General features: G+C 49.1%; 225 protein-coding genes, 1 tRNA gene, 3 pseudogenes and 1 other annotated feature (2 of these 230 cut by a window edge). Of the genes and pseudogenes, 127 read left to right on the plus strand and 102 right to left on the minus strand.

What is annotated here, in order from left to right; all coding sequences use genetic code 11:
- The 5 genes in view from guaD to dcp are tightly spaced (at most 37 nt apart) and all read left to right on the plus strand, a layout consistent with a single transcriptional unit that may run on beyond the window.
- Window positions 1–36, plus strand: the 3' portion of a protein-coding gene (guaD, locus tag EDF88_RS01080; protein WP_134182310.1) for a guanine deaminase. The gene continues 1,296 nt to the left of window position 1, outside the view; only the last 36 of its 1,332 coding nucleotides appear in the window; its start codon lies off the left edge, out of view; the stop codon is at window positions 34–36.
- Entirely contained in the window at window positions 33–1,469 is a 1,437-nt protein-coding gene (xdhA, locus tag EDF88_RS01085; protein WP_134182312.1) for a xanthine dehydrogenase small subunit, read from the plus strand. Before guaD ends, xdhA begins: the two co-directional genes overlap by 4 nt.
- Window positions 1,459–3,804, plus strand: a complete 2,346-nt coding sequence (xdhB, locus tag EDF88_RS01090) for a xanthine dehydrogenase molybdopterin binding subunit (protein ID WP_134182314.1) — start codon at window positions 1,459–1,461, stop codon at window positions 3,802–3,804. The genes xdhA and xdhB overlap by 11 nt, the downstream gene beginning before the upstream one ends.
- Window positions 3,801–4,571 (plus strand): xanthine dehydrogenase accessory protein XdhC, encoded by a 771-nt coding sequence (gene xdhC / locus EDF88_RS01095; protein ID WP_134182317.1) that lies wholly within the window; start codon window positions 3,801–3,803, stop codon window positions 4,569–4,571. The genes xdhB and xdhC overlap by 4 nt, the downstream gene beginning before the upstream one ends.
- A 37-nt stretch (window positions 4,572–4,608) precedes the next feature.
- Window positions 4,609–6,654, plus strand: coding sequence for a peptidyl-dipeptidase Dcp (dcp, locus tag EDF88_RS01100; protein ID WP_134182319.1), 2,046 nt, complete (start codon window positions 4,609–4,611; stop codon window positions 6,652–6,654).
- 9 nt (window positions 6,655–6,663) lie between these two features.
- Here the strand turns inward: dcp and EDF88_RS01105 are convergent, their stop codons facing one another.
- Both EDF88_RS01105 and EDF88_RS01110 read right to left on the minus strand, forming a co-directional pair.
- Entirely contained in the window at window positions 6,664–7,305 is a 642-nt protein-coding gene (locus EDF88_RS01105) for a winged helix-turn-helix transcriptional regulator (RefSeq protein WP_166671930.1), read from the minus strand.
- 131 nt (window positions 7,306–7,436) lie between these two features.
- Window positions 7,437–8,102, minus strand: a complete 666-nt coding sequence (locus tag EDF88_RS01110) for a winged helix-turn-helix transcriptional regulator (RefSeq protein WP_134182323.1) — start codon at window positions 8,100–8,102, stop codon at window positions 7,437–7,439.
- A gap of 402 nt (window positions 8,103–8,504) precedes the next feature.
- Between EDF88_RS01110 and EDF88_RS01115 the strand changes: the two genes are divergently transcribed.
- The 7 genes from EDF88_RS01115 (at window position 8,505) to EDF88_RS01145 (ending at window position 15,142) form a co-directional block, all read left to right on the plus strand.
- On the plus strand, window positions 8,505–9,026 hold the full coding sequence (locus EDF88_RS01115) for a fimbrial protein (RefSeq protein ID WP_134182325.1): 522 nt from the start codon (window positions 8,505–8,507) through the stop codon (window positions 9,024–9,026).
- Window positions 9,027–9,096: 70 nt separating this feature from the next.
- Window positions 9,097–9,774 carry a fimbria/pilus periplasmic chaperone gene (locus EDF88_RS01120; RefSeq protein ID WP_134182327.1) on the plus strand — a complete coding sequence of 226 codons (678 nt, stop codon included), beginning with the start codon at window positions 9,097–9,099 and terminating at the stop codon, window positions 9,772–9,774.
- Between the two features lie 81 nt (window positions 9,775–9,855).
- Window positions 9,856–12,393: a fimbria/pilus outer membrane usher protein gene (locus EDF88_RS01125; RefSeq protein WP_134182329.1), complete on the plus strand. Its 2,538-nt coding sequence runs from the start codon at window positions 9,856–9,858 to the stop codon at window positions 12,391–12,393.
- A 7-nt stretch (window positions 12,394–12,400) separates the two neighbouring features.
- Window positions 12,401–13,327 (plus strand): fimbrial protein, encoded by a 927-nt coding sequence (locus EDF88_RS01130; protein WP_134182331.1) that lies wholly within the window; start codon window positions 12,401–12,403, stop codon window positions 13,325–13,327.
- Between the two features lie 54 nt (window positions 13,328–13,381).
- The gene (locus EDF88_RS01135; protein ID WP_134182333.1) at window positions 13,382–13,912 is read left to right on the plus strand and encodes a fimbrial protein; all 531 of its coding nucleotides are present in this window, start codon (window positions 13,382–13,384) and stop codon (window positions 13,910–13,912) included.
- Between the two features lie 38 nt (window positions 13,913–13,950).
- Complete coding sequence (locus EDF88_RS01140; RefSeq protein ID WP_134182335.1) at window positions 13,951–14,454, plus strand: fimbrial protein; 504 nt, start codon at window positions 13,951–13,953, stop codon at window positions 14,452–14,454.
- Window positions 14,455–14,515: 61 nt separating this feature from the next.
- Window positions 14,516–15,142: a LuxR C-terminal-related transcriptional regulator gene (locus EDF88_RS01145; RefSeq protein WP_134182337.1), complete on the plus strand. Its 627-nt coding sequence runs from the start codon at window positions 14,516–14,518 to the stop codon at window positions 15,140–15,142.
- 47 nt (window positions 15,143–15,189) lie between these two features.
- Here the strand turns inward: EDF88_RS01145 and yciA are convergent, their stop codons facing one another.
- Window positions 15,190–15,582: an acyl-CoA thioester hydrolase YciA gene (gene yciA / locus EDF88_RS01150; RefSeq protein ID WP_134182339.1), complete on the minus strand. Its 393-nt coding sequence runs from the start codon at window positions 15,580–15,582 to the stop codon at window positions 15,190–15,192.
- A gap of 147 nt (window positions 15,583–15,729) precedes the next feature.
- On the opposite strand from yciA, the gene EDF88_RS01155 reads away from it, so the two are divergent.
- The gene (locus EDF88_RS01155) at window positions 15,730–16,161 is read left to right on the plus strand and encodes a hypothetical protein (protein ID WP_134182341.1); all 432 of its coding nucleotides are present in this window, start codon (window positions 15,730–15,732) and stop codon (window positions 16,159–16,161) included.
- Between the two features lie 57 nt (window positions 16,162–16,218).
- Here EDF88_RS01155 and EDF88_RS01160 read toward each other — a convergent pair whose 3' ends face one another.
- From EDF88_RS01160 to EDF88_RS01175, 4 genes are all read right to left on the minus strand, one after another.
- Window positions 16,219–16,755, minus strand: coding sequence for a septation protein A (locus EDF88_RS01160; protein WP_064511702.1), 537 nt, complete (start codon window positions 16,753–16,755; stop codon window positions 16,219–16,221).
- Window positions 16,756–16,814: 59 nt separating this feature from the next.
- Complete coding sequence (locus EDF88_RS01165; protein WP_064511701.1) at window positions 16,815–17,558, minus strand: YciC family protein; 744 nt, start codon at window positions 17,556–17,558, stop codon at window positions 16,815–16,817.
- Window positions 17,559–17,758: 200 nt separating this feature from the next.
- Window positions 17,759–18,949, minus strand: a complete 1,191-nt coding sequence (locus tag EDF88_RS01170; RefSeq protein ID WP_134182343.1) for an MFS transporter — start codon at window positions 18,947–18,949, stop codon at window positions 17,759–17,761.
- Between the two features lie 162 nt (window positions 18,950–19,111).
- On the minus strand, window positions 19,112–20,248 hold the full coding sequence (locus EDF88_RS01175; protein ID WP_134182345.1) for an alpha/beta hydrolase: 1,137 nt from the start codon (window positions 20,246–20,248) through the stop codon (window positions 19,112–19,114).
- A 204-nt stretch (window positions 20,249–20,452) separates the two neighbouring features.
- Between EDF88_RS01175 and EDF88_RS01180 the strand changes: the two genes are divergently transcribed.
- Window positions 20,453–21,337 (plus strand): LysR family transcriptional regulator, encoded by an 885-nt coding sequence (locus EDF88_RS01180; RefSeq protein WP_134182347.1) that lies wholly within the window; start codon window positions 20,453–20,455, stop codon window positions 21,335–21,337.
- A 155-nt stretch (window positions 21,338–21,492) separates the two neighbouring features.
- Here the strand turns inward: EDF88_RS01180 and EDF88_RS01185 are convergent, their stop codons facing one another.
- The 10 genes and pseudogenes from EDF88_RS01185 to EDF88_RS01230 all read right to left on the minus strand — a co-directional run bounded on the left by EDF88_RS01185 (window position 21,493) and on the right by EDF88_RS01230 (window position 28,994).
- A complete protein-coding gene (locus EDF88_RS01185; protein WP_134182349.1) occupies window positions 21,493–22,452 on the minus strand; it encodes a DUF523 and DUF1722 domain-containing protein in 960 nt (319 codons plus the stop codon).
- Between the two features lie 12 nt (window positions 22,453–22,464).
- Window positions 22,465–22,995 carry a DUF3833 domain-containing protein gene (locus tag EDF88_RS01190; RefSeq protein WP_134182351.1) on the minus strand — a complete coding sequence of 177 codons (531 nt, stop codon included), beginning with the start codon at window positions 22,993–22,995 and terminating at the stop codon, window positions 22,465–22,467.
- A gap of 93 nt (window positions 22,996–23,088) precedes the next feature.
- Window positions 23,089–23,208, minus strand: a pseudogene (locus tag EDF88_RS24840) (hypothetical protein); the annotation flags it as partial.
- Window positions 23,205–23,690: a DUF2878 domain-containing protein gene (locus EDF88_RS01200; RefSeq protein WP_134182353.1), complete on the minus strand. Its 486-nt coding sequence runs from the start codon at window positions 23,688–23,690 to the stop codon at window positions 23,205–23,207. The pseudogene EDF88_RS24840 and the gene EDF88_RS01200, both read right to left, overlap by 4 nt.
- Window positions 23,687–24,907 (minus strand): cyclopropane-fatty-acyl-phospholipid synthase family protein, encoded by a 1,221-nt coding sequence (locus tag EDF88_RS01205; protein ID WP_134182355.1) that lies wholly within the window; start codon window positions 24,905–24,907, stop codon window positions 23,687–23,689. Before EDF88_RS01205 ends, EDF88_RS01200 begins: the two co-directional genes overlap by 4 nt.
- Window positions 24,904–25,626, minus strand: coding sequence for a DUF1365 domain-containing protein (locus tag EDF88_RS01210; RefSeq protein WP_134182357.1), 723 nt, complete (start codon window positions 25,624–25,626; stop codon window positions 24,904–24,906). Before EDF88_RS01210 ends, EDF88_RS01205 begins: the two co-directional genes overlap by 4 nt.
- 1 nt (window position 25,627) lies before the next feature.
- Window positions 25,628–26,887, minus strand: a complete 1,260-nt coding sequence (locus EDF88_RS01215; protein ID WP_134182359.1) for an FAD-dependent oxidoreductase — start codon at window positions 26,885–26,887, stop codon at window positions 25,628–25,630.
- Complete coding sequence (locus tag EDF88_RS01220) at window positions 26,884–27,603, minus strand: SDR family NAD(P)-dependent oxidoreductase (protein WP_064511655.1); 720 nt, start codon at window positions 27,601–27,603, stop codon at window positions 26,884–26,886. Before EDF88_RS01220 ends, EDF88_RS01215 begins: the two co-directional genes overlap by 4 nt.
- Window positions 27,600–28,034: a nuclear transport factor 2 family protein gene (locus tag EDF88_RS01225; RefSeq protein ID WP_134182361.1), complete on the minus strand. Its 435-nt coding sequence runs from the start codon at window positions 28,032–28,034 to the stop codon at window positions 27,600–27,602. The genes EDF88_RS01220 and EDF88_RS01225 overlap by 4 nt, the downstream gene beginning before the upstream one ends.
- A gap of 231 nt (window positions 28,035–28,265) precedes the next feature.
- Complete coding sequence (locus tag EDF88_RS01230) at window positions 28,266–28,994, minus strand: MerR family transcriptional regulator (RefSeq protein ID WP_064511653.1); 729 nt, start codon at window positions 28,992–28,994, stop codon at window positions 28,266–28,268.
- 118 nt (window positions 28,995–29,112) lie between these two features.
- Between EDF88_RS01230 and EDF88_RS01235 the strand changes: the two genes are divergently transcribed.
- Window positions 29,113–29,637, plus strand: coding sequence for a lipocalin family protein (locus tag EDF88_RS01235; protein WP_134182363.1), 525 nt, complete (start codon window positions 29,113–29,115; stop codon window positions 29,635–29,637).
- Window positions 29,638–29,879: 242 nt separating this feature from the next.
- Here EDF88_RS01235 and EDF88_RS01240 read toward each other — a convergent pair whose 3' ends face one another.
- Together EDF88_RS01240 and ydfZ are read right to left on the minus strand one after the other, a co-directional pair.
- Window positions 29,880–30,335 carry a GNAT family N-acetyltransferase gene (locus tag EDF88_RS01240; protein ID WP_134182365.1) on the minus strand — a complete coding sequence of 152 codons (456 nt, stop codon included), beginning with the start codon at window positions 30,333–30,335 and terminating at the stop codon, window positions 29,880–29,882.
- A gap of 354 nt (window positions 30,336–30,689) precedes the next feature.
- Window positions 30,690–30,893, minus strand: a complete 204-nt coding sequence (ydfZ, locus tag EDF88_RS01245; protein ID WP_064511879.1) for a putative selenium delivery protein YdfZ — start codon at window positions 30,891–30,893, stop codon at window positions 30,690–30,692.
- A gap of 361 nt (window positions 30,894–31,254) precedes the next feature.
- Here ydfZ and EDF88_RS01250 point away from each other — a divergent pair, with 361 nt between their 5' ends.
- Window positions 31,255–32,082, plus strand: coding sequence for an aminoglycoside phosphotransferase family protein (locus tag EDF88_RS01250; RefSeq protein WP_134182367.1), 828 nt, complete (start codon window positions 31,255–31,257; stop codon window positions 32,080–32,082).
- Window positions 32,083–32,610: 528 nt separating this feature from the next.
- On the opposite strand, the gene EDF88_RS01255 is transcribed toward EDF88_RS01250, so the two are convergent.
- Window positions 32,611–33,489, minus strand: coding sequence for a helix-turn-helix transcriptional regulator (locus EDF88_RS01255; RefSeq protein ID WP_243839564.1), 879 nt, complete (start codon window positions 33,487–33,489; stop codon window positions 32,611–32,613).
- A gap of 112 nt (window positions 33,490–33,601) precedes the next feature.
- Between EDF88_RS01255 and EDF88_RS01260 the strand changes: the two genes are divergently transcribed.
- Window positions 33,602–35,011 (plus strand): MFS transporter, encoded by a 1,410-nt coding sequence (locus EDF88_RS01260; RefSeq protein ID WP_064511643.1) that lies wholly within the window; start codon window positions 33,602–33,604, stop codon window positions 35,009–35,011.
- Between the two features lie 98 nt (window positions 35,012–35,109).
- Here EDF88_RS01260 and EDF88_RS01265 read toward each other — a convergent pair whose 3' ends face one another.
- Window positions 35,110–36,009 carry a LysR family transcriptional regulator gene (locus EDF88_RS01265; RefSeq protein WP_134182368.1) on the minus strand — a complete coding sequence of 300 codons (900 nt, stop codon included), beginning with the start codon at window positions 36,007–36,009 and terminating at the stop codon, window positions 35,110–35,112.
- Between the two features lie 141 nt (window positions 36,010–36,150).
- Here EDF88_RS01265 and EDF88_RS01270 point away from each other — a divergent pair, with 141 nt between their 5' ends.
- The 3 genes from EDF88_RS01270 to ompW all read left to right on the plus strand — a co-directional run bounded on the left by EDF88_RS01270 (window position 36,151) and on the right by ompW (window position 37,991).
- Complete coding sequence (locus EDF88_RS01270; RefSeq protein WP_134182370.1) at window positions 36,151–36,726, plus strand: NAD(P)H-dependent oxidoreductase; 576 nt, start codon at window positions 36,151–36,153, stop codon at window positions 36,724–36,726.
- 15 nt (window positions 36,727–36,741) lie between these two features.
- The gene (locus EDF88_RS01275; RefSeq protein WP_134182371.1) at window positions 36,742–37,017 is read left to right on the plus strand and encodes a YciI family protein; all 276 of its coding nucleotides are present in this window, start codon (window positions 36,742–36,744) and stop codon (window positions 37,015–37,017) included.
- A gap of 341 nt (window positions 37,018–37,358) precedes the next feature.
- The gene (ompW, locus tag EDF88_RS01280; protein ID WP_134182373.1) at window positions 37,359–37,991 is read left to right on the plus strand and encodes an outer membrane protein OmpW; all 633 of its coding nucleotides are present in this window, start codon (window positions 37,359–37,361) and stop codon (window positions 37,989–37,991) included.
- 94 nt (window positions 37,992–38,085) lie between these two features.
- Here the strand turns inward: ompW and trpA are convergent, their stop codons facing one another.
- Genes trpA through EDF88_RS01305 form a run of 5 tightly spaced genes read right to left on the minus strand, consistent with a single transcriptional unit; the run spans window position 38,086 to window position 44,615 of the window.
- The gene (gene trpA, locus EDF88_RS01285; protein ID WP_064511638.1) at window positions 38,086–38,892 is read right to left on the minus strand and encodes a tryptophan synthase subunit alpha; all 807 of its coding nucleotides are present in this window, start codon (window positions 38,890–38,892) and stop codon (window positions 38,086–38,088) included.
- Complete coding sequence (trpB, locus tag EDF88_RS01290; protein WP_034457050.1) at window positions 38,892–40,085, minus strand: tryptophan synthase subunit beta; 1,194 nt, start codon at window positions 40,083–40,085, stop codon at window positions 38,892–38,894. The genes trpA and trpB overlap by 1 nt, the downstream gene beginning before the upstream one ends.
- 7 nt (window positions 40,086–40,092) lie before the next feature.
- The gene (gene trpCF, locus EDF88_RS01295) at window positions 40,093–41,454 is read right to left on the minus strand and encodes a bifunctional indole-3-glycerol-phosphate synthase TrpC/phosphoribosylanthranilate isomerase TrpF (RefSeq protein WP_134182375.1); all 1,362 of its coding nucleotides are present in this window, start codon (window positions 41,452–41,454) and stop codon (window positions 40,093–40,095) included.
- 3 nt (window positions 41,455–41,457) lie between these two features.
- The gene (trpD, locus tag EDF88_RS01300; RefSeq protein WP_134182377.1) at window positions 41,458–43,053 is read right to left on the minus strand and encodes a bifunctional anthranilate synthase glutamate amidotransferase component TrpG/anthranilate phosphoribosyltransferase TrpD; all 1,596 of its coding nucleotides are present in this window, start codon (window positions 43,051–43,053) and stop codon (window positions 41,458–41,460) included.
- The gene (locus EDF88_RS01305; protein ID WP_064511635.1) at window positions 43,053–44,615 is read right to left on the minus strand and encodes an anthranilate synthase component 1; all 1,563 of its coding nucleotides are present in this window, start codon (window positions 44,613–44,615) and stop codon (window positions 43,053–43,055) included. The genes trpD and EDF88_RS01305 overlap by 1 nt, the downstream gene beginning before the upstream one ends.
- A gap of 22 nt (window positions 44,616–44,637) precedes the next feature.
- Window positions 44,638–44,735 (minus strand) — a sequence feature (Trp leader region).
- Between the two features lie 160 nt (window positions 44,736–44,895).
- On the opposite strand from EDF88_RS01305, the gene EDF88_RS01310 reads away from it, so the two are divergent.
- The 3 genes from EDF88_RS01310 (at window position 44,896) to rluB (ending at window position 47,377) form a co-directional block, all read left to right on the plus strand.
- Window positions 44,896–45,765, plus strand: a complete 870-nt coding sequence (locus EDF88_RS01310) for a PHP domain-containing protein (protein ID WP_243839565.1) — start codon at window positions 44,896–44,898, stop codon at window positions 45,763–45,765.
- 11 nt (window positions 45,766–45,776) lie between these two features.
- A complete protein-coding gene (locus tag EDF88_RS01315) occupies window positions 45,777–46,397 on the plus strand; it encodes an L-threonylcarbamoyladenylate synthase (protein ID WP_034455425.1) in 621 nt (206 codons plus the stop codon).
- Between the two features lie 95 nt (window positions 46,398–46,492).
- Window positions 46,493–47,377: a 23S rRNA pseudouridine(2605) synthase RluB gene (rluB, locus tag EDF88_RS01320; protein ID WP_064511633.1), complete on the plus strand. Its 885-nt coding sequence runs from the start codon at window positions 46,493–46,495 to the stop codon at window positions 47,375–47,377.
- 34 nt (window positions 47,378–47,411) lie between these two features.
- Here rluB and cobO read toward each other — a convergent pair whose 3' ends face one another.
- Both cobO and EDF88_RS01330 read right to left on the minus strand, forming a co-directional pair.
- Entirely contained in the window at window positions 47,412–48,002 is a 591-nt protein-coding gene (gene cobO, locus EDF88_RS01325; RefSeq protein ID WP_134182379.1) for a cob(I)yrinic acid a,c-diamide adenosyltransferase, read from the minus strand.
- Complete coding sequence (locus tag EDF88_RS01330; RefSeq protein WP_134182381.1) at window positions 47,999–48,760, minus strand: YciK family oxidoreductase; 762 nt, start codon at window positions 48,758–48,760, stop codon at window positions 47,999–48,001. Before EDF88_RS01330 ends, cobO begins: the two co-directional genes overlap by 4 nt.
- A 260-nt stretch (window positions 48,761–49,020) precedes the next feature.
- On the opposite strand from EDF88_RS01330, the gene sohB reads away from it, so the two are divergent.
- Complete coding sequence (sohB, locus tag EDF88_RS01335) at window positions 49,021–50,070, plus strand: protease SohB (protein ID WP_134182383.1); 1,050 nt, start codon at window positions 49,021–49,023, stop codon at window positions 50,068–50,070.
- 51 nt (window positions 50,071–50,121) lie between these two features.
- On the opposite strand, the gene EDF88_RS01340 is transcribed toward sohB, so the two are convergent.
- Window positions 50,122–50,373: a YciN family protein gene (locus EDF88_RS01340; protein WP_034455430.1), complete on the minus strand. Its 252-nt coding sequence runs from the start codon at window positions 50,371–50,373 to the stop codon at window positions 50,122–50,124.
- A gap of 403 nt (window positions 50,374–50,776) precedes the next feature.
- Between EDF88_RS01340 and topA the strand changes: the two genes are divergently transcribed.
- The 6 genes from topA (at window position 50,777) to acnA (ending at window position 58,306) form a co-directional block, all read left to right on the plus strand.
- Entirely contained in the window at window positions 50,777–53,374 is a 2,598-nt protein-coding gene (gene topA / locus EDF88_RS01345) for a type I DNA topoisomerase (RefSeq protein WP_134182385.1), read from the plus strand.
- Window positions 53,375–53,564: 190 nt separating this feature from the next.
- Window positions 53,565–54,539, plus strand: a complete 975-nt coding sequence (gene cysB / locus EDF88_RS01350; RefSeq protein ID WP_064511628.1) for an HTH-type transcriptional regulator CysB — start codon at window positions 53,565–53,567, stop codon at window positions 54,537–54,539.
- A 351-nt stretch (window positions 54,540–54,890) separates the two neighbouring features.
- Window positions 54,891–55,019, plus strand: a complete 129-nt coding sequence (locus tag EDF88_RS01355) for a YmiA family putative membrane protein (protein ID WP_072009400.1) — start codon at window positions 54,891–54,893, stop codon at window positions 55,017–55,019.
- Between the two features lie 2 nt (window positions 55,020–55,021).
- Entirely contained in the window at window positions 55,022–55,192 is a 171-nt protein-coding gene (locus EDF88_RS24630) for a hypothetical protein (RefSeq protein WP_166671931.1), read from the plus strand.
- Window positions 55,193–55,354: 162 nt separating this feature from the next.
- Window positions 55,355–55,453 (plus strand): small membrane protein YmiC, encoded by a 99-nt coding sequence (ymiC, locus tag EDF88_RS25030; RefSeq protein WP_279586320.1) that lies wholly within the window; start codon window positions 55,355–55,357, stop codon window positions 55,451–55,453.
- A 177-nt stretch (window positions 55,454–55,630) separates the two neighbouring features.
- Window positions 55,631–58,306: an aconitate hydratase AcnA gene (gene acnA, locus EDF88_RS01360; RefSeq protein ID WP_134182387.1), complete on the plus strand. Its 2,676-nt coding sequence runs from the start codon at window positions 55,631–55,633 to the stop codon at window positions 58,304–58,306.
- 35 nt (window positions 58,307–58,341) lie between these two features.
- Here the strand turns inward: acnA and ribA are convergent, their stop codons facing one another.
- On the minus strand, window positions 58,342–58,935 hold the full coding sequence (gene ribA, locus EDF88_RS01365) for a GTP cyclohydrolase II (protein ID WP_134182389.1): 594 nt from the start codon (window positions 58,933–58,935) through the stop codon (window positions 58,342–58,344).
- A 208-nt stretch (window positions 58,936–59,143) separates the two neighbouring features.
- Between ribA and pgpB the strand changes: the two genes are divergently transcribed.
- From pgpB to yciH, 5 genes are all read left to right on the plus strand, one after another.
- A complete protein-coding gene (gene pgpB, locus EDF88_RS01370; RefSeq protein ID WP_064511626.1) occupies window positions 59,144–59,908 on the plus strand; it encodes a phosphatidylglycerophosphatase B in 765 nt (254 codons plus the stop codon).
- A 142-nt stretch (window positions 59,909–60,050) separates the two neighbouring features.
- The gene (locus EDF88_RS01375; protein ID WP_034455436.1) at window positions 60,051–60,356 is read left to right on the plus strand and encodes a LapA family protein; all 306 of its coding nucleotides are present in this window, start codon (window positions 60,051–60,053) and stop codon (window positions 60,354–60,356) included.
- A gap of 6 nt (window positions 60,357–60,362) precedes the next feature.
- A complete protein-coding gene (gene lapB, locus EDF88_RS01380; protein ID WP_134182391.1) occupies window positions 60,363–61,532 on the plus strand; it encodes a lipopolysaccharide assembly protein LapB in 1,170 nt (389 codons plus the stop codon).
- 194 nt (window positions 61,533–61,726) lie between these two features.
- Window positions 61,727–62,464 carry an orotidine-5'-phosphate decarboxylase gene (gene pyrF / locus EDF88_RS01385; RefSeq protein ID WP_064511624.1) on the plus strand — a complete coding sequence of 246 codons (738 nt, stop codon included), beginning with the start codon at window positions 61,727–61,729 and terminating at the stop codon, window positions 62,462–62,464.
- Window positions 62,464–62,790, plus strand: a complete 327-nt coding sequence (gene yciH, locus EDF88_RS01390) for a stress response translation initiation inhibitor YciH (RefSeq protein WP_064511623.1) — start codon at window positions 62,464–62,466, stop codon at window positions 62,788–62,790. The genes pyrF and yciH overlap by 1 nt, the downstream gene beginning before the upstream one ends.
- 138 nt (window positions 62,791–62,928) lie before the next feature.
- Here yciH and osmB read toward each other — a convergent pair whose 3' ends face one another.
- From osmB to EDF88_RS01410, 4 genes are all read right to left on the minus strand, one after another.
- Window positions 62,929–63,147, minus strand: coding sequence for an osmotically-inducible lipoprotein OsmB (gene osmB, locus EDF88_RS01395; RefSeq protein WP_064511622.1), 219 nt, complete (start codon window positions 63,145–63,147; stop codon window positions 62,929–62,931).
- Window positions 63,148–63,411: 264 nt separating this feature from the next.
- Window positions 63,412–64,170, minus strand: a complete 759-nt coding sequence (locus EDF88_RS01400; protein ID WP_134182392.1) for a DNA-binding transcriptional regulator YciT — start codon at window positions 64,168–64,170, stop codon at window positions 63,412–63,414.
- 42 nt (window positions 64,171–64,212) lie between these two features.
- Window positions 64,213–66,645 (minus strand): formate C-acetyltransferase/glycerol dehydratase family glycyl radical enzyme, encoded by a 2,433-nt coding sequence (locus EDF88_RS01405; protein ID WP_134182394.1) that lies wholly within the window; start codon window positions 66,643–66,645, stop codon window positions 64,213–64,215.
- 4 nt (window positions 66,646–66,649) lie between these two features.
- A complete protein-coding gene (locus EDF88_RS01410; protein WP_134182396.1) occupies window positions 66,650–67,549 on the minus strand; it encodes a glycyl-radical enzyme activating protein in 900 nt (299 codons plus the stop codon).
- 131 nt (window positions 67,550–67,680) lie between these two features.
- On the opposite strand from EDF88_RS01410, the gene fsa reads away from it, so the two are divergent.
- Complete coding sequence (gene fsa, locus EDF88_RS01415; RefSeq protein ID WP_134182398.1) at window positions 67,681–68,343, plus strand: fructose-6-phosphate aldolase; 663 nt, start codon at window positions 67,681–67,683, stop codon at window positions 68,341–68,343.
- Window positions 68,344–68,370: 27 nt separating this feature from the next.
- On the opposite strand, the gene EDF88_RS01420 is transcribed toward fsa, so the two are convergent.
- Entirely contained in the window at window positions 68,371–68,553 is a 183-nt protein-coding gene (locus EDF88_RS01420; protein ID WP_034455445.1) for a hypothetical protein, read from the minus strand.
- 220 nt (window positions 68,554–68,773) lie between these two features.
- On the opposite strand from EDF88_RS01420, the gene EDF88_RS01425 reads away from it, so the two are divergent.
- Complete coding sequence (locus EDF88_RS01425; protein WP_064511617.1) at window positions 68,774–69,643, plus strand: crotonase/enoyl-CoA hydratase family protein; 870 nt, start codon at window positions 68,774–68,776, stop codon at window positions 69,641–69,643.
- Window positions 69,644–69,740: 97 nt separating this feature from the next.
- On the opposite strand, the gene EDF88_RS01430 is transcribed toward EDF88_RS01425, so the two are convergent.
- On the minus strand, window positions 69,741–70,631 hold the full coding sequence (locus EDF88_RS01430) for a LysR substrate-binding domain-containing protein (protein WP_134182400.1): 891 nt from the start codon (window positions 70,629–70,631) through the stop codon (window positions 69,741–69,743).
- Window positions 70,632–70,719: 88 nt separating this feature from the next.
- Here EDF88_RS01430 and EDF88_RS01435 point away from each other — a divergent pair, with 88 nt between their 5' ends.
- Window positions 70,720–71,094 (plus strand): carboxymuconolactone decarboxylase family protein, encoded by a 375-nt coding sequence (locus EDF88_RS01435; protein ID WP_134182402.1) that lies wholly within the window; start codon window positions 70,720–70,722, stop codon window positions 71,092–71,094.
- Window positions 71,095–71,126: 32 nt separating this feature from the next.
- Here EDF88_RS01435 and pdeR read toward each other — a convergent pair whose 3' ends face one another.
- From pdeR to fabI, 4 genes are all read right to left on the minus strand, one after another.
- Window positions 71,127–73,118, minus strand: a complete 1,992-nt coding sequence (gene pdeR, locus EDF88_RS01440; RefSeq protein WP_064511614.1) for a cyclic di-GMP phosphodiesterase — start codon at window positions 73,116–73,118, stop codon at window positions 71,127–71,129.
- Window positions 73,119–73,417: 299 nt separating this feature from the next.
- Window positions 73,418–75,352, minus strand: coding sequence for an exoribonuclease II (locus EDF88_RS01445; RefSeq protein ID WP_134182404.1), 1,935 nt, complete (start codon window positions 75,350–75,352; stop codon window positions 73,418–73,420).
- Between the two features lie 100 nt (window positions 75,353–75,452).
- A complete protein-coding gene (locus EDF88_RS01450; protein WP_134182406.1) occupies window positions 75,453–76,613 on the minus strand; it encodes a CMD domain-containing protein in 1,161 nt (386 codons plus the stop codon).
- Between the two features lie 226 nt (window positions 76,614–76,839).
- Window positions 76,840–77,631: an enoyl-ACP reductase FabI gene (gene fabI / locus EDF88_RS01455; RefSeq protein WP_064558757.1), complete on the minus strand. Its 792-nt coding sequence runs from the start codon at window positions 77,629–77,631 to the stop codon at window positions 76,840–76,842.
- 283 nt (window positions 77,632–77,914) lie between these two features.
- Between fabI and EDF88_RS01460 the strand changes: the two genes are divergently transcribed.
- The gene (locus EDF88_RS01460; protein ID WP_134182408.1) at window positions 77,915–78,325 is read left to right on the plus strand and encodes an SRPBCC family protein; all 411 of its coding nucleotides are present in this window, start codon (window positions 77,915–77,917) and stop codon (window positions 78,323–78,325) included.
- A gap of 51 nt (window positions 78,326–78,376) precedes the next feature.
- On the opposite strand, the gene sapF is transcribed toward EDF88_RS01460, so the two are convergent.
- The 6 genes from sapF to pspF form a co-directional block, all read right to left on the minus strand.
- Window positions 78,377–79,183 carry a putrescine export ABC transporter ATP-binding protein SapF gene (gene sapF / locus EDF88_RS01465; protein ID WP_134182410.1) on the minus strand — a complete coding sequence of 269 codons (807 nt, stop codon included), beginning with the start codon at window positions 79,181–79,183 and terminating at the stop codon, window positions 78,377–78,379.
- Entirely contained in the window at window positions 79,183–80,175 is a 993-nt protein-coding gene (sapD, locus tag EDF88_RS01470; RefSeq protein ID WP_134182412.1) for a putrescine export ABC transporter ATP-binding protein SapD, read from the minus strand. The genes sapF and sapD overlap by 1 nt, the downstream gene beginning before the upstream one ends.
- On the minus strand, window positions 80,175–81,065 hold the full coding sequence (sapC, locus tag EDF88_RS01475) for a putrescine export ABC transporter permease SapC (protein WP_134182414.1): 891 nt from the start codon (window positions 81,063–81,065) through the stop codon (window positions 80,175–80,177). The genes sapD and sapC overlap by 1 nt, the downstream gene beginning before the upstream one ends.
- Window positions 81,052–82,017, minus strand: a complete 966-nt coding sequence (gene sapB, locus EDF88_RS01480; RefSeq protein WP_064511606.1) for a putrescine export ABC transporter permease SapB — start codon at window positions 82,015–82,017, stop codon at window positions 81,052–81,054. The genes sapC and sapB overlap by 14 nt, the downstream gene beginning before the upstream one ends.
- Window positions 82,014–83,654 carry an ABC transporter substrate-binding protein SapA gene (gene sapA, locus EDF88_RS01485; protein ID WP_064511605.1) on the minus strand — a complete coding sequence of 547 codons (1,641 nt, stop codon included), beginning with the start codon at window positions 83,652–83,654 and terminating at the stop codon, window positions 82,014–82,016. The genes sapB and sapA overlap by 4 nt, the downstream gene beginning before the upstream one ends.
- 176 nt (window positions 83,655–83,830) lie before the next feature.
- Window positions 83,831–84,826 (minus strand): phage shock protein operon transcriptional activator, encoded by a 996-nt coding sequence (gene pspF, locus EDF88_RS01490; RefSeq protein ID WP_134182416.1) that lies wholly within the window; start codon window positions 84,824–84,826, stop codon window positions 83,831–83,833.
- 158 nt (window positions 84,827–84,984) lie between these two features.
- Between pspF and pspA the strand changes: the two genes are divergently transcribed.
- The 7 genes from pspA to tyrR all read left to right on the plus strand — a co-directional run bounded on the left by pspA (window position 84,985) and on the right by tyrR (window position 90,884).
- Entirely contained in the window at window positions 84,985–85,656 is a 672-nt protein-coding gene (gene pspA / locus EDF88_RS01495) for a phage shock protein PspA (RefSeq protein ID WP_034455458.1), read from the plus strand.
- Window positions 85,657–85,718: 62 nt separating this feature from the next.
- Window positions 85,719–85,946, plus strand: coding sequence for an envelope stress response membrane protein PspB (gene pspB / locus EDF88_RS01500; protein WP_064511603.1), 228 nt, complete (start codon window positions 85,719–85,721; stop codon window positions 85,944–85,946).
- On the plus strand, window positions 85,946–86,305 hold the full coding sequence (gene pspC / locus EDF88_RS01505) for an envelope stress response membrane protein PspC (RefSeq protein ID WP_064511602.1): 360 nt from the start codon (window positions 85,946–85,948) through the stop codon (window positions 86,303–86,305). The genes pspB and pspC overlap by 1 nt, the downstream gene beginning before the upstream one ends.
- Window positions 86,306–86,350: 45 nt before the next feature.
- On the plus strand, window positions 86,351–86,581 hold the full coding sequence (gene pspD, locus EDF88_RS01510) for a phage shock protein PspD (protein ID WP_064511601.1): 231 nt from the start codon (window positions 86,351–86,353) through the stop codon (window positions 86,579–86,581).
- Between the two features lie 123 nt (window positions 86,582–86,704).
- Window positions 86,705–88,102, plus strand: a complete 1,398-nt coding sequence (locus EDF88_RS01515) for a YcjX family protein (protein ID WP_134182418.1) — start codon at window positions 86,705–86,707, stop codon at window positions 88,100–88,102.
- Complete coding sequence (locus tag EDF88_RS01520) at window positions 88,099–89,163, plus strand: YcjF family protein (RefSeq protein WP_064511599.1); 1,065 nt, start codon at window positions 88,099–88,101, stop codon at window positions 89,161–89,163. Before EDF88_RS01515 ends, EDF88_RS01520 begins: the two co-directional genes overlap by 4 nt.
- Window positions 89,164–89,321: 158 nt before the next feature.
- Window positions 89,322–90,884, plus strand: a complete 1,563-nt coding sequence (gene tyrR, locus EDF88_RS01525) for a transcriptional regulator TyrR (protein ID WP_064511598.1) — start codon at window positions 89,322–89,324, stop codon at window positions 90,882–90,884.
- Window positions 90,885–90,918: 34 nt separating this feature from the next.
- Here tyrR and tpx read toward each other — a convergent pair whose 3' ends face one another.
- Window positions 90,919–91,425 (minus strand): thiol peroxidase, encoded by a 507-nt coding sequence (gene tpx / locus EDF88_RS01530; RefSeq protein WP_064511597.1) that lies wholly within the window; start codon window positions 91,423–91,425, stop codon window positions 90,919–90,921.
- Between the two features lie 349 nt (window positions 91,426–91,774).
- Between tpx and ycjG the strand changes: the two genes are divergently transcribed.
- Window positions 91,775–92,740 (plus strand): L-Ala-D/L-Glu epimerase, encoded by a 966-nt coding sequence (gene ycjG, locus EDF88_RS01535; protein WP_064511596.1) that lies wholly within the window; start codon window positions 91,775–91,777, stop codon window positions 92,738–92,740.
- 7 nt (window positions 92,741–92,747) lie between these two features.
- Here the strand turns inward: ycjG and mpaA are convergent, their stop codons facing one another.
- Both mpaA and EDF88_RS01545 read right to left on the minus strand, forming a co-directional pair.
- Window positions 92,748–93,455 (minus strand): murein tripeptide amidase MpaA, encoded by a 708-nt coding sequence (mpaA, locus tag EDF88_RS01540; protein WP_134182420.1) that lies wholly within the window; start codon window positions 93,453–93,455, stop codon window positions 92,748–92,750.
- 97 nt (window positions 93,456–93,552) lie between these two features.
- Window positions 93,553–94,023 (minus strand): hypothetical protein, encoded by a 471-nt coding sequence (locus EDF88_RS01545; protein WP_134182422.1) that lies wholly within the window; start codon window positions 94,021–94,023, stop codon window positions 93,553–93,555.
- A gap of 245 nt (window positions 94,024–94,268) precedes the next feature.
- Between EDF88_RS01545 and EDF88_RS01550 the strand changes: the two genes are divergently transcribed.
- Window positions 94,269–95,888 carry an ABC transporter substrate-binding protein gene (locus EDF88_RS01550; protein ID WP_134182424.1) on the plus strand — a complete coding sequence of 540 codons (1,620 nt, stop codon included), beginning with the start codon at window positions 94,269–94,271 and terminating at the stop codon, window positions 95,886–95,888.
- Window positions 95,889–95,978: 90 nt separating this feature from the next.
- On the opposite strand, the gene EDF88_RS24635 is transcribed toward EDF88_RS01550, so the two are convergent.
- Both EDF88_RS24635 and EDF88_RS01555 read right to left on the minus strand, forming a co-directional pair.
- Window positions 95,979–96,077, minus strand: coding sequence for a YoaK family small membrane protein (locus EDF88_RS24635; RefSeq protein ID WP_151993583.1), 99 nt, complete (start codon window positions 96,075–96,077; stop codon window positions 95,979–95,981).
- Between the two features lie 13 nt (window positions 96,078–96,090).
- Window positions 96,091–97,179 (minus strand): GGDEF domain-containing protein, encoded by a 1,089-nt coding sequence (locus EDF88_RS01555; protein WP_243839580.1) that lies wholly within the window; start codon window positions 97,177–97,179, stop codon window positions 96,091–96,093.
- A 217-nt stretch (window positions 97,180–97,396) separates the two neighbouring features.
- Here EDF88_RS01555 and zntB point away from each other — a divergent pair, with 217 nt between their 5' ends.
- On the plus strand, window positions 97,397–98,380 hold the full coding sequence (zntB, locus tag EDF88_RS01560; RefSeq protein ID WP_134182428.1) for a zinc transporter ZntB: 984 nt from the start codon (window positions 97,397–97,399) through the stop codon (window positions 98,378–98,380).
- Between the two features lie 463 nt (window positions 98,381–98,843).
- On the opposite strand, the gene ttcA is transcribed toward zntB, so the two are convergent.
- The gene (gene ttcA / locus EDF88_RS01565; RefSeq protein WP_134182430.1) at window positions 98,844–99,779 is read right to left on the minus strand and encodes a tRNA 2-thiocytidine(32) synthetase TtcA; all 936 of its coding nucleotides are present in this window, start codon (window positions 99,777–99,779) and stop codon (window positions 98,844–98,846) included.
- 652 nt (window positions 99,780–100,431) lie between these two features.
- Here ttcA and EDF88_RS01575 point away from each other — a divergent pair.
- From EDF88_RS01575 to EDF88_RS01590, 4 genes are all read left to right on the plus strand, one after another.
- A tRNA-Gly gene (locus EDF88_RS01575) sits at window positions 100,432–100,506 on the plus strand.
- 164 nt (window positions 100,507–100,670) lie between these two features.
- Entirely contained in the window at window positions 100,671–101,861 is a 1,191-nt protein-coding gene (locus EDF88_RS01580) for an integrase arm-type DNA-binding domain-containing protein (RefSeq protein ID WP_134182432.1), read from the plus strand.
- Window positions 101,862–101,962: 101 nt separating this feature from the next.
- Window positions 101,963–103,204 carry a DUF3644 domain-containing protein gene (locus EDF88_RS01585; RefSeq protein ID WP_134182434.1) on the plus strand — a complete coding sequence of 414 codons (1,242 nt, stop codon included), beginning with the start codon at window positions 101,963–101,965 and terminating at the stop codon, window positions 103,202–103,204.
- 54 nt (window positions 103,205–103,258) lie between these two features.
- Window positions 103,259–104,050, plus strand: a complete 792-nt coding sequence (locus tag EDF88_RS01590; protein ID WP_134182436.1) for a Cthe_2314 family HEPN domain-containing protein — start codon at window positions 103,259–103,261, stop codon at window positions 104,048–104,050.
- Window positions 104,051–104,255: 205 nt separating this feature from the next.
- On the opposite strand, the gene EDF88_RS01600 is transcribed toward EDF88_RS01590, so the two are convergent.
- Both EDF88_RS01600 and EDF88_RS01605 read right to left on the minus strand, forming a co-directional pair.
- Window positions 104,256–104,507, minus strand: coding sequence for a DUF1471 domain-containing protein (locus tag EDF88_RS01600; protein ID WP_099462172.1), 252 nt, complete (start codon window positions 104,505–104,507; stop codon window positions 104,256–104,258).
- A 123-nt stretch (window positions 104,508–104,630) separates the two neighbouring features.
- Entirely contained in the window at window positions 104,631–105,422 is a 792-nt protein-coding gene (locus EDF88_RS01605; RefSeq protein WP_134182438.1) for an SDR family oxidoreductase, read from the minus strand.
- Between the two features lie 148 nt (window positions 105,423–105,570).
- Between EDF88_RS01605 and EDF88_RS01610 the strand changes: the two genes are divergently transcribed.
- Window positions 105,571–106,464 (plus strand): LysR family transcriptional regulator, encoded by an 894-nt coding sequence (locus tag EDF88_RS01610; RefSeq protein ID WP_034498209.1) that lies wholly within the window; start codon window positions 105,571–105,573, stop codon window positions 106,462–106,464.
- Between the two features lie 34 nt (window positions 106,465–106,498).
- On the opposite strand, the gene EDF88_RS01615 is transcribed toward EDF88_RS01610, so the two are convergent.
- On the minus strand, window positions 106,499–107,488 hold the full coding sequence (locus EDF88_RS01615; RefSeq protein ID WP_134182440.1) for an aldo/keto reductase: 990 nt from the start codon (window positions 107,486–107,488) through the stop codon (window positions 106,499–106,501).
- Between the two features lie 26 nt (window positions 107,489–107,514).
- Window positions 107,515–108,366 (minus strand): aldo/keto reductase, encoded by an 852-nt coding sequence (locus EDF88_RS01620; protein ID WP_134182442.1) that lies wholly within the window; start codon window positions 108,364–108,366, stop codon window positions 107,515–107,517.
- 202 nt (window positions 108,367–108,568) lie between these two features.
- Here EDF88_RS01620 and EDF88_RS01625 point away from each other — a divergent pair, with 202 nt between their 5' ends.
- From EDF88_RS01625 to EDF88_RS24845, 4 genes are all read left to right on the plus strand, one after another.
- On the plus strand, window positions 108,569–108,937 hold the full coding sequence (locus EDF88_RS01625; protein WP_134182444.1) for a nuclear transport factor 2 family protein: 369 nt from the start codon (window positions 108,569–108,571) through the stop codon (window positions 108,935–108,937).
- A 31-nt stretch (window positions 108,938–108,968) separates the two neighbouring features.
- Entirely contained in the window at window positions 108,969–109,472 is a 504-nt protein-coding gene (locus tag EDF88_RS01630) for a GrpB family protein (RefSeq protein WP_050321641.1), read from the plus strand.
- Between the two features lie 288 nt (window positions 109,473–109,760).
- Window positions 109,761–110,378 (plus strand): dTMP kinase, encoded by a 618-nt coding sequence (locus EDF88_RS01635; RefSeq protein ID WP_064519604.1) that lies wholly within the window; start codon window positions 109,761–109,763, stop codon window positions 110,376–110,378.
- Window positions 110,379–110,512: 134 nt separating this feature from the next.
- Entirely contained in the window at window positions 110,513–110,590 is a 78-nt protein-coding gene (locus tag EDF88_RS24845; RefSeq protein ID WP_243839581.1) for a DUF6434 domain-containing protein, read from the plus strand.
- Between the two features lie 55 nt (window positions 110,591–110,645).
- Here EDF88_RS24845 and EDF88_RS01645 read toward each other — a convergent pair whose 3' ends face one another.
- The gene (locus EDF88_RS01645; protein ID WP_076707535.1) at window positions 110,646–111,503 is read right to left on the minus strand and encodes an oxidoreductase; all 858 of its coding nucleotides are present in this window, start codon (window positions 111,501–111,503) and stop codon (window positions 110,646–110,648) included.
- A 95-nt stretch (window positions 111,504–111,598) separates the two neighbouring features.
- Between EDF88_RS01645 and EDF88_RS01650 the strand changes: the two genes are divergently transcribed.
- Window positions 111,599–112,519: a LysR substrate-binding domain-containing protein gene (locus EDF88_RS01650; protein WP_064519216.1), complete on the plus strand. Its 921-nt coding sequence runs from the start codon at window positions 111,599–111,601 to the stop codon at window positions 112,517–112,519.
- Window positions 112,520–112,643: 124 nt separating this feature from the next.
- On the opposite strand, the gene EDF88_RS01655 is transcribed toward EDF88_RS01650, so the two are convergent.
- Window positions 112,644–113,633, minus strand: a complete 990-nt coding sequence (locus EDF88_RS01655) for an NADPH:quinone reductase (RefSeq protein WP_134182446.1) — start codon at window positions 113,631–113,633, stop codon at window positions 112,644–112,646.
- A gap of 129 nt (window positions 113,634–113,762) precedes the next feature.
- On the opposite strand from EDF88_RS01655, the gene EDF88_RS01660 reads away from it, so the two are divergent.
- A complete protein-coding gene (locus EDF88_RS01660) occupies window positions 113,763–114,137 on the plus strand; it encodes a helix-turn-helix domain-containing protein (RefSeq protein WP_134182448.1) in 375 nt (124 codons plus the stop codon).
- A gap of 358 nt (window positions 114,138–114,495) precedes the next feature.
- Here the strand turns inward: EDF88_RS01660 and EDF88_RS01665 are convergent, their stop codons facing one another.
- Both EDF88_RS01665 and EDF88_RS01670 read right to left on the minus strand, forming a co-directional pair.
- Complete coding sequence (locus EDF88_RS01665) at window positions 114,496–115,323, minus strand: SDR family oxidoreductase (protein WP_134182450.1); 828 nt, start codon at window positions 115,321–115,323, stop codon at window positions 114,496–114,498.
- A 40-nt stretch (window positions 115,324–115,363) separates the two neighbouring features.
- Window positions 115,364–115,798, minus strand: a complete 435-nt coding sequence (locus tag EDF88_RS01670; RefSeq protein WP_134182451.1) for a nuclear transport factor 2 family protein — start codon at window positions 115,796–115,798, stop codon at window positions 115,364–115,366.
- A 185-nt stretch (window positions 115,799–115,983) separates the two neighbouring features.
- Here EDF88_RS01670 and EDF88_RS01675 point away from each other — a divergent pair, with 185 nt between their 5' ends.
- Entirely contained in the window at window positions 115,984–116,889 is a 906-nt protein-coding gene (locus EDF88_RS01675; protein WP_134182453.1) for a LysR family transcriptional regulator, read from the plus strand.
- Between the two features lie 39 nt (window positions 116,890–116,928).
- On the opposite strand, the gene EDF88_RS01680 is transcribed toward EDF88_RS01675, so the two are convergent.
- The 8 genes from EDF88_RS01680 to EDF88_RS01715 all read right to left on the minus strand — a co-directional run bounded on the left by EDF88_RS01680 (window position 116,929) and on the right by EDF88_RS01715 (window position 124,162).
- Window positions 116,929–117,516: an NAD(P)H-binding protein gene (locus tag EDF88_RS01680; protein WP_064519238.1), complete on the minus strand. Its 588-nt coding sequence runs from the start codon at window positions 117,514–117,516 to the stop codon at window positions 116,929–116,931.
- A 262-nt stretch (window positions 117,517–117,778) separates the two neighbouring features.
- Window positions 117,779–118,843 carry an alpha/beta fold hydrolase gene (locus EDF88_RS01685; protein WP_134182455.1) on the minus strand — a complete coding sequence of 355 codons (1,065 nt, stop codon included), beginning with the start codon at window positions 118,841–118,843 and terminating at the stop codon, window positions 117,779–117,781.
- Window positions 118,844–118,950: 107 nt separating this feature from the next.
- Entirely contained in the window at window positions 118,951–119,535 is a 585-nt protein-coding gene (locus EDF88_RS01690; protein ID WP_134182457.1) for a flavodoxin, read from the minus strand.
- A gap of 9 nt (window positions 119,536–119,544) precedes the next feature.
- Window positions 119,545–120,306: a carboxymuconolactone decarboxylase family protein gene (locus EDF88_RS01695; protein ID WP_134182459.1), complete on the minus strand. Its 762-nt coding sequence runs from the start codon at window positions 120,304–120,306 to the stop codon at window positions 119,545–119,547.
- The gene (locus EDF88_RS01700) at window positions 120,284–120,763 is read right to left on the minus strand and encodes a cupin domain-containing protein (RefSeq protein WP_012606389.1); all 480 of its coding nucleotides are present in this window, start codon (window positions 120,761–120,763) and stop codon (window positions 120,284–120,286) included. Before EDF88_RS01700 ends, EDF88_RS01695 begins: the two co-directional genes overlap by 23 nt.
- A 64-nt stretch (window positions 120,764–120,827) precedes the next feature.
- Window positions 120,828–122,285: a heavy metal sensor histidine kinase gene (locus EDF88_RS01705; RefSeq protein WP_134182461.1), complete on the minus strand. Its 1,458-nt coding sequence runs from the start codon at window positions 122,283–122,285 to the stop codon at window positions 120,828–120,830.
- A gap of 15 nt (window positions 122,286–122,300) precedes the next feature.
- A complete protein-coding gene (locus EDF88_RS01710; RefSeq protein ID WP_012606387.1) occupies window positions 122,301–122,981 on the minus strand; it encodes a heavy metal response regulator transcription factor in 681 nt (226 codons plus the stop codon).
- Between the two features lie 14 nt (window positions 122,982–122,995).
- Window positions 122,996–124,162, minus strand: coding sequence for an aldo/keto reductase (locus tag EDF88_RS01715; RefSeq protein ID WP_208326116.1), 1,167 nt, complete (start codon window positions 124,160–124,162; stop codon window positions 122,996–122,998).
- Between the two features lie 248 nt (window positions 124,163–124,410).
- Here EDF88_RS01715 and EDF88_RS01720 point away from each other — a divergent pair, with 248 nt between their 5' ends.
- The gene (locus tag EDF88_RS01720; RefSeq protein WP_134182463.1) at window positions 124,411–125,460 is read left to right on the plus strand and encodes an alpha/beta hydrolase; all 1,050 of its coding nucleotides are present in this window, start codon (window positions 124,411–124,413) and stop codon (window positions 125,458–125,460) included.
- A 122-nt stretch (window positions 125,461–125,582) separates the two neighbouring features.
- Here the strand turns inward: EDF88_RS01720 and EDF88_RS01725 are convergent, their stop codons facing one another.
- Complete coding sequence (locus EDF88_RS01725; RefSeq protein WP_134182465.1) at window positions 125,583–126,803, minus strand: multidrug effflux MFS transporter; 1,221 nt, start codon at window positions 126,801–126,803, stop codon at window positions 125,583–125,585.
- Between EDF88_RS01725 and EDF88_RS01730 the strand changes: the two are divergent.
- The 4 genes and pseudogenes from EDF88_RS01730 to EDF88_RS01745 all read left to right on the plus strand — a co-directional run.
- A pseudogene (locus EDF88_RS01730) lies at window positions 126,799–127,125 on the plus strand (antirestriction protein); the annotation flags it as partial. The gene EDF88_RS01725 and the pseudogene EDF88_RS01730 overlap by 5 nt on opposite strands.
- Window positions 127,126–127,136: 11 nt before the next feature.
- Window positions 127,137–127,616, plus strand: a complete 480-nt coding sequence (radC, locus tag EDF88_RS01735; RefSeq protein WP_134182467.1) for a DNA repair protein RadC — start codon at window positions 127,137–127,139, stop codon at window positions 127,614–127,616.
- 13 nt (window positions 127,617–127,629) lie between these two features.
- Window positions 127,630–127,965: a type IV toxin-antitoxin system YeeU family antitoxin gene (locus EDF88_RS01740; protein WP_134182469.1), complete on the plus strand. Its 336-nt coding sequence runs from the start codon at window positions 127,630–127,632 to the stop codon at window positions 127,963–127,965.
- A 127-nt stretch (window positions 127,966–128,092) separates the two neighbouring features.
- Complete coding sequence (locus tag EDF88_RS01745; protein ID WP_243839566.1) at window positions 128,093–128,356, plus strand: TA system toxin CbtA family protein; 264 nt, start codon at window positions 128,093–128,095, stop codon at window positions 128,354–128,356.
- 261 nt (window positions 128,357–128,617) lie between these two features.
- On the opposite strand, the gene EDF88_RS01750 is transcribed toward EDF88_RS01745, so the two are convergent.
- Window positions 128,618–129,019 (minus strand): SgcJ/EcaC family oxidoreductase, encoded by a 402-nt coding sequence (locus EDF88_RS01750; protein ID WP_064519173.1) that lies wholly within the window; start codon window positions 129,017–129,019, stop codon window positions 128,618–128,620.
- 143 nt (window positions 129,020–129,162) lie between these two features.
- Here EDF88_RS01750 and EDF88_RS01755 point away from each other — a divergent pair, with 143 nt between their 5' ends.
- Window positions 129,163–129,459: a putative quinol monooxygenase gene (locus EDF88_RS01755; RefSeq protein ID WP_064519167.1), complete on the plus strand. Its 297-nt coding sequence runs from the start codon at window positions 129,163–129,165 to the stop codon at window positions 129,457–129,459.
- Between the two features lie 430 nt (window positions 129,460–129,889).
- Window positions 129,890–138,331 (plus strand): glucoamylase family protein, encoded by an 8,442-nt coding sequence (locus EDF88_RS01760; RefSeq protein ID WP_243839582.1) that lies wholly within the window; start codon window positions 129,890–129,892, stop codon window positions 138,329–138,331.
- Between the two features lie 167 nt (window positions 138,332–138,498).
- On the opposite strand, the gene EDF88_RS01765 is transcribed toward EDF88_RS01760, so the two are convergent.
- Together EDF88_RS01765 and EDF88_RS01770 are read right to left on the minus strand one after the other, a co-directional pair.
- Window positions 138,499–139,188: an RES family NAD+ phosphorylase gene (locus tag EDF88_RS01765; protein WP_134182473.1), complete on the minus strand. Its 690-nt coding sequence runs from the start codon at window positions 139,186–139,188 to the stop codon at window positions 138,499–138,501.
- Window positions 139,188–139,592 (minus strand): MbcA/ParS/Xre antitoxin family protein, encoded by a 405-nt coding sequence (locus EDF88_RS01770; protein WP_134182474.1) that lies wholly within the window; start codon window positions 139,590–139,592, stop codon window positions 139,188–139,190. Before EDF88_RS01770 ends, EDF88_RS01765 begins: the two co-directional genes overlap by 1 nt.
- A 598-nt stretch (window positions 139,593–140,190) precedes the next feature.
- Here EDF88_RS01770 and EDF88_RS01775 point away from each other — a divergent pair.
- Window positions 140,191–140,553, plus strand: coding sequence for a hypothetical protein (locus tag EDF88_RS01775; RefSeq protein WP_064519159.1), 363 nt, complete (start codon window positions 140,191–140,193; stop codon window positions 140,551–140,553).
- A gap of 528 nt (window positions 140,554–141,081) precedes the next feature.
- Here EDF88_RS01775 and EDF88_RS01780 read toward each other — a convergent pair.
- A complete protein-coding gene (locus EDF88_RS01780; protein WP_064519157.1) occupies window positions 141,082–141,372 on the minus strand; it encodes a Bor family protein in 291 nt (96 codons plus the stop codon).
- Window positions 141,373–141,642: 270 nt separating this feature from the next.
- On the opposite strand from EDF88_RS01780, the gene dbpA reads away from it, so the two are divergent.
- Window positions 141,643–143,016 (plus strand): ATP-dependent RNA helicase DbpA, encoded by a 1,374-nt coding sequence (dbpA, locus tag EDF88_RS01785; RefSeq protein WP_064519155.1) that lies wholly within the window; start codon window positions 141,643–141,645, stop codon window positions 143,014–143,016.
- Between the two features lie 45 nt (window positions 143,017–143,061).
- On the opposite strand, the gene gap is transcribed toward dbpA, so the two are convergent.
- Complete coding sequence (gap, locus tag EDF88_RS01790) at window positions 143,062–144,063, minus strand: type I glyceraldehyde-3-phosphate dehydrogenase (protein ID WP_134182476.1); 1,002 nt, start codon at window positions 144,061–144,063, stop codon at window positions 143,062–143,064.
- Window positions 144,064–144,253: 190 nt separating this feature from the next.
- On the opposite strand from gap, the gene cybB reads away from it, so the two are divergent.
- Window positions 144,254–144,784 carry a cytochrome b561 gene (gene cybB / locus EDF88_RS01795; protein ID WP_134182478.1) on the plus strand — a complete coding sequence of 177 codons (531 nt, stop codon included), beginning with the start codon at window positions 144,254–144,256 and terminating at the stop codon, window positions 144,782–144,784.
- A 62-nt stretch (window positions 144,785–144,846) separates the two neighbouring features.
- Here cybB and EDF88_RS01800 read toward each other — a convergent pair whose 3' ends face one another.
- Window positions 144,847–145,845 (minus strand): glycosyltransferase, encoded by a 999-nt coding sequence (locus EDF88_RS01800; protein ID WP_134182480.1) that lies wholly within the window; start codon window positions 145,843–145,845, stop codon window positions 144,847–144,849.
- 413 nt (window positions 145,846–146,258) lie between these two features.
- On the opposite strand from EDF88_RS01800, the gene EDF88_RS01805 reads away from it, so the two are divergent.
- From EDF88_RS01805 to EDF88_RS01815, 3 genes are all read left to right on the plus strand, one after another.
- Complete coding sequence (locus EDF88_RS01805; protein ID WP_134183220.1) at window positions 146,259–146,528, plus strand: hypothetical protein; 270 nt, start codon at window positions 146,259–146,261, stop codon at window positions 146,526–146,528.
- Between the two features lie 298 nt (window positions 146,529–146,826).
- Window positions 146,827–147,102, plus strand: coding sequence for a metal/formaldehyde-sensitive transcriptional repressor (locus tag EDF88_RS01810; protein WP_064519147.1), 276 nt, complete (start codon window positions 146,827–146,829; stop codon window positions 147,100–147,102).
- A 31-nt stretch (window positions 147,103–147,133) separates the two neighbouring features.
- Complete coding sequence (locus tag EDF88_RS01815) at window positions 147,134–148,252, plus strand: S-(hydroxymethyl)glutathione dehydrogenase/class III alcohol dehydrogenase (protein WP_064519145.1); 1,119 nt, start codon at window positions 147,134–147,136, stop codon at window positions 148,250–148,252.
- 49 nt (window positions 148,253–148,301) lie between these two features.
- On the opposite strand, the gene EDF88_RS01820 is transcribed toward EDF88_RS01815, so the two are convergent.
- Window positions 148,302–148,652: a helix-turn-helix domain-containing protein gene (locus EDF88_RS01820; protein WP_134182482.1), complete on the minus strand. Its 351-nt coding sequence runs from the start codon at window positions 148,650–148,652 to the stop codon at window positions 148,302–148,304.
- A gap of 122 nt (window positions 148,653–148,774) precedes the next feature.
- On the opposite strand from EDF88_RS01820, the gene EDF88_RS01825 reads away from it, so the two are divergent.
- Complete coding sequence (locus tag EDF88_RS01825; RefSeq protein WP_134182484.1) at window positions 148,775–149,518, plus strand: SDR family oxidoreductase; 744 nt, start codon at window positions 148,775–148,777, stop codon at window positions 149,516–149,518.
- Between the two features lie 70 nt (window positions 149,519–149,588).
- Here the strand turns inward: EDF88_RS01825 and EDF88_RS01830 are convergent, their stop codons facing one another.
- A complete protein-coding gene (locus EDF88_RS01830) occupies window positions 149,589–149,834 on the minus strand; it encodes a DUF2554 family protein (protein ID WP_134182486.1) in 246 nt (81 codons plus the stop codon).
- A gap of 194 nt (window positions 149,835–150,028) precedes the next feature.
- Complete coding sequence (locus EDF88_RS01835) at window positions 150,029–150,373, minus strand: SMR family transporter (protein ID WP_134182488.1); 345 nt, start codon at window positions 150,371–150,373, stop codon at window positions 150,029–150,031.
- Window positions 150,374–150,698: 325 nt separating this feature from the next.
- On the opposite strand from EDF88_RS01835, the gene nrfB reads away from it, so the two are divergent.
- From nrfB to EDF88_RS01850, 3 genes are read left to right on the plus strand one after another with little or no spacing between them, the layout of a single operon-like run.
- The gene (nrfB, locus tag EDF88_RS01840; protein WP_134182490.1) at window positions 150,699–152,924 is read left to right on the plus strand and encodes a cyclic di-3',5'-guanylate-activated glycosyltransferase NrfB; all 2,226 of its coding nucleotides are present in this window, start codon (window positions 150,699–150,701) and stop codon (window positions 152,922–152,924) included.
- The gene (locus EDF88_RS01845) at window positions 152,921–155,701 is read left to right on the plus strand and encodes a tetratricopeptide repeat protein (RefSeq protein ID WP_134182492.1); all 2,781 of its coding nucleotides are present in this window, start codon (window positions 152,921–152,923) and stop codon (window positions 155,699–155,701) included. The genes nrfB and EDF88_RS01845 overlap by 4 nt, the downstream gene beginning before the upstream one ends.
- Entirely contained in the window at window positions 155,701–156,564 is an 864-nt protein-coding gene (locus EDF88_RS01850) for a DUF4434 domain-containing protein (protein ID WP_134182494.1), read from the plus strand. The genes EDF88_RS01845 and EDF88_RS01850 overlap by 1 nt, the downstream gene beginning before the upstream one ends.
- Before the next feature lie 44 nt (window positions 156,565–156,608).
- On the opposite strand, the gene EDF88_RS01855 is transcribed toward EDF88_RS01850, so the two are convergent.
- From EDF88_RS01855 to EDF88_RS01870, 4 genes are all read right to left on the minus strand, one after another.
- Window positions 156,609–156,731: a DUF2474 domain-containing protein gene (locus EDF88_RS01855; RefSeq protein WP_064519133.1), complete on the minus strand. Its 123-nt coding sequence runs from the start codon at window positions 156,729–156,731 to the stop codon at window positions 156,609–156,611.
- Window positions 156,731–157,744 carry a cytochrome d ubiquinol oxidase subunit II gene (gene cydB / locus EDF88_RS01860; protein WP_064519131.1) on the minus strand — a complete coding sequence of 338 codons (1,014 nt, stop codon included), beginning with the start codon at window positions 157,742–157,744 and terminating at the stop codon, window positions 156,731–156,733. The genes EDF88_RS01855 and cydB overlap by 1 nt, the downstream gene beginning before the upstream one ends.
- On the minus strand, window positions 157,744–159,144 hold the full coding sequence (locus tag EDF88_RS01865; protein WP_064519129.1) for a cytochrome ubiquinol oxidase subunit I: 1,401 nt from the start codon (window positions 159,142–159,144) through the stop codon (window positions 157,744–157,746). The genes cydB and EDF88_RS01865 overlap by 1 nt, the downstream gene beginning before the upstream one ends.
- Window positions 159,145–159,648: 504 nt before the next feature.
- Complete coding sequence (locus tag EDF88_RS01870) at window positions 159,649–160,080, minus strand: antitoxin HicB (protein WP_064519037.1); 432 nt, start codon at window positions 160,078–160,080, stop codon at window positions 159,649–159,651.
- 277 nt (window positions 160,081–160,357) lie between these two features.
- Between EDF88_RS01870 and EDF88_RS01875 the strand changes: the two genes are divergently transcribed.
- From EDF88_RS01875 to EDF88_RS01885, 3 genes are all read left to right on the plus strand, one after another.
- On the plus strand, window positions 160,358–161,062 hold the full coding sequence (locus EDF88_RS01875) for an alpha/beta hydrolase (protein ID WP_134182496.1): 705 nt from the start codon (window positions 160,358–160,360) through the stop codon (window positions 161,060–161,062).
- Between the two features lie 137 nt (window positions 161,063–161,199).
- Window positions 161,200–162,612: a PLP-dependent aminotransferase family protein gene (locus tag EDF88_RS01880; protein WP_134182498.1), complete on the plus strand. Its 1,413-nt coding sequence runs from the start codon at window positions 161,200–161,202 to the stop codon at window positions 162,610–162,612.
- 2 nt (window positions 162,613–162,614) lie between these two features.
- Complete coding sequence (locus tag EDF88_RS01885; protein WP_134182500.1) at window positions 162,615–163,145, plus strand: GNAT family N-acetyltransferase; 531 nt, start codon at window positions 162,615–162,617, stop codon at window positions 163,143–163,145.
- Here EDF88_RS01885 and EDF88_RS01890 read toward each other — a convergent pair.
- Complete coding sequence (locus tag EDF88_RS01890; RefSeq protein ID WP_134183222.1) at window positions 163,137–163,928, minus strand: IclR family transcriptional regulator C-terminal domain-containing protein; 792 nt, start codon at window positions 163,926–163,928, stop codon at window positions 163,137–163,139. The two genes, EDF88_RS01885 and EDF88_RS01890, sit on opposite strands and share 9 nt — an antisense overlap.
- A gap of 313 nt (window positions 163,929–164,241) precedes the next feature.
- Here EDF88_RS01890 and EDF88_RS01895 point away from each other — a divergent pair, with 313 nt between their 5' ends.
- The 7 genes from EDF88_RS01895 to benD all read left to right on the plus strand — a co-directional run bounded on the left by EDF88_RS01895 (window position 164,242) and on the right by benD (window position 170,450).
- Window positions 164,242–165,360, plus strand: coding sequence for a muconate cycloisomerase family protein (locus EDF88_RS01895; protein WP_134182502.1), 1,119 nt, complete (start codon window positions 164,242–164,244; stop codon window positions 165,358–165,360).
- 10 nt (window positions 165,361–165,370) lie between these two features.
- Window positions 165,371–165,661 (plus strand): muconolactone Delta-isomerase, encoded by a 291-nt coding sequence (catC, locus tag EDF88_RS01900; RefSeq protein WP_064519027.1) that lies wholly within the window; start codon window positions 165,371–165,373, stop codon window positions 165,659–165,661.
- A 77-nt stretch (window positions 165,662–165,738) separates the two neighbouring features.
- Window positions 165,739–166,665, plus strand: coding sequence for a catechol 1,2-dioxygenase (gene catA / locus EDF88_RS01905; RefSeq protein WP_134182504.1), 927 nt, complete (start codon window positions 165,739–165,741; stop codon window positions 166,663–166,665).
- 88 nt (window positions 166,666–166,753) lie between these two features.
- A complete protein-coding gene (locus EDF88_RS01910; RefSeq protein ID WP_064519023.1) occupies window positions 166,754–168,139 on the plus strand; it encodes a Rieske 2Fe-2S domain-containing protein in 1,386 nt (461 codons plus the stop codon).
- Window positions 168,136–168,624 (plus strand): benzoate 1,2-dioxygenase small subunit, encoded by a 489-nt coding sequence (gene benB, locus EDF88_RS01915; RefSeq protein ID WP_064519021.1) that lies wholly within the window; start codon window positions 168,136–168,138, stop codon window positions 168,622–168,624. The genes EDF88_RS01910 and benB overlap by 4 nt, the downstream gene beginning before the upstream one ends.
- A 14-nt stretch (window positions 168,625–168,638) precedes the next feature.
- Window positions 168,639–169,667 (plus strand): benzoate 1,2-dioxygenase electron transfer component BenC, encoded by a 1,029-nt coding sequence (benC, locus tag EDF88_RS01920; RefSeq protein ID WP_134182506.1) that lies wholly within the window; start codon window positions 168,639–168,641, stop codon window positions 169,665–169,667.
- Window positions 169,668–169,676: 9 nt separating this feature from the next.
- Entirely contained in the window at window positions 169,677–170,450 is a 774-nt protein-coding gene (gene benD / locus EDF88_RS01925) for a benzoate diol dehydrogenase BenD (RefSeq protein ID WP_134182508.1), read from the plus strand.
- A 38-nt stretch (window positions 170,451–170,488) separates the two neighbouring features.
- Here the strand turns inward: benD and EDF88_RS01930 are convergent, their stop codons facing one another.
- Window positions 170,489–170,917: a TOBE domain-containing protein gene (locus EDF88_RS01930; RefSeq protein ID WP_134182510.1), complete on the minus strand. Its 429-nt coding sequence runs from the start codon at window positions 170,915–170,917 to the stop codon at window positions 170,489–170,491.
- 435 nt (window positions 170,918–171,352) lie between these two features.
- On the opposite strand from EDF88_RS01930, the gene ydcS reads away from it, so the two are divergent.
- The 5 genes from ydcS to patD are packed head-to-tail and all read left to right on the plus strand — an operon-like array spanning window position 171,353 to window position 176,723.
- On the plus strand, window positions 171,353–172,498 hold the full coding sequence (gene ydcS / locus EDF88_RS01935) for a putative ABC transporter substrate-binding protein YdcS (RefSeq protein ID WP_134182512.1): 1,146 nt from the start codon (window positions 171,353–171,355) through the stop codon (window positions 172,496–172,498).
- 13 nt (window positions 172,499–172,511) lie between these two features.
- On the plus strand, window positions 172,512–173,537 hold the full coding sequence (locus tag EDF88_RS01940) for an ABC transporter ATP-binding protein (protein WP_134182514.1): 1,026 nt from the start codon (window positions 172,512–172,514) through the stop codon (window positions 173,535–173,537).
- Window position 173,538: 1 nt separating this feature from the next.
- On the plus strand, window positions 173,539–174,483 hold the full coding sequence (locus EDF88_RS01945; RefSeq protein ID WP_064519009.1) for an ABC transporter permease: 945 nt from the start codon (window positions 173,539–173,541) through the stop codon (window positions 174,481–174,483).
- The gene (locus tag EDF88_RS01950; RefSeq protein ID WP_134182516.1) at window positions 174,473–175,279 is read left to right on the plus strand and encodes an ABC transporter permease; all 807 of its coding nucleotides are present in this window, start codon (window positions 174,473–174,475) and stop codon (window positions 175,277–175,279) included. Before EDF88_RS01945 ends, EDF88_RS01950 begins: the two co-directional genes overlap by 11 nt.
- Window positions 175,280–175,298: 19 nt before the next feature.
- Window positions 175,299–176,723 carry an aminobutyraldehyde dehydrogenase gene (patD, locus tag EDF88_RS01955; RefSeq protein ID WP_134182518.1) on the plus strand — a complete coding sequence of 475 codons (1,425 nt, stop codon included), beginning with the start codon at window positions 175,299–175,301 and terminating at the stop codon, window positions 176,721–176,723.
- Between the two features lie 44 nt (window positions 176,724–176,767).
- On the opposite strand, the gene EDF88_RS01960 is transcribed toward patD, so the two are convergent.
- The 3 genes from EDF88_RS01960 to EDF88_RS01970 all read right to left on the minus strand — a co-directional run bounded on the left by EDF88_RS01960 (window position 176,768) and on the right by EDF88_RS01970 (window position 178,612).
- Window positions 176,768–177,904 carry an HlyD family secretion protein gene (locus tag EDF88_RS01960; RefSeq protein ID WP_134182520.1) on the minus strand — a complete coding sequence of 379 codons (1,137 nt, stop codon included), beginning with the start codon at window positions 177,902–177,904 and terminating at the stop codon, window positions 176,768–176,770.
- Window positions 177,905–177,908: 4 nt separating this feature from the next.
- Window positions 177,909–178,235, minus strand: coding sequence for a DUF3302 domain-containing protein (locus EDF88_RS01965; RefSeq protein ID WP_064519002.1), 327 nt, complete (start codon window positions 178,233–178,235; stop codon window positions 177,909–177,911).
- 188 nt (window positions 178,236–178,423) lie between these two features.
- Complete coding sequence (locus tag EDF88_RS01970; RefSeq protein ID WP_064519000.1) at window positions 178,424–178,612, minus strand: YegP family protein; 189 nt, start codon at window positions 178,610–178,612, stop codon at window positions 178,424–178,426.
- A gap of 166 nt (window positions 178,613–178,778) precedes the next feature.
- Between EDF88_RS01970 and EDF88_RS01975 the strand changes: the two genes are divergently transcribed.
- On the plus strand, window positions 178,779–178,952 hold the full coding sequence (locus EDF88_RS01975; protein WP_134182521.1) for a GhoT/OrtT family toxin: 174 nt from the start codon (window positions 178,779–178,781) through the stop codon (window positions 178,950–178,952).
- Window positions 178,953–179,020: 68 nt separating this feature from the next.
- Complete coding sequence (gene yqfB / locus EDF88_RS01980) at window positions 179,021–179,335, plus strand: N(4)-acetylcytidine aminohydrolase (RefSeq protein ID WP_134182523.1); 315 nt, start codon at window positions 179,021–179,023, stop codon at window positions 179,333–179,335.
- Between the two features lie 43 nt (window positions 179,336–179,378).
- On the opposite strand, the gene EDF88_RS01985 is transcribed toward yqfB, so the two are convergent.
- Entirely contained in the window at window positions 179,379–179,594 is a 216-nt protein-coding gene (locus EDF88_RS01985) for a DUF465 domain-containing protein (RefSeq protein ID WP_064518993.1), read from the minus strand.
- A 303-nt stretch (window positions 179,595–179,897) separates the two neighbouring features.
- Between EDF88_RS01985 and EDF88_RS01990 the strand changes: the two genes are divergently transcribed.
- The 7 genes from EDF88_RS01990 (at window position 179,898) to yfaU (ending at window position 187,505) form a co-directional block, all read left to right on the plus strand.
- Window positions 179,898–180,659: a siderophore-interacting protein gene (locus EDF88_RS01990; RefSeq protein ID WP_208326117.1), complete on the plus strand. Its 762-nt coding sequence runs from the start codon at window positions 179,898–179,900 to the stop codon at window positions 180,657–180,659.
- A 10-nt stretch (window positions 180,660–180,669) separates the two neighbouring features.
- Complete coding sequence (locus tag EDF88_RS01995; RefSeq protein ID WP_083962993.1) at window positions 180,670–181,257, plus strand: PadR family transcriptional regulator; 588 nt, start codon at window positions 180,670–180,672, stop codon at window positions 181,255–181,257.
- Window positions 181,258–181,343: 86 nt separating this feature from the next.
- Window positions 181,344–183,008, plus strand: coding sequence for a methyl-accepting chemotaxis protein (gene tsr / locus EDF88_RS02000; protein WP_134182525.1), 1,665 nt, complete (start codon window positions 181,344–181,346; stop codon window positions 183,006–183,008).
- Window positions 183,009–183,289: 281 nt separating this feature from the next.
- Window positions 183,290–184,081, plus strand: a complete 792-nt coding sequence (locus EDF88_RS02005; RefSeq protein ID WP_134182527.1) for an IclR family transcriptional regulator — start codon at window positions 183,290–183,292, stop codon at window positions 184,079–184,081.
- 23 nt (window positions 184,082–184,104) lie between these two features.
- A complete protein-coding gene (gene rhmD / locus EDF88_RS02010) occupies window positions 184,105–185,310 on the plus strand; it encodes an L-rhamnonate dehydratase (RefSeq protein WP_134182529.1) in 1,206 nt (401 codons plus the stop codon).
- Between the two features lie 99 nt (window positions 185,311–185,409).
- A complete protein-coding gene (locus tag EDF88_RS02015) occupies window positions 185,410–186,705 on the plus strand; it encodes an MFS transporter (protein WP_134182531.1) in 1,296 nt (431 codons plus the stop codon).
- A complete protein-coding gene (gene yfaU / locus EDF88_RS02020) occupies window positions 186,702–187,505 on the plus strand; it encodes a 2-keto-3-deoxy-L-rhamnonate aldolase (RefSeq protein ID WP_134182533.1) in 804 nt (267 codons plus the stop codon). The genes EDF88_RS02015 and yfaU overlap by 4 nt, the downstream gene beginning before the upstream one ends.
- A gap of 42 nt (window positions 187,506–187,547) precedes the next feature.
- On the opposite strand, the gene EDF88_RS02025 is transcribed toward yfaU, so the two are convergent.
- From EDF88_RS02025 to EDF88_RS02035, 3 genes are read right to left on the minus strand one after another with little or no spacing between them, the layout of a single operon-like run.
- Window positions 187,548–188,585 (minus strand): HipA domain-containing protein, encoded by a 1,038-nt coding sequence (locus EDF88_RS02025; RefSeq protein ID WP_134182535.1) that lies wholly within the window; start codon window positions 188,583–188,585, stop codon window positions 187,548–187,550.
- Between the two features lie 2 nt (window positions 188,586–188,587).
- Window positions 188,588–188,902 carry a HipA N-terminal domain-containing protein gene (locus EDF88_RS02030; RefSeq protein WP_064518987.1) on the minus strand — a complete coding sequence of 105 codons (315 nt, stop codon included), beginning with the start codon at window positions 188,900–188,902 and terminating at the stop codon, window positions 188,588–188,590.
- Complete coding sequence (locus tag EDF88_RS02035; RefSeq protein ID WP_208326118.1) at window positions 188,887–189,210, minus strand: helix-turn-helix domain-containing protein; 324 nt, start codon at window positions 189,208–189,210, stop codon at window positions 188,887–188,889. Before EDF88_RS02035 ends, EDF88_RS02030 begins: the two co-directional genes overlap by 16 nt.
- Before the next feature lie 310 nt (window positions 189,211–189,520).
- On the opposite strand from EDF88_RS02035, the gene EDF88_RS02040 reads away from it, so the two are divergent.
- From EDF88_RS02040 to EDF88_RS02075, 7 genes and pseudogenes are all read left to right on the plus strand, one after another.
- Entirely contained in the window at window positions 189,521–190,555 is a 1,035-nt protein-coding gene (locus EDF88_RS02040) for an LLM class flavin-dependent oxidoreductase (RefSeq protein WP_134182537.1), read from the plus strand.
- 10 nt (window positions 190,556–190,565) lie between these two features.
- Window positions 190,566–191,702 carry an amidohydrolase gene (locus EDF88_RS02045; RefSeq protein WP_064518983.1) on the plus strand — a complete coding sequence of 379 codons (1,137 nt, stop codon included), beginning with the start codon at window positions 190,566–190,568 and terminating at the stop codon, window positions 191,700–191,702.
- A 63-nt stretch (window positions 191,703–191,765) separates the two neighbouring features.
- A pseudogene (locus tag EDF88_RS24850) lies at window positions 191,766–194,049 on the plus strand (NtaA/DmoA family FMN-dependent monooxygenase).
- 10 nt (window positions 194,050–194,059) lie between these two features.
- A complete protein-coding gene (locus tag EDF88_RS02060) occupies window positions 194,060–194,563 on the plus strand; it encodes a GNAT family N-acetyltransferase (RefSeq protein ID WP_134182543.1) in 504 nt (167 codons plus the stop codon).
- A 9-nt stretch (window positions 194,564–194,572) separates the two neighbouring features.
- A complete protein-coding gene (locus EDF88_RS02065) occupies window positions 194,573–195,499 on the plus strand; it encodes an amino acid ABC transporter permease (protein ID WP_064518975.1) in 927 nt (308 codons plus the stop codon).
- Complete coding sequence (locus EDF88_RS02070) at window positions 195,483–196,262, plus strand: amino acid ABC transporter ATP-binding protein (RefSeq protein ID WP_064518973.1); 780 nt, start codon at window positions 195,483–195,485, stop codon at window positions 196,260–196,262. The genes EDF88_RS02065 and EDF88_RS02070 overlap by 17 nt, the downstream gene beginning before the upstream one ends.
- Window positions 196,263–196,271: 9 nt before the next feature.
- Window positions 196,272–197,168, plus strand: a complete 897-nt coding sequence (locus EDF88_RS02075; RefSeq protein ID WP_064518971.1) for a transporter substrate-binding domain-containing protein — start codon at window positions 196,272–196,274, stop codon at window positions 197,166–197,168.
- On the opposite strand, the gene EDF88_RS02080 is transcribed toward EDF88_RS02075, so the two are convergent.
- A complete protein-coding gene (locus tag EDF88_RS02080) occupies window positions 197,155–197,739 on the minus strand; it encodes a TetR/AcrR family transcriptional regulator (RefSeq protein WP_134182545.1) in 585 nt (194 codons plus the stop codon). The genes EDF88_RS02075 and EDF88_RS02080 overlap by 14 nt on opposite strands.
- A 94-nt stretch (window positions 197,740–197,833) precedes the next feature.
- On the opposite strand from EDF88_RS02080, the gene EDF88_RS02085 reads away from it, so the two are divergent.
- The gene (locus EDF88_RS02085; protein ID WP_064518969.1) at window positions 197,834–198,724 is read left to right on the plus strand and encodes an ABC transporter six-transmembrane domain-containing protein; all 891 of its coding nucleotides are present in this window, start codon (window positions 197,834–197,836) and stop codon (window positions 198,722–198,724) included.
- On the opposite strand, the gene tyrP is transcribed toward EDF88_RS02085, so the two are convergent.
- On the minus strand, window positions 198,725–199,936 hold the full coding sequence (gene tyrP / locus EDF88_RS02090; protein WP_064518967.1) for a tyrosine transporter TyrP: 1,212 nt from the start codon (window positions 199,934–199,936) through the stop codon (window positions 198,725–198,727).
- 386 nt (window positions 199,937–200,322) lie between these two features.
- Between tyrP and EDF88_RS02095 the strand changes: the two genes are divergently transcribed.
- Complete coding sequence (locus EDF88_RS02095) at window positions 200,323–200,796, plus strand: DUF2846 domain-containing protein (protein WP_134182547.1); 474 nt, start codon at window positions 200,323–200,325, stop codon at window positions 200,794–200,796.
- Window positions 200,797–200,924: 128 nt separating this feature from the next.
- Here EDF88_RS02095 and EDF88_RS02100 read toward each other — a convergent pair whose 3' ends face one another.
- Window positions 200,925–201,845 (minus strand): DMT family transporter, encoded by a 921-nt coding sequence (locus EDF88_RS02100; RefSeq protein WP_134182549.1) that lies wholly within the window; start codon window positions 201,843–201,845, stop codon window positions 200,925–200,927.
- Between the two features lie 204 nt (window positions 201,846–202,049).
- Here EDF88_RS02100 and EDF88_RS02105 point away from each other — a divergent pair, with 204 nt between their 5' ends.
- Entirely contained in the window at window positions 202,050–202,964 is a 915-nt protein-coding gene (locus EDF88_RS02105) for a LysR family transcriptional regulator (RefSeq protein ID WP_134182551.1), read from the plus strand.
- 172 nt (window positions 202,965–203,136) lie between these two features.
- Window positions 203,137–203,772, plus strand: a complete 636-nt coding sequence (locus EDF88_RS02110) for a carbonic anhydrase (protein ID WP_064518959.1) — start codon at window positions 203,137–203,139, stop codon at window positions 203,770–203,772.
- 62 nt (window positions 203,773–203,834) lie between these two features.
- On the opposite strand, the gene paaZ is transcribed toward EDF88_RS02110, so the two are convergent.
- Window positions 203,835–205,865, minus strand: a complete 2,031-nt coding sequence (gene paaZ / locus EDF88_RS02115; RefSeq protein ID WP_134182554.1) for a phenylacetic acid degradation bifunctional protein PaaZ — start codon at window positions 205,863–205,865, stop codon at window positions 203,835–203,837.
- A gap of 285 nt (window positions 205,866–206,150) precedes the next feature.
- Between paaZ and paaA the strand changes: the two genes are divergently transcribed.
- The 13 genes from paaA (at window position 206,151) to paaY (ending at window position 217,463) form a co-directional block, all read left to right on the plus strand.
- Window positions 206,151–207,068, plus strand: a complete 918-nt coding sequence (paaA, locus tag EDF88_RS02120) for a 1,2-phenylacetyl-CoA epoxidase subunit PaaA (protein WP_064518955.1) — start codon at window positions 206,151–206,153, stop codon at window positions 207,066–207,068.
- Between the two features lie 55 nt (window positions 207,069–207,123).
- Window positions 207,124–207,411, plus strand: a complete 288-nt coding sequence (paaB, locus tag EDF88_RS02125; RefSeq protein WP_064518953.1) for a 1,2-phenylacetyl-CoA epoxidase subunit PaaB — start codon at window positions 207,124–207,126, stop codon at window positions 207,409–207,411.
- A gap of 8 nt (window positions 207,412–207,419) precedes the next feature.
- On the plus strand, window positions 207,420–208,175 hold the full coding sequence (gene paaC / locus EDF88_RS02130) for a 1,2-phenylacetyl-CoA epoxidase subunit PaaC (RefSeq protein WP_134182555.1): 756 nt from the start codon (window positions 207,420–207,422) through the stop codon (window positions 208,173–208,175).
- 10 nt (window positions 208,176–208,185) lie between these two features.
- A complete protein-coding gene (gene paaD / locus EDF88_RS02135; RefSeq protein ID WP_134182557.1) occupies window positions 208,186–208,686 on the plus strand; it encodes a 1,2-phenylacetyl-CoA epoxidase subunit PaaD in 501 nt (166 codons plus the stop codon).
- Window positions 208,687–208,693: 7 nt separating this feature from the next.
- A complete protein-coding gene (gene paaE / locus EDF88_RS02140) occupies window positions 208,694–209,761 on the plus strand; it encodes a 1,2-phenylacetyl-CoA epoxidase subunit PaaE (RefSeq protein WP_134182559.1) in 1,068 nt (355 codons plus the stop codon).
- A complete protein-coding gene (paaF, locus tag EDF88_RS02145) occupies window positions 209,761–210,528 on the plus strand; it encodes a 2,3-dehydroadipyl-CoA hydratase PaaF (RefSeq protein ID WP_134182561.1) in 768 nt (255 codons plus the stop codon). The genes paaE and paaF overlap by 1 nt, the downstream gene beginning before the upstream one ends.
- Window positions 210,529–210,530: 2 nt before the next feature.
- The gene (gene paaG, locus EDF88_RS02150) at window positions 210,531–211,316 is read left to right on the plus strand and encodes a 2-(1,2-epoxy-1,2-dihydrophenyl)acetyl-CoA isomerase PaaG (protein ID WP_134182563.1); all 786 of its coding nucleotides are present in this window, start codon (window positions 210,531–210,533) and stop codon (window positions 211,314–211,316) included.
- The gene (paaH, locus tag EDF88_RS02155) at window positions 211,316–212,800 is read left to right on the plus strand and encodes a 3-hydroxyacyl-CoA dehydrogenase PaaH (RefSeq protein WP_166671933.1); all 1,485 of its coding nucleotides are present in this window, start codon (window positions 211,316–211,318) and stop codon (window positions 212,798–212,800) included. The genes paaG and paaH overlap by 1 nt, the downstream gene beginning before the upstream one ends.
- Window positions 212,790–213,215: a hydroxyphenylacetyl-CoA thioesterase PaaI gene (gene paaI / locus EDF88_RS02160; RefSeq protein ID WP_064518938.1), complete on the plus strand. Its 426-nt coding sequence runs from the start codon at window positions 212,790–212,792 to the stop codon at window positions 213,213–213,215. Before paaH ends, paaI begins: the two co-directional genes overlap by 11 nt.
- Window positions 213,212–214,420: a 3-oxoadipyl-CoA thiolase gene (pcaF, locus tag EDF88_RS02165; protein ID WP_134182565.1), complete on the plus strand. Its 1,209-nt coding sequence runs from the start codon at window positions 213,212–213,214 to the stop codon at window positions 214,418–214,420. The genes paaI and pcaF overlap by 4 nt, the downstream gene beginning before the upstream one ends.
- Window positions 214,421–214,442: 22 nt before the next feature.
- Entirely contained in the window at window positions 214,443–215,759 is a 1,317-nt protein-coding gene (gene paaK, locus EDF88_RS02170) for a phenylacetate--CoA ligase PaaK (protein WP_134182567.1), read from the plus strand.
- Window positions 215,760–215,927: 168 nt separating this feature from the next.
- A complete protein-coding gene (gene paaX, locus EDF88_RS02175) occupies window positions 215,928–216,860 on the plus strand; it encodes a phenylacetic acid degradation operon negative regulatory protein PaaX (protein WP_134183232.1) in 933 nt (310 codons plus the stop codon).
- Between the two features lie 9 nt (window positions 216,861–216,869).
- Window positions 216,870–217,463 carry a phenylacetic acid degradation protein PaaY gene (gene paaY, locus EDF88_RS02180; protein WP_134182569.1) on the plus strand — a complete coding sequence of 198 codons (594 nt, stop codon included), beginning with the start codon at window positions 216,870–216,872 and terminating at the stop codon, window positions 217,461–217,463.
- Between the two features lie 589 nt (window positions 217,464–218,052).
- Here paaY and EDF88_RS02185 read toward each other — a convergent pair.
- The 7 genes from EDF88_RS02185 to ycgZ all read right to left on the minus strand — a co-directional run bounded on the left by EDF88_RS02185 (window position 218,053) and on the right by ycgZ (window position 230,071).
- Complete coding sequence (locus EDF88_RS02185; protein ID WP_134182571.1) at window positions 218,053–219,351, minus strand: glycoside hydrolase family 10 protein; 1,299 nt, start codon at window positions 219,349–219,351, stop codon at window positions 218,053–218,055.
- A gap of 178 nt (window positions 219,352–219,529) precedes the next feature.
- On the minus strand, window positions 219,530–220,867 hold the full coding sequence (locus tag EDF88_RS02190; RefSeq protein WP_208326119.1) for an HlyD family type I secretion periplasmic adaptor subunit: 1,338 nt from the start codon (window positions 220,865–220,867) through the stop codon (window positions 219,530–219,532).
- Window positions 220,867–222,606: a type I secretion system permease/ATPase gene (locus EDF88_RS02195; RefSeq protein ID WP_134182573.1), complete on the minus strand. Its 1,740-nt coding sequence runs from the start codon at window positions 222,604–222,606 to the stop codon at window positions 220,867–220,869. Before EDF88_RS02195 ends, EDF88_RS02190 begins: the two co-directional genes overlap by 1 nt.
- Window positions 222,607–222,616: 10 nt before the next feature.
- Window positions 222,617–227,944 carry a peroxidase family protein gene (locus EDF88_RS02200; protein WP_134182575.1) on the minus strand — a complete coding sequence of 1,776 codons (5,328 nt, stop codon included), beginning with the start codon at window positions 227,942–227,944 and terminating at the stop codon, window positions 222,617–222,619.
- A gap of 1,078 nt (window positions 227,945–229,022) precedes the next feature.
- Entirely contained in the window at window positions 229,023–229,301 is a 279-nt protein-coding gene (locus EDF88_RS02205; RefSeq protein WP_034455564.1) for a biofilm development regulator YmgB/AriR family protein, read from the minus strand.
- A gap of 37 nt (window positions 229,302–229,338) precedes the next feature.
- Window positions 229,339–229,662: a hypothetical protein gene (locus EDF88_RS02210; protein WP_064518923.1), complete on the minus strand. Its 324-nt coding sequence runs from the start codon at window positions 229,660–229,662 to the stop codon at window positions 229,339–229,341.
- A 169-nt stretch (window positions 229,663–229,831) separates the two neighbouring features.
- Window positions 229,832–230,071 (minus strand): regulatory protein YcgZ, encoded by a 240-nt coding sequence (ycgZ, locus tag EDF88_RS02215; RefSeq protein WP_134182577.1) that lies wholly within the window; start codon window positions 230,069–230,071, stop codon window positions 229,832–229,834.
- Window positions 230,072–230,417: 346 nt separating this feature from the next.
- Between ycgZ and EDF88_RS02220 the strand changes: the two genes are divergently transcribed.
- Window positions 230,418–230,686: the beginning of a diguanylate phosphodiesterase gene (locus EDF88_RS02220; RefSeq protein WP_134182579.1), read on the plus strand. It continues 952 nt past the right edge of the window; the window shows 269 of its 1,221 coding nt (coding positions 1–269); the start codon lies at window positions 230,418–230,420; the stop codon falls past the right edge of the window.

Below are 230,686 nucleotides of genomic sequence, written 5' to 3' on the forward strand. Positions count from 1 at the left end.
GTGTGGCAGCGAGATACCCTGGAGGTCGCGGCATGATTCAATTTTTGCTAAATCAAACGTTAAAAACCCTCGATGATGTGGACCCGAATACCACGGTGCTGAACTGGTTGCGCGGCAGTGAACAGCGCTGCGGCAGTAAAGAAGGATGTGCATCTGGTGATTGTGGTGCTTGTACGGTAGTTCTCGGTCAAGTAGACGGCGAGAACATGCGCTACCAGACGGCAAATGGCTGTATCACGCTCATCAGCCAACTTGCTGGTAAACAGTTGCTGACGGTGGAAGATCTATCGCAAGGCAATGAATTGCACCCGGTGCAGCAAGCGATGGCCGATTGCCATGCATCACAGTGCGGCTTTTGTACTCCAGGTTTTGTTATGTCGGGATTTGCACTGCAAAAATCGAACACAGCCGCACAGCGCCATGAGATTGAAAAGAGCCTTGCGGGAAATCTTTGCCGCTGTACTGGCTATCGCCCAATTATTGACGCCATGCAGCAAAGCTGCACAACCACGCACGATCAGTTCACTCGCACTGAGCCGCAAACTGTATCGCGATTAAAAGCGCTGCAATCAACGGGCGTGGGAGAACTTACAAAATCCAACCGTTGCCTGTTACCTAAAACAGTTTCCCAATTGGCAGTACTTTATCAACAAAACCCTCAGGCACGATTACTGGCAGGGGGCACCGATCTGGCGCTGACGATTACCCAGCAGTATCAGACACTGCCATTGATTATCGGGCTTAACCAGATTGACGAACTTAAGACGATTACGGTGACGGAGAGCCAGATTCGTATTGGTGCGATGGCAACGTTACAGGCGTGTCAGGACGCCTTACAACCTTTGATTCCGGCTTTTGCACAAGTGCTGGATCGTTTTGCCTCTCCGCAAATTCGCAACCACGGCACCCTGGTAGGAAATTTGGCGAATGCCTCGCCCATCGGCGATGGTGCACCGATGTTACTGGCTCTGGGTGCTCAACTCGAGCTGCGTTGCGGCCAAACCGTGCGCATAGTGCCGCTGGATGAGTTCTTCCTGAGCTATCGCAAAACCGCCTTGCAACCAGGCGAATTTATCTGCGCGGTGCTGATTGAGCGCGCTGCTATCTCCCCGACATTTGCCGCGTGGAAAATATCAAAGCGTATGGATGATGATATTTCGACGGTATTTGGCGCGTTTAACCTGCATTTCAGTGATGGTGTTGTGACAAGTGTGAAACTGGCATTTGGCGGCATGGCTACGGTCCCCGCGCGGGCTAAAAGTGCTGAGCAAACTCTTTCTGGTTTGCCATTCACCCAGCAAACATTAGACCTGGCATGTCATGCACTGGCCGCAGACTTCCAGCCGTTAACTGATTTCCGCGGTTCTGGGCGCTACCGTTTGACTGTTGCGCAAAATCTGCTGAGGCGTTTGCTGTTGCAACAAACCGAACCCGGTTATGTGCTGGAGGTACAAAACTATGTCAACTAACCCGGTGCGCCTTTCAGAGCAGGCATTAATCGAGCAATTTTCACGTGAAATGAGTGGTGGAGCGGGTAAGAGCCGTAAACATGAAAGCGCCGATAGGCATGTGAGCGGCAAAGCTGAATACATTGACGACAAGCTGACATTGCCGGGCATGTTGTATCTCTGCCCGGTTCTTAGCCAGCATGCTCATGCAAGAATTACCAAAATCGACACTACCGAGTGTTACTCCATTGCTGGCGTGGTGCGAGTCTTTAGCTGGCAGGATGTACCCGGCGAGCTGGATATTGGCCCGCTGGCACCTGGCGACCCGCTATTTGCGCGAGATTTGGTTGAATACCATGGCCAGGTTGTACTGACTGTGGCTGCGGAAACGTCCGAGGCGGCGCGTGCTGCGGCGCTCAAAGCGGTGATTGAATATGAAGTTCTTGAGCCGGTACTGGATGTCGAAGAAGCATTGCAGCGCGAGCAATATGTGCAAGAACCGCATATTCATCAGCGTGGTGACGCAGACCGAGCGTTGGCCGGTGCGGGGCATCGTATTCAGGGGCAATTTCATATCGGTGGGCAGGAACACTTTTATCTCGAAGGGCAAATTGCCGTGGTGCAACCGGGGGAGGATGGCTGCGTTACGGTCTGGTCGTCGACTCAGCACCCTACTGAAGTACAAAAACTCGTGGCGTCAGTACTAGGCGTAACGATGAACAAAGTCACTGTTGATATGCGCCGTATGGGCGGTGGTTTTGGTGGCAAAGAGACGCAAGCAGCGGGCATTGCCTGCCATGCAGCACTGGTTGCGGCATTAACCGGCCGACCAGCCAAAATGCGTCTTTCACGTCGTGACGATATGCGTATCACCGGTAAACGGCATCCATTTTTTGTCCGATACGATGTTGGTTTTACGGATGAAGGGATGCTCAATGGGGTAGTCATCGATCTAGCGGCAAATTGCGGTTACTCGTTGGATCTTTCAGGATCGATCTGCGATCGCGCAATGTTCCATGCCGATAATGCCTACTATCTGGGTGATGCAAGAATAACGGGGTATCGCTGCCGTACGAATCTGGCATCCAATACGGCATATCGAGGGTTTGGCGGGCCACAGGGTATGGTCGCCATTGAGCAGATTATGGATCACATTGCCCGTGAACTCGGTCTTGATCCGCTGGAAGTGCGTAAACGTAATTACTACGGCGATACTGAGCGTAATGTCACGCACTATCACCAGACTGTTGAACACAACATCATGCCGGAAATCACCCGCCAGCTTGAAGCGAGTGCCGATTACCACTCCAGGCGTGAACAAATCAGCGAATTCAACCGCCTAAGTCCAGTGTTAAAACGTGGCATGGCTCTTACGCCGGTCAAATTTGGCATCTCTTTTACCTCCAGTTTTCTCAACCAGGCTGGTGCATTGTTGCTGATTTATACCGATGGCACTGCGCAACTTAACCACGGTGGCACAGAGATGGGACAGGGGTTAAATACCAAGGTGGCGCAGGTGGTTGCCGAAGTGCTGCAAATTCCTGTGGAACAGATTCAGGTTACGGCAACTAACACTGGGAAAGTGCCAAATACCTCTCCAACGGCGGCATCGTCGGGTGCTGATCTCAATGGCAAAGCCGCAGAAATTGCGGCGCTGATAATTAAAGAACGGCTGGTGGAAATGCTATGCGGCTTGCACAAATGCACCGCTGACCAGGTGGAGTTCCGCAATGGCGTGGTAAAAGTGCCTGGCCACCATTTTACCTTTACTGAAATCGCGAATCTTGCGTGGCTAAACCAAGTGCCGCTTTCAGCCACGGGCTTCTACAAAGTACCAGGTATCCACTACGATCGCGCCGCCGGGCGTGGGCAACCGTTCTATTACTTCTCATATGGTGCGGCGTGTTCTGAAGTGGTTATCGACACATTAACTGGCGAGTATCGTCTGCTACGAACCGATATTCTGCATGATGTTGGCAACTCTCTGAACCCGGCGCTGGATATTGGCCAAATAGAAGGCGGGTTTGTGCAGGGTGCAGGCTGGCTGACATGCGAAGAGCTGGTATGGGATGAAAAAGGGCGACTGCTGACTGACAGCCCGATGAGTTACAAAATCCCGGCTATCAGCGATGCGCCAGCCGACTTCAGAGTCCAGTTGCTGGAGAATCATGCCAACCCGCAGCACACGGTTTATCGCTCCAAAGCCGTGGGTGAACCGCCATTTATGTTAGGAATTTCAGTGTGGTGTGCTTTGCAAGATGCTGTGGCAAGTGTCACGGATTACCAGAAACACCCGCGCCTTGATGCACCCGCAACACCAGAACGTGTTTTCTGGGGCTGTCAGGAGGTGCCATGAATGATGAATGGATCAGCGTTCTGATGCAGCTTCGCGAGCGCCGCGAACCGTGCGTATTACTCACGCTGCTGGCTGACAAAGGCTCAGTGCCGAGAAATTGCGGCACGAAGATGATTGTCGGGCGACAGCAGAGCTTCCTGACTATCGGTGGTGGGCATCTTGAATTCCAGTGCATTGCGATGGCGCGTGAGATGCTGGAAAAGCAGGCTACAACTATGCATACCGAGCATTTTAATCTTGGGGCGCGGCTAGGGCAGTGTTGTGGTGGCATGACCACAGTTTTGTTTGAACCGTTAATTCAACCGCAGCCACAAATCATGGTTTTCGGCGCAGGTCATGTAGGGCAAGCGCTGGTGGCATTATTATCAACGTTACCCTGTCACATTACCTGGGTGGATGAACGGCCTGATATGTTTTCAGCGGCCCCAAAAGGGGTAACAACCTGGCAGGCTGAAGACCCATTGGATGCGGTGAAATCGGCGGCTGCGCAAAGCTATTTTATTGTGATGACTCACCACCATCCGCGTGACCTTGAACTGACCGAAGCGGTACTTAAACGCGGTGATTACCACTATCTGGGCTTGATTGGTTCGCAAACCAAACGGCAACGCTTTGAATATCGGCTGGCGGGAAAAGGGATTACTGAACAGCAATTGAACACGTTGCGTTGCCCGGTGGGGTTGCCGGATGTGAAAGGGAAACTGCCTGCGGAAATTGCTGTGGCGATTGCCGCCGAGATTATTGCTGTGTATCAGGTAGCGAGTTGAGCTATAAATTAGTTTTGCGGTCAGCAGGAATTAAAGAATGCAGATGGAAAATCCGTTTTATCACATCAGTTTATTGCCTTACCAAGCCCCTCATTTTGATGACATACAGGACAGCCACTATCGTCCGGCATTTGACGAAGCGAAACGCATCAAGCGCGAAGAAATCGCGGCGATTGCCAATGACACTGCGGCACCCACGTTTGAAAATACCTTTCTTGCGCTAGAAAAAACCGGGCAGATGTTAGGACGAGTAACCAATGTCTTCTTTGCCATGACATCTGCGCACACCAACGATTATCTGCAACAGTTGGATGAAGAATTTGCCGCCGAATTGGCAGAGCTTGCCGATGAAATGCGCCTTAACACCATGCTGTTTGAGCGTCTGGATAGCGTTTATCAACACCGTAACTCAGCAGGTCTTGATGAAGAATCGCGGCGTTTAGTTGAAGTCGTCTGGCAGAGTTTTAGGTTTTCGGGTGCAACATTAAGTGATGAGAAAAAAGCACGTCTTAAGGTGCTGAATAAAGAAGCCGCCCAGCTTAGTAGCCAGTTTAATAATCGCCTGCATGCAGCAGATAAAGCCGCAGGTCTGGTGGCAGAGGATGTAGAGCAACTGGCGGGCTTAACGCCGGCAGAAATTACATCTGCAGCACAACATGCCAGTGCTAAGGGGCTGAATGGAAAATACTTAATTCCATTGCTTAATTTCACCCAACAGCCCGCGCTGCAATCACTGCAAAACCGCCAGACGCGTGAAAAACTGTTCAAAGCGGGTTGGGATCGCACTCAGCAAAATGACGGCAACGATACGCGAGCTATTGTCGCGCGCCTGGCCATACTGCGTGCCGAACAGGCGCAATTGCTCGGTTTCGAGAATTATGCGGCCTGGAAAATTGCCGATCAAATGGCGGGAAAGCCGCAGGCAGCTCTGCAATTCATGCGTGATATCGTGCCTGCAGCCACCGCACGTGCACAACGCGAACTTGCGGATATTCAGCAGGTGATTGACGCACAACAGGGGGGATTTAAAGCCGAAGCCTGGGACTGGGCATTCTACGCAGAGCAAGTCAGACGTGCGAAATACGACCTTGATGAAGGGCAAATCAAGCCTTATTTCGAGTTAAACAATGTTCTAAGCAATGGCGTTTTTTGGGCAGCCAGCCAGCTATTTGGTCTGAATTTTGTCGAGCGCTTTGATATCCCTGTCTATCACGACGATGTGCGTGTATGGGAAATCTTCGATAAAGACGGTCGTGGAACGGCGCTGTTCTATGGCGACTTCTTTGCCCGCGACAGCAAAGGCGGCGGGGCGTGGATGGGCAATTTCGTTGAGCAATCTACGTTACTGGAAAACGCGCCGGTAATTTACAACGTCTGCAACTACAGCAAGCCAGCAGCTGGCGAAGCGGCACTCATTTCCTGGGACGATGTGGTGACGTTATTCCACGAATTTGGTCATACGTTACATGGGCTGTTTGCTACTCAACGCTATGCAACACTTTCTGGGACTAATACGCCGCGCGACTTTGTGGAGTTCCCTTCGCAAATCAATGAACACTGGGCGAGCCAACCCCAGGTGTTTGCTAACTTCGCACGCCATTATCAAACTGGCGAGGCGATGCCTGATGCGTTGAAAGATAAGCTATTCCGTGCCGCCCGCTTTAACAAAGGCTATGACATGACAGAGCTGCTTGCCGCAGCACTACTGGATATGAACTGGCACAGTTTACCGGCCGGAAGTACTGTCGATGATGTGGCGCAGTTTGAAGCGCATGCACTGGAAAGTGAACACATTAATCTTTCAACCGTTCCTCCGCGTTATCGCAGCAGTTACTTCGCGCATATCTTTGGTGGTGGCTACGCGGCGGGGTATTACGCTTATATCTGGACGCAAATGTTGGCCGATGATGGTTATCAATGGTTTGTGGAACAGGGAGGGTTGAATGCACAAAACGGTCAGCGCTTCCGTGAAGCGATTTTGTCTAGAGGGAACAGTCGCGAGCTCAAAGCGCTATACAACGACTGGCGTGGACATGCGCCTTACAGTGAGCCGATGCTGGAAAATCGCGGCCTGGCAGATTAAATACGCACGTTAATACTTGGCGGGTAAGTGATTCACGGCGGTTAACAAACCGTCGTCGAGTTGGATGTAGCCGCCTTGCTTTAACTGCGCGAGGATTTTCATCACCGTGCTACGTGAAAGCCGGGTTCGTTCGAGAATATATTTTGCAGCAGACACCGAATTACGAATGCTTTCAGGCTCGCTTAAAAGCATCACTAACTGGAACCTCACCACTTCATAGGTGGTGGGGGCCGTCATAATAATATTGTTTTTTAGCAGGTTGGCAGACACTTTCGCAATGTGCCCGGCCAGCAACTCCCATGCGTCGGCTTCAGCGATTATCTGATGCGCTTCAGCAGTCGTAATGATGGCTATCTCCGCTTCAGTCTGCATTTCCAGAAAAAGCCCTGTGTCATCAGGAAGCATATTTGTCATCCCGGTGAGATTAGGTGTCGGTAAAGAAGCCATCACGAACTCATCCACATCCCGGCGTACTTTGATAACACCTGAACGAATGATGTAACACATCCTTTCACCGTCAACAAAATAGTAGAGACGCCTCTGAGGTGGCATTTTTTCAAAAGTGACATGTGGGCTGAACAAATCGATAAGATCGAATGTTGCCTGGGATTGAATAACTGTCGTTAAACCCTGTAATGATGAATCTTTCATCTTGGACACAATTCACTCTGAAATCTGTTTATTAAATATTAGCACATTTCCTGAGTTGGCAAATATCGTGTTTGTAACAACTAGTTGTTTAATAAAGCAATGATACCCCCCAATTTTGGCACCTTGCCAGGTTAATACTTCAACGGGATGTTATTGATTGCCTGTAAACAGCCGCGATCGGTGATGATGTAACCACCGGCTTTTAATTGCGCAAGGATTTTCATAATGCTGCTACGTGATAAAAACGTACGGCTTTGTATGTAGTTAGCAATACTCACACTGCTTCGTATTTCTTCAGTTTCACTAATTAGCTCATACAACTGGTAGCGAATAATATCATAAGAGGAGAGTGAAGATATTTTTGTGCAATGGTCGTATACCCGCGTGATGGAGTAAATCAACTGCGTAGATAACTCCTTCCAAAGTCCTTCTTTTGCAATAATCTTGTTTGCTAAATCCAAGGGCATCCAGGAAACCACAGATTCATCATGAGTACGGATGTAGAGATATTCCTGATCCATCAATTGGGTGCTCATACCAAATATAAATGGTGCTGATTCAGTATTAAGCACCATTCCATCTACACTTCTGTATAACGAAACGTTTCCTTTATGTAAAAGAAAACACTTTCTCTCATCGCTATCCATATAGTTAATGATTTGGCGTGGTTTTGTTTCTAATTTGTTAGAAAATGGGTTGAGTGATGAAATTAGCGCTTCTATTTCGATAAGAGGTTTTGGGTTTAGAATGTTTTTCTCATCATTATAGAAAGGATTTTGTTGTTCATATACAGTCATTTAGATTCACTCCTGTGTACCAGGAATATTCCTGGAGGCGCTATATATGGCTGCATTATGGTTAAGAACTTTTATTAAGTGAATAAATGTTACGGTGTAAAATTACACCGAAAAACACCTTGAGTTTGACGCGGCATTTAATGAGAATTGATTCAAGCAGTGAATTGATGTGTGGTGAGAAAACTGATTTATTAATATGAATTCGGTTCAGATGACTTACCTTTGCAAGTGGTCATTAGTATTAATGAAGTAAGTAGGCTTTACACTGCGCATAATAATTTGCTGTATGAATAACATGATGATACATGGACAAAATGGTAGGAAAAGCAACTTATTATCTAGCGATAATGAGGCGGCCTGGTTTTATCAAAAACCCCTGCCTACTAATATAAAGGAAACGAAATGAAAAATAACTTAATTGCTGCTGCTGTCGCTGCTACTATTTTAATGCCTGCTGCTTCTGCATTGGCATCTGATGGTACGGTTAACTTCACTGGTGAAATAATCCCTTCACCTTGTGTTGTTGATATTGGCACTAATAATACAATGACTGTGGATCTTGGCAAAGTAGCTATTAGTTCATTTACAGGTGTAGGATCAAAAGCATCTGCTACCAAGTTCATTCTGCGCCTAAAAGATTGCCCTATAGATTTGTTTTCCGCTCGTTTCAAATTCGACGGTACTGGTTATGATGGCGATGATTCAGTTCTGAAATTGACTCAGGAAGTTGGCGTTGCTAAAGGTGTAGCAATTGAACTGTCTGACGTAGCCGCTGTACTGCCATTATTTACAGCTTCAACTCCTTATACCCTGACTGCAGGTGTGAATGAACTGCCATTCTACGCTCGTTATATTCAGAAATCGGATACCGTTGATGCGGGTGTTGCAAACGCAACGACCACCTTCACGGTGAACTACAACTAATTTCTTTATTTACATATAGAAATTTATCGGGCCGATAATTATTGGCCCGTATTTGTCACATAGGTTATATATGAAATCATTCCATAAAACAGCATTGCTGAGTTTATTCGCTATTGTATTTTCTGCATCCGTAAATGCCGGTGTGGTTATTGGTGGTACCCGGGTTATTTATGATGGCGGTAAGAAGGAAGCTTCACTGAGCGTCAATAACCCAGATTCCGTGCCATTTCTAATTCAGTCATGGATTGACACTCAAGCAGGTAGTGCTGAGAAAGCTCCCTTTATTATCACTCCGCCACTGTACCGTTTAGACCAGGGGCAGCAGAACGTGATGCGTATCGTGCGTGCGGGTAATTTACCAGAAGATAAAGAGTCTATGTTCTGGCTGAATATAAAATCTATCCCTTCAGCACCGAAGAAAGAAAATACGCTGCAAGTGGCAGTGAAAACACGCATCAAATTAATTTATCGACCAGCCGCATTGAAAGGCAGCGCGCCAGAGTTACAGGCTGATAAATTAACCTGGCAGAAAGTGGGCAATCAGGTCCAGGTGACCAACCCGACCAAATTTTATATGAATTTCAATCAAATTACTGTCAATGGTAAGGCTCTACCAGATGTCACATTTGTCGCCCCTGGAGGCAGCGCACGCTTTGACCTACCGGTAGGCGTTTCATCCGGTGCCTTAATATTTAAGATTATTAGTGATTATGGTGGCGTAGGTGAAATTCATAACGCATCGATTTGATTGGCAATAAATACTTCCCCGTGCGTACAGGGTGGTACGTGAAAGATGAGATAGCCTATATAAATAGGCAGGAAGTTGATAATGATAGCAAATAATCGCCACCAGTTACGAGCGACCCATCTCGGTTGGTGTATTGCATTGGCATGCTCTGGAATAAGTGAAGCCGTGCAGGCACGTGATTACTTTAACCCTGCATTATTGGAAGTGGATAACCCTTCCTCACAAGGCGTAGACCTTGCTGCATTTGAAAATGGTGAACAAGCACCGGGCATATATCGCGTTGACGTGATTATTAACAACCAAATGGTCGACACCAGGGATGTGACATTTAAATTGGTCAAGGAAGGTAATGAAGAGCCAAAACTTCAGCCTTGCTTGTCCGCCAGTATGCTCGAAAGTTATGGAGTAAAAATAGCACTTTTCCAAAAAATAAAAATGGATGAAGAGTGCATCAATCTTGCAGATATTCCTCAGGCTTCCGCTGAGTTCTTTTTTGCAGGTCAAAAATTAATACTGAGCATTCCACAGGCTGCACTTTCTACTCAAGCGCGTGGTTATGTTGCACCAGAATTATGGGATGAAGGTATTAATGCACTACTGCTCAATTACAGTGCAAGTGGGAGTAATACCCATGCCCGAAACAATGGTAGTACGAGTGACAATAGCCAATATGTGAACCTACGCCCTGGTGTAAATATTGGCTCATGGCGTCTGCGTAATTACTCTACCTGGACCCGAGATGGGAATGGACAGAATAAATGGGATTCCGTTTATACTTATCTGCTGCGCGATATTATTTCGATGAAGAGCCAGATGACATTGGGTGATAGCTCAACACCTTCTGATGTGTTCGATAGTATTCCATTCCGTGGTGCTCAGTTGGCTTCAGACGAAGAGATGATCCCGGATAGCATGAGAGGTTACGCGCCTGTGGTGCGTGGTATTGCCCGAACCAACGCGAAAATTATTATTCGCCAGAACGGTTATGTCATCTATGAAAACTACGTAGCGCCAGGAGCGTTTGAAATCACGGACATGTTCCCGACTGGCGGGTCAGGTGATCTGTTTGTCACCATCAAAGAGGCTGATGGTAGCGAAAAGTATCTGGTTATTCCCTTCGCATCGTTGCCGGTTTTGCAACGTGAAGGGCGAATCAAATACAGCCTCACGGCGGGACAATATCGTTCATATAACAGTAAGGTCGATAGCACACCGCTTGCTTTAGGCAATATCATCTATGGTTTGCCCTATGGTTTAACGGTTTATGGTGGTTTACAGGAGTCGAGTAAATATCAATCCCTGGCGATGGGGGTGGGTAAAAACTTTGGTGATATCGGAGCACTTTCTGTCGATGTGACACAAGGCTGGTCCGCACCAAAAGACGGTGACAAATCTGAAGGCCAGTCGTGGCGTGTGCGCTACAGCAAAAACTTTGCTGAGACAGGAACCAACTTTGCTATCGCCGGTTATCGCTATTCGACCTCTGGTTATTACAGCATGCAGGAAATTCTGGACTCCTATAGCGACCAGACAGTAAACCCTGAACGCCGTCGTAATCGTGCAGAAACCTCATTGAGCCAGACGTTGGGCAAAAACTTTGGCGCGATAACCATCACTGCGATTCGTGAAAATTACTGGAGCATTAACAAGACAATGGAGTCGTATGGGGCAAACTATAACAACTCCTGGAACGGGATCAGTTATAGCCTGGGCTACACGTATAGCAAAAACTCAACGGCGAACGGCAGCAGCGGCGGCCGAATTTACGATAAAGATCAGCAACTGTCTCTGTCGCTTAACGTGCCACTGGACTACTTCATGCCTAAAACGTGGGCAAGTTACGGCATGAACACCAGTAAGCAGAGCAATACCACACATACCGTTGGTATCAGTGGGAACGCGCTGGAAGGTGATGCACTCGGATGGAGTGTGCAACAAGGTTACGGCACGGACGGTGCAGGTTACACCGGTAACATGAATGCAGATTATCGCGGAACTTATGCTGAAGTGATGGCCGGATATAGTTATGACAAAAATAGTGAACGCCTGAACTACGGCATTTCCGGTGGCGTTCTGGCGCATGCCGATGGCGTGACGCTGGCACAACCATTTGGCGAGACGCTGGCACTGGTGAAAGCACCAGGGGCGAAAGGTGTCGGTGTTGCCAACGAAAGCGGGGTGAAAACTGACTTCCGGGGCTACACCGTAGTCAGCAATATTTCTCCATATCGAAAAAACGATATTACGCTTGACCCGGAACAGACGCCTGACGAAGTTGAATTAGAGTTGACCAGTAAAACGGTGGTGCCAACACGTGGTGCAATAGTACGGGCTGAATATATTGCAAGCGTGGGCGGGCGGGTATTACTCACACTGAATAGGCCCAACGGGAAATATGTACCGTTCGGTGCTATGGCCACACCGGTTGAAAGTACAGCGAAGCAACAAGGTTTTATTGTTGGCGATAGTGGGCAAGTTTATTTGACTGGGTTATCTGAGCGTATCGATATGTTTGTCAAATGGGGTGAAACACCTACAGATAGCTGCCGTGTTAAAGCTAATTTACCGGTGGCTAAAAAAGATGAACCAGTCATGCAAATGACAGCCAACTGTCTGTAAGGAATAAATGATGAAGGCCCTTTTTAAAACGTTATTATTACTGCCATTATTGCTATGTAGCGCAAAACTATTTGCTGGCTGTGATTACGGTGGAACTTCGCTTGTGACATTAACGGTCAATCCCGGAAATATCGTTGTGCAGCGTGATACACCGGTGGGTACATTACTCGCAACGGTGGTGAGTGCCGGGACGAATGCAGGGTTTGGTTGTACTACCGCCTGGAGCTATAAATGGTTTCCGATGATATTCAGTACACAGTCAACGGTGACTGGAACTGAACCGATTTGGTTGACCAATATTCCCGGTATAGGTATTTCCTTTGGTCAACAAACTGCTGTTGCCATGGGCGCGGGGCGATACGGATATTGGCCAAGTGGACGTACTTTATATTTTTATAAAGTCGCAGCGACGGGCAGTGGTGCACTCGCTACTGGATTAGTGCAACAAGCTCGGGTAGTAAGCCCAACAACAATGACCGGGATGAACGTACAATTAACAGGCGGTAGCGTAACCACGGTTGCCTGCTCCGTTAATACTGCAAATCTGACATTTCCGATTGGTGATGTGAATGTGAATACTTTTGGTTCCACTGTTGGGTTTGTTAACCCTAAACAGAATACCCAGAATTTGGGTTTAACTTGTGATGTTAACGCGAATGTGAATGTCACAATGAGCGGTACACAAAATCCGGACACAACAAACACCAGCGTTTTGAAATTAACCAATCAGGGTAGTGCGGGAGTTGCAACAGGTATTGGTGTGCAATTGGTTTATGGTTCAACCCCATTAACCCTTAATTCAGCGATATTTTTGAAAACAGCGACGTCGTCAGCAACATCATTACCTTTGATCGCACGCTATTATCAAACCAAATCAACTGTGACAACTGGTGATGCAAACGCATCAGCAACATTAACCTTGACCTATCAGTAATAATTAAAAGCAATGTCATGGATGTTGAATGACAATATATAAAGGAATGAATTTATGAATAGCACATTGAAAATGATATCTGCCGCTGTATTTACTACGTTATTTGCAGGATATGCCAATGCGGCAGCAGATAATGTCAATATTCAAATTACAGGTCGAGTCATTGCTTCACCCTGCACAACGGTAAACGGTGGGCAAAACCCATTAACGGTATCACTGGGTGATGATATCAGCGCCAGTTCTCTGCAATCTGCGGGAAGTAACTCACCATGGGTTGAATTTGATGTTGCACTGACCGGCTGTCCGGCTGGCACGACTAATGTTAAAGCCACATTCACTGGCAGCGCTGATACGGTAGACGGGACTCGTTGGTTAAACACCGCAGCCAGTAAAGCGTTAAACACATCCGTTGAGCTTAAAGATAAAGCGACCAACGTCATGCTCAGTAATGGCAGTATGCTAACGGCTCCAGTTGCCAGCAATAAAGCGACCTTTAAATTAAAAACTGCCGCATATAGCTCACAGGGTAACGCAACGCCTGGTGATATTAGTACAGTTATCCTGGCTTCATTTGTATATCAGTAACGGCCACTAATATCATGACGTGCCCTTCAGGAGGTTTTGTGCCGCGATATCGTTATCTACTTATTTTGTCCTTATTATTGGTCTGGCAGGCAAATGCTGAAGATATTAGTATCACTGGGCGTGTAGTTGATAAGCCCTGTACGATAGATGTTGATACCGAATCTAAACTTGTGAATTTGGGTACGGTCATGTTTACCAGATTAAGAAATGCGGGTTCGGGTTCTAACTGGGTCGATTTTGAATTGTTATTAGAAGACTGTTCACGTTCAACTGTATCGGTGACCGCATCTTTCAGTGGTGAGGCTAACATTGATGATATAACTGCTTTTAAAAATCAGGGCTCGGCAAAAAATGTCGCTCTGCAAATATCTAATACCGATCATTCTGTGATTTATGGAGATGGCAGCCAGAAAATAGTTACTATAACAACAGATACACATAAAGCAATATTTCCATTGTCAGCGAGAATCATTAGCCCGTTGGGTAATGGCAGTGGTGGGTCATTTAGAAGCGTAGTCAACGTTGATTTTACTTATCAATAATTGCTCAAGCCCTTATAAATTAATTTATAGCATAGAAGATTGTTAACCCTGTAGGTGTGAGATGTTGAATGTAGCGATTGATGATTCAGATTCACTGTATCGAAACGGAATGGAAATATTTCTTGAGGAGTTATTTCTTAAAGAACAAGATGAGTCCGTGCAGTTTAATAAACTGACAAAGTTAAATGCGACACAAGTTGATGTCATTATAAAAAGTTTTGTGCCAGGTGCTGAATATATCTGTCAGCCAATATTCAAATATCGCAGCAAGCCTGGGGTAATTATCGGTATTTATGATAGTGAGAAATCGCCTTATCATGACGAGTTACCACTGTGTATAAAAAATATAGTATTTATCAACCGTTCAGAACCCTTAGATACGGCACGTGAACAGGTTACGCAAGCGTGGAAACAGAGTGTCGAAAACCCCGACGCGTTACCCTGCAAAAAATGCCTGAAATGTAAATATCGCTCGCTAACACCGCAACAAATGACCATTGCTAAATATATGCTGCAAGGTAACGATATTATTAAAATTGCGAAATTGTTAGAGATTAATGTCAAAACCGTCAGCGCGCATAAGCGGCTGATGATGAGTAAATTTAATCTGAGTTCCGACTATGAGTTATTGCATTTTCTTAATAACCTTAAAAAGCATAATCCGCCGGTACATCTGTTTATGGATTAATATTAATCACCCCAAATGCGCGCTGTGGCGCATTTGGGGTGTCAGTCTTAGCGAGGAATAGGGCGAGGTTTGCCCTCCGTATCGACAGCGACATAGATAAATACCGCCTCGGTAGCTTTATAACGCTGGCCAATTGGTTCGGAAGAAACCTTTTTCACCCAGACTTCGATGTTCACCGTAATGGAGCTGTTTCCACGTTTTATACAATTCGCGTAGCAGCATACCACATCCCCAACGGCGACAGGCTTGAGAAACGTCATCCCGTCGACCCGAACCGTGACTACACGACCCTGGGCAATTTCTTTAGCCATAATCGCGCCGCCCATGTCCATCTGCGCCATTAGCCAGCCACCGAAAATATCACCATTTGCGTTGGTGTCTGCGGGCATTGCCAATGTGCGTAAAACCAGTTCTCCGGCAGGAGCGTATTGCTGGGTCATTTGTCTTCCTGAAATAATAAATGAAATTCTTTAACTTAAGTTTAATACGACAAGGGCGTTTGCGTCACTAAGTAGCATTAATGTCTAAAGGGGTTTTGGCGGGGACTGGCAGAATCATGCTCACTTTGAATCGACACTGTAACCAATATGAAGAAATACTTACTTATCTTTGTCAGCCTGCTTGCGTTATCCAGCCAGTCCAGTTTTGCCGGGACGAAAACGCTGGTGGAATATGGTGTGGTGCAACAAGCGCAGATCATCACCAGCCAAACCCGTTCTCATCCGCTGCGCACCGTCGCCGCTGGGGCTGCAGGGGCCGCCATTGGCAACCAATTTGGTGGTGGTTCAGGGAAAACCATCCTGACGGCGACGGGTGCCGTTGCAGGCGCTCAGGTTTCACGTAACCGCCAGAGCCAACAGCAAAACGCCCAGCAGATGGATTTGACGATCAAAACCGATGCGGGGCAGATTATTCAGGTTACGCAGAGTTACGATGGACACATCACGTTTAATAAAGGAGATAAAGTGCGCATTCTCACCTCTGGCAACAACACCAGCGTGGATAAATCCTCGTTATAAAATGTTCGAACATAAAAAAACCCGCACGAAGCGGGTTTTTGCATTTCTGGAGGGGGACTACTTCTCTTCTTGCGGCATGTGCTTATAGATGTAGACGCCGCTCAACAGCGTAAACACCAGCGTTGCGGCAGTCAGGCCGAACACTTTAAAGTTGACCCACACGCTTTGTGGTAGCCAGAACGCAACGTAAATATTCAGTGCGCCGCAGACGATGAAAAACAACGCCCATGCGACGTTCAAGCGTGACCATACGCCTTGTGGTAAAGAGATCTCTTTGCCCAACATACGTTGAATCAACGGTTTTCCCATCACCAACTGGCTAATCAGTAGTGCGGCAGCAAACAGGCCGTAGATCACGGTGACTTTCCATTTGATAAATTCATCATTATGGAAGAACAGCGTCAGACCGCCGAAAACGGCCACCATCAGGAAGGTGATCAGCGCCATTTTTTCTATCTTGCGGAATTTATACCAGCTATAGATCAGTGCAAAACCGGTGGCGACGATCAGCGCACCAGAGGCCACATAAATGTCGTACATTTTATAGAATGCAAAGAAAACAATCAGGGGCAGGAAGTCGAGAAACTGCTTCATAATCTGTTCCGTAAAATGACTCCTGAACCTTCAGTTAGAGGTTCAGGAGTAAGTGAGTGTTATTGGCGTACCAGCATATACAAACGGAATACATAGATGAGCAACACCGCAGAAATCAGGTTGCTTATCGTATTTGCTACCACCCCGCCAACCGCAGGTGACAGTGCTGCAAATGAAGATGCGAGCATCAGGAGTGCAGTTTTTGCCAGTAACCAGCTAATCACCGCAGGTGCAACAAGGCGCATATTTCCCCAGGCAAGACGCATACTGCCGCGCATCGACTGGAAAATCCCTATTTTATCCTGCACTACCATAACTGGCGCGAATGAAAGCAGAATCGCTAACAGCACGCCTGGTACCACAATCAGCATGATGCCGATTTGCACCAGGAAGGTTGTCAGGAACATCAAAATAAAGATTTTAGGCAATACAGGCGCCGATGTACCAATCGCACGCAGTGCGCTTACGCGTTGCCCGGCACTCACCATCTGAATTAAAACCAGCACACTACCCGCAAGGATTGCATTGCCAATCAGACCCGCAAATGTTGATGCCGCAGAGGCTTTAAGTAACATTTGCTGCTGCTCAGGTGTCATGTTTTGCACAAGATCAAACAGCCCCATGCTATTCGATAAATTATCTCCCTCACTAAGGATAGACATTTGCTCGTCGCTGGGTGAAAAGGCGTGACCGATCACAACCGAAATAAAGGCACAAAGTAAAGCAATCAGTAAAACAGTAACAAACTGATTGCGTAGAAAATTCCCCGTGTCACGGTACACAGAACCCGCCGTGATAGACATGCACTCTCCTTGATGTTGCTCGGTTAAAAAACAGCGGGAATTGTACCCTGGATGAAGGGCGCTGGCACCGACAAGATGCGCGCAGTAAGTAAGTTACTGTCAATGTGAAAATTGATCTGGAGTGGAAATTGTCGTTTAACCCATCCGTGGGCACAAAATTGCACCATAGCGAATATTCCACTGCGCGCAGACTGTCGTTTTTATTTAACGCCTTCTAACCGGGATATGAACAATGTCAGTATCCCTGCGCATAAGAGAAATACACCGCTCAGACTAAAAGTGCTTTGCCAGCCACTGTGGTCAAATACAATGCCGCCGACCGTTGAACCAAGCGCAATAGAGAGCTGGACAACTGCGACCATCAGTCCTCCGCCAGCTTCAGCATCATTGGGCAACGTGCGTGCCAGCCATGTCCACCACCCAGTGGGTGCGGCTGTAGCAACAAGTCCCCATAAACCCAGCAGTAAAGCGACAACTGCGACATTGTATCCGGTCAACATCAACATCCCAGTAATACAGGCCATGATTAACGGGATGGCTACCAGTGTCTGGTAAAACCCTGCTTTCAAAAATGTACCAATGACGAGGGTACCCGTAAAACCTGCCATGCCGATGGTGAAAAGAATGAGCGATAGGGTGGTGATATCCACTTGGGGTACGGTTTCAAGAAACGGACGAACATAAGTAAATAAAGCGAATTGCCCTATAAAAAATAATCCGCAGGCCAGAAGGCCAATTGAAACTATTGGGCGGCGCAATAGTTGAAATATCGCGCTATGCGACTGGCGGCTTTTATCAGCTGCCATATTTGGTAGACTGAAGCACTGCCAGATGAAGGCCACTATCGCAACAGGTACCAGAAACAAAAAGGCCCCGCGCCAGCCAATTGTTGCACCTAGATAGCTGCCAAGCGGTGCAGCAACGACAGTCGCCAACGCATTTCCCCCATTAAAAATCGCCAATGCGCGGGGGACTTGATGCAGGGGCACCAGACGAATGGCCGTCGCAGCTGACATTGACCAGAAACCTCCAATAGCAATACCAATTAAGGCCCGCCCCACCATATAAACCAGATAGCTGGAAGCCAGTGCGATAACGGTCCCGGACATCGCCATCAGAATTGTCATCCCCAGCAGTAGATATTTACGATTCAGGTTCCCGGAAATGGTAGATATAGTCAGGCTGGTCAACACCGCAAATATTCCTGAAATGGCAATTCCCTGGCCTGCCAGCCCTTCGGTAACCCCCAAATCTGTGGCAATAGGCGTCAGCAGACTGACAGGCATAAATTCCGATGCAATCAATACAAATATGCATAATGTCATTGAAAAAACGCCGCCCCAGTACGCGCGATCTTTATAACAGGATGTTTTATAGCTCAGTGTGGGCATTATCTTTTTCTCTGAATATCACCCCAGTCATTATTAAATGATAATCGACTAAGGCTCGTAGGTAATTTATGGCGGTATAATTTCTGATTAACAAAGTGTGGGGTTAAATTAATACCACCTGCCTATAACAGGTGGTGTTTGAAATTACTGTGACTGAGATTCTTACTCTAAATTAGTTTCAAAAAATTGTTCAAATTTAGTGAAAGGTATCTTGCCGGCGACATTGTCGTATAAATCAACATGATTGGCTCCCGGTACAATCACCAGTTCTTTCTCTTTGCTTCCAATCGCTTTAAAGGCATCTTCAGCAAAATAGCGTGAGTGCGCATTTTCACCCGTAACAATCATCGTAGGGATGGCAATTTCATTTGCATAGCTCAGAAGCGGCATATTCATAAACGATAATGGCGTTGTGGCAGTCCACGCGCCTGTAGAGTTAACAGAACGGGCATGGAAACCGCGTGGCATCCGGTAATAATCGAAGAATTCTTTCAGTACCGGGTTTGGATTCGCAGGCAATGTTTCCGGCAAAATGCGCTCAGAAGTGCTGACTTTTCCCTTATCGTCGACATAAATATCATGACCTGCGTGGGCAATAGTTCCGCTTTGCGCATCCTTCCATCGCTGCTCATTCAGATATTGCAACACGGCACGGCGATCGGCCGTTGAATAACGATCTTTTCCATCCCCAACGCCGTGACCCATGGCGCGGCTCATGTCATACATCACACTGGTCGCGACTGCTTTCACTCGGGTATCCATGGCCGCTGCATTTAGCGCCATACCACCCCAACCGCAGATGCCAAGTAAACCGATACGCGCACGATCAACCTCTTTTTGTAATCCAAGGAAATCGACCGCCGCACTAAAGTCCTCGGTATTGATATCAGGAGAAGCGACGTTGCGTGGATAGCCACCGCTTTCGCCTGTATAAGACGGGTCAAAAGCCAGCGTAACAAAACCGTTTTCAGCCAGAGTCTGTGCATACAGACCGCTGGATTGTTCTTTGACCGCTCCAAACGGGCCACTTATAGCAATTGCTGCAAGTTTGCGGTCGCCACGTTCTTTTGGAAGGTACAAATCCCCGACTAAAGTAATCCCGTAGCGGTTCTGGAATGTCACCTTGCGATGGTCCACTTTACTGCTTTCGGCGAAAGTTTTGTCCCATTTTTCTACCACCGAAATGGGCGCATTTGGGTTTATTGCATCGGCATGACTCATTGTTGAAACTCCACTTAATGATGCGCATAGCAGCATTGCAGGTACGGCGGCTTTTAGTTTCCTGGTGAAAGTGCTCATAAATAATCCCTGAAAATCGAGATGAAGGTACAGGTTTCATACGGACAACACTGCTGCGCTTTTTTCAATGCGTTCATTATAGTTAGCAAGTATCGTTCTGATTAGAGGGTGATAAATGCTAGGATTAATATCATATTGTTATAAATGAAAATTATGCTGCGGGCATAAGTGCTATCCGCTGATATCAGTCCGGAGGGTGATTTGATGGCAAAACGGGAAAACTATAATGAGCTCTACCTGTTTATGCAGGTCGTGAGGGAAGGCAGTTTCACTGCAGCGGCACAGCGGCTTGGGCTTGCTCAGTCGGGTATTAGCCGCTCTGTGCGCGAACTAGAGGAAAGGTTGGGTGTACAGCTTCTGGTGCGTACCACGCGCAGGCTATCGTTAACACAGGCCGGTGAGCAGCTCTACCAGACAGCAGAATCAGGGTTTGATGCTATAGATATGGGGTTTGCCACCTTGGCTCATTACCGTCAGACCCCGTCTGGCACGGTGCGTATTAATGCCAGTCTTCACGCCATTGATAAAGTCCTTCTGCCAAAACTGGCGATATTTAAGCAGCGCTACCCTGACATTAGGCTGGAGCTGATTAGTGAAAGCCGGTTTGTCGATATTATCGCGGAGAGATTTGATGCGGGCATTCGACTTGGGCCAGAGGTTGGCAGTGGCATGGTTGCAGTGCGTATTACGCCCGATATGGAGATGGCCGTTGTTGCAACGCCCGAACATTTTCGGCGCTACGGTTTTCCACAATCACCGGCTGATTTAGTGGCTCATCCCTGTATTGCCTATCAGTTTGCCGACGGCAGTTTGTACCAGTGGGAACTCCATCATAACGAGAAAAAAATAACCCACCGACCACAGGGCCAGTGGGTCTTTTCTGACAGCTATATGGAGGCAGAAGCCGCAAGGCTTGGCCTAGGACTGGCTTATGTCCCTGAGGAACTGGTCGCTCATGATTTAGAGCGGGGTAGACTCATCAGAGTCTTACAACCTCACAGTCAGCGCCTGGAGGGATCATTCCTTTATTATCCTCATCGCAATGTGTCACCCGCTCTGAGACTCGTCATTGATACATTGCGAATTTAATAAGTGATCATGGATCGTCTTTTATTTGATATATCCGTCACACTTCAAGTTGCATCTTTGCTGGCTGCATCCATTCACTGCGTCAAAAGCTGTCTGACCCTCAAGTATTGACTTAAGGGTCACTATTTTCCGTCAGGTCTGAATGCATTGCGTGCTCAGTTAACCGACAGACGCAGGCATAAATTTTCGGGGTAGGGGGAAAAGTAGTTTTGCGTCAGTAGGTAGCTGTCAGGGTATTCGCCCAGATAATGGTTCAATAGGGTGAGTGGGGCGAGGAGCGGTAACAGCCCATCGCGGTAATGAAGGATCACGTCGCGCAGCTCCCCGCGCTGGCGAGTATTCAGTTGTTTGCGGAAGTAGCCCTGAATATGCATTAGCACGTTAGTGTGATTTTTACGTGACGCGGGGTTTTTCAGGATCGTCATGAGCTTTTCGCGATACTCGACGAAGAAAGCATCAAGGTCTTCCCATTCGTGTAGCGAGGCGACGAAAGGCCCAATTTCCCGGTAGCCTGGCTGGTGGTGCGCCAGCAGCTGGAGTTTGTAGCGGCTGTGGAAATCCATAAGTGCGCGGCGAGTCAGGCCGTTTGCCCGCAGGGTGTTGAGTTCGTGTAAGGCGAAAACCCGTTCGACAAAGTTTTCACGCAGTACCGGGTCGTGAAGGCGGCCATCTTCCTCTACGGGCAGCCACGGGAATTTTTCCAGCAGCGCACCGGTAAATAGACCCACACCCTCTTTGCGTCCACGATTACCTTTTTCATCATACAGCCTTACGCGCTCCATGCCGCAGCTCGGTGATTTCGCGCAGACGATAAAGCCTGACAAATTAGCCTGCTGTGGTAACCAGGCGTCAGCGAATGTGGCCATTTTCTGGGACATGTCATCGTGAGGGGCATGGCTAAAGCGCATCCGGATATCGCCTTCGGTAGTTTGAACCAGGCGCAGCGCCGGGCGCGGAACGGGCAGGCCGATGGCCATCTCTGGGCAGATGGGTTTGAAGGTCACCCACTGAGACAGCTCGTCCATGACAAAACCCATACGCTTATGACCGCCGTCAAACCTCACTGTCGAGCCGGTTAAACATCCGCTGATCCCAATGATAGGTTTAGTATTCATGGTGTAATCCTCTTACTGCTCTTTGCGGGTAAAGAAAAGCGTGACCGTACCCACGGTGACCCCGAATTTCTTCATCTCGGTTTTGTTAAAAAGATGGATGCCGTCTTGCAGGTACATCCAGTCGTCAAAGTTCAGCAGCCAGGTACTGCCGTTGGCTTTCACCTTCATGCTGTAGTGCCAGTTAAAGGCGTTCCCTGAAGTCACACCCTTTGCCACGCCCTCAATATCGCCCGCGGTTCCTTCGTAACGGTCAGAACTGACGCGCCTGATATGCCAAACTCGCTGCTGTTTCTCGCCATCGTCATAGACGAAGTGTTCATTGAGCGTCAGGGTCTCGCCGACGATGACGCCGCTGATGTCAACATGGAAGCGGCGCAACTGTTTACCGCTGCGGTCCTGTACCATGCCCCATGCCTCGGTTTTGCCCTGGAAGTATTGAAAGATATCAAGTGGCGGCGTCTGTTGACGGTAGTCGTTAATGTTTGCGCTACATCCCGCCAGCAACAGAATCAGTGCTATACCGAGTGCCAGAATACGTTTCATTCGTCACCTCCAATTAACTGCTGGCGCAGTGCGGGATATTGAGTACCAGGATCGAGCCAGATGCCCACAAAGCTTCAGATTGGCGGGGCCCCAGCTAAACGACCCCCATGTGAGGGTCGCATCACCCACTTTTCGCCAGTTTAACCAATCGGCGGCATGGGCGAAGGGCGAAACTGCTGCCAGCCAGAGCAACAATAATAGAGAGAGTTTCATGCACGCCGCCCTATCAGAATGTGGAAAAACAGCATCAGAACCAGCCAGCCCGTCGCCATCCAACTGACGACGATAAACGTCGGCTCAAGGAAGGTAATCGCGTCGAGGCGTTCACCTATCAGGTACGCCACTGGTGCACCTATAGTCGCCATTGAAGTCAGCAACCACCCCGGCAACGTCGTTATGCAGGTCAGCCTGGTCCAGACGACGGCAAACATCAGCCATAGCGCCATCATCCAAAGGGGAAGTAGCGCATCGCCATTAAAATCGATTAGCCCGGTTAGCGCCCATAGTGCATCCAGCCCGCTGCCCCCAGCTGCAAGCAAGAGAGCGTAAAAACGATGGGCAGGCGATAGCATCAGGCAGGCCAGGATGGCGAGCACGAGCCAAAGAAACAGGCCGTGCTCGCGAAACAGCACCACCAACGTCCAGTAGAGATCGAACGCGATGGCCATGACAAAAACCTGCATATTGCGTTTCATACGCGCTCCGCCGTGAGTTGGACGACGCTAATAGTGCGCGCATTAAACCCGGCTTCGCAGTAACCGAAGTAGTAGAGCCACATACGGCGGAACTGGTCATCAAAACCGAGTTTTTCAATATCGAGCCAGGCGTGTATAAAACGCTGCCGCCAGTGCGCCAGCGTGCGGGCGTAGTCTGGCCCCATATCGAAGAGATTGCGCACCACAAAATCCGTGTGGTGAGTCATCAACTCGCTCATTGCAGTGATGCTCGGTAGAAAGCCTCCGGGGAAAATGTAGCGCTGGATAAAGTCGACGCTTTTGCTGTATGCGCGATAGCGCTGGTCCTGAATGGTGATGGCCTGAATCACCATTTTTCCGCCTGGACGCAGACGCGCCTGACAGGTACGGAAAAAACCGGGGAGGTAGCGTTGGCCCACAGCTTCGATCATCTCGACGGACACCAGCTTGTCGAACTCTCCGGTCAGGTCGCGATAGTCGCACAACAGTACCTGCACCCGATCCTGCAAGCCTGCACGAGCAATCCTCTGTGTCGCCCAAAGGTACTGCTCCTGAGAAAGCGTGGTGGTGGTCACGCGACAGCCGTAGTGGCGAGCGGCATATTCGGCCATCGCCCCCCAGCCAGTGCCGATTTCGAGAAGATGGTCGCTGGAAGTCAGCGCCAGCTGTTCGCACAGGCGTGCCATTTTGGCCTGCTGAGCGCGGCTGAGATCCAGCTCATCGGCGGTAAACAGTGCGCTGGAGTAGAGCAGTTCTTCGTCAAGAAACAGGGCGTAGAACTCGTTGCCCAGATCGTAATGTGCGGCGATGTTTTCACGTGCCTGCTGGCGATGGTTGCGCCGGGTCCAGTGGCGAAGCCGCTCTATGGGTTTGCCAAGCAGGCGGAAACCTCTTTCCAGCCGGCCCAAAACCGGGCCATTGAGCGCAAGTATCTGCAAAAGCGGTGTCAACTGGTGCGTTTCCCACTCGCCGTCTATCCAGGATTCAGCTGCGGCGAGGCTTCCACCGGTTAACAGACGCCAGTAAACGCCAGGCGAGAGGATTTGCACTTCGGCACTTAACGGGGCGCAGTTATCACCAAAATGCCAGATCTGAGTCCCGTCGCGTACGGTGAGCGAACCTCCGCGAATACCGCTCAACACACGAAACAGCATCCAGCGGGCGAGACGTACGTTGCGTGGGGTGCTCGCTTCAAACGCAAATACAGGGTCAGTCATGAGCGATCACTCCTGTTAACGGGGTGGCTATACAAAGGCACACGCTTGATCCACAACCGTAGCGCCTGCCAGTAAATGGCGAACACCGTTTTAAGCGTCATCAACGGTATACGCCGCAGCACCGAGGCCAGGTTGGTACGCGTCAGCGGCGTGCGGCTCAGCGCCAGTGTTGCGTCGAACACTTTCGATTGCTGGTGATTTTCGATGTGCATATATAGCGTTTTGCCGGGTTTGTTGAAGCGCCAGTGATAAACCATGTCCATCGGGTTAAAGGGCGAGACGTGGAAAGCTTTCTCAATTGGATGCGCCACCTGGCCGTCCACCGCGTAGTAATGGCGCTCGTTCCACGGCGTATTGCGCACTTCTGCCAGAATCCATAGCAGCGTGTCCGTCCGGTCGTAGCAGTAGTAGAAGTTGATCGGATTAAAATGGAACCCGAAGTAACGCAATTGGGTCAGCAGCATGACGCGGCCACCAGGGCGTTCTCCGGTCAGGCTTTCCAGCCGGTTGAGAACGTTCTCTTTAAGCGGCATGCCGAGCGGGTAATCCGCGTCGTAGAAGGCGGCTGCGGCAAACTTGTTGCGCCGGATCCCCACCAACGAAAGCGCATCCAGCTCATCCAAATCCAGCCAGCCCATAAATACGCGATAGCGGAAATGATGCACTGTTGGCTGGAGGCGGCGATGACGTAACACGCCTTGATATAAGCAACTGTTCATCTTAGTCACCTTTCCCGGCGGCAATTCCCTTTACCACGTCGAGCGCACTGCGTACCCCGTCTTCATGAAAACCGTTGTACCAGTAAGCGCCACAGAACCAACTTTGCTGATGACCATTAATCTCACTGCGACGCGCCTGAGCACGCCAGCTTTGTGGGTTAAACAGCGGGTGCTCATAAACAAAACGTTTCAGGACAAAGCGTTCATCCACCGGCGTTTCTGGATTCAGAGTCACGCAAAACAGCGGACTCCCCTCAGGTAACCCTTGCAGAATATTCATGTTGTAGGTCACGCAGGCGCGGGCTTCATCCTGTTCGCTCAGACGATAGTTCCAGCTTGCCCAGGCGCGTTCACGTACCGGAAGCCAGCGAGGATCGTTATGTAGGACCACTTCATTACGCTGCCAGCCGATATCACCCAGCACTTCGCGCTCGCTGGTTGTCGGTTCGTCAAGCATCGCCAGAGCCTGCGCAGAGTGGCAGGCGAAGATCACCTGGTCGAAGGTGTGGCTTGCGGTTTCAAGCTGGATCTTAACGCCCTGTGCATTGCGGATGACCTGTTGTACTGGCGAGTTGAGGTGCAGAGTCAGGCGGTCGCCCAGCTGTGAAAGCATGGCGCGGATATACTCTCGAGAGCCGCCTGGCACCACGTACCACTGCGGGCGATGGGTGATATCCAGCAGGCCGTGGTGTTCAAAGAAACGTAAGAACAAGGGCAGGGGAAAACAGCGCATCTCTTGCAGCGATGATGACCAGATGGCGGCGCCCATCGGTAAAATGTAATGGCGTGCGAAAAACGGGCTGAAGCGGTGTTGCTCAAGAAAGTTATGCAGCGTGGCGTTTGGTTCAACTTCGCCCGCAAGCGTAGCTTTCGCCAGGCGATTAAAGCGCGCGATATCTTTTAGCAACTTCCAGAACACGGGGTTGAACAGGTTCCGGCGCTGGGCAAACAACGAGCTGAGGGTATGCCCGTTGTACTCCAGGCCGCTGCGTGGATTATGCACCGAGAAGCTCATCTGCGTTTTTTGCCCGCTGAGCCCAAGCTCGCTCAGCAGGCCCATAAAACGTGGGTAGGTGCGGTCGTTATAGACGATGAACCCGGTATCAATGGCATATATGCCCTGCGGGGTGGTCACATCAACCGTGGCGGTGTGGCCACCCGGAGTGGATTCCGCTTCAAAAATGGTAACCTGGTGATGCCCTGCCAGCCGCCATGCGCAGGTCAAACCAGCGATACCACTGCCGATAATAGCGATTTTCATGATCGCACCATCTTGCGCAGCAATGCTCGCTGTAGAAAGGACGGGAGGGCTGCCAGCAGATGCAGGGTAAGGCTCAAACGAGTGGGAAAGGCGATATGGTTTTTTCCATTTGCCAGGCCCTTGCGAATGGCCTCCACTGCGCTGTCGACGCTGACCCTGCCGGGCATGGAAAAATCATTCTTACGGGTAAGTGGCGTATCGACAAAGCCCGGCGACACCACCGTTACCGCGATACCTTTAGGTTCCCAGTCCAGGCGCAAGCTGTTGGCAAACCAGGTGAGCGCGGCCTTGGACGCGCCATACGCCTCCGCTCTTGGGAAGGGCAGCCAGTGTGCCATTGAGCTAACTAATACCACGCGATTGCCCGAAACCAGCTGTGGCTGAAGTGCCGCCAGGCAGTTTACCGGCCCGAGGAAGTTGGTGTTGATAACCCGTTCTACCAGCGCGGCATCGACTATGCCGCCATCGAGATACTCGCAGGTTCCCGCACAAAGAACGACCAGATCGGCGTAACATCCTTCCAGCGCCTGGCGACAGGCTTCCCTGTCCGTCATATCAAACAGGCGTAGCGTGATGTTCGGGTTGTGCTCGTGAAGGGCCTCAAGCCGGGCAGGATCGCGACCGCAGGCGATGACGTGCCAGCCGTCATCAGCCCAGGATTTTGCAAGCCCCGCCCCAATGCCGGAGGATGCGCCAGTGATGAGGACAGTCATCATGAGCGCACCCTCCTTTTTACTCCGCGTACCAGCCAGCCCAGCAGGGGAAGATGTTCGTAAACCATCTCTCCCGCATCGTAGTAATCGCGCTGACGAATAATCAGGTTGCTCTGTACATCCACGATTGAACACCCTGGCAAAGCGAGCGTGTCTCCTTTAGAAATCCGTGGGTGTGACCAGTGCATTGTCCAGCTCACGGCAAAACGCTGGCCTTCGCTGAGCGGCGAATCGATGGAAAAACGGCAGTGCTCCACGTTAGTCAGCAGATGGGTAAAGTAACGCTGTAGCGCATACAGCCCCTGATGTGTGCCAAAGGGGTCGACCAGTTCGGCATCCGGGTGATATAGCGCCGCAAGCTCCAGCGGAGACTGGTTATCCAGGGTGGTGTAATAGTCAAAAAAACGATCGATGACGGATGGCATTGTGCTCATGAGTCTCACCCTGGCTGTAGAAAACGTGAAGTAATCGTATAATTAAAACTTAGACAATTACTAATATTTGTACAAGTTTAAAGTGAATGTGTTTTTATTGTTCTATATATTCAATGCATTATGTAGGTGTTATTTTGCTGGTTTTGATTGGGTTTTCATAAAAACATGCCAGATACGCAACTTTTTACGGTTGCTTATCATCGAGAGGAAAAGGGGGGCGGGGGAATAGTTTTAGAGTGGGATCACGTCGAGTGAAACGACCTGTTGCTGCCAGAGTTCGATCTGTTTTTTGCGGGCTGCGGTAACTTTACCGGTAGTGACCAGCAGCCATTTTCGCTCAGGGAAGATCTCGGGTGCCAGCATGGCAGGCGGCACAGGGAGCACATCAATGCGATGCCCTTGCCCCGTACGTTTGAGTGCTTCGAGCCAGATTTCACATGGGTCGCTAAGGTGCCAGCCGGTGATGAGGTAATTATCTCCCGGCGCTTTTTTATCACCTTCAAGGCAAAACGAGGTGTAGGAAATGATGATGCCATCGAGGACTTCACGCAGTGTCATGATCGCGGGAATATTGGCTGAGACTTTACTGCGCAGTGGGCGTAGAACTTCGCTGACCATCTCCGGGCGCGGATACTCGCGGCCCGAATCGTAAATCTGCTGGCGCAGAGATTCGATTTTTCCCTCTTTCAACTTCTGCAACATGCTCTCCTGAAGGGTGAGCCAGTTGTTTGTACGGCGAGTTTCTGGACGGGCCAGCAAGGGCTTCACCTGGCTGACGGGGACTCCCTTTTTCACCCAGTCGAGAATTTTAAGTGCCTGCTGGACATCGTCATCACTGTACAGGCGGTGTCCGCCATCGGTGCGCAACGGTTTGATTAAACCGTAACGACGCTGCCAGGCGCGTAGTGTGGTCGCGTTTATCCCGCAAAGGCGGGCAAATTCACCGATGGAATAGGGCATGAGGTACACCTGATGACAAAGAATATTCTCAATATACTACGAATATTTGCAGCCTGAATGAAGAGCAGGGTGTTTGCACTACACTTTACTTCCAACTGCGCAGATGAAAGGAGGACTTATGAAGCTATGGCCCATTGTAACTGGTGTTGCTATCGCACTGACACTGGTTGCTTGTAAATCTCCCACGCCACCGAAAGGCGTTCAACCGATAACTAACTTTGATGCCAACCGCTATCTTGGCAAATGGTATGAAGTCGCTCGCCTTGAAAACCGCTTCGAACGAGGCCTTGAGCAGGTTACTGCTACCTATGGCACGCGCAGCGATGGCGCTATTAGCGTGCTCAATCGTGGCTATGATCCGATTAAGAACAAGTGGAATGAGAGCGAAGGGAAAGCCTCATTTACCGGTGCGCCTACAACCGCCGCGCTGAAAGTTTCATTCTTTGGTCCGTTCTACGGCGGCTATAACGTGATAAGGCTCGATGATGATTACCAGTACGCACTGGTGAGTGGCCCAAACCGTGACTACTTGTGGATTTTGTCGCGTAGGCCAACCATTCCGGATGCGGTGAAGCAGGATTACCTAAACACTGCGCGCACTCTCGGCTTCCAGGTCGATCAGTTGGTTTGGGTGAAGCAATAAATTACACCCGGATCAGAGAGTAATATTGAAAATGCCAGGGCTCATACGCCCTGGTTGATGCTGTAGAATCTCAGGTGTACATCTTGTCAAATTTAAGATTTTGATTAAATGGACATTTAACATTTTTCGATCAGCGCGCTCATACATCTGCACCTATAGCCTGGGGAAAGCCAAACCGCCCGCTGGGACGCTGCGCAAATAAAGGTATGACGAGAAAACGCTTATGCTAAACAGGCTGTGTATCAGTCCCGCAATACTTTCGAGAAACACACCGCTTCTTCTCGGCCGATATAGGGGCCGTAATTCTCAATGGAAACGTATCCATTATTCTTATAAAAATTCACAGCCTTATGGTTAACATTTCGAGTTTCAAGCCAGAGCTCTGCATATCCCATGTTTTTCGCAGATTTCTCAAGAAAATTGAGTAAAGCTTTGCCCAATCCCGGGATGCTTCGGTCTGAAAACATTCTTTTAAGTTCGGCAATATTTTCTGTTATTGGTCGGATAGCACCGCATCCTATTGCATCGCCTTTTTTGTTTCTTGCCAGAACCCAAAGCGACCTGTCACCATCCATTGAGTCAATTGCAAAATTACTTTTTCCACTATCACCAGTTATAGCGGCAAGCTCTGCTGACAATTTTTCAATTAAAGAATAAGAATCTGGTGAAAGTGGATCTGATTTCTCTACTGTTATCATGCGATACCCTTTATAAAGTTCTTAGTCAGGATAGAAGATGATAATGGTAAATGCCTTATGCATCTCCATCAATGAAAATTCAGCTCAAGTAATATCAGTATTTACAATAATGTACACGCTGTACCCACCGTTCATGTAACTCCAGCGGCGGGTATCACCCCGACCTTTCTTTGGTGGGCGCAAGGTTAGAAAGAGTATTGTCCATTCTTCGCTCAAAGCTGATGGAGATTTTCGAGAAGCAGGTCAGCCTTGCTAAGTAATTCATCAAATAAGGCCACCAATTTGGTGGCCTTAAGCAATATATTTTCGGGTTTATCTTATATGTAAAACAATGTGCTGACTCGATAAGCCCTATCAGTGAAGTTCAAGTCGAACTAACTCCATCGGGCAGAAAACACCTTCACAACCTTCGATTTCAACACATTCAGAACGACGAATTTGTTCGGCTGTTTTACCTTCGCCGTGAATGGTCTTAATGACACCAGTCAGACCTTTATTGAACACCATAACACGGCTGCCAGTTGTGATAGCGTTACGGTAGCAATCATAGGTCAACATCATCATTCCTCCTTTTTTGTTGTATTGATACGAGATGATTTAACGGCAAATAAATAGCTCTTCATTGGTAAAAATGTTTTGAGCCAAGTCAAAATTTTGTAAATTTTAGATGCTCAGGAAAAGACCTCAGTCCATCAGCTAAACAAAGTGTTTTAATCACAACCCGGACATATTTACAACTTAAGACTAATTAGTATTTTGGGCTGAGCAGCTATGCCTCGTTCATGAGAGACACTCATAATTAATTCCCCCATACCTTACTAGAAAACAGCATGCAGGAAAGCTCATCACCTATGGGTTAAAATACTTGAATGCATGTCTGCTTCCCCACTTTTAATATAAAGATATTAAAGAAAATTTTATGGAAACGTTCAAGTTAAAACATTGGCTAAATCGCTGGAATCTTATTCCTGATGGCACCCCATTTATAACTCATACATCACAGTTATATCCGGTTAAAATAGCAATACATGGTATTAAAGCCATGTTAAAAGTTACGGATGATACAGATGAACAAGCCGGTAATGCACTAATGGCATGGTGGGAAGGGAATGGTGCGGCGCAGGTTATTGCACATGAAAATGAAGCAATTCTTCTCTCAAGAGCCTCTGGTTCCGCGTCATTGTCAGCTATGTCACGAGAAGGTCAGGATGATGTAGCTTGTCGTATTTTGTGTACTACTGCGAACAGGCTTCATACATTCCCAAAAAAACCATTACCCCAGCTTACGCCTCTACATGAGTGGTTTTATCCTCTAAAACCTGCAGCCTTGAAGTATGGCGGTATCCTGACACGTTGCGCAGAAATCTCCGAAGAATTGCTTTCTTCTCCACGGGATGTGGTTGCATTACATGGTGACTTACATCACGGTAACGTGCTTGATTTTGAAACATCTGGCTGGTTGGCCATTGACCCAAAAGGACTAATAGGTGAACGGGGATTCGACTTTGCCAATATTTTTACTAATCCGGATCTTGGTAATCCAGTGCCTCGTGTCGCGACGCTGCCGGAGATATTTAAACAGCGTCTAAGTGTTGTTGCCGAGACGGCAGAACTGGACAGAGATCGCCTTCTCAAATGGATAATTGCATGGTGCGGGCTTTCAACAACATGGTCCCTCGAAAGTAGTGATGCAACATCAATTGCGTCAAATGTTGCGAAGCTGGCAATTAGCGAATTGGATAAGTGATTAGACAGTTTAGTTATCTTGTCGCTCAGAGCGGACTGTAAGTCCTGGTAGTCTGCTCTGAGCCAGGAGCGGAAGTTCTAGATTCACTAGAATATGGCAGGTTCAGGCATGGTGATTCATCATTAAGCGCAGTTACCGTTCTATCAGCGTAATTACTGCAACTGGACAGCAATATGGCGATTAAGCTGATTACCCTGATACTGGTCACTAATGCCTGCACGGTTTTGGTGTTTCAGACTTTTATCATGCGGTTTCTGGCACAGATCAGCCTGCTGTTGTGAGTGATTATTTACGCCTGCAGGACCAACATGTTGGTACGGTTACAGGGAGACTTACACCAGGACTACGCTGTAACTTACCGGTTCGTCTTTGAATAAATGATAACCACTACATTCTTAACTTGTTCGCCTGGATGATTCTCGTGAAATATATAATGTGGCTATATAAATCCGTCATTACAACGAGTGACATCATGAGCAGCCCACATCACAGGCCAGGAGTGAATATCACTCGCAGGACCATGGGCTACTAGTTCATCTCTTTATGCTCGAGCATGGCAATAATCCGTTCCCCTTTTTCATCTACCGGTACATAAACCAGCAGACGAGACCCATCGCGGGGGGCGGAGAACCAGTTAACCTTTTGTATTTTGAAAGGCCCTAATTCATGGTGATAGTAAGTCATAGTGTGATTTTCGATATAACGAACTTCGTGTCTCTGTTCCCAGAAATGCCTGAATACCGGAGATGCCTCGAAAAATCTCTCTAAGAGATTTTCCCAGCGTGGGTCGCCGCGGTGTTCTGTCATACCCGCATGGAAATAAGCGATAAAAATGGGCAAAACAATATCGTCGTCACCCAGTAAATTATGCCAGTGGTCGTTTGTGAGATATTGGTAAATTGAGTTGCGATCATCGTGTGGCACATTATCGAGATCAACGCCCATCAAACGACAGTAATTAGCGTTATAACCCTGAATATCAAAGTTAGGCATGACGATACTGGCAGGGAGCGGCATGAGCGTATCCAGTATCCGCCGCGATGCAGCGCTGACCTCTTCATACTTTGATGCTACGGGCATTTCTGAAGGTTGCAGGCCTGCAAGAATAAACAAATAACGTGTCTCAGCCGGTGTGCATTGCAGAGCATCAGCAATGGCAGCCATGGAAGCCGTTGACGGATTGACTTTCCGCCCTTGTTCAAGCCAGGTATACCAGGTGACCCCGATATTCGCGAGCATAGCGACTTCTTCGCGACGCAGACCTGGCGTGCGGCGTCTGCCGCTACGAGGTAAACCAAGACGAGCTGGATCAAGGCTTTCGCGCCGTGTACGCAGAAACAGAGCCAATATTTTATTGCTATCATCCAGGAGGTTGGCGGGCATCTCTTGCGAGATTTTGAGGGGCATTAAAAATTCCAATATCGTAGCAGTGATAATACCAGTATAACCAAATACTGGTACCGTGTTAATTCATCAGAAATACTGTATTCGAATTTTAAATTATGCAGTGGAGTACTTGATGAATGTTTCGCCTGGCCGCGCTGGCCTGTTGTTATTATTAACAGCGCAGATGTTGCCAATGATAGATACTTCGATCACTAATGTTGCCCTCGATTCAATTACTCACTCGCTTGGTACGACATCGACTCAGTTGGAACTTATTGTTGCGCTTTATGGTGTTGCTTTTGCCGTCTGTCTTGCCGTGGGAAGTAAACTGGGTGATAACAATGGTCGTCGCCGTATTTTGCAATTAGGTGTATTTATTTTCGGTTTAGCCTCTTTATTATGCGGCATATCTGGTTCTGTAAATGAATTGTTGGCTGCCCGAGTGCTTCAGGGTGCAGGCGCAGCACTGATCGTCCCGCAAATACTTGCCACGCTTCATGTGACGTTAAAAGGTCCCGCTCGTGCACGGGCAATAAGTCTATATGGCGGAATTGGTGGTATTGCATTTATTATCGGGCAGATGGGGGGCGGGTGGCTGGTCTCAGCAGATATAGCGGGACTAGGCTGGCGTAACGCCTTCTTTATTAATGTGCCAATTTGCGTGTTATTCCTGCTATTGAGCCGTTCATATATTCCAGAAACAAGTAGCGAAGCACCTTCACGTATTGACTGGCCAGGAACATCTATTCTGGCAATCATGTTGTGCTGTTTACTGTTTCCGATGACCTTAGGCCCGGAATTAAATTGGCCATGGTATATGCAGGCAATGCTGGTAATGGTACTGCCTCTTGGTTATTTAATGCGCGCTGCTGCTTTAATGCAACAAAAGCGAGGCCTGCAACCTCTTGTGGCACCTCATTTGCTTAAACTCCCGAGCATTCGGTTTGGCTTATTAATTGCAGTATTATTTTTCAGTTGTTGGTCAGGTTTTATGTTCTGCCTGGCAGTGACTTTACAATCCGGTATGGGTATGGAGCCATGGCAATCGGGTAATAGTTTTATTGCGCTTGGCGTTTCTTATTTTATCTCCGCCTGTTATGCCCCAAAACTTATTGCTCGTTACTCAATGAGCACCATTTTGTTAACCGGTATTTCACTGCAAATTTTTGGCCTTATCGGACTCATGGCAACCCTATATCATTATGGCGATGCTGCCGGTGCGTTAATCATTGCGCCAGCAACGGTCTTCATTGGTTATGGTCAGGCTTTAATCGTCAATACGTTTTACCGTGTCGGAATGCAGGATATCAAACCGAATGATGCAGGAGCAGCCAGTGCAATTCTCAGCACCCTACAGCAATCTACATTGGCCCTGGGGCCAGCGGTACTCGGCGGTTTATTCCTTCACATGCAACAACAAAATCATGGGAACTATCCGCAAGCGATGATTGGTGTACTCGGGATGGAAGTCCTGATGATGTTAGTACTGGTCATGGCAACAATAGCAAAACGACGGACCTTATCAGTAACAATCGCCGCCTAAAATAATTTCCACGTACCGTATGGTATTCATTTTAAACAGCAAGCCGGGATAAGAAATATGTTGGCTTGCTGTTTAAATCACTTAAATAATATTAATGGCTATTTTTTCGTTTTCGTCATTAAAAAATCAATCAGCGCTTTGACTCGCTTTGCCTTGCCGGTACTTTTTAAATAGTAGAGATAAACCGGGGGATAGGTTTTCCAGTAAGACATCATTACCGGGATAAATTGTTCTTTATCGGGCTGCAATTCGTACACTGGCTCAAACATTCTTCCTATTCCCAGACCGCTGCGTATTCCATCTGCCATAACATCAATATCATTGCTGATAAGTTGTCCTGACATCTCAACGGTTAATTGCTCACCTTTATCTTCCAGCATTAAAGGGAGGATGCGGTTATTGGTGATAAAGCGATAGCCGATGAGTTGATGCTGATGCAAATCCGTCGGCAGTTCGGGGGTACCGTGTGCTGCGAGATAGGCTCGTGATGCATACAAACCTTCACGAAACGGTTTCATTAACTGGCGGGCCACCACGCTCTCTTCCAGGATATCGCCAAAACGAATGCCCAAATCAAAACGTTCATCAATCATATTCACGGTTCCGTCATAAACGGATATCTCAAGCTGTATTCCCGGATAGCTCTGGCAAAACTCAGCCATAAAGGGCTTCAGAATAAGCAGGTAGGCAAATCGTGACAGAGTAATTCTGACCAGCCCGGATGGTTCCTGATTCAGCTCTTTGATGCTTTCCACCGCACTTTCCAGTGATTCCACAGCCCGCGACGTCTGTTGCAATAATTGTTCCCCGGCATCCGTCAGTTCAATACGCCGCGTGGTGCGAACAAAAAGCGGGTGGCCAATATGCTGCTCAAGTAGTTTTAGCGCTTTGCTCACAGAAGGTGGTGTGATCTCAAGTTTCCTGGCCGCTGCAGTAATGCTGCCTTCACGGGCGATGCTCTGGAAAATACGGATTTGGTTGTAAATGACATTGTTCATGGCGTCATCCAGAAGTAGAAACAAAAGTTAGATTATTAGCTACTGGCTAAGAGTGTATGAGCTATTGATGCTCTAAAAAACAGAATCAGGGTTGTTTATACTCACTTCCAGTTAAACAAACCACTGTTAAGGAAGCCAAAAATGCAAAATGTACTGATTATTTCAGGTCATCCGAATCTTAATGAGTCCATTGGCAATGCCACCATCCTGGGCGAAGTCGCTAAAGCGCTGCCCGAGGCCGAAATTCGCTTTCTTGATGCGCTTTATCCGAACTACCAAATCAATGTGGCGCAGGAGCAGGAAGCCTTGCTTAACGCCGATGTGATCGTCTGGCAGTTTCCTTTTTCCTGGTATTCAGTGCCGGGGTTAATGAAGTTATGGATTGACCAGGTCTTTGTTCACGGTTTTGCCCATGGTTCAACCGCAAAACTGGGTGGCAAAAAGCTGATTATCTCCTTTACCGCCGGCGCACCAGAGAGCCTGTATTCCCCTGAAGGTTTGTTCGGTCACGATATTGGTCAGTACATGACACAGTTTGAAACCACAGCAGTGATGTGCAATCTGCAATTGCAGGAACCCGTTTACACCTTTGGGATCAGCTATGCAGGGCGTGATGAAGCTAAAGTTCGGGAACAGAAAGCAATGGCTAAAGATCACGCCGATCGCCTGGTTACCGCGATTAAAGAAACTGTGCCTACTTTAAAAATGGCTGTCTAAAAGAGAAGGCAAAAAATGTATCTCATCAATATTACGGTGAATGACGATATTACGGCTGAACAGCATGAAGCGCTTTTCACAAGCCATGTCAGCTGGTTTCAGCAGTATTTCAATACAGGCAATTTTGTTCTCATCGGCCCCTATTTGGATCGCGAAAAAGCCGGGGTGATTATTGCTCAGACCGACAGTCGGGAAGAGCTGGAAGCTATTCTGAAAGAAGACGCCTATTACCCCAATCTCGCTGAATATGAGATTCGTGAATTTACCCCCAAAATGGTAGGAAGCTGGTAATAAAAACTCGGCTATTGCGAATCAACCAAGGAGTCTGGAGCGGCGAAATGGATGGTGGTGATGGCGTGATTCGTCCATCACATCTTAGGCAAATGGGCAGCACTGTTATTGAGCAGTTCTGCCCATTTTGTATTTTGGTTCTGAATAATATTACCCGTGCCAGATTATGCCGGGCTATGGATCAAACGACACCAAAGTTGTGACGTTAAGAAAAATGCGAAAAATTAATCCAGATCATTAAATGTTAAATTAGCCAGCAAAGTGTGATCGAACCTGGATCACTTTGTACTCAATAATGAGTATATTCAGCCCGCTGTTAAAACCATAACAAGGAGAGGGCTATGAAAAAATTGTCTGTGGCGTTACTTGCATTAACCTGCTTATCTGGTGAAGCACTGGCACATCAACAAGGTGAATTCTTCATGCGTGCGGGTTCAGCAACCGTGCGCCCAACGGAAGGTTCTGACAATGTGCTTGGGATGGGCGGTTTTAGCGTCAGCAACAATACCCAACTGGGACTGACATTTGACTATATGGTGACCGATAACATCGGCATCGAGTTGCTTGCGGCTACACCGTTTCGCCATCGCGTTGGTTTAGGTCCGACAGGCGACCTGGCTACCGTTCGTCAACTACCACCAACACTGATGGCGCAGTGGTACTTTGGAGATGCGAAAAGCAAAGTACGGCCATATATCGGCGCAGGTATTAACTACACCACTTTCTTTGATGCCGACTTTAATCAGACTGGCAAAGATGCAGACTTGAGCGATCTGAGTGTGAAAGATTCGTGGGGAGCGGCAGGGCAAGTTGGGCTGGATTATATGGTTAATGATAACTGGTTGCTGAACATGTCGGTGTGGTACATGGATATCGACACTGAAGTGAAGTTTAAAGCTGGTGGTGAAGAGCAGAATATCAAGACGCGGATTGACCCGTGGGTCTTTATGTTCTCGGCAGGTTATCGTTTCTGATAGAACGGTAATGTCGGATGTCGCTGCGCTAATCCGACCTACGCGAGCAGTTGTAGGCCGGATTAGCGTTAGCGCCATCCGGCAACAATGAAAATTAACGACGAGTCGCGGCTTTCAAGCTCTGAACAAACGCTTTCAACTCGCTTAACATCACATCAGGGTTATCCAGATTCTTCTCGATGATTTTCACAATCGCGGAACCCGAAATCGCTCCGGCAGCGCCGGCATCAATCGCATCTTTCACCTGCGAAGGTTCGGAAATCCCAAAGCCTTGCAGTGAAGGTGCCGCACCAAATTCAGTTAGTTTTTCTACCAAATGATGAAGCGGCAACTGCGCACGGGTTTCTGCACCGGTCACGCCTGCACGAGACAGCAGATAGGTGTATCCACGGCCATGAGTGGCGATTTCACGCAGCAGCGCATCATCAGCATTTGGTGGACAAATGAAGATTGGTGCGACGTTATTGCGCATCGCTGCCTGGCGGAATGGCGCAGACTCTTCAATTGGCACATCTGCAATCAATACCGAATCGACACCAACTTTGGCACACAACGCGTAAAACTCGTCAATACCGCGGCTAAACACCAGGTTGGCATACATCAGCAAGCCAATCGGAATCGTCGGGTGCTTCTGGCGAATAACGGCCAGCATTTCAAAACACTGCGTTGGTGTAACGCCTGCGGCAAATGCACGCAGAGCGGCGTTCTGAATGGTCGGGCCATCTGCCAGCGGGTCGGAGAAGGGAATCCCCAACTCCAGTGCATCGGCACCGGCTTCAATCAGGGTGTCGATAATCTTCAGTGACTGCTCTGGCGATGGATCGCCCAGAGTAACGAAGGGAACAAAAGCACCTTCACCACGAGCTTGCAACTGTTCAAATGCGTGTTGATAACGTTCCATTAGATTTCCCCTCGCGCTTTCAGAATGTCGTGAACGGTGAAGATGTCTTTGTCACCACGGCCGGAGAGGTTTACTACCAGCAGCTGTTCTTTTTCTGGATTCTCTTTGATCATTTTCAGCGCGTGAGCCAGTGCATGAGAAGATTCCAGAGCCGGAATAATACCTTCACTGCGACACAGCGTTTTGAATGCTTCCAGCGCTTCGTCATCGGTGATTGATACATAATCGGCACGGCCAATGCTGTTCAGGTGCGCATGCTGTGGGCCAACTGATGGGAAATCCAGACCCGCAGAGATAGAGTAAGATTCTTCAATCTGGCCTTCGTCAGTTTGCATCATCGGGGATTTCATCCCGAAGTAGATGCCTACGCGACCATGTTTCAGTGGCGCACCGTGTTCACCGCTTTCGATGCCGTGCCCGGCTGGTTCAACACCAATCAGGCCGACTTTGGCATCGTTAATAAAGTCTGCAAACATGCCGATTGCGTTAGAACCGCCGCCTACACAGGCGATAACTGCATCTGGCAGGCGGCCTTCTTTTTCAAGGATCTGCGCTTTGGTTTCCTCACCGATCATGCGCTGGAACTCACGCACGATAGTTGGGAATGGATGCGGACCAGCTGCGGTGCCGAGCATATAGTGCGCGGTGTCGTAGCTGCCAGACCAGTCGCGCAATGCTTCGTTACAGGCATCTTTCAGCGTGGCAGAGCCGCTATGTACAGGAATCACTTCCGCACCCATCAGGCGCATACGGAACACGTTCGGCGACTGGCGCTCTACGTCTTTTGCACCCATATAAATGCGACATTTCAAGCCGAGCAGGGCACTGGCTAATGCTGATGCCACACCATGTTGACCGGCACCGGTTTCGGCGATGATTTCAGTTTTGCCCATTTTCTTAGCAAGCAAAGCCTGGCCGAGAACCTGGTTGGTTTTGTGTGCGCCGCCGTGCAGTAAATCTTCACGTTTTAAATACAAGGTGGTTTTGGTGCCAGCTGTCAGGTTACGACATTTGGTCAGTGCAGTTGGGCGGCCTGCGTAGTTTTTCAGCAGGTCGTTAAATTCAGCCTGAAACTCAGCATCGCTTTGCGCGGCAACAAAAGCTTCTTCTAACTGACGCAGTGCAGGCATCAGAATTTGCGGCACGTACATGCCACCAAACTCACCGAAATAGGGATTAAGTAAAGTCATGATATTTTCCTTAGTAAGCCCGCAGCGTCTGGAAGACGGCAGCCAGCTTGTTAGCATCTTTAATACCCGGCGCGCTTTCGACACCCGAGTTGAAATCTAAACCTATGCAGCCTGTTTTTGCCGCTTCGACGCAGTTATCTGCACCCAGTCCGCCAGCCAGAATGACGTTTTCCAGATTCTGGCCTGCCAGGAGGGACCAATCAAAGCTTTGCCCGCTGCCGCCCTGGCCATTGTCGAAGAGATATTTGTCGACGTGGTTTAAATCTCGCGCCGGTAAACTCTCTTTAACACTCAGTGCTTTCCAGATTTGCACATTCGCTGGCAGGATGGCACGCAACTCGTCGATGTAATTCTGGTCTTCATCACCATGTAGTTGCACAGCAGACAAAGTGAATTTTTCGGCTTTTTGTACCACTTCACTTACCGGAGTGTTGCGGAACACGCCTGCAAATTTCAATGGGGCTGCGGCAATCACCGATGCTGCGGTTTCATCGCTAACAAATCGCGGTGACGTCGGTACAAAAATCAGTCCACCATAAATAGCACCTGCTTCATATGCCGCGCGGGCATCCTGGGGGCGGGTGAGGCCACATACTTTGTTATTGCCAAGCGTTACACGACGCACTGCGGCATTTAAATCGTCTTCACCCATCAGGGCAGAACCAATCAGGAAGCCGTTAGCGTAGTGGCTGAGCTCGCGGATTTGGCCGTAATTGCTGATGCCAGACTCACTGATAACCGTCACACCATGCCCTAAACGAGGCGCTAATTGGCGCGTACGGTTCAGGTCGATGGATAAGTCGCGCAAGTCTCGGTTATTGATACCGACAACTTTGGCGCCCAGGGCGATTGCGCGCTCAAGCTCTTCTTCATTGCTGACTTCTGTCAGCACACCCATATTCAGGCTATGTGCTACAGCTGCGAGCTGGCGGTACTGCTCGTCGTTAAGAACGGACAACATCAACAGACAAGCATCGGCCTGATAAAAACGGGCCAGGTGAATCTGATACGAGTCGATAATAAAGTCTTTGCACAATACTGGCTGCGTGACGATATCGCTGACAATCGGTAGGAAATCGAAGCTGCCCTGGAAATATTTCTCGTCAGTCAGTACTGAAATAGCGGAAGCGTAGTGTTTATAAACATTAGCAATACGCGCCGGGTCGAAATCATCACGAATCACGCCTTTAGATGGAGAAGCTTTTTTACACTCCAGAATAAAGGCCGTACGGGCACCTTGCAGTGCGTGATAAAAATTACGCGTCGCCGGTACGATGTTGTTCTGGAAACTTGCCAGGGGTTGTTGTTGCTTGCGTGCTTCAACCCAAATCGCCTTATCAATGACGATCTTCTTTAATACTGTTTCCTGCATGACTTATCCTCTTCCTGCAAGCTGAGTAACCCGGTCATACGCAGCACCGCTGCGCAGTACTTCCAGAACTCGTTGTGCGTTCGCTTTAAGATCTTCTTGCCCATGCAGGCGCATTAGCATTGCGACGTTTGCCGCTACAGCGGACTCATGAGCTGTCTCTCCTTTACCTTGTAACAGGCGGCTGAGAATGTCACGGTTTTCTTCCGGTGTGCCGCCTGCAAGCTGGTCCTGGTGATAAGCAGGAAGGCCAAAGTCAGTTGCTTCCAGTTGGTAGCTTTTGATCTCGCCATCATGTAGCTCTGCAACTTGTGTAGTGGCATGCAGAGAAACTTCATCCATTCCGCCGCTATGCACTACTGCCGCGCGCTTATAACCCAACACGCGCAGTGTTTCTGCAATCGGCAGCACCAGTTCCGCACTATAAACGCCAATCAACGCCATTTGTGGATGTGCCGGGTTAATCAATGGCCCAAGCACGTTAAACAGGGTGCGCGTTTTTAACTGCTGGCGCACGGGCATCGCATGGCGGAAACCAGTGTGGTATTTCGGTGCGAACAGGAAACAGACGCCCAAATCATCTAGCGCTTGACGGGACGCTTCAGCACTCATTTCCAGATTAATACCAAACGCGGCCAGTAAGTCGGAAGAGCCAGATTTACTGGAAACACTACGGTTACCGTGTTTCGCCACTTTCAGGCCAACTGCCGCGGCCACAAAGGCACTGGCGGTGGAAATATTGATGCTGTTGCTGCCATCACCGCCGGTGCCAACGATGTCGGCAAAAGGATAATCCGGGCTTGGAAACGGCGCTGCGGCTTCCAGCAACGCGGTTGCGGCACCGGCAATTTCATTCGGATGCTCACCGCGTACTTTCATGCTAACCAGTGCGGCTGCCAGTTGTTCTGGTTTCAGCTCACCACGAACGATGGCGGCAAACAGCTGGTGGCTTTCTTCGCGGCTCAGCGTTTGAGCTTTGTACAGTTTGTCGAGAATCGGTTGCAGCGTGTTGGCTTGTTTTAACTTCAGCAATGCCCAGTCGAGAGTCTGCTCAAGCAAGCGCGCGCCGTGAGTGGTTAGAATGGATTCAGGGTGGAACTGGAAACCACATACGCGGTCAGCGTCGTGGCGAACCGCCATCACCATGCCATCAAAATGGGCGTTAATGGTTAAACCCGCAGGAATATTGCTGCCGACTAATGAGTGGTAGCGCGCAACCGGCAATGGATTAGGTAAACCGGTAAACATGGCTTCACTGTCATGGGAAATAATTGATGCTTTACCATGCAGGATTTCACCCGCCTGGCCGACATAACCGCCGTAAGCTTCAACAATAGCCTGGTGGCCCAGACAGATACCGATAATCGGCAACTTACCACGCAAACGGGTCAACAGCTCAGGCATACAGCCCGCTTCACTCGGCGCACCAGGACCAGGTGAGAGCATCAGAACCGGGTTGTCCATCGTTTCCAGACGCTCAATTAAGGTCTGTGCTGGAACATGGTTACGATAGATGACGACATGGTGTCCGTTAGCACGCAGCTGATCGGCCAGGTTATAGGTAAACGAGTCGATATTATCGAGCAGCAGAATGTCAGCCATCAGAAAATCTCCTGTGCGTGATGCGCGGTAGCGATAGCGCGCAGTACAGCGCGGGCTTTGTTACGTGTTTCGTCAGCTTCGGACTGCGGTACGGAATCTAGTACTACGCCAGCCCCGGCCTGTACGGTGGCAATGCCGTTTTCAACGTAGGCGGAGCGGATAACGATACAGGTGTCTAAATCACCATGAGCGGTGAAGTAGCCGACGGCGCCGCCGTAGCTGCCACGGCGCACACCTTCAGCTTTGGCAATCAGCTGCATAGCGCGTACTTTTGGTGCGCCGCTCAGGGTGCCCATATTCATGCAGGCGCGGTAAGCGTGCAGTACGTCGAGATCTTTATGCAGTTCGCCCACCACACGTGATACCAGGTGCATCACAAAGGAGTAACGGTCAACTTTAGTCAGGTCAGCAACATAACGGCTGCCTGGTGTGCAAATTCGTGCCAGGTCGTTACGCGCCAGGTCAACCAACATCAGATGCTCGGACATCTCTTTATGGTCGGTACGCATCTCCAGCTCAATACGGCTGTCGAGGTCACGATCAAGTGAGCCATCAGCGCGGCGACCGCGTGGACGAGTCCCGGCAATTGGGTAAATTTCTATCTGGCGTGATTTCGCATCGTATTTCAGCGAGCTTTCAGGGGATGCGCCAAACAGAGTGAAATCGTTATCCTGCATAAAGAACATATACGGGCTTGGGTTGCTCTTTTTCAGTGTCTGGTAAGCGGCAAGTGGAGAAGGGCATGGCAGTGAGAAACGGCGTGATGGGACAACCTGGAAAATCTCACCGATGCGAATGGCTTTCTGCATTTTGCGCACCACATCGCCAAACTCTTCATCGCTTTGGTTGCATTCGCAGGTCATGCGTTCCACTTTTTGCACCGGCAGCGCAGAAGGTTCCTGCTGCATCTGCTTGCTCAGTTGTTCAGAGCGCTGAATCAAACGCTGTTTTTCCGAAGCTGATGGGGTGAACAAGCTTGACTGAATGCGTGTATTTTTTTTCTGATGGTCGATAACCAGCAACGTTTCTGCCAGGTAGAAACAGTAGTCAGGGCAGTTGTTGTCTTGCTTGAGATCGGGCAAGTCTTCAAATCCTGCAACCAGGTCGTATGCAAACAAGCCGCCGAAGAACATCGCTTCACGCTCGTTTTCCGGCACCGTCACCAATTCCTGCATCAGACGGAAGGCGTCAAATACCGACAGTGAACACAGACGAGCATCTTCATCCAACAGCGAACTGATTACTGGGAAGCGCAACACACGGCCTTGTGGTGAATGTTTATTTTCTACGCCGCTAGGTAAAGCCGCATCCAGCAATGGAAGCAGTGAGGCGCCATTTTCTGAAAGGGCGTGAATCGTGACGGTGTCACCCAAGGCGGTAATACGCAGCGCACTGTCAACTAACAGCAGGCTTTTTAAATCATCCTTGCTGTCGATATCGGCGGATTCGAGCAGTAAGGTTGCTGGACGTGCGCCGCACAGCTGGTGGAAAACGGCTGTCGGGTTATCACGATATGGCGCGTCGTTAATCAGTAATTCGAGCGCTGGTTTTTGTGTTTGCATTTTTTGCTCTCATATTTTGTTCAAAAAAAGGCCCGCTTCATTGGCGGGCCTGGTATCTGGGCTGAAATACAGCCATAGCGATTACACTGCCCGTTATCAGGAAGTACGCCACCAGCTGTGCATGCGGATTATCGCTTTCATTATCAGATACCTTTCTCGTGTGAACTTGCGTACTAGTTAACTAGTTCGATGAATCAAAGTCAATAGCGATTTTTAGTTATGAAGGAAAATCGCTATCATGAGCGGCGTTTTTCATTTTATTAACACACCCGGAGTTATTTTGAGCCAACCAACACTAGCGGTGATTCACGACTTACATAGCCATACCACCGCGTCTGATGGCCTACTAACGCCAGAGGCGTTAGTACAACGAGCCGTTGAAATGCGTGTTGGCATTCTGGCAATAACAGACCATGACACAGTAGCCGGAATTGCTGCAGCAAGGGAAGCGGTATCACGCCTGCAATTGCCATTGCGTTTAATTAGCGGCGTTGAGATCTCAACCATCTGGGAAAACCATGAAATACATATTGTTGGATTAGGTGTTGATGAGCACAATCCGCAATTAGCTGAGTTCCTTGCCCAGCAAAGTGAGCGCCGTGTTCAGCGAGCAACATTAATCGCTGAACGTCTGGAAAAAGCACATATCCCCGGTGCACTGGAAGGTGCGATGCGCCATGCCAACGGTGGCGAAGTCACTCGTGGCCATTTCGCGCGCTTTTTGATGGAGTGTGGAAAGGCCAATACAATGGCAGATGTGTTTAAGAAATATCTCGCAAAGGGGAAAACCGGTTACGTTCCGCCACAGTGGTGTACAATAGAACAAGCTATTGATGTAATTCATCATTCTGGCGGGCAGGCGGTTCTGGCGCATCCAGGCCGTTATGACCTTAGTGCTAAATGGCTGAAAAGGTTACTGGCGCAGTTTGCCGAAAATGGTGGCGATGCCATGGAAGTCGCGCAGTGCCAGCAAGCTCCCAATGAGCGCACCCAACTTGCGAGTTACGCACAGCAATTTAATTTGCTGGCGTCGCAAGGCTCAGATTTCCACATGCCTTGCGCGTGGATCGAGCTTGGGCGCAAGCTCTGGCTGCCTGCAGGCGTAGTACCTGTTTGGCAGAATTGGGATGTCGGCCACATCGCAAAATAGAGGGCAGTTGTATGAGTCAATTTTTCTATATTCACCCGGATAACCCACAACAGCGTCTGATTAACCAGGCAGTTGAAATTGTTCGTAAGGGCGGCGTTATTGTTTACCCAACCGACTCGGGTTATGCATTGGGCTGTAAACTTGAAGATAAAACGGCAATGGAGCGCATTTGCCGCATCCGTCATTTGCCTGATGGGCACAATTTTACATTGATGTGCCGGGATTTATCCGAGCTTTCAACGTATGCATTTGTTGATAACGTGGCGTTTCGCTTAATCAAAAATAACACGCCAGGTAATTACACCTTTATTCTCAAAGGCACCAAAGAAGTTCCGCGCCGTTTGTTGCAGGAAAAGCGTAAGACGATTGGCTTACGCGTTCCATCCAACCCGATAGCATTGGCGTTGCTCGAAGTGCTGGATCAACCGATGTTATCGACATCGCTGATGCTGCCAGGTAGTGAGTTTACCGAGTCAGATCCAGAAGAAATTAAAGACCGTCTCGAAAAGGTTGTCGATTTAGTTATCCATGGTGGTTACCTTGGGCAGCAGCCAACAACGGTTGTTGATTTAACTGAGGATGCACCTGTTGTTATCCGTGAAGGTGCCGGTGACGCTAAGCCTTTCTTATAAGTGCGTCTGCGGCTATACTGTGCGGCCTAAAATGGGGCTGACATGCTTCATTATCCCAATTCGACGCCTGTGAAGGCGACACCCGAGGAAGCTCAATGAGCGATAAGAGCGAAAAGTTACAAAAAGTTTTGGCCCGTGCAGGCCATGGTTCCCGTCGTGAGATTGAAACCATTATCTCTGCCGGCCGTGTCAGTGTGGATGGCAAAGTTGCCAAATTAGGTGATCGTGTTGAAGTAACACAGGCCCTGAAAATCCGTATTGATGGTCACCTGATTTCCATTAAAGAATCTGCAGAACAGATTTGCCGTGTGTTGGCTTACTACAAGCCAGAAGGCGAATTGTGTACGCGTAATGACCCAGAAGGGCGTCCAACCGTATTTGACCGTTTACCAAAACTGCGCGGTGCGCGCTGGATTGCTGTCGGTCGTCTGGATGTGAATACCTGTGGTTTATTACTTTTCACAACTGACGGTGAGCTGGCAAACCGCCTGATGCACCCAAGTCGTGAAGTAGAACGTGAATACGCAGTACGTGTGTTCGGCGAAGTTGACGACGACAAAGTGAAACAACTGGGTCGTGGTGTGCAGCTTGAAGATGGCCCGGCCGCGTTTAAAACCATCAAATTTACCGGTGGTGAAGGCATTAACCAATGGTACAACGTTACTCTTACTGAAGGCCGCAACCGTGAAGTGCGCCGCCTCTGGGAAGCAGTAGGTGTGCAGGTTAGCCGTCTGATTCGTGTGCGTTACGGTGACATCCAGTTGCCGAAAGGCCTGCCACGTGGTGGTTACACTGAGCTCGACCTGGGTCAAACTAACTACCTGCGTAAATTGGTAGAGTTGCAGGAAGAGACAGAAAGCAAAGTGGCGGTAGAGAAAGACCGTCGCCGCATGAAGGCGAACCAGATTCGTCGTGCGGTGAAACGCCATACGCAAACTACTGGTAGCGGCGGCGGCCGTCGCGGTGGGCGCAGTAGCTAAAACATTAAACCCCTCAAGTTGAGGGGTTTTTTTATTAATAATCGATACCGATTTGCGCTTTAATGCCTGCATCAAAGGCATGTTTGACCGGTCTTAACTCACTCACCGTATCCGCCACTTCAAGAATATCCCGATGACATCCGCGCCCGGTCACGATAACCGTCTGGTTTGCAGGACGCTGTGTAAGCGCCTTCAGCACCTCTTCAAGGGCCAGGTAATCGTAGGCGACCATATAGGTGATTTCGTCGAGGAGAACCATATCCAGTGACTCATCTGCAAGCATTCGCTTTGCATGCTCCCACACTTCAAGGCACGCTGCGGTATCAGTTTCACGGTTTTGAGTATCCCAGGTAAAACCAGTAGCCATAACCTGAAACTCAACCCCCAGTGGTTCAAGTAGATTACGTTCACCGTTTGGCCACTGACCTTTGATAAACTGGATTACACCTACTTTTTTACCGTGGCCAACGGCACGGGTTGCAGTGCCAAAAGCCGCTGTTGTTTTCCCCTTACCGTTTCCGGTAAAGACTATCAAAATACCGCGTTCATCTTGTGCTGCGGCGACGCGGGCATCGACTTTCTCTTTTTGGCGCTGTTGGCGCTGCTGGTAACGATCTTCACTCATTCCGAAATTCCTGGTTTACGGTTGGGTTGAGCATCAAAGCTCATGCCTGTTTTACGACGGCTATCATCGCCCATCAGCCATAAATAGAGCGGCATGAGGTCCCGTGGCGTTTTCAGCTTATCAGGATCCTCTGTGGGGAATGCACTAGCGCGCATTGCAGTACGTGTGCCACCGGGGTTGATACAATTGACGCGCAAATTATGTTGTTTATATTCTTCCGCCAGCACTTGCATCATACCTTCGGTGGCGAATTTTGATACCGCATAGGCACCCCAACCCGCACGACCCAGGCGGCCTACGCTTGAGCTTGTGAAGACTAGCGAACCGGCATCAGATTTGAGTAATAAAGGAAGCAATGCCTGAGTCAGGAAGAAGGTGAGGTTAACATTTACCTGCATCACGTTCTGCCATATTTGCGGATCTTGTTCATCCATTGGGCAAATATCGCCGAGGATGCCGGCATTGTGCAGTACACCATCTAAACGCGGAATTAGCCCTGAAAGTTTATGCGCTAGGTTATGACAGTCTTCAGGTGTTGCGTTGGAAAAATCCAACGTAAACCAGTGCGGTAAGCTGCCATAACGGGTGTTGATTTCATCGGCGACTCTACGGAGCTTATCTTCATTGCGGCCAAGCAGAATGACGTTTGCACCATAACGTGCATAAGTTAAGGCGGCTTCCCGTCCGATACCATCACTGGCGCCGGTGACTAAAATGATGCGATTTTGCAGTAAATCTGTTTTCGGTTGATAGTGCACTCTCAACTCCTCGCGCGATGCTTTTGCTCACGTCTTATTTCTCGGATTTATAACCTTTAGGCTTTATGCCTGAAAGGACTGGTTATTTCAATCAGGCAACAGGAGACAATACCTTTGATTAACATTTTGCAAAAGTTTCATTTTGCTAAAGGCATTCAGGAAGAGGGCTCGCAGCATTTATAGTTGCTTACAGACGTAGAATCACGGCTCGGTTACACTGGGCGATAGATATTTAATGCTCTGAATGGAAGGCGGAAAGCGTGGATCTGATTGCAAACTATGGGCTGTTTTTGGCGAAAATTGTCACGGTCGTTGCGGCTATTGGCATTCTTGTCACGATTATTGTGAATGTTGCCGGTCGCAAAAGAAATCAACGAGGTGAGCTGCGTCTCACCAATTTAAGTGAACAATACCAGGAAATGCAGGAAGAAATGCAGGTGGCAAGGCTTGATGACCATCAGCAAAAACTCTGGCATAAAGCTCAAAAGAAAAAACACAAACTCGAAGCGAAACAAGCAAAAGCACGCGCTAAACGAGGTGAAACGGTTATTTCTGGCAAGCCAACACTTTATGTGTTGGATTTTAAAGGAAGTATGGATGCTCACGAGGTTACTTCCCTGCGCGAAGAGATAACCGCAGTATTGGCCGTTGTGAAGCCTGAAGATGAGGTTCTGCTGCGTCTGGAGAGTCCTGGCGGTGTTGTTCATGGTTATGGGCTTGCTGCGTCACAATTACAGCGTCTGCGCGACAGCAAAGTACGTCTGACGGTTGCTGTGGACAAAGTAGCTGCCAGCGGTGGTTATATGATGGCGTGTGTGGCCGACAAAATCGTCGCTGCACCGTTTTCTATTATTGGCTCGATTGGTGTCGTTGCTCAGGTTCCAAACTTCCATCGCTTACTGAAACGCAATGATATAGATGTTGAGTTGCATACTGCCGGGCAGTACAAACGTACGTTGACACTGTTTGGTGAAAACACTGAGCAAGGGCGTGAGAAATTCCGTGAAGACCTCAACGAAACCCATCAGCTGTTTAAGCAGTTTGTCCATGATATGCGCCCATCATTAGATATTGATTCCGTAGCGACAGGTGAACATTGGTACGGCACTCAAGCTTTAGAAAAAGGTTTGGTCGATGCAGTGAGCACCAGCGATGATTTACTGATTAATCTGATGAAAGACCGCGAAGTGATCAACGTTCACTATACGCGCCGTAAAAAAATGATGGACCGTTTTACCGGTAGTGCGGCAAACAGCCTTGATAATCTGTTGCTGCGCTGGTGGCAACGTGGTGAAAAACCGCTGTTGTAATTAAATTCAGCGCGTAATTAAAAACGAGGCCTTTTGGCCTCGTTTTTTTGTTTAGTCTTGCAGGTGATATTTTTCAGCAAATACATGTGCAAGATGTTTAAACATATTAAATACGGCGGTGCTTTTGCCGGTAGGTAAGCCTTGCTCATCAAGGAAGTATTCACCTTTGAATACCAGCACCCCGTTTTTTTGTTCGACGTCAGTTGCTTCCATTCCATGCATGAAATCTTCATGGGCACGGATAACTTTGTTGGCTTCAATAATTAGCGACTGTTTATCGATAGGTTGAGTGGTCGGTTTCATGATTTCCTCCTTTAAAAACTGGCAGTAGTGTACTTCCGCTATACTGCAAAGGGCAATATCTCCTGAGTAAACCTAAGGTGATTTAATCAGTTTGGTGTGCTGGCAGGAATCGGAGCTGCATGCTAATAAAGTTGCGTAACTCATTTTATCAGGTAGAGTGTGACGCTTTCGCAAATCTGGCAACGGAATTGCTTGACATTCAACCAAAGTTCCGTCGTGCTATGTCACCGATGCGAAAGACTCGTTATCTCAATCACCTGCGAATGTTCGCTTAATCTGGCCGGTGATGAAAAAAGAGTTGATATCCATTGACGCTGTCGCAATATAGAAAAGCGCGTCGCCAGTGGAAGGTGCAACTAGCGTGCGACGTCTCCTGGAAGAATTACATTAGGTAAAGGTGAATATGGGTAAAGCTCTCGTCATCGTTGAGTCCCCGGCAAAAGCCAAAACGATCAACAAATATCTCGGGAATGACTACGTGGTTAAGTCCAGCGTCGGTCATATCCGTGATTTGCCGACCAGTGGATCAACCACCAAGAAGAGCGCTGACTCCGCCTCCACCAAAGGGACCAAAAAGGTCAAAAAGGATGAACGCGGCGCGCTCGTAAATCGTATGGGTGTCGATCCATGGCACAACTGGGAAGCACAGTACGAAGTGCTGCCTGGTAAGGAAAAAGTGGTTTCGGAACTGAAATCACTGGCTGAGAAAGCAGACCATATCTATCTCGCAACCGACCTTGACCGCGAAGGGGAAGCCATTGCGTGGCACCTGCGGGAAGTTATCGGTGGTGATGAAACGCGTTACAGCCGCGTTGTATTTAACGAGATCACAAAAAATGCAATTCAACAGGCCTTCGAAAAGCCGGGCGAATTGAATATTGACCGTGTTAACGCACAGCAAGCGCGTCGCTTTATGGACCGCGTTGTGGGCTACATGGTGTCTCCGCTGCTGTGGAAGAAGATTGCCCGTGGTTTGTCTGCCGGTCGTGTACAGTCTGTTGCTGTGCGTCTGGTTGTTGACCGCGAACGCGAAATTAAAGCGTTTGTGCCGGAAGAATATTGGGAAGTTGACGCGAACCTGACGACGCCGAAAGGCGATAGTCTGCCTGTTCAGGTCAGTCACCATAAAGACAAGCCATTCCGCCCGGTTAACCGTGAGCAGACCATGTCTGCGGTTAGCGAGCTGGAAAAAGCCAGTTATTCGGTACTTGAGCGTGAAGATAAGCCAACCAGCAGCAAGCCTGGTGCGCCTTTCATCACCTCCACTTTGCAGCAAGCTGCAAGTACCCGTCTTGGTTTTGGCGTGAAGAAAACCATGATGATGGCACAGCGTCTTTATGAAGCGGGCCATATTACTTACATGCGTACTGACTCAACTAACTTGAGCCAGGATGCGGTGAGCATGGTACGTGGTTATATCGAAGAGAGTTTCGGTAAGAAATATCTTCCAGAAGCCGCGAATCATTACTCCAGCAAAGAAAACTCTCAAGAAGCGCACGAAGCGATTCGTCCTTCTGATGTGAGTGTTGTTGCCGAGTCGCTCAAAGACATGGAAGCTGATGCACAGAAACTTTACCAGTTGATCTGGCGCCAGTTTGTCGCGTGTCAGATGACACCTGCGCAGTACGATTCCACCACCTTAACGGTACAAGCCGGTGATTTCCGTCTGAAAACGCGTGGCCGTACGCTGCGTTTTGATGGCTGGACGAAAGTGATGCCTGCGCTGCGTAAGGGTGATGAAGACCGTACATTGCCAGCTGTAGAGCAGGGTGATGAACTCGCTCTGGTTGAAATCATTCCAGGTCAGCACTTTACTAAACCACCGGCTCGTTTTAGTGAAGCCTCGTTGGTTAAAGAGTTGGAGAAACGTGGGATTGGTCGCCCGTCTACGTACGCATCGATCATTTCCACCATCCAGGATCGTGGTTATGTGCGTGTAGAAAACCGCCGTTTCTATGCTGAAAAAATGGGCGAAATTGTTACTGATCGCCTGGAAGAAAACTTCCGTGAGCTGATGAACTACGATTTCACCGCGCAAATGGAAAGCAGCCTTGACCAGGTGGCCAATAATCAGGCCGAGTGGAAAGGGGTGCTGGACAACTTCTTTAGCGATTTCAGTGAGCAGCTTGGTAAAGCTGAGCTGGATCCGGAAGAAGGCGGTATGCGTCCAAACCAGATGGTACTGACCAGCATCGATTGCCCAACTTGTGGCCGTGAAATGGGAATTCGTACTGCAAGTACTGGCGTATTCCTCGGTTGTTCTGGTTACGCTTTGCCTGTTAAAGAGCGCTGCAAAACCACCATTAACCTGGTGCCGGAAAACGAAGTCCTCAATGTGCTCGAAGGCGATGACGCGGAAACTAACGCGCTGCGTGCGAAACGTCGTTGTACCAAATGTGGCACGGCGATGGACAGCTACCTCATCGATCCAAAACGTAAACTGCACGTTTGTGGTAATAACCCAACGTGTGATGGTTACGAAATCGAAGAGGGCGAGTTCCGCATTAAGGGTTATGACGGCCCAATCGTTGAGTGTGAGAAATGTGGTTCTGAAATGCACCTGAAAATGGGCCGTTTCGGTAAGTACATGGCTTGTACTAACGACGATTGCAAAAATACCCGCAAGATCCTGCGTAACGGCGAAGTGGCTCCTCCGAAGGAAGATCCTGTTCCGTTGCCAGAGCTTCCTTGCGAGAAGTCAGATGCGTATTTCGTCCTGCGTGATGGCGCGGCGGGTGTTTTCCTTGCGGCAAACACGTTCCCTAAATCGCGTGAAACACGTGCGCCATTAGTGGAAGAACTGTATCGCTTCCGTGAACGTCTGCCAGAAAAACTGCGTTATCTGGCTGATGCTCCGCAACAAGATGCGGACGGTAACAAAGCGGTTGTTCGCTTTAGCCGTAAGACTAAACAGCAGTACGTCTCTTCCGAGAAAGAAGGTAAAGCGACGGGTTGGTCAGCATTCTTTGTGGATGGTAAATGGGTTGAAGGCAAGAAGTAACCGCCTTTAATGTGAAAAGCCGGGGCTATTGCTCCGGCTTTTTTATATCCTCTTATATAACCTGATTATTATTTTTTCTTTCTAACTATACATAGATGGTATAACTGATATAGTGGTTTCAGAGATTTTCACCTCGTCTGATCCCCGCCGTTGTTCATACCGGGGCTGCTTTTACTGCGGATGGAACGCCATGAAACTACAGCAACTTCGTTATATCGTAGAGGTGGTAAATCACAACCTCAACGTCTCGTCGACGGCAGAAGGGCTTTACACTTCTCAGCCGGGGATCAGTAAACAAGTTCGTATGTTGGAAGATGAACTGGGGATTCAGATCTTTGCACGTAGCGGCAAGCACCTGACTCAGGTGACTCCTGCTGGGCAAGAGATTATTCGAATTGCCCGCGAAGTGCTCTCAAAAGTGGATGCTATAAAGTCTGTCGCCGGTGAGCACACCTGGCCGGACAAAGGTTCGCTCTATGTCGCTACAACCCATACACAGGCTCGCTACGCGCTGCCAAATGTGATTAAAGGGTTTATTGAGCGCTACCCTCGTGTCTCGCTGCATATGCACCAGGGTTCACCAACACAAATTGCAGAAGCAGTTTCTAAAGGCAATGCCGATTTTGCGATAGCGACCGAAGCGTTGCACCTTTACGACGATCTCGTGATGCTTCCGTGCTATCACTGGAACCGTTCGATTGTTGTCACGCCGGATCACCCGCTAGCATCAAAAGAGTCTGTCTCTATTGAAGAGCTGGCGCAATATCCGCTGGTTACCTACACCTTTGGCTTCACCGGGCGTTCTGAATTAGATACGGCATTTAATCGTGCAGGACTAACACCACGTATCGTGTTCACAGCAACTGATGCTGATGTGATTAAAACTTACGTGCGCCTGGGATTAGGGGTAGGGGTTATTGCCAGCATGGCGGTGGACCCGGTGTCAGACCCTGATTTGGTGCGTATTGAAGCACAAGGCGTGTTCAGCCACAGCACGACGAAAATTGGTTTCCGCCGCAGCACGTTCTTGCGCAGTTACATGTATGATTTCATTCAGCGTTTTGCCCCGCATCTGACTCGTGATGTGGTTGATACCGCTGTAGCATTAAAATCTAACGAAGATATTGAAGCGATGTTTAAAGATATTAAACTACCAGCAAAATAATATCGCGAGGTATCTTTCCATGCGCGAAAGATACCTCTTCTCATTTGCATAAAGAATATGATTTACCTCTCTCCGTATTTATTCCCTTCTTAAATCGCTAATTGCCCACACCATATGAATGGTTAATGTGTCTCAATTAAGAGACAAACGTAGATAATAAATAACCTCTGCGCAAATTTACTGTTTCAATTATTTATTTCAGGTCAAAAGATTAAATATTTACCTGTATCTGGAAAGCAATTTCGCTGGCTTTTGTACTAGAGTTTCTTTAGGATTAATCCCAGCTGGCGATTAATTATACCGATTGTTTAATGATTTATGATAAGTGGTGCCGATTGTATGAGGTTAGCAATGCCTTCAGGAAGTGAAGAACCGCAAAAGGAAACAGGGCTTAAACGTAAAGCCTGGATGGCGGTGTTTCTCGTATCAGGTCTGTTCTGGCTTGTGGTAGCGTTGGCAGCCTGGCATTTTTGGGGGTAATTATGACAGCCCTTGCTCAAACACAAGTGCAAAAAAGTGTACTTCAGCAAGATGACAAGTCTCAGCAAGAAGCAAAATCTGGAGAAGTACAGGTTCCTGCGTCGTGGCAGTTGACTCAAGAACAAAAAGAATTTATCGATCTGTTTTCAGCAGACGAACATATAGAACAATAAGAGTTATTTTTATTTACCTTTATTTAACTTGCGGTCAATCACACTTTTTTATTATATGTGATTAACACCTCACTCTTTAAGTAATCACTACACACAGCAATATTCAAACAGACTGATTAATTATTCAGTCATAGTGTTTACCAAAAATAAAGAGAGTGGATTATGGATACTCACTGTAGTGCCAAATACTGGTCATGGCTTAGCGTATTTTCCGTTTCGTTTGCATTTTGGGCCCACATGGTCTGGATGCTGACTCACTAATTATTCCAACACCCCGGCCATCTCCGGGGTGTAATCAAATCCCCCATCTGTGTTTACACAACCTGATTTATCAATTTGGGTTGTTATCAAATCGTTACGACATCTTTGTGTTATCTTTAATACTGTCCCTGATCTTAGTCAGGGATACCGCTATCCTAAGAAATTTACGGAGGAGCTATGTCGTTAACGCTACGAGAGGCCAGTAAGGATACTTTACAGGCGCTGAATAAAACCTATCACTATTACAGCTTGCCGCTGGCCGCAAAGGAACTTGGGGATATCACTCGTTTACCCAAGTCATTGAAAGTTCTGCTTGAAAACCTGCTGCGCTGGCAGGATGAAAACTCCGTCACTCAAGATGATATTCATGCCCTGGCCGCCTGGCTGAAGAATGCTCATGCCGATCGTGAAATTGCTTATCGCCCGGCGCGTGTTCTGATGCAGGATTTTACTGGCGTACCGGCAGTGGTTGATTTAGCCGCCATGCGTGAAGCCGTAAAACGTCTGGGCGGAGATGTTGCCAAAGTTAATCCACTTTCCCCTGTTGACCTTGTTATTGACCACTCCGTGACTGTCGATCATTTCGGTAATGACGATGCTTTTGAAGAAAACGTTCGCCTGGAAATGGAACGTAACCATGAGCGATATGTTTTCCTGCGCTGGGGCCAACAAGCATTTAGTCGGTTTAGTGTGGTACCGCCGGGTACTGGAATCTGCCACCAGGTCAACCTGGAATATCTTGGCAAAGCAGTATGGAGCGAAATGCAGGGTGATGAGCTGGTAGCTTATCCAGACACGCTGGTGGGCACCGATTCGCACACCACGATGATCAACGGCCTTGGTGTTCTGGGATGGGGGGTAGGCGGTATAGAAGCCGAAGCTGCCATGCTTGGACAACCTGTTTCGATGCTCATCCCGGATGTTGTAGGCTTTAAACTTAATGGTAAATTGCGGGAGGGCATTACTGCGACCGACCTCGTACTCACCGTCACGCAAATGCTACGTAAACACGGTGTGGTTGGTAAATTCGTTGAATTCTATGGCGATGGCCTGGACTCATTGCCACTGGCCGACCGCGCAACCATCGCCAATATGGCACCAGAATATGGTGCAACCTGCGGATTCTTCCCGATTGATACCGTCACGCTGGATTACATGCGCCTGAGCGGGCGTAGCGAACAACAAATCGCACTGGTGGAAGCCTATGCGAAGGTTCAGGGGATGTGGCGTAATACGGGCGATGAGCCTGTATTTACCAGCACACTGTCACTGGATATGAATGAGGTTGAAGCAAGCCTTGCCGGGCCGAAACGCCCACAGGATCGTGTAGCGTTGGGTGATGTGCCAAAAGCCTTTAGCGCTAGTAATGAGCTTGAAGTAAATAGCAGCCATAAAGATCGCGCACCCGTGGATTACACCATGGGCGGGAAGAGCTATCAGTTGCCAGATGGGGCGGTGGTTATTTCGGCCATTACGTCTTGTACTAACACTTCAAACCCAAGTGTCCTGATGGCGGCGGGCTTGCTGGCTAAAAAAGCCGTGACTTTAGGTTTAAAACGCCAGCCGTGGGTAAAAGCTTCACTGGCACCAGGCTCTAAAGTTGTTTCGGATTATCTTGCGAAGGCAAAACTTACTCCTTATCTCGATGAGCTAGGTTTTAACCTGGTAGGTTATGGCTGCACCACCTGTATTGGTAACTCCGGGCCGTTGCCGGATCCCATCGAACAGGCAATTAAGAAGGGTGATCTGACCGTTGGTGCCGTGTTGTCAGGAAACCGTAACTTCGAAGGTCGTATTCACCCGCTGGTGAAAACTAACTGGCTGGCATCGCCACCGCTAGTGGTTGCTTATGCGCTTGCCGGGAATATGAACGTTAATTTGACCACCGATCCACTTGGGCATGACCGCAAAGGTGATCCTGTTTACCTCAAAGATATTTGGCCGAGCAGCCAGGAAATTGCCCGTGCAGTCGCGCAGGTATCAACGGAAATGTTCCACAAAGAGTACGCTGAAGTCTTTGAGGGAACGCCTGAGTGGCAAAGTATCGAGGTAGACCATTCAGATACCTATGGCTGGCAGAGTGATTCTACTTATATTCGTCTGTCGCCATTCTTTGATGAAATGGAAGCTACGCCGAAACCATTGCAGGACATTCATGGTGCCCGCGTGCTGGCCATGCTGGGGGATTCAGTAACTACTGATCACATCTCACCAGCCGGGAGTATTAAGCCTGATAGTCCGGCAGGGCGTTACCTACAAAACCATGGTGTTGAGCGCAAAGATTTTAACTCCTATGGATCGCGTAGGGGTAACCACGAAGTGATGATGCGTGGGACTTTTGCCAACATTCGCATCCGTAACGAAATGGTGCCGGGTGTTGAAGGGGGGATGACGCGTTTGCTTCCTGGCGACGAAGTCATCTCAATTTATGACGCTGCAATGAAATATCGCGACAAAGGCATTCCGCTCGCGGTATTTGCCGGTAAAGAGTATGGCTCCGGTTCCAGCCGTGACTGGGCGGCAAAAGGCCCGCGTCTGCTTGGGGTACGAGTGGTTATCTCTGAGTCATTTGAGCGTATCCACCGTTCAAACTTGATTGGCATGGGTATTTTACCACTGGAATTCCCGCAGGGAGTGACGCGTAAAACGTTAGGTCTGACGGGGGAGGAGTTTATTGATATCAGTGGGCTCAATGATCTGACGCCAGGCGCTACGGTTCCGGTGAAATTAACCTTCGCCGATGGTAGACAAGAGGTGGTGGAGTGCCGCTGCCGTATTGATACCGGCAATGAACTGACATACTTCAAAAATGATGGCATCCTGCATTACGTTATTCGCAACATGCTAAATTAGACAAAAATCTCCCCCAGCGATGGGGGAGAAATCTCTTAATCTTCGGACAGCAAATGGCCCATTTTAGCGGCCTTAGTATCCAGGTAATGCGCGTTTTTCGGATTACGGCCCACGATCAGTGGCACACGTTCAATGATATTAATCCCCGCTTCACTGAGAATTTCTACCTTACGTGGGTTGTTGGTCAACAAGCGTACCGCGTCGACACTTAATAGCTTAAACATGTCAGCACACAGCGTGAAGTCACGTTCATCGGCGGCAAAGCCGAGTTGGTGGTTGGCTTCGACCGTATCGTAGCCTTTATCCTGCAATGCATAGGCGCGGATTTTATTAAGTAGACCAATGTTACGACCTTCTTGACGGTGATATAACAAAATACCGCGGCCTTCTTCTGCAATCTGGGAAAGAGCTGCTTCAAGCTGGAAACCGCAATCACAGCGCAGGCTGAATAGGGCATCCCCCGTCAGACACTCAGAATGCACTCGCGCCAGAACAGAATCATTCCCGCTAATATCACCAAAAACCAGAGCAACGTGGTCTTGTCCAGTTGCCAGTTCTTCAAAGCCCACCATCAGGAAATCGCCCCATGGGGTTGGCAGTTTGGCTTCTGCCACACGTTTAAGCTGCATGTGATTCTCCAGGTACTTATGTTGGCACTCATCGTGCCTGCCAGCTGTCTGGCTTGTTTAATTACTTCTGGCTATTTTGCCACAACGGCGGGTACTTCACCTAATTGACTGCCACGGCTCCTATTTTTACGCTTTGCGTTACGCTACGTTTTCCCATCGGTGCGCTTTTTCAGGTATTCTTAATGTTCAAATTGCATAAGGATAAGTGATGCGGGCAATAGCAAAGCGAACGACAATTGGTGCTGGAATACTGTTAATCATGCCTTTAGCCGTATGGATTTCGGGGTGGCAGTGGGTTCCGGGAGGAAATAGTGTCTGGCTTAAAATGATGTATTGGGTGACCGAAACTGTAACTCAGCCCTGGGGCATTATTACTCATGTTGTGTTGTGCGGTTGGTTTTTGTGGTGCCTGAGGTTTCGCTTAAAAGCAGCTCTAATGCTATTTGCCATACTCGGTGCAGCTATCCTTATTGGGCAGGGCGTAAAATCTGTCATCAAAGATAAAGTGCAGGAACCGCGGCCGTTTGTTGTATGGCTGGAAAAGACGCAACATATTCCAACTGATGAGTTCTACAATTTAAAGCGTAAGCAGCGTAGCGAACTGGTAAAAAGCCAGCTTGAAACGCAACAGGAAGTCCCTGGTTGGTTACGTAAACACTGGCAAAAAGAGACCGGTTTTGCATTTCCATCAGGGCACACGATGTTTGCGGCAAGTTGGGCCTTGTTGGGTGTTGGACTGTTGTGGCCTCGCAGGCGAACTTTGACAATTGCTTTGCTGTTAGTTTGGGCAACAGGTGTAATGGGCAGCCGGTTGCTTCTCGGGATGCATTGGCCACGGGATTTAGTGGTAGCCACAATCATCTCCTGGGCATTGATAACATTGGCAACCTGGCTTGCACAAAAATTATGCGGCCCGCTTTCACCGCCGCCGCAAGAAGCTGATGAAATAGCCGAACGGGATGATGAGCCTTGAGATTATTGATTTAATCCCCATTTCTTATGAATTGGACGCTCTCTATGGATTCCCCGAACACCCGGGAAATGGTAGTTTATACCGTTGGGTAAAAGCATTCGGGCATAATTTAGTCGCGTAAGACCACATGACGGGAAGTAATGTGAAATACTTATTCATTTTCTTACTGGTGCTAGCGATTTTTGTGATTTCTGTCACTCTGGGCGCGCAAAACGATCAGGTAGTCAATTTCAACTATCTGTTGGCACAAGGCGAATACCGCGTCTCCACTTTGTTGGCGACTCTTTTTGCTGCTGGTTTTTTACTGGGCTGGCTGATTTGTGGCCTGTTCTGGTTGCGCTTGCGGGTATCACTTGCGCGCGCCGATCGTAAAATTAAACGCCTGGAGCAGCAAATTACTACAGATTCTGATGTTACTGCGGCTGTTGTACCGGCTGTGAAGGAATAACCTGCCATGCTGGAATTGTTGTTTCTGCTACTTCCTATCGCTGCCGCCTACGGCTGGTATATGGGGCGAAGAAGCGCACAACAAGATAAACAACAAGAGGCTAATCGCCTGTCGCGTGACTACGTGGCGGGGGTTAACTTCTTGCTGTCAAACCAGCAAGATAAAGCTGTGGATCTTTTCCTCGATATGCTCAAGGAAGATACCAGTACTGTTGAAGCCCATCTCACGCTTGGTAACCTGTTCCGCTCTCGTGGTGAGGTCGACCGCGCTATCCGTATCCACCAGTCTTTAATGGAAAGTGCTTCACTAACCTACGAACAGCGCTTGCTGGCCGTGCAGCAGTTGGGCCGTGATTATATGGCTGCGGGATTGTACGACCGCGCTGAAGATATGTTTGCCCAGTTGATCGATGAAACTGATTTCCGAATCGGCGCGTTGCAACAATTGTTGCTGATTCACCAGGCAACCAGCGACTGGCAAAAAGCCATTGAAGTAGCAGAACGTTTGGTTAAGCTCGGAAAAGATAAGCAGCGTACAGAAATTGCCCACTTCTATTGTGAGCAGGCGGTGCAATTGATGGGGAGCGATGATCTTGATCGAGCCATGTCTTTGCTTAAGAAAGGGGCTGCTGCCGATAAAAATTGCGCGCGCATATCTATCATGATGGGTCGCATCTTCATGGCTCGTAACGAATATGCAAAAGCCGTTGAGACATTGCAGCGCGTTATTGATCAAGATAGCGAATTAGTCAGCGAAACGCTGGAAATGCTACAGACCTGCTATCAGCAATTAAATAAACCGCAAGAGTGGGAAGCGTTCTTAAAACGCTGTGTTGAAGAAAACACCGGAGCAGGTGCAGAGTTGATGCTGGCTGAGATTCTCGAACATAAAGAGGGGTCTGAAGTCGCGCAAGTTTATATCAACCGACAGCTCCAGCGTCATCCTACTATGCGTGTGTTCCATCGTCTGATGGATTACCACTTGCAGGAAGCAGAAGAAGGGCGTGCGAAAGAGAGCCTGATGGTGCTTCGTGACATGGTTGGTGAACAGGTTCGCACTAAACCGCGCTATCGTTGTCAGAAATGTGGCTTCACGGCTTTTACGCTCTATTGGCATTGTCCTTCTTGCCGGGCATGGTCAACGATTAAACCTATCCGAGGCCTGGATGGGCAATAACAGGTATTTATAAAAAAAAGAGATATTTTAGTTACAACATACTAATGATCTTTTCTGTAAAACACACCTCAGCATCGAGTCAATCATGACTGGCAGGGTGTAATGGCAACTGTAATTTTGCGTGTGCCACGAGTAGAATGCTTGCCGTTTATCTCTATGCGGCGCAGTGCTGTCCAACATCAGAAGGTTTAGTCATGAATTCAACTGCATCATCCTCCTCCCTTGTTGCCACCGATTCTCCTATTGTTGTCGCACTTGATTACGATAATCGTGATAAAGCCTTAGCATTCATCGATCGCATCGACCCGCGTGATTGCCGTCTAAAAGTGGGCAAAGAGATGTTTACTTTGTTTGGACCGCAATTGGTGCGAGATATTCAGGTACGTGGCTTTGACGTATTCCTTGATCTGAAATTTCACGATATTCCGAATACGACGGCACATGCAGTTGCCGCTGCGGCAGAACTTGGTGTCTGGATGGTGAACGTTCATGCCAGCGGTGGGGCTCGTATGATGACGGCTGCACGTGAAGCTTTGCTGCCATTTGGCAACGATGCACCATTACTGATTGCCGTTACTGTCCTTACCAGCATGGAAGCAAGCGATCTGGTCGATCTCGGCATTGCTGCCACTCCAGCTGAACACGCTGAGCGCCTGGCTCGTTTGACACAAAATTGTGGTTTAGATGGTGTGGTTTGTTCTGCTCAGGAAGCTGTGCGTTTCAAGAGCGAATTGGGCCAATCATTTAAGCTCGTTACACCTGGCATTCGCCCGGTTGGAAGCGATGCAGGCGATCAGCGCCGCATCATGACTCCGCAGCAAGCACAAACGGCGGGTGTAGACTTCATGGTAATTGGGCGTCCGATCACCCAATCTGCAAATCCTTCTCAGACGCTGCGTGATATCCGCGCTTCATTGCTGCAAGGTGAATGATGAAAGACGATAACAGCCGTTTAGTTTACTCAACTGAAACAGGTCGCATTGATGAGCCTGCGTCGGCACCCGTTCGCCCAAAAGGTGATGGTGTGGTGCGGATTCAACGACAAACCAGTGGCCGTAAAGGCAAAGGTGTATGTTTGATTACCGGTATCGATGCGGATGACGCGCAATTAGCAACGCTCGCCGCCGAACTGAAGAAAAAATGTGGTTGTGGTGGTTCACTAAAAGATGGCGTTATTGAGATTCAGGGTGATAAACGTGACCTGATTAAATCTCTGCTTGAAGCAAAAGGTATGAAAGTAAAATTAGCAGGTGGTTGATTCGTTTAAGATATAATAGAAACAATCAGGCCACGGTAAATATACCGTGGCCTTTTATTATGACTGCTGAAAGTCAGACCTGAATATTAAAGATTTTATAATGTGTAAAAGCATTTACGCTTTTGCTGGTATCAAGCTTTATTTACTTACTTGATGACCGATAATACCACCTACAGCTGCACCACCTAATGTGCCAAGTGCACTACCGTCAGTTAAGACAGCACCACCAACAGCACCGGCACCTGCACCAATCGCGGTGTTACGGTCACGTTTGGACCAGTTTGAGCAGGCGCTCAGAGAGGTAGCAACGGTTAAAGCCAGCACAACGGCAGCAATTTTTTTGTTATTTAAGGTCATAATACTTTCTCCTGAATTATTGATTCACGGAAATAGTCTCTAGTTAAGTATAGTGGCAATAAACCAACTTATAGAGCGTTCCGCGAAACTGCATAACGATATAAGACCTAAAAGATAACTACGGTGATTATCACTTCCTGTTATATCGCTGATAAATATTCTAATTTGTATTGGAAATAACAATAGGTAAATAATCTTAAAGGATAGGCAGGATAATTCTGATAAGAGAGCTGCCTACTGGGCCGCAGGCAGCTAAAAAGGTTCTCAGGCGATCGGAAATTGTTTAACAATATTGACCTGTATCCCCGTATCCTGCAATTGTTGGCTAGCAACTCCGCTAAGCGCATCGTCTGTAATGACGCGGTTAATGTGTGAGAGCGGGCCGAGAGTGTAGGGGTGCATCGCACCAAACTTAGAACTGTCAGTCAGTACAATGGTTTCACTACCTTTTTCCAGCACAGTATTAACCACATCAGCGCGCATCATGTCGCGGCTGGTAAATCCGGTTTCTGGTAAAAAACCGTCAATACCGATAAATGCTTTGCTGAAATGGACTTGCTGGATAAATTGGCGCGTCAGAGGGCCAACCATGCTTTCACTCTTTTTCTGGTAAATGCCACCCAGCAACACAACTTCACAATCGGTATCTTTCAAAAGATGCGCAATGTAGCTACTGACGGTAATCAGAGTTATTTTTTTCTGCTCGGCTAACGCGCGAGCCAGCAGTGCATTGCAACTGCCATTTTCGATAAAAATCGTTTCACCGTCGTTTACCAATGTTGCGGCAAAATCAGCAAGATGACGCTTCAACGAATAATTGTTCATCATTCGGGTTTCGACATCTTCACTATCTAGCGGAACGGCATAACCGTGAGCACGTTTCAGATAACTTTTCTTCTCCAGAAGATTGAGATCCTGGCGAATAGTGACTTCTGAGACACCGGTTTTTTTAGCGAGATCGGCCACACTCATGCGGCCTTGATCTATCACCATCTGTAAAATAATTTGTTGTCTGGAGTTCATGTCAGCCAATTTTGAGGCGGTGCTTAATGCACCGCCGGATTATCAAAGTGTATGTTCTGTGCGGGCTATAATATCATCCTGCGCGTCTGGAGATAAGGCAGTAAAGAAAGCAGAATAACCTGCTACGCGCACCACCAGGTCACGATACTTATCAGGATATTGTTTGGCATCAATCAGTGTTTCACGGGAAACAATGTTGTATTGAACATGCCAGCCTTTATGCGCTTCAAAGAAAGTACGCAACATAAGCATCAATTTTTCACGGTCGCGTGGGTTATCTAATGTTGCCGGATTCAGCTTCTGGTTAAGCAACACGCCACCCAAAATCTTACTGGTTGGCAATTTGCCAACGGAGCTGATAACTGCCGTTGGGCCAAGACGGTCGGTGCCTGAGGCCGGGCTTGCACCTTCTGCCAGTGGCGTCGTTGCTTTACGTCCATCCGGGGTTGCCATTGTTGCGGCACCAAATGGTACGTTCGCAGATATAGATGAAGTACCCGCGTAGTAAGTTCCGCCGATAGGGCCACGACCAAAACGAGTATTGTGATACTGCTTCAGCTCGTCAATATAGGTTTGGTAAGCTCGAGCTAATAGTAAATCGACTTCATCTTCATCGTTGCCATATTTTGGGGCGCCATTAATCAGGCGCTGGCGTAGCTGTTCACCAGTCAAACCCTCAAAGTCATTGGCCAGTGCTTCAGCAAGCTGTTGTTGACCAATCACTCCTTGCTCGAACACCAATTTTTTCACTGCTGCAAGGCTGTTTCCAAGGTTGGCAATACCAACTTGCAGGCCAGAAACCCAGTCATATTTTGCGCCGCCTTGTTTAATACTTTTACCACGCTCAATGCAGTCATCCACTAGGGCTGAGCACAGAATGTCGTGAGCATTTTCTTCCAGAACCGTATCCACAACACACTCAATCTCTATGGATTTCTGGGTGTAATAGCGGATTTGAGCATCCCACGCATTCATCACCTGATCAAACTGGCTGAAGTTTCCGGCTGAGAGCGCATGTTCTTGCGGAAGGAAAACTTTACCGCTGGTAGCATCACGACCATGTTCGAGTGCAGCCAGCATGACACGAGCAAAGTTAATGAAACTCATGCCTGTGCAACGGTATCCCCATTTGCCGCCGACAGCTGTTTCAATACAACCAATCGCTGCGTAGTCGTATGCATCTTCACGACTGACACCGAGTTTAATAAACTCCTCAATCACGATTTCATCGTTGTTAAATGCAGGCATCCCGAAACCACAGCGAATCACCTGAACGCAAGCATCAAGGAAGTGATTACTCATTCCAGCATGGTAACGCACACTCAAGTTCGGCTGTGTTGAGCGTAACTGCCCACATGATTCAAGGATGGCGTATGAAAGTGGATTCACCGCATCTACAGCTTCACCATTAACCAGTGTCTGGCCACCAATGGTGACGTTTTGATAAAGCGGGCTGCCGGCAGAGGCTTTGGAGTGAGAACCAGAGCGGATTTTGTTCACTTCCAATAATTTCAACCAACAGCTTTGCAGGAGTTCGATAGCCTGGTCGCGACCTAAACTTTGCTCAAGTTCGACATCACGGCGATACCATGGATAGAGAAACTGATCGAGGCGGCCAAAAGATACGGAGTGGCCATTAGATTCTATCTGCAATACCAGCTGTATGAAGTAGCTCAACTGCAAAGCTTGCCAGAATGAGGTTGGTTTATGATGAGCAATGAGTTGGCAGTTTTCAGCAATGGCGAGCAGTTCATCACGGCGTGTAACACGTGATTCTGTGCTCGCCATTTCTTTGGCAAGCGCCGAATAGCGTAGAATATGCTCGCTTAATGCAACGAAAGTAATATCAATCGCTTTCAGGAATTGCTCTTTGTGCAGATCTTCCCAGTCGGTCAGGTGTAGACGTGAACGACGTTCGGCTACTTTTGCACGTAAACCATCAATGCCTAATTCCAGCAACAGTGGGAAGTTGACCGCCAGATGCGCATCGCCTGAAGTCATATTTCCTTCGGCTTTAATAATGCCACTTGCCAGTAACTCCTTTTGCTCGTCGGTGAACATTCCGTAGCAGCGATCCTGCACGGTTTGACCACGCCACCATGGGCAAATTTCATGCATCACCGCTTTATCAGCATCTGAAATTGAGAAACCCGCGCCAGGGCGGTCGCCCAACTCATCAATTTCAGTTTCAATCCATCCCACGGTGTACTCAGGGAAGAATGGTGCCCCGCGAACGTGGCTTGCCTGGTTACCAACGATCAATTCATCATGCTTAATCCAGATAGTGCGCTCAGCAAGGTGGTGGGCGAGTGCGAGAGCACGGCGCACGGGTAATGGTTTATCCTGGTGCTGTTGATAAATCGCTGTGTAATGTTGCGCACGCTCGGTACAAACTGGTGGCTTAACAATATGAATCAATGCTTCTTTATGATCTTTGATTCGTTGGCTTAAGGTGTTCAGGTTCAGTTGGGTCATCGGTTTATCCTCTTATCCAGGCGGTCATCCCTTTTTGGCTTGCGTACTGCTCAGCAAACTGCAGCAGTTCTGGCGCATCAAGGGGTTGGTGCGCGGCCAGATAAGGGATATTCAGGAGCTTGTATTTGTTGATACCTAAGGTGTGGTAAGGCAAAAAATGAATCGCTTTCGCACCGATTTCATCGGCAGCAAAATCAGCGATTGCGCGAATTGATTGCTCGTCGGCATTAAAATCTGGGATCAACGGCACGCGAATCGTCATTTCTACGTTGCGTGCAGCCAATTTGCGAAAGTTGTCCATTACACGTTCGACGTTGCCGTCGGTCCATTGTTTGAAGCGCTGCGCATCAACATGCTTAAGGTCGGCGAGCAGGAGATCCAGATGGTTAATCGACGGTTCTATGTATTTCCACGGCACATGGAGGCAAGACTCAACGGCGGTATGAATTCCTGCCTCTTTGCTTTTACGCAGCAGTTGCTCAGCCATTTCAGGCTGCATGAATGGTTCGCCGCCAGAAAGTGTAATTCCTCCACCGCTGCGGTCGTAAAATGGTCTGTCGCGAAGCACTTTCTGCATGATTGCATCAATACTTTGTGTCTCACCGCATACGCTTAATGCTTGGGTAGGGCAGCAATCCGTCAACGTAGTCATGTCGTCAGTCGTAAGCTTTTCACGGGCGATAATCAAAACGTCATCAATACGGCTGATTGCATGTGGTGCTGTCTGTGGACAAAGATCGCAACCAGCAAGGCATAGACGCTCGTCAAACAGCACATCCTGCCCACGAGCACGGCTTTCAGGGTTCTGGCACCAGCGGCAGCCCAGAGAGCAGCCTTTAAGGAATACGACTGTGCGAATCCCTGGACCATCATGTGTTGAGTAACGTTGGATATTAAATAGCATAAGCCCGCCTTAATCTTCTTTCGTAAATTAGATTACTTTCGAATGAAAGTTTTATTGATTTTGATCAGATAAAGACCAGACAGTGGCGTTATGATGTCGGGAATCAGATAGATGACCAATCCGGAGAGTTTATGGAACTGTATTTAGATACTGCTGACGTTGCCGCAGTGAAGCGCCTGGCGCGTGTTTTGCCGTTGCAGGGCGTAACAACCAATCCCTCCATCGTTGCCAAAGCGGGGATTTCTTTGTGGGAAGTACTACCGGCCTTGCAGGATGCATTAGGTGGTGAAGGCAAACTATTTGCTCAGGTCATTGCCGCGCAGGCTGACGAAATGGTGAAAGAGGCTGAATTACTAGTTAAGCGTGTCCCGGGTCTTGTTGTGAAAGTCCCTACCACGGTAGAAGGCCTGGCGGCGATTAAGCAGTTGAAGGTAATAGGCATTCCGACGTTGGGCACTGCGGTATATGGTGCAGCTCAAGGATTACTTGCCGCATTAGCTGGGGCTGAGTATGTTGCGCCGTACGTCAACCGCCTGGATGCGCAGGGTGGTGATGGTATTCAAATGGTGCAGGATTTACAGCAGTTGCTGACTCTGCACGCCCCACAATCTAAAGTGCTGGCCGCTAGTTTCCGTACACCACATCAGGCCATGTCATGTTTACTGGCAGGATGTGAAGCAATTACGCTACCTGTTGATGTCACTGAACAACTGTTAACGACACCGGCCGTGAATGCTGCGATTGCAACTTTCGAGAAAGACTGGCAAGGCGCATTCGGCTCATTGAGCCTATAAAAACGCCGGTTTTCACCGGCGTTAGATTCAAATCTCCCAGGGCGACTTTTTCAAGTCGCCTTCTTTTATCTCTTCACCATTAGCGATGTTCAGCAATTCCGTTTTCAGGATTTCAAGATTGTTAATAGCAGACGCATGATCGCCCCCCACCAGAATATCCAGCACGGTATCAATACGTTTTGCGAGTTGCAGAGGGTCCACTGAAGGCATAGTGCGTCCTGGTCAGTTGCGGAAAAGTGTTGCCTTCATAATGCAAAAAAAGGTCTGGAAAGAGAAGGCTCAATTGCGAATTTTTACCCTTACACATCAATCAATTATTGAACAACATATAAGTAATAATTATTAAACACTCCGATACATTCATCCTGGTGCGGTAGTGGATTAGTCTGATCCTGCGTGTAACACGCTTTCATAACATGAGGATAAGATAATGACAGTAATTAACCAGCCAACCTGCAAATTGTTCACGGACACTACTCGATTCACCCAGTTGTCGGGTTACTACGAGGCGGAACGTCGCACTGTGTGGATGATGTTAAGAGCACAGCCCCGTCCTTGCTTCAACCACAAGCTAATCGAAGAAATTATGAACCTGCGGTATCTGGTTCAACAGGAGGGTTTTGTGGTTGATTTTTGGGTGACAGGCTCTCTGGTGCAGGGAATGTATAACACTGGCGGCGATTTGGGCTTTTTTGTTGAATCAATACAGCAGGGGCGTCGTGAGGCATTGCGCGCATATGCCAGGGCTTGTGTCGACTGTGTCCATGCAGCCTCACGAGGGTTTGATAGCGGTGCAATTAGCCTTGCGATGGTTGAGGGCAGTGCATTAGGCGGGGGATTTGAAGCAGCACTAGCACATCATTTTGTGCTGGCACAACGAGATGCCCGTCTTGGTTTCCCGGAGATTGCTTTTAACCTCTTCCCGGGAATGGGGGCCTATTCATTGGTTGCACGCCGTTCAGGCATGAAACTTGCTGAAGAGCTGATTTATAAAGGAGAGTCTCACACCGCTGAGTGGCATCAGCAGTTTGGACTGGTTGATGAACTGTTTGAACCCGGTCAGGGTTATCTTGCTACTCGTACTTTCATTGATACATTGCAGCCTAAACTGAATGGTGTACGGGCTATGTTGCGTGCCCGTCAGCGTGTACTTCAACTCCCTCGATCGGAGTTGATGGATATCACCGAAGACTGGGTTGATGCAGCATTTTGCCTCGAAGCTAAGGATATCGCTTATATGGAAAGGTTAGTGCAAATGCAAAATCGTCACAGCGCTACAGCTTTGCGTAAAGCCAGTTAACACGTGAGCCAACGCTCGAATACGGCTGTGGGCATTGGTCTAAATCCTGCCGTTTGTTGACGCCATTCTTTTAAAGAAAGGCGTCTTCTTTCAGGTGTTAACGCCTCAGCAACTCAAGAAATGCCTGCAGAACAGGTGAAGGATTTTGTTTATCCCAGGCAACGCCAATACCCATCGTCAGAGGATAAGTCTCTTCCTTCAGTTTACGGAAAATAACCCCTTGTCGTTTGATGCACTGCAACGATGAAGGGACCAGAGCAATACCTTTTCCTTCCGCAATAAGCCCCAGCATGATGTGATGATCTTGCGGTTCCGGAATAATATGAGGCTTGAAATCAATCTTGTGGAAAAACGCCTGGCAGTAATCATAAAAGCCGGGATTTAACTTCCGCTCAAACCAGAACATCGGCTCGTCACGTAGTGAGTCAAAACTGATGACGCGTTTGTGCGCAAGTTTATGTCCTGCGGGCAAAGCCACCACCAGTGGATCTTCTAAAAGTTTTTCAACAGCAAGACCTTGAACGTCCGTGTGCAGGCCGATAAATGCCGCATCCATCGTCCCTTTTTTCACTGCACGAATGAGATTTATTGAATGATCTCCTGGTGTGTGGATTTGCCAGGCAGGAAACCGTTGGTGCAAAACCTCAGTCACATCAGGGATTGCACTTCGTTCGAACACTGTTGTGTAACCAACAACAAATTTCCCTCCAATGTTACTTTGCATCGCTTTTACGACGGCAATCGCTTTTTCTGCCTGAAGGATTGTGCGTTTCACTTCTGGTAAGAATGCGGCCCCCGCATCTGTGAGGGTGACACCCGTCTTGCTACGAAGAAATAACTGCACTCCGAGTTGGTCTTCTAATTGCCGAATTTGCCTGCTCAGAGGAGGTTGAGAAATATGCAGACGCAACGCGGCACGGCTGAAGTTGAGCTCTTCACTCACAGCCAGAAAATAACGAAACTGTCGTAAATCGATGGATTCATTCATACCAAAAAGGTATCACAAAAAGGGTATTGGATGCGTTGCTTAGTAAAATTTAGAGTTCGTTCACTACATAACAGAAGGGGATTCGAAAATGGAAAGTGAACGTTATCTACGAGGTCTGGAAAAATTAAAAGAGGTTGACGGGCATGCTGGTGAAAATGTCATTAAGAGTCTGAGTCATATAGCACCGGATTTTGCGCGTCTGCTGATTGAATTTCCATTTGGTGATATCTACTCAAGACCAGGTCTCGATTTAAAGGCCAGAGAAATTGCTGTTGTTGCAGCACTGACCGCACTTGGAAATGCGACGCCACAGCTCAAAGTCCATATCCAGGGCGCGCTGAATGTTGGCTGTTCGGAACAGGAAATTATTGAAGTGATCATGCAAATGGCGGTGTATGCAGGGTTTCCTTGCGCGTTGAATGGTCTATTTGCGGCGAAAGAAGTTTTTGCGCAAATAAAATAGCCAGATTTCCCTGGCTAATTTGGTCGCAAAGCTTATCGCGCCGTTCTGGCCTGATAGCGCTTTAACCAACGTTCGAATACGGCTGCGGGCATGGGCTTCGCAAATAAATACCCCTGCCGTTCGTTGACGCCATTCTTAGTCAGGAAGGCGTCTTCCTTTTGGTTCTCAACCCCTTCAGCGATGACCTGTAAATTAAGCGCCTGGGCGACTGCAACGATTGCACGCACCAGGGATTGGGAAACCGACTGCTTATGAATATCGCGCACAAAACTTTGATCGAGTTTTATCGCATCGATTGGGAAGCGGGCAAGCTGAGAAAGTGAGGAATAGCCCGTCCCAAAATCATCTAAATGCACCTGGGCACCCAAGCGACTGAATTGCTGAATTACCGAAAGCGCAAGGTCTTCATTTTCAATCAGGCAGCTTTCTGTAAGCTCAACATCAATCGGGCAGTATTCAAAATTAAGATCTTTCAGAGCTTGCTTCAGATCGGTGAAGATTGTTTGATCGGCTAACTGGCGGGCAGAAACGTTGACCGCAACGCGTAAATTAATGCCTTTATCACGCCATTTCGCCACCTGCTGAACCACACTTAACATTACCCATCGCCCAAGAGGCACAATTAACCCGGACTCTTCTGCATAAGAGATAAAATCCAACGGTGGAATCAGCCCGCGCTCCGGCGATTGCCAACGCACCAGTGCTTCCAGGCTTCTGACTTCACCTCTCCAGGTCATTTTAGGCTGATAGTGAATAACAAGTTGGTCATTATCGAGCGCTTTACGTAAGTTGGTGTCGAGCCACAAGTACTCAAACACGCGTTGATTCATTTCTGGAGCAAATACGCAGAACTTGCCACGACCACTCTCTTTGGCGGTATACATCGCGGTATCAGCATTTCGAATTAGACTTTCACGGTCTTCACCATGTTGCGGAGCCAGCGATATACCTAACGAGCAGCCGGAGTAGACTTCAATCAAACCAATGCGGAAGGGCTGTTTTAGTCGCGCCAGAATACGCGACGACATGGCTTCGAGCGTAGCCTGAGAGGTGTCAGTGGCGAGAACAATAAACTCATCTCCACCCAAACGCGCGAGTATCTGCCCTTCATCAAGGCAACTTAGAATCGCTAATGACACGGCCTGCAATAACTGGTCACCGAACATGTGCCCGTAAGCGTCATTCACTTTTTTAAAGTTATCAAGGTCGAGATAAACGATCCCTACCTGGGTTTCACCACGGTTTTCAATCGCGGAGGAGATTAAATCGTTGATGGCGTTACGATTTGGTAGGCCGGTTATGGTGTCGGTGTTCGCCAATACACGCAGGCGCTCCTGCGCACGGCGCTCTTCGGTGATATCAGTACCAGAACAGATCAAATAGATTTCATTCTTACCGCTACCGCTATGGACGAATTTGTTGCGAAACAAAAACAGCCGCTGGCCTTTTCGTGTTTTTATCCAACGTTCAACTTCGTAAGAATTTCCGTTACGAAAGAACCCGCTAATATTGCGCTTGGAAGCGGCGGCCTCACTACGGCTCATAAACAATTTAAAAACGTTTTGGCCAATAACTTCTTGTTCTTTAAGACCGGTATACTCTTCGCTCAAACGATTGAAGCGTTGAATATTGCCTAATTTGTCGAGAATAACGATGACAGAGTTTGCCTCCGAGACGACTTGTTCGGCGAATGAGAGTCCTTGCACCAAATCGCGGGCGACAGAAGGGGTGTCATTCCAGGCCGATGCCGAACCCGCCCACTCTTTTTTGGATACCTTACGGCCCACTAAATGTACGGAAACTTCATTACCAAATAATGAAATCGACATAGTGACGCTTGAGGTTATTACCGTCATTTGGCGGATTTGTTCCGCCTGCTCGGGCTCAAGAGCCACCACCTGGCTGATATCAGAGCTTTCGCTGGCTGCTAATTGCAGAGCGTTGCTATCGTTTGGTAAACGCCAGTATGGGCTGGTTGTCCCTAAATAACGGTAGAGCAGATTTTGCTCCAAATCGTCTTTCATGCTCTCTCCTGAACAGTGCCCGACATAGCGTGTCAGTCTGTTATTCATATTAGCAATATAAACCGATCTTAAAGCGACAACAGTGAGTTAAAGACATTGTTTTTGCAGAAGATGTGAAAAATCTGAATCTTCGGCACCTTGTTGATAGTTTTTCCTACCTTATAACAAGAAGAAAACGAGTTATGGTGCTAATCATTACCTCGTTGTGATTATGATCCTAAGAGTATTCACCACAAAAAAAGATCAAAAAAAAGCTGAGCACCAGGCTCAGCTTTTAAATCTAAATGACAAACTAACCGTCAGATTGCTGGACGTGCGATCACACTACGAGTTTCCATACGAACCTCTGCGATTGTCACATCAATGACGTCTGTCACTTTGTAAGCCACTTCGCCTTTAATCTGCACGGTTCCTAGCTCCTGGCTGCATACCATCTCATCGCGGACAGTATGGATGAACGGGGCAGGGATAAAGGCAACAGCACCATTTTCAATCAGACGTACGCGCATACCACCACGGCTCACATCAATGATTTCAGCACTAAAACGAGTATCCGTTCCGGCTTTGTCACTCAAGAAACGAGCATACAGCCAGTCACCGACATCGCGTTCAGCCATGCGGTTCAGGCGACGGCGCTCAGCCATCTGTACTGTGATTTCGTCTTGCGGACGGGATGCGGTTTCACCTTTGATGATCGCTTTCAACAGACGATGGTTGATCATATCGCCGTATTTACGAATCGGTGAGGTCCAGGTTGCATAAGCCTCCAGACCCAGGCCGTAATGCGGGCCTGGCTCAATGCTGATTTCAGCAAACGACTGGTAGCGACGGATACGAGTGTCAAGGAAGGAGGTTGGCTGCGCATCAAGTTCACGGCGTAATTTGCAGAAACCGTTTAGTGTCAGCACTTCTTGCGCGTCAACGTCAAGGCCGTGACCTTGCAGCATAGTCGCCAACTGTTCAATGTTTGCCGGGTCGAAACCGGTGTGGACGTTATAAACGCCGAATCCCAATTGCTCGCGCAACACAATGGCCGCACAGACGTTTGCCGCAATCATTGATTCTTCAACGATGCGGTTAGCGATGCGACGTGATTCCGCAATGATATCCAGCACTTCGCCTCTCTCACCTAATACGAAACGGTAATCAGGGCGGTCTTTGAACACCAGCGCGTGTGTACGGCGCCAGTCGGCACGGCTCAGGCAGACGCGTTCCAGCAGACGAATTTGCTTAGCGATAGCGTCGCTCGGTGGCTGCCAGTCGCCTTTTTCTTCTAACCAGTCGGAGACAGCGTCATAGGCCAATTTGGCTTTGGATTCGATGGTCGCAACAAAGAAGTTAATGTCTTTTTCGATGCTGCCATCTTGAGCGATAACCATGCGGCACGAGACAACCGGACGAGTCACATTAGGGCGCAGTGAACATAAATCGTCAGACAACTCGCGAGGCAACATCGGGATGTTAAAGCCCGGCAGATAGTTGGTGAAGGCGCGGACTTTAGCAATATTGTCGAGTTTACTGCCTTCAGCAATCCAGGCGGTTGGATCCGCAATGGCTACGGTCAGCTGCAATTTACCGTCAGCTAACTCTTCAACGTACAGTGCATCATCCATGTCTTCGGTGCTGGCGCTATCGATGGTGACGAAATCAAGGGCGGTTAAATCTTCACGCACCAGGCCTTCATCCAACATTTCAGTCGCTACACCATCTGGCGCTTCACGTTCAAGATTGTGACGTGACAGTGTCACCCACCATGGTGCGAGATGATCGTCACCGCAGGTAATGAATTGTGTTAGGTCAGCGTAGAAAGCGCGGTCGCCTTTAAGCGGATGGCGTTTCATCTCCGCGACTGCCCAATCACCATTCTGGAAATCGTGCGTGACGTTGCGGTCGGCACGACACTGAATCGCATCACGCAATAATGGGTGATCCGGAACGATAGACAGGCGGTCGTCTTTACGTTGTACACGACCAACAAACCGGCTGAGGAACGGTTCGATAAGCTCTTCTGGCTCAGCGGTTTCGCGGTCCTTGTCGGTATGAATCACCGCGCTCACGCGGTCGCCGTGCATCACTTTTTTCATCTGCGGTGGCGGAATAAAGTAACTTTTTTGGGAGTCCACTTCGAGGAAGCCAAAGCCTTTTTCCGTGCCTTTTACCACGCCTTCAACGCGTGGAGTTTGGGAATGCAGTTGCTGTTTAAGCTGCGCGAGCAGCGGGTTATCCTGGAACATATTTTTTAGTTTTCGTGGCCAAAAGAGCGGCTGACAGTTTTACGCGAAACCACCCTTTGCGGCAAGCGCTGTTTGCCGCAAAGGCACGTGCTATCAATGTCTAGCGATTATTGCCAAGCCCAATTTTCAATCGGTTTAGCCAGCCGTACAACCCTGAACTCACCAGTAATTGCAAAGCTTCACCTTCGCTAAAACCCTGTTCGAATAAAAGTTGAAGCTGGGCTGCGCTAAAACTTCCAGGTGCGCGAGTTAATACGCGGACAGCCTGGATTATCGCGCGTTCACGTGGACGGTTATGGCTCCAGGCTTGTATCGCTCTTTCACCGTTGCGCATTGCTTCAGGTAAACCACTTTCACCACGCCATGCTTTTGCAAAATCCGTAAGGCAACTGACGCTTCCGTTAATACGTGCGGTCAACAGACCAACCAAAATCTGATCATCACAGGCTTGAGCATCCGGTGGGAGCAGTAAATGAGTTATCTGGCCGAATAGGGAAAATGCCGTGGCATCGTGAAGCAGCAGCCAACTCATCTCTTGCAAGATATTTTGCGGTAGGCAGTCGTTATGTACGACCAATTGCAGTGTGTTTGCGTAGCGTGGCTCAACTTCAGGTAAACCCGGATGCCACTGCTTGTCGCCATCAAGGAATAACTCGGTGGGGGCATCCTGCTGCGTATCAAACCCGGGTAGCCAGCGCACAGGTAAACTTTGTAGAGCCTGGAAAATTGCAATTACGCGAGCCTGAAAACCGATAAAGCCAATCAATTGGTTAAATGTCACCATGTCATTTACTGAAAGAGCAACTTCATCAAGTTGCTGACGCGAGACATCATCAATCAGCGTCGGTTGGCTGGCCAACTGGCGGGCGTATTGGGTGATTTGCGTCAGACGACGGTTGCTTTCGCGCGATGAGTCTGGCCCAGGTTGGGGGGCCAGTCGGGCCGCATAATGATTGCAAAGACGCTGAACACCGTAGACCTGTGCGACAGTGAGAGCGGTACTCAGGCGATCATAGCAACTCAGCGTATGTAAGCGTGTCACAGGGCTGTTTTCAGGCAACAAACATTCACTGATATCACGTGCAGCCGAAAGCCACGCATACTCAGAGGTGAGCTGGTCAGCGCTAAGGTTCAAATCAAGTAAAAAACGATCTTCGAGAAACGCGGCTTCGGGAACTAACGGAAGCACGGCGGCATCGTTACGGCTGGACTGGGTTTCATGGTACCAGTGGCCTTTGCCTGAGATTCGGCGTTGTTCCATGGTCATTCCTTGGTCAAAGAGTTTACAAGCCCGGGGAAAACACCTGACGGCCTGGTTTGCTGCTTTATCCTGGCGTAAGCGCGGGAGGTGACAAAAGAATGATCGGTGATAATAAATATCGGAAAAGTATAACTACGAGAGGAATTTCAGAATTAACAGGCAAGATTGTGGGTGAGGCGAGGGTGTTAACGGGGCAGACAGGCGCCTGCCCACGTGATGAACCGAATTAGTCTTTCAGTTCCAGTTCGTTCATTGCTGCGATGCTGAAACCGCCGTCAACGTGTACCACTTCGCCAGAGATACCAGCAGAGAGGTCAGAACACAGGAACGCTGCGGAGTTACCCACATCTTCGATGGTCACAGTGCGGCGAATCGGGGTAACCGCTTCGCAATGTGCCAGCATTTTACGGAAATCTTTGATGCCGGATGCCGCCAGAGTACGGATTGGGCCAGCAGAGATACCGTTCACACGCACACCTTCTGGACCCATCGCGTTTGCCATATAGCGCACGTTAGCTTCCAGAGATGCTTTAGCCAGACCCATAACGTTGTAGTTAGGGATAGCGCGTTCTGCACCCAGGTAAGACAGAGTCAGCAGTGCTGAACCTGGATTGAGCATTTCACGGCAAACTTTTGCCATCGCAACAAAGCTGTAGGAGCTGATGTCGTGAGCAATTTTGAAGCCTTCACGGGTAACCGCATTCACGTAGTCGCCATCTAACTGGTCGCCAGGTGCGAAACCGATAGAGTGAACAAAACCGTCAAATTTCGGCCAGCTTTTCGCAAGCTCAGCAAACATCGCTTCGATGCTCGCATCTTCTGCAACGTCGCACGGCAGAACCAGGCTTGAACCCAGATCTGCAGCAAACCCTTCCACACGGCCTTTCAGTTTTTCATTCTGGTAAGTGAAAGCCAGTTCAGCACCTTCGCGGTGCATAGCCTGTGCGATACCGTAGGCAATGGAGAGTTTACTGGCGACGCCAGTGATCAGAATGCGTTTACCGGTAAGAAAACCCATAGCTTTGAATCCTTATAGTTTCTGCTAATTTTATGACTTTATAATCATCAAGTTGACGATGACTAGTCACAATTTTTCAACACGAAAGTGAAATTATATCCCACTCAACGCCTGTTGTGTCAGGTTATTTTTCTTACGCCGGACGACTGGTTATCGTGTCACCAGAGGTCTGAACAGATGGTTGTGTGGCGGTCGTGGTAGACGCATTGCCGACATGCCTGATGGATACTATGTTTTAGGGTGTTAATTCGCACTTGCCTGGAAACATAATCACCGGAGATAAATGATGAAAATCACTGTTGAAACACAGGTTCATGCACCCATTGAGCAAGTCTGGAATACTTACAATCACCCTCAAGATATTGAAAAATGGAATACTGCTTCGGCAGACTGGCATACCGTCAATGCGGAGGTGGATTTAAAGCCCGGAGGTAAGTTTTCGTCACGAATGGAAGCGAAGGACGGCAGTATGGGGTTTGATTTTGCAGGTGTTTATACGAACATCATTCCGAATAAATTGATTGAATACACTTTTGGTGACCGCGAAGCGAAAGTCGAATTTACGGAGCAGGAGGGCGGTGTGAAGGTATATCTAGAGTTTGACCCTGATACTCAATACCCCATCGAGCATCAGAAGAATGGCTGGCAGGCTATCCTGGATAATTTTGCTCGCTATGTTGAAGCGAAAAAATAACGTGTTAAGGGTGGCTCTTCGCGAACGGCATCCACCCTTAATATGTTGGCTTTATCGATCTTTTCGCCACGCATCTGCTGTTAACGCTTCACCGAAATGGCTGGCGATCAGGCGTTTGGTTAGGTCATGAAGCGGGGAGGCAAGAACTTCAGCGGTGCTGCCACGCTCAACGACTTCGCCCTGATGCATCACAATCACTTTATCGCTGATGTGTTTCATCATGCCGATATGCTGAGTCACATAGATATAGGCAATGCCCTGTTTCTCCTGCAATTCAAGCATCAGGTTAATCAATTGCGAACGCATCGACATATCAAGAGATGCCAGCGCTTCGTCGGCAATAATCACTTTCGGGCGCAGGATTAACGCGCGCGCCAAACCCAGACGCTGTTTCTGCCCTGGAGCCAGCATATGCGGGTAGTAGCTGGCGTGATCGGGAAGCAAACCGACCATTCTCAGCGTTTCAATAATTTGCTTGTGACGTGCTTCCGGCTCAAGGTCGGTATTCAGGCGCAGCGGGAAATCGAGGATCTGCGAAATACGCTGGCGCGGGTTTAACGAGGTGCTCGGGTCCTGGAAAATCATGCGGATATGCTGGCTTCGGTAGGTATAGTCACCGTACTGCAGCAAATGATCATTAATTAGCACTTCGCCAGTGGTTGGCTCAACCATCCCGGCAAGCATTTTTGCAAGTGTCGACTTTCCTGACCCATTCTCACCGATAACCGCCAGTGTCTGTTTTTCACGCAGAGTGAAACTCAGTGGTTTAACGGCGTCAACATGCTGACGCTGGAACAAGCCAGTTCGATAGCGAAACGTTTTACTTAAATTACGAACTTCGAGCAGCGTTTCAGCCATTACTGACTCTCCATATTCAGCGGGAAGTGACAGGCATAAAGATGTGTCTTTGCCCCCATCAAGCGAGGTGTTTCAATACATTCACGCTGTGCGTAAGGGCAGCGAGGCCCCAGTCGGCACCCCATCGGCAACTGTTCCAGTAAAGGAATCGCACCAGGCATGGTATTGAGTCGGCTTTTATGCGGCATCGGACTGCCAAAATCAGGGATCGCGCGGATAAGCGCCTGTGTATAAGGGTGGTGCGGGGTGGCAATCAGCTCTTCACTGGTTGCGCTTTCCACGGTTTGCCCACAATACATGACGTTAATTTTATCGGCCCATTTGCTCAGCATCTGCAAGTCATGGCTAATAAGCAAAATGGTGGTGTTGTTGTACTGATTTAACCGCGTCAGTAGTTTGAAAATTTGCAGTTGCGTGGTTGGTTCCATCGCGTTGGTTGGTTCATCCGCAATCAACAAACGCGGCTGGTTTGCCAGCGCAATGGCTATCATCACCTTCTGGCATTCACCGTCAGTCAGCTCGTAGGGATAGCTACGCATCGCATCTTTATGATCTTTAATTCCCACGCGGTGTAACAACTCAATGGCCCGGCGTTTGCGCCAGCCAAATCGTTTCCACCAGCGGCCTTTATAGGTCCAGCCGGGAATATTTTGCATCAACTGACGACCGACTCGTTCTGATGGGTCCAGACACGACTGCGGTTCCTGGAAAATCATCGAAACGTTGTGGCCGACCAGGCGACGACGCTCGCGTGAACTCAGACGTAGTAGATCGATATCATCAAACCGCATACGGTCGGCGGTGATGCGCCAGTTGTCTTTGGTGACGCCGCAAATCGCTTTGGCAATCAGACTCTTTCCTGAACCGGACTCGCCCACTAAACCGCGGATTTCCCCTTCATTCAGAGTCATACTGACGCGGTCGACGGCTTTTACCCAACCCTCGGAAGTCATAAACTCGATGGTCAGGTTACGAATATCAAGTAATGGCATTATTGCACCCCCGCATTGATTGCGCGGCGTAAACCGTCGCCCAGCAGGTTGACCAGCAACACACTGATCATGATAGCTACTCCGGGCAACATTACTGTCCACGGAGCGACATAAATCAACTCCAGTGCGTCACCCAGCATCGAGCCCCATTCCGGTGAAGGGAGTTGCGCGCCAAGGTCCAAAAACCCTAGTGCAGCAATATCCAGAATCGCCATCGAGAGTGCGCGGGTAATCTCAGTAACCAGAATCGCCGCCGTATTAGGCATTACCGCAAACCACAGAATATTCAGTGTTGATGCACCATCAAGGCGTGCGGCAACCACGTAATCTTTTTCCAGTTCGTCGTGTACGGCGCTATAAACAGAACGCACCATACGCGGCAGCAGGGCGAGCCACACGGCAAACATAGCGTGCAACAAATGTGGCCCAACAAATGCCACGACAATAATTGCCAGCAGCAGCGACGGAATAGACAGCAGCGTATCGAGAATATGATTGAGCACAGCAGAGCGAAGGCCATGTGTTGAACCGGCAAACACGCCCAGAATAATGCCGCATACAGCTGCCGCAAGCGTAACGACAAACGCACCGCCAACTGTTGGTGCGGCACCGCTTAACAGACGGCTCAATACATCACGCCCCAGGTCATCTGTACCCAGGAAGAAAGAGACATCGCCATAGCGTGACCATGAAGGCGGTAACAGTTGATAACCCAGGAACTGTTGGTCGATGCCGTAGGGCGCAAAAACACCACCAAAAATGCACAGCAGTACCAAAGCGCCACAACCATATAGGCCGATCATTGCCGTAGTATCGCCGTAAAATTTTCGCCATGTCAGGCGTAGAGTGCTCGGCGGGCGCTTCTCGCGATAGACGCTATCGTAAGGCATACCATTCCTTATGTGTCAGAGGGTTTGCCATGGCACCCAAAATATCGGAGATAACGTTCACGATGATTACCAATGAGCCAATGACCATCACGCCAGCAGAAATGGCCGTGTAGTCTTGTTGGCGAATTGCGTTGATAAGCCAGCGCCCAAGGCCCGGCCAACTGAACACAACTTCAGTGATCATCGCCAGAGTTAACATGGTTGAGAATTGCAGGCCGAGGCGTGGAATGACCGGAGGCAACGCGTTGTGTAGCACATGACGATGAAGAATTGTCAGGCGTGATAAACCACGGGTTGCTGCTGCTTTAATGTAGTTTTGGTCAAACACTTCAATGGTGCTTATACGCATCAGACGCACCACTTCAGTGGTCGGCGCGACGGCTAATGCCACCACTGGCAGCACCATGTGACGTATGGCGCTGACGATCATCTCTTCACGATAAGGGGAGTCCGATAGCCAGGCATCAACCAGCGCAAAGCCAGTCACTGATTTCACTTCATAAAGCAAATCAAAGCGCCCGGAAACTGGCAACCAGCCTAATGTGAGCGAGAAAAACATTGTTAGCAGCAGGGCTAACCAGAATACAGGAATAGAAAAACCAACCAGTGCCAGAGCGCTTATCAGCCGGTCTTGCCACTTATTGCGCATAATACCGGCCAGCATTCCTACCGGAATACCTATCAGTAATGCCAGGCCAAATGCCAGGATACATAGTTCCATGGTGGCAGGGAAAACAATACGCAGCTGTTCATTAATCGACTGGCCATTAATGCTCGATACGCCGAAATCCCAGTGCATGATACTTTCAAACCAGAAAACCCACGCATTCCACAGTGATGCACCTTGCAGTGGGGCATGAGGGGTAAAATAGTTGAGGCTAAAGCCGATAAAGGTCAGAAAAAACAGCGTCACCAGCAGCAATAATATGCGGCGAAGAGTGTAAATAATCATGGTTTTTTCACCTCAACATTCTCGCGGGAAACACCCGCAAACGATGCGTTACCAAACGGACTTAGCACCAGCCCTTTAATGTCGTAGCGATAGGCTTGCAAGCGCAGTGATGACGCCAGTGGTAGCACGGGCAATTGTTCGGCCAGAATGTCCTGAGCCTCGCGGTAAGCTTCGATGCGTGAGGCCAGTTGCTGAGACGACAACGCTTTTTGCAGCACTTCATCAAACTTCGGGTCACACCAACGAGCATAGTTGGTCTGCGATCGGATCGCGGCGCAACTAAGCATGGGGCGGAAGAAACTATCAGGGTCGTTACTGTCAGTTGCCCAACCGGCAAGCGTTAAGTCGTGGTTCATATCCATTAAGCGAGCTTCCTGGAAACGGCCTTCTACAGGAACAATAATGACCTTCACCCCAATTTGCGCCATGTCAGCCTGGATAAGCTCTGCCGTTTTCAGCGGGCTTGGGTTCCATGCCTGAGAGCTAGTCGGAACCCATAGACGCAATTCCAGGTTGTTAAGTCCGAGCGCTTTTAATTGCTGGCGAGCTTTCTGCGGGTTGTATTCGGTAATTTTGGAGTCACTGTCATAAGCCCAGGAAGCACGAGGCAAAATAGAAGCGGCTGTTTCGGCTGTACCGTAGTAAATCGACTGCATCAGGCGTTGGTTGTTAATGGCCAGCGCCAGAGCATGACGTACTGCTGGGTTATTTAATGGTGCTTTGTTGGTATTAAACGCCAGATAAGCGATGTTCATTCCCGGACGCAAAGTAAGACGCAGTCGCGGATCATCACGTAAAATTGTCAGCTGACTGGCTGCAGGATAGGCCAGCACATCGCATTCGCCGGTAATCAGTTTCGATAAACGTCCTGTACCACCTGAACCCAAATCCAGAACAACTTGTGGCATTAATGGAACACCGCGCCAGAATTTCGGATGGCGTGCGAGGCGAATATATTGCCCCGCGCGATATTCACTTATCTGGAATGGCCCTGTGCCAACCGGCTGACGGTCCATTAATTCCTGACGGTCGGCCTTAGTCAGTTGATCAGCATATTCTGCGGACATCACGGATGCGTAATGTGTAGCCATATGCCACAAGAAAGAGGCATCTGGTTTTTCCAGTCGGAACTCAACAGTGTTGCTATCAAGCTTGCGAACGCTTTTTACCGAATCAGGGAACTGAAGGCTATCGAAGTAAGGGTAGTTGCCGCCGTTAACGTTATGCCATGGGTGTTTGCGATCAAACACTCGTTGGAAGCTGAATACCACATCATCGGCATTCAGTGCGCGAGTGGGTTTAAACCATGGTGTGGTCTGGAACTGAACGTTCGGGCGTAAATGGAAACGATAAGTCGCACCGTTATCCAATACTTCCCAGCTCTCGGCCAATTCTGGCATCAGGCGATAAGTGTAAGGATCAACATCCAGCAATCGGTCGTATAGCTGTGCGGCAAGGGTGTCCACAGTCAAACCACCGCTAGCCATCTGCGGGTTAAAGGTATTGACCTGACCGTTGACACAATAAACAAATCCGCTGCTACGGATATCAGCTGGCTTTTCAACAGGTGTTGCAGCAAATGCCGCGCCACTCAGGCAGCTAACCGCCAGTAACAGGGAGGAGACAATTCCGCGCATAAGTTTTTGAGTTTTCTCGGGTGATAGCCAAAGTGTATCGCACTCTGTAGGGCTTCCCAAAATATGTCAGGCTATTTTGCTTTTTTATTAAACAAAGCCTGCAAAAAAGGCAGGGGGATGCTGTTTTTTGCGTCAGTTACGGCTTTTGTAGCATGGAGAAAGCCGTAAACAGAGAGTCAATCGGGCTGAACCACATCATGCTTTTTAAGCAATGCCCGTAGCTGATGGTAGGTGAGACCGAGCAAATCGGCGGCCTTTCGTTGGTTATATTTCGCCTGCACCAGACTCTGTTCCACCAGCGTTTTTTCCTGCTCGTTTTGCCATTTGCGCAGATCCATCGGTAACGAGAGTTGTGACGCTTCGTGTTTCACACCAGGCGCGGGCTTACGCGCAAAGGGATCGAGGATCACTTCATCGACCTGCTCCTCGCTGTTGCCATGGCGGTAAACAGAGCGCTCAACCACGTTTTTTAGCTCGCGGATATTTCCCGGCCAGGCATAATTCAACAGTGTTAACTGTGCTTGTTCGGTAAAACCCGGGAAGAAGGACAAGCCCAACTCGCGACACATGGTGATCGCGAAATGTTCAGCCATCAACATGATATCGGTTTGGCGCTCACGCAGCGGTGGCAGTTTCACTACATCAAAAGCAAGACGGTCGAGCAAATCAGCGCGGAATTTCCCTTCTTCAGCAAGTTTTGGCAGATCGGCGTTGGTCGCACAAACCAATCGCACATTGACCTGCAACGGCTGGCTGCCGCCAACACGCTCAAGTTCACCGTATTCCACGACACGTAAAAGTTTTTCCTGCACCATCATGGGTGCAGTTGCCAGTTCATCAAGAAACAACGTACCGCCGTCGGCGCGTTCAAAGCGCCCTGGATGGCGCTTCTGAGCGCCGGTAAAAGCCCCAGCCTCATGCCCGAATAGTTCTGAGTCCAGCAAGTTGTCGTTGAGTGCCGCGCAGTTAAGGGAAATAAACGGTCCTTGCCAACGGCGCGAAAGGAAGTGTAGGCGATTGGCAATCAACTCTTTACCTGTTCCGCGCTCGCCAATCACTAACACGGGTTTCTCTAACGGTGCCAGGCGGGAGACTTGTTCCAGCACTTCAAGAAAGCTGTTTGCTTCGCCAATCAGGTTATCTTTGCTGTCTGCCATGATTAAATTAACCAATAGTTAGTGAATATAACCACTATAAACGTTATGCATAATGAGTCAAATTTAATCATTCTGTTAAAAATCAATGCGATAAAAAGTTGGCACACCGCTTGCAGTATTCTTGTCGTGCTGGGTGCCGGGCACCTGAAATAATGACTAAAGAGGATTGAATTATGGGTATTTTTTCTCGTTTTGCCGACATCGTGAATGCCAACATCAACTCACTGCTTGAGAAAGCGGAAGACCCACAGAAGTTGGTGCGCCTGATGATTCAGGAAATGGAAGACACACTCGTTGAAGTGCGCTCCACTTCGGCTCGTGCGCTGGCTGAAAAGAAACAGCTTTCCCGCCGTGTAGAGCAAGCGACCGCACAGCAAGCCGAATGGCAGGAAAAAGCCGAACTGGCACTGCGTAAAGATAAAGAAGATCTGGCACGTGCGGCATTGATCGAAAAACAAAAAATGACCGACCTGATCGCCACCCTGGAAGATGAAGTGGTGCACGTCGATGAAACCCTGGCGCGTATGAAAAAAGAGATTGGTGAGCTTGAGAATAAACTCAGCGAAACCCGCGCGCGCCAGCAGGCGTTAACGCTACGTCATCAAGCAGCCTCTTCTTCACGCGATGTTCGTCGCCAGTTGGATAGTGGCAAAATCGATGAAGCAATGGCTCGTTTTGAATCTTTTGAACGCCGTATTGACCAGATGGAATCAGAAGCGGAAAGCCACAGCTTTGGCAAACAGAAAAATCTCGACTCACAGTTTGCTGAACTGAAAGCCGACGACGAGATCAGCGAACAGCTGGCTGCGCTGAAAGCTAAAATGAATAACCAGGAACGTGGGTAATTCACTTTAACTGCGGCGTGCATGGCGCGCCGCAGCTGGCCTGACTTGTAAAAGGAGTACACATGAGCGCGCTTTTTCTTGCCATTCCGTTAACCATATTTGTGTTGTTTGTCGCCCCCATCTGGCTGTGGTTGCACTACAACAACCGTGCCGCGAATGGCGGGCAGCTTTCTCAAGGCGAGCAACAGCGGCTGGCTCAGCTAACTGAAGAATCACGCCGTATGCGTGAACGAATTCAGACGCTGGAGCAGATCCTTGACGCAGAACATCCGAACTGGAGAGACAAATAATGGTGAACTCAATTTCCGGTCGTAAATTGTGGCGTATCCCTGAAAAAGGGATGGTGAAGGGGGTTTGTGCAGGTATCGCGCAATACCTTGATGTGCCTGTCAAATTGGTACGCCTGATTACCGTGTTAGCGATGATTTTTGGCCTATTTTTCTTTGTGATGGTGGCCTACATCGCACTGACTTTTATTCTTGACCCAATGCCCGCGGGTGCCGACCAGGCAACGCCTCAACCGACCACGCGCGATTTGCTCGACGAAGTTGACGCTGAACTTGCGGCAGGGGAGCAGCGTTTACGTTCTATGGAACGCTATATAACCTCTGATACCTTCACGTTACGTAGCCGTTTCCGTCAGCTTTAATGTTCTCTATGGGGGCGATAGCCCCCGTTGTAATCGGGAGAAACCATGTCTAAATTCCAGACGGCTGCGAACAAGGCTAAGCCGGGCCTGAAAATTGTCGGTAAGTTAGTATTGCTGACTGCCCTGCGCTACGGCCCAGCAGGCGTCGCGGGTTGGGCGGTTAAATCTGTCGCGCGCCGTCCATTGAAAATGCTACTGGCGCTAACCCTTGAGCCACTGCTGGCACGAGTGCTGCGCAAAATTTCTGCTCGCACTCAAGGCGGCACCGCAAAGTAATCTTTTCTCCACACTTTTGATTTTCAATTCATTTGCCATTGATTCGGTATTAACAACCCATATTTATTACAATCAGTGAAGATTCTCCTCAGTTGAGAGACAACGGGCGCAACCAGGACGCATATGAACAGAATCAAGAATGAACTGAATGCCCTGATGAACCGGGGTGTGGACCGACATTTACGTCTTGCCGTAACCGGTTTAAGCCGCAGCGGTAAGACGGCTTTTATCACCGCGATGGTGAACCAATTATTGAGCGTGCATAACGGCGCGCGTTTGCCGTTGCTTAATGCGGTACGTGAAGAACGCCTGCTTGGCGTGAAACGTGTGCCGCAGCGTGATTTAGGTATTCAACGTTTTACCTATGACGAAGGCCTGGCGCAGTTATACGGTTCGCCACCGAACTGGCCGACTCCGACTCGCGGTGTTAGCGAGATGCGCCTTGCGCTGCGTTATCGTTCTAACGATTCACTGTTGCGCCATTTCAAAGACACATCAACGCTGTATCTGGAAATTGTCGATTATCCTGGTGAGTGGCTGTTGGACTTGCCGATGCTGGCGCAAAATTACCTGAGCTGGTCGCGCCAGATGACCAGTCTGCTTACCGGCGATCGAGCCGAATGGTCTGTGCAGTGGCGCAAATTATGTGAAGGTTTGGATCCGCTGGCTCCTGCCGATGAAAATCGCCTTGCAGCCATTTCAGAGGCATGGACTGAATATCTGCTGCACTGCAAACGAGAAGGTCTGCATTTTATTCAACCAGGTCGTTTTGTTTTACCTGGCGATATGGCTGGCGCTCCGGCGTTGCAATTCTTCCCGTGGCCAGATGTGGATAGCATTGGCGAATCGAAACTCGCTCAGGCAGACAAAACCACCAATATCGGCACCTTGCGTACACGTTTTGAATACTACTGTGAAAAAGTGGTCAAAGGGTTCTACAAGAACCACTTCCTCAAATTTGACCGTCAAATTGTACTGGTGGATTGTCTTCAGCCGCTGAACAGCGGGCCACAGGCGTTTAACGATATGCGTCTTGCGCTGACGCAACTGATGCAAAGTTTCCATTACGGCCAGCGCACGCTATTCCGCCGCCTGTTTTCGCCGGTTATCGACAAACTTTTGTTTGCCGCCACTAAGGCCGATCACGTTACGGTAGACCAACACGCCAACATGGTCGCACTACTTCAGCAACTGGTGCAGGACGCCTGGCAGAATGCGGCATTTGAAGGTATCGACATGGACTGCATGGGGCTTGCGTCAGTACAGGCAACACAAAGTGGCCTGGTTGACGTGAAAGGCGAGCAAATCCCGGCACTGCGTGGTAACCGTTTAAGTGATGGTGCACCGCTGACTGTCTACCCAGGCGAAGTTCCGGCGCGTTTGCCAGGTAGTGCATTTTGGGAGAAACAAGGTTTTCAGTTTGAACAGTTCCGCCCGCAAGTCATGGATGTAGACAGACCGATGCCACATATTCGGATGGATGCGGCACTGGAGTTTTTAATCGGGGATAAATTGCGATGAATGAACCATTAAAACCGCGTATAGATTTCGCGCAACCACTGGAAGTGGAACAAGAACCCATTTATAAAGCACCACACGCATTTAGCGAGCCTGAAGCAGAAAAATTCACACCAGCACTAACTCAACTCGATGAAATGGAAGACGATGGGCAGGCGGAAGCGGTGATTGAAGCGGCGCTACATCCTAAACGTAGCCTCTGGCGACGCATGGTTCAGGTTGGGCTTGGGTTATTCGGTGTCAGCGTTGTGGCGCAAGGTATCCAATGGACGCATAACGCATTTATAACCCAGGACTGGATTGCGCTCGGCGGCGGTATTGCCGGTGGGTTAATTATTGCCGCAGGGATTGGTTCAGTCGCTACCGAATGGCGACGGTTATGGCGTTTACGCCAACGAGCCGAAGAACGCGATGAAGCACGTGATTTGATGAACAGTCACGGCATGGGCAAAGGCCGGGCATTTTGTGAAAAACTGGCACGTCAGGCTGGGCTTGATCACGGACATCCTGCGCTGCAACGCTGGTATGCGGCAATTCATGAAACGCAAAATGACCGGGAAGTGGTCGAGTTGTATGCACGTCTGGTTCAGCCAGTGCTTGATAATCAGGCGCGTCGGGAAATAAGTCGCTCCGCTGCTGAATCAACGTTGATGATTGCTGTAAGTCCGCTTGCGTTGGTGGATATGGCGTTTATTGCATGGCGCAATTTACGACTGATTAACCGAATCGCCACGCTTTACGGCATCGAACTTGGATACTACAGCCGTATTCGTTTGTTCCGTCTGGTGCTGCTGAACATCGCCTTTGCCGGAGCGAGTGAACTTGTGCGTGAGGTGGGGATGGACTGGCTAGGTCAGGATCTCGCAGCGCGACTGTCTACTCGTGCAGCGCAGGGGATTGGCGCAGGTTTACTGACGGCTCGCCTTGGGATTAAAGCAATGGAGCTTTGCCGTCCGTTGCCGTGGATTGATGGTGACAAGCCTCGTCTGGGTGACTTCCGTAAGCAGTTGTTGGTTCAGCTCAAAGAGACGATGAGTAAGAGCAAAAATAAACCTGTCGAGTGACACTTTAATGATGCCGTGAGCCTTAAGGTTTACGGCATCACCTCCATTCATAGACTTATCTGTCAACTTTTCTTAACACATCTCTTCTGACCGTAACTTATCTGGAGTATCATCACTCCACCCAATGACTCAGCTTTTTGCAATTGAAGGACACCTCCATGCGTCTGGAAGTTTTTTGCCAGGACCGCCTTGGTCTGACTCGAGAATTACTTGATTTACTTGTGCTGCGTAGTATCGATTTGCGAGGAATCGAAATTGATCCAATTGGGCGAATTTACCTGAATTTCTCGACACTTGAATTTGACTCGTTCAGCAGTCTGATGGCTGAAATTCGCCGTATTCCAGGCGTTACGGATGTTCGTACTGTGCCGTGGATGCCTTCCGAACGTGAGCATCGTGCACTTAGTGCATTGCTTGAAGCGCTACCTGAGCCTGTACTTTCGCTGGATATGAAAAGCAAAGTAGAGCTGGCGAACCCAGCGAGCTGTGCGCTATTCGGACAGAATGAAGACAAGCTGCGTAACCACAATGCCGCAAGTTTGGTGAATGGTTTCAATTTTATGCGTTGGCTTGAAAGTTCTCCGGCTGAGTCGCATACCGAACATGTGGTCATCAACGGGCAGAACTTCCTGATGGAGATTACGCCGGTTCATCTGGATAGTGAAAACGAAGAGTCTTCACTGGTGGGGGCGGTTGTTATGCTGCGCTCCACTGTGCGTATGGGTCGCCAGCTACAAAATCTCTCTAACACTGATGTCAGCGCTTTCAGTCAGATTGTCGCTGTCAGCCCGAAAATGCGCCATGTCGTTGATCAGGCACATAAACTGGCATTGCTGAATGCACCTTTGCTGATAGTTGGTGATACAGGTACGGGCAAAGATTTACTTGCACATGCTTGCCATCTTGGTAGCCCGCGAGCGCAGAAACCCTATCTGGCACTCAATTGTGGCTCAATGCCTGATGACGTCGTTGAAAGCGAACTGTTTGGCCACGCGCCAGGGGCATACGCTAACGCTGTTGAAGGTAAGAAAGGCTTCTTTGAGCAGGCTAACGGTGGCTCGGTTCTGTTGGATGAGATTGGTGAGATGTCGCCGCGTATGCAAACTAAACTGCTGCGCTTCCTCAACGATGGGACTTTCCGCCGCGTGGGTGAAGAACACGAAGTACATGTTGATGTTCGTGTGATTTGCGCCACTCAGAAGAACCTGGTTGAAATGGTACAAAAAGGGGAGTTCCGTGAGGACCTCTATTACCGCTTGAATGTACTGACGCTGAATCTGCCGCCTTTGCGTGATCGCCCGCAAGACATTATGCCTCTGACTGAATTGTTTGTGGCACGATTTGCCGATGAACAAGGGGTACCGCGCCCGAAATTGGCAAATGACCTGAGTAATGTGCTTACGCGTTACGGGTGGCCGGGTAATGTGCGTCAGTTGAAAAATGCAATTTATCGCGCGTTAACGCAGTTGGAAGGGTACGAATTGCGTCCACAAGATATTTTGCTGCCTGATTTTGACACCGTCAGTTTGGCTGTTGGCGAAGAGGCGATGGAAGGGTCGTTGGATGATATTACCAGCCGCTTTGAGCGCTCGGTACTGACACAGCTTTATCGTACTTACCCAAGTACGCGTAAGCTGGCAAAACGCCTGGGTGTTTCACATACGGCGATTGCGAACAAATTACGTGAATATGGTTTGAGCCAGCGTAAAACAGAAGAGTAGTAAGAATGCCCCCGGTTATCGGGGGCATTAACACTTAAGCCTGGAGAGCTTCCAGCGCCGCAGCATAATCTGGCTCGTTAGTGATTTCATTCACTAACTGGCTGAATACCACTTCATCTTTCTCATTGATAACCACAACCGCGCGGGCAGTCAGGCCTTTCAGTGCGCCTTCAGAAATACCAACGCCATAAGCTTGCTGGAATTCAGGGTTACGCAGAGTAGACAGCGTTACCACGTTGCTCAGACCTTCTGCACCGCAGAAGCGAGACTGTGCAAATGGCAGATCGGCAGAAACACACAGTACAACAGTGTTATCCATCTCAGTTGCCAGTTGGTTGAATTTACGCACAGATGCCGCGCAAACGCCGGTATCGATGCTTGGGAAAATGTTCAGTACTTTACGTTTTCCGGCGAACTGGCTCAGTGCAACATCAGAAAGATCTTTTGCTACCAGAGTGAAAGCTTCAGCTTTGTTGCCAGCTTGTGGGATCTGACCTGCAACCGCTACAGGGTTGCCCTGGAAATGAACGATTTGTGACATGTTTGATTTTCCTGTTTACATATAATTAACGCCGCGAACAGTGTATGTCAGTATTCCTCGTCTGAATATAAAAAACTGATAGTGCAAGTAAAAGTGTTCGCTGGCTATATACCCTTCATACTTCATGCTGCCTCTTTGTTGGCTGCGCTCTCTCACCCAACAAATCTGTCTGGAACAGATTTGAACGCTGTTACAGCGGCCCCGGAGGGGTGAGGCCCATGGATGGGCCGAATAATCACTGACTTATGTAAGCTCATCGGGATTCGTTCCCTTGCCGCCTCGATGCACCTTGAATTATTTTGGGTATACTCTGCGAAGGATACAAACAACGACCACAGGCAAAACAATAATGAGAACAGTCAAGGTTTACCAGGAAGCATGGCCTCTCCATACACCGTTTGTGATTTCACGCGGAACTCGCAGCGAAGCGGTAGTTGTGGTGGTTGAGCTGGAAGAAGACGGTATCAAGGCAGTGGGCGAGTGCACGCCGTATCCGCGTTATGGCGAAAGCGTGGAATCGGTGCTGGCGCAAATCACCACGGTTATACCTCAACTGGAAAAAGGGATGACGCGCGCGCAACTGCAAGATGGTTTGCCGGCTGGTGCCGCGAGAAATGCCGTCGATAGCGCTTTGTGGGATTTAGAAGCCAGAAAGAACAAGCGTACGCTGTCATATACTGCGGGCGTTGAGCTTCCTGAATTAATTACTACAGCACAGACGGTCAGCATTGCCGAACCTGAGCAAATGGCGGCGGCGGCAAAACTATTGTGGGATAAGGGCGCGCGTCTTTTGAAGGTCAAAATTGATGACCGACTAATCACTGAACGTATGGTGGCGATTCGTGCCGCAGTTCCCGAAGCCGTTTTAATTGTTGATGCCAACGAAGCATGGCACAGCGATGGGTTGGCGGCGCGTTGCCAGTTACTGGCCGATCTCAATGTTGCGATGCTTGAGCAGCCTTTACCGGCCGGACAAGACAGTGCGCTGTCTAACTTCATTCATCCGTTACCTATTTGCGCTGACGAAAGTTGCCATACCCGCGAAAGTTTGCGAGAGCTGAAAGGTCGTTACGAGATGGTAAATGTGAAGCTGGATAAAACTGGCGGCTTAACCGAAGCTCTGGCGTTAACTCAGGCCGCGCGCGAACACGGTTTTGATGTGATGTTAGGCTGTATGTTGTGTACCTCGCGAGCAATAGCCGCAGCGTTACCGCTGGCAGCTAAAGTCCGCTTTGCCGACCTCGATGGCCCAACCTGGCTGGCTGTGGATGTTGAGCCTGGCTTGCATTTTGAAACCGGTAAGCTTTATCCGTAACGGATAATTATTTTTGCCAGTGCAATAAGCCCATCATGGCATCCAGATACCGCTCACTCGCATCGTCAGCCGAGATGGGCGGGAACTCTGCGGTAATACAAGGCAAATCTAAATCTGCGCACCAACTACCAAAAGAGCCGGGCGTTTCATAACCGACACTTGTAACCAACGGCAGTTTGAATTCCTTCGCAAGCCAAGCCCCGAGTACTGAATTATCAGGATCTTCAATGCAACCTAAAGGGTCGTGGAAAGAGACAACCCATGCAGGTTGTAAAGTATGAATCAGTTGGCATAAGGCTGCGGTTTCTGGCTCTGAACCCGGTTTTTTGCCTGTAGAGAGCACCACATCACGTTCATCCGCGCTACTGTTCCAACGATAAACCGTTTCACCTGATTTCCAGTTGGCTGCGGGGAAATTACGATTCAGGTCTACACCATTGGCGTTGGCGCGTAAGCCAAGTTGGCAACCATCTGGATTGACGGCCAGCACCACATGATGACGACGATATTCGGGCTCAAGAGTGCGTAATGCGCAAGACAGCGTAACCATCGCTGCATTTTCATCGCCATGTGTACCGGCAATAATTAACCCACTGCGCTGCTCGCTGGGTGCTGCGGGGAACCAAATAAGCGGTGCGCCGAAAACAGATTTACCATAACGTTCGCTGCCCGGAGGCAAATGGCCTCGTTGCGAACGAGGGCGGTGGCCTGACATAAATGTCCTTACTGTGATGAGTTGCAATACGTTATTAATATCAGTGTTTAGCAAAAATCTCATCTGAAACAAATAGCCGCCAGGCCATAGTGCTTAATCAATGAGCAGGGAGGTCTTTTTCCCCGTAAAGGTCATTGGCAATCTCATTCTCAAACGGAACAAGCTGAGTGCACGGATAGACATGTGAACCTAGTGCCAGGCTATATTCCATTCCTTTCAAGTTGGCCACGGCTCCGCCCCATACAACCGCTGGGCGATCATTTTCCAGAATGACCAGAGTTTTGGACAAACTATCATAATTAACCGGCTGATATTTATCATATTGCTTGTTACTGGTGTTGTGAGAAGTGAAGAGATCGATATTGCCAGTCTGATTGTTTTTCAATCCAAGAATGATTCGCCCTTCGTCGGAACCTTCCATTTCAGCAATCTGAACAACAATCTCTTTACCACAAGTCTGATGCAAAGAGGCTTTCAGATTACCCAGCATTGCTGGTGTTGGTTCTGCTGCCCATGCTGTGGTAATACAACTGATGAGTACTGTAAAAAGGAGATGTTTGTGTGTCATTTTCTTTCCCTGTAATTGATTGTGGTTTTTGGTGCGAATCATACGAGAAAGGCAAAACAAAAGATGATATAAAAAATGCGTTTAGACAGTTGAAATGAAAAATTCAGACAATTGCTATTTTCATCTATTCGCTTATGTAGGGATGCTATTTTTCTTATTGGCAATACAAGTAATTGCGATACATTACTGGTCAGTTCTGGGCGTGATACGTCCCTCTCTAAAAATTAACAACTACAGGGTCACTCATGAGAATACCTTTTCGTATAACGACTTGTGCATTAACGCTTACGTGCCTGTTTTCTCAAGCCTGGGCTGCGGATGTTCCCGCGGGTACTAAACTTGCCGCCGACCAGAGTCTGGTGCGCCATATCAAAGATGAGCCTGCGTCTCTTGATCCAGCCAAAGCAGTAGGGTTACCGGAAATTCAGGTAATCCGTGATCTTTTTGAAGGGCTAGTGAATCAAAACGAGAAAGGGCAACTCGAACCTGGTGTTGCGACGAAATGGCAAAGTAATGATAACCGCACCTGGACCTTTACTCTGCGTGATAACGCGCGTTGGTCCGATGGAACACCTGTAACCGCGCAAGATTTTGTATATAGCTGGCAGCGTCTGGTTGACCCTAAAAACACCTCACCATTTGCATGGTTCGCAGCTCTTGCAGGTATTAACAACGCGCAAGCCATCATTGATGGAAAAATGCCTGCGGATAAGTTGGGGGTGACGGCAGTTGATGCCAGAACGCTACGAATTCAGTTGGATAAACCAGTACCGTATTTCCCAAATCTTACGGCCAATTTCTCGTTCTACCCGGTTCCTAAAGCTGTAGTTGAGAAATTCGGTAACGACTGGACTAAGCCTGGTAACCTGGTGGGTAACGGCGCATACGCACTTAAAGATCGCATCGTTAACGAAAAGCTGGTGGCGGTACAGAACCCTCATTACTGGGATAATAGTAAAACAGTTATTACCCAAGTGACGTTTATTCCGATCAACCAAGAATCTTCGGCAACAAAACGTTATCTGGCGGGGGATATTGATATTACTGAATCTTTCCCGAAAAACCTCTACCAGAAATTGCTAAAAGATATTCCAGGTCAGGTTTACACCCCACCGCAGTTGGGTACGTATTATTACGCTTTCAACACCCAAAAAGGCCCGACTGCCGATCAACGAGTGCGTCTTGCTCTGAGTATGACCATTGATCGTCATATAATGGCTGAAAAAGTGCTGGGGACAGGCGAAAAACCTGCGTGGCGTTTTACTCCGGATGTAACCGCTGGATTTAAACCGGAAACTTCGCCATTTGAGCAAATGAGCCAGGAAGAGGCCAATGCACAGGCGAAAACTTTATTGCAGGCCGCAGGCTACGGACCGACCAATCCGCTTAAACTCACCCTCTTGTACAACACCTCGGAAAACCACCAGAAGATTGCTATAGCAGTGGCTTCAATGTGGAAGAAAAATCTGGGTGTGGATGTGAAGCTGCAAAACCAAGAGTGGAAGACATATATCGATAGCCGTAACACCGGTAACTTCGATGTTATCCGCGCTTCATGGGTAGGTGACTACAACGAACCGTCTACCTTCCTGTCATTGTTAACTTCATCCCATAGCGGCAATATCTCACGCTTCAACTCGCCGGAATATGACAAAATCCTGCAGCAAGCGAGCCAGGAAACTACGGATGAAGCGCGTAATAAAGACTACAACCAGGCTGAGAAAATCATCCAGGAAAAAGCGCCAATAGCGCCTATCTATCAGTACACTAATGGCCGTTTAATCAAGCCATGGTTGAAAGGTTATCCAATTAATAACCCTGAAGATGTCGCGTATAGCCGCACGATGTATATCGTGGCTCACTAGATTTAGCCCATCCTTCAGTAATGCCGGTCAGTTACGCAACTGACCGGCTCTTTGAACATATATTCTTTACCATCTCTGTGGTTTGCTTTATCAAGAAGCGGATGTCGCGTAGCCACCAGCAATAAACCAAGTGATGAATACAATCGCTGCAACAATGATTGCTATTGGAAACAGTACGCCAATTTTCATTTTTCTCTCTTTGCTAGTGTTGGTACGTTTGCCACCGGTTGCGGCCATTTTCTTTTGCTTTATACAACGCGGCATCTGCTTGTGCGATAAGGCGTGTCGCGGTGGTTCCAGGTATCAGAGTGGCAATACCGAGACTGATAGTAACATAAGGCATTATGGGTGAGGCTGCGTGTGGGATAGAGAGTGCCTGTAGGTCCCGTCTGATTCGTTCAGCGACTTCAATTGCCTGCTTCTCCACCGCATCTGGCAGCAAAATAATAAACTCCTCTCCGCCAAAGCGAGCAACAGCATCATGTATTGAACGAGTAGCCTCCACCAGACATTGAGCGATTTTCACCAGACACTCATCACCAGCCTGATGGCCATAATGATCGTTGTACTTCTTGAAGTAATCGACATCCAGCATAACCAATGAAAGTGGCGTACCGCATTGTTGTTGGCGCTGCATAGCCTTTTCTAGAAGAAGATGAAAAGATCGACGATTGGCAATACCGGTAAGTGGATCGTTATTCGCCAGGTCTTGTAGCCGTTTAATCAATTCTCTATTTTCTTGTTCACGACTAATCGCCAACACAAACCAACCGCGCAAGATTCGACGTCCCGACTCAAAAAGACCCGCCAGAAGTAGATAGAGCAGCGCGTTCAGTACGGTCAGATCAGATGGATAAATAAAATTACAGACCAGAATCGAGATCCAGATTGGCAGGGTGAAACTCAGTAGCACTCGGCCATCAAAATAAAGTGAAATTAGCGCAGTGAAAATCAGCAAGGCAGCGAACGGGAAAACAATCCGCGAATCGCCGCTCGCCAGAAATACATAAAAACATCCTACCCATAACGCGCTGATACAAAGCAATGCTCCGTACAGAAATTTGCTTAACCACTCAGCATGTTGATCGTGCGCCATGCGCAAAATGAAAATGGCTGATGATGAGGCTGCGAGAATTAGCCCCATAAGAATTTCCAGTATGGGTACTGACGCCGTAACGCTGGCGATTTGCAGCGAGGGTGAGAAGTAATGCCTGCCTAAAATAAATAAGCAGAACAACAAATTAATCCATAGAAACCACGGGCCACTGACAGTGATTGCCCGTTGGCGCATGGTCTTTAGGCGAAGGTCTAAATTGGGTGAAGCCCTACGTCTTTCTGACAAACATCATCTCCGAATGCCGCGAGGCATGATTGGGTCTAAAAAACTGCGGAAATGTAACATTTTTTATTCAGCAAATTCAGCGTGTTTGCATATTTTTCCGAGTTACATAACAAATGAAGACAGCTAGACTGACAACAATATTGTGGTAACACGTGGAGATAATGCAGTGGAAACCATTAAGGGATACCAGTTAAATGTGCCGGATGCCGTGTTTGCCTGGCAATTGGATGGTAAAGGCGGTGTCGATACCATAGAGGATAACGATACCATTGATGCCGAACATCCTGGTTGGTTGCATTTGAACTATACCAATAGTGCCAGTGCAAATTGGCTGGCAACGACGCCGTTGCTGCCAAATTATGCTCGTGATGCCCTGGCGGGAGAGAGCGTTCGTCCGCGAGTTACGCGCATAGGCGAGGGGACTTTGATTACGTTGCGCTGCATTAATGGCAGTACCGATGAACGCCCGGACCAACTTGTTGCCATGCGTTTATATATTGATGAGCGGCTTATTGTGTCAACGCGCCAGCGTCAAGTTTTGGCGCTCGACGATGTAGTGAATGATCTTAAGGAAGGCGCCGGCCCACTCGATTGTGGAAGCTGGCTGGTGGATGTTTGTGATGCGCTGACCGATCACGCAAGTGAGTTTATTGAACAACTACATGACAAAATCATCGACCTTGAAGATAACTTGCTAGATCAGCAAATTCCGCCGCGTGGTTTCCTTGCTCTACTGCGTAAACAGTTAATCGTCATGCGCCGTTACATGGCACCTCAGCGAGATGTTTATGCGCGCCTTTCGAGTGAGCGTTTACCCTGGATGACTGATGATCATCGTCGTCGTATGCAGGATATTTCCGACAGGTTAGGGCGCGGGCTTGATGAAATTGATGCTTGTATCGCCCGCACTGCGGTTATGACTGACGAAATTGCCCAGGTTATGCAGGAAGCAATGGGAAGAAGAACCTACACCATGTCACTAATGGCGATGGTTTTTTTACCCAGCACTTTTTTGACAGGGCTATTTGGTGTGAATTTGGGCGGTATTCCTGGCGGTGGCTGGCATTTTGGCTTCAGCCTATTTTGTATCATGTTGGTGGTTCTTATAGGCGGTGTTGCCTGGTGGTTACATCGTAGTAAATGGCTGTAAAATTTAACATTTTTAACATGCTGCAGGTTAAAAAAGGCTGCGTTAGTTGAGCAAGGTCAATAAATGGAACGCCGGTTCAAGGCAATATCTCTCTCGCAGGTGAATGCAACGTCAAGCGATGGGCGTTGCGCTCCATATTGTCTTACTTCCTTTTTTAGAATTACTGCATAGCACAATTGATTCGTACGAGCCGACTATTAGTCGGCTTTTTTTTGTCTGCAATATGTGGTCTATGCTTAAAAGGAGTATTTAAAGGAGGCAATGATGACTGTTTATCGAAGATTAGAGATGAGTGACCCGTCGTTTCCGAGTGAACCTACCCCAGTACCTGATCCGATCCCCAGACCTCAGCCGATACCAGACCCACCACTAGATCCCGACCAAAGACCGATTATCGAACCACCACCGCATAGTTAGCGTTGAGGTTTCCCTCTCTCTCAGGCGAGAGAGAGGGAAGGTATGACTATTTGATTTCGAGGATATCGAGGCGTTGAATTGGCGTTTCACTGTCATCTTCTTCTGGCTGCCAGCCAGCAGGTTGCATCGGCAACTCTTCGCGGTCGAATGCTAAATCTCCGCCATTAACGACTTCAGCACCGTGTTGCAGCCCTTTAAAATCGAACAGTTCCGTGTCACACATGTGCGAAGGCACAACGTTTTGCATGGCACTGAACATGGTTTCGATACGGCCTGGATAACGTCTATCCCAGTCACGCAGCATTTCACCAATGACCTGGCGCTGTAGATTCGGCTGCGAACCACACAGATTGCAAGGAATGATCGGATATTCACGAGCAATTGCAAAACGCTCAATGTCTTTCTCACGGCAATAAGCCAACGGACGAATGACGATATGTTTCCCGTCATCACTCATCAGTTTTGGTGGCATACCCTTCATCTTCCCGCCGTAGAACATATTCAGGAACAGCGTCTGAAGGATGTCGTCACGGTGATGACCAAGAGCGATTTTCGTCGCACCCAGCTCAGTCGCTGTACGGTAAAGGATGCCACGGCGTAAACGAGAGCACAGAGAACAGGTAGTTTTGCCTTCCGGGATCTTATCTTTAACGATGCCGTAAGTGTTCTCTTCAACAATTTTGTACTCAACACCAATGCTTTCCAGATAGGCAGGCAGGATATGTTCAGGGAAGCCAGGTTGTTTTTGATCGAGGTTAACGGCCACCAGGCTGAAATTAATCGGCGCGCTTTGCTGTAAGTTGCGTAGAATTTCCAGCATGGTGTAGCTGTCTTTGCCGCCTGACAGGCAGACCATAATACGGTCGCCTTCTTCAATCATATTGTAATCGGCGATCGCTTCACCCACGTTACGACGCAGGCGCTTCTGTAATTTGTTCAGGTTGTATTGATCTTTCTTTGTAATATCTTGTTTATCTTGCATTTTATTGATTTGCCGGTTGTTTCAGGGGCACCACAGGGGCACAGCCTATAGCGCGAGTTTTTGGTTTAGCATGCCGAACCGATCGCCGTTCATATCCTGTATCCAGGTTGAATCAATGTCATAAACCATTTGGGTATTTCATGGCCCATCTGGCAGGCGATAAATGACGGGTTTCTTCCCGTTGTAAGTATCCAGCATGCATAAGTGTGGCGTGTATGGTACGGATTGCCACCGCGAATGCCAGCACGTTTTACAGCTGCGTTCCATTCGGGCTCAATTGACGATAGTGAATAGTAAAGTTTTTGCTCATCCAGCCAGATTCCGGGAACAAAAATGAAGCGTATTTGTTGCGGTTATCTCTTCCTGTATTCACAATGATGAAATATGCGGACTCTCTTGCTTAGTTGGCTTATTTTTGCGCAATTGTAGTTATAATAATCAGTAGCGTGAAAATACCACCTAAATAAATACATATAGATTGCATGGGTAATTTCACTTATGTATTATGCCGCGCCGGCCGTTAACCCTCTCCAGAGTGTGTGATTATTAAATCGAATTTGTCGGTAGTATTACCAAACCGCCACTAGCTCATCGGGAAGAGCGGCAATCATAGGTTGTAGTACGGGGTTCGAGGCTCCGGTGGCGGACCAAAGCGGTCATCGTATAATGGCTATTACCTCAGCCTTCCAAGCTGATGATGCGGGTTCGATTCCCGCTGACCGCTCCAAACTCAAGTCTCCTGAAGTCTACCAAACTCAATTTTCCCTTGATAAGTCAGCAGTTATAGCATTCTATTAGTCTATTGAACTCAATTGTACTCCCCCAGGGTCAAGCTCAATGTGGGGGTATGGATGGGGGTATAATTGTACCCCCTGCTGAGAGGTACCCCCTATGAAGTTGACTGCTCGTCAGGTTGAAACTGCAAAACCTAAAGAGAAACCCTACAAACTCGCTGATGGTGGTGGTCTTTACTTGTTGGTTAATCCCAACGGTAAGAGATACTGGCGTCTCAAATACCGTTCGCTAGGCAAAGAGAAGCTGCTCGCGATTGGCGTTTACCCCGATGTTTCTTTAGCTGAAGCCAGAAGTAAGCGTGAGGATGCTAAAAGGACATTAGCGGCTGGCAACGATCCTTCTCTTGAACGCAAAATTGAGAAACTTAGTCGTCAACAGGACGCAGAAAATTCGTTTGAGGCCATCACTCGGGAGTGGTATCAGCGTCGCTATGATCGCTGGTCTGTCTCCTATCGTGAAGAGATGATGAGAACCTTTGAGACGGATGTGTTTCCATATATCGGTCACCGGCCAATCAAAGATATCAAGCCGATGGAGTTGCTTGCTGTTCTTTCAAAGATAGAAGCACGAGGAGCAACTGAGAAGGTCCGTAAGGTTCGTCAACGTTGTGGCGAAGTCTGGAAGTATGCCGTTGTGACTGGCAGGGCCGAGTACAATCCAGCGCCTGACTTAGCCAGTGCCGTAACTCCTCATGAGAAAAAGCATTATGCTTTTTTAACCCAGGACGAATTGCCAGAGTTTCTTCGTATCCTGCATACCTATGCTGGTAGCGTGCTTGTTAAGTTATCCATGCAGCTGCTTATTTTGACCGGAGTAAGGCCCGGAGAACTGAGACAAGCAGAGTGGCGGGAATTTGATTTTGAGCGAAAGGTTTGGAACGTACCAGCAGAACGCATGAAAATGCGCCGTCCTCATCTGGTTCCATTATCAAGCCAGGCAATTGACTTGCTTAATCAGCTTAAACCCATGACGGGAGCAGGAGCGTTGTTGTTCCCTGGACGTAATGATCCCAAGAAACCGATGAGTGATATGGCATTGACTGTGTTGGTAAGGCGCATCGGCTATGCCGGACGCGTTACGGGGCATGGATTCCGTCACACGATGAGTACCATTTTGCATGAGCAAGGATTCAATTCGACCTGGATTGAGCTACAGCTGGCTCACGTCGATAAGAACTCTATTCGTGGGACATATAACCACGCTCAGTACTTGGAAGGGAGAAAGGAGATGATGCAGTGGTATGGCGAGTTGTTATCTTTTATGTGTGATGTAAGTACATTAAAATAATATAGTAAGAATGTACAATGTCTTTTTATTTGTTTGCGAAAACATTTTTGCAGACCTATCTAAAAAGACATTTATCTTTAAAAGTTAAATAGGGATGTTGTATGAAAAAACATGATCAGGTTGATAAGGCTTTTGATTTTTTAGTAGGAAAGGAAAATCGGCAAGAATTTTTTACTATTGCTGAGTTAGCAGTGGCTACTGGTTGGAAAGTTCAGACATGTAAAACATATCCAACTAAAAGATGGAGTAAATATATATCAAGGGATGGCGCTCAATATACCACACTTGGATTAAAATACTTAAGTAAGGAAGACTTCAGAAATCTTCATAGTCAGAAGAGTGTTGAACCGGCCAAAAGTGAGCGAAGCATTAATTTAAAAAAAGCAAGAGAGTTCGCTATGCTTGCTGTTTCTGTTTACAATAATCCATTTACAGAGTTTAAAACTCATGGTTTTATAGTTAATGTAGTTATAGCATATACATCATTATTTCATGCTATATTCGCAAAAAGAGGTGTTGATTATTTTTACTTGAATGATGATGGTTCTCATAAAATTGTTGATGGTGACAAAAAAGAGTGGGAACTGAAAACCTGCTGTGAAAAATATTGGCTTGGAAGAAATACCCCAGAAAAATCGAATGTGTTTTTTTTAATAGGTTTACGTAATATCATTGAGCACCGAGGTCTCCCTGAAATAGATACACTAACTTTTGGTGAGTGCCAGGCTTCAATAAATAACTTTGAAGATATTCTCATTAACGAATTTGGTGATGAAAATGCTTTAATGGTAAACTTATCTCTTGCAATGCAACTTACAAGGATGTCTCAGCAAGCGCAGATCGACGCTTTGAAGAAAGTCCAATCAAAAAATTTCACTATTGTTAAGAAATATATCGAGGATTATAAAAGAGACTTGGAGCAAGAAATATTAGAAAGTCAACAGTATCGACTCAGAGCTTTGTTAGTCCCCTTGATAGGTAAAAAAGCATCAAGTACTGATATTTCTATAGAGTTTATCAATGTTAATAATCTCACCGAAGATGAACTTGAGAAATTTGATACTGGTATTGCTTTCATCAAAGGAGTGGAAAATCAATTTAAGTTGAAACCTAAAAAGGTAGTTGAGTTGGTTCAGAAAAAACATAAGTCTTTTAATCTTAGTACTCATGCAAAGTTTTGGAAGCATTTTGATGTCAGACCATCTCATGTAGATAAAACTCTAAAAGGGAAGTATTGTGGTTATATCGAAGGTTTTGATGGGTATTTATATAATCAAGAATGGGTGCGTAAAATACTAAGTGTTTATTCTGATAATAAAGAGTTGGATAAGGTGTTAGGCTGACGTTAGAATAAGATGTTTTTTTTGGTTTTGCCTTTAACTTTAGCGAGGCTTTTCATGAAAGATGATTATTATTGGTGGGATCGGGAGGGGGCCGCTTTCAAAGGGGTACTTTATGATTCGATTAATACATATTTTCTGTATGATCATTCCTACTCCGATTGGAATGAGTTCTCTAAAGCTGATCCTCATATGGCATATGCGCATTTAACCTATATTAGATTTAACGCATTAGAACAACAATTCGTAGATTTAAGAGTTATCCCTCAAATGCTAGGGGTTAATAATTTGCCATTGGTTTCAAAAGTAAAAAATATAAATCGATATGATTGGCTTAAGGCAATTGTTGATTTGGCATTATTTAGATTCTCAAGTCTTCGGGATATAACCTTTCATTTTGTTAATGAGGTTTTGGAACTTAATATTCCAGATCACTCTTTAAATATTAAACAGTTCGGTAAGATTATTAAAGACACTCATGCTGATATATTAAGTAACTTAAAAATACTTGATTCCTCTGGTGGCCCTCTTCGTATAGATAGAAATACAAGAGCTCATAAGGGATTCTGTAATTTATATACTGATGATGATGAGATGTTTAAGAATATGTCGTGGATGGAGGACTATGGATCACGCTTAGAAGGATATGATTTAAATGCAGTATATGAAAAATCAAGAGATAAGATATACGATATTGTAGTTAATGAAATACAAAGTGCTCTCTCTTCTTGTAAAAATATTGTCGATGATCTTTATTTTTATTATAGAGACAGGCATGAAGAGCTATCTATAAAGACCAGGAGTGGTGTATCTGCACATTTCTATAATTATCATAGAAAGAAGGAATAACTAAATTATTTTACCTGTACAAAAATCCGCTGAAGATGCCACCTGGAGTATCCTGCCCGCGCAGCAACATCCTCTATCTTCAGCGGCTTATGCAAGTTTGAATCAATCCATTTAGTTATCTCATCGATGATGTCTTCTGTTCTGAACATAAATTGACGCTCACTATAAGAGGGCTGTGATACATCCTGTTCAGGATGCTAATGATTTACTTATAGATTTCAGCAACCCCATGTAGCTTGTTATCCCCCGTTGTCGACAGGATTTTGAATGACGTTGCCCCTTGCTCATCAGCCTTACGAGAAAGCGTATTCGATAATTCATCAAGCGTATAGGCATTGCTGGCTGAGACTACACCTAACTTTTCTTTCCCATCTGCATGGTTAATTTCCTGAGCGGCAGATGCAGCATTCACTGCAATAAATCCCATGACCAATGAAGTAATAAGTAGTGATTTCATATATAATACCTCTTTTAAAATTTATGTTTGAAACTGGACTCGTATCAGGGGAACTATCCTCTCTGTACATTCAAATATACAAACCTAAGCTGTCATGAGACTGACCGCTATATGACAAAATTGTCAGGGTTGTAGATTGGTTAATTTTTTTGAATACAGGTTCAGCTCGTTAATAATGCAGTCAGGTTCTTCACGCAGAGGCATATTGTCTATGTCCAGAACCCCATCATTTTTTTGTGGATCATCAGTCTGCAGGTCTGCAAACAGTGGGGTAAGATCCTGCTGTGCTTCTCCTGGTATAGCCACCAGCTCGAACGTTTTATTTCTTGCCGCGTCGTTAGTCAGAGCACTGACCAGAACCTGGGCTATTTGCTCCCGGGATATCACACCATCTTCCGGTGTTCCTGCATGGCGACGATCTCCCTGAAGCATAACGATTCTGTGTTCATCATCATTGTTGTAATCAAACCAGCCGGGCCTGACGATGGTATAGGGATGACCACTCGCCCTTACCAGACGCTCGGCACGTCTTTTCCAGTCATGAACCTCAGTGCGTTGATTCCAGGTGCTGAGTCGTTCAGTCACGCCAATTGTGGTCATTAGGCCGATACGAACAGGCGTATCCTTGAATATTCGTAAAATATTGCGCACTCCGCCGTAATCTACCGCTCTGGCACCAATACGACCCTGACCATCGGAACCGAGAGTGAAGATGATGGCATCAATATTTTTCGGCAAATCGGTGAGCGTTTCAGGCATTGAAACATCGCCGTAAAAAACATCCGTTCCACGAGGAAGTAATTTTACTTTGCGTTTATTTCTGACCAGAGCGACGGTCTGATGGCCCATTTCAATAACGGTATTCACGACATGAAGACCAATACTTCCTGTCGCTCCTGCAACGAGTATTTTCATGATAAACCTTCTGATAATTCAGACTTATTTTCGATACGGTCAGAATATCAATTATCATTATTGTCAGTAATAGGGCTAAAATGATTGTGTCTATGAACACCCTTCATGAGTGTGCGATGAAGGGAATGCCTCCATAAGGAAATCGCCGATGCTCAAAGAAAACTTCAACGAACTGCAAATCTTTCTTGTGGTGGCAAGGGAGCGAAGTTTTACCAAAGCAGCGGGCAAACTGGGCGTTTCTCAGTCTGCACTCAGCCACGCGATGAAGGCCCTGGAGGAAAGGCTGAATATCCGCCTTCTGACCCGCACTACCCGAAGCGTTGCCCCTACAGAAGCCGGTGAAAGAATTATTGCCTGCCTTGAACCCCGTATTGCCGATCTTGAACAGGAGCTCGAATCGCTTGTTCAACTGAACGGCACTGCCTCCGGCAATATCCGTTTATCTGCTGGGGAGCATTCCGCGCGAAGTCTGGTATGGCCGAAGTTAAAATCCTTCCTCAGGGAATATCCGGAAATCAATCTCGAACTGGTGGTTGATAACGGTTTTGTCGATATTGTTGAGGGGCGTTTTGATGCGGGGATCCGCCTTGGCGAAAGCGTAGATAAGGATATGATCGCGGTGAGGATTGGACCGGAAATGCGTATGGCAGTGGTGGGAGCACCGTCCTATTTTGCCGCTAGCCCCGTACCCGAAACACCGCACGAGCTACAAAACCATCGGTGTATCAATATGCGCCTGCCGACTGCCGGTGGACTTTACCATTGGGAGTTTGAGAAGGATGGGAAACCGTTACGCGTCAGAGTGGAAGGGCAGGTAACGTTTAATCTGCAGGCGGAAAGAATTGATGCGGCTTTATCCGGTTTTGGCATCGCCTGTATACCTGAAGACAGGGTGCAGGATTATATAAAGTCAGGAGAGCTGATTCAGGTTCTGCAGGACTGGTGTCCGTCTTTCCCCGGATATTATCTTTACTACCCGAGCCGTAAGCAGCATCCGCCCGCTTTTGCGCTGATGATCGATGCGCTTCGCTACCAGGAATAACGGGTCCGCCAATCTCAGCGGACCCGTCCGGATATTAACGGCCTACGCGGGCCTGGTGCTCAGGAGAGTAACGTTCGCCGACGACTTTAATTGTTTCAAGCGCCTGGGTTATCTGACGTGAGTCATCCTGGGAAAGCATGATGTCGGCAGCCCCCAGGTTTTCCTCAAGCCGGTGCAGTTTGGTGGTGCCAGGAATAGGAGCAATCCAAGGCTTTTGTGCCAGCAGCCATGCCAGCGCAATTTGCGCAGACGTCACGCCTTTCTCTGCAGCCAGTTCACCCAGCAATGAGACCAGCTTTTCATTGGCTTCAATCGCCTGCTCGGCGAAACGCGGCACTTGGCTTCTGTAATCATCCTTGCCAAACGTCGTTCCTGGTATAATCGAACCCGTCAGGAAGCCCTTGCCTAATGGGCTGAAAGGCACAAAACCAATACCCAGTTCCTCCAGCAATGGCAGGATCTCCTGCTCAGGCTCGCGCCACCACATGGAATATTCGCTTTGCAGTGCAGTGACTGGTTGTACAGCATGCGCCCGACGAATGGTTTGTGCACCTGCTTCGGACAGACCGAAATGTTTGACTTTGCCTTCCGCGATCAGGTCTTTCACTGCACCCGCAACATCTTCAATGGGGACATCCGGGTCGACACGGTGTTGATACAGCAGATCAATGACATCAGTCTTAAGGCGGCGTAATGATCCTTCAACAGCTTCACGGATATGCTCCGGACGGCTGTTTAAAATCTGCTGCTTGTTGTCGTCGCCAAAAGTAAAACCAAACTTGGTGGCGATGACCACGCGGTCACGAAACGGTTTTAAGGCTTCGCCGACAACCTCTTCATTAAGGAAGGGGCCATATACTTCGGCGGTATCGAAGAAGGTGACGCCACGTTCAACCGCAGCGCGAATGAGCTCGATAGCCTGACGGGTATCGGTCGCCGGGCCGTAGCCGTGGCTTAAGCCCATGCAGCCGAGCCCAAGCGCGGAGACTTCGAGTCCGGATTTACCCAGATAACGTTTTTGCATTGAATGAACACCTCTTTTATCGAGACTTAAACATCAAGTTTGCGGCCAGTCAGCCATTCCACCATCGCCGGATCGCGGTGAGAGAAGAAGGCGCTGGTTGCGGTGTCGAGGGCGGCAATTTGCAGCATATCTTCAGAGCTGAGTTCAAAATCGAGAATGTGAATATTCTCTTCCATTCGTTCTTTTCGCACCGATTTGGCCAGTGAAACGATGCCTCGCTGGAAGATCCAACGCAGTACAACCTGGCCCACGCTTTTGCCGTACTTCTGACCAATTGCCGTTAACACGGGATGCTGGAACAGGCCATTTTTACCCTCAGCAAACGGTGCCCAGGCTTCCGGCTGAATGCCACGGCTTTGATTCCATGGAACAGCATGCAGCTGCTGGTTGAAGGGGTTAACTTCAATCTGGTTTACCGCAGGGGCAACTTTGTTGAAGGCGATAAGGTCGGCCAGTCTGTCAGGATGGAAATTGCTGACACCAATGGCGCGAATTTTGCCTGCCTGCTGCAGTTCTTCCATAGCACGCCATGCCCCATGGACATCGCCATAAGGCTGGTGAATCAGATACAGGTCGACGTAATCAAGTTGCAGCCGATTCAGGGAGCGTTCGAACTGTGCTTTAGCGCCTTCGTAATTGGTATCCTGTAGCCAAAGTTTGGTCGTTACAAAGAGTTCGTTACGGGCAATACTGGTCTGTTTCAGTGCGTTCCCGACCTGGGTTTCATTCTGGTAAGACGCAGCGGTATCGATCAGGCGGTATCCTGTATCTATGGCATCAATAACGGCTCTTTCGCATTCTCCGGCATCCGTCATCTGGAAGACACCAAAGCCCAGCAGGGGCATTTCAATACTGTTGTTCAGTTTTACAGTTTGCATGACGTTATCCTTCAGCTGTTGTGTAGGAAAAGCATAACGCAAACTGATTTATTCGATTAGATGGGGTAATTAGCTAGGGTTTATTAGATTTGTTCATTAATTTAGAGGGGCTGAAGGTCGGCTTAGTGCCAGAAGCGGAAGTAGCGCATGAACTGTTATGGTAAATTTGAACGTCCGGCTTAATCACTTGAGGATAAGCAGAATGCTTCTGGAGAAGCTCAGATTGCTTGAGTGCAGCCTTCACGGCGACAGGCGCAATGATCGGGAGTGGCTGGAACTGATTCTTCATCCTGAATTCCGTGAAATCACCCGGTCAGGTGTGACGGTCGACCGGTTAGAGACCATTGCGTCGCTGCTAAGGGAAAAGGCTGCACCGTATATTCTCAGCAGCGATTTCCGTCTTACGGAGATGGGCTGCGGTTACGCTCTGCTTCACTATCGGACGTTTTACGCTGATGGGGGCCATCATGCATTACATTCCTCTTGCTGGATTTGTTCGGATAAGGGCCAGTGGACTCTGTTTTTTCACCAGGGAACGCCGGCTACAGGCAATGCCGGGGTTCAGGGTTGAGTTGCACACTTAGGACAGAGAGAATGTGTTTATGCGGAAGATTATTGTTGTGCCATACGATGATAGATGGCCTGAGATGTTTGAAGCTGAAAGTTTACTGATAAAAACATTGCTCGGTGGAATGGCTAAAGATGTCCATCATATTGGAAGCACGTCAGTTCCTGGTCTCTCAGCAAAGCCCGTAATTGATATGCTACTTGAAGTTTCCGACATCAATGAATTGGATAAGTACCATTCAGCAATGACCCAAGCCGGGTATGTTGCTCGCGGTGAGAATGGGATTGCGGGGCGCAGATATTTCATTAAAGGTGGTGATCAGCGTAGTCATCAAGTCCATGCGTTTGCAGTCGGAGATATGCAGGTATTGAGACATCTTGCTTTCCGTGATTATCTTCGAAGAAACAAAGACATTGCAGAAGAGTATGCTGAGATAAAACACGCAGCTGCATTACTCAGCAGGAACGATGCTCATCGCTATAGCGCCCTCAAAACGAAATTTATAGAGCGTCATCAACAACTTGCGCTAGCTGTCTGAGAACGATTGAGATTGAGTTCGTTGCCGGGAGGGTATGTTCAATAATGATGAATTCACTGAGTAGTCATCAGTCAACGTCTGCTGTTCGCTCACAGCGGACGTTTTCCAACTACCACTGCGGAGAAAATGGAAACCGTCATTCTTGCTGCACTTGAAGTCTAAGTGTTCCAGTCATTCGAACCGACCACATTAAAACGAAGGGTTAGTCAGCGGTTCATACGAAGGAAATGAGATGTTTTTGCCAGATGCAAGCTTTACAAAAACCGTATATCAATCGTCATTTGAAGAATGAGACGTCAATTTTTTGTTTCTCTGGATGGGCCCAAGGGGGCCGGTAAAACCACATTGCTGGAGGCCATTACGAAAGTACTCAGGGCTGACAACAAGAAGGTCATCCGGCTTTGCGAGAAAAAAAGCGATCCTTACAGGGGCGAAACAATGGCCCTGGTTAACAAGCTCGCCAGAAATCCCACTCTGGATTTGGAACGGGAGGTTTGTGAGCGCCTTGCAGATAGCCGTGCCTGGATTTCCAGGCATGTGCTGACTAAACAGCCAGTGGACTGCATTATCCTGATGGATCGCTGGTATCCGTCGGATGCCGCATTTCGCCGAATGATTCCTTTTGCAGAGATTTTACAGCTTAACATTGAACGAAACGTGCGAACGCCAGACCTGCATGTCGGGGTGGTGACTGCACCTGACATTTCATGGGCGAGGGCCGCGTCCCGTTCGCGTGGGCTGGGTAGTACGGTGATTTCTAAGCTGGAAGAGCATGTCGCTTGTACCACCGCGTTCGAGCGAGAAATAGCCAATCATGAATGGATTTTATGCCGTAATGAAGGAACGATCGAAGACGCAACGATGCAGGTAATTTCTGAGATCTACAAAGTGCCCGGATGCCCATAGGCATCGTCTTTTCCCTACGCATACCATTTATTTGACACGTATTACGCTTGTGGATAAGCGTTACAGGAACAAAAAAATGTCCGGAGTTTCCTGACTGAGCAGTGCGGGTAGACTTTCGGTTCGAAAGTAATTTTATGGCCTGGGTACGTAATGAGGTGCCTAAAACTCTGGGCGATGTGGCTGATGAGTGGAAGCGCAGGCAGTCACCATAACGCTGATATTTTAAATTCTGAGTCCTCGATGCCAAGGACTCAGTTCACAAGATCCTTAGTTCATTTCGTTCAGCTTTTCCATCACTTCATCAGATAAATTCAGCCGTGCGCTGGCCAGATTCTCCTGCAAATGTTCCGGCGATGAAGTGCCGGGGATCAGCAAAATATTCGGTGAACGTCTGAGCAACCAGGCCAGCGCCACCTGCATCGGTGTGGCCTGTAAGTCAGCGGCGATTTCATCGAGTTGCGTTGACTGTAGCGGGGAAAATCCGCCCAGCGGGAAGAAGGGCACGTAGGCAATATCTTGCTCCGCCAGTTTATCCACCAGCGCATCGTCGTGGCGGTTGGCCAGGTTATACATATTCTGCACGCAGGCAATTGGCGTCAGTTTCTGCGCGTCCTCCACCTGTTTTACCGTGACATTACTCAGGCCAATGTGACGAACCAGTCCACGTTCTTTCAGCTTAATCATCGCCTCCAGCTGCGGTTCCAGTGATCCTTCTTTCGGCTGATGAATATCCAGCATACTGCGCAGATTCACCACTTCCATCGCCTCAAGCCCCAGATTGCGCAGGTTGTCTTCCACCGCGCTGACCAGTTCCTGCGGCGTGAATGCCGTTAACCAGCCACCTTTTTCATCACGACGAGCACCGACTTTGGTGACGATGCACAGATTGTCAGCGTAAGGATGCAGGGCTTTTTTAATAAGCTTATTGGTTTCATGTGGACCGTAGAAATCGCTGGTATCAATATGATTCACACCGCTCGCCACGGCATCACGCAATACCTGAATGGCGCGGGCTTCATCTTTTACCGGACCAAAAACACCCGGACCCGCCAGCTGCATGGCACCGTAACCTAAACGTGCCACTTCGCGGTCGCCGAGACGATAAGTCATTGAGGGTTGTGACATGGGACGCTCCTTTATATGTGTTCACTGATTGTAGCGGTGCGCTGGCTGTGCAACTATCCGGTGAAATCAGGACAAACTGTACGAGGTTACGCACAATGCCGATGGATATCGCTCTGTTGCACGCGGTGGTTGAGGTGGCGAAAGCCGGTGGATTTCGTGAGGCGGCGCGGGTTACCGGCAGCAATGCGTCCCGGCTGAGTGACGCGGTACGTCGCGCCGAACAGCAGCTCGGCATCCGGTTATTTCATCGTACCACGCGCACCGTGGTGCTGACCGAAGCGGGTAAGGCATTGATTGAGCGGCTGCTGCCCGCCATGAATGAGGTGAATGCGGCACTGGATGCGCTCAACCGATACCGCCACACGCCGGGCGGTGTACTGCGCCTGAATGTGCCGGTCAGCGCCACGCGGCTGGTTTTTCCTGCCTTAGTGCCAGAATTTCTGCGGCGTTATCCCGATATTCAGCTGGAAATTATCGCCGAAAGTAATGTGCAGGATGTGTTTCGTGACGGCTGTGACGCCGGTATCCGTTATGACGAACGTCTGGAACAGGACATGGTGGCGATCCCGATCGGCCCGCGTATTCAGCGCTACGCCGCGGCGGCGTCACCGACTTATCTTGATGTCCGCGGGAGGCCGTTGCATCCGCGGGATCTGATCCCGCATCGCTGTCTGCGAGGGCGCTATGCCAGCGGCATTATGCCCGACTGGGAATTCGAGCGTGAAGGCGAAACCCTCAGCGTGCAGGTGAGCGGTCCGCTGGTGGTCAGTGTCGGTGGCGCGGTCGATCTGGCTGTCGAAGCGGCGATTGCAGGAACGGGGATCATTTATCTGTTCGAAGACTGGTTACAGCCCGCGATTACCAGCGGACAACTCGAGCCGATATTACAGCCGTGGTGGCTGTCGTTCACCGGTCCCTGGCTTTATTACAACGATCGCCGTCTGATCCCCGCGCCTTTACAGGCGTTCATTGATTTTGTGCGGGAAGATAATCTGCGCCGCGAAACGTTACTCTGAATAAAGCGTTGCCGGATGATAAGAAGAGGGCGGCGGAAGGTGCTGGTATTCGCTCATAGCAGTCCCTGCTGTTGCCTTGGGCTGCTTCGTGCCATGAGCGGACATTAAAATGATTAAAGAAGCGCTATTCCAGGCTGATTAATATTTTGCCGATAGCCTTACCCTGCTCCATAGCCTCATGACCAACGGCAATATCAACAAGAGGAAGCGTTAGCGCGATCTCAGGAGTGTATGCCTCCATTCTCAGACAGGCTGTGATATCACGGATGGCTTCATTTCGTGCTTCTTCCGGCATGGTATAGACAAATACAAAACGAAAGACAAAACCTTCAAACATTGTTTTCAAAAAAGGAATATGCAGCTGAGCCGATGGCTCTTCAGTGGCGTAGGCACTAATGACGCCAGATTTTTTCAGGCAAGTCACATCTATATTGAGGTTACTCACTAAGTCGACATCGACAATTCGATCAACACCGAACCCACCGGTTGCTTGCTTGACTCGCTCAGCCACATCTTCGGTATGCCGGTTAACAATAATATCGGCGCCAAGTTTACGAACGACATCTTCTTGCTCCGGACGACTCACTGTGGTTATAACTCTTGCCCCAGCCCATTTACTCAGAAGAATGGCTGCTGTTCCTACAGCCCCTGCACCGCCCTGAATAAGTACCCATTTTCCACGTAAATCTCCATCGGCAAACAAACAGCGGTGTGCTGTCATCGCGGGAATACCGAGGCATGCACCTGTTTCAAAAGAAATATTGTCCGGTAATACAACGGCATTTTGTGAAGGAATAACGACATATTGTGCAGCGGTTCCAAAAGCACGCCCTGATTGTGCCTCATAAACCCACACTTTCTGTCCAATGCGCTCTGCCGTAACTCCAGATCCGACCATATCAATCACGCCGGAACCATCCTGATGCGGAATAATTCGAGGAAATTTCTGTTTTGATCCCGCAAAGCCAGTACGAGATTTGATGTCAGTCGGATTGAGTCCGGAGAAGGCAATGCGGACGCGCACCTCACCTGGTCCAGGGATCGGATCGGGTAACTCGCTTATTAGCAAAACATCATGTGCTGTACCGCACTTTTCATAAAATGCTGCTTTCATTCCATTATCTCCATAAATCCCATTAAATATTTCGCCAAAGGGCTATGTGATAATCAGTCCAAGAGTATAAAATCGCAAGTAGGCACATTTTTTATATATAGGTGTATTTTTTACACTAATGGGATTGGCATGAAATCAAAACCGTTTAACTGCCCGGTAGAAGTGACCATTGCCGTGGCTGGAGGAAAATGGAAACCTCTGATTATTTTCCATTTAATGTCAGGTACTAAACGGTTTGGGGAACTCCGTCGGCTCGCAGGGAATGTATCTCAGCGTTCGCTGACGCTACAGCTTCGGGAACTGGAATCGCATGGCATCATAATCAGGGAGGTCTTCGCCGAAGTACCGCCACGGGTAGAGTATTCTTTGACTCAATACGGAAAAACACTGGAGCCCGTTCTACATGCAATGAAAAATTGGGGGGATTCATATGTGGAACGTAATGGGATTCAATGTGTTCAGCTGGAAACTCGGGACGCTAATCTGGATAGCTCTGTAAGTTAAGCGGAATCCACGCTCCATTGGTGACATTGGGCGTTAGTCCTGGCCAGAGGTGCGATGTGTACCACTCGCGATACATCCAATTGTGAATGTCTCATCGGTAAAGTGGTTACTTCAACGGCTCAATACACTGTTAGGCTAACTTCCGCTGATCGCTCATAGCCGACAGTGATCAATTTATCGGCAAGTTAGTGCCGGAAATGGGCATTGCTTAATTAAAGATATATACATCTAAGAAGTGCGAGTCATTGAGGGCTGAATATCAACGATATTAGTGACTGCTACAATCGACTCAGATCAGCGCAGGCTCCACACAGACAATATAACGCAGCCGTTTAAGCTGCGTTATAGTTAAAGCCGTTTAAGAGCTTAACTCACCATACTTATAGGATGCGGTGACACCCCCGTCGATCAAGATATCGCTTCCACTGACGTAAGTACCATTAGGTCCAAATAAAAACTCAGCAAGTGCGCCAATTTCATCTGGTGTACCACCACGGCCAGCGGGTGATTTTGAAAGCATATTTTGATAAAACTCTCCGCGTTCAGCACTATTGAGTTCATCATAGGCCAGTGGCGTATAAATAATTCCGGCACTGATGCAGTTTATTCTGGCTCCACGCTTTCCCCATTTCACGGCTTCGGCCATCACGCGTAATGCATTTCCTCGCTTGGAAATTTGGTAAGCATATAAACTGTCGTCAATATCTTTAACTAAAGGCAAATTAAGTAATTCTTCAGGCACTAAGGTTGCCAGCGCATCTGCTTCATATTGAGTAAGTGCATCAACATTTAGTCGATGACTTGATTGCGAACCAATGACAACAGCCGACCCACCTTTTGCAATAACTTTGCCAAATTCTTCAAACACTACTGCTGTACCGTATAGGTCGACTTTGATGATGTCCTGTGCTTTTGCCTGAGAAGGGGATAGCCCAGCGGTATGAATGACACCTTTTATTTCCCCTATCCCAGTGGCCTGTTTAACTAAATCCTGAATTGACTGGCGTGAACTGACATCGACATAGCTGGTACTGACTTCGAAACCGGCTCGGGACAAGACGGTTTCTGCTTCTTTGGCAACCTCAGGTTTAATATCGGCCAATAAAATATGCTTACCCACACTGACTCTACGTGCAATCGCTTGTGCAATAGAGCCGCTACCTGTAACGACAATAATCTGTTTCATAAGCATCCTCTCTGGTCTGAATTTTATACATTTTTTTAAATTATATTGGTTGAATATCAGTCCACATAAAGTCAGACAATCTTTCAGAAATTAGCCATTTACCATTGTTGAAAACATAACGGTCTTGATATCGGACACCACTTGTTTGTTTTATGCGCTGCCCATTTTCTTCTTTGATTAACACAACCTGACAATATGCAATACCTTTGGCGCTATCCCCATCAATCTCTAGTGTTTGCTGACCATTGAGATGATAAACCACCGAAAACTGCGCCAGATAACCGCTGAAGGCTTCAAGGATTTGTTGATGGCCGTTTAAATCAAAAACCTCCTTACCCTCCATCACAACATTGATATGTGCATTAGGTGTAAATAGAGCCATTTGTGCCGCAACATTTTTCTCATCAGCCAGGTTAGAAAATGTATCAACTAATTCTCTAAGTGCCAGACGGTGAGCGATCTCTTGGTTTTCCATACTTGATTCCTTAATAAATCTACAGTGACTAACATGTATGCCGGGGTAAGGGGACTTGATTCGCTGTTCTAATAGAATTGATTATCCTCCCATTATTATCATCGGTATATGAATTAAATGTGCTTTCAGAATTCATTTTTTAAACATAATATGACGACTCACTCCCCACTATCATGGCCACTTCTATGCTGGACAAACTTGAAGCATTAAAAATTTTTTGCACTGCCGCAGAGACACTGAAGTTCAGAGAAACGGCGGTGCGTTTAGGGGTCGCCCCGCAACTTGTTACCCGGGCTATTTCTGAACTTGAAAAACAGCTCGGTGAAATGTTGTTTTTGCGCAATACCCGACAAATGAGATTAACTCCTTTTGGTCAAAGGTTTTGGCCAAAAGCAGAGTTGTTACTGTCGGAAAGTGAGGCTCTGTTTACTGCACACCAAAATCACAGGCTCGAAGACATGTCCGGCAGCGTGCGCATCACTCTTCCGCCACTTTTTGAAAACCAGGATATTTTACGGCGTTTGTTTCGGCATCTGATGAATTATCCGCAACTCAATATCGAATGGTTACCGAGCGATGTACATCTCAATATTATCGATGAGCAAATAGATATTGGGATCAGAATTGGCGCCGTCCCGGATAATCGTTTTATAGTAAAAACAATACGTCCTGTTGGTGTGAATATTGTTGCTACACCAGATTTAATAGAGCGAGGCGGGATGCCAGAATCTCTGCGTGAACTGCAATTTAATCACCCCCTCAGTGCGCTAAATAACAGTAATTCTGGCCGCGTCTGGCCCTGGCAATTTGCGGATGGCAGCAGCTTTTTTCCGGTCCAGCCGTCGTTTATTGCTGCAGACATTCGGAGTGAATTATCCGCAGCATTGGCTGGCAGAACTTACAGCCAGTTACCCGATATTTTAGTCAGGCCATTTTTACAACGGGGAGAGCTGGTCAATATTTTTCCCGAATTAAATTATCAACCCTGGAAGCTATATATTTTCCGTCCGCACCAGCCTTTACTTCCTGCGAGAGTCCGTCTTGTCTTTGATTTATTAACGGAAATTCTAAAAGAGCTGTTCAGAGATTGATATTGATTATGGTTTGCGCGAAGATCTTCCCAATTTGAATTATTTGATGCGGGAAATCCCCAGGCTCTCATGTAAATACAAATCAGGGGTCATCACCATGCGGTTAATTAAATCAGAGATACTTAGCCGAGATACACTCGTGCCCTGAAATGGGTCACCTTTATGAGTGAGCGTATAATCCACATCGCTGCTATTGGTAAACCAGCCGGGGCGAATCAGTGTGTAATCCAGTCCAGAATATTCCACAACCTCCGCTGATTCACGGTACGGGGCAAGAATATTTCCGTACTTTTCACCCGGCACTTCGTCGTAAATACCCATTGAGCTAATAAAAATCAATCGTTTGACGGCGGTCGCTTTCATCGCTTTTACAACGCTTACGGCTTGTTCCTGCATGTTACCTGCCAGATTGGCATAAACGATATCCTGTCCAACCATCGCGCCTTCAAGGCAACGAGAATCGAGCACATCCCCTTCAATTATATTTACCCTTGAAGGAGCATGGTTTTTCAATCGTTCGGCCCGCCGTAAATAGAGTGTCAGTCGGGCTTCACTGTTATCCAGTAAATATTGGGTTGCTACGCGAGCGAGAGAACCGGCGGCTCCCAGAATCAAAACGTTGGTCATTCTTGTACCTCATCAATCAACATAGGCAAATTGTAATGAGGATGATTATGATTGTATGTGGATTTATTTTGCATTTAGTATTCACGATTGATGAATAATAAATGAAACAGCGTACTTGCCAGAAACAGTACACGTATAGCTTGTAGCGGAAGTAACAGCGTCCGCTGTTCGCTCAAAGCAGACCGTCACGTTCCCATTTTTTTTGAAAAAAATTGATGTTTGTATTGAGCCCTCAATAATGAAAGCTCAATACTATTTCGTCCTACTGCAGATTTTTCTCTTTCAAAAACTGACCTACTAAATCAGCAATCTGCACATTATTTAAATCAGAGAACGGGAAGTGAGTATTCCCTTTGATTCCCACTTCTGGCAGATGCGTTACCGTCACATCCCCGCCATGCTTGTTCACCACGTCGCGCCACTCACGAGCCATCGCCAGACGTACCCGCCAGCTGTCCTGCGCGGGCATGGCGACAGGTTTATCCGGTATGTTATCACCGTAAATAATCAGAATCGGGATTTTGGTCAGTGCCATAAATTGCGCCATTGGCACAGGCTCACCCTTCAGCGTGTCGAACGCGCTTGGCATAGGGGCAGGGAGTTCTTTTTCGGGGAAGACAAAGCTGCTGCCAGGCTCGAAGGCGACAATGGCTTTAACCTTGTCGTTTTTCATCGCCGTGTACCAGCCTGGTCCGCCACCCTGAGAGTGGGTGAAGAGGATAGCCGGGCCGGATTTATCCACGACGGCGGACATCGCATCAGAGATGACATTGATATCAAACGGCCCGGTATTCGGGGTCATCTGACGGAAATACTGATTCAGCGCTTCTTTGTCGTGAGAGAACTGAACGCCTTTAAAATACTCTGGCCATACGCCAACGCGGAACTGATTAAACCACATCTGCTCATCGGGTTTTGGCGAAACAGTACCTTCTACAGTCGTGCGCCCGGCGCTTCCTCGACGTGGCTGATCGACAAGATAGGTTGAGAAACCGCGACGCAGGAATATGTTCTGGAAACCTTCGCGACCATCCGGGGTGCTTTCCCAGGTACGGGAGAACTGACCTGCGCCGTGCAGCATGACGATAGGGTATTTATGCGGATTCTCAGGAATTTGGTAGAACACAGATGCATGATCGCCATGGTAGGTTTGGCCAGCTGAGTCCAGCGGCTTTTTCGCGTCAAATGTTCCTGGTGCGGTGATGATAGTGCCACCAGCAGAAAAGCTTCCCTGTTCCTGAATGACCAGCGGCTCGGCATATACCGACTGAGCCACCAGACCACCCGCCATCATGCAAATGGCCAGCGTTTTTAAGATCGTCTTCAAGATTACATCCTCTGTTATGTTTGCTGTTCAATCATATCTGAGTTGTCAGCGTTAATTATTTAGCACCCCTGATTGCCCTTATTTGGCAGACTCATGAATGCGGACGATTAACTGCGTATTGTTTCTAACCAACGGGTGACCGTTTCAGTTGTTCTTCGCTCCTGGTCGCATTCAAGAACCAGCGGTTTTTCCCGGTGCGCAGTTGGCGCGAGACTGGCAAGGATGTCGTCGCTGTCTCCTTTACCGTAGCCACCGTGAGTAATAAAGGGGATGAGTAATTTGCCCGCAAGGTTGTGGCTGCTGAGAAACGTTTGCACTACGGGCGGCACGCTGGTTCCCCAGATGGGAAAGCCTAAATACAGGGTCTCGTAGCGTGAGATATCTGCGACGCTATTTTTCAATGCGGGTTTTACTCCCCGCTCACGCTCATTTTTCGCCTGTTCAACGGTCTGAAAATAGTCTTCTGGATAAGGCGTAGCCGGTTCGATGTCAAACAGATCGGTATTCAGGCTGCGGTGAATGACGCCCGCAATCACCCGTGTATTTCCGCTGCGGGAAAAGTACGCCACCAGAACACGGCTTTTACCCTGCACGTTTGCGGTTCCGGTCGCAGCTGATGCAAAAGAAACGTTCGCCAGCGTCAGCCCGGCAAGTGCGGTGATTAACATTCTGCGTTTGGGATCATGCTCCATAATCCACTCCTAATTGTTTGCGAGCGCCTGCTGCAGCGCCTTTTCAGCTCGCGTTGCTGCATCACTTTCGCCATGTTCACGCAGAACCTGTGCCAGCTGGCGCAGCTGCGACGCCGTCAGGCCGACCCGCATGCTTGCTCGCGTATGCGACAGCAGTTGTGATTCGACGCCCGGCGTGGCTGCTAATGCGCCAACCGTTGCCAGCTCGCGGCTTTGCCAGTCGAGGTTATCACGGGCGAAAATGTCACCGAAAAGGTGCGTTTGCAGGAACTGGTTAATCACCGGGGTAAAATCAAATAGCGGTCCCTGTACGGGAGCGCCTGAGATTTTCGTCTGGTTTGCGGTACCGACACGGCGAAGCTCATCTCCGACAGGGATTGGGGCAACCGGTTCTTTACCCTCAACGTCTTTGATACCACGTTGTTTACGTGCTTCGACGACCTTCATCAGTTCGCTAAGTGCATTCAGGCTACGGGGAAAGCCTGTGTAGGCATAAAGCTGGACGAGAATCTCTTTGGTTTCGTTTATCGTGAGTCCTGCGTCAAGTCCCTGATTCAGGGCGGCATTCAGCTTGTCCATCTGACTGCTGGCCATTGATGCCGCAATCAACGGGATGGCCTGTCGGCTGGCTGACAGGGTATCTGAAACCTTTTTTTCGTGGTTCATTTCTGAGGCTCCTTTATTGACGGGCGCAGCATGTGCCGCGAGACCAAAACCAAAGGTCAGCAGTACCGCTGCCGCTAATGCTTTAATGGGCGTGGTATTGTTCATCTGTCACTTTCTCCATCCAGTTAACGCTTTTGCCATCCACAATCCCGGTTATCGCCAGATGCGTCATTGCGCTGCCGGGTGCCGCTCCGTGCCAGTGTTTGACGCCCGCCGGGCAAGAGACAACGTCACCGGCGCGGATAACCTGCACCGGCTGGCCTTCTTGTTGGGTGAGCCCCACACCAGAGGTCACAATCAGCCGCTGACCTGCCGGATGCGTATGCCAGGCGGAATGAGCACCAGGCTCAAAAGTGACATAAGCCCCGGAAACACTGATGTCGTTATCCGGTTTGAAGAGAGGATCAACCCGGACGCGACCGGTAAAGTTCTCGGCTGGCCCGTACACCGCATTCTGGCTTCCGGCGGGGGCGATATGGACAGCGGGATTTTGCTCCGCTGCCCAGGATGAAAATGTGAAGAGGGGCAGTAACAGCCCGAGGTAACGAAAATGTCCGATCATGCAAAGCGTCCTTATCAATGAAGAGGGGATTGCCTGCGATGATTTTATCGAGGGGGTGATGACGTCAGGCTGACGCCCCCCTGACAATTCTGTCAGTTAACCCTGGTCCCGGCTCAGTGTCGGAGTGAGCATTGCCCTCAGCTTTATCCGCTTGCATCGCAAAGGTGAGACCAAATGTATTGATGCCACCTTCACTTCGCGCAAAGACATCTCCCCGGTGCATAATGGCGACGGCACGCACGATAGACAGGCCCAGCCCATGATGGGTATCACTCCTGGCCCGGGAGGTGTCAACGCGATAGAACCGCTCGAAAAGCCGGTGTAAGTGCTCTGGTGCTATCGGATCGCCCGGGTTTGAAACTTCAACACAGGCTTGATTGTTTCTTTCGCTTAAGCGCACCGTAACCGTGCTGTTGGAGGGTGAGTGTCTTGCGCTATTTTCCAGTAAATTGGCCAGTGAGCGGTGGAAGAGTCGTCGGTCGATGTGCGCGGTAACGTCGCCCTGAACATCCAGAGAGAGCTGTTTTTCAGCAAAAGAGGGTTCCACATACTCCGCTGTTTTCAGGGTTTCTTCCCGCAGGGACATCTGGGTAAGCTGGGACGCATGTTCACCCGCATGGGCATGGGACAGGAACAGCATGTCGTTAACTATCGAGGTCATGCGTTCAAGTTCTTCCAGGTTAGAACCCAGTAACTCTTCCAGTTCATCTTGAGAACGTCGGCGCGAGAGCCCCAGCTGAGTCTGGCCGATCAGATTAGTCAGCGGAGTCCGGAGTTCATGCGCAACATCGGCATTAAAGCTTTCGAGCTGCCTCCAGGCGATTTCCTGACGCTCTAACACGCCGTTAAAGGATGACGCCAGTTGCTGCAACTCTTCGGGCAAATCGCGGATATTCAGGCGCTGACCATGGTCCCCGGGAGCGAGTTGCCGGGCCTGTTTACTGAGCGCCCCAACGGGACGAAGACCGATCCTTGAAACGACGTATCCCAGCAAGGCGACAATCACGACGCCCAGAGCGGTAATGATCAGCAATGTACGCGTGAACGCATCGAGTGTGCCCATGTACGGCGTGGAGTCGATGGCAACCACATAGCGCAGCTCAGGCCTTTCACCGTTGGCGGGGATGGTTTTCACTAACAGAAACAGCGAGCATGCACCTTCTGATGTACCTGGCACTTTATTAAAGCCTTCCTGTAAAGAAGACCACTGAACACCCACTGGTGGTGTTCCCCCTATGCTAAAGCGTGGGTTATCGCTCACTATCCAGTAGCGAACGCGTTCACCTTCAGAATTGGTTAACACAGTGAATTTATTGGCCAGCGTAGACCAGCCGTCAGCCGAGGTTCGGGCGGTGATCCACGGACTCATTAATGATTCCCGGAACAGCAGTTCGTTGTGCATCTGCTTTTGCAAAGAGTCATGTAAGGAGCTTCTTAGCAGGATGCCGATAACGGATACAATCAGCAGCGCGGATAAGGCAAACATCAGCGCCAGATGAACGGAGATGGAACGCTTAGGCATGCTTATCCCCTTCATTTATTCGGACCGTACTTCGAGGACATAACCCATGCCACGAACGGTATGCAGTAGTTTGATATCGAACGGGGCATCCACTTTGGCTCGAAGTCGTTTAATGGCCACCTCAACCACGTTGGCATCGCTGTCAAAATTCATGTCCCATATCTGCTCAGCAATCATCATCTTTGACAGGATCTCTCCCTGATGCCGGGCCAGAAGGCTTAACAGGGAAAACTCTTTTGCGGTCAGTTCCAGTCTCGTTCCGGCGCGAAATACGCGGCGAGCCAGTAAGTCGAGATGCAGATCGTGAATTTGCAGTTGGGTGATGTCTGCGCCATCCGTAGCACGGCGGCGCACCAGTGCCTGAATACGCGCCACCAGTTCAATAAGCGAAAAGGGCTTGGGCAGATAATCATCCGCGCCAAGACGTAGCCCTTTAACACGCTCGTCGACCGAGCCGCGAGCCGAGAGCATCAGTACCGGCGTCTGTTTAGCTGCTCGCACACCCTCAAGTACCCGGTAGCCATCCATCCCCGGTAGCATTACATCCAGTATTATCGCGTCGTAGTCGAACTCCAACGCGTAATGAAGACCTTCAGCACCATCTGCAGAGACATCTACCGTAAATCCGGACTCACTCAACGCACGGTTGAGATACGTTGACGTTTTTTCTTCATCTTCGACTAACAACAGGCGCATAACGGGACTTCCTTTTAACTTTTCATCGGTGCTTCAACATCGGAATAAACCTGCACGGCATCCGGCAGACGTTGACCCTGGATAGTGATGGCATCCAGTGAGCGGGTGAGCTCGGTCATCTCAGCGGAAGTCAGCGATACGCCGGTAGCCGCTGTGTTTTGCAGCATATGGTCTTTATTGGTGGTGCCAGGGATGGGAACAATCCAGGGTTTACGCGCCAGGAGCCATGCCAGCGCAATCTGTCCCGGTGCGGCATTTTTTCTTATCGCCCAGGTTTTCAGCAGCTCAACGAGTTGTAAGTTGTGCGGGAGATTGTCGGGTGAAAATCGCGTTTCTATAGCACGTATATCACCGGCAGCGAACCGGGTATTCTCATCAATCCAGCCCGTTAAAAACTGTACGCCGAGTGGACTCCATGGCACAAAGCCAATGCCCAGCTCTTCACACACCGGAAGTACCTGCTTTTCAGGGCCGCGCCAGAGCGTGGAATATTCACTTTGTACGGCGGTAACGGGTAAGGCCGCATGGGCGCGTCTCAACGTGTTGATGCCCATTTCAGACAGGCCCCAGTGCAGGACTTTCCCTTGATCCATTAAATCTTTCACCACACCGGCGACATCTTCGATTGGGATCTGCGGATCAACCCGGTGTTGATACAGTAAGTCGATGCGATCGGTGCGCAGGCGTTTGAGCATGTTTTCGACGACCTGTCTGATATGCTCTGGTCTGCTGTTAAGACCCAGCAGTCGCTTACCTGTATGCTGGTCAATGTTCCAGCCAAACTTAGTGGCAATAACGATTTTGTCCCTGAATGGGGCGACGCTTTCCCCGAGAATTTTTTCGACTTCAAAGGGGCCGTAGGCTTCAGCTGCGTCGAAAAACGTCACCCCTTCATCAAATGCCCGGTGGATAACATTGATCATCTCGGGACGCCAGGGAACAGACGTGTCGTATTTACGACTCATGTTCTGCACGCCCAGACCGATAGCTGAGACTTCCAGCTTCCCGAGTTTACGCTTGCCCGGAGCAGCAGGGCGCTGGCTGGTTTGTCTGGATGAATCGACCTGAGAGGATGGGCTCGCCGCCGAGACGTGGGGGATCAGCGAGGCGGCGGCAATACCCGCCCCGGCGACTAATAGCTTGCGTCGCGCTGGCATTGTTGGGTCATTCTGGCTTTTCATTGCTCGCTCCTTTTCTCAGAAAATTGAATATGAATCACATTAAATGAGACCATTCTGCCTCCTGATTGCCAACATAAAGCTGACAGTTACCTGACAGCGTTGTCAGAAACACTAACCATCCCAGTCCCTTTCCTGACAAAAATGTTATTTCCCTGTCACGATGCTGACAGCCCTCTCCGCCTAATCTGAGCCTGCAAATTTGATTCCGCGAGCCTTCATAAACAGGCTGGCACTCATCGGGAGAGATCATGAAATTCACGCTTATCAGTGCAATGCTACTCACGGCAATGGCTGGAGTGACCTCAGTCAATGCGGCTGATTACAAAAAAAATCCATTCACACTGGCCTATGACGGTGCCATCACCGAGAACGTCATAGGCAAGGTCAACATTCACCCAGTGAAATACGATCTGCATGGCGTCCAGATTGCTGCGAATGTCTATACCCCTGCTAACTATGATCCCGCCAAAAAATACCCTGCCGTGGTGGTTGCACATCCTAATGGTGGCGTAAAAGAGCAGGTCGCCGGGTTGTATGCGCAGCGCCTTGCCGAGCATGGGTACATCACGATTACCGCCGATGCAGCTTATCAAGGCGCTAGCGGTGGTATGCCTCGCAACGTGGATAAACCGGCTAACCGTATAGAGGATGTCCACGGCATGGCGGACTACATCAGCCAGTATCCGGGGGTTGATACTTCCCGCCTCGGTCTGCTGGGCATTTGCGGTGGCGGCGGTTATTCACTCGTTGCGGCCGAAACTGACAAGCGGTTCAAATCGATAGCAACCATCAGCATGTTTAATTCAGGCCTTGTGCGCCGCAATGGTATGCAGGATTCACAGCTGGATACTATCCAGCAGCGTCTTCAGCAGGCTTCTGACGCACGTGCTCAGGAAGCCACCGGAGGAGAAGTGCTTTACTCCGGCGATGCCAACCTGACTGATGAACAGATTGCTAAATTACCTTTTGCCTTGTATCGACAGGGCTACGAGTACTACTGGAAAACCCACGCGCACCTGAACTCCACGTTCAAATACACCACCAGCAGTCTGCTGGATTTGATGAGCTTTGACGTAACGGACCATATCAATCTCATCAATAAACCGCTGCTGATGATTGCCGGTACAAAAGCGGATACGCTCTATATGACTGAAGATGCGTTCGCGAAAGCCACCGGTACGAAGGACAAAGAACTGTTTCTGATCGAGGGCGCTACCCATATCGAGACGTATTGGGTACCTAAATACGTAGACCAGGCAATGCAAAAGCTGGATGTCTTCTTCGATAAGAATATTTAATCCGCATCTGTCGATACCCCGGTGGGTATCGACTTATCCAGAATTTATCGTTCAGATTAACGGAGTCGGGATGAAAGATAATTACGCCTGGTTAATAGCCACTATGAATGAAATTCATAAAATCATTCGGGCAGGGGATAGTTGTTTGTTACCTGAGCAGTCAATGCCATCAAGGCGCTGGCTGCCGTAAACACCGCAATTATCCAGCCCATCGTCCATGGTGTGCCATCACTGAATAGGGCGAGAAGCAGTGAAGAGATGATGCCACTACCGTATTGTAACGCGCCCATTAGCGCCGACGCCGAGCCTGCAACATTAGGAACGGCGTCAAGTGCGCAAGCCGTGGATGTCGCAGCGATGATGCCATTCATAGAGAAGAACACGAACACAGCGCCGACAATCACGGTAATTCCACCGACACCCAGGCCGGTCGTGACCGCCAGCACTATTGCCGCAATAGTGGCGATGAATACAGCATTCCTGAGTAACGCTTCCAGTGGATAGCGGTGAACCAGGCGTCTGTTGACCATGCTCACTGCCATTAATCCCACAATGTTTACTGCAAACAGCCAACCGTAGTGCTGCGGATCTACGCCGAAGTACGTGATGTACACAAACGGAGAGCCCGTGATAAAGGCATAGGCTGCAACGTAATAGAACGTCAGGCATAGCGTAAAACGCATGTATTTGGCATTGGTTAGCAAAGCATAGTAGTTGTGAAAGGCTCTGGTCACGGAGGCTTGCGAGCGTTTTTCAGGAGGTAATGTCTCCGCTAACCAGAATAAAGACATCAGCATTAATGTTCCGATAATCGCCAGCAGCCAGAAAATGGCGTGCCACGAGGTGACTTTAATCATCTGCCCGCCGATCAGGGGCCCGGCAATCGGCGCGATGGCCATGATTATCATCAGTGTCGAAAGCATTTGTGCTGCACGAGTGCGGCTAAACAGGTCACGGATCATTGCTCGAGCCAACATCGGCCCGGTACAGGCACCTAACGCCTGAAAAACACGCCAGAAGATAATTTGCACGATATCTGTTGATAATGCGCAGCCCACCGAGCCGATGATGAACAGGCCTAAACCGATGAATAATGGAAGTCGACGCCCATAACGATCGCTAATCGGTCCCCAAATCAGTTGTGCAATGCAAAAGCCGATAAGGAATCCTGTGATTGTCAGCTCTGCATCACCCTTTAAATCTTTCGCCATGACCGGCATAGCAGGAAGATAGATGTCGGTTGATAAAGAGGTAACAGCCATCAGGGCGCTGAGAATGAGTAGAAACGAGAGACCCGTTTTGTTAGCTGTAGCCGACTGTGTACGTGCCTGTTGATTAAGCATGGTGACCCGTATCTTTGGCTGGATGGACCGCTTCTGTGAAGACTACAGCTGCGGTATCTGGCAGTTTTACACCCTCAGTAACGGTGGCGCTTTTATGGCACCCGAAGCTGATAGTGATGAAAAATGGATGCTGTTCAACAACATGAATGGCAACAGTACGGAAATGAGCGCTGAGGCGGCAGGCATTGCGGTGTGTCTGATTGAATACAGCCACCATGCCTGTCGCACGGAGTGCGATGCCATGACAGAGCATTACTACCGACTGAGGGATTACGCCCTTAGCCATCCCGAATCCCACGCCATTCTCGCCATCATCGATTAAGGAGTTTTGCTATGGAGAAACAACTGACTTTGTTTACGCCGGAACTACCTTTACTGGCACAGCGCAGCATTAAACGTGCCCTGAATCTGCTAGACCATCACCTGCGCGAACCAGGCGTTGCATTCACCTCCACACAGGCCGCTCGCGACTGGCTCAGGCTGAAGATGGGAACCCTTGAGCGCGAGGAATTTATCGTGCTGTACCTTAATAACCAGAACCAGTTGCTTGCCCACGAAACGCTCTTCACCGGCACCCTCAGTCACACTGAAGTCCATCCCCGTGAGGTGGTAAAACGCGCCCTGTACTTTAACGCGGCGGCAGTGATATTCGCCCATAACCACCCATCCGGGGAGGTGAATCCAAGTCAGGCAGACAAGGCCATTACCCAACGACTGGTACAGGCGCTGATGCTGGTGGAAATCCGGGTACCTGACCACCTGATTGTCGGTTGCAGGCAGATATTCTCCTTTGCGGAACATGGTCTTCTTTAACAGGAATAAAATTATGAACAACGACTCAACGCAAACTTGGGGTCTTAGACGAGATATCACTCCGTGTTTCGGAGCCCGACTGGTGCAGGAAGGTCATCGCCTGCATTTTCTGGCTGACCGGGCAGGATTCACGGGCTCATTCAGTGAGGTGCAGACCCTACAGCTGGATGAAGCCTTCCCGCATTTTGTCGCAGATCTGGAGTTGATGCTGCTCTCTGACGAGCTGAATCCCCTGTACGCGCACTGCGTCACGCTCTACCGTAACGGGTTGACCTGTGAAGCCGATACGCTGGGCAGTTATGGGTATGTGTATATAGCAATTTATCCCACAAATCAGGTTAAAGACTGATCCTCAGCATCATCTCAGCTTTGTAAGCCATCAAATCTTCCGTTCCTATATTTAAGAGACTCAACATATGCAAATATCAACTGTACCGGCCACGGTGCCGGTTTCGTCACCCCTGTCGCCCGTCTAGGTGTGGCAACAACTGTTAACGTATCTGCTGGAGCAGCATTACGGCCTGACACTTAACGACACGCCATTCCATGAGGACGCGGTCATTCAGGAACATATCGAGGCGGGAACAACATTGGCTGACTCGGTGAATTTCCTGGTGAAACGCTATAAACTGATACGTTCAGATCGTAAGGGTTTTACGTGGCAGGAACAAACACCATACCTTACAACTATCGGTATCATGAGAGCCAGGCGCGCGCTCGGTATACTTAATCGTAACTAGTCAGGTGCAACGGCATCGCTACTTTTGCGTATGCATTTTATTATCATCTTGCTATCTGCTGATTTATCAATATTAGAAATTGGTCGAATTTAAAGCATCCATGCTTTGGGGGTATGGTTGGGGGTATAAAACAACTTATAAATTAGAAATACTTTTATTTTCATATTGTTGTGTTAGTCGTTCTATTCCCGCTGACGCTCCAAATAAATCTTCTTATTCAACCAATTTGGTGGGATAAAAACACCCCCTCTTTAATCATATTCAGGCGTCGCTATCCAGAAGAGAAGTGCCGTAAGAATTATCAATGGTGCATAGCCAGCGCCCGTCGGGTTCCTGGCGAAAAACGTAGGTTGCACGTCGCGTTGTTTCAACACTGTCGCCTTGCTCATCAAGGAAATGAAGCAACGTTTCCATAATAACCAGAGCATTTCCCGCACCTTCAATAACCTGCATTTCTCCCTGTTCAACTACCAGTTCGCCCTGGAAATAATCAGCTATAGCGATAAACGCTTTACGGATGTTGTTTTTGCCTTTAACAACCATACCTGGCTTTACCACAAGGGCTGCATCTTCCGCATAATGTTGCATAAGAGAATCGAAGTCTTTTGCGGAAATTGCGCTATCGCATGACTCAATGACCTGCCGGATGGGATGTGGACACATATATTATTCTCCATCATGGTGATAATGATAAAAGGCATAATTAACCCTGAAAAACACATGCATTAATAACTACTTGTCGAGGTTTTTGTTAGCATAAAGCCCAGGAGTATTTATGAACAGTTCAACTTTCCCGGTGGGTATAAATGTTAAAAGTGATTGCCGAAGATTTTATAAAACCAGAGGCTATAGAAATAGTGCTGCCACTTTATCTCGCGCTAGTTGAAGCCACAAAAAAGGAGCCGCTGTGTATTGCCTATGACTTATATATTGATGAGAAAGATCCTGGGCATTTTATCTTTATAGAGGAGTGGCCTGACCGCTCGGCTCTGGATGCACACTGCGCCAGCGAACATTTCAAACGTCTTGTGCCCCAGATTAATCAATACACTCGAAAAGAAGCGACTTTTATCCTGATGAACTCGGTTGGTTTCCTCAACTGAAAGCCAGCAGGCTTTCAGTTCGCCGCCCGATAACTGTGCGTTATTTACTCATGGGCGTGCTAGGATGAACCCCCTTCATTGAAAGGCAAATCGCATTATAGCTCCAGGCTTACTCGCAATGCTTTTCACAGGCATATGAAAACTCACGCAAGAAAAACGAACAAAATTTAACCTATACTTTATAGAAGACTCTTGCAGCTGTTAAATCCCTGATGCCTGACACCCCATCCTGAGAGAACGTTTCTGATCTGATTGAACAACTGCTCCTGTGCGTTCACATCGCCTGATGAGCAAATTCATGAAATTAAACCTTAAACAGTGGTTTACCGCGAGTAACTCACTGGAATTGCATCCAAAAACCCCTGATTGGTTGGGCACTGAGCCTGCGAATGAAAGTCCTATCAAAGCTGAGCTATTTTCTGCGGCCCAAATGGAACGGTATGGCCAGAAGTTGGCGCGTTCCCATAAATTATCGACCACCAAGTTGCCTTACTACTTACTCAAGCGCCTGGAAGATAATGAAGCCATCATTACCCGTAACTGTTACCTGCTCAATGCGGGAGAAAAGTCAGGGATTACGCCCGCTGGCGAATGGCTGCTGGATAATTACTATCTTATCGAAGAACAAATTCGTGTGGTTCGCCATCACTTACCCAAGAATTTTGGCAAGGGTTTGCCGCCGTTAGCCGCACCACATAATTGCCCGCGTATTTATGACATTGCCTCCGAAGCCATTGCCCACGCCGATGGCCGTTGGGATGCCGCCAGTCTGACAAGCTACATTGCAGCATACCAACAGGTCACGCCGCTAACACTCGGAGAGCTTTGGGCACTGCCGGGAATGTTGCGCCTGGCGCTTATCGAGAATTTACGCCGGGTCAGTATCGAAGTCGCTGACGCGCAAGAAGAACGAAACCTGGCCGATGTCTGGGTTACGCGTATTTTTGAATGTGCCGAGAACACGCCAGCAGATTTGATTATGGTGATTGCGGATATGGCTCGTTCGCGCCCGCCATTGAGCAGTGCCTTTGTGGCTGAGCTAGTTCGCCGCTTGCAGGGGCGGGGGAATATGCTTTCTTTGCCGCTGACCTGGGTTGAACAGCGCCTTGCTGAAACAGGCGTCACCACCGATTACCTGATTCACCGCTTCAACCAGCAACTTGCTGCCAGCCAGCTATCGGTTAGTAACAGCATTGCCGGTTTGCGTCTGCTAAGCGAAACCAACTGGGCAGACTTTGCCGAAGCCATGAGCCTGGTCGAACAGACATTGCGCCAGGATCCCGGTGGTATTTACCCGGCTATGCATTTTGATACTCGCGACCACTATCGGCACATTATTGAGATCTTAGCCCGGCACAGCCACCACAGTGAACCAGAAGTCGCGCGTCACATTCTGGAGATGGCACAGTCAGATGGTAACCATGTTGGTTATTATCTTATTGGGGAAGGGCGCTCGAAACTGGAGCATCAGCTTGGGGCCAATACGTCTTGGGTCGTTCGACTGCGCCACAGCTTTAATCAAATTCCGCTGCTTTCATGGCTCGGTAGCCTGGCCCTGTTGACCACCGCACTTACCGCCGACGTTTTATCTCATACACACGAACAAGGTATGAACTGGCCGTTGGCGCTTCTTGCGCTGCCGTTGGTAGTGCTGGTTAGTCAGTTAGCGATCAATTTACTCAGTGAGGCGACGACTCGCTTTCGTTCGCCGCTCCCGCTGCCACGTATGGATTTCTCGACTGGTATTCCGGCCGAGTTTTGCACCATGGTTGTTATCCCTTGTTTGCTTACCAGCCGCACGGGGATAGACAAGCTGCTTAATAGTCTGGAAGTGTGTTACCTCGGTAACAATACGGCTAATCTGTACTTTGCTTTGCTGACGGATTTTGCAGATTCCCCAGATGAAAACTCGCCGGAAAACGCCGAGCTTCTGCACTGGGCTGAAGCGCAAATGCAGAATCTGAACCGCCGCTATGCTTCCGTTTCCCAGCCGCTTTTCTTCCTGCTTCACCGCACGGCGCAGTGGAATGAACAGCAAAACGTGTGGATGGGTTATGAGCGTAAACGCGGCAAATTGTCGATGCTCAATAGTTGGTTACGCAAACCTGCAGAACAGTTTTCCGAAGTCCACAGCAATGTAATTAGCCCGCCTGCGGGGGTGAAATATGTCATCACTCTGGATAGCGATACAGTCCTGCCGCGCGATACTGCCCATAAGCTGGTCGCAACTATGGCGCACCCGCTTAATCATCCGGTCTACGATCCGGTAAAACAGCGCGTCGTCAAAGGGTACGGTATTTTGCAGCCTGGGCTTGCTGAAGAGATCCCGCGTAACGGGCAGGGGCGCTATGCGGCTATGTGCAGTAACGTGCCGGGTAACGATCCATATTCGATGATGTCATCGGATATTTATCAGGACCTGTTTGGTGAAGGCTCGTTCGTCGGCAAAGGTATTTACGATATAGATACTTTTACGCAAGCCACACGCAATACCTGCCCGGAAAACCTGGTGCTGAGTCATGATTTACTGGAAGGGTGCTATGCCCGTTCGGGTTTGCTCAGTGAAGTGCTGCTTTATGAACAGTACCCCAATAATTACCTTACCGATGTGGCAAGGCGTACCCGTTGGATACGCGGCGACTGGCAACTGCTGAACTGGCTTAAACTCAACCCCAGAAAAGCGGATGGTACGCGTGGCAAAAACCCGCTAACTATGCTTTCTCGCTGGAAACTGCTGGATAACTTGCGTCGTAGCCTGGTCGCGCCGTCATTTCTGGTGCTGGTGTTTTGTACCCTTTTACTGGTTCCGAACCCATTTTACTGGATATGCGTATTGGCCGCGGTATTGCTACTTCCTACGGTGCTGGTTATCGCCCAGGATATTCTCAATAAGCCCGCTCGGCGGCCATTCTTGCAGCATCTGATTCTGGTGTCATCGGGCGGCCTTAAACGCCTGATGCGCATTGGCCTCGGGTTTATCACATTGCCTCATGAGGCCGGTTATTCGCTGCATTCCATTGCGGTGACGATATGGCGCCTCGGTATCAGCCATCACAATCTCAACCAGTGGGCCAGCTTCGACCAGAGCACTGAGAGCGCAAAAGCGTCGCCAATGCGTTTTTATCGCGCAATGTGGCTCAATGTTGTTGCCGGTTTGGTACTGATTGCGCTCGCGGCATTCCTGGCCCCGATGATGCTTTTTGTTGCGCTACCAGTCGGCATGCTGTGGTGTCTCGCTCCATTATTATTAAGCTGGCTGAGCCGTGAACCTGCCCGGGCGTCCATCACGTTTAATGCTGAAAACAAAAGCCTGCTACGCCAAAGTAGTCGCGAGATTTGGGCCTTTTTTGAAACGTTCGCTACGGAGAAAGAAAACTGGCTCCCGCCGGATAATTACCAGGAAATTCCCCAGCCGGTGATCGCACATCGCACATCGCCAACAAATATTGGCTTGTCGCTGATGGCTAACCTGACGGCGTGGGACTTTGGTTATATTCCGCAGGGTGAAATGCTGCAACGCATCACGTTGACGCTCGACACGCTGGATAAAATGGAGCATTACCGCGGCCATTTATACAACTGGTACGACACGCGTACCCTGGTACCGCTGAATCCGCGCTATGTCTCAAGTGTCGACAGCGGCAATATGGCCGGACATTTACTCACCCTCAGCGCTGGGCTAACAGGGCTGCGTAACCGGCCAATACTGAACACTAAGCAATTGCTGACGGGCCTCGATGACACATTACAAATCCTCGAGAAAGCCTGGGGGCAACATGCCCCAACATCACTGCGCCAACTTCGCAATCACTGCAAAACCGCTGCAACACTCCATCCGGCGTTACTATTTCCTGAATTGAAAAACATGCGTGCGCAAAGTAATCGCCTTCACGCACTTTGCAATCATGAAGAGGGGCGCATCCGCCGTTGGGTGGATCATCTCCAGCGTCAGTTAGTACTTATCTGCCATGAATGGACGCATTTTCTCAGTTGGCTTCCTGCCAACTGGCAGGGTGAAACGCTACCAACGCTTTCCTGGCTGGCGCAGGCCAAACATACCGGCGAAGGCAGCCCTTCAGAATCGGTGATCCGCCAGGCACGTACACGTCTGGATATTATTACCGAGCTGGAACAGCGCCTGACTGAGCACGCGCGCATGGACTTTGTCTTTCTATATAACGAGGTCACCAGCCTGCTCAGCGTGGGTTATAACTGCGACAATAACAAGCTCGATAACAGCCATTACGATTTGTTGCCTTCGGAAATTCGTCTTACCAGTTTCCTGGCGATTGCCACTAACCAGTTGCCGCTGAAAAGCTGGTTTGCGTTAGGGCGGCTGTTTACCACCATTGATAACGAAACGGCGCTGATGTCGTGGAGTGGATCAATGTTCGAATATTTAATGCCGAACCTGGTGATGCCGACTTATCCGGGAAGTTTGCTGGAAGAGATGAGCCAGTCGGCGGTCAAACGCCAGATTGACTGGGGTAAAGAGCGGGGCGTGCCGTGGGGGATTTCAGAGTCGGGTTATTATTCCTTTGACGCGCTGCAAAATTACCAGTACCACGCTTTCGGTGTGCCGGGCCTTGGTTTGCGACGGGGACTTGCAGATGACATGGTCATCGCCCCGTATGCCACCATGATGGCACTGACGGTTTCGCCACATAAAGCCTGCGAGAACCTGCTGAAGCTCGAGAAAAATGGTGCTCGTGGGGAGTATGGTTTCTATGAAGCGCTGGACTACACGCCTTCGCGCCTCGCCAGTGGCCAGATGTATGCCGTGGTTCGTTCATGGATGGCTCACCACCAGGGTATGGCGTTCCAGGCACTTTCCCACGTGTTGTTGGGTGCACCTATGGTCGACCGATTTATGACCAGCCCGTCATTCCAGTCGGCTCGTTTGTTACTACAAGAACGGGTTCCTGATGCGGTCGAGTTGTACAGCCCGCGTCGCCATTTCGAATCTCACGAAGGGGTTCTGCAACCGGTTCAGTATGAAACGCGTGAGTTTACTGACGTAGACAGCCTGATCCCTGAAGTTCAATTGCTGTCGAATGCTGATTATCACCTAATGGTCAGCCAGTCTGGTGGCGGATACAGTCGCTGGAAAGATCTGGCGTTAACCCGCTGGCGCAGCGATGCAACCTGCGATAACTGGGGTGCATTTTGCTATATCAGTGACCCTGTCACCAATGAAGTGTGGAGCAATACCTGGCAGCCACTTGGTGAGCCGGTCAGCCAGTACGATGTGATATTTACCGACGCGGGAGCCGAGTATAAATTGCTGGCGGGAACGGTCAGTGTTAAAACGCAGATTGTTGTCTCACCTGAAGACGATATTGAGCTGCGACGTGTCACGCTACTGCATCGAGGGCGGCAAGCGCGCACCATTGAGCTGACGACTTACGCAGAAGTAGTGTTGGCGCCGAATGAGAGCGATGTGGCCCATCCGGCATTCAGCAATTTGTTTATTCAGACCGAGCTGTTACCCGATCAGCACGCCATTCTCTGCCACCGCAGGCCTCGCGCTCCTGATGAGGTTTGCCCGTGGATGTTTCATACCATGGTGGTACATGGTCAGGCCCCTGGCGACACCTCATTTGAAACCGACCGTGCAAAATTCCTCGGCCGGGGAAGAACCCCGTCCAATGCGGTTGCAACGATACAAAACGGCGCGCTCAGTAACAGCGTTGGGCCTGTGCTCGACCCGATTCTTGCCATTCGTCAGTCTGTCGTTTTACAACCCGGATTGCCCGTTACCGTCGATATTATTTACGGCGTGACGGGAAGTCGCCAGCACAGCCAGGCGCTGATTGAGAAATATCACGACCACCCGATCGCCGATCGCGTATTTGAGCTGGCGTGGTCACATAGCCAGATAGTATTGCGCCAGATTAATGCCAACGAAGATGACGCAACGCTCTTTAACCGCCTCGCCAGCGCGGTGCTTTTCCCAGGCCCCGAACTGCGAGCGGATGCCAAAACGCTTTGTCGTAACCGTCGCGGGCAGTCAGGCCTGTGGGGTTGGTCTATTTCAGGCGACCTGCCGATTGTGATTCTTAACATCACCAGTGATGAAAGTATTTTGCTCATCACCACGATGATTCAGGCGCACCATTACTGGCGTTTGAAAGGGCTGGCCGTGGACCTGGTTATCCTTAACGATAACCCTGGCGGCTATCAGCAAGAGCTACAAAATCAGATAATAGAGTTGATTATGGCCGGATCTGAAGCCAGCCAGATAGATAAATCCGGCGGCATTTTTGTGCGCAACGGCGAACATATGTCGGCGGAAGACCGACTTTTACTGCTGAGCGTGGCGCAAATTGTGCTCGATGACCGGGCAGGCGGCCTGAAAGAACAGCTTAACCAGCGCCTGCAGGCAACAATTCCTGCACAACCGGCCTTTACGCCACGCCTCGCGATCCCCGCCAATCAACACGATCCGTGGCAGCCAGATACCCGTGCGCTGGTGTTTTTCAACGGACGCGGCGGCTTTTCGGAAGATGGCCGCGAATACCAGATTACGCTGGGTGAAAACGACCAGACACCTGCACCATGGGCCAACGTGCTGGCGAACGCCAGTTTTGGCACCGTCATTTCAGAAGCGGGCCAGGCGTATTCCTGGTATGAAAATGCACACGAATATCGGCTCACACCATGGGAAAACGACCCCATTAGCGATCGTTCTGGTGAAGCGTACTATTTGCGTGACGAAGAAAGCGGTGCGGTTTGGTCACCAACTACCTTGCCGGTACGCGGCAACGGGCACTATCTTTCCCGCCACGGCTTTGGCTACAGCGTTTTTGCACACCGTGAAACCGGCATCGATACGGAGTTGACGATACTGGTGGCAGAACATGCCCCGGTAAAAATCGCCATTCTGACGCTCAGCAATACTTCAGGGCGCACCCGCAAAATATCCGTGACCGGTTATGTGGAGTGGACGCTGGGTGAATCTCGCAGTAAATCGGGTATGCATGTTGTGACTCGAGCGTCGACAACCGGACGCGGCTGCGGCGTGTTGGCAAATAACTTCTACAACAGCAATGGGTCGGAGAGAACGGCATTCTTCGCGGTGACGGGGGTGCATTGCTCAGTCACGGGCGACCGTCGGGAATTTCTTGGACGCAATGGTTCACAGCTCGACCCGGCAGCCATGAAGCTACGCACCTTGTCTGATAAAACGGGCGCGGGGCTCGACCCATGCGGTGCGGTTCAGTCTGCTACTACGATGATTGATGGGGACCAACGGACATTTATTTTTGTGCTGGGTATCGGGCAGAGTCCGCATGACGCGGAATCAATGATTAACCAGTATCTGAGTGAAGACGCCGCGCGCGGTGAGCTGGCGAATGTTCACAGCCACTGGCATCGCATGCTCGACAAAATCATCGTTTCTACCCCGGACCCTGCGGTTAACTTACTGGCTAATGGCTGGCTGCTTTACCAGACCATCGCTTGCCGCCTGATGGCTCGCAGCGGTTACTACCAGTCTGGTGGCGCTTTTGGTTTCCGCGATCAGTTGCAAGACACATTGGCTCTGAGCCATGCCGCGCCGGAACGGCTGCGCGAGCAAATTTTGCTGTGTGCATCACGTCAGTTTGTTGAAGGAGATGTTCAACACTGGTGGCATCCACCATTAGGGAATGGAGTTCGCACCCGTTGTTCTGATGATTATCTTTGGTTGCCGCTGTCTATTTGCCACTACGTTAAAACCACCGGCGACATCGGTTTGCTCGACCATCGTCTGGCGTACCTTGAAGGTCGTGAATTACAGCCAGGAGAAGAGTCGGCCTATGAACAACCGGTTATCAGCGCGCTTGAAGAGACGCTCTGGCAACACGGCGTAAAAGCCATTCGTCACGGATTGCGATTTGGTCAACATGGTTTGCCGTTGATGGGCGCGGGCGACTGGAACGACGGCATGAACCTCGTCGGGCTGGAAGGCAAGGGCGAGAGCGTCTGGCTTGGGTTCTTCCTCTATGATGTTTTGCAGCAATTTACGCAGCTTGCCGAACAAATCCACGACGATGAAATTGGCGCAATGTGCCGTAAAGAAGCCGCAAAACTGCAAATCAATCTTGAGGCGGCTGCCTGGGATGGGGCGTGGTATCGCCGGGGCTATTTTGATAGTGGAGAAGCTTTGGGGTCGCAAAGCGCAAAAGAGTGCCAGATAGATGCTATCGCCCAAAGTTGGGCGGTGTTATCCGGTGCGGGAAGTGCTGAGCGGTGTGCGCAAGCGATGCAGGCGCTGGACTCACGCCTGGTGGATAACGAGGCTGGGCTGATAAAACTTCTTACCCCGCCATTTAACGGAAACGGGCCTAACCCCGGCTACATTCAGGGTTACCTTCCTGGTGTGCGTGAAAACGGTGGGCAATATACTCACGGAGCAATATGGGCGGTGATGGCATTTGCCCGTAGCGGGAATATCGAGCGGGCCTGGCAGCTATGGTCGCTGATTAACCCGATCAATCACGGACTCACTGCGGATGCCATTGAACGTTATAAAGTCGAACCGTATGTAATGACGGCAGATATTTATAGCGTTGCGCCGCACACCGGGCGCGGTGGCTGGAGCTGGTATACCGGTTCGGCCGGTTGGGCGTATCGGTTAATCATTGAAACATTGCTGGGTATTCAACGCCATGGTGACTCAATCACCATTCACCCATTACTGCCACGCGACTGGCCGTATGTAAGCATGGTTTATCGACATGGTTCGAGTGATTATCAGATAAATGCGCAGCGCGGTGACGGCGAATATCAGGTCATGCTGGATGGGGTATCGCAGCCAGGAAATATTATCCCGCTGATGGATGATGGGCAGCGGCACGTTGTAGAGATTAATTTAGGGACAGAAATCTAATATTTTCTAACACAGAAGAAAGCTGCTAGCGGCTTGTCGCTTAAGTTACAGATGAGCCACAAACAGAACCATACTTTTACGGCAGTTCAAAAGGATACTACTCATTTCAGTAGTATCCGCTGAAATGTTTACCGAAAAAATGGCGCAGGCAAACCAACGGTTTTCCGCTATTCACCATATAGCTGAATACTGAGTACATTTGTAATGGCGCTCCCATTCCATTGATACTCTAAATGTTGCGCCTGATGAACATGAGTAATCAGGCAAGGTCGATAGAGTACATAGCAAAAATGCTCTGTATGGCGAACGGAGCGATAATGGATACCGTCCACGTTTTGGGACTTCTGAGTCTGAGCAAAGGCTTTTGCCTGGCTGTAATCCGTGGCGTGATAGATAGGTGAGGAGAGGAACGGTTCGCTTGTAATATCAGACAAGGTTGCGTCAAATGTAGTTAACAGAACGCGCATCTGCACTTTCTGTGCAGGCTCGCAGGTATAACCTAATACACGCTCCTGGTGGTACACCGTTTCTTTGATAGCGGTATCTAACTTAGGAGCACAATAGTAGCCGCCAAAATCATCAGTGGTAAATCGTGCTCCCTCCGGATTTAAATGGGTGAATGCCGCCATTACATAACTGCTTCCATGAATACCCACCAACCAATCGTGTTTTGGTACCAATGATAACTCTCCGGCCTTTTCTTTTAACCGGTCATTGGTCATTGCCTCTATAGCCCAAACAGCCTCAAGTTCGTCGGTGCTAGCCACGTCCTCATACAAATCAATTGTTGGATAGCGACTTGGGATTATCCGATAGGCTTTCTCCCCTTCGAATTTGGTTAGTGGCGGCTCTTGCATTAAGCCATTCCCCCACGCCATGCATGCAGCCGTTTGGCAACCTCATACAGGTCGGCCACTCGGCCACTTTTCATCACATCCATTGCTGTACGTCCAGCAAAGAAAGGATGGCTATTAGGTTTGCGCACCCAGCCATAAATACTGTCGTCAGCTGTAAACAGCAATCGCAGACACTTATGAATATTGAGGATGTAGCTCATTCGTTCCTGCATGTCCAAGGTTAGACGAATTCCCCCGCCAGACTCTTTGTATTTGTTCAATGTTGAACGCGATGAAATACCCAGTAATTTCAGCTGTTCATCAGAATTGCAGTGCCATTTATCCAGAATGCGAAACACCACAGGTAGCGCTTTGCTGGGGTCAATGGCGCCATTTAGATGGTCTTTCTGTACTGTGTTAGCCATATGTCCTCCTCTATAATCTGTGCCAGCTAAAAACTGAGACATGAGTTAACTTAATTACAAGCATAGAGGAATTGTTCATATATGTACAATTAAGACGTAGCTAACCGCATGTGGAAGCAATACCTCGCATAGACATTATCTGCCTTCAGAGTCGCAAGCTAAATTTGGTAGCCATTCCATAGGTGATTCCCGTTGGGTATTTTCCAGTGAGAGGCATGGCTCGCAGCTTTTAGCATGTCCTACTGTTCGAATCTTGTATGGAATGACGGCCTATACACGGGCAGGTATTGATGCCAGGAATTATGGCGATGAGAGATAATTGCCAAATAAACAGAAAGGCTTAAATATTTTATGGATATACTTTTAGGGGAAAAACTAATTACTTACGAGTTTTATACTGCTGAGTACAACATGTTATTAACAATAAATTAAAATATAGATACCGCAAACTAGTATCAAAATCAATATTCACGCACAGTTATAATTGGCGTGATTGAATACGATTTAATACAAATATAAAAAACCATTTCAAAATGTGTAATCAATAAGCGGATTCCTATATACTTCGAGCCCTCTAATTTAAAATAGCTCTGGGATCATGAAAAAAACACATCTTATTTCTTTAGTCGCAACTCCACTTGCATTAGTGCTTTGCGGGGTTTATTGGCTCAACTGCGCTCCATCCTATGTAAAAGATGCAGAGGAGCGGGTGGGTTCTTATCTCAGCTATTCCTACGGGCCGACGACATGTATGAGTGATGAGAAAGAGGTGAATGCATGGGCTATGAAATGCCAGATAGCATCAGGTAAGAAGGATTTAAATTACACCGTTTATCCTGCTGAGAAAGCACCAGAAGGTTCATCCAGAACATTTTATATTGTTGCCGAAGACGCAGCCGCTAAACAGAGCGCAAAAGCTGAGTTAATGGTCTATCTCAATATCAACACGCATACTAGTTAATGCATTGATATTTTAGAGAAATTTTGTGAAATGGCAATGTGTCAGTGGTGGGATTTTAGAATCAGTACAATATTATAAATTGAGGTGATTTAACTTAGGTCACCTCAAGTAAGTCCCTTCAATTTGATCGATCAAATAATGAAAGTGTGCATATTTATCAAATGTATTGATAATTAGCATCAACCAAACTAGCACGACAACAACAAGAATTGCTGTTGCTATTTTAAATCCCCATGTCATTGAAAATTATCTTCTTATTTATTTTTATACTATTGCCTGATAGTATCATTTCGGCATGTTATTATTTTGTATTAACCATATCAACAATGTTTAATATCGGTGCATATACCCAAAATAATTCAAGATGCAGGATAAAAGGCTTCAGCCTTTTGAACAGCGCTTGCGCTGGCCCCTTTGGGGCGCTGTAAACAGCGTTCAAATCTGCTCCAGGCAGATTTGTCAGGAGAGTAAACGTAGCCAACGCACATGCAACTTGAAGTACGACGGGTATAACACCGGCAAGGGTATTTATTTAGAGCAATATACGCGGGCATCACGAGGGGTATAAATCCCCAGAGTGATAAAGCCCAGGAAACCGTCAGCAAATGTCTGCTGCACTTCAGTGCGAACAACTTTATCAGCGCCACCACATACAGCTGCAGCATCAACAGTTTTTGTTTGACCAATTCCGCTAACAAAGAAATGGTGTGTAGTGGTTTGCTGTGGTTTCTCAGCAATATCCTTGTTAATCGTAAATGTTTGCTGAGCACAGCCAGATAAAACCATAGAAGCAACAACCGCTATCATTAACTTTTTCATAAATACCTTATTTTAATTATGGTTACCATAAACAGCTTCGCATTGTATATGTGGTTATTAAATCCGACTAGCAATGCTTAAGAATTATCTCGGGTATCGTTTGATTTCCGTTTATGTTCCAAACAAACAGTGGGGCCGACGTTTACCCATGGTCGCTTTATGATTGAAAACTCCAGCGCTATTTTGCCTGAAACTGCCGCCTTGCCACCTCAAATCTGCTAAGATGCGCGCCAGACGCTGTCTGACAGCCCATTAATTGAGAGTATAACTGTGACATCTTTTTCTACCCTAAACGTTCTGCCAGCAGAACAACTCGCCAATCTCACCGAACTTGGTTACCACACCATGACGCCTGTTCAGGCGGCTGCATTACCCGCGATACTGGCTGGGAAAGATGTCCGTGCTCAGGCGAAAACCGGCAGTGGTAAAACTGCGGCCTTTGGCCTTGGTTTGTTGCAACATATTGATGCGAGCCAGTTTATCACTCAGTCGCTGGTGCTATGCCCAACGCGTGAACTGGCCGATCAGGTGGCCAAAGAATTACGTCGCCTTGCGCGTTATATGCCAAATATCAAGGTGCTGACGTTATGTGGTGGCCAGCCATTTGGTGCCCAGCGTGATTCATTGCAACATGCGCCGCATGTTATTGTCGCAACACCAGGCCGTCTACTGGACCACTTGAAAAAAGAGACCGTTAAGTTAAACGCTTTACAAACGCTGGTGCTGGACGAAGCCGACCGTATGCTGGATATGGGCTTTGCAGATGCAATTGATGAAGTCATTAGCTATGCACCACAGGATCGCCAGACGTTATTGTTCTCTGCGACCTGGCCTACCGCGATTGCCGCAATCAGTTCCCGTGTTCAGCGTTCCCCGGAAACTATCGAAATTGATTCAGTAGACGAACTGCCGTCTGTTGAACAGCAGTTCTACGAAATCTCACGTAGCGGCAAAATCAGCCTGCTGCAAAAACTGCTTAGCAAGCATGAGCCCGCGTCTTGCGTAGTGTTCTGTAATACCAAAAAAGATTGTCAGGCCGTTTGTGATGCACTGAGCGAAAGCAATCAAAGCGTGCTGGCGCTGCACGGCGACATGGAACAGCGTGACCGCGATCAAACGCTGGTGCGTTTCGCCAACGGTAGCAGCCGGGTGTTAGTGGCAACCGATGTTGCGGCTCGTGGCCTGGATATCAAAGCGCTGGAAATGGTCATCAACTACGAACTATCCTGGGACCCGGAAGTTCACGTTCACCGCATCGGCCGTACCGCGCGTGCGGGGGAAAGTGGTTTAGCTATCAGTCTTTGCGCGCCAGAAGAAGCACAACGCGCCAGCGTGTTGGCTGAAATGCTGAACTTGTCCCTGAGCTGGCAGCCTGCACCAACCGGTGGCAGCATCAAACCACTTGAAGCGACAATGGTGACGTTGTGTATTGATGGTGGCAAGAAAGCGAAAATGCGCCCGGGCGATATTCTTGGTGCGTTGACTGGCGACATGGGGCTGGATGGGGCGGATATCGGTAAAATCGATGTGCACCCAATGCACGTTTATGTTGCGGTTCGTGAGTCTGTTGCACGCCATGCGTGGAAACAGTTGCAACAGGGCAAGATCAAAGGCAAATCAGTTAAAGTGCGTTTGCTGAAATAAGTCTTTAAAACCTCTCCCTGCGAATCAGACAGGGAGAGGGATCTGTTATTCCTTCGCTACCGCATCCAATACACGTACCAACTGCGTGACAAAACCGTATTCGTTATCGTACCAGGCCACGGTTTTAACCAATTGCAAATCGCCAACTTCGGTAACTTCTGTCTGTGTTGCATCAAACACCGAACCAAAATTCGTGCCGACTATATCGGACGACACAATCTCCTCATCGGTATAGCCAAACGATTCATTGCCCTCAGTTGCTTTTTTCAGCGCTGCGTTAATTTCCTCTACCGTCACCTTTTTCTCAAGAATAGACACCAGTTCTGTTACTGAACCAGTAAGTGTCGGTACACGTTGCGCATGCCCTTTGAGTTTGCCTTGCAGTTCAGGGATCACCAGACCAATAGCCTTTGCAGCACCTGTGGTATGCGGAATAATATTTTGTGCCGCAGCACGAGAGGCACGTAGATCTTTACCTCGCGGGCCATCCACCAGTGATTGTGTACCGGTATATGCATGGATGGTGGTCACGGTGCCAACTTTAATACCAAAGTTGTCGTGCAGCGCTTTCGCCATTGGCGCCAGGCAGTTAGTGGTGCAGGAGGCGACAGAGAGGATTTTATCTTCTGGCGTAATAGTGTTGCAGTTAACGTTAAAGACGATGGTTTTCATATCGCCAGCGGGAGCGGAAATCAGCACTTTCTTCGCACCTGCGTCCAGATGTGCGCTGGCTTTCTCTTCCGAAGTATAGAAACCAGTGCACTCGATAACGATCTCAGCACCCAATTTCCCCCACGGGATATTTTTCGCCTCTTTTTCGGCATACACCGCAATGTTCTTACCGTTGACGATTAACGCATCGTCAGTGTAATCCACTGTTCCGTCAAAGTTATGATAGCTGGAGTCATGCTTAAGCAAGTAGGCCAGCACTTTTGGCGAGGTAAGATCGTTGATAGCGACAATTTCAACTTCGCTTTTAGTTTCAAGAACACGGCGTAATACCAGACGACCAATGCGACCAAAGCCATTGATACCGATTTTTTTCATGATATGAACCCCACTTTTAATCATCAGGAATTGCTCAATCCTTAATCAACTCTAGTGATAGTTCATAAACCGAGGTGCCGCAAACAGGTTTTGTTAGGGGGGATGTTAGATAATTTCACCAGATGTTAATGATTTTCTAAGAATTAGCCGCTATCTTGGAAAAATAATTGTGACTAAGCAGGACACCCTAATGCGCAGCAAATACACCTCGTTACAGATAACACTTCATTGGCTGGTTTTTTTATTGATAGTGGGGGCATATTGCGCGATGGAACTGAAAGGTTTTGCACCGCGATCGTATCGTCCTGTCTTCAACGCAACTCATGTGACTTGTGGGATCAGCGTGTTCTTTTTGATGATTGCCCGCTTGCTGATACGCATTAAATATCGCGCGCCAGCAATTACTCCAAAACCGCATCCTGCTATTACGGGAATGTCCCATTTGGTGCACACGATTATCTATCTGATGTTTATTGTGTTACCGATTCTCGGCTTTACAACAGTGTACTTTAAAGGCAGTGACTGGTCGGTGTTTGGCATTCCTATGCCGCATGCGATTGAACCTGATGAGGATATGGAATTTACCATTAAGAGCTACCACGAGCTTATCGCTAACATCGGTTACTTCGTGATTGGCATTCATGCCTTTGCCGCACTGTTCCACCATTATGTGTGGAGAGACAATACATTGCTGCGCATGATGCCTGGTAAAAAGGGCTAAATTCAACCGAGTTGGCCCTGGAAATCCAGAATGGTTGGAAGGGCCAACTCGCGTAGACTAAATTATTTTTTTCTTATTCTTACGATAGTATTTAGATAAACAGGAAGAATGAGTATTTGAATTTTACGAGAGAGCTTGAATTCGCTTATAAAAGACATTAATGCCTTTTGCAATGCTCTTTGTTCTGACAGCGGAAAATTTGCCTGTTTATTTTTAACCAGAGTGTATTTAATAAAATTAAACACCCTCTGCATGGTAGGGAAAATAATTTCTTTTGCTTCAGGGTTCTCTTTTGAAAGAGATGATAGTTTGGTTGCAACATAAACCAAATCAGAAATATCTTTTTGCCTGAAAGTTTGGGTGATGCTTCTTTTGTGAAAACGGTACCAGATAAGTGATTTGTTAACTCCAAAAATGCATTTACATTTTAAATACAAAGCAGGGACAGTGCTCATGTCCTCGTATAACCTTCCATTTGGGAATTCAATATTGTTGTCCAGAAATAACGATTTTTTGTAAACCCTGGCCCATGGATACCACTTGGAACGCTGAAATGCAGGCTTCAATTGTTCGATTGAAGAGATATGCTTTTTTCCAGAAAAAACTGCACAATCAATATGTTCGACTATGTTCGATAGTTCATTCTCAAACTGTTCAGCATTAAACTCGATGATATCAATCGATGAATCGTTAAGAAGAGGAGGAACTTCACACCAAAATTGTCGATCATAAATATCATCAGAATCCAGGAGTGAAATATATTCTCCGGAAGCTATGCTTAACCCTTTATTTCTGGCCGCAGATAAACCAGCGTTGTCTTGATTAATAATGATCAAGTTTTGATCAGGATAACGCTGCCCGACGTTTTTTATAACGTCACTGCTATTGTCAGTCGAACCATCATTGACAACGATGACCTCCATATCACTTTGGATATTAGGGAGGACGGATTCAAGACAATCTTCAATAAATTCGGCAGAGTTGTAGCATGGGATGATAATACTTAGTTTCATCAATGTGTCGAAGCTCGCTTTTTGTTCTTCTTTAAAATATTGCCACATTTTAACACTTCTTGATTTACGCCGCATCCTAACCATTAGTTATTGGTTGCGTTAAGGAATAGGTCTTCATTTTCCAAGATTTCACGAAAGAATCGACCCTTTATACCGATAAACGAAATGATAGAACTTCGCCAGTTAGCCGCCATACTGCATGGAGGGATGAGAGCGGCTATGACGTTAGCGTTGCACGCACGCAAAAAGATGTGGTGCCGACAGATGGCTCAAACGAAGTAGGGTGAAAGCAGATGAACCTTGCAGTTAGCTATCCCAGTATTACTTCATATTTTGCTGGAATTGATCAACTAAAATGCAAATATGTGAGCTGTTGGATGCGAATCCGCAGGCAGGTATGTACGCAATTAATACCGCTCTGTATGTTGTTTAATCACATATTCCTCAATGTGGAGCACCAAATGCCGGATTATTGTTTTTTTCAACAAGGTAAACAAACCGTTGTATTAGAAAGGTCTGACACGGACGAAACCGCTCGGTTGACTGAACAGGGTTACGAAAAACAATTCGAAGAGGTCAGTGCCATTGATGAAAAACACGCGCTTGCCCGCTTTGCTGATATCCGCCGGGAAAAGCGAATAGACCAGCATAATTTTTTAGCGGGCGCTATAGCCATGCCCCTGATAGGGATTCTGACGGCAGTTGCTATTAATCTCTTTCGCAAAAAGTAGCAGAGCATAAATACCGTTGGTGTTATGACACCGCAACAGCCACAACACCAACGGCTACTTTTTCTCACCTTCTTTCTTCCATTCGCACCATTCCTCAGTGAAACAATCGCTCTGCTATGATTCCATCGTGGTTTAAACATTCGACTTGTTGACGTATTTGCAGACAGACATTTATCAGCGCTGATTCACCTGTGTGTTTATTCTTGAACTTAATTCTTTGTTATTTAACAAAAATAGAAATTCATCAATATTTCTGAAAATAGTGTACCATACCCCCCTATAGTATCAGGAGGTCAAAATGCCACATTCACCTGAAGACAAAAAACGCATTCTGACTCGCGTGCGACGCATACGGGGCCAGACTGAAGCAATAGAGCGCGCCCTGGAAAATGGCGATCCTTGCATCGCCATCTTGCAACAAATCGCAGCGGTTCGCGGAGCGGCGAACGGCCTGATGGGCGAAATGATGGAGATCCATCTAAAAGACGAGCTGGTCGCGGGGGAAACCTCTGAGGATCAGCGTGCTGTACGTATGGCAGAAGTCGGTAATTTAATTCGCTCTTATCTAAAATAAAATCACTCCCACCTGACGACGGAAGAAGAACATGAAATCACGTGCAGCTGTTGCATTTGGCCCAGGCAAACCGCTTGAAATCGTAGAAATTGATGTAGCACCGCCACAAAAAGGCGAAGTGCTGGTAAAGATTACCCATACTGGCGTTTGCCATACCGACGCTTTCACCTTATCTGGTGATGATCCTGAAGGCGTGTTCCCGGCAGTGCTGGGCCACGAAGGCGGCGGTATCGTTATGGAAGTGGGCGAGGGTGTTACTAGCCTGAAACCAGGCGATCATGTCATTCCTTTGTATACCGCAGAATGCCGCGAGTGTAAGTTCTGTAAATCAGGCAAAACTAACCTGTGCCAGGCCGTTCGTGCCACTCAGGGTAAAGGTTTGATGCCGGATGGCACCACGCGTTTTTCTTATAATGGCGAACCGATTTACCACTACATGGGCACCAGTACTTTCAGTGAGTACACTGTGGTTGCGGAAATTTCTCTGGCAAAAGTTAACCCGGAAGCACCACTGGATAAAGTGTGCTTGTTAGGTTGTGGTGTCACCACCGGTATCGGTGCAGTGCACAATACTGCGAAAGTAAAAGAGGGCGATACTGTTGCAGTATTTGGCCTGGGTGGTATTGGTCTGGCGGTGATTCAGGGTGCGGTACAGGCGAAAGCCGGGCGTATTCTGGCCATTGACACCAATCCAGAGAAATTCAAACTGGCGACCGAAATGGGTGCGACCGATTGCATCAACCCGAAAGACCACGAAAAGCCAATTCAGGATGTGATTGTCGAACTGACCGACGGCGGCGTGGATTTCAGCTTTGAATGTATCGGCAACGTCAATGTAATGCGTTCCGCGCTGGAATGCTGCCATAAAGGCTGGGGCGAAAGCGTTATCATTGGTGTAGCGGGCGCAGGTCAAGAGATCAAAACTCGTCCGTTCCAGTTAGTAACCGGCCGCGTATGGCGTGGTTCTGCATTTGGTGGAGTGAAAGGGCGTACACAGTTGCCAGGTATGGTGGAAGACGCGATGGTTGGCAAAATCAACCTTGACCCGTTCATCACCCACCGTATGCCGCTTGAACAAATCAATGAAGCCTTCGATTTAATGCATGAAGGTAAATCGATTCGTACCGTTATCCATTTCGGCGATAAGTAACCGTTAAAAACCCTCACTGATTCTATTTAATAGCGTATCAGTGAGGGGGCTACTCTCTCAACTTCTCACTATTTTCCCGCATCCAGTCTGCTAATGAATCAAGCGTAGGGCGTAGCGACTTTCCTAATTCCGTTATCTGATACTCCACTCTCGGTGGCACTTCTGCGAAGACTTGCCGGGTCACCAATCCTCTGGATTCAAATTGGCGTAGCTGGCGCGTCAACTCTTTTTGAGTAATGGGATGAACCGCACGCTGTAGATCGCTAAAGCGCACCGGCTCACCAATGATTATCAAGCGGTAAAGAATCGGGATTGCCCATTTCCCAGAAATCAGATTCACAAAACTGACCATCGGGCAGCTTTCACCTGCTATTGGCAAGGCCGAAAAATTATTTATCATGTTTGCTCCTGTGAATTGTCAATCCATCCCATCAAGTGCCTTAGTATCCAAACGGTACCTACTATCCAAAAGATACTATAGCGTAAATAATGCCCTGACTAGCCAATCGCGGGGTAACGGTAATGGGCAGACTTCAAGGTAAATACGCATTAATCACCGGTGGCACTAGCGGTATTGGGTTTGAGACGGCGCGGCAGTTTCTTGCGGAAGGGGCGACGGTTACTATCACCGGACGTAGCGAATCAGGATTATTGGCCGCGAAAGAGCAACTGGGAAATGTACATATCATTCGCAGCGATGCGGGAGATATCGATCAACAACGTGATTTGGCTGAACAGATTGCACAATGGTGCCCGCGTCTCGACGTGTTGTATGTAAATGCCGGTGACGTAACGCATCATCCGTTACAGGAATGGGACGAAAGCAGTTATGACCGATTGATGAATACCAATCTTAAAGGGCCGTTCTTCATGATTCAGGCGCTATTGCCACTTCTGGCTAACCCATCGTCGATAATTGTCTGTGGTTCCGTGAGTGCACATATTGGTTTGCCACAAAGCAATGCTTATGCGGCCAGCAAAGCCGCAATCCTTTCTCTCGCGCGAACCCTTTCTGGCGAGCTGCACTCGCGAGGAGTTCGGGTGAATGGATTAAGCCCTGGCCCAACTGAAACCCCGGCTTTGGGTAAGCTTGGCAATGGTGCATCGGAGGAAGTACTCCGCGAAGAGATTCGTGCGCTCGTGCCAATAGGTCGTTTGGGTACGGCTCTCGAATTGGCAAAAGCTGCCGTCTTTCTCGCATCCGATGAGTCTGCCTTTATGGTCGGCAGCGAATTATTAATAGATGGTGGGGTGGGCAATTTGTAAGAGCGATTGAAGAGCTCAGTTCGATTTACCACAGTAGATATTCGTTTAAATCGAACTGAGTTATATCGTCTTAAAGTGGATAAGTCCCCGCGCGGCGCTCCTTCACGTGAAAATGCTGCTCACGAAAATCGGCGGCGGAGTCTTCGGCAGCCTGACGGATTTCGTCACTATCAGCCTGATGGCGTAGTAACATGTCAGCACTTTTGACGACCAAATAAAAATGACCATGTGTTTGCGCTGTAGTCTGGCCGGAAAAGAGCGCCGTGCCTATCAGCAACAAAATCATCCCTAATTTTGACCTCAATTGTTTAACCATTACCATCAACCTCATTAACTTGACGGGCACACTGTATAGATAATTTCGTCTAGTTACTATTCAACTTTTAGAAATAAAGCAAAAGAATTGTCAGCAGTGTAAAAGGTTCAATAGTTAAGATTTGGTTTACGAATGGTTAATAATTGATATGCCATGCTGGCAAGCTTTCGTGTTGGAAAAGACCGCAAACATGGCTATAAAAAGAGGGAATAATGCGCGACCGACTTTGAAAACAAGTTAATGACCAACACGCCAATAATGATCAATGCCATACCCGCAATCGCCGGCCAATCGAGTTTCTGCCCCAAAAAAATCCAGCCCACCGCACCGATTAACACAATTCCAGCACCTGACCAGATTGCATAAATAATCCCGGTAGGGATGGTGCGCATGGTTACCGATAGGCAATAAAACGCCACGCCGTAAAACACAATTGTGACCACGCTTGGCCATAAACGGCTAAAGCCTTCGGAGAGTTTCAGTGAAGTGGTCGCAATCACTTCTGCAATAATTGCCACAATCAGCCAGATATAAGTCATGTTTGTTTCTCCCTCACTATTCAGGCCGTCAATGTAAAGATCAAAGCCATTTCTGGCAAGAAATGCCCCTCACTGTTATAGAAAATTCTCATTTTGTTTCCTTGCTGTATATCCTGTAACAGTTGTAAGTGTCAGTTGAAAACACTGGTTTTAGCGTTGATGATACAATTTCATGGATTGTAAAAAACGTTAATTCTAGATTTATATCCTTCCTGGATTTATCTTATTACACTATGATACCGGTAACATTTGAGGCCTTACTGTAGATGCATCTGACCTCTTGTGGATGGCTGCAACAGGCTTTACGTGACCTTTGGGGTAAAAAATGGACTGGTTTGTTGATTACTTTTCAACGTATCTCTACGGTTTGAAAGTTGTCGCTATTACTCTGGCGATATTGATGTTAATTAGCGGAATTGATGATTTATTTATCGATATTGTTTACTGGGTTCGCCGGGTATGGCGCTCGGTTACGGTATACCGCAAAAATGATTATCTGGACTATAAAGCCCTATATGAGCCGCAAGAAAAAGCGTTGGCTATTATGGTCCCTGCATGGAATGAAACCGGGGTTATCGGTAATATGGCGCGTCTTGCCGCCAGTTCACTGGACTACGAAAACTACCATATCTTTGTAGGGACTTACCCTAATGACCCGGATACGCAACGTGATGTAGATGAAGTCTGCGCACGTTTTCCAAATGTTCATAAAGTGGTATGCGCACGGCCTGGTCCCACCAGCAAAGCAGACTGCCTGAACAACATTCTGGATGCTATTTTACAGTTTGAAAACAGCGCGCGTTTTAATTTCTCCGGTTTTATTCTTCATGACGCAGAAGATGTTATTTCTCCACTCGAATTGCGTCTTTTTAATTATCTGGTTGATAGAAAAGACTTAATTCAGATCCCAGTTTATCCGTTTGAACGCAAATGGACACACTTCACAAGCTTGAGTTATCTGGATGAATTTTCAGAGCTGCATGGTAAAGATGTACCGGTACGTGAGGCCTTAGCGGGGCAGGTACCCAGCGCAGGGGTGGGTACATGTTTTAGCCGCCGTGCGGTTTTGGCGCTATTAGCCGATGGTGACGGCATTGCGTTTGATGTGCAGAGCCTGACGGAAGATTACGATATTGGTTTCCGTCTGCGTCAAAAAGGGATGGAAGAGATTTTTTGTCGCTTCCCGGTTGTTGACGCAAATGACAAATCGGCCAAACCTTTTGGTCAACGTGCTCGAACCGCCAATGTTATCTGCGTGCGCGAATATTTCCCTGACACCTTTGCCACAGCTGTGCGCCAAAAGTCTCGCTGGATAATCGGCATCGTGTTCCAGGGTTTTAAAACTCACCGCTGGAGTTCAAGCCCGGTTCTCAACTATTTCCTGTGGCGCGACCGCAAAGGTGCGATTGCAAACTTTCTCAGTTTCGCGGCAATGCTAGTAATGCTGCAACTGGTTGCCATCATCATTTATCAGCGCATGGTCGATGGGGCATGGCAATTCTTATCAATATTTGTCGGCGGTACATGGCTGACGATGTTGCTGTGGATTAACTTACTGCTGATGTCTAACCGCATCATTCAACGCATGATATTCGTGACAGGCTATTACGGACTGGGGCAAGGTTTATTGGTATTGCCGCGCTTGTTCTGGGGCAACTTGATTAACTTTGTGGCGAACTGGCGGGCGATTAAGCAGGTTATCCAACATGGCGATCCACGTCGCGTGGCATGGGATAAAACTACTCACGATTTCCCGACCGTAAGCGATCAACGCTCTGCTCAACCTCTGGGTTATATCCTGGTGGATTCTGGTGTGATTACCCAGGCTGAACTTGAAGAAGCGCTGCAAAAGCGCATTCCAGGCCTAAAACTGGGCGGAAGTCTGGTGCAATTGGGCTATATCACTGCATATCAGCTTGCTGTTGCGCTGGCAAAACAAGCTGAAGTGCCAATGGAGTCAATCGATCCTCTTGCACTTGATGAATCATTGATTAAGAGCGTTCCTGCAAAAGTGGTGCAGCACCATGCGGTTCTGCCATTGCGCATGGAAGGCGACACCCTTGTTCTGACTTGTGAAAACTCGATCGATCCGGTTTCGCTGTCGGCGCTGGGCCGCAAACTCGGGCGGAATGTGAGCTACGTTATTGTGCCGCGAGGCCAGGTAGTTATTGGCCTGCGTCATTGGTACGGCGATGAACAATTGACGAAGGAAAAGCAATTGCTCGACTGTGCCGTCAAAGAAAACCTTCTCACGAAAGCGCAGGCTGATGAGATTTGGGACAAATATGTCTCCGGGCAACTTCTGTTTGCTGAAGTGTTGAGTAATGAGTCTCACCTCAATGAAGCTGTTCTGCGAGCTGTTCTATTACGTTATGAACGCAGCGATTTGATGTTCGGCGAGTTTCTGGTGCAAGAAGGGGTAGTGAGTCAACACGTTGTTGATCACGCGCTGGCACAGCAAAAGAGATTGCAACCCTCGTTCAAAGGCCTACTGCAAAAAGCAGGTATCAGCGGATTGCAACAGGCTCGACTATACGGGGAGGCAGGATGAAGATACGTCTAACCCCGCTGGCAGCTCTGGTTTGCGGTGTTTTACTTGCCGTACCAGCTTTGGCTGCTAAGGAAGGATCTAAACAAGATCTAGGACTCAATGATTACCTTTACTTCAAGGTTTATCCGCATATTGAGCGGGCACATGAAGCCTTGAAAGCAAATGATGAAACTCGTGCATTGCGTAGTTTTGAACATGCCCATGCAATGGCCCCCGAGAGTGTGCGCTTGTCGTTATGGCTTGCTGAGGCTTATCGGCACTTCGGCCACGATAAGAAAGCTCGGGAATTGCTGGAAACTGAGCTCGCGAAAAGGCCACAAAACGCTGACTTACAGCGCGCACTGGTGGCGATTCCTGTGCCTGCTCCAGAAGTCAAAACCTACGAGCAATTGCTGGCATTCCAGAAAAACTGCGATGCCTCACCGGGCGTTCAGTGTCGCAGTGAAGTAGGCAACTATGCTCTCAAACTCAATCAGTTAGATATTGCCCGAGCGCAGTTGTCTGACACGAAATTCCGTCACTCAAAAGAGGGGCAGCAACTGACGGACAACTACACGCAGCGGGCAATTTTCTTGCAACAGTGGAGTGCAGCAGACCAGGGTTTTGCCCTGTTGGACAGTGAGGCGACACTGACTGACGCACAGTATCAACAATGGTTTGCCATTCTGTTACATATGCAGCGTGACCAACGAATCCTGGATTTGCAAAGCCAGGGAGTGATGAACAGTGCCGGAATGCAACTGGCTTACGCGCAGTCATTGGCTGAGCGTAATGCTCTGACTCAGTTGCGCCGTTATCTCGCAAACCGTAAACCGGTATTTGATTCAGCCATAGAAGAACGTAATTGGATGCGGTTATTGGCAACCTATAGCCAGCAACCAGGGCGCACAGTTGCGGGATGGAGCGTTAAACATCCAGAAAACAAACAGTATGTTTTATCGACGTTAGTACCCATCCGCATCCAAAAAGGTGACTGGAAAGGGGCGAACGAACTGCTCAATACCTTCCCGGAAATGCAGGCGCTCGATCAGCGTTTAGCATTAAGTCTGGCGCAGAAAGACACGCAGTCCAGCATGCAGCTCATTAGTAAAATCACGCAAACTCGCGGTTTATCAGCGCAAGAACTGGAAACTGCCAGCTTTCAGCTGGTTTCTATGGGTCAGGGGAAAGCGGCTACAAAATTGCTATTGCGTTACTGGCCATTTACTCAGGCCGGTAAGTTACAGCATTCACTGAGTATACGTTTGTATAGCCAGCTTGCAGCACATCCGGATTGGTTGACCGCCGAAAATAAAGCTCGCCTTGCCAGACCTTTGCCGACCGCCACGCAACGTATGGCACAGGCACGACTATTCCAGGGGCAGGAAAACTGCACGCAGGTGCGAAACATATTAGGTGATTTATCTGCGCAGTATGACGCTGAAAGCTGGTCGCATCTTGCGCAATGCTATCCGGGGCATCCAGGCCTTGCGCTTTACGCTGCCGAACAAGCGGTTGCGCGTGACCCTTCGCCATTTTACCAACGTCAGGTGGCTTATCTGGCTTACGCTACAGAAGATTACGCACTTGCCAAAGCGAGTTGGGCACAGGTTCCTGCCACAGAAATGGTGGATAACGATGTGCAGGCTGCGGCTCGCAGCGCAAAACTTGCCGGAGACGAAAAGGCCTTTGCCCATTGGCAGAATGTTGCCTCACAGCGTGGAATGTCGGATCTGAAACTGGAATCGACTCCCGTAATGGATGATGCCGCACGTGGTTTTGCACTATTAGCGCAAGGTAAGCATCGCGAAGCCCGCGATGCACTGGAAAAAGCCCGTGAAACCCACACGGACTCGCCAGAGATCTTACGCCAGTTGGTGTATCTCAATGAACGACTGGACGATAAGCCGAAAACTAAGCAGTACAGCGAGCAAGTTGTGGATGACATTGATAACAGCATCACGCCACAACAACAGCTGAGCGACAAACAACAAGAAGACCGTTTTGCGTTCCGCCGAACTCACGAAGATAGCCAACGTCGCTGGACTTTCACCTACGATGGTTCATTCGGTTTAACGCCAGACTCACTTAATAGTGGAGGCAGCAATAACGGGGTTCAGCAGGGGAAAAGTTATCGTAGCTATCAACAATTTGAGGCTGAGTACCGTATCGGTAAAAACCAACTCATCGACGGCGATCAGCTTTCCGTTTACAGCCGTGTGTTTGCAGGTAGCGACAGCAATGGCCAGCAGAACTTTATGCCGGTATATGAGCCAATGTTGGGTGTTGGTGTGCGCTGGAAACCGCTTCGTGACCAGGTTATTTATCTGGCGGCTGAACAACAGATCCCGTTGGATCATCATCACGGCCAGGCTGACGTTATGCTGCGTGCCAGTGCCTCGTTCTTTAACGGCGGTAAATATAGTGATGATTGGCATCCGACAGGAAATGGTTGGATAGCTCAAAATCTCTATCTGGATGCGGCGCACTTTGTTAAAGCGGATTATCAAGTTTATACCGCCGATTACCGCATGAGCTGGCATCAAAAAATCAACGGCAAACAAACTATTGAGCCTTACTGGCATGCCCAGTACAACGCCAGTACTGATACTCCGTATCGTGACAACACCCTTGGTGGTGTCGGTGTGAGACTGAATACCTGGTTTGGGGAGACACACTACAGCGCCTTCCCACACAAAGTCAGTGTTGGGCTTGAGTATCAGCGTGCGTTCTCCGGGCATAACCGCGATACAGACTCCAAAAATAATCTTTTCCTGACTCTGGGAGCCCGCTGGTAATGAAGATCCTATTAACCGCGTTACTGCTGGTTACCCCTTTTGCCAATGCCATGAATGCGGTGATGTATCAGCCGCAACTGCGTGATACCACAGTGACTGATGCCCAGTGGCAGAGCGTGTTGAACAAACTCAAAGGGCAGGGAATTGATACCCTGGTATTGCAGTGGAGCCGCTACGATAATGCGTTTCGCGATGGTGAATCTCGCGCCTGGCTTGAACATAAAGCGCAACTAACCACTACCAACGGTATGAAGCTCGTTATCGGCCTTGCTGCAGACGGTCAATTTTTCGAACGGCAAAAACAGCCGCTCCCCGCGCTAGAAAATTATCTCAATCGCTTACGTGCTGATGATGTTGCAGTAGCAAAACGTTGGGTAGACGTACTGGGTGAAAAGTCGATTGCGGGTTGGTATATCAGTAGTGAACTCGATGACCTGCGCTGGCGTGACCCGCAAATGCAGCAAGCAGCGCTTAGCTGGCTGAGTAAAACCCGTCTGTCATTGGCGGCAGTTGCTGATAAACCCGTTGCTGTGAGTAGCTTCTTTGCCGGAAATATGACACCTGACTCTTACCGTAAATGGGTAACAACCCTTAGTCATAGTGGCGTAAAAGTGTGGGTGCAGGATGGAGCGGGAACGCAAATGCTGACTGCTGCTGAACGGGCGCTGTACCTGAAAGCACCGTCTGCGGGGAAAGTTATCGAACTGTTCCGTCAGGATAAGCAGGCCAAAACTTTTAAAGCGACCCCTGCACCAGCGGAGTATCAGCAAAAATGGCTTGCGACACCTGTCCCGCCGGGGCAGGACAGAGTCTACTTCTCATTGCGTTATATGAGTGTGGCAAGCGGTGTGTTAGCCAGGTAAAAATCAATGTCGGATATGCGTAAACGTTATCCGACATTTTTATCTCAGGACTTAAACCCGGCGGCTGTCATCAACAGCCGGAATCCCATCCCCACAGCGGTCAAAGCCAAAACACTCGCGCCCCATAACGCCACCATCCATAACAAACGGATCCCGGTCTGTTTCATCAGTGATACCCCTCGCCATGTTGTACTTTTCCGCGAAAAACGTAGTAGCTCCAGAAGGTGTAAACCAAAATGATCGGGATAATAAACAGCGCGCCGACCAGCATAAACCCCTGGCTTTGCGGTGGCGCTGCGGCCTGCCAAAGCGTAATTGACGGCGGAATGAGATAGGGCCAGATACTGATGCCCAGTCCGCTAAAGCCTAAGAAAATCAGCCCCAGCGTCAGCAAAAACGGTGTGCTATGCCAGCTTTCCTCAGAACCGACTGCTTTCCATAACCAGATGCTGCACAACACCACCAGGAGGGGGACCGGCAACAGGAAGTACAGATTCGGCACGCTAAACCAGCGGGCTGCGATTTGCGGATGAGCAAGTGGCGTCCAGATACTGATAATTGCGATAATAGCCAACATCATCACCAGCAGTGGTTTTACGGCTTTACGCATGGTTTTAAGCAATGGATCTTCGCTTTTCATGACCAGCCAACTCGCCCCCAGTAGCGCATACGCCACCACCAGACCAACTCCACAGAACAGATTAAACGGTGTAATCCAGTCCAGTTGCGAGCCACCAAAGGTGCGCCCGATGACCGGGAAGCCGGAAATTACCGCCCCAACCACAATGCCCTGGCAAAACGTCGCCACTATTGAGCCACCAATAAACGCTTTATCCCAGAAAGGCCGATGCGCAGGCGTTGCTTTAAAGCGGAACTCGAATGCCACACCACGAAAAATCAGGCCGATGAGCATTAACGTTAACGGAATGGTGAGTGCATCAATAATAACGGCGTACGCGAGAGGAAACGCCCCAAATAATGCAGCTCCCCCGAGAACCAGCCAGGTTTCGTTGCCGTCCCAAACGGGAGCCACGCTGTTCACCATCACATCGCGGTCATCTGCATCACGAACAAACGGAAACAGAATGCCGATGCCGAGATCAAAACCATCCATCACAATGTACATAAGTGTTGCGAAGACAATAATGACAAACCAGATAACTGACAGATCGACGCCCATTAACGTAACTCCTCTAATGATTGAGTTGCCGCAGAGAGCGGACGAGAAGGTGTGCCGTGCGAAGGAGGTGTATCGTCGTTAAACGGTTGTGGCCCTTTCTTAATTTGGCGGATCATATAGCTATACCCCACGCCAAATACCGACATATAGACCACAAAGAAGGTCAGAAGGCTGATGCTCATCTGCAAGTTGCCGTGTGCTGAAACAGCATCTTTAGTGCGCAGTAGACCATATACAACCCAAGGCTGGCGTCCCACTTCTGTCGTGACCCAACCGGCCAGAATAGCAATGAGCCCGGATGGCCCCATCCACATCATAAAGCGCAGGAAGGTGCGGTTCTCGTATAAACGATGGCGATAGCGCAGCCACAAACTCATCACGCCCGCCAGAATCATCAACATGCCCAGGCCTGCCATAATACGGAACGACCAGAACACTATCGTTGAGTTTGGGCGGTCTTCTTTTGGGAACTCTTTTAGCGCAGGAACTTGCTTATCCAGGCTATGGGTAAGGATCAGGCTGCCAAGTGCCGGGATCTCAAGACCAAAGCGCGTGCGCTCTTGCTCCATATCTGGCCAGCCAAATAGCAGTAGCGGGGTTGGCTCCCCGGGTACATTCTCCCAATGGCCTTCAATAGCGGCAATTTTGGCAGGCTGGTGTTTCAAGGTATTGAGTCCGTGCATATCGCCAATCATGGCTTGCAGAGGCGCAACAATTAACGCCATCCAAAGCGCCATTGAAAACATGGTTTTAATGGCTGGGCTTTTGTTGCCACGCAGCAAATGCCAGGCTGCCGATGCACCAACAAAAAAGGCACTACTGAGGAATGCGGCTACCGACATATGCAACAGGCGGTAAGGGAAGGAGGGGTTAAATACCACCGCGAACCAGTCCACCGGCACCACCTGGCCGTTGTGAATTTCAAACCCTTGCGGCGTTTGCATCCAGCTATTAGAGGCCAGAATCCAGAAGGTCGAGATAAGTGTGCCCAGTGCCACCATACAGGTGGCAAAGAAATGAAGCCCAGGCCCGACACGTTTCCAGCCAAATAACATCACGCCCAGGAACCCGGCTTCCAGGAAAAATGCCGTCAGCACTTCATAGGTCAAAAGCGGCCCGGTGATGCTGCCCGCAAATTGAGAAAAACCACTCCAGTTAGTGCCGAACTGATAGGCCATTACCAGCCCGGACACCACGCCCATGCCGAAGTTAACAGCGAAGATCTTTGACCAGAAATCGTATAGCGAACGATAAGTCGGATTTTTAGATTTCAGCCATAACCCTTCTAGCACTGCCAGATAGCTGGCAAGCCCGATAGTAATGGCAGGGAAAATAATGTGGAAGGAGACAGTAAATGCAAACTGAATTCTTGCCAGATGAAAAGCGTCTAAACCGAACATGCAGTACTCCGCATAAAAATTGATTCGATTCGATTGTAAGGCGCGTCACATTTTGGTTGTAGAAACAGACTTTCAGCATAAAACTATAACAGTTTTCCTTCTTAGGCCTTTTCAGCAGAATTCCTTCCAAACTGTATACCAATCACACCGTAATAAATGCCCATCCTTCATCGTGCGGTCTAAAAGGTTAACGATAAAAAAATCCCGGCCATGCGACTCCGCAATTACCGGGATGAATTCAAACACAGCAATATATATCTTTTTTATGTACACACCATTTATGTGTAATTCAGAAACTGAAAATCCACAATTGAATACACCTTAATTGTTAAGTTTATTTAATATTTATGCGCGAAGTAACACTGTTCAATTGGCTTGTAAATAATAAGGATATTAGTGAGAGGTTAATCATGCAAGGACACTGCTAATAGCCCATAAGAATATGATTTGAAATTAAAATATTAGCCACAAACAAATTGTAGCGGCTAATGGTTTCTATTTCTTTTATGCGACTTTTGAGACAGACACTGAAACTTCATACCCTATTAGATATAAGGCCTGTTCCAGAGTTTCTACTTTCGATGCGTGGCTGACATCCAAAAGCCTGTCAATCTGCGGGCCTTTCTGATTAAGTTTTCTTGCAAGGTCAGCCTTTCTTGTACCGGTATTAATCATCGCGTTGTGAAGAGTTGCCTTCAGGCATGTAAGCACAGGAAGGTGAATGACTAATTCGCCTTCCATCGTTGCGGATGGCGTTGGCACCGGTATGCGTGAATCAATTAACTCGCCAATCATCATGGTGATAGCATCTCTGGCCTCCAGCTCAATATCATCCTCACTAAAAGCGACTGAGTGCAAACTATCAAAGTCACGAGAACGTATTTCGTACTCATCAGTATCTTCATTTAAAGCTGCTGTTACCGAAAATTTAAACATTTACTTGGCCTTGTTTCTGGTGATGCATGCACAGTAACATATAAGATTTTAAACATAACAAAAATGTTGTCTTTTATTTTTTCAAAACAACGATAATCCAGAACGACCTCTTTATGTATCGATGTTTTTTGTCATCACTCGAAGATTTTCGTTACCAATAATACTTGAATTGATCCTATATAGCTCGGAGCTATATATGGTTGATTGTTTTGTTGAATAAACCACTGCATCACAGTAAAAATGAATAACTGACCTTATATAACAATATGGTAACGCAATGACCGACGGAGCTTTGAACGACTCTTTCCATGTGCCATTTCACGGTAAAACAATAATCGCTGAGACGACACCAGGTTGTAACGGGCATATTTTAATGCTTCATGGAGGAGGTAAAGATCGTAAGGTCTTCTCTAAATATCGCCTTCTTTTACAAGAGTTAGGCTATGGAACGACTGTTTTTGACTTCATCGGTCACGGAGAGACTGGAGGGGATTTATATGAATCTTCTCTTTTCAGTCGTACCAGACAAGCAGAAGCTGTCATTGCCCATCTGAATCATCCTTTGTCAGGATGTATGGGTGTAAGCATGGGGGCCTATAATGCACTGCATTTGAGCACTGTTGTTCAACTGCGATCCTTGATTCTCATGGTTCCAGGTGTTTACGCAAAGTCCGCTTACAAGGTCAAATTTGGTCCTGATTTTTCACAAATCATTCGCAAACATCGAAGCTGGGAAGCCACAGATGCATGGGATATTGCAGCTAGATTCACGGGTAACTTGCTTGTTGTTGCGGCACAGAATGACGCGATCATTCCTTCTGAAATACCCCAAAAGCTGGCGAATTCTGCATCGAATGCTGCCAAAAAAGATCTTCTGATTATTCCGGGGGCAGGTCATAACAGCATATGGGACAGCTTAATGCTTTCACCTGATTTATATGAAAAAACCCGTTCTGCTTTTGAAACCTGTTTATCTAAATAAATATAAAAAGCTGCCAGTCAAAAAATGACAATGCGTTGCTCATGAACCGTTGCAGATGAAAAGCTTTATTTGACTATAACAGTTGTTTAAATTGGCGTATTTTTAGTTAACTGATATAGAAACGGTACTGCCAAAAAATGAAAAAATACCAGCAACTTGCGCAGCAGATTATCGATCAAATTGCTCTTGGTGCATGGTTACCAGGGGATAAGTTGCCGTCGCTGCGCGAGCAAGTCGCACTAAGCGGCATGAGTTTTATGACAGTTAGCCATGCCTATCAGACGCTTGAAAGTCAGGGGGTAATTGTCGCTCGGCCGCAATCTGGCTATTACGTGGCCTCTCGCCCGGCAACACGGAGTGCGATAGCTCCTGTAAAAGTGACGCGTGATGAAGCGGTAGATATTAATACCTACATTTTTGATGTGTTGCAGGCCAGTGGTGACTCAACCATAGTGCCATTCGGATCCGCGTTCCCCGACCCACGTTTATTCCCGCTGCAACAACTTAACCGCTCGCTTGCTACCGTCAGTAAAACGGCAACAGCGATGAGCGTTATTGAAAATCTGCCGCCGGGTAACGAAGCGCTGCGCCACGCAGTTGCACGACGTTATGCCCAACAGGGAATGCAGGTGTCGCCGGATGAAATTGTCATCACCGCCGGCGCGTTAGAAGCGCTAAATCTCAGCCTGCAAGCGGTGACCGAACCGGGCGATTGGGTGATTGTTGAAAACCCCTGTTTTTACGGTGCGTTACAGGCGCTGGAACGCTTGCGTTTAAAGGCTCTGTCTGTGGCGACCGATCCGCAAAACGGTATCGATCTGGTGGCTCTGAAACAGGCGCTCAACGATTATCCAGTAAAAGCCTGTTGGTTAATGACCAACGCCCAGAACCCGCTTGGCGTGACGTTGTCACCAAAAAAGAAGCAGCAACTGGTTGAATTGTTGCAACAACACAATGTGACGCTCATCGAAGATGACGTATATAGCGAGCTCTATTACGGACGCGAACGCCCATTACCGGCACGTGCATACGATACGCAGGGTATTACGCTGCATTGTTCGTCATTTTCAAAATGCCTGGTGGCGGGATTTCGTATTGGTTGGGTGGCGGCAGGAAAACATGCGCGTCGTATTCAGCAACTTCAGCTAATGAGCACACTTTCTACAAGCTCGCCGATGCAGTTGGCTCTGGTCGATTATCTGGCGACCAAGCGTTACGACACGCACTTACGAAAGCTGCGGCGCGTTCTGGCTGAGCGTAAACAGCAAACCTTGCAGGCGCTACATCAGCTTTTCCCGGCGGAAGTAAAAATCCATCACACTGAAAGTGGCTATTTCGTCTGGGTTGAGCTGCCAGATTACATGGATGCCAGCGTGCTCAGTGAGCAGGCAATTGCCCATAAAATCAGTATCGCGCCGGGCAAAATGTTTACCACCGGGGGCGCGTGGCATAACTATTTTCGCCTGAATGCTTCATGGGCTTTAGGTGAGCGCGAACAACACGCAGTGCAGACATTAGCGAATCTCATCAGAAATCAAATTAAGGAGTAGCCATGGAGTACCACACCGAACGCCTGATTCTACGGCAATGGAAACAGAGTGACCGCGAGCCGTTTGCCGCGCTAAACGCTAATCCTGAAGTGATGCGTCACTTTCCTAAGACACGTACGCGTGAAGAAAGTGACGGTATGGCCAAGGCTATCGAACAACTAATAGCGCAGAACGGCTGGGGTTTTTGGGCTGTGGAGGAGAAAAGTAGCGGGGTATTTATAGGTTTTGTGGGGCTAAATATTCCTGGCTATGAGCTACCTTTTTCACCGGTTATTGAAATTGGCTGGCGGCTCGATAACGTGTTCTGGGGCAAGGGCTATGCACCGGAAGCGGCGCGTAAAGCATTGGAAGTCGGCTTTGAACAGTTTGGGATGAAAGAAATTGTGGCATTTACCGCGCTGGATAATGTCCCTTCGCAGCGCGTGATGGAAAAAATCGGTATGCAGCGCGGTGAGGAGTTTGATCATCCTCTTCTGGAGGAAGGGCATCCCTTACGGCGACATGTTGTTTACCGGATTGCCAACCTAAAGTGACATCGATAACTCTGCTGCAGCACGACGTAACGGCGGCAATATTTGCGCACGAAGATCGGCCACGGTAAGTTCTGCAGCAGGAACACCTACATTCATCGCCGCCACGACTTTCCCGCCGCGTGCCAGCATGGGCACCGCCACAGACCGCAGGCCAATTTCAAGTTGCTGGTCGTTAATGGCGTACCCCTGGCGGCGCACTAGCGCAATTTCTTCGCGCAATTGTGTAATTGTCGTAATCGAGTATTGGGTGTAGCGGATAAGTTTTGCCCGTCCCAGCCATGCTTCAAGTTCTACCTCCGGCAATGCGCTTAACAGTACGCGGCCCATTGATGTGGCCCATGCAGGCAGGCGACTTCCCCGGCCAATATCGATGCTCACCAGGTTATTGACTGCCGTGCGTGCGATATACAGCACGTCATCCCCATCAAGTGTGGCGACCGAGCAAGATTGGCTCAGACTTTTACTCAGATTATCCAGCGATATTTGCGCAGCTTTTGCCAGCGGCGTACCCGCCAGATAAGCATGCCCAACGGTCAGTACTCGCGGCAGTAATTCATAGCTGCGCCCATCAGGGCTATGCACCATACCCAGTGTCGCAAGGGTATACAGGCAACGGCGTACAGCAGCGCGTGAAATATGGGTTTTCTGACTCAGTTGCGAAATAGTCAAACGCTGGCGCTGGGGGGTAAAAGCGTTAAGCACTTCCAGGCCACGAGCCAGAGAGAGCATAAAATTAGGGTCGCGTTTTGCAACAGATTGAATTTCTTCATTTTCGCTCGCCATAACTTCAATGTTATCAGGATTGCTGCCTGCCATTTAAATGTCCCACGGTCGCGTCAGAATGTTCTTCAGAATGCGCTAACTGCTGCTTAGCGACAATCGTGAATCAATCAATATGAAGAATATTCCACTGGGATCACAAATTAACGGTGAATAACCGAAACGCGTCGATAATCGCACATAAATTCGATTACCGCCGTTGACGCCAGGTCGAGTGAACTCCTATTGTCAGAAAACACCGTTAAGTTTGCAGGGGCTATTCAACCGCAACCGATGGGTGATAACTATCTGATTAAAAGTGCCCAAGGGAAGAGATATGAGCGCCACTATCGAACAACTCGACACCGTGATTGTTGACCTGCCGACCATCCGGCCACACAAACTCTCCATGACCACCATGGGATGCCAGACTTTGGTTATCCTTCGTCTGACTCGCTCAGACGGTATTGTCGGTATTGGCGAAGCGACAACCATTGGCGGCCTGAGTTACGGCGTAGAAAGCCCGGAAGCTATTAAATCGGCAATTGATACCTACCTTGCGCCACTGATCATCGGGCAGGCAGCAGATAATGTGAATGCACTTGTGGCGCTGATGAACAAGTGCGTACGTGGCAATACCTTCGCTAAATCAGCTATTGAAACCGCACTGCTCGATGCGCAGGGAAAAGCGCTTGGTCTGCCGGTAAGTTCGCTGTTGGGTGGCGCACTCACCACGAAACTTCCGGTGTTATGGACGCTGGCCAGTGGCGACACCAGCAAAGACATTGCTGAAGGTGAAAAACTGCTGGAAGAAGGGCGGCATAACGCCTTCAAACTTAAAATTGGTGCACGAGATTTTCGCACCGATATGCAACACACCCGCGCCATTGTGGTCGCACTTGGCGATCGTGCCAGCATTCGTGTTGATGTGAACCAGGCGTGGGATACCAGCACCGCCGTGCGCGGTTGCGCTGAGCTTGATGCAATGGGCATTGATCTGATTGAACAGCCGGTGGCTGCACAAAACCGTGAAGCACTGGTGCATCTTAGCCAGCATTGCCGGGCTGCTATCCTTGCCGACGAAGCGGTTGCCAGCCGCGAGGACGGTTTTGATATTGCTCGTCGTGGTTTTATTGGCGCGTACGCGTTGAAAATTGCTAAATCAGGTGGCCCGGCAAGTGTTTTGCAACTGGCCCATGTGGCTCAGGCTGCGGGAATCGGTTTGTACGGCGGGACGATGCTGGAAGGTACTATCGGAACAGTTGCCTCCTTACATGCCTGGTCAACGCTGCCATTGCAGTGGGGGACTGAAATGTTCGGCCCATTATTACTGAAAGATGACATCGTTGAGAACCCGCTGCATTTTGCCAATAGTTCCGTCGAATTGCCTCAGACTCCAGGGCTTGGCGTGACAATTGATGAAGATAAGCTCAACTATTATCACCGCAAGGATTGAGGAGAATGACATGTTATTTAAAGTTGAAATGACGGTAAATATTCCGCTAGATATGCCGGTAGCAACAGCTACAGAAATTAAAGCTAAAGAAAAGGCCTATTCACAAGCCTTACAGCAAGAAGGTAAGTGGCGACATATTTGGCGCGTTGCCGGGCTGTATTCAAATATCAGTATTTTTGATGTCAAAGATGCTGATGAACTGCATGAAATATTAATGGGGTTACCGCTATACCCTTACATGGATATTCAAGTAGACGCTTTGTGTCGCCATCCATCATCAATTCGTAACGACGATAAGTAAACAACAATAATAATCTATCTTAGCCATGCTCTTTTTCAGGGTATGGCTCCCTACAAATAAGCAATGAGACAATTATTATGACAAAGAACTTCATTAACCAACCAGAAGTACAAGCATTATTAAGAGAGAGCGCCGGTTTAAATAGTACGGAGGGCGATGAGCGTTTTAAGAATATTATTCATCGCATGTTAGAAAATATTTGTGCATTGATTGATGATTTTAATGTCACCGAAGAAGAGTTCTGGCACGCAGTTAATTACCTGCACGAACTGGGTGGCAGCAAAGAGGCGGCATTATTAGCCGCAGGCCTTGGCATTGAGCACTACCTGGATTTACGCCAGGATGCTCTGGATGCAGCAGCCGAGATTGAAACCGGCACACCACGTACTATTGAAGGCCCGCTGTATGTTGCTAATGCGCCACTTTCTCAGGGCCATGATCGCATGGATGACGGGAAGGACGATGGTAAAACCATGTGGCTTTTCGGAACTGTGCGAGACACGAAAGGCAACCCGGTGGCAAATGCCGTTGTTGATATCTGGCACGCCAATACGCTGGGTAACTACTCCTTCTTCGACTCAAGTCAGAGCGAATACAACCTGCGCCGCCGCATTAAAACCGATAGTGATGGGCGTTACAGCGTGCAAAGTATTGTGCCGTCAGGCTACGGTTGCCCACCGAACGGCCCGACACAACATCTATTGAATGGGTTAGGTCGTCACGGAAATCGCCCAGCGCATATTCATTTCTTTGTTTCCGCGCCAGGCCATAAACATCTCACCAGCCAGATTAATCTCAGTGGTGATAAATATCTGTGGGAAGATTTTGCCTTTGCAACCCGTGAAGGATTAATTGCCGATCCGGTAGAAGTGACCGATGCGCAGACCATTAAAACGCGTGGCTTAAATGGCCCGCATACCGAAGTGAATTTTGATTTCACACTTTGCGTTTCTCATTCACCGGAAGAAGAGTCCCGTATCGCTCGCCTGCGCGCCAAAGAATAATAAGAGTGCCAGCGCAAGCTGGCACCGCTTTCACCTCAGGCCATACATTACATCGCGAAATAAAAGATCCCCAACGGGAGATTAAGCTATGCAAAATAAACTGAATTTATTAAAGAAAAAGATCGGTAACGCGTTAATTGTTGATCGTGAAAATGACATTTATCGCTACAACAGAAATATCTTTATTGACGAGCAGCTATTTGAACTCGAAATGAAGCATATATTTGAAGGGAGTTGGGTCTATCTGGCACACGAAAGCCAAATTCCTGAGCCAGGCGATTATTTCACGTTAACCCTTGGTAGACAGCCAATAATTATTACACGTGATAAAAAGAATGAATTGCACGGTTTAATTAATAGCTGTGCTCATCGTGGTGCCATGTTATGCCGCCGTAAAGCGGGTAATAAAAGCTCGTTCACCTGCCCATTCCACGGCTGGACGTTTAGCAATAACGGTAAATTACTAAAAGCTAAAGACGAAAGTGTGGGCGGCTACCCAGAAAACTTTAAGCAACACGGCTCCCACGATCTTAAAAAGTTACCGCGCTTTGAGTCATATCGCGGCTTCCTGTTTGGCAGCCTTTCAGACGATGTGATGCCGCTTAATGATTATCTCGGTGAAACTCTAAAAATCATCGATCTGATAGTGGATCAAGCACCTGATGGCCTCGAAGTTCTACAAGGTGCATCGAGTTACATTTACGAGGGTAATTGGAAACTGGGTGCTGAGAATGGGGCCGATGGCTATCACGTCAGTGTCGTCCACTGGAATTACGCCTCGACGATGTCGCGCCGTAATTATGAAGAAGAGGGGACTCAGGCGGTGGACGCCAATGGCTGGTCGAAAAGCATTGGTGGTGGCTATGGTTTTGAACATGGGCACATGCTGCTCTGGACGCGCGCACTTAACCCGCAGGTACGCCCGGTATTTGCCGAGCGTGAACGTTTGACTGCCCAGTTCGGTGAGTTGCGAGCCGATCAAATGGTGAATGAAACGCGCAATCTATGCCTGTACCCGAATGTTTATCTGATGGATCAGTTCTCCACTCAAATCCGTGTAATCCGCCCTCTGGCGGTGGATAAAACCGAAGTCACAATCTATTGCTTCGCACCTAAAGGCGAAGCCCCTGAAACACGAGCCACACGCATTCGCCAGTACGAAGATTTCTTCAATGTCAGCGGTATGGGCACGCCGGATGATTTGGAAGAGTTCCGTGCCTGCCAGAATGGATATTTGGGGCAAAATCTTGAATGGAGCGACCTGAGCCGTGGAGCACAGCATTGGGTTTATGGGCCAGATGAACATGCCCAAAAAGCAGGGTTTGTACCGCAAATGAGTGGCGTACGTTCCGAAGACGAAGCGTTGTACATCGCGCACCACCATCACTGGCAGCAAACCATGCTGGCGGCGATTGAAAAAGAGCAGCGCAGTTACGATGCCTCCATTACCCAACGTGTGGAGGTGACGCCATGAGTCTGGATATCAACGCTATCAGCCAGTTTCTCTATTATGAAGCGAGTCTGTTAGACGATCGTCAATGGGATGAATGGATCAGTTGCTACAGCCCGAAAGTGGTGTACTGGATGCCAGCCTGGGGTGATGACGATCAACTCACCACCGATCCCTATAGCCAAATTTCACTGATTTTTTACCCAAACCGCCAGGGTCTGGAAGACCGCGTATATCGCATTAAAACGGAGCGTTCCGGTGCCAGTACACCCGAGCCACGGACGACGCATATGCTGTCAAATATCGCTGTTGTCGGCCAAAGCGGTAACAGCGTTGATGTGCGCTACAACTGGGTGACCCATAGCCACCGCTATCAGCAGAGTGGTTATTTCTTTGGCACCACATATTGCACCCTGGATTTGAGCGAAAGTCGCCCGCAAATCACCCGCAAAACTATTCATCTGAATAACGATTACATCCGTCAAGTGATCGACATCTATCACGTCTGAGAAGAGGTAATGCCATGAGCTTTAACATCGCCCTCAACTTTGAAGATGGGGTCACACGTTTTATTTCCTGCAATGTGGGTGAAAAGGTGCTGGATGCGGCCTATCGCCAGAAAGTGAATTTACCGATGGATTGCTCTGATGGCGTATGCGGCACCTGTAAGTGCCACTGTGCGAGCGGAGAGTACAACCTCGGTGAAGATTTTCTTGAGGACGCGCTCAGTGAAGATGAAGCACAACAACGCCTGGTACTAACTTGCCAGATGGTGCCCGACTCTGATTGTGTGATTGATGTGCCTGTCCCCGCGGCGGCCTGCAAAACAGGCATCGGCAGTTTCGAAGGCACGGTAATGCGCAGTGAGGCACTGACGCCCAGCGCTATAGAATTGGTCATTGCCCTGGACAAGGGAGTCGACTTCCTGCCTGGGCAGTACGTCAATATCCAGATCCCTGGTGGGACGCAGGTACGCGCCTATTCGTTTAGTTCGCTACCTGGTGATACGCAGGCAAGCTTTCTGATTCGCAATGTTCCCGGCGGCATGATGAGCACCTGGCTTGGGCAGCATGCGAAAGCAGGGGATGTATTAACGCTAACGGGCCCTATGGGTAGTTTTTATCTGCGCCCGGTGTTACGTCCGATTTTGATGTTGGCCGGTGGTACGGGGCTAGCACCGTTTCTTGCGATGCTCAGGCAGTTGGCGAAAACTCCCGCCGAACAGCCGATTACGCTGCTTTATGGTGTGACGAAAGATACCGATCTGGTGATGGTCGAGGTACTTAACGAACTGGCGGCTCGCTTGCCAAATTTGACCTGGCTGCCGGTAGTCACAGATGAGGCATCCGCCTGCCCACAAAAAGGCTATGTCACCGATCACTTCAGTGAAGAGTTGCTTAACCAGGGTGAGGTGGATGTGTATCTGTGCGGGCCACCACCGATGGTTGATGCGGTTTTACGCAGTTTCCGCGAGCGCCAAATAACCCCGGCGAATTTTCATTACGAAAAATTCACTCCCAGCCAGAATGCAACGGACAGCGCGGCTGCCTAAGGAGCCATAATGCGATTTCATAACAAAGTAATGGTGATTACCGGGGCGGCCCAGGGCATTGGTCGCCAGGTTGCTGAACAAGCCGCTAAAGAGGGCGCGCGACTGGTTTTGATTGACCGTGCTCGCTACGTTCACGAACTTGCGCAAAACTTGCGTCAACAAGGTCGCGAAGTGCTGGCCATTGAGGCTGACCTTGAACAATGGCAGAGCACTGAAAAGGCGATGAGTGAAGCGCATCTGCACTTCGGCGTAATTGACGTGCTGGTTAATAACGTTGGCGGGACTATTTGGGCTCGCCCTTTTGCTGAGTATCAGGCTGAGCAAATTGAAGCTGAAATCCGACGCTCGTTATTTCCTACGCTGTGGGGATGTCGCGCCGTCTTACCTTTTATGCTCACCCAACAACGCGGTGCGATTGTGAATGTTTCTTCTGTGGCAACCCGTGGAGTTAACCGCGTGCCATATTCCGCCGCCAAAGGTGGGGTCAATGCGTTAACGCAATCGTTGGCGATGGAATATTCCGGAAGCGGCATCCGTATTAATGCCACGGCACCAGGTGGTACAGATGCGCCCGCGCGCCTGACTCCACGTAACCAGGAGCAGCCAAGTCCACAGGAGCAAGAATGGTATCAGCAGGTAGTAGACCAAACCAAAGAGAGCAGCCTTATGCATCGTTATGGTTCGCTTGCTGAGCAGGCCAATGCAATTTTATTTCTGGCAAGTGACGAGGCAAGCTACATCACGGGAACTATCTTGCCAGTCGGCGGTGGTGATTTAGGTTAGCGTTTAAAAGAAAAGAGGCCGGTTAGCCGGCCCTGGTTTTATTTCTTCACGGCCAATAGCACGGAAGAGGCTTTGATCAGCGCAATTAAACGGCTGCCATTTTTCAGCGCCATTTCATCTGCGGCTTCGTTGGTTACCACCGCTGTTAACTCTGTACCACCATCGGTTGCAATATTTACCGTGGTATTAACTGCGCCACGCAGCAGGGAAAGTACAGAACCTGGGAACTGATTACGCGCAGAAAACTGGAAACCGCAGTCTTCTGTAGCCAACATCACCCATGGTGCTTTGATCAGTGCTACGGCCTCTTTACCTGGATTTAATCCTAATGCTTCCCGGCTGGAGCGAGTCACAACTGCCACCAGCTTGCCACCGCTATTTAGCGTAAGTTCTACTTCGTCATTAATCGCGCCATCCGCGATATGGCTAACCGTGCCAGTGAGTTGGTTACGTGCGGAAATAGTCATTTTCTCTCCTTTTAATGATTAACAGTTATTCTAAGCGTAGAGCATTAGGAAGTTATCTCAATCAGCTGGATATTCAGGGTTGCAATTACAGTCTTGTAAATCCGTCACCAGCCCATCGAGCGTCGTGAACCTGAGCAACCTGCATTTCTCTTCACCATCCATATGAAATTTCAATAAATGCGAAAATTGATAGCGCAGATTAGCAGCCTCGCTTACACCTTATCTACACTTTAAAAATCATCCAGTTATCTTACCGCAGGAAAAATTTCAGGTACGCGCTTTACTGCGCTGTCTATCACATCCTGGTGAAATTTCCTTGCAGCCCTGTGCTTGCCATATTTACGCAGACTATTGTTTTTGTACGGGGATTTTTTTGGACTTCGGCACTGATTGTTTGAGCGTGCCGCCTTTATCTTTCAGACAGGAGTAGCAGCAATGCGAACAAAACAGGCTATATGGTCTCTTTCCGCCCTCTGTTTGACCGTGCTTTCTGCACAGGCGGCGGGGCTTCCAGACAAAATAGGTGCCGGTGAAGGGCAGCTCGATATTATCGCCTGGCCGGGTTATATCGAACGCGGTGATACCGACAAAGCGTACAACTGGGTTACTGATTTTGAAAAAGAGACCGGTTGTAAGGTGAATGTGAAAACCGCCGCGACCTCTGACGAAATGGTCAGTTTAATGGCGAAAGGTGGTTATGACCTCGTCACCGCTTCGGGCGATGCATCCTTGCGCCTGATTATGGGCAAGCGCGTGCAGCCAATTAACACTGCGCTGATCCCAAACTGGAAAAACGTCGATCCACGGCTGGTGAAAGGCTCCTGGTTTAACGTGGGCGATAAAGTTTACGGCACGCCGTATCAGTGGGGGCCGAACCTGCTGATGTACAACACTAAAACTTTCCCAACACCGCCTGACAGCTGGAGCGTGGTGTTCGTCAAACAAGATTTGCCGGATGGTAAAACTAACCAGGGCCGTGTGCAGGCCTACGATGGGCCAATTTACATCGCCGATGCCGCGTTATTTGTGAAAGCCACACAGCCACAACTGGGCATTACCGACCCGTACCAGCTCACCGAAGAACAATATGCCGCAGTGCTAAAAGTGCTGCGTGACCAACACGGTCTGATTCACCGTTACTGGCATGACACAACCGTTCAGATGAGCGATTTCAAAAACGAAGGCGTGGTCGCTTCCAGCGCCTGGCCATATCAGGCGAATGCCCTAAAAGGCGAAGGCCAGCCGATTGCCACCGTATTCCCGAAAGAGGGCGTCACCGGTTGGGCAGATACCACCATGCTGCATGCTGATGCGAAACATATGAACTGCGCCTACAAATGGATGGACCACTCGCTAAAAGCGAAAGTCCAGGGGGACGTGGCTGCGTGGTTTGGCTCACTGCCAGCGGTAGCGGAAGGCTGTAAAGCCAGTACGCTTCTGGGTGACAAAGGCTGTGAAACCAATGGCTACAACTACTTCGATAAAATTGTGTTCTGGAAAACTCCGGTCGCCGAAGGCGGTAAATTCGTGCCGTACAGTCGCTGGACCCAGGATTATATCGCCATTATGGGTGGCCGCTAAGCCTGGAGGAGTTATGTCGTACGCTGTGCAGTTCAGAAACGTCTCGCGCCTTTATGGTGATGTTCGCGCCGTAGATAACGTTTCAATTGATATTGATGACGGGGAGTTTTTCTCCATGCTCGGGCCTTCTGGCTCGGGCAAAACCACCTGTTTAAGGCTGATTGCCGGTTTTGAACAGGTGACTTCCGGCGAGATAGCTATTTTTGGCAAACCGGCACAAGACGTGCCGCCTTATCAACGCGATGTGAATACCGTCTTCCAGGATTACGCCTTATTCCCCCATATGACCGTGCTGGAAAACGTCGCATATGGCTTGATGGTAAAGGGGATTGATAAAAAAACACGCCTTGCCAAAGCGCAGGAAGCGCTCGAGCGAGTCGCCCTGGGTTTTGTTCACGCCCGTAAACCTTCGCAACTTTCCGGCGGCCAGCGCCAGCGTGTGGCACTGGCTCGCGCGCTGGTGAATCGCCCACGTGTGTTGTTACTGGATGAGCCGCTGGGGGCACTGGATCTTAAACTGCGCGAGCAGATGCAGGGCGAGCTGAAAAAACTCCAGCGCGAGCTGGGCATCACCTTTATTTTCGTCACCCACGACCAAAGTGAGGCGCTGTCGATGTCTGACCGCGTTGCGGTGTTCAATAACGGGCGTATCGAGCAAGTGGATACGCCGCGCCAATTGTATATGCAGCCGCGTACCGCATTTGTGGCCAGTTTTGTCGGTACTTCAAACGTGTTACAACCGGCTCTTGCCGGGAAAGTGTGCGGTGAGGAGGGGCTATTTTCTCTACGCCCTGAGCATATTATTCTCAACGATCATTCTGGCCAAAGCGGCGGAATCAGCGTTAGCGGCATGATTCAGGAGATCCATTATCAAGGGGCGGCGACGCGACTTGAACTGCGCCTTGCCGACGGCGAAAAACTGCTGGTCAGTGAAGCGAACCCGCAGCGGATTATCAGCGTAGAGCGCTATCAAATTGGCCAGCAGGTCACCGCAGTCTGGCCTCGCGCGGCGATGGTTCCGCTGTTGGGGGAAGGATGAAATGGATATGAGCCTCCCCACATCGCATCCTGACAACCGCCTGATGCGGCGCATTGCCACATTTTTGTGGCAGCGCCCTGGATTCTGGTTGGCCTTATTGCTCCTGCCACCGCTGTTATGGTTCGGTGTTGTCTATCTTGGTTCGTTACTCACGCTACTGTGGCAGGGGTTTTATACCTTCGATGATTTCACCATGTCGGTCACGCCTGACCTGACATTTGCCAATATTGCGGCCCTGTTTAACCCGGCTAACTACGACATTATTCTGCGCACCCTGACGATGGCGATTGCGGTGACGCTCGGCAGCGCAGTGCTGGCGTTTCCGATGGCGTACTTTATGGCGCGCTACACCACCGGCAAGTTGAAGGCGTTTTTCTATATCGCTGTGATGCTGCCAATGTGGGCCAGTTACATCGTTAAGGCTTACGCCTGGACGCTGTTACTTTCCCGTGATGGCGTAGCGCAATGGTTCCTTAACCATATGGGGCTGGAGCCGCTATTAAACCTGATGCTCACCATTCCAGCGGTGGGTGGCAATACGCTCTCCACATCCGGTTTTGGGCGCTTCCTGGTGTTTCTCTACATCTGGCTGCCGTTCATGATTTTGCCGATTCAGGCGGCACTTGAGCGCCTGCCTCCGTCGTTATTACAGGCATCTGCTGATTTGGGCGCGCGCCCATCGCAAACCTTCCGCCATGTGATTTTGCCTCTGGCCATTCCTGGTGTAGCGGCGGGATCGGTGTTCACGTTTTCGCTTACGCTGGGTGATTTTATTGTGCCGCAGTTGGTGGGGCCGCCGGGGTATTTCATCGGCAATATGGTCTATTCCCAGCAAGGCGCGATAGGCAATATGCCGATGGCGGCTGCGTTTACCCTGGTGCCGATTGTACTGATCGCTATTTATCTTTCACTGGTGAAACGATTGGGGGCCTTCGATGCACTCTGAACGCGCACCATTACTGCTAAAAATTGCCGCCTGGGGTGGGGTCATCTTCCTGCATTTCCCGCTGCTGATAATCGCTCTTTACGCGTTTAACACCGAAGAGGCGGCATTTAGCTTCCCGCCAAAAGGGCTGACGCTGCACTGGTTCAGCGTGGCGGCATCGCGCAGTGACATTCTGGATGCTGTGACGTTGTCACTTAAAATTGCCTCACTGGCAACTATACTTGCTTTGATCCTTGGCACACTGGCGGCTGCAGCACTGTGGCGGAGGGAATTCTTCGGCAAAAATGCCATCTCGTTATTGCTGCTGTTACCGATTGCTTTGCCGGGAATTATCACGGGGCTTGCGCTGTTAACCGCCTTCAAAATGATGAATTTTGAACCGGGCTTTTTCACCATTGTGGTGGGGCACGCAACGTTTTGCGTCGTTATTGTGTTTAACAACGTCATCGCTCGTTTTCGTCGCACCTCTTACAGCTTGATTGAGGCGTCGATGGATCTTGGCGCCGACGGCTGGCAGACCTTCCGCTATGTGATTTTGCCTAATTTGGGGTCTGCATTACTCGCCGGAGGCATGTTGGCGTTTGCGCTGTCGTTTGATGAAATTATCGTCACAACCTTTACCGCCGGACATGAACGCACATTACCGCTGTGGCTGCTCAATCAATTAGGGCGCCCACGCGAAGTTCCGGTCACGAATGTGGTGGCACTGATGGTGATGTTGATGACAACCATTCCGATTTTAGGGGCGTACTGGCTGAGCCGTGGTGGAGATGAAGTCGCGGGCAGCGGTAAATAATGTTGAAAAGGGTATCACTATGCAAAGCCAGCTATTAATAAACGGCCAGTTAGTGCAAGGCCTTGGGGAAAAGTTGCCGGTGTATAACCCGGCAACCGGTGAGGTTCTGCTGGAGGTAGCGGAAGCCACTGCGGATCAGGTAAACGATGCAGTCCTGGCTGCAGATATTGCTTTTGCTACCTGGGGGCAAACCACGCCAAAAGAGCGCGCGGAACATCTGTTAAAACTGGCAGATGTTATCGAGCAAAATGGCGAAGTGTTTGCCCGTCTGGAATCGCAAAACTGCGGCAAACCTTATCACTGTGTGTTGAATGATGAGATCCCGGCGGTGGTGGATGTGTTCCGCTTCTTTGCCGGTGCAAGCCGCTGTTTGAATGGTTTGGCGGCGGGGGAATATCTCAGCGGCCATACATCGATGATTCGCCGTGACCCTGTGGGCGTGGTGGCATCTATCGCACCGTGGAATTACCCGTTAATGATGGCGGCCTGGAAACTCGGCCCGGCACTCGCCGCGGGTAATTGCTTGGTGATCAAACCATCCGAAATCACACCGCTTACCGCTTTTAAACTCGCTGAATTGGCAAAAGATATTTTCCCGGCTGGCGTATTGAATGTGCTGTTCGGACGCGGGCAAACGGTGGGTGATGTGCTGACCGGTCACCCGAAAGTACGCATGGTTTCCTTAACCGGCTCAATTGCCACTGGCGAACACATCATCAGCCACACCGCACCTTCAATTAAGCGCACCCATATGGAACTGGGCGGCAAAGCGCCGGTAATTGTCTTTGATGATGCGGATTTAGACGCTGTGGTTGAAGGTGTGCGTACCTTCGGCTATTACAACGCCGGGCAAGACTGTACGGCCGCGTGCCGTATTTACGCCCAGAAGGGTATTTACGACAAACTGGTGGAAAAACTGGGGGAAGCGGTCAGCAGCCTGAAATATGGTGCGCCAGACGATGAATCCACCGAGCTTGGGCCGCTAAGTTCTGCCGCTCATCTCGAGCGCGTAAGCCTTGCGGTGAATGCCGCCAAAGCGCTGGCACACGTAAAAGTGGTGACGGGCGGGGCGAAAGTAGAAGGGCCGGGATATTACTTCCAGCCAACGCTACTTGCTGGTGCGAAGCAGGAAGATGACATCGTGCAAAAAGAGGTGTTCGGCCCGGTGGTCAGCATCACGAGCTTTGATGATGAGGAGCAGGTGCTTGGCTGGGCGAACGATTCGAGCTACGGGCTGGCGTCTTCAGTCTGGACAAAAGATGTCGGTCGCGCACATCGCCTGAGTGCTCGTCTGCAATACGGCTGTACCTGGGTGAACACTCATTTCATGCTGGTTAGCGAAATGCCACACGGTGGGCAAAAACTTTCGGGTTACGGCAAGGATATGTCGTTATTCGGGCTTGAGGATTACACCGTTATTCGGCATGTAATGATTAAGCACTAGCGTTATCTCACCACCTCAGGGAGAGGTGGTGATTATTTTGCAACTTAATGATCCAGATACAAATAGTGCATCCAACTGGTCATACGCAGCAAAACCTTACGCATAACAGACACATGGGTAAAGTGGTCGGAATAGACGGCAACTTGTGCAAAAATACCGTCGGGTAAGGCATCCACTTGTGCATCAGGCGCGAGCTCAATCACCGCCAGTACGCCATCACTCCCTGGGGTTAACGTCAGAGACTGCAAAGTCCCCTGAGCCTGATAAGAACCCCCCGGAACCACGGGCAAAACCGTTGTCAGCTTACCCTGGAAAACCTGCCCCGGTAGCGCATTGAACACCACTTCGGCTTGATCACCCGCCTCCAGACGTAACAGAGAGTTCTGCCTGAACTGGGCAATAATCTGGCGTTTTTGTTGCGGGATAAACACCATCACCGGACGTAACGGCAGGGCGGCTGCATAGGTTCCCGGACGTATCAGAACTTGCGTGACATAACCATCGCTGGGGGCACGAATAACGGTTTGGTTGAGGTTATATTTGGCTTCGGCAAGTTGGGCGCGCAGGCTGACAATTTGTGATTGTTCGCCATTCACCATGCTGTCTAACTGGCTTCTGATTTGTGACTGTTCAGCAACTGAGCCTTTTACCAGCGCATCTTGTGCGAGGTAGTTTTGCCGTGCGTTATCAATATCGCTTTCAGAGAAGGGATTCACACGGGCTTTACTGCCCTGAAGATAACGTTGGTAGTCCTTATATAGTCTGTCGCGTTCGGCGGTGACACGGGTCGTGTTGGCCACGGCGGCGTCAAGTTGTGATTTGAGTGACTGAGTACTGTGAATTGCCGTCATTAAATCAGCTTGCAACCTGTCGACTCGAGCTTGATAGCGCGTAGGTTCTATTTTAAATAGTACTTCACCTTTTTTAATCATCATGTTTTGTTTATCGGTCACTTCACTGACAATTCCCGTTACTTGTGGAGTAAGTGGAATAGAAATAACCGCTTTTTGCGCTAAGTAAGTATATGGATGGTTGTAGTTCATTAATAAAATAAGTGCGCCAATTAAAAACACCCCACCTAAGGCAGCGGTTGGCACGGTCCATTTATTTACCGGTATTTTAAAAATCTTAAATACGGCCCACGCAAATGCCACATACGTCAGGATAATGAGCAGATCCATGATATTACTCCGATGGAGTTATTTTGTTGTTATCCAGTTTCTGTTCCAGTTCGCTTACGCGTTGCTGTAACGAAGCCAGTGTTGCGTCGGCATCTTGTTGCATGCCCCAGCCCCGTTCAGGGCGGTAGAGCGTTGCCCAAATCCATAAGAATGGCCATATAACATGAAGGGTAAATAAACTGACCCACCCGGCGACGTGAATCGCATCGGCGTGAGGGTGGTTACGGGCTTTGGCTATCAGGTAAGGAATGTCGTGAAGAATAATAATCCCATAAAAAATAATGAGAAAGACAACGATCAAAACACCCAGCGCGAAATAGTTGAGGAACATAGTGACCTCGTTTGAGAAACGGCCGTTTTTACTAAAGATAGTCGTTATCTAACTCAGGGTTTATGAATCAATAAAAATTTACCCGGAATAATTAATTACCACCCAAATGAGCAGGATAACGCCGGTATTTTCTTTCCTGAAAAAGTCGTAATAATGAAAGCTGGCGTCATCCTTTTTTCTTTTGTTAATTACTCAGTTTCGTCGCGTATATCCGTCGATGAGGCATTTTTTTGAACGGATTCAATCCCTTTATGGGCCGCCGCTTTTGATGAGTACATTTCGCTTTGTGCAATAACTTGCCCGTTTGACGCTTTTAACACGAAATAAAATGGCTCAGCTGTCGCTTTCGTTGATTTCTTTAAAACATAGTGTCCCATAGAAGATCTCCGCAGATACCCAAGGCCCAATGCCTGTGGGATAACTTAAATATAGTGCAATCAACAAGCGAGACGGTCATGGGAGTTTGATGGGGGCAAAAACTTGATCTGAGTCATAAAAAAGAGCATATTTTGTGGGAAATTTTTCAAACTACCCATTATAAAAATGACTTTTTATCAATATATGCTGGTTTTTTACGCTGCAATGTCGTTAATCACTGCTTTTGTCACCTGGTTTTTGGCTCGCGATACCAAACGAATTAAACTATTAAGTTCTGTGCTGGTGGGAGCAACCTGGCCGATGAGCTTTCCGGTGGCTTTGATGTTTTCTTTGTTCTAAAACCCGTCATAATTCAAACCGAATCACTACAACTCGAATGATGTTGGGTTTAGCCAAATAGGTATTCCATGAATGACATAACTTTTTTCCAGCGTTTCGAGAACGATATCGTCGCCGGGCGCAAAACAATCACATTGCGTGATGCATCTGAATCGCACTTCACCGCAGGCCAACAACTGCGCGTTGGGCGTTATGAAGATGATGTTTATTTTTGCACTATTGAAGTGGTCAGTGTGACGCCAGTGGCTCTTGACCAACTGACCGATGAGCATGCAAGGCAGGAAAATATGACGCTGCCTGAGCTCAAGGAAGTGATTGCTGAAATTTATCCGGGCCTGAATGAGCTTTACGCGATTGTATTTACGCGTGTCACCAAAGCCTAGTGCACAAAAACAGGAAGGGGATCGCCCCTTCCTGACAACGAACCTAATGACTGGCTTTCTTCAACATCTGATACAACTCATCTTTTAGCCGCAGCTTCTCTTTTTTCATCTGCACGACCTTTTCGTTGTATCCCGTCCCTTTTGGTCCCCCCTGGCGTAAAATCTCATCGTCGAGTTGATTGTGCTTGTCAAACAAGCTGAGGAAACGTGGGTTAGCGGATTTTAGTTCGTTGATCAATTCACGGTACTCAGGAAACATTGCGAACCTCCTGGACTGTTCTACCCGTCATGCTTCAATTGCGAATTATTTGGGTAGAGGGTGGGTGAATGGAATTTGCTGGCAGTCACTGCCAACCCCAGTGTATGCACCACTTAAAGCAAATTGAAAGCGCCGCTTGGTAAGGGTTTGTCAATTTGCGACCCGTGAGACGAGTCAGTTAAATTGATTAAACTTTCAGCGGAATGCGGCTTGTATAATCGCAAAAATTGATAACGACAATCTCATGTTCATGTGCTAAAACATATCTATGATATATCTTACACAATGAATAATGAGAAACCGATGACCATACAAACCAAACCTAAACTTCCTAAGCGCGTAAAAAACGAGCTTAAATTCCGTGAATTAACCGTTAAAAGCAAACAAACGGTCGCTGGCTGCTTCCACCGTATTGTTTTTACCAGCCCCGACCTGGTTGGCTTTTCTTCACAGGGGTTTGATGACCATGTAAAAGTCTTCTTCCCGCCTGAAAACGGCGACTTTGCGCGCCCATCAGTTACCGACGATGGTATTGTCTGGGGCGAAGGGCTGCGACCAATTTCACGCGATTACACGCCTTTGTCCTTTGATGCCGCACGTAACGAATTGACGTTGGATTTCTATATTCACGACGGCGGTGTGGCAAGTTCGTGGGCTGATAACGCCGCAGTGGGCGATACATTGCTTATCGGCGGGCCAAGAGGGTCGCTCGTGATCCCAACTGATTACGCATTCCAACTCTATATTTGCGATGAAAGTGGTTTACCCGCAGTCCGTCGCCGCTTGCTCTCCTTACCCGAACACATTTCACCTGTCGTGCTGGTCAATAGTCACCATGCACAAACTCACGAATATCTCAGCGAGTTTGAACATGCGCGCATTGAGTGGCTTGATACCGCATCCATCGCAAGCAACCTCCGTACCCTTGAATTCCCGGAGACTGACTATTTCGTCTGGATTACCGGCGAAGGGCACGATGTGAAACAACTGAGCGATGAGCTTCTGGAAAGCCGTGGACTGGATGCCGATTACGTCCGCGCTGTCGCTTACTGGCATAACAAATAAGGAAACGAACATGAGAATCCAACATATTCATCATCGTTTTTGCGCCAAACATGAACGCCATGAACAGCATGGTTTACACGGTGGCCATCATGGTCATCACGAACACGGGGGAATGGAAGGTAAAGCGCGGATGCGCCGTGAACGCTTGTTTGATGCCAACGACATTCGTCTGCTGATCCTGCACTTCCTCTCAGCCAACACAGCCCACGGTTATGAGCTGATTAAATCCATCGAGGCCACGGCAAAAGGTGAATATGTGCCAAGCCCTGGCATTATTTACCCGAACCTCTCATTGCTTGAGGAGATGGGGTTTATCAGTGCAGTGCAGAGCGAAAGTAACAAAAAAGCGTGGATGCTAACCGAAGAAGGACATGCCGAACTTGCTCAGCAACATGAGCACCTCGGCCATATTATCTCGAGGCTTGAATCGTTAGGAGTATTAGGCGATAACCGCCGGCTTCCTGAAATACAGCGTGCCATCCATAACTTCAAAATGGCGCTCAATACCAAACTTGGCCAGAGCGATTTGCCGAAAGAGACGCTGTATAAAATCATCGATACCCTTGATCAGGCCGCGAAGGATATCGAACGCAGTTAATTTCGCCAGTTCTCGACAATGAAGCATAAAGATTCGCCCAAATCTGCCGAAACTATATGCTTCTGTTGCCATGAGAACAAATTAGCATGTTAAATCGCATAAAAGTTGTAACCAGCCTTCTGTTTGTGCTGGGTTTATTCGGCATTTTACAAATGACGTCTGGCGGGTTGTTCTTCAACGCGCTGAAAAACGACAAAGAAAACTTCACCGTACTGCAAACTATTCGCCAGCAGCAGTCCACACTCAACGGCAGCTGGGTTGCGTTATTGCAGACTCGTAACACGCTAAACCGTGCCGGTATCCGCCATATGATGGATACCAACAATATCGGTAGCGGTGCGACGGTAAATGAGCTGATGCTGATTGCCAGCCAGTCGTTAAAGCAGGCCGAAAAAGAGTGGGCGGCATATGAATCCTTGCCACGCGACCCGCGTCAGAGCGAAGAGTCAATCAATGAAATCAAACGCAACTATGTGATTTACCACGGTGCGTTGGCCGAGCTCATTCAACTGCTTGGCGCAGGCAAAATTAATGAGTTCTTCGACCAGCCAACCCAGAAATATCAGGATGGTTTTGAGCAGCAGTACGTCACCTACCTGCAACAAAATGACCGCCTGTATCAACAAGCGGTAGACGACAATAACCAGTCTTACTCGCAGGCCATCTGGATCCTGGTTGTAATTCTGGCGCTGGTTGTTGCGGCGATTATTACCGTTTGGCTGGGTATCAAGAAAACCCTTATCGAACCTTTGCATCGCTTGATTGATAACATCCGTCATATTGCGGACGGTGACCTGATGCATTCTATTGATGTGCAAGGGACCAACGAAATGGGCCAACTGGCAGCAAGCCTGCGTCATATGCAGTCGGAGCTGGTGAGCACAGTGAACGAAGTTCGTAATGGCGCACATGCGATTTATAGCGGTGCCAGCGAAATTTCTATCGGTAATAACGACCTTTCTTCCCGTACTGAACAACAAGCCGCTTCGCTTGAAGAGACTGCTGCCAGCATGGAACAGTTAACCGCGACCGTGAAACAGAATGCGGAAAACGCCCGTCAGGCAAGCCAGCTGGCCTTAAGCGCATCAGAAACCGCGCAGAGGGGCGGCAAAGTGGTGGATAACGTGGTGCGTACCATGAATGACATCGCCGGTAGCTCGAAGAAAATTGCTGACATCACCAGCGTGATTGACGGTATCGCTTTCCAGACCAATATTCTGGCGCTGAACGCCGCCGTTGAAGCTGCGCGTGCCGGTGAGCAAGGACGTGGTTTTGCGGTTGTTGCCGGTGAAGTGCGTAACCTGGCGCAGCGTAGTGCACAGGCGGCGAAAGAGATTAAAGGGCTGATTGAAGATTCCGTCAATAAAGTGGATACCGGTTCAACGCTGGTTGAAAGTGCGGGTGAAACCATGGGCGAAATCGTCAATGCGGTCACGCGTGTGACGGATATTATGGGTGAGATTGCCTCTGCATCTGATGAGCAAAGCCGTGGTATCGACCAGGTCGGGCTGGCGGTTTCTGAAATGGACCGTGTAACGCAGCAAAACGCCGCTTTGGTTGAGGAATCTGCCGCTGCTGCATCAGCGCTTGAAGACCAGGCAAGCCGTCTGACTCAGGCGGTTGCCGTGTTCCGTATTGGCCAGGAAACCAAAAATGAACCCCGCACTGCTGAGCCGAAACTGGCCAGTAGCCCGGTGATGAAGCGCAAAGCACCGGTAAACGATTCAAACGAGAACTGGGAAACCTTCTGATTTTTGTGATGTGAAGGAGGGGATGACGCTGCGTTTATCCCCCTCGAAATTGAAAAACCAGGTCGGATTAGCGCAAGCGATATCCGACTTTCCTCTCTTATCCGCATAATCAGTACAGCCAGTTGTACTACCGCAGAATAAATCTGCGTGTTTTCTCACATATTTCTACGCAAAAATCTTAATTCCCTGCCACCAGACAGAAAAGTTTGAGCTTATTCACATAAGCCCATCGTCTGCGCCGCCACACTTGATTCCATCAGAACAGACTGGAGTCCAGCCTAATGGAATTGAAGCCAATTGAATCAAGCAAAGTCCCCGCACTGACGCGATCTATCGAAATTATTAATTTCATCGCGCAGCATGGGCCATCAAGCGCCTCAACCCTGATGAATGAACTGGGTATCCCCAAAAGCACGCTTTATCTGTTGCTGGCGGAATTAAAAAAACACCGGTTTTTAACCCTTGTCGAAGACAACTACTGCCTGTGGACAAAACTTGTTGAACTCGCAGAACACGCGCTCAGTAAAATCGACCTGCGAGATATTGCCCGTAAACGGCTGACTCAGTTGATGGAGCAAACAGGTCTGCTTTGCCATCTGGGGATTATTGATGGCGGCAATGCCTATTACATTCTCAAAATTGAATCTTCCTCCACCATCAGTGTGCGTTCGCATGAAGGAAAAAGTCTTTCTCTGAGCCGTTCGGGGATTGGCAAATGCCTTCTTGCCTGGCAGCCATCGCCGCTGCGTGAAAATATCGTGGCCGGGCTTAATTTCAGCTCACGCACGCCGACCTCAATTACCACCCCAGAGCGGATGCTCCAGGAAATAGAAAAAATCCGCTATCAAGGATGGAGCTATGACCGGGGCGAAGATTATGTCGACGTCCGCTGCGTCGCCGCTCCGGTGTTTAACGGGCACAACAATCTTACTGCCGCTATCTCAGTGGTAGGAACCCGACTCCAGATAAACGATGACAATCGCGACCTGATAGCCAGCCAGACTATTGCCTGCGCCAAAGACATTTCCCGTTTACTCGGTTGGCGCAGTCCATTTGACCTGAAAGCCTCTTAACGTATTTCATAAGGAGATAAACAATGAAGTTACCTAAAATCAAACATGTTCGAGCCTGGTACCTGGGTGGTGCGACTGCTGAAAAAGGCAGCGGCGGGGCGGATTACCACGATCAGGGTAATCAGCACTGGATTGATGACCATATCGCCACACCGATGAGCAAATATGCGCAATATGAGCAGTCACGCCAGTCGTTTGGGATCAACGTACTTGGCACCTTAGTGGTGGAAGTGGAAGCAGATAATGGCCAGACCGGTTTTGCTGTTTCCACTGCAGGTGAAATGGGCTGCTTTATCGTTGAAAAACACCTCAACCGTTTCATTGAAGGGAAATGTGTCAGTGACATCAAACTGATCCATGACCAAATGCTCGCTGCCACCATGTATTACTCCGGCTCTGGTGGTCTGGTGATGAACACCATCTCTTGTGTCGATCTTGCGTTGTGGGATCTGTTCGCCAAAGTGCTGGAAGTGCCGGTGTATAAGCTCCTTGGCGGTGCCGTGCGCGACGAAATTCAGTTTTATGCCACGGGTGCACGCCCGGACCTGGCGAAAGAGATGGGCTTTATCGGCGGGAAGATGCCAACCCATTGGGGGCCGCACGATGGTGAGGCAGGAATCCGTAAAGACGCCGCCATGGTAGCGGAATATCGCGAAAAATGCGGGCCAGACTTCTGGCTAATGCTTGACTGCTGGATGAGCCAGGATGTGAATTACGCAACCAAACTGGCTCATGCCTGTGCGCCTTACAATCTGAAATGGATTGAAGAGTGCCTGCCGCCTCAACAATACGAAGGATATCGCGAGCTCAAACACAATGCTCCGGCGGGCATGATGGTCACCAGTGGTGAACACCATGGCACGCTGCAATCCTTCCGCACGCTGGCGGAAACGGGCATCGATATTATGCAGCCTGATGTGGGCTGGTGCGGCGGGTTGACGACGCTGGTAGAAATTGCCGCCATCGCTAAATCCCGTGGTCAACTGGTGGTACCGCATGGTTCCTCGGTGTATTCCCATCACGCGGTGATTACCTTCACCAATACACCATTTAGTGAATTCCTGATGACCAGCTCGGACTGCTCAACTCTGCGTCCGCAATTTGACCCAATCTTGCTTAATGAACCGGTGCCAGTGAACGGGCGTATGCACAAGTCGGTGCTGGATAAACCAGGCTTTGGCGTTGAGCTGAACCGGGATTTAAAACTCAAACGTCCTTATAGCCATTAATCATTCAGTGTCACGTTTAACAGGGTATTCATATTCTTTAATCGTGACACTGTAACTTTTATTTGCCTCATTCAGAGGGAAACTATGATGGATTCTGCTATGAATTCCGTATTGAACAGCGCAGTTAAAAAGAACCGTGCACGTCTGATTCCCTTCATGCTCGCGCTCTATATTCTGGCATTTCTTGATCGCTCCAATATCGGGTTTGCGAAAGAGACTTATCAGATAGACACCGGGTTAAGTAACGAAGTGTATGCATTGGGGGCGGGGATCTTCTTTGTGGTGTATGCCTTCCTTGGCGTACCCGCCAATTTGCTATTGCGTAAATGGGGCGCCCGGCGCTGGATTGGCGGCACAACCTTGTTATGGGGAGCGCTGTCGGCGGCGATGGGTTACGCCGATACCGAAGCGAAGTTTCTGATTGTTCGTACGTTACTGGGTGCGGCTGAAGCCGGCTTCTTTCCAGGCATGATTTATCTCACCTCCCAGTGGTTCCCGCAGCAAAATCGCGCCGCCATTATGGGGCTGTTTTATATGGGGGCGCCGCTGGCGTTAACGCTCGGTTCGCCGCTTTCCGGTGCGTTACTGGAAATGCATGGGTTTATGGGCAGCCCAGGTTGGTTCTGGATGTTCGTAATTGAGGGGTTGCTGGCCGTGGGCGCGGGTGTCTTCACCTTTTACTATCTCGACGATACCCCACAGAAAGCCCGTTTTCTGTCGGAAGAAGAGAAGCGGGTATTGCTGGCGCAACTGGCCCTTGAAGACGAGAAAAAAACAACATCTCGTTTTGTCGATGCCATCAGCAATAGCCGTGTCTGGCAGCTCGCCATCATCTACATGACCATCCAGATTGCGGTATACGGACTGATCTTCTTCTTGCCAACGCAAGTGGCGCAATTGATGGGCACCAAAGTGGGTTTTACCGCTTCCCTGGTCACGGCCATTCCGTGGATAGCCGCGCTGTTTGGAACCTGGTATATCCCGCGTTATTCCGACAGAACCGGCGATCGCAAAAATGTGGCGGCGCTGACGCTGCTCGCGGCGGGAATAGGAATTGGGGTTTCCGGTTTAGTCAGTCCTGTCTTCGCTATTGTCGCGTTATGCGTCGCAGCCATTGGTTTTATTGCCGTACAGCCGGTTTTCTGGACGATGCCGACACAACTTCTTTCAGGAACAGCGCTGGCCGCAGGGATTGGTTTTGTGAACCTGTTTGGTGCGGTTGGCGGATTCCTCGCTCCGCTGATTCGCGTCAAAGCTGAAACTTTTTTTGCCAGCAATGCCGCTGGACTATTAGCGCTGGCGGGCATCGCCATTATTGGCTCATTGATTATCTTCACGCTGCGCGTGGCAAAACAGGCACCCCTTGCCACAATTAACGAAAAGGAATCGATATGAATTCAATTTTAACTAACCCTTTCAAGCAGGGCATCCTCAATAACGAGGTGCAGATTGGGCTGTGGCTGAGCAGTACTTCCTCATATTTAGCTGAAATTGCGGCGACTTCCGGTTATGACTGGCTGCTTATTGATGGTGAGCATGCACCGAATACCGTGCAGGATCTTTATCATCAGTTGCAGGCAATTGCCGCTTACCGCAGCCAGCCAGTTATCAGGCCGGTTGAAGGGCAAAGAAGCATCATCAAGCAAATGCTGGATATTGGTGCGCGCACGCTGCTTATTCCGATGGTGGATACCCCGGAACAAGCCAGGGAAATTGTCAGCTCGACACGTTATCCGCCGCTCGGCACTCGAGGCGTTGGCGCAAGCGTTGCACGTGCGGCACGCTGGGGGCGGGTCGATAATTATATGGCGCAGGCGAATGATGAACTGTGCGTGTTAATTCAGGCTGAAAGCAAAACCGCGCTGGATAACCTTGACGCTTTACTGGATGTCGAAGGTATCGACGGTATTTTTATCGGCCCGGCAGATTTGTCTGCCTCACTTGGCTATCCAGACAACGCCAACCATCCGGAAGTGCAACGCATCATTGAGCAGAGCATTCGGCGTATTCGTCAGGCGGGTAAGGCCGCCGGATTCCTGGCCGTTAACCCGGAAATGGCATTCAAGTGCATTGAGTGGGGAGCGAATTTTGTCGCGGTCGGCGTTGATACCATGCTGTACACCCAGGCGCTCGATTCACGCCTGGCGTTGTTCCGCAATACCCCCGTGAAAACCAGCAATAAAAACAGTTATTAATATTCCTTAATTGTAGGCCGGATGGCGCTGAGCTTATCCGACCTACAACTCTGCTTCATCTAATCGCATCATACGATCCAGGCGCTGGTGGTAACATTGCAACGTCGCTTCCACATCTTCTGCGGGCATAAATGAATCACGATATACGGACTCAACAACCCGGCTCTCTTTTTGCAAATCGTTAAGCAGTTTCACAATCAGCTTCTCGGTTAAGCCCATGCCTAACCCAAGCTCCCGGAAATCCATTCCCAGATATTCTCCATATGCCGTTTTAAAACCTGGGGCCAACTCTCGGTCGCCTTCTTCACAGATAAGCAGAGGCAGCGCCATAAATCCGGAACTAAAAATAGCCGGATAGGGTGCAACAGAGACAAAGTCATAAACTGGGGATAGCGTGGGTACGCCGACCCTCGGGTGCATCAACCCGAAATTGCGCAGATGCATATCGTTATTACCCAGCAAATACGCATAGGCGATACGGCGGAACAAGTCGATTTTAAAGGCGAGGTTGCTGTTTACATGCTGGGTCAGGAACGCAGCCAGTTGCTGATAACTAACATATTGTTTTCCGTCACTGCCGATTTTGCCGTACTTTTCACCGACATTCATCGCCGCATCAAGTTGTTCCTGGTGAATAGCCACCCCGGTTATCATATCCCGGTCAAAGCGGCGGATAACAAAGGCCAACTCACGCTCGGTATCATTTCCTTCGGGCGCAAAACTCACTAATCCATGCGGCGGTACGTCAAACCCCAGTCGCGCCATGAGTGTCATTGTGGCGTGTTCGTTTTCCGCCAGATGAGGAAATTCGGCCGGAGAGGGTTTGAGTATGTATTCACCCTGATGCTCTACCACCGCAAATTCGCCATCGCGTACCACCATTTGCAGTTTCGGCTGATACCCGGAAATACTCATTCCGCGCTGGGCTTTTGGCAATTCGTGAATAAATTCACTGCGCGTAAAACTCAGCTGCGGGTTGACCTTACCGGAGCTGGTCAGATGCTTGAGGCCTTTGTTCGAATAACCTGACTCGCGCTCTTTGGTCTGCACCAGCGGAGTCAAAAGAATGTGGCAGCGCATTGTTAATCCTCCTGAATGTTGACCAGTTGTACTGCGCCAATCAGGTTTTTGCCGTTATCAATCAGCATACCGAGTAGATCCTGCTCATCGCGTTGTTGTAGTTGGCTGTAACGCATTTTCAACCAACCTTCAGGTGCTAATGATGCAAAAAAGGGCGGTAGTGTTCGGCTGTGAAAATGGCCGACACGCACCGGTAAACTTAAGGAGAGCGGCGGCCCGATATAGTCGGCATGGTAACTAAACGCAAAACCGTCATCGTCCTGGCGCAATTCACCCACGGATTCACCGTATAACCACACTCCTACACGGCGGCGCACAGTTTTACTCCTAATGCGTCAGCAACTCGCAATACGGTACCAAATTTGACCTGGTCGGGATCTTTAAACAGGCGTTTCAACGTTGATGCCGACACACCCGTTTGCAGTTCAAGGGTTGCCAAATCTATCTCTAATTCTTTGCGCCGTTGGTTGAGTTGTTGCCCCAACTGCTCAGACTCAGTAATGATCTGCTCGGTTAGCGCCAGGTCCGATTCTTGTGCTCGCAACGCCACCGCTTTTTTAACGTCACTCAATAATTCGCTCATGGTATGCAGTTTGGCTTCGAGCGTTGCATTGTCATAGTTCATATATGACCCTTAGATTGATATTTTTATAAAAATAGGTTTTTTATGAGCCACCTTTCATCAAAAGTGTCATAAATGGTCTTTTTACTAAATTAATAATAAAAATGGGTCATTTATGGACCAATGTCAATCAAAGGTGTCATAAAAGGTCTTTTTATGATTAAAAAAAACCAATAGAGACCAAATGTGAGCTATTCAAATGTAGCGGAGGGGCTTATCCAGTTTTTGGCTAACTAAATGTAAATTAATTGTTTCACTCGTGTTGGCGAAAACCTTATTAATTAAGGCATGTTAAACAATACGAGTTTGTCGCATGTCTTATCGAATCAGCCTGCTGGATAAAAGTCCGGTCGCAAAGGATGGCACTCCTGGCGACGCTCTGAAGCACACATTACATCTGGCTCAACAAGCCGAAGACTGGGGTTATCACCGTTTCTGGATTGCCGAGCACCACAACACTTCCCGTCTGGCAAGTCCGTCTCCTGAGTTGCTTATTGCCTGGATTGTTGGGCAAACCAGCCGCATTCGTGTCGGCTCCGGCGGGGTGATGTTGCAACATTACAGCCCTTATAAAGTGGCGGAAAACTTCAATTTATTAGCAAGCCTTGCTCCGGGCCGTGTGGATCTCGGTGTAGGTAAAGCGCCGGGGGGATTGCCGCTTTCCACGCAAGCATTGCAACGTGCCGGGCAAGATAAAGAGTCGTTCGCGGAAAAACTCACTCAGCTTGATAACTGGCTCTCACTACCAGCAGCGCAGGATGACGAGGAAACCTTACGCGCAACACCGGTTCCTGCACAAAGCGCTGAGCGCTTCTTACTGGGCGCAAGCCTTGAGAGCGCAGAGCTTGCCGCAAATCTTAACTGGAATTTCGTCTACGCCGCCCATCTGAATGGCGATAAAACCCTAATGCGCGATGTTCTTAACACCTGGCGCAGCAAAAGCCAGCGCGACACGCAAGTGGCGGTGCAGGTGATTGTGGCCGCTGATGCGGATACCGCCGATGAACTGGCAAGCCTGGTTGAAATCTGGAGCGTTGAGCTTGAAAACAACCAACGTGTTAGTGTCGCCAGTGAAGCGCAGGCTCACGCATTTGCTCGCCAGGCAGGCAGCGCCATCAAAAAAATCGAACGCCGAGAACCTTCGCTGCTTAAAGGCACCGCCGAGGTCGTTCAAGCCGGGCTTGCGGCATTAAGTCAGCAGTTTGGCATCGACGAATTTATTATTGATACCCCAATTGCCGACCCGGTTGCACGTTTGCAGTCGCTACGTTTGTTGGCAGGTAAAACAACCGAGAAACCCATGTCTGATTTTGCCACCTCCTTTACTGCACAGCATGAAGCCTGGTAAGGGGATGACAATGACATTCGCCACACAGACATTCGAACAACAGCTTATCGACTGGCGACGTGAGCTCCACCAGAACCCTGAACTGTCCGGTCAGGAAGTGGCGACTACCGCTCGCATACGTCACTGGCTGGAGTCCGCAGGGCTGCGTCTGTTGCCGTACACACTGGCCACTGGTGTGGTGGCTGAAGTAGGGCACGGCGATAAGGTGATTGCGCTGCGTGCTGATATTGATGCACTGCCTATTCATGAAACCAGCGGTGTCTCTTTTAGCTCACAACATGAAGGCGTGATGCATGCCTGCGGGCATGATGTTCACAGCAGCGTCATCCTCGGCGCAGCCTTGTTACTTAAGGAGCGTGAAGACCAATTGGCGGGTCGCGTTCGCTTGCTGTTTCAACCGGCGGAAGAAAATTTTACCGGCGCAAAGGCACTGATTAAGGCTGGGGCTCTGGAAAATGTCTCAGCTATTTTTGGGATGCATAACGAACCCGGTTTACCGGTCGGCACCTTTGCCACCAGAGGCGGCGCATTTTATGCCAATGTCGATCGTTTTGTTTTGCGGGTGAAAGGGAAAGGTGCGCATGCCGCTCGCCCACATGAAGGCCACGACCCGATTGTGTTGGCAAGTCAGTTGGTTATCGCGCTGCAAACTATCGCCAGCCGCGATATCGATACGCTGGATTCAGTGGTGGTGAGTGTGACACGCATACAAGGGGGGAATACCTGGAATGTGCTGCCTGAAAACGTCGAGCTTGAAGGAACGGTGCGCACTCATCGTGGCGATATTCAGAAACAGGTCGAGAAACGTATCCGCGAAATTGCTTCCGGCTTAGCCAGTGCATTTGGCGCACAAATTGAAGTGGAGTGGTTTAACGGGCCGGTGACGTTAATCAACGATGAGAAATGGGCGGCGTTTTCTATGCAGGTCGCAGAAAATGTGGGTTACAAGACACAAACCTCCGAATTGCATATGGGGGGCGAAGACTTTGCTGTTTATCTGCAAACCATTCCCGGTGCGTTTGTCAGTATTGGAAGCGCCAGCCCTTATGGTTTACATCATTCGGCGTTTAATCCGGATGAGGCATTAATTGAGAATGCGGCGCGATATTTCGCGACACTTGCTGAACAGGCATTACTAAAAAATTAACTATTGCTCATTTGCAGGGGTATCACTCCCCGGGATGCGTGCAGCCTAAATAAAGGGGTACATATGTCAAATAATCGACAACTGCGTCTTGGAACAATCTTACATGGCGCATCAGGAAATATGTCGGCATGGCGTCACCCGGCAGCTATTGCTGATGCCAGCATTAGTTTTGAATTTGTGAAAGAGACAGCGTTAAAAGCAGAAGCGGGCAAGCTGGATTTTTTATTTGTCGCAGACGGTTTATATATTAACGAAAAATCGATCCCTCACTTCCTCAATAGATTTGAGCCATTAACGGTGCTGTCAGCATTAGCCAGCGTCACTAAGAATCTAGGGTTGGTTGGCACACTTTCTACCTCCTATAGCGAACCCTTTACCGTCGCTCGCCAGTTTGCAAGCCTTGACCATTTGAGTAAAGGACGTGCGGGCTGGAACGTGGTGACATCGCCACTGGAAGGCTCGGCGAAGAACTTCTCCCGGGAAAAACATCCGGAACATGCGCTGCGTTACCGCATTGCTGATGAATATCTGGATGTGGTGAAAGGGCTGTGGGACTCCTGGGAAGAAGATGCATTTATCCGTGATAAAGCCAGTGGGCAATTCTTTGACCCCAATAAATTACATACGCTGGATCATCGCGGAGATTTCTTCCAGGTAGCAGGGCCATTAAATATTTCCCGCACACCGCAAGGGCGTCCGATTGTATTCCAGGCTGGCGCATCGGATGACGGCAAGAAATTAGCCGCCCGCCATGCAGATGCTATTTTCACCCATCATGAAACCCTTGAAGAAGCGCAACATTTCTATCGGGATGTTAAACAACAGCTGGAAACTCATGGCCGCCGTCATGAAGACCTGCACATATTCCAGGGTGTGAGCGTGATTGTAGGCAAAGATGCTGACGATGTGGAGAACCAATATCAAACGACCGCCGCACTGGTCTCAATTAACGATGCTCTGAATTACCTCGGCCGCTACTTTGAGCACCACGATTTTAGCCAGTATCCACTTGATGAACCGTTCCCTGATATTGGTGATCTGGGGCAGAACAGCTTCCGCAGCACTACAGATGAAATCAAACGTAATGCTCACGTTCGCAATCTGACACTGCGCCAGGTCGCGCTTGAAGCCGCATCACCACGCCCACGTTTTTCCGGAACGGCACAGCAGGTGGCAGATGGTTTGCAGCAATGGTTTGAAAGCTATGCTGCTGACGGTTTCATTATTCAGGGCGGTACACCAGATACCTTCCCACGCTTTGTCGATGAAGTGGTCCCGGTACTGCAATCCCGAGGTTTGTTCCGCAAGGAGTATCCCGGCACCACGCTGCGCGAAAGTTTGGGCCTGGCAGAACCCGTAAATCAGTTTTCGTAACAAACACCAAACATCACAATAAAAAAGAGAACCTGCTATGCAAAAAATATCGCTAATCCTTGCTATCGCTCTGGCACTTTCTTCGGCACAAACTTTGGCGCAAGAGGTCACCATTAATGGCACTGGCGTCAGCCTCGAAGCCAATAAAACACCAATTAACACGACCGTGAATCCATCGGCAGTAGCACAGCTGCCAAAAGATCATCATTTTGCGGTTCCCGGTAAATTCACCGTGGCAGTTGCAGCGCTTAACTCACCCCCACTGACCGTGTTTGCTGAAGACAACAAAACGTTGCTCGGCAGCGAAGTCGATATTGCACGTCTGGTGGCTGACAGCTTAGGACTTGAGCTCAACGTCGTACCCACATCCTGGGAGGACTGGCCATTGGGTGTGGCATCAGGGAAATACGATGCGGCAATCAGCAATATTACCGTGACCAAAGAGCGCAAACAGAAATTTGACTTCGCCACCTACCGTAAAGACTCGCTCGGGTTCTACGTGAAAGCCAACAGCCCAATCAAGAAGATTGAGAAAGCAGAGGACATTGCCGGGCTACGCATTATCGTCGGCTCGGGAACCAACCAGGAATCTATTTTGCTGGCGTGGAATGAAGAGAACCTGAAGAAAGGGCTTAAACCTTTCACCCCGGTTTATACCAAAGACGATGCGGCACAAACGCTGGCATTGCAGTCCGGTCGCGCCGATGCGTTCTTTGGCCCCAATGTAACGGGAGCCTGGAAGGCAGCACTCACGCAGAAAACCCAATTAGTTGGTGTAGTTGATGGCGGCTGGCCGAAAGCTGCGCATATTGCCGTCACGTTGAAGAAAGGCAGTGGGCTCGTGGAACCGGTACAAACCGCGCTTAATGGCGTCATCAAAAATGGTGATTACCACAAAGTACTGAACCGCTGGGGAGAAGGTGTAGAGCAAATCCCTTCATCTGAAGTTAACCCCGCCGGTCTTGGCGATTAAGGAGCAAAATATGCGTGAACAATTTCGTGATGTTTCACCCGAGGCGCCAGAACTGCAGCCGATTATTGCTGGGCTATTTGGCGAATATGAAGCGCGCTATGGGGACTATTTTTCCCGTGATGCGGAAGTCGAACTGACCGAATGGTATCTGGCGCCTCAGGGGTTATTCATTGTTCTGGAGCGTGACGGCGAGATTATTGCCACCGGCGCGTATAAGCCTTTCGACGAACAGACAGCCGAAGTTAAACGTATCTGGACGCATCCTGCACTACGCCAACAAGGGCTTGCTCAACGAGTGATGCGTGAACTGGAAAGTCGGGCGCAGGTTGCCGGTTATCGCCATATCTATCTGACTACCGGTTTTCGCCAGCCAGAAGCGGTGAAGCTTTATCTGAGTCTTGGCTACCAACCGCAGTTTGATATTCACCGTAACCGGGAAGAATACAGTGTGGCTCCGTTCGACGGCCGCTTACGTTTTACCAAAGAGTTGGCTCGTCTGAGCAAAACGGCCTGAGGAATACTTATGCATACCCCATCAACGATTAAAGTGGTTCCTGCGCGCTATCCACTCAGAACACTCGGTGCAATTATCGCTCTGTTTGTGCTGGCTGTGGTTATTCAGTCGGTTGCATTTAACCCCCGCTGGGAGTGGAGCGTATTTGCCCGCTGGTTCTTCGACCCGGTAATTCTTGAAGGACTGGCGCAAACTTTACTGCTGACGCTAATAGGGACTGTGCTGAGTGTAGTGATTGGCGGAATGTTGGCGCTGGCACGGCTTTCATCTTCGTGGCTGCTAAATAGTCTTGCGTGGAGTTATATCTGGCTGTTTCGTTCACTGCCACTGATCGTGGTGCTGATTATTCTCTATAACTTCTCTTATCTGTACGACACGCTCTCGATTGGTATTCCGTTTACCCAAATTCAGTGGGGAAGTTACCAAACGATAAACGTGCTAGGGCAGTTTTCTACCGCCGTGGTTGGGCTGACGTTAGTGCAAAGTGCCTATACAGCCGAGATTATTCGCGGTGGTTTCCTTGGCGTGGATCACGGCCAATATGAAGCGGCAGCGGCATTAGGGTTACCCGCATGGCGACGTACGCTGCGTATTATTCTACCGCAGGCGCTGCGCACCATCTTGCCTTCAGGTTTTAATGAAATTATCAGTCTCGCTAAAGGCACGGCGATGGTTTACGTGCTGGCGATGCCTGAGCTGTTCTACACCATTCAGATGATCTACAACCGCACCCAGGAGGTGATCCCACTGCTAATGGTGGGGGCGGTCTGGTATCTGGTTATCACCAGCGTACTGTCGCTGATTCAACATCTGGTCGAACGTTGGCTGGCACGTAGTGAGCGCCGCTCGGCGATTAATCAACAAACTCCCGCTCGTAATCCGTCACATCAACCGGTGCTGCAGACTCAGGAGACCGCCCATGTACCAATCCCATAACCAGACTGGCCAAATTTCGATTACCGGTGTGAGTAAATATTTTGGCCGCCATAAAGCGCTGGATAACGTCTCACTGGAACTGGAGCCTGGTTCAGTCACGGTGATACTTGGACCGTCAGGTTCCGGTAAATCTACCTTGTTGCGTGCGATTAACCATCTTGAACGTGTAGATGAGGGTTTCATCCAGATAGATGGTGATTACATTGGCTATCGTCAGGCCGGGGACAAGCTGTATGAACTGAAAGAAAAAGAGATCCTGCGTCAGCGCATTAACGTCGGCTATGTGTTTCAAAACTTCAATTTGTTCCCGCATCTCACGGTGCTGGAAAACCTGATTGAAGCGCCGATTGCCCATAAACAGCTGAGCCGAAAAGCGGCGATTGAACAGGCCTATCAACTGCTCGATGTGGTGGGGCTGCGTAATAAAGCGGATGCCTGGTCGCGCCATCTTTCCGGTGGGCAGCAACAACGTATCGCCATTGCCCGTGCGCTGGCACTGCGTCCACGCGTGATGCTGTTTGATGAACCTACGTCCGCACTCGATCCGGAGCTGGTGGGAGAAGTGCTGGATGTGATTAAAAAACTGGCCCGCTCTGGCACAACGCTTGTGGTCGTAACCCATGAGATAGGATTTGCCCGTGAAGTGGCGGATAACGTGGTGTTTATGGTCGACGGAAAAATTGTTGAGCAAGGCAGCAGCGACGAAGTACTTAACCATCCACAACATTCGCGAACGCGTCAGTTTTTATCAAAAGTTCTCTAAGGAGCAGTTATGAAATTTGTCCCACTGGCGCTGTTGATAGTGAGTTCGGCGAGCTTTGCACAGGGAAGTCTCGATCTTAAAGCTAATGAAGTGCCGATACATACGGCTAAAGACCCGGTGGCTATCAGTAAAATTCCTCAGGGCTATAAATTTGTTGAGCCGGGTACGCTTACAGTCGCCATTTCAGCACTAAACTCGCCACCGCTTGCCATGCTTGCGAGTGATAACCGCACAAGGATCGGCAGTGATCCTGATATTGCACGTTTGCTGGCCGATAGCTTAGGACTGAAGCTCAAACTGGTGCCAACCGCCTGGGAAGACTGGCCGCTTGGCATTACATCCGGTCGCTACGATGTGGCTCTAGTCAATATAGCGGTAACCGAGCAGCGTAAGACCAAGTTTGATTTTGCGACCTATCGCGTAGATTCGCTGGCATTCTCGGTGAAGTCAGATAGCCCGATTCAAAAAATTGAAGGGCCTGCAGATGTTAGCGGGTTACGGATTATTTTAGGTTCCGGTACTAATCAGGAAAAAATCCTGTTGGGCTGGAATGAGCAAAATGAACAAGAAGGGCGCAAACCGGCTCAACCGATTTATTTAACGGATGATGCTTCCGGTAACCTTTATATTCAGGCCGGACGTGCTGATGCGACCTTCGGCCCGCAGAGTGTGGCGGCCTATAAAGCCGCGTTAACCGGGAAAACGCGTGTTGTTGGGCTTGGGCCTAAAAAAGCCTATGTTGCTACCACTACCAAAAAAGGGAACGAGCTGGTTTATGCATTACAGGCAGCCCTCGACGGTGCAGCGAAACGTGGTGAATACCAGCAAGTTCTCGACAGATGGGGAGAAAAGGGCGAAGAAGTCGCTTCGTCTGAAGTGAATCCTCCGGGGATCACTTACCCGTAATTAAAATCTGACTGATAAAAGCCTGGATATCTTCTAAGGCCTGATCGCGGGCAAGTGGCGCGCTGTCTATAATCAGTTGATCCGAATACCCGTTAAGCAATGCACCAAGCTGACGGGTTACTCGCAAGACATCGGTCTGACGGAAAACGCCGCTTTCAATACCCGACTCAATAATACTCGCCAGCAAAGCATCCCATTTTTCGGTCAAAGTTAACGCCAGTTCCGCATAAACCTTGTTATGCACCGCGAGGCGCCATAACGATCCGTACAACTCCCACACGGCATCAGCGCGGTCGGGTAAATAATCTTCCACAAAAATATTCAAACCCTGTTCGGGCGGCAAGGCGCGCGTTTTTTGGCTAAAAGCTGCCAACTCGGCGTACATAAAGCGCGAAAACGCTTCAATGCATAACGTCTGCCAGTCTGGGAAGTAGTGGTAAATGTGGCTACGGGCTATCCCAACCTGTTCTGTTAGTTCGCGAGTGGTGACCTTTTCCACTCCTTTTTCAGTAAACAGGGCGATCGCTGCATCAAGAATATTCTCTTTCAGAACAGACGCTTTCTCTTTCATCACGGCACCTTCGTTGACTTTGAGCAAGTGCTCAAATAGACTTCCTTCACTCTTGAGCAACCGCTCAAGAATAACAATTTAAGAATATAAAGTCATGCATACGACCCAAACCGCGGAGCTTAAACCATCACGCGGCGCAATGAATACATTAAAAAAACTCGCAAAACTCCATAGTAAAAAATTAGTTATTACGCTGATGCTGGTGGTCGCTGAAAACATCATCTATTTGCTCTATCCATTAATGGCCGGATTTGCCATCAACGCCATCATTAAAGGGCAACCGCTACATGCATTGCTGTATGCGCTGGTGGTCTTTGTGATGTGGGCGATAGGCGCTGCACGCCGCAGCATGGATACCCGGACATTTGCCAGAATCTATGCCGGTCTTGCCGTGCCGGTGATCCTTGCGCAGCGTGAGGACGACCATAGTCATTCGACCATTGCCGCCCGCGTGACGTTGTCACGTGAATTTGTCAATTTCTTCGAAACACACCTGCCGCTACTGATTACCTCTGTCGCTTCGATTATCGGCGCAGTGATTATGTTGCTGACTATTGAGTTCTGGGCGGGTGTCGCTTGTTTTGGCGTGTTGATTTTCTTCGCCATGTTCCTGCCGAGCTATACGCGTAAAAACGAAATGTTGTATGAGAAGCTCAACGACAGGCTGGAAAAAGAGGTGGGTTTTGTCGGCACAGCCAGTGAAAACACACTGAATAAGCATTACAACTTTTTGGCGCGTGTGCGTATTCGTTTGTCCGACCGGGAGGCATACGGCTATTTATCTATTGGTATTGCCGCAGCGTTCCTGTTCGCGATGACCATTTGGCTTATGACCGTGAAAGGTGTCGGGAACGCCGGGCATATTTACTCTGTCATGACCTACATGTGGATGTTTGCCATGAGCCTTGATGACGGCCCATCTCTGCTTGAGAAGTACTCGCAGCTTAAAGAGATAGGCAAACGCGTCAACACAGGTCTTGTCTAATTAACCCACTTCCGGCAACGCGCCGGACGCAATCATCGCCTGAATCACAATCACGGCGATACCGCAGGCAAACACCAGAATCAACAGCGGTTTGCCGCCAGCAACACGGTAGCCAGGCTCTTTTTGGGTCTGGCGACTTTTCCAGACCAAAAGTGACGGGATGATTAGCGCCAGTATTGCCAGCGCAACACCGGCATAACCCAGCGCCATCACAAACCCTTGTGGGTAAAACAGGGCGAAAACCAACGGCGGTACAAACGTCATCAACCCTGTTTGCGCACGTCCCGATGCATTACGTTTACGGTTGAACAGGTCGCTCAGGTAATCAAACAACCCTAACGACACTCCCAGGAATGACGTTGCCAGCGCAAGATCCGCAAACAGATGCACCGCCAATTCGACGTGCGGCGAGGCCACCACTTCACGAACCGCCTGCAACAAACCATTCAGACCCGAATGATTGGCTAACAGCCCGCTAAACACACCCGAATCAATCGCACCCAGCGTAGCAACTTGCCAGAAGATATAAGCCACTAACGGGATTGCGCTGCCGATGATAAACACCCAACGCAGTTTGCGCAGGTTGCCATCAAGGTAACTGACAATACTCGGCACGCTGCCGTGGAAGCCAAACGAAGTGAAGATCACCGGAATGGCTGAAAGCGCGAGGCCTTTCTCCAGCGGCAACGTCAGTAAATTAGTGTGATGGATGTGCGGCATCATCAGCCCCAGCATCACCACCAACATAATCACCTTGGCGCTAAACAGCACGCGGTTGAACATATCCACCATATGGGTACCGATGCAAACAATGCCACCGGCAACAATCGTGAACAGCAAAACCCCACTTGTAACGGAGATGGAGGACGCAAACCATTGGTTCAAACTTGCGGCCAGCAGTTCACCGGCACCACTGATGTACGCCGCCGTCAGCGCATACATCAGGAACAACATGCTAAAACCGGTAAGCCATTGCCCTGGTTTTCCAAGATAACGGCGGGCAAGGGTGCCAAGCCCGGTGTCGGCGGAAACGTGTTGATAAACTTCGACCAGAAGCAGTGCGGTGTAACACATCAACCCCCACAGGCCGATGAGCAACAGGAAGGTCACCCCAAATCCAACACCTGCTGAAGCCAGCGGCATTGCCAACATTCCTGCGCCAATAGTGGTACCGGCGACGATAAAGATACTGCCAAGAGTGCGATTCTTCACGCTTCCCTCTGAATTTACGCTTGTAATAACGAGATTATGCCGCGCAGGGTAAGGGATTGTTATGACTCCGTCAAATGAGGGTTACATGAGGTGTAATTTTATGTTTACGTTTTTTGTTGGTGTTCATATTATTCAGACCGGTAGTGAATACGAGTCTTTATTTATTGCACCAGGAAGATTCTTGGGGAAATTGTAGTTAAGGAACGGTGAAATACATACCCTACCATTATTGGTGTTTATCCTATTGATTGCTTGACCTTTTATTCATCATTAGCGACATTACTCCGTCTTAAATTCTCAAGCGTAAATAAGTGTCTTTCAGATGCTTGTGGCTTTTTGCGTGCAAAAAATAAAAATACACAGCTTATATAAAAGGATTTGTGCAAATGAAAACTAAAAATTTATTTCTCTCTGCCTCTGTTTTAGCCGCATTACTTCTCAGTGGTTGTGCAAGTGTCCCTTTGGCTCCAGAGCAAGAATCTATTAATGCCAAAACATTCCCTGCTCCAGAGCAAGATAAAGCTGGGCTATATATTTATCGCGATAGCTTTGCGGGTAAATCGCTTAAAAAAGATGTGTATGTCGATGGCAAATGTGTGGGTGAAACTGCGGACAGAACGTTCTTCTATACGCAAGTAACAGGTAACCAGACGCACAAAATTTCTACTGAGTCCGAATTCTCTCCAAACGACCTGTCGTTATTCATGCAAGCTGGGAAAAACTACTTCATCAGACAATATATCAAGATGGGGGCTTTTGTCGGCGGTGCAGGTTTGAGCGAATCTTCTGAAACCGAAGGTAAGCGCGTAGTTTCCAAACCGGAAGTGAAACTGGCCCAGCAAGGCCACTGCGATAACTAAATAGAAAGGTCCCTTTGATTGCGTGAATTTTGCCGTACTGAATGATTGTCTCAGTCTTCAGAATTCACGCATCACCTTTAGTTTTATGCTGCGAAAAGACCAGGTACTGACTCCGGCTTACGAATATTTTATCGACTGCATGGGTCAGGAGCTAAAAGTTTCTGCTTTATAGCCATCGAGCAAAGTGCAATTCCCAGCGTGATAAGCAGTGCGCTGACGAGATGAAAACCGTGTAACGGTACATTGAGGAACAGCACGCTAAACACGCCACCACTTAGCGGAATAAGGTGCGAATAAACTTCACCGCGTGTAGCACCAATCGCCTGAATACCTTTATTCCACAGTAAATATGACAGCCATGACGGGAAGATAACCAGGTAACCCAGCCCTAATAAGAAGCCTGAATTAAAGTAGACTTTCATCTCAGATGCATAGTGGTCCGCCGAATAGAGTGATAACATCGGCAGCAGCACTATTGCTCCAATTGCGGCACTTACCGCAACAAATGCATTCCCACCAACCTGTTTTGGTTTAAGGCGCAAGAACGCGCAGTACAACGCCCAACTGACAGCCGAACCCATGGTCCACACATCACCCCGGTTTAGGTTTTTAAGCGTATCCATATGTAGAAGGTCGCCTTGCATCACCAGATAGATCACGCCCAAAGAGCTAAGCAGCACACCATAAATATTGCGCCGTGAAATAGCCTCTTTGAAAATAAATTTATTAATCAACAACACTAATGCGGGCGTGGTGGATAAATATATCGCCGCATTTAATGATGAGGTGTATTGCAGGCCGATATATAGCGTCACTGGGAATAACACTTGCCCGCATAAAGCGAGGAAAAACACCGTGTATTTCGCCTCAACCATCGCCTGCCATTGCGCCTTTATCTGCCGGAAATAGAGGCTGATGAGCAACAGGGCGGTGAGCATCCAGCGGGCCTCGGACAGCACAATAGGGTCAACCTGCGCGACCAGTTCGTGGCCCACAACGTAGTTTCCACCCCAGAAGCAGGCGGCAAGGCTTAACAGTAAATACGGCATAATTTGAGTTCCAGAAAACGGTTTAATACACTCAGGTATAGATTCAATGCATATAAGCAATTTCATGCAGCTGATAAAGACTGCGTGGATCTAGCGGTGGACACCAGCGGATTATTGAATCACCGGTTCACTGAGGACTATGGTAGGGTTGCGAGGCAGCCGAATCTAATTCATCTTTTTCATGGCGAGGTATAGTTTAAAACTATGAGGTTCACACTGCGGCAGCTGGAGTTTTTCATCGCGCTTGCGCAAACACAGCAGATTTCCAAAGCGGCATCGCGCTGTAATATCTCGCAGTCGTCTATGACGGTCGCCATGCGCAACCTTGAATCCTCGTTAAACAACCAGCTGTTTTTGCGCCAGCCAAAAGGTATTGAACTCACCGCCGCAGGAGAGCGCTTCCTGCATTACGCTCGTAAGATTATTAATGACAGCCAGCTTGCCATCGACGATTTGCTACACCAACCGCAACTGGAACAAGGCACAGTGAATATTGGCATCGCCAAAACGCTTTCCGCCTATTTGCTTCCGGCGATTATTCTTGAAGTTGAACAGCACTTCCCATTAATGACGATTAATTTCATTGAGGAGAATCCACAGGAATTAACCGAATCATTAAAACGTAAGAATATTGATTTCTCGCTGCTATTAACCTCAAATATTGCTCACGACAACACCCTGGAAACAGAAATATTTATTCGCTCACCACGCCGACTTTGGGCCGCACAAGGCCACCCGCTATTGAACCAGTCCGTTATTCATCTGGCAGATATCGAAAACCAGCCATTCTTGCTGCTGGATACAGACGAATATCCTGACGTGATTAAAGAGCACTTGCGCACACGTGGTGGCAGCCCAAATATCTTTTTCACCACCACATCGTTCGAAACGGTGCGCAGTCTGGTCGCAAAAGGAAAGGGCGTGACGATATTGTCGGATCTGGTTTACCGCCCTTGGTCGCTCGAAGGGTTACGCGTGATGCGCCGCAGCATTGCTGACAGCACCACCTACATGGATGTTGGCGCGGTAACGCTTGCTGAATCCTCGTTGAGCGAAACGGCAACGGCAGTGCTGACTTATTTGCGCAGGGTGATAACGCGGTTGGGTGAGGAGGCGTGATAGTGACCAGAAACCAATGCGGATTATTCGAACCAAGAGGATATAAAGCAACATGAAAAATAGGGTGAAATATAATAATAATAAATATGTGGATATATATCGCATGACAGTTTATTGATCTGCCATTATCAGCGTGGCATCATGTTGGCACAAAAGATATATAGGGCTTACGATGAAAGACGTTATTGACGGTTTTTTGAGGTTTCAGAAAGAAGCATTTCCGCAACGTTCCAAACTCTTCAAAAAACTTGCATCAAATCAAAATCCTAAAACACTTTTTATTTCCTGTTCTGACAGCCGACTCGTTCCTGAATTAGTGACACAGCGTGAACCGGGTGAACTGTTTGTCATTCGAAACGCAGGTAATATTGTGCCACCGTTCGGGCCTGAGCCTGGTGGTGTTTCAGCTTCGGTAGAATATGCGGTGATGGCGCTTGGCGTTCGTGACATCGTGGTTTGCGGGCACTCGGACTGTGGGGCAATGACAGCTGTCGCCAACTGCCAGTGTCTTGACCATATGCCAGCCGTTGCCCACTGGTTACGTTATGCAGATGCCGCAAAAGCCATTAACGAAGCTGAAGAGCATAGCTCAACCCAATCTCGCGTGGACGGCATGGTGCATCAAAATGTTATCGCTCAACTGGGGAACTTACGTACTCACCCTTGTGTTGCGTTAGCGCTTGCTAAGGGCAATATCACGCTTCACGGCTGGGTTTATGATATTGAATCGGGATGTATTGAAGCTTTTGATAGCAAATGCGGGAAATTCATCTCGTTATCAGACAATCCTGGTGTAACGGCGTCTTAATCAGCCATTTATGAAAACTTCCGCCACGGACAATAACCGGGCGGAAGTTTTCAGTTGGTCCGTTAAACCCTTCGCGCAACCAGTGTCAGAATGGAATAGAGCGCCACGGACTGTTTATCCTGGTTCAGCACTTCAACTGCCCACTCCACCACGCCAACCGGTTTGTCTTCCGTGCTCTTTTGCGGTTTGGCAGTTTTGCGCTTGCACGTCAGGCGCACTTGCAGAGTGTCGCCAATTTTCACCGGTTCGATAAAGCGCAGGTTTTCCATGCCATAGTTGGCGATAACAGGCCCAACCCCCGGATCAACAAACAACCCCGCGGCAGCTGATACCACAAAGTAGCCGTGAGCTACGCGCTCGCCAAAGAACGACTCGGCCGCACCAATTTTATCGACGTGAGCGTAGAAGTGGTCGCCACTCAGATTGGCGAAGTTGACGATATCGGCTTCGGTGATGGTCCGGCGTGCTGTAAGTAAACTCTCGCCAATTTCCAGTTCGTCAAAATGCTTACGGAAAGGGTGAACCGGGCTTTCCTGCACCGCCGCGCCGTAGCTCCACTGTTTGCTTACCGCCGCCAGCATTGATGGACTGCCCTGAATCGCCGTGCGCTGCATGTAATGTTTCACTGCTCGTAGGCCACCAAGCTCTTCGCCACCACCGGCGCGTCCTGGGCCGCCATGAACCAGCATCGGCAGCGGCGAGCCGTGGCCTGTGGACTCGACAGATGACTCCTGGTTTAGCACCTGAATGCGCCCGTGAGCACGGGCGGCACCCAGAACAAACTGGCGTGCAATATCGCCACTCGCAGTGACCAGCGTTCCCGCAAGGCTACCCTGGCCTGCACGTGCCAGCGCCATCGCGTGTTCTGAATCGCGATAAGGCATTACGGTAGCAACTGGGCCGAACGCTTCCAGCTCATGTACCGCAGGTGTTTCATCTGGCTGCTGGCACAGCAATAACGTTGGCGGGAAGAAGGCACCGGGATGAGAGCCATCCGCTTTGCCACCTATCACAATCTGGCAGCCAACGGCAACCAACTGATTCACTTTGCTTTGCACATCGTCACGCTGCTCAAGACTAACCAGTGCACCCATTTTCACGCCTTCCTGAGCAGGGTCACCGGGTTGGATCTTCTCAAGTTTGGCTTTCAGCGCCTGAATCACATTTTCCAACTGATCCTGCGGGACGATGACACGGCGGATTGCGGTACATTTTTGCCCAGCTTTGGCGGTCATCTCACGCACCACCTCACGAATAAACAACGTAAATTCAGGCTGTTCCGCTGCCACATCTTCACCCAGCACGCAACAGTTAAGGGAGTCAGCTTCCATTGTGAATGGGACTGAACGGGCAATAATATTTGAGTGACAACGTAACTTCTGCCCAGTACTGGCTGAGCCGGTAAAGGTCACCACATCTTGTTCATCCAGCAGATCAAACAGGTTACCTACGCCACCGCAGATAAGGCTGATTGCGCCCTCTGGCACCAGCCCGGAATCGACGATGGATTTCACCATCACTTGTGTGAGCTGCGCGCTGGCGGTGCCGGGTTTTATAATGGCTGGCATTCCAGCAAGCCAGGTCGGGGCCAGTTTTTCTAACATTCCCCAACAAGGGAAGTTAAATGCATTGATGTGCAGCGCCACGCCAGATTTGGACGTCAGCACATGGCGGGCGGCGAACCCGCCTTGTTTAGAAAGCGGGATCATTTCATCTTCTGGCCACAGTACATCGTCAGGCAGTTCACGGTTTCCCATACCGGCATAGGCGAAAAGGGTGCCGATACCACCTTCGATATCAACCCAGCTGTCTGCGCGGGTCGCACCGGTCTGTGCGGAAATTTCATAAAACGTTTCTTTGTTTGCCAATAGGTGTTTTGCCACCGCTTTCAACATGGCTGCACGTTGCACAAAGGTCAGAGCGCGTAATGCCGCACCACCTGATTCAATAGCAAAATGACGTGCCTGCGCCATATCCAGCCCTTCGCTGGTAACCTGATACAGCGCCTCACCGCTAATTGCATGATTTATAGTGCGTTCTTTGCCACGTCCCATCACCCATTGGCCTGCCAGATAACTAGTTAACTGCTGCATCAAACACCTCGTTAAGAATTACATTTAATGACACTAATGTTTAATTTGTGAATCATAAAAAGCAAGATGTAATTTAATAATTTATTAACAACGTGATTGCATGCCTTTTTGGGTTATTTCATAACTTAATGAATAATTTGGTTTATTTAAAATTTATCGTGATAATGCTCACAAACCATACGTGTTAATTTTGCCGTTTTAGTTAACTTATCTGTAACTTTAAATCATTAAGTGATTCACAATGTCGCATTTAGTGAATCTAAACCGAATCATAAAGGTGATGCCGTGACCGAATTACACCGTTTTGATGAGCGAATTGCGCAGGAAATTGCGATTGAACCGCAGGACTGGATGCCGGATGAATACCGTAAGACATTGATTCGCCAGATAGGGCAGCACGCCCATTCTGAAATTGTTGGCATGTTACCGGAAGGCAACTGGCTGACTCGCGCACCGAGCCTGAAACGCAAAGCGATTTTGCTGGCGAAAGTGCAGGACGAAGCTGGACATGGACTTTATCTCTACAGCGCGGCGGAAACCCTGGGCTGTGCGCGAGAAGACATCTACCAGAAGATGCTCGACGGCAAGATGAAATACTCCTCGATCTTTAACTATCCGACGCTGAACTGGGCCGATATTGGCGTGATCGGCTGGTTGGTTGATGGCGCGGCGATTGTGAATCAGGTGGCGCTGTGCCGCACTTCCTACGGCCCATATGCCCGGGCGATGGTGAAGATCTGCAAAGAAGAGAGCTTCCATCAACGCCAGGGTTTTGAAGCCTGCATGGTGCTGGCGCAGGGCAGTAAAGAACAACGCCAGATGTTGCAGGACGCGATCAACCGTTTCTGGTGGCCTGCGTTGATGATGTTTGGCCCAAACGACGACAACTCCCCAAATAGCGCCCAAAGCCTTACATGGAAAATCAAACGTTTTGGTAACGACGAACTGCGCCAACGTTTTGTCGACAACACCGTACCGCAGGTGGAAATGCTCGGCATGACGGTGCCGGATAGCGATCTCACTTTTAACGAAGCAACAAGGCATTACGAATTCGGCGAAATTGACTGGCATGAATTTAACGAAGTGATTGCCGGGCGCGGGTTGTGCAACGAAGAGCGTTTGAGCGCCAAACGTAAAGCGTGGGAAGAGGGTGCATGGGTGCGTGAAGCGGCGCTGGCGTACGCAGAAAAACAGAATTTGTAGGGTGGATAAGCGCAGCCGTCATCCACCATTTACATCGGATATGAAGGATTGATTTATGAGCAATGTTCACTGGCCGTTATACGAAGTGTTTATTCGCAGCAAACAAGGGTTATCGCACCGCCACGTTGGCAGCCTGCACGCTGCAGACCAACAAATGGCGCTGGAAAACGCCCGCGATGCTTACACCCGCCGCAGTGAAGGCTGCTCAATCTGGGTGGTAAAGGCGAGCGAAATTATCGCTTCCCAGCCTGAAGAACGCGGTGCCTTCTTTGACCCGGCGGAAACAAAGATTTATCGCCACCCAACGTTCTACACCATCCCTGATGGCATCGAGCACATGTGAGGCGTGAAATGACTTATTCCCCGTTAACTACTTACACCCTGCGCCTTGGCGACACCAGCCTGGTACTGGCCCAGCGCCTGAGTGCCTGGTGTGGGCATGCACCAGAACTAGAGATCGATCTCGCGCTGGCGAACATCGGCCTGGACTTACTCGGCCAGGCACGCAATTTCCTGACCTACGCCGCAGAACTTCAGGGTGACAAGCTTGATGAAGACAAACTGGCGTATGGGCGCGACGAACGTGAGTTCCACAATTTACTACTGGCAGAACAGCCGAACGGTGATTTTGCCGACACCCTCATGCGCCAGTATCTGCTGGATGCCTGGCATGTTGAACTGTTTAGCCAGTTGGCGCAAAGCCGCGACCGCCAACTGGCGGCAATTGCCGCAAAAGCCATCAAAGAGGTGCGTTACCACCTGCGCTTTAGCCGTGGTTGGTTAGTGCGTCTGGGCAACGGCACTGAGTTTTCTCAGCAAAAAATGCAGCAGGCGCTCAATAAACTGTGGCGCTTTAGCGGCGAGATGTTCCATGCAGATGAACTGGAAATCAGCCTTGCTGAGCAAGGGATTGGCGTTGACCCGCGCACCTTGCGTGCCCCCTGGGAAAAAGAAACGTTTAACGGCCTGATTGTGGCCTCACTGGTTAAACCACAAGAAGCGCAATACCGCACGGGTGGCAAGCAAGGGCTACATACCGAACATCTCGGCCCGCTGCTGGCAGAAATGCAATATCTGCAACGCGCTTACCCCAATCAGCAATGGTAGTGAGGTAAAAATGCAAATTTTCGATGTGGTGGAACCGGCTAGAGTCCGCGATGTATGGCGCATTCTCGGGCAGATCAGCGACCCGGAAATCCCGGTACTGACTATCACCGATCTGGGCATGGTGCGCAGCGTTCACCACCGTGAAGACGGTTGGCATATCGGTTTCACGCCAACGTATTCCGGTTGCCCGGCGACCGACTTTTTGCTGACGGCAATTCGTGACGCGATGGAAGACGCGCACCTGAGCCCGGTCCACATCGAACAAATGCTGCACCCGGCGTGGACAACCGACTGGATGTCGCCCGCGGCCAAAACGCGGCTGCGTGAATACGGCATCAGCCCACCGCAAGGCCATGCTTGCCACGCCATATCATTCAGCGGCGATGTGGAATGCCCACGCTGCGGCAGTTTGCATACCTCGCTTATCAGCGAATTCGGTTCCACGGCCTGTAAAGCGTTATACCGCTGCGACAGTTGCCGCGAACCCTTTGATTACTTTAAATGTATTTGAGGTAGCCATGACGACGTTTCATTCGCTAAAGGTGGCGCGCATTGAGCAGGAAACTCCTGACGCGGTTGCCATCACTTTTGAAGTGCCAGGAGAATTACAGACGCATTTTGCTTTCAAACCTGGCCAGCATTTGACTCTAAAAACTCGCCTCGGTGGTGAGGAGTTACGCCGCTGTTACTCCATTTGTCGCGCCGAACAACCCGGCGAAATCTGTGTGGCGGTAAAAGCCATCGACGGCGGGCGCTTTTCGCAATATGCGGTGAGCGATTTGGTGGCGGGTATGGCGATGGACGTAATGATCCCGCAGGGAACATTCGGCTACCAACCGCAGCCTGAAACTGAGGGCAATTATTTGGCGCTGGCAGTCGGCTCCGGCATTACGCCAATGTTGGCGATTGTCGCAGCAACGCTTGCCACCGAATCCAATAGCCGAGTAACGCTGGTTTATGGCAACCGCAGCAGCCGCAGCATGATGTTCCACCAGGCGCTGGCCGACTTAAAAGACCGCTACCCACAACGCCTACAACTTATCTATCTGTTCAGCCAGGAAGTGCAGGAAAGCGAATTGCTGAGCGGAAGACTCGACGGCGTGAAACTCAAAGTGCTGGGCGATAACTTGCTCGATGTAAAAGGCTTTAACCGCACGTTCATCTGCGGCCCACAAAGCATGATGCAGGAAGCTGAAGCCGCACTGCTGGAAATGGGCGTGGCGGCTGAAAACATTTTTATCGAACACTTCAACACGCCCGGCAGCGCGCCGAGTCTGCGCCGTCGCGAACAGGCAGCAGGCAAAACGGTGACGCTGCGCCAGGACGGACGCGACCGCAAAATCACCCTCGATTCCCATGACGAAAGCATTCTCGACGCGGCGTTGCGCCAGGGTGCGGATTTACCTTACGCATGCAAAGGCGGGGTGTGCGCCACCTGCCGCTGCAAAGTTGTGAGCGGTGAAGTGGGGATGGGCGTCAATTACAGCCTCGAGCCAGACCAACTGGCGGCGGGTTACATCCTCAGTTGCCAGGCACTGCCGAAAGGTGACGACGTAGTGCTCGACTTTGATGCGCAGGGGCTGTGATGAGCGAATTATTGGTTAGCCAAAACGGGCGCGTACTGACCCTGACTTTAAACCGCCCCGAAGCGCGAAACGCTTTAAATAACGCGCTGCTTGATCAGATCGCCTTAGCGCTGGAAGCCGCGCAGCAAAACGAAAGCACAGGGGCAGTCGTTATTACGGGCAACGATCGATTTTTCGCCGCTGGGGCTGATCTTAAAGAGATGGCGAGCCTTGATATGCCCGCCACGCTTAACGATCCACGCCCACAGCTTTGGGCTCGTATCGAACGTTTTAACAAACCGCTGCTGGCTGCAGTAAACGGTTATGCGTTGGGTGCCGGGTGCGAACTGGCGATGCTATGCGACATCGTAATGGCGGGTGACAACGCACGCTTTGGCCTGCCTGAAATAACTCTCGGCATTATGCCCGGCGCGGGTGGTACACAACGTTTGATTCGCAGTGTTGGCAAAGCGCTGGCATACAAAATGGTGTTGACGGGCGAGGCGATAACCGCACAACAGGCACAGCAGGCAGGCCTGGTTGCAGAGATGTGCCCTGCGGCGTTAACGCTGGAATACAGCGAAAAGCTGGCGGCGCGCATCGCGCAACATGCGCCGCTGGCATTGCAGGCTGCGAAAACCGCACTGCGCCAGGCACATGAACTGTCTCTCAGTCAGGGCTTAGCCCACGAACGGCAGCTTTTCACGCTGCTTGCCGCCACCGAAGACCGGCAGGAAGGCATTGTCGCATTTCTCGAAAAACGACCCGCTGCGTTTAAAGGACGATAGCCATGACATTCATTCTTAGTGATGTGCAAAACGGCGTGATGACGCTGACGTTAAATCGCCCGGAGCGCCTGAATAGTTTTAATGACGAAATGCATCGCCAGCTTGCTGATGTGCTGACGCAAGTCGAACGTGACGACACCATTCGCTGCCTGCTGATAACGGGCGCGGGCCGTGCGTTTTGTGCCGGACAAGATCTCAATGACCGCAATGTTGACCCAAGTGGAGCTGCTCCAGACTTAGGCGCCTCGGTTGAGAACTTCTATAACCCGCTGATTAAGCGCCTGGCCGCATTGCCAAAACCAGTTATTGCGGCGGTTAACGGTGTCGCCGCCGGTGCCGGGGCAACGCTTGCCCTGGGCTGCGATATGGTGATTGCGGCGCGTTCAGCAAACTTCATTATGTCTTTTAGCAAATTAGGCCTCGTTCCTGATTGCGGAGGTACCTGGTATTTGCCGCGCCTTGCCGGGCGTGCTCGTGCGATGGGGCTGGCGTTGCTGGGCGATAAACTGAGTGCGGAGCAAGCCCATCAGTGGGGCATGATCTGGCAAGTGGTGGATGATGAAGCACTCAACGATACCGCTCGCCAGCTCGCCGTGCATTTTGCCAGCCAGCCAACCTTTGGCCTGGGACTGGTGAAGAAGGCACTGAACGCTTCCGAAATAAACACCCTTGAAGAACAGCTCGATCTTGAGCGCGATTACCAGCGCATGGCCGGGCGTAGCGAAGATTACCGCGAAGGGGTGTCGGCATTTCTGGCTAAACGCACACCGGTGTTTAAGGGGAAATGATGATGCTGACACCACAATCAATTATTGCCGTGATTGGCGGCGGCACCATGGGAGCTGGCATTGCGCAGGTTGCCGCACAAGCCGGGCACCGGGTCAGAATTTACGATATCCATCCCGGTGCTGCGGCGCGTGCCATTGATGCAATTGCCACAGCGCTGAGTGCCCGCGTGGCAAAGGGTAAAATGACGGCGTCCGAAAAGCATGACGTTGAAAGTCGTTTAAACACTGCACAGAGCATCAGCGAACTGGCGGATGCGGCACTGGTCATTGAGGCCGCAGCCGAACAAATCGACATCAAGCAGGCCATCTTCCGTGAACTGGCAGCGGTCTGTTCCGCGGAGGCGATTTTCGCCAGCAATACATCGTCGATTTCCATTACCGCGATTGCCAGCGGCGTTGAACAACCACAGCGTGTGGCAGGGCTGCATTTCTTTAACCCAGCACCGGTGATGAAACTAGTGGAAGTGGTGAGCGGGCTGGAAACTTCACCTGCGGTTCTCGAAAGCCTGACCGGCTTGGCGATGCGTTGGGGCAAACAACCGGTGCATTGCCACTCGACACCGGGCTTTATCGTTAACCGCGTGGCGCGCCCATTTTATGCTGAAGCCTGGCGCGCGCTCGAAGAGCAAGTAGCACCAGCGGGCGTGATTGATGCGGCACTCCGCGACTGCGGTGGGTTTCCGATGGGGCCGCTTGCGTTGACCGACCTTATCGGCCAGGACGTGAACTTTGCCGTGACCTGTTCCGTATTCAATGGTTTCTGGCAGGAACGCCGCTTTCTGCCTTCGCTTATCCAGCAGGAACTGGTGTTTGGTAAACGCCTTGGCAAAAAAACCGGGCAGGGCGTATACCGCTGGCCACTCAATGAATCATTGCCTTATCTGCCCACCGAGCCTGGCGAATCAGATGCGCAAGAAATTCAGCACCATGGTTTTGCCGCATGGCTGAATAATCACGATTCAGGTGACAGTGTCACATATTCGTATATTGAACTGGACGATGTTCTGGTGCAGATGACGCAAGGCGAAACAGCGACTCAACTGGCTAAACGTCTCCAACGCCCGGTCGTGCTGCTCGACCTGGTCAACGACTGGCAAAGCTCACCGCTGGTAGTGCTGGCGGCTGCGGCAAGTAACACAGTTGTGCAGACTGCCAAAGCGATTCGTTTCTTCCAGCAGCAGGGTAAACAGGTGCTGATGATCAGCGACTACCCTGGAATGCTGGTCTGGCGCACGGTCGCTATGCTCGCGAACGAAGCGACCGATGCGGCGCAAAAAGGTGTCGCCAGTGAAGAGGATATCGACACCGCGATGCGCCTTGGCGTGAATTACCCTCATGGCCCGCTGGCGTGGGGCGCGGAACTCGGCTGGCAACAGGTACTGCGCCTGCTGGAAAACCTGCAAAAACATTACGGCGAAGAACGCTACCGCCCAACTTCACTGCTGCGCCAACGCACGCTTCTGGAGACACAACATGAGCATTAATGCATGGGCGAATGCCCGGGAAATGTACGCTCGCGACAACTGTGCGCAGCAGATGGGCATCGAGATTCAGGACATGGGGGATGGATTTGCACGCCTGACCATGACCATCACCGACGTCATGCTCAACGGCCATCAAACCTGCCACGGCGGGCAACTGTTTACGCTGGCTGACACCGCATTTGCCTACGCCTGCAACAGCCAGGGGCTGGCGGCAGTGGCTTCCGGTTGCAGTATCGATTTCGTCCGACCTGGAAAAGCCGGTGATGTGCTGACAGCCATTGCTCAGGTACGCACTCAAGGCCGGCAGACCGGGGTATATGACATTGAAATCATTAACCAGGATGAGAAAACCATCGCTCTGTTTCGTGGGCGTTCGCACCGTATTGGAACCACAGTTTCAGGAGCCAGACTATGAACGACGTATTTATCTGTGACGGTGTCCGCACGCCCATTGGCCGCTACGGTGGAGCACTCTCTTCAGTTCGTGCCGATGATCTTGCCGCGATCCCGCTAAAAGAGCTGATGGCTCGCTACCCGAACCTTGACTGGAACGCAGTAGACGATGTGATTCTCGGCTGTGCCAACCAGGCAGGGGAAGATAACCGTAACGTGGCGCGTATGGCGACGTTACTTGCCGGGTTACCGCAGACAATTTCTGGCACCACAATTAACCGGTTATGCGGTTCCGGCCTTGATGCGTTAGGTATGGCCGCGCGGGCAATTAAAGCCGGTGATGCCGAACTGATGATTGCCGGAGGCGTAGAGTCGATGTCCCGCGCACCCTTTGTCATGGGCAAAGCCAGCACGCCTTTTCAGCGCCAGGCGGAGATGTTTGATACCACGATCGGCTGGCGTTTTGTGAACCCGCTCATGGCTGAACAATTTGGTACTGACAGCATGCCAGAAACGGCAGAGAATGTAGCGGAGTTGTTAAATATCAGCCGTGCCGATCAAGATGCCTTTGCCTGGCGCAGCCAGCAACGTGCGCAGCTGGCACGTGAGAATGGCGTTCTGGCCGAGGAAATTGTGCCGGTGCAGTTGAAAGGAAAAAAAGGCGCGGTGACTGAGATTCGCGAAGACGAACATCCGCGACCGGAAACCACTTTGCAGCAGCTCAACGGACTAAAAGCACCGTTTCGTACCAACGGTGTGATTACTGCCGGAAATGCATCAGGTGTGAACGACGGTGCGGCGGCGCTCATCATCGCCAGCGCGTCGGCAGCTCAGCGCCACGGTTTAACGCCAACAACGCGCATTGTCGCGATGGCAACTGCCGGTGTTGAACCGCGCCTGATGGGGCTTGGGCCAGTGCCTGCCACCCGTAAGGTGCTGGAGCTGGCAGGGCTTTCCATCAACGACATGGATGTTATCGAACTGAACGAAGCCTTTGCCGCGCAAGCGCTGGGGGTTTTACGACAGTTGGGGCTGCCTGACGACGCCCCACATGTTAACCCCAACGGCGGTGCGATTGCTTTAGGCCATCCGTTAGGGATGAGTGGAGCCCGACTGGCGCTTGCCGCCAGCCACGAACTTCATCGCCGCAACGGGCGTTATGCCCTGTGTACGATGTGTATCGGTGTTGGCCAGGGCATTGCCCTGATCCTTGAGCGTGTGAGCTAATCAACCCTGCGAGTACCCTATAATGATAACCTCTACTACAAAGCTGGAACCGATTGAAACCGCATCAGTTGATGAGCTGCAGGCACTCCAAACGCAGCGTATGAAATGGACGCTGAATCACGCTTATAACAACGTGCCGATGTACAAACGCAAGTTTGATGCGGTGGGCGTGCACCCTGATGATTTTAAAGAGCTGAAGGACATTCGGCTTTTCCCCTGCACCACTAAACAAGATTTGCGCGACAACTATCCGTTCGACACTTTTGCGGTGCCGATGGAACAGGTTGTGCGTATTCATGCCTCATCTGGCACAACGGGCAAACCTACGGTAGTCGGCTACACGCAAAAAGATATTGATACCTGGGCTGATATTGTCGCCCGTTCGCTTCGTGCCGCAGGCGGTACGCCAAAAGATAAAATTCACGTCGCTTATGGTTACGGGCTGTTTACAGGCGGACTGGGTGCGCATTATGGCGCTGAGCGCCTCGGGGCGACCGTTATTCCGATGTCCGGTGGGCAAACTGAGAAGCAGGCGCAACTGATCCGCGATTTCCGCCCGGACATGATTATGGTTACTCCGTCCTGGTGCCTGAACTTGATTGAAGAACTGGAACGTCAGATGGGTGGCGATGCGCGAGATTGTTCGCTGCGTGTCGGAGTATTTGGTGCTGAGCCCTGGACTCATGCGATGCGCCGTGAAATTGAACGCCGCCTCGGCATTACCGCTCTGGATATTTACGGCCTGTCAGAAGTGATGGGACCGGGCGTGGCGATGGAGTGCCTGGAAACCACAGACGGGCCAACTATCTGGGAAGATCATTTTTACCCGGAAATTGTTAACCCGATAAGCGGTGCCGCGCTGGATGATGGCGAGCAGGGTGAGTTGCTGTTCACGACGCTGACCAAAGAAGCGCTGCCGGTGATTCGTTACCGTACCCGCGACCTGACGCGCTTACTGCCAGGCACCGCCCGTACTATGCGCCGTATGGACCGCATCACCGGGCGCTCAGACGACATGCTTATCATCCGTGGTGTGAATGTGTTCCCATCGCAACTGGAAGAAGAGATCGTAAAATTTGAACACCTGGCACCGCATTATCAGCTGGAAGTACATCGCGATGGCCATCTCGACACGCTGGCGGTGAAAGTTGAGCTCAAAGAGAGCAGTCTGCATTTGAGCCATGAACAGCGTTGTTCCGTTTGCCACCAGTTGCGTCACCAGATTAAGTCAATGGTGGGGATTTCAACCGATATCAGCATTGTTAACTGCGGCAGTTTGCCTCGTTCGGAAGGGAAAGCGATTCGCGTTTGTGATTTGCGCCAGGCCGCGAATCAGTAATCACAACCACTATTGGGTCGGTTATATCAGACGCTGCAGCGTTTATCCGACCCGGAAAATCTGTATTTCTAGAAATTGTGAATCGCATTGTTAATGACCTGATTTTTATTGTCTTTGTTGTGCTATGTTTTGGCTAATGTGCGTTAAAAACGGAATTTCTGGCAGATGATGAACAGCAAACTGGAACAGTTTATTGAGCAGGCGGTCAGCGCCGTTCCCATTAGCGGAACGTCGCTGATTGTTTCTTTATATGGAGATGCACTGGCGCATCGCGGCGGTGAAATTTGGCTCGGTAGCCTTGCGACCATGCTGGAGTCACTGGGCTTTGGTGAGCGTTTTGTTCGCACTTCACTGTTCAGGCTTAATAAAGAGGGCTGGCTTGATGTGGAGCGCGTCGGGCGACGGAGTTTTTATCGCCTGACAGAAATGGGCCAGCGCATGACGCGCCGGGCAGAAGCGAAAATCTACCGTGCCGGGCAGCCTGAATGGGACGGCAAGTGGTTGCTTTTGCTCTCCGAAGGGCTTGAAAAAAGCACACTTCAACAAGTGAAAAATCAGCTTATCTGGCAAGGGTTTGGCACACTTGCCCCCAGCCTGATGGCGTCGCCATCGCAAAATCTCGCCGATGTACAAAACCTGCTACATGAAGCTGGTGTGGCGGATAACGTGATCTGTTTTGAAGCCAGTTCACCGCTTCAGACATCAAAAACCGCACTCAAAGCCCGCGTCGAAGAGTGCTGGCTACTCACTGATAAAAATGAGCGCTACGGTGAGTTTATCAACTCGTTTCGACCGTTGTTGCCGCTGTTGCGTGAGGCAGATGCCAGCGAACTGACGCCGTTGCGTTGTTTCCAGATTCAACTTTTGCTCATACATTTCTACCGCCGCGTAGTGCTGAAAGATCCGCTGCTTCCTGATGAATTACTGCCGCCACACTGGCAAGGGCAAAGCGCCCGCCAGCTGTGTATCAACATCTATCAGCGTGTCGCACCGGGCGCACTGGCTTTTGTCAGCGAACATGGTGAAACCTCAGTGGGTGACTTGCCACACCCGGGAAGCGGCTACTATCAGCGCTTTGGTGGGATCAATACCAAGCCGTAAGGAGTTATTATGCCCGTATATCAAATTGATGGACTCACACCCGTGGTGCCGGAAGACAGCTATGTGCATCCCACGGCCGTGCTGATTGGCGATGTGATTCTTGGCCACCGTGTGTATATCGGGCCGAATGCCAGCTTACGCGGTGACTTTGGGCGTATCATCGTCAAAGATGGCGCTAACGTGCAGGATAACTGTGTGATGCATGGTTTCCCGGAGCAGGACACAGTTGTTGAAGAAGACGGGCATATTGGCCACGGTGCGATTCTGCACGGCTGCTTAATTGGTAAAAATGCGCTGGTCGGTATGAATGCGGTGATCCTTGACGGAGCACAGATTGGCGAAAACAGTATTGTTGGCGCAACGGCGTTTGTTAAAGCCCGTGCGGAATTTGGAGCCAACCAGATGATCCTGGGCAGCCCAGCAAAAGTGGTGCGCGAGCTACGCCCGGATGAACTTGCGTGGAAAAAGCAGGGGACACGCGAATACCAGGATTTGGTGATCCGCTGCCAGCAAACGATGCACCAGGTTGAACCACTGCGCGAAGTGGAGCCTAATCGTCACGAAAAAGCTGTGGGTGTCGGTTACAATGTAAAACCCCAGTAATAAAGAGTATCAGGGAAGTTTGGTCACTTCCCTGATGGACAAATAAATAGCCTCGGATTATTCCGGGGTTTATTTTTAATTAGCGATAATGGTGATGATGCCAGCCGTGGTGATGGCCACCATCCCTGTAAATACACCCAGACAGGCTCATGATAATTACTATGCTACTGATAATTAGTATAAATTTCTTCATGGTTGATACCGTTTCTCACTATTAACATTACCAGTGATTATCGGTGGATATAAAACTGGAACAACCAGATAAAACTCAATTTCATTCCCTTCACATTATCCTCAATATTGCTCAATTAATACTCACCCCATAATTCAATATAAAAAATAATTAATGTGGCGGAATTGATTCGCCAATCGCTGAAAACAAGATCATTTCGATTGGCGTTTTTGAACCATAGCGAGGATACAAAAAGAGATGGGCAACGCTGTTTCATGTTAGGAATAAATGAAGCCTAATTTTTAGATGCATTTACGTGAATTCTGCTGCACTGATGTACTGCCAAAACAGCAGAATTCACGTAGCGACGTCATTTTAAAACAAAACCATTACATTCAATATGTTATGTAGTAGATGTTAACTGCCCCAGCGGTTTTTAAGGTAGCTAACGGCTTCTCTGGTCTGTGGCTGGTTGAGATTGTTCTCTCTGAACAAAATGGTGCCGCTGATTTGTGGCAAAGATTCGTTCAGATCGAGCTGTTTTTTCAACTCGGGTACACCACCGTTTACAGTCCAGTCCGGCTCTTTCCTGGACGGTTCACCGACTTTGTAGAGCGCAACGCCAATATAGAGCCGCGTATTTGTGGGTTTCACCACATCGGCCCACCATTTTGCGAGCACATCATAACGGGCGGCATCTCGCGCGAAAGGCCAGTACAACTGCGGGGCGATGTAATCCAATAGGCCCTGTTGCACCCACTTTCGTGTATCAGCAAAAGATTCATCATATGCCGCTGCACCTCTGGTATCGGAGCCTGCCGGATCAAATGAACGGTTACGCCATACGCCAGCAGGGCTCACACCAAATTCGACACCTGGCTTTAACTGTTTGATAGTTCGAGAAACTTGTTCAATTAATTGCTGCGTATTGTGCCGACGCCAGTCCGCTTTTGAATCAAATCCCTGGCCATATTTTTGGAATGTCGGTTTGTCATTGATGAAGGAACCAGGGGACTCTGTATAGAAGTAGTCATCAAACTGCACGCCATCAACGTCATAACGCGATACCACTTCAGCAACGACACTGGTAATCCAGTCACGAACTTCTGGAATGCCGGGATCTAATACATAACGATCGCCTGATGTACGAATCCAGTCGCGATGCAGCACAAACACGCTCGGTGGTTGGTCCGACAAAGTGTTGTTGAGTTCTGCAACGGTCGACGGTTTAGTATTTGTGGAAACACGGTAAGGGTTAAGCCAGGCGTGAACTTTTATGCCGCGCTTGTGTGCTTCATCGAGCATAAATTGCAGCGGATCGTAACCTGGGTCTTCGCCAATTTTGCCTGTCAGTACATCTGACCATGGCAAAATTTTTGATTGCCAAAGCGCTGTGGCATCGGGTTTGATCTGGAAAAATACGGTATTAATTCCAAGACTTTTCAGGTTATCTAATTTGTTTTTTAGCGCCTGCTGTTGCTGGCTAACGCGAGTGGAAGCGTTATTGGGATTCACTGATGCAACAGGGGGCCAATCAAGACGAGACACCGTCGCGAGCCATACGCCTCGTACTGGTTCTTGATTTTGCGAATGCGATGCCGGATGCGTCTGTTTAGTCACCGGGGTCACGAGTGAGACCGGTGGTTTTGAAGAGCAACTGGCAAGTAACATAGCGGCGATAACAAAGGCGCCTGACGTTTTCACTTTTCTTGTCATAAGCGGAAAGTTACGAGAGCGGCTGATGGTAGACTCCAATTTTGCGGCACATAGTCAGGAACGAATATTCTCTTCTGATTCGCATTTAAGTCAATGATGTAGATTATGTTAATGGGCATCGGGAAGACTATATAGAAGGCAAGTGGCACTATGGCCACTCGCCTTAAATAGGATGGCATCAGTATTCCTTAAACGCCAGTTCCAGACGCGCGATTAATGGCTTGAACAGATAGCTCAAGAATGTGCGCTCTCCGGTTTTAATCGTCACACTTGCCGGCATGCCCGCTTTAATTTTGTAGTCGCCCAGCAAACGCACGCCTTCTGTAGAGACCTGAACTTCTGCCAGGTAATAGGGCTGCTGCGTGGCTTCATCGATTAAGCGGTCAGCAGAAATAGTTAACACACGCGCAGGAACTGATGGCAATAAAGCATGGTTAAGGGCAGGGAACAGCACATCAACCATCAACCCGGGAACCAGTTTATCAATGGCATGTACCGGTATTTTTGCATCTATTTGCAAAGGTTGCCCGGCAGCAACAATATCCATTAAATGCTCTCCTGGCTGAATAATACCGCCCACAGTACTGACTTTTACATCCAGAACTATGCCATCAATTGGTGAACGAATTTCCGTGTTATCCAGTTCATGCCGAGTCGAAACCAACTCATCTTCAAGCACAGAGACTTCTTTTTGTTTTTCCGTAAGTTCGGACTCCACTTCTCGCAAATATTGGTGACGCACTTGATACGCTTTGATTTTTAGTTCATTTTGCTGTGATTTTAGCTTAGCGATATTCAGAATATCCTCTGATACGCTGCCGGATATTTCAGCAGCTTCGCGTTCAAGCACTAGTAATTGTGCTTTTGGGTAGTAGTTTTTTTCGCTCAGGGCTCTTATGGCACCCAACTCGCGATTGATTAGATTAGACTGATGATCCCGAAAACTTTTTATTTTATTTAAATTATCGGTTTGTTCTACAAGGCCATCGAGCGTCTCCTGAATCATTGATAATTCATCCTGGATATTTTTTCTGCGTGTATCGAATAACTTTTCTTGAAGATTCCTGACCTCAATCAGCCGTTTATTCTCAGCAAATTTTTGTGTCAATGTATTATCAAAAGCAATGGTTTCCAGGCCGCCTCGTTCTGCCAGCAAACGGTCTTCAATACTTTTTGCTGACATATATTGTGCATTTAACGTGCTATAACGCATGCCAAGCTGCATTTTATCCAGCCGCACTAACACCTGATTTTTTTTAACTAAATCGCCTTCTTTAATAAAAATATCGGTGACTCGCCCACCACTTAAATGCTGAATAGTTTTACGGTGGCTTGAAACCGTCACTGTCCCGTCAGCCACCACACCGGCATCTAAAGGAGCTTGCACAGCCCATAATAAAAAACCGCCAACGCCAAGCGTTATAACGATGATCCCACGTAGTATTGGAGGCCAGATATTGGTATCAACGCTGCCAGAACCGGGGGTTTGCGCGTCTTTATTATTCTTTTTCATCATCAGGCCTCTCGTTGCTGTTCAGTGCTCGATGGAGAGGAGGTCGCTACCGGTTTTAATATATTTGCCTGCCTTAGATTGGCAAAAATCTGGTCACGGGTTCCGAACTCTTGCATGGCTCCGTCATTAAGTAATAAGACTTTATTGACTACACCGAGCAGCGTCGGGCGGTGCGAGATAATGACGGTTGTTTGGCCTTGCGTACGCAAGGTATTAATCGCTTTAACGAGAGCAAACTCACCCGCATCATCCAGATTAGCGTTTGGCTCATCCAGCACGATGAATGCAGGATTGTTATAGACCGCGCGTGCCAGCCCAACACGTTGCCGTTGCCCTCCGGACAATTGGTGTCCGCCTGCACCCAGAGGCGTGTCGTAGCCTTGGGGGAGACGTAAGATCATGTCGTGCACACCAGCCAAAGTTGCGGCAGCAACGATAAGTTCGCTGTCGTTTTCGGCAAAGCGGGCGATATTTTGCGCGATGCTGCCGTCGAATAATTCAACATCTTGCGGGAGATAACCGATGGATGGGCCAAGCAACTCTTTATCCCACTGGCAAATATCTGCACCATCAAGGCGAACCTTACCGGATAGAGGTTTCCAGACGCCGACCAGCAGCTTCGCAAGTGAGGTTTTCCCTGATGCCGAAGGGCCAATAATACCCAGCACTTCACCTTTCTCGAGTTGAAATGAGATATTACGTAGCAGTGGAGCATGTTGGCCTGGTGCAGCAGCAAAAATACTTTCAACACTGATATTTCCTTTCGGACGCGGCAGGGTCAGAACCTCTTTTGGTGCCGGGTACTCCTTCAGCAGTGTTGATATCTGATGCCATGCACTACGAAATTGCACAAACTGCTTCCAGCTTCCGATGATTTGTTCTACCGGATTAAGTACGCGCCCAAGAATGATAGAAGCGGCAATCATCAGCCCTGGGGTAATTTGGCCTCCGATCACCAGTAAGGCCCCGGCACCCAGCGCAATAGATTGCAGCAGCACACGCACAAAGCGGCTTAAACTGTTTAATCCGGCCGTTTTATCGGCAATCTGAGTTTGTAATACCAGCACTTTGTCATGCTGCTCCCCCCAGTGGAGTTTTAGGGTGGAAAGCATTCCCATCGCTTCTATTGTGTCGGAGTTTTGTAATTGCTTATTGAGTTTGCTGGCGTTATTGATGGTTAACGCATGTGCTTGCTGAATAGGGCGTTTGGTCGAAAATTCAGAAACCAGGGTCAGGATAAATAATATTGTTATTCCTCCCAAAGAGAGGTACCCCAACAGCGGGTGGACAAGAAAGGCAATGAATAAATATATCGGTGTCCAGGGGATATCCAGCAGCGCAAATAAACTACTGCCGGAAAGAAACTGCCGAATTTGATCCAGTTCGGCTAACGCCTGAGCAGGGTTACTATCGCCTGTAGCAACTTTTCGTTTAAATGCAGCATTAAAGACTAACTTATTCATTTTGACATCAAGCCGGTTGCCAAGCCTAATCATGACGCTTGAACGGGCCGATTCAATCATCGCAATAACGATGTATATGCCGACAATAAGTAACGTCAACATCAATAAAGTCGTCGTGTTTTTACTGACCAAAACACGGTCATAGACCTGCAGCATATATATTGCCGGCGCCAGCATAAGCATGTTAATTACACAACTAAAAAACAACAGCATTATAAAGGTCGGTTTAGTACCCTTTAATGCACTCTTCAGTTCTGTTGGCGTATGCTGGCGCGACATAGTCTTCTCCTTACGCAATCAGTGAGTTATTGCCATTATTAGCGGCAAAGGTTGATGGTAATTCGAGAATGAAATCACCAATATTAACGGTGATTGAGTTCACGCCGACTAAAGTAATGACATCAGCACCAACGGTAACGACGGTATTACCGTTGTTTCCCGTAATTGCGACATTGCTGTTAAAACTACCCGAAGTAATACCTAACAAACTTAAATCGAGGTAGTCCTGCCCGCCAACGGCGTTACTATCAAAACCAGTGATGCGGTCTTGCCCAAAGCTTGCGCTGAAAGCGAAGATGTCATTACCGGTGCCGCCGTCCATTGCATCATTACCCGTTTGTCCGTTGAGGATATCGTTGCCTATGCTGCCAGAAAGAACATCAGCACCTGCTCCACCAATCATCACGTCGTTGCCAATCCCACCCTGGAGGTTATCGGCACCATCGCCACCATCAAGGAAGTCATTCCCCAGCCCACCAGTTAATTGGTCATTGCCTCCCATTCCAAACAAAAAGTCATTCCCGTTGCCGCCAGTAATGGTATTGGCAATAGCATTCCCGGTACCGATGAAGCTGCCCTGGCCGGTAAACACCAGTTCTTCGATGTTATCGGTCAAGTCGTAGCTTGCGAGGCTGGTTCGGACAATATCTGTCCCGGCATTGAGACCTTCGATAACGATGTCGCCAGCGTTATCAACGATATAGGTATCATTTCCGGCACCGCCGGCCATGCTATCTGCTCCCAGACCACCATCGAGATCATCGTTGCCAGCATCCCCTTGCAAGATATCTTGTCCCGCTTCACCTAACAGGCTGTCATTGCCTGCACCACCAACCAACAAATCGTCACCCGCACGTCCAAGCAGGGTATCGTTGCCGCCTTCACCACGAAGGATGTCACTCCATGCGGTGCCGATGAGAGTGTTACCAGCGTTAGATCCAATAATAAGATCGCCAACAGGCTGGGTAGTGGCAGATGTGAGGACAACAGGGGCGTTTCCTTCATCATCTGTGACTGTCACCACCACTTGTAGAGTCCTGCCAACCATCGCCTGAGCCGGAGTGAAGGTGGCCGCTGTGGCACCAACAATATTCACAAACCCGGTCGCGGTACTCATTCTCCATTGATAATTAAAGTTACCGCCGGTCAACCCGTCCGCATCAGCAATACCCGAGACAACAGCAGTAAGTGTCACGCTTTCGGTCGGTGTCAGGTCATTAATCACCGGGGCACCCGTAGTCGGCTGGTCGCGCACCATAACGGCCTGGGTTTGAGCCGAAACCAGGGTTTCAGCATCTCCCATACGGTCATTGAAACTGGCAACCACACGCAGTGGAGCACCCAAAATAGCGCCAGGTACTCTGAACTCCTCACCGACGGCTTGATCACGCCATTGACCATTGGTAAATGCCTGCCATGTCAGCGTGATAGCGGCGTTAGCCGCAATACCGTTGCCATCCTGCAGATTCGCCAGGTTGACTCGCAGGAGGTCGCCAACTTCTGGTGTTGGGTTATCAATGGTGAGATTGCCTGTAGCCTGTTGTGCCGTTACCCACAACTGTTCACCGTTACCAAACTCCACTTTTTCGATGTTCAGTAGGCGGTCAACACCATCATCAAAATTCAATGCGGCGTCGGGGGTAGCATGGTCAACCCGGAGGCTGCCATCTGGCATACGGGTGAAGGCATAGTTGCTACTGACATCGCGGTAAACTGCAACGTCGGTTTCAGAGCCATTACCCTCACGCAAGATCTCACGCACTATCGAGAGTTGATGCGGTTTTAAGGTGCCTGCCAGCATGTAAGATTTCAGTTCGTTCATGCTGTCTGCACTGGTGATACCCGGCATTCCGCTGACCGCAATTCGCACGTTCAGCCACGAGTCACCATCAATAATGTCGTTGCCCGCTTTACCGGTTATGCGGTCGCTGCCACCGCCACCGAGTAAAATATCGCTGCCATCATCGGGGTTAAGCAACACTGCATTAGGATCCGCAGAGTGTTCAACACCGAGAATGGCCTGCAGACCGCTAATCCTGTCAGCACCTTCCTGGGTAAGATTGTTGGAGAGCGGGGTGCCCAGTACCGGCGCGGTCCCAAGCGGTTGTTCGGTGCCCACTAATATGTCGTTGTGTTTCCAGCCCGATAGCCCCTCAACCAGATCGAAGCGATCCCGCAGGATAAACTCTTGCTGGTTAACGAAAATCGGAATGCCGAGGTCAGAGTTAGCACCATGCGGGTCGCCCTTATGGATTGCCCAGTCGAAACCAGCCATGCCATTGTTGCGCTGAATCCCCGGGCCCTGAACCATGATGTCGTCGCCAGCTTCGCCATCGTAGTCCGTGTCGTTACCCTGGCCGTTAAGCACATCGTGGCCAACGATCGTACTGTTGAAGAACAGCTCGGAGTTTTCACCTGTCAGTGAGTCAAACCCGTCACCACCTTCCAGCCAATCATCGCCTTCGTTACCAAGCAGAGCATCAGCGCCGGAGCCACCCAGAACAAAGTCATTGTCCCGCCCAGCAAACACTTCCTGGGCATCTTCGCCAACAACTACAAAATCACTGCCGCTGCCACCGAATACCAGATCGTTACCGTTACCGGAGAAGATGACATCATGACCTGCGTCGCCGTGCAGGAAGTCAGCATCGCCAACTGGCGTGCCGGTGTCGGTAATAATGTCATTACCATTACCACCGTGAACCACATCCGCCTCGTCACCACCATCAAGGCGGTCATCGCCACCATCGCCCCATAGACTGTCGATACCTTTACCGCCGATTAACGTATCGTTACCAGCAGAACCACCGAGTACCACATGCCCATCGCCGGTGTATTTAAGGTAAGCGCCGTCAGCCGCACCATCGCCGTTTACATCCTGAGTGGCAGCGCGCCGTGTCAGCAAAGGCGTTAACAGATCTTTAAGCGGGTTACCCCATTTCGGGTCTATTTCCGTTTGCAGCGCCCGGTTCACTTCGAAAATATGGTCTGGAGTCTGGAACAGGTTAGCGGGCAGGTGAGATGAGCCATTTTCCCCGAGGTCGCTGTTACGCATAACCAGCGCGGAGAATGAGTTGGCTTCCAACTCATTGAGCATGTTTAGCCCCTGAACTCGACTCAGATAGTAGAAACGGTCGCCGTCTTGTAGCATTTCCATTTGCGTTTCAAAGACAAAGTTGAAGGTAGAACCCAGCATCCCCCCAAACTCGTTCTTACGCTCGGCAAGCCCGCCAATCCAGAAGTCGACCATATTCAGGCCGGACTCTTTAGTGGCCCATGCACCGGTACTGTTGAAGAAATCCATCGCATCGGCAGGCGGTTGGGAAGTGCCATCGCCAAACAGCAAGAAGTTCACCGCATCGCGTTTGCCTTCAATGGTGGTAGCGCCAAGAATCAACTCATGTTGGCCATAGGCAGCCATAAAGTTGATGATGGAAGCCGGGTTTTTCAGGTAAGTCGTGAAGTCGGCCCAACTGGTATAAGGGCGCAGCTCACTGTTGCCGCTGAGTTCAAAGAACTGCTCACGGGCCTGGTTTAGTGTTGGCATTGCCGTATCACGGCCACGAGCAATGTTAAGAGCGCCTAAATCAAGCGGTAACCCGATAAGGTTGTTGCGCAGCGCATCGGTAATAAATTCATCAATTTCGTTACCGACTTGCCTTGTCATACCGCGAACAATTGCGCCAATTGCTTGTTCATCGGAAACCGTGCCACCGTTAATTTCATTAAAGGCGACCGGGTTCAGGAACGCTTCAATCAAGCCAATGTCACCGTTTTGCATATCAATATCGGTACGCGCTACGGTTTCTGTCAGCATCGAGTGGCCAAACCGGTAAACCACGTGTGCGAACTCAGCAAAGATCAGCGGGTTAATATCTGCCGTGTTGGAGAAGACAAACGGGTCGACAGCAGGCTGTACGGTGCGGGCGAACTCTTCGAAGACCAGGTGCTGATACTGCATCTCTGTGGTGAAACGGCCTGCCTGGAATAAATACTCACCGTTCCAGACCAGGGTGCTGGTATCAGCTGGTAGCTCAGTTATTTGGTGTGCTGGCAACAGCCATTGGTTGATAAGATCGATATCACCAGTTGCCAGCAAGGTAGTTTTATACTCTTCCACCAGACGGTTATGCTCGCTGTGGAAGACGGCATGCACGGCGGTTAAACCGATGTTTTCGTTGCCGCGCCCATCACCGGTGATGAAGTGGCGGTCGAGAAGCTCGTCATCATAGGTTCCGGCTGCCTGAACACCACCAATCACATCATCATCATCATCGGCCAACAGCCCGGCTTTTGGCGCCGCGGTGTGGGCAATGTCGTCAAGGAAAGAATGCCCGGTGCGCAGCGTTCCTGGGGGTAGGAAATCACCATTCGCTTCAACCAGCCCGGAAGTGGTAACAATCTGCACTTTGCCGTTTTCACTTAAGATCAAGTTGCCGTAACGGTCAGTAGCCAGCAGCGGAACATTAAACACGTCCTGATCGGTGAGTTTAATACCGAGCATGGTTTCAGCCTGGTTTTTGACATCGGCCCAGGTTGCCAGCCCGCCGTTCGCGCCACCGAATAAATTGCCGGTAGGTTCGGGCTTGCCATCAATCATGACGTATTCGCGAATGAATATCTGATGTGAAGGGTGGGAGGTATAGGTTTGGTTTTGATCGATGAAGGGGGTGGTGAGGTTGACAGTTTCATGGTTAGCATCAACCTTTGCCCTGGTTAATACCATGAAGTTAGTGGGCGACCCTTCTACATATAAGGGGTCATCAGGTTGCAGCGGAATAAATACAATGCCGTTTCCCTCCTTTGGAATTAGATCCAGGCCGTGGTCAAAGAACTGCCCGAATAGTGTCATCCAGCCATTGAAAGCAGGGGACAAACCCACATCCGGAGACAGGTTAGGAATCGACAAACTACCATTTTCCGATGTGGTTCCTCCTCCTGGGGAATCTTGTAAGCCATTATGCGCTTCGACTGCTGCCGGGTTTGACGCGGTTTGGTCCGATATCAAGTTACTGATAATACGCGGGTCTGCATCAATGACCGTCCCACCGAGTTGGGTATAACTGGTCATGGCATCCGCATCTTGCCAATTCAACTCGGTTAGTCTTGGCATATTTTGATCGGCTGAACCGTATAGTTCCTGACCCGGAAGAAGGTTATTCCATGAGCCATCTACGGTACGGATACCGTAGGGTAACAACGGGCTGGAAACTAAATCTCGAAGTGCATCGCCGTTAACACTTCCGTCTGGGTTTGTCGCTGCTTCAGATATCTTTATCTGCTTGAGAATAAAAGCAAGATCGTGCAGCGTGACAGTAAAGTCATATTGTGAGGCCATAAATAATTACCCCTATCTTTACCTTGAACTAGCTATCATCACTCGTACCTGTCGTTTTCAAAAAAAGGCAGGAGAATGTACCGTGTGTGTTGAAATGAGTTATCGGGTTGCAATGACGCAACCAAGGTCCATTTTTATATAATTTAAAGTATTGGATACCTTATAAGAGTTATTCTCCCTGCGAAAATAGTTAGCTGAATAAGTTTATTTCCTCGTTCGTAAAAATAAATTTAAGTAAGTTACAGGCAGCCTCGGCCGTTTGAATTTGCAGGTGCATTCAAGGCGAAGGGTTTTAAATATTGATGAATCGTGTATATGGCTGAGGTTTTTACCCTATATGACACTTTTGTTATATTCATAACTATGGTTTTTTCTTTGTGTTACTTCTCTCATACTTTTTAATGAGAAAAATAAAATTTGAAACAATTCTGTCGGGCAGTAATCACAATACGTGACTTTCTTAATGAGAGAGTGGTGGTTATCAAGCTTTTTCCTGCTGAGCTAGGTACGAAATACCAACTTACTAAATTGATAAATATCATTATTAAATTACACGCCCATGCTTTAGACGTTTAGCATTTCTCCCAGAATAACCAAATGATAAAAAATCGCATCATTTATCATGGTAGGAGATATTTTCATTTCTTTACGTTCTGGTTTTATGTCGACAAGGTATTTATGCTGTCATTTTCATAAATCAACAACGCTATTAAAATAGCGTGCTAATTAAATATATTATTTATTCGAATCAAAACCAACAACACCCATAGCATTAACGTTGTGTCGGAAAAATAACAGTAGCAAGAGGGCTGATACCAACCTATCACACATTTCTGGTGATTCATCAAATTGACTTTATTACGTATTGATTAAAAGAGGGGGTTAATTTTAGAGTCAGCGGTGTGTTAACACTGTGGTGTTGACTGGAGATTCTGCAGTAAATCGATTCCCCGAGCGGAAAATCTTATCCGAATACCGCAAGATTTGCTGTCATCCCGGAGCAGGGATGACAGCGTACTTCTCTATTTTCTGAAGCCGACCATTCAAGAGATGTAAAATTGATACTATGGCTTCACGATTAAATATCATCAAAAGTATGGTCAACGACAATCTCAAGGGTTTTACGCACGATGTCGATGGTGACGACATCATCAGTGGATTCGATAGCCTCAATCAAACGTTGAATTATAGCTTTATTAGTTAAATGTCCATCAGTAGCAAGAATGCTGCGTATTACCGCTCCGAGTAATACGGCCTCATCAGCCAGCATGTCGCCAGCGTTACGAAAATATGCGGTCAAAGCTGTGTTTGGCAGGGTGGCATAAATTTCTGATTTATGAAGCGTCATCTGGGTCATTTACTTTCACCATGAGTAAGTTGAGTGTGTAGGGCAGTCAGTGTTTTTTACTGCTGCCAGGATCAGGGCTATCGTCGAATAACGGATATGCCTTGTTTTTTTGTTTTATCGGGCTCTCCATGTCCCACTGCTGTTGACTCGGAAGCGAATTACGTCGCGAAATGCCCAGGCGTTGGTGACTGATATCGGTAATCACATCCGCTATCAGATTTCGCCTCTGTGCATCTCTCTCTGACGCTTCCATTGTTTGCAGTCTCTCAATCAGCGACCGGGTACTGATTGGCCCGTTATCGTAAAGGATTGATAAAACTGCTTCTCCAATCAGTTGATCGATCAATTGCTCTCTTTTACTTCTGCTCATAACTGCGTCTCTTCTTGCCACCTTGTTTCGTTACCGAAATGTGGCTTGAAATCAGCCCTCACTCAGGAGGTCAGCTGAAGGTTGCCAGGCTTTCTATATTGCCCGAAATAATGCTCCCGCAAGTGTTAATCTAAAAAGCCAGTAATTTGCGCTATAGGGCCGTTTGAACTTAACGGTCAAAAAGCAGGCCAATCAAAGTGTGGTAGTGACTCTCTTCTTCAGGACCTGATGCTTCTTCAACCCGACGTAACAATTTTGTACAGATTGCTTTGCGGTTCAAACTGCTTCCGTCGCTCAGGATCTCCACTACGATTTGTCCCAGAGTTTCCTGCTGGGAAGGCAGGGCTGCTTTGGAGAAATATCGGGTGATAGCGTTAGCTGTATCGGGTACGTAGTTGTTCTGTTGCATCAGTAACTCCTGTAAATATGCAGTATCAAATAAATGTACAAATAAAGTTATACAATGATTAAAAACTTGTACATAGAAAAGTGTAAGGATTTTTCTTAAAAGCTTAAGCATTAAATGCTATACATTTAATTTCAACTAGTTAGCGTGATAAGTAGTTTGAGTCTGCAACGTTTGATGTATAGGTTCAGAATTTCATGGCCTCAGGCATGGCCAAAAACCTGCGAATTCGGGCGTACATATGTTCAATTATTGTTAATAAGTTATTAATTTTAATGTATTTTAAATGGGCGGTTTGGCAGGTCATCTGCTACTGTAAATGCCTAAACAGTTTTCTATTGGACACAGCATGCTTACTACCATCATTTACCGCAGCCATATCTGTAAAAACGTACCGTTTCACTCGGTTACGGATATGGTTGCTGCTGCAAATGTAAAAAATGACCAGGCCGACGTGACTGGCATACTGCTGTTCAACGGCACGCATTTCTTTCAGATGATTGAAGGCCCGGAAGAGACCGTTTTAAGTATTTACCAACATATTTGCCAGGATAAGCGCCACTACAACATTGTTGAGTTGCTTTGTGATTACGCTCCCGCGCGGCGGTTTGGAAAGAC

Origin of the sequence: Buttiauxella sp. BIGb0552, assembly GCF_004366275.1 — a bacterium.
GTDB classification, from domain to species: Bacteria; Pseudomonadota; Gammaproteobacteria; order Enterobacterales; family Enterobacteriaceae; genus Buttiauxella; species Buttiauxella gaviniae.

Coding starts and splice junctions, on each gene's coding strand:
- xdhA (WP_134182312.1), top strand. CDS start 33: ATGATTCAATTTTTGCTAAATCAAACGTTAAAAACCCTCGATGATGTG.
- xdhB (WP_134182314.1), top strand. CDS start 1,459: ATGTCAACTAACCCGGTGCGCCTTTCAGAGCAGGCATTAATCGAGCAA.
- xdhC (WP_134182317.1), top strand. CDS start 3,801: ATGAATGATGAATGGATCAGCGTTCTGATGCAGCTTCGCGAGCGCCGC.
- dcp (WP_134182319.1), top strand. CDS start 4,609: ATGCAGATGGAAAATCCGTTTTATCACATCAGTTTATTGCCTTACCAA.
- EDF88_RS01105 (WP_166671930.1), bottom strand. CDS start 7,305: ATGAAAGATTCATCATTACAGGGTTTAACGACAGTTATTCAATCCCAG.
- EDF88_RS01110 (WP_134182323.1), bottom strand. CDS start 8,102: ATGACTGTATATGAACAACAAAATCCTTTCTATAATGATGAGAAAAAC.
- EDF88_RS01115 (WP_134182325.1), top strand. CDS start 8,505: ATGAAAAATAACTTAATTGCTGCTGCTGTCGCTGCTACTATTTTAATG.
- EDF88_RS01120 (WP_134182327.1), top strand. CDS start 9,097: ATGAAATCATTCCATAAAACAGCATTGCTGAGTTTATTCGCTATTGTA.
- EDF88_RS01125 (WP_134182329.1), top strand. CDS start 9,856: ATGATAGCAAATAATCGCCACCAGTTACGAGCGACCCATCTCGGTTGG.
- EDF88_RS01130 (WP_134182331.1), top strand. CDS start 12,401: ATGATGAAGGCCCTTTTTAAAACGTTATTATTACTGCCATTATTGCTA.
- EDF88_RS01135 (WP_134182333.1), top strand. CDS start 13,382: ATGAATAGCACATTGAAAATGATATCTGCCGCTGTATTTACTACGTTA.
- EDF88_RS01145 (WP_134182337.1), top strand. CDS start 14,516: ATGTTGAATGTAGCGATTGATGATTCAGATTCACTGTATCGAAACGGA.
- yciA (WP_134182339.1), bottom strand. CDS start 15,582: ATGACCCAGCAATACGCTCCTGCCGGAGAACTGGTTTTACGCACATTG.
- EDF88_RS01155 (WP_134182341.1), top strand. CDS start 15,730: ATGAAGAAATACTTACTTATCTTTGTCAGCCTGCTTGCGTTATCCAGC.
- EDF88_RS01160 (WP_064511702.1), bottom strand. CDS start 16,755: ATGAAGCAGTTTCTCGACTTCCTGCCCCTGATTGTTTTCTTTGCATTC.
- EDF88_RS01165 (WP_064511701.1), bottom strand. CDS start 17,558: ATGTCTATCACGGCGGGTTCTGTGTACCGTGACACGGGGAATTTTCTA.
- EDF88_RS01170 (WP_134182343.1), bottom strand. CDS start 18,949: ATGCCCACACTGAGCTATAAAACATCCTGTTATAAAGATCGCGCGTAC.
- EDF88_RS01175 (WP_134182345.1), bottom strand. CDS start 20,248: ATGAGCACTTTCACCAGGAAACTAAAAGCCGCCGTACCTGCAATGCTG.
- EDF88_RS01180 (WP_134182347.1), top strand. CDS start 20,453: ATGGCAAAACGGGAAAACTATAATGAGCTCTACCTGTTTATGCAGGTC.
- EDF88_RS01185 (WP_134182349.1), bottom strand. CDS start 22,452: ATGAATACTAAACCTATCATTGGGATCAGCGGATGTTTAACCGGCTCG.
- EDF88_RS01190 (WP_134182351.1), bottom strand. CDS start 22,995: ATGAAACGTATTCTGGCACTCGGTATAGCACTGATTCTGTTGCTGGCG.
- EDF88_RS01200 (WP_134182353.1), bottom strand. CDS start 23,690: ATGAAACGCAATATGCAGGTTTTTGTCATGGCCATCGCGTTCGATCTC.
- EDF88_RS01205 (WP_134182355.1), bottom strand. CDS start 24,907: ATGACTGACCCTGTATTTGCGTTTGAAGCGAGCACCCCACGCAACGTA.
- EDF88_RS01210 (WP_134182357.1), bottom strand. CDS start 25,626: ATGAACAGTTGCTTATATCAAGGCGTGTTACGTCATCGCCGCCTCCAG.
- EDF88_RS01215 (WP_134182359.1), bottom strand. CDS start 26,887: ATGAAAATCGCTATTATCGGCAGTGGTATCGCTGGTTTGACCTGCGCA.
- EDF88_RS01220 (WP_064511655.1), bottom strand. CDS start 27,603: ATGATGACTGTCCTCATCACTGGCGCATCCTCCGGCATTGGGGCGGGG.
- EDF88_RS01225 (WP_134182361.1), bottom strand. CDS start 28,034: ATGAGCACAATGCCATCCGTCATCGATCGTTTTTTTGACTATTACACC.
- EDF88_RS01230 (WP_064511653.1), bottom strand. CDS start 28,994: ATGCCCTATTCCATCGGTGAATTTGCCCGCCTTTGCGGGATAAACGCG.
- EDF88_RS01235 (WP_134182363.1), top strand. CDS start 29,113: ATGAAGCTATGGCCCATTGTAACTGGTGTTGCTATCGCACTGACACTG.
- EDF88_RS01240 (WP_134182365.1), bottom strand. CDS start 30,335: ATGATAACAGTAGAGAAATCAGATCCACTTTCACCAGATTCTTATTCT.
- ydfZ (WP_064511879.1), bottom strand. CDS start 30,893: ATGTTGACCTATGATTGCTACCGTAACGCTATCACAACTGGCAGCCGT.
- EDF88_RS01250 (WP_134182367.1), top strand. CDS start 31,255: ATGGAAACGTTCAAGTTAAAACATTGGCTAAATCGCTGGAATCTTATT.
- EDF88_RS01255 (WP_243839564.1), bottom strand. CDS start 33,489: ATGCCCCTCAAAATCTCGCAAGAGATGCCCGCCAACCTCCTGGATGAT.
- EDF88_RS01260 (WP_064511643.1), top strand. CDS start 33,602: ATGAATGTTTCGCCTGGCCGCGCTGGCCTGTTGTTATTATTAACAGCG.
- EDF88_RS01265 (WP_134182368.1), bottom strand. CDS start 36,009: ATGAACAATGTCATTTACAACCAAATCCGTATTTTCCAGAGCATCGCC.
- EDF88_RS01270 (WP_134182370.1), top strand. CDS start 36,151: ATGCAAAATGTACTGATTATTTCAGGTCATCCGAATCTTAATGAGTCC.
- EDF88_RS01275 (WP_134182371.1), top strand. CDS start 36,742: ATGTATCTCATCAATATTACGGTGAATGACGATATTACGGCTGAACAG.
- ompW (WP_134182373.1), top strand. CDS start 37,359: ATGAAAAAATTGTCTGTGGCGTTACTTGCATTAACCTGCTTATCTGGT.
- trpA (WP_064511638.1), bottom strand. CDS start 38,892: ATGGAACGTTATCAACACGCATTTGAACAGTTGCAAGCTCGTGGTGAA.
- trpCF (WP_134182375.1), bottom strand. CDS start 41,454: ATGCAGGAAACAGTATTAAAGAAGATCGTCATTGATAAGGCGATTTGG.
- trpD (WP_134182377.1), bottom strand. CDS start 43,053: ATGGCTGACATTCTGCTGCTCGATAATATCGACTCGTTTACCTATAAC.
- EDF88_RS01305 (WP_064511635.1), bottom strand. CDS start 44,615: ATGCAAACACAAAAACCAGCGCTCGAATTACTGATTAACGACGCGCCA.
- EDF88_RS01315 (WP_034455425.1), top strand. CDS start 45,777: ATGAGTCAATTTTTCTATATTCACCCGGATAACCCACAACAGCGTCTG.
- rluB (WP_064511633.1), top strand. CDS start 46,493: ATGAGCGATAAGAGCGAAAAGTTACAAAAAGTTTTGGCCCGTGCAGGC.
- cobO (WP_134182379.1), bottom strand. CDS start 48,002: ATGAGTGAAGATCGTTACCAGCAGCGCCAACAGCGCCAAAAAGAGAAA.
- EDF88_RS01340 (WP_034455430.1), bottom strand. CDS start 50,373: ATGAAACCGACCACTCAACCTATCGATAAACAGTCGCTAATTATTGAA.
- topA (WP_134182385.1), top strand. CDS start 50,777: ATGGGTAAAGCTCTCGTCATCGTTGAGTCCCCGGCAAAAGCCAAAACG.
- cysB (WP_064511628.1), top strand. CDS start 53,565: ATGAAACTACAGCAACTTCGTTATATCGTAGAGGTGGTAAATCACAAC.
- EDF88_RS01355 (WP_072009400.1), top strand. CDS start 54,891: ATGCCTTCAGGAAGTGAAGAACCGCAAAAGGAAACAGGGCTTAAACGT.
- EDF88_RS24630 (WP_166671931.1), top strand. CDS start 55,022: ATGACAGCCCTTGCTCAAACACAAGTGCAAAAAAGTGTACTTCAGCAA.
- ymiC (WP_279586320.1), top strand. CDS start 55,355: ATGGATACTCACTGTAGTGCCAAATACTGGTCATGGCTTAGCGTATTT.
- acnA (WP_134182387.1), top strand. CDS start 55,631: ATGTCGTTAACGCTACGAGAGGCCAGTAAGGATACTTTACAGGCGCTG.
- ribA (WP_134182389.1), bottom strand. CDS start 58,935: ATGCAGCTTAAACGTGTGGCAGAAGCCAAACTGCCAACCCCATGGGGC.
- pgpB (WP_064511626.1), top strand. CDS start 59,144: ATGCGGGCAATAGCAAAGCGAACGACAATTGGTGCTGGAATACTGTTA.
- lapB (WP_134182391.1), top strand. CDS start 60,363: ATGCTGGAATTGTTGTTTCTGCTACTTCCTATCGCTGCCGCCTACGGC.
- pyrF (WP_064511624.1), top strand. CDS start 61,727: ATGAATTCAACTGCATCATCCTCCTCCCTTGTTGCCACCGATTCTCCT.
- yciH (WP_064511623.1), top strand. CDS start 62,464: ATGAAAGACGATAACAGCCGTTTAGTTTACTCAACTGAAACAGGTCGC.
- osmB (WP_064511622.1), bottom strand. CDS start 63,147: ATGACCTTAAATAACAAAAAAATTGCTGCCGTTGTGCTGGCTTTAACC.
- EDF88_RS01400 (WP_134182392.1), bottom strand. CDS start 64,170: ATGAACTCCAGACAACAAATTATTTTACAGATGGTGATAGATCAAGGC.
- EDF88_RS01405 (WP_134182394.1), bottom strand. CDS start 66,645: ATGACCCAACTGAACCTGAACACCTTAAGCCAACGAATCAAAGATCAT.
- EDF88_RS01410 (WP_134182396.1), bottom strand. CDS start 67,549: ATGCTATTTAATATCCAACGTTACTCAACACATGATGGTCCAGGGATT.
- fsa (WP_134182398.1), top strand. CDS start 67,681: ATGGAACTGTATTTAGATACTGCTGACGTTGCCGCAGTGAAGCGCCTG.
- EDF88_RS01420 (WP_034455445.1), bottom strand. CDS start 68,553: ATGCCTTCAGTGGACCCTCTGCAACTCGCAAAACGTATTGATACCGTG.
- EDF88_RS01425 (WP_064511617.1), top strand. CDS start 68,774: ATGACAGTAATTAACCAGCCAACCTGCAAATTGTTCACGGACACTACT.
- EDF88_RS01430 (WP_134182400.1), bottom strand. CDS start 70,631: ATGAATGAATCCATCGATTTACGACAGTTTCGTTATTTTCTGGCTGTG.
- EDF88_RS01435 (WP_134182402.1), top strand. CDS start 70,720: ATGGAAAGTGAACGTTATCTACGAGGTCTGGAAAAATTAAAAGAGGTT.
- pdeR (WP_064511614.1), bottom strand. CDS start 73,118: ATGAAAGACGATTTGGAGCAAAATCTGCTCTACCGTTATTTAGGGACA.
- EDF88_RS01445 (WP_134182404.1), bottom strand. CDS start 75,352: ATGTTCCAGGATAACCCGCTGCTCGCGCAGCTTAAACAGCAACTGCAT.
- EDF88_RS01450 (WP_134182406.1), bottom strand. CDS start 76,613: ATGGAACAACGCCGAATCTCAGGCAAAGGCCACTGGTACCATGAAACC.
- fabI (WP_064558757.1), bottom strand. CDS start 77,631: ATGGGTTTTCTTACCGGTAAACGCATTCTGATCACTGGCGTCGCCAGT.
- EDF88_RS01460 (WP_134182408.1), top strand. CDS start 77,915: ATGATGAAAATCACTGTTGAAACACAGGTTCATGCACCCATTGAGCAA.
- sapF (WP_134182410.1), bottom strand. CDS start 79,183: ATGGCTGAAACGCTGCTCGAAGTTCGTAATTTAAGTAAAACGTTTCGC.
- sapD (WP_134182412.1), bottom strand. CDS start 80,175: ATGCCATTACTTGATATTCGTAACCTGACCATCGAGTTTATGACTTCC.
- sapC (WP_134182414.1), bottom strand. CDS start 81,065: ATGCCTTACGATAGCGTCTATCGCGAGAAGCGCCCGCCGAGCACTCTA.
- sapB (WP_064511606.1), bottom strand. CDS start 82,017: ATGATTATTTACACTCTTCGCCGCATATTATTGCTGCTGGTGACGCTG.
- sapA (WP_064511605.1), bottom strand. CDS start 83,654: ATGCGCGGAATTGTCTCCTCCCTGTTACTGGCGGTTAGCTGCCTGAGT.
- pspA (WP_034455458.1), top strand. CDS start 84,985: ATGGGTATTTTTTCTCGTTTTGCCGACATCGTGAATGCCAACATCAAC.
- pspB (WP_064511603.1), top strand. CDS start 85,719: ATGAGCGCGCTTTTTCTTGCCATTCCGTTAACCATATTTGTGTTGTTT.
- pspC (WP_064511602.1), top strand. CDS start 85,946: ATGGTGAACTCAATTTCCGGTCGTAAATTGTGGCGTATCCCTGAAAAA.
- pspD (WP_064511601.1), top strand. CDS start 86,351: ATGTCTAAATTCCAGACGGCTGCGAACAAGGCTAAGCCGGGCCTGAAA.
- EDF88_RS01515 (WP_134182418.1), top strand. CDS start 86,705: ATGAACAGAATCAAGAATGAACTGAATGCCCTGATGAACCGGGGTGTG.
- EDF88_RS01520 (WP_064511599.1), top strand. CDS start 88,099: ATGAATGAACCATTAAAACCGCGTATAGATTTCGCGCAACCACTGGAA.
- tyrR (WP_064511598.1), top strand. CDS start 89,322: ATGCGTCTGGAAGTTTTTTGCCAGGACCGCCTTGGTCTGACTCGAGAA.
- tpx (WP_064511597.1), bottom strand. CDS start 91,425: ATGTCACAAATCGTTCATTTCCAGGGCAACCCTGTAGCGGTTGCAGGT.
- ycjG (WP_064511596.1), top strand. CDS start 91,775: ATGAGAACAGTCAAGGTTTACCAGGAAGCATGGCCTCTCCATACACCG.
- mpaA (WP_134182420.1), bottom strand. CDS start 93,455: ATGTCAGGCCACCGCCCTCGTTCGCAACGAGGCCATTTGCCTCCGGGC.
- EDF88_RS01545 (WP_134182422.1), bottom strand. CDS start 94,023: ATGACACACAAACATCTCCTTTTTACAGTACTCATCAGTTGTATTACC.
- EDF88_RS01550 (WP_134182424.1), top strand. CDS start 94,269: ATGAGAATACCTTTTCGTATAACGACTTGTGCATTAACGCTTACGTGC.
- EDF88_RS24635 (WP_151993583.1), bottom strand. CDS start 96,077: ATGAAAATTGGCGTACTGTTTCCAATAGCAATCATTGTTGCAGCGATT.
- EDF88_RS01555 (WP_243839580.1), bottom strand. CDS start 97,179: ATGCGCCAACGGGCAATCACTGTCAGTGGCCCGTGGTTTCTATGGATT.
- ttcA (WP_134182430.1), bottom strand. CDS start 99,779: ATGCAAGATAAACAAGATATTACAAAGAAAGATCAATACAACCTGAAC.
- EDF88_RS01580 (WP_134182432.1), top strand. CDS start 100,671: ATGAAGTTGACTGCTCGTCAGGTTGAAACTGCAAAACCTAAAGAGAAA.
- EDF88_RS01585 (WP_134182434.1), top strand. CDS start 101,963: ATGAAAAAACATGATCAGGTTGATAAGGCTTTTGATTTTTTAGTAGGA.
- EDF88_RS01590 (WP_134182436.1), top strand. CDS start 103,259: ATGAAAGATGATTATTATTGGTGGGATCGGGAGGGGGCCGCTTTCAAA.
- EDF88_RS01600 (WP_099462172.1), bottom strand. CDS start 104,507: ATGAAATCACTACTTATTACTTCATTGGTCATGGGATTTATTGCAGTG.
- EDF88_RS01605 (WP_134182438.1), bottom strand. CDS start 105,422: ATGAAAATACTCGTTGCAGGAGCGACAGGAAGTATTGGTCTTCATGTC.
- EDF88_RS01610 (WP_034498209.1), top strand. CDS start 105,571: ATGCTCAAAGAAAACTTCAACGAACTGCAAATCTTTCTTGTGGTGGCA.
- EDF88_RS01615 (WP_134182440.1), bottom strand. CDS start 107,488: ATGCAAAAACGTTATCTGGGTAAATCCGGACTCGAAGTCTCCGCGCTT.
- EDF88_RS01620 (WP_134182442.1), bottom strand. CDS start 108,366: ATGCAAACTGTAAAACTGAACAACAGTATTGAAATGCCCCTGCTGGGC.
- EDF88_RS01625 (WP_134182444.1), top strand. CDS start 108,569: ATGCTTCTGGAGAAGCTCAGATTGCTTGAGTGCAGCCTTCACGGCGAC.
- EDF88_RS01630 (WP_050321641.1), top strand. CDS start 108,969: ATGCGGAAGATTATTGTTGTGCCATACGATGATAGATGGCCTGAGATG.
- EDF88_RS01635 (WP_064519604.1), top strand. CDS start 109,761: ATGAGACGTCAATTTTTTGTTTCTCTGGATGGGCCCAAGGGGGCCGGT.
- EDF88_RS24845 (WP_243839581.1), top strand. CDS start 110,513: ATGGCCTGGGTACGTAATGAGGTGCCTAAAACTCTGGGCGATGTGGCT.
- EDF88_RS01645 (WP_076707535.1), bottom strand. CDS start 111,503: ATGTCACAACCCTCAATGACTTATCGTCTCGGCGACCGCGAAGTGGCA.
- EDF88_RS01650 (WP_064519216.1), top strand. CDS start 111,599: ATGCCGATGGATATCGCTCTGTTGCACGCGGTGGTTGAGGTGGCGAAA.
- EDF88_RS01655 (WP_134182446.1), bottom strand. CDS start 113,633: ATGAAAGCAGCATTTTATGAAAAGTGCGGTACAGCACATGATGTTTTG.
- EDF88_RS01660 (WP_134182448.1), top strand. CDS start 113,763: ATGAAATCAAAACCGTTTAACTGCCCGGTAGAAGTGACCATTGCCGTG.
- EDF88_RS01665 (WP_134182450.1), bottom strand. CDS start 115,323: ATGAAACAGATTATTGTCGTTACAGGTAGCGGCTCTATTGCACAAGCG.
- EDF88_RS01670 (WP_134182451.1), bottom strand. CDS start 115,798: ATGGAAAACCAAGAGATCGCTCACCGTCTGGCACTTAGAGAATTAGTT.
- EDF88_RS01675 (WP_134182453.1), top strand. CDS start 115,984: ATGCTGGACAAACTTGAAGCATTAAAAATTTTTTGCACTGCCGCAGAG.
- EDF88_RS01680 (WP_064519238.1), bottom strand. CDS start 117,516: ATGACCAACGTTTTGATTCTGGGAGCCGCCGGTTCTCTCGCTCGCGTA.
- EDF88_RS01690 (WP_134182457.1), bottom strand. CDS start 119,535: ATGGAGCATGATCCCAAACGCAGAATGTTAATCACCGCACTTGCCGGG.
- EDF88_RS01695 (WP_134182459.1), bottom strand. CDS start 120,306: ATGAACAATACCACGCCCATTAAAGCATTAGCGGCAGCGGTACTGCTG.
- EDF88_RS01700 (WP_012606389.1), bottom strand. CDS start 120,763: ATGATCGGACATTTTCGTTACCTCGGGCTGTTACTGCCCCTCTTCACA.
- EDF88_RS01705 (WP_134182461.1), bottom strand. CDS start 122,285: ATGCCTAAGCGTTCCATCTCCGTTCATCTGGCGCTGATGTTTGCCTTA.
- EDF88_RS01710 (WP_012606387.1), bottom strand. CDS start 122,981: ATGCGCCTGTTGTTAGTCGAAGATGAAGAAAAAACGTCAACGTATCTC.
- EDF88_RS01715 (WP_208326116.1), bottom strand. CDS start 124,162: ATGAAAAGCCAGAATGACCCAACAATGCCAGCGCGACGCAAGCTATTA.
- EDF88_RS01720 (WP_134182463.1), top strand. CDS start 124,411: ATGAAATTCACGCTTATCAGTGCAATGCTACTCACGGCAATGGCTGGA.
- EDF88_RS01725 (WP_134182465.1), bottom strand. CDS start 126,803: ATGCTTAATCAACAGGCACGTACACAGTCGGCTACAGCTAACAAAACG.
- radC (WP_134182467.1), top strand. CDS start 127,137: ATGGAGAAACAACTGACTTTGTTTACGCCGGAACTACCTTTACTGGCA.
- EDF88_RS01740 (WP_134182469.1), top strand. CDS start 127,630: ATGAACAACGACTCAACGCAAACTTGGGGTCTTAGACGAGATATCACT.
- EDF88_RS01750 (WP_064519173.1), bottom strand. CDS start 129,019: ATGTGTCCACATCCCATCCGGCAGGTCATTGAGTCATGCGATAGCGCA.
- EDF88_RS01755 (WP_064519167.1), top strand. CDS start 129,163: ATGTTAAAAGTGATTGCCGAAGATTTTATAAAACCAGAGGCTATAGAA.
- EDF88_RS01760 (WP_243839582.1), top strand. CDS start 129,890: ATGGAACGGTATGGCCAGAAGTTGGCGCGTTCCCATAAATTATCGACC.
- EDF88_RS01765 (WP_134182473.1), bottom strand. CDS start 139,188: ATGCAAGAGCCGCCACTAACCAAATTCGAAGGGGAGAAAGCCTATCGG.
- EDF88_RS01770 (WP_134182474.1), bottom strand. CDS start 139,592: ATGGCTAACACAGTACAGAAAGACCATCTAAATGGCGCCATTGACCCC.
- EDF88_RS01775 (WP_064519159.1), top strand. CDS start 140,191: ATGAAAAAAACACATCTTATTTCTTTAGTCGCAACTCCACTTGCATTA.
- EDF88_RS01780 (WP_064519157.1), bottom strand. CDS start 141,372: ATGAAAAAGTTAATGATAGCGGTTGTTGCTTCTATGGTTTTATCTGGC.
- gap (WP_134182476.1), bottom strand. CDS start 144,063: ATGAAAAAAATCGGTATCAATGGCTTTGGTCGCATTGGTCGTCTGGTA.
- cybB (WP_134182478.1), top strand. CDS start 144,254: ATGCGCAGCAAATACACCTCGTTACAGATAACACTTCATTGGCTGGTT.
- EDF88_RS01800 (WP_134182480.1), bottom strand. CDS start 145,845: ATGTGGCAATATTTTAAAGAAGAACAAAAAGCGAGCTTCGACACATTG.
- EDF88_RS01805 (WP_134183220.1), top strand. CDS start 146,259: ATGCCGGATTATTGTTTTTTTCAACAAGGTAAACAAACCGTTGTATTA.
- EDF88_RS01810 (WP_064519147.1), top strand. CDS start 146,827: ATGCCACATTCACCTGAAGACAAAAAACGCATTCTGACTCGCGTGCGA.
- EDF88_RS01815 (WP_064519145.1), top strand. CDS start 147,134: ATGAAATCACGTGCAGCTGTTGCATTTGGCCCAGGCAAACCGCTTGAA.
- EDF88_RS01820 (WP_134182482.1), bottom strand. CDS start 148,652: ATGATAAATAATTTTTCGGCCTTGCCAATAGCAGGTGAAAGCTGCCCG.
- EDF88_RS01825 (WP_134182484.1), top strand. CDS start 148,775: ATGGGCAGACTTCAAGGTAAATACGCATTAATCACCGGTGGCACTAGC.
- EDF88_RS01830 (WP_134182486.1), bottom strand. CDS start 149,834: ATGGTTAAACAATTGAGGTCAAAATTAGGGATGATTTTGTTGCTGATA.
- EDF88_RS01835 (WP_134182488.1), bottom strand. CDS start 150,373: ATGACTTATATCTGGCTGATTGTGGCAATTATTGCAGAAGTGATTGCG.
- nrfB (WP_134182490.1), top strand. CDS start 150,699: ATGGACTGGTTTGTTGATTACTTTTCAACGTATCTCTACGGTTTGAAA.
- EDF88_RS01845 (WP_134182492.1), top strand. CDS start 152,921: ATGAAGATACGTCTAACCCCGCTGGCAGCTCTGGTTTGCGGTGTTTTA.
- EDF88_RS01850 (WP_134182494.1), top strand. CDS start 155,701: ATGAAGATCCTATTAACCGCGTTACTGCTGGTTACCCCTTTTGCCAAT.
- EDF88_RS01855 (WP_064519133.1), bottom strand. CDS start 156,731: ATGAAACAGACCGGGATCCGTTTGTTATGGATGGTGGCGTTATGGGGC.
- cydB (WP_064519131.1), bottom strand. CDS start 157,744: ATGGGCGTCGATCTGTCAGTTATCTGGTTTGTCATTATTGTCTTCGCA.
- EDF88_RS01865 (WP_064519129.1), bottom strand. CDS start 159,144: ATGTTCGGTTTAGACGCTTTTCATCTGGCAAGAATTCAGTTTGCATTT.
- EDF88_RS01870 (WP_064519037.1), bottom strand. CDS start 160,080: ATGTTTAAATTTTCGGTAACAGCAGCTTTAAATGAAGATACTGATGAG.
- EDF88_RS01875 (WP_134182496.1), top strand. CDS start 160,358: ATGACCGACGGAGCTTTGAACGACTCTTTCCATGTGCCATTTCACGGT.
- EDF88_RS01880 (WP_134182498.1), top strand. CDS start 161,200: ATGAAAAAATACCAGCAACTTGCGCAGCAGATTATCGATCAAATTGCT.
- EDF88_RS01885 (WP_134182500.1), top strand. CDS start 162,615: ATGGAGTACCACACCGAACGCCTGATTCTACGGCAATGGAAACAGAGT.
- EDF88_RS01890 (WP_134183222.1), bottom strand. CDS start 163,928: ATGGCGAGCGAAAATGAAGAAATTCAATCTGTTGCAAAACGCGACCCT.
- EDF88_RS01895 (WP_134182502.1), top strand. CDS start 164,242: ATGAGCGCCACTATCGAACAACTCGACACCGTGATTGTTGACCTGCCG.
- catC (WP_064519027.1), top strand. CDS start 165,371: ATGTTATTTAAAGTTGAAATGACGGTAAATATTCCGCTAGATATGCCG.
- catA (WP_134182504.1), top strand. CDS start 165,739: ATGACAAAGAACTTCATTAACCAACCAGAAGTACAAGCATTATTAAGA.
- EDF88_RS01910 (WP_064519023.1), top strand. CDS start 166,754: ATGCAAAATAAACTGAATTTATTAAAGAAAAAGATCGGTAACGCGTTA.
- benB (WP_064519021.1), top strand. CDS start 168,136: ATGAGTCTGGATATCAACGCTATCAGCCAGTTTCTCTATTATGAAGCG.
- benC (WP_134182506.1), top strand. CDS start 168,639: ATGAGCTTTAACATCGCCCTCAACTTTGAAGATGGGGTCACACGTTTT.
- benD (WP_134182508.1), top strand. CDS start 169,677: ATGCGATTTCATAACAAAGTAATGGTGATTACCGGGGCGGCCCAGGGC.
- EDF88_RS01930 (WP_134182510.1), bottom strand. CDS start 170,917: ATGACTATTTCCGCACGTAACCAACTCACTGGCACGGTTAGCCATATC.
- ydcS (WP_134182512.1), top strand. CDS start 171,353: ATGCGAACAAAACAGGCTATATGGTCTCTTTCCGCCCTCTGTTTGACC.
- EDF88_RS01940 (WP_134182514.1), top strand. CDS start 172,512: ATGTCGTACGCTGTGCAGTTCAGAAACGTCTCGCGCCTTTATGGTGAT.
- EDF88_RS01945 (WP_064519009.1), top strand. CDS start 173,539: ATGGATATGAGCCTCCCCACATCGCATCCTGACAACCGCCTGATGCGG.
- EDF88_RS01950 (WP_134182516.1), top strand. CDS start 174,473: ATGCACTCTGAACGCGCACCATTACTGCTAAAAATTGCCGCCTGGGGT.
- patD (WP_134182518.1), top strand. CDS start 175,299: ATGCAAAGCCAGCTATTAATAAACGGCCAGTTAGTGCAAGGCCTTGGG.
- EDF88_RS01960 (WP_134182520.1), bottom strand. CDS start 177,904: ATGGATCTGCTCATTATCCTGACGTATGTGGCATTTGCGTGGGCCGTA.
- EDF88_RS01965 (WP_064519002.1), bottom strand. CDS start 178,235: ATGTTCCTCAACTATTTCGCGCTGGGTGTTTTGATCGTTGTCTTTCTC.
- EDF88_RS01970 (WP_064519000.1), bottom strand. CDS start 178,612: ATGGGACACTATGTTTTAAAGAAATCAACGAAAGCGACAGCTGAGCCA.
- EDF88_RS01975 (WP_134182521.1), top strand. CDS start 178,779: ATGACTTTTTATCAATATATGCTGGTTTTTTACGCTGCAATGTCGTTA.
- yqfB (WP_134182523.1), top strand. CDS start 179,021: ATGAATGACATAACTTTTTTCCAGCGTTTCGAGAACGATATCGTCGCC.
- EDF88_RS01985 (WP_064518993.1), bottom strand. CDS start 179,594: ATGTTTCCTGAGTACCGTGAATTGATCAACGAACTAAAATCCGCTAAC.
- EDF88_RS01990 (WP_208326117.1), top strand. CDS start 179,898: ATGACCATACAAACCAAACCTAAACTTCCTAAGCGCGTAAAAAACGAG.
- EDF88_RS01995 (WP_083962993.1), top strand. CDS start 180,670: ATGAGAATCCAACATATTCATCATCGTTTTTGCGCCAAACATGAACGC.
- tsr (WP_134182525.1), top strand. CDS start 181,344: ATGTTAAATCGCATAAAAGTTGTAACCAGCCTTCTGTTTGTGCTGGGT.
- EDF88_RS02005 (WP_134182527.1), top strand. CDS start 183,290: ATGGAATTGAAGCCAATTGAATCAAGCAAAGTCCCCGCACTGACGCGA.
- rhmD (WP_134182529.1), top strand. CDS start 184,105: ATGAAGTTACCTAAAATCAAACATGTTCGAGCCTGGTACCTGGGTGGT.
- EDF88_RS02015 (WP_134182531.1), top strand. CDS start 185,410: ATGAATTCCGTATTGAACAGCGCAGTTAAAAAGAACCGTGCACGTCTG.
- yfaU (WP_134182533.1), top strand. CDS start 186,702: ATGAATTCAATTTTAACTAACCCTTTCAAGCAGGGCATCCTCAATAAC.
- EDF88_RS02025 (WP_134182535.1), bottom strand. CDS start 188,585: ATGCGCTGCCACATTCTTTTGACTCCGCTGGTGCAGACCAAAGAGCGC.
- EDF88_RS02035 (WP_208326118.1), bottom strand. CDS start 189,210: ATGAACTATGACAATGCAACGCTCGAAGCCAAACTGCATACCATGAGC.
- EDF88_RS02040 (WP_134182537.1), top strand. CDS start 189,521: ATGTCTTATCGAATCAGCCTGCTGGATAAAAGTCCGGTCGCAAAGGAT.
- EDF88_RS02045 (WP_064518983.1), top strand. CDS start 190,566: ATGACATTCGCCACACAGACATTCGAACAACAGCTTATCGACTGGCGA.
- EDF88_RS02060 (WP_134182543.1), top strand. CDS start 194,060: ATGCGTGAACAATTTCGTGATGTTTCACCCGAGGCGCCAGAACTGCAG.
- EDF88_RS02065 (WP_064518975.1), top strand. CDS start 194,573: ATGCATACCCCATCAACGATTAAAGTGGTTCCTGCGCGCTATCCACTC.
- EDF88_RS02070 (WP_064518973.1), top strand. CDS start 195,483: ATGTACCAATCCCATAACCAGACTGGCCAAATTTCGATTACCGGTGTG.
- EDF88_RS02075 (WP_064518971.1), top strand. CDS start 196,272: ATGAAATTTGTCCCACTGGCGCTGTTGATAGTGAGTTCGGCGAGCTTT.
- EDF88_RS02080 (WP_134182545.1), bottom strand. CDS start 197,739: ATGAAAGAGAAAGCGTCTGTTCTGAAAGAGAATATTCTTGATGCAGCG.
- EDF88_RS02085 (WP_064518969.1), top strand. CDS start 197,834: ATGCATACGACCCAAACCGCGGAGCTTAAACCATCACGCGGCGCAATG.
- EDF88_RS02095 (WP_134182547.1), top strand. CDS start 200,323: ATGAAAACTAAAAATTTATTTCTCTCTGCCTCTGTTTTAGCCGCATTA.
- EDF88_RS02100 (WP_134182549.1), bottom strand. CDS start 201,845: ATGCCGTATTTACTGTTAAGCCTTGCCGCCTGCTTCTGGGGTGGAAAC.
- EDF88_RS02105 (WP_134182551.1), top strand. CDS start 202,050: ATGAGGTTCACACTGCGGCAGCTGGAGTTTTTCATCGCGCTTGCGCAA.
- EDF88_RS02110 (WP_064518959.1), top strand. CDS start 203,137: ATGAAAGACGTTATTGACGGTTTTTTGAGGTTTCAGAAAGAAGCATTT.
- paaZ (WP_134182554.1), bottom strand. CDS start 205,865: ATGCAGCAGTTAACTAGTTATCTGGCAGGCCAATGGGTGATGGGACGT.
- paaB (WP_064518953.1), top strand. CDS start 207,124: ATGAGCAATGTTCACTGGCCGTTATACGAAGTGTTTATTCGCAGCAAA.
- paaC (WP_134182555.1), top strand. CDS start 207,420: ATGACTTATTCCCCGTTAACTACTTACACCCTGCGCCTTGGCGACACC.
- paaD (WP_134182557.1), top strand. CDS start 208,186: ATGCAAATTTTCGATGTGGTGGAACCGGCTAGAGTCCGCGATGTATGG.
- paaE (WP_134182559.1), top strand. CDS start 208,694: ATGACGACGTTTCATTCGCTAAAGGTGGCGCGCATTGAGCAGGAAACT.
- paaF (WP_134182561.1), top strand. CDS start 209,761: ATGAGCGAATTATTGGTTAGCCAAAACGGGCGCGTACTGACCCTGACT.
- paaG (WP_134182563.1), top strand. CDS start 210,531: ATGACATTCATTCTTAGTGATGTGCAAAACGGCGTGATGACGCTGACG.
- paaH (WP_166671933.1), top strand. CDS start 211,316: ATGATGCTGACACCACAATCAATTATTGCCGTGATTGGCGGCGGCACC.
- paaI (WP_064518938.1), top strand. CDS start 212,790: ATGAGCATTAATGCATGGGCGAATGCCCGGGAAATGTACGCTCGCGAC.
- pcaF (WP_134182565.1), top strand. CDS start 213,212: ATGAACGACGTATTTATCTGTGACGGTGTCCGCACGCCCATTGGCCGC.
- paaK (WP_134182567.1), top strand. CDS start 214,443: ATGATAACCTCTACTACAAAGCTGGAACCGATTGAAACCGCATCAGTT.
- paaX (WP_134183232.1), top strand. CDS start 215,928: ATGAACAGCAAACTGGAACAGTTTATTGAGCAGGCGGTCAGCGCCGTT.
- paaY (WP_134182569.1), top strand. CDS start 216,870: ATGCCCGTATATCAAATTGATGGACTCACACCCGTGGTGCCGGAAGAC.
- EDF88_RS02185 (WP_134182571.1), bottom strand. CDS start 219,351: ATGACAAGAAAAGTGAAAACGTCAGGCGCCTTTGTTATCGCCGCTATG.
- EDF88_RS02190 (WP_208326119.1), bottom strand. CDS start 220,867: ATGATGAAAAAGAATAATAAAGACGCGCAAACCCCCGGTTCTGGCAGC.
- EDF88_RS02195 (WP_134182573.1), bottom strand. CDS start 222,606: ATGTCGCGCCAGCATACGCCAACAGAACTGAAGAGTGCATTAAAGGGT.
- EDF88_RS02200 (WP_134182575.1), bottom strand. CDS start 227,944: ATGGCCTCACAATATGACTTTACTGTCACGCTGCACGATCTTGCTTTT.
- EDF88_RS02205 (WP_034455564.1), bottom strand. CDS start 229,301: ATGACCCAGATGACGCTTCATAAATCAGAAATTTATGCCACCCTGCCA.
- EDF88_RS02210 (WP_064518923.1), bottom strand. CDS start 229,662: ATGAGCAGAAGTAAAAGAGAGCAATTGATCGATCAACTGATTGGAGAA.
- ycgZ (WP_134182577.1), bottom strand. CDS start 230,071: ATGCAACAGAACAACTACGTACCCGATACAGCTAACGCTATCACCCGA.